This window comes from Nocardioides sp., assembly GCF_041393715.1.
Lineage (GTDB): Bacteria > Actinomycetota > Actinomycetes > Propionibacteriales > Nocardioidaceae > Nocardioides.
The window spans coordinates 55,702-282,419 of record NZ_JAWKJQ010000006.1; the positions used below are offsets into that span (position 1 = coordinate 55,702).

The 226,718-nt window shown below is 73.0% G+C and carries 212 protein-coding genes, 3 tRNA genes, 1 other RNA gene, 1 pseudogene and 1 riboswitch (2 of these 218 only partly in view); of the genes and pseudogenes, 77 read left to right on the forward strand and 140 right to left on the reverse strand.

The window, feature by feature from the left end; genetic code table 11:
• The 9 genes from R2740_RS10900 to R2740_RS10940 form a co-directional block, all read right to left on the reverse strand.
• Nucleotides 1-4,266: the 5' portion of a GEVED domain-containing protein gene (locus tag R2740_RS10900; protein WP_371302704.1), read on the reverse strand. 909 nt of this gene lie to the left of the window's left edge; the window shows 4,266 of its 5,175 coding nt (coding positions 1-4,266); its start codon is at nucleotides 4,264-4,266; its stop codon lies off the left edge, out of view.
• A gap of 216 nt (nucleotides 4,267-4,482) precedes the next feature.
• Entirely contained in the window at nucleotides 4,483-4,806 is a 324-nt protein-coding gene (locus R2740_RS10905) for an Lsr2 family protein (protein WP_371302705.1), read from the reverse strand.
• Between the two features lie 324 nt (nucleotides 4,807-5,130).
• The gene (locus R2740_RS10910; RefSeq protein WP_371302706.1) at nucleotides 5,131-5,910 is read right to left on the reverse strand and encodes a type III pantothenate kinase; all 780 of its coding nucleotides are present in this window, start codon (nucleotides 5,908-5,910) and stop codon (nucleotides 5,131-5,133) included.
• A gap of 2 nt (nucleotides 5,911-5,912) precedes the next feature.
• Nucleotides 5,913-6,812, reverse strand: a complete 900-nt coding sequence (gene nadC / locus R2740_RS10915) for a carboxylating nicotinate-nucleotide diphosphorylase (RefSeq protein ID WP_371302707.1) — start codon at nucleotides 6,810-6,812, stop codon at nucleotides 5,913-5,915.
• Nucleotides 6,809-8,515, reverse strand: coding sequence for an L-aspartate oxidase (locus R2740_RS10920; RefSeq protein WP_371302708.1), 1,707 nt, complete (start codon nucleotides 8,513-8,515; stop codon nucleotides 6,809-6,811). Before R2740_RS10920 ends, nadC begins: the two co-directional genes overlap by 4 nt.
• Entirely contained in the window at nucleotides 8,512-9,423 is a 912-nt protein-coding gene (gene panC / locus R2740_RS10925; protein ID WP_371302709.1) for a pantoate--beta-alanine ligase, read from the reverse strand. Before panC ends, R2740_RS10920 begins: the two co-directional genes overlap by 4 nt.
• 8 nt (nucleotides 9,424-9,431) lie before the next feature.
• The gene (locus tag R2740_RS10930) at nucleotides 9,432-10,394 is read right to left on the reverse strand and encodes a Rossmann-like and DUF2520 domain-containing protein (protein ID WP_371302710.1); all 963 of its coding nucleotides are present in this window, start codon (nucleotides 10,392-10,394) and stop codon (nucleotides 9,432-9,434) included.
• 151 nt (nucleotides 10,395-10,545) lie between these two features.
• Nucleotides 10,546-11,457, reverse strand: a complete 912-nt coding sequence (locus R2740_RS10935; protein WP_371302711.1) for a hypothetical protein — start codon at nucleotides 11,455-11,457, stop codon at nucleotides 10,546-10,548.
• Nucleotides 11,454-12,551 (reverse strand): sulfotransferase family protein, encoded by a 1,098-nt coding sequence (locus tag R2740_RS10940; RefSeq protein WP_371302712.1) that lies wholly within the window; start codon nucleotides 12,549-12,551, stop codon nucleotides 11,454-11,456. The genes R2740_RS10935 and R2740_RS10940 overlap by 4 nt, the downstream gene beginning before the upstream one ends.
• A 71-nt stretch (nucleotides 12,552-12,622) precedes the next feature.
• Here R2740_RS10940 and R2740_RS10945 point away from each other — a divergent pair, with 71 nt between their 5' ends.
• Nucleotides 12,623-13,774, forward strand: a complete 1,152-nt coding sequence (locus R2740_RS10945; protein ID WP_371302713.1) for a glycosyltransferase family 2 protein — start codon at nucleotides 12,623-12,625, stop codon at nucleotides 13,772-13,774.
• 20 nt (nucleotides 13,775-13,794) lie between these two features.
• On the opposite strand, the gene R2740_RS10950 is transcribed toward R2740_RS10945, so the two are convergent.
• The 3 genes from R2740_RS10950 to R2740_RS10960 are packed head-to-tail and all read right to left on the reverse strand — an operon-like array spanning nucleotide 13,795 to nucleotide 16,255.
• Nucleotides 13,795-14,739 carry an ABC transporter substrate-binding protein gene (locus R2740_RS10950; protein ID WP_371302714.1) on the reverse strand — a complete coding sequence of 315 codons (945 nt, stop codon included), beginning with the start codon at nucleotides 14,737-14,739 and terminating at the stop codon, nucleotides 13,795-13,797.
• A 59-nt stretch (nucleotides 14,740-14,798) separates the two neighbouring features.
• A complete protein-coding gene (locus R2740_RS10955) occupies nucleotides 14,799-15,518 on the reverse strand; it encodes an ABC transporter permease (protein ID WP_371302715.1) in 720 nt (239 codons plus the stop codon).
• Complete coding sequence (locus R2740_RS10960; RefSeq protein ID WP_371302716.1) at nucleotides 15,518-16,255, reverse strand: ABC transporter permease; 738 nt, start codon at nucleotides 16,253-16,255, stop codon at nucleotides 15,518-15,520. The genes R2740_RS10955 and R2740_RS10960 overlap by 1 nt, the downstream gene beginning before the upstream one ends.
• 3 nt (nucleotides 16,256-16,258) lie before the next feature.
• On the opposite strand from R2740_RS10960, the gene R2740_RS10965 reads away from it, so the two are divergent.
• Complete coding sequence (locus R2740_RS10965) at nucleotides 16,259-17,248, forward strand: ABC transporter ATP-binding protein (protein WP_371302717.1); 990 nt, start codon at nucleotides 16,259-16,261, stop codon at nucleotides 17,246-17,248.
• A gap of 84 nt (nucleotides 17,249-17,332) precedes the next feature.
• On the opposite strand, the gene R2740_RS10970 is transcribed toward R2740_RS10965, so the two are convergent.
• The 11 genes from R2740_RS10970 to dacB all read right to left on the reverse strand — a co-directional run bounded on the left by R2740_RS10970 (nucleotide 17,333) and on the right by dacB (nucleotide 27,285).
• A complete protein-coding gene (locus R2740_RS10970) occupies nucleotides 17,333-17,917 on the reverse strand; it encodes a hypothetical protein (RefSeq protein ID WP_371302718.1) in 585 nt (194 codons plus the stop codon).
• Nucleotides 17,918-17,926: 9 nt separating this feature from the next.
• Entirely contained in the window at nucleotides 17,927-18,406 is a 480-nt protein-coding gene (locus tag R2740_RS10975; RefSeq protein ID WP_371302719.1) for a DUF3180 domain-containing protein, read from the reverse strand.
• Nucleotides 18,403-18,975 (reverse strand): 2-amino-4-hydroxy-6-hydroxymethyldihydropteridine diphosphokinase, encoded by a 573-nt coding sequence (gene folK / locus R2740_RS10980; protein WP_371302720.1) that lies wholly within the window; start codon nucleotides 18,973-18,975, stop codon nucleotides 18,403-18,405. The genes R2740_RS10975 and folK overlap by 4 nt, the downstream gene beginning before the upstream one ends.
• Nucleotides 18,972-19,376, reverse strand: coding sequence for a dihydroneopterin aldolase (gene folB / locus R2740_RS10985; protein ID WP_371302721.1), 405 nt, complete (start codon nucleotides 19,374-19,376; stop codon nucleotides 18,972-18,974). Before folB ends, folK begins: the two co-directional genes overlap by 4 nt.
• Nucleotides 19,373-20,233 carry a dihydropteroate synthase gene (gene folP / locus R2740_RS10990; RefSeq protein WP_371302722.1) on the reverse strand — a complete coding sequence of 287 codons (861 nt, stop codon included), beginning with the start codon at nucleotides 20,231-20,233 and terminating at the stop codon, nucleotides 19,373-19,375. The genes folB and folP overlap by 4 nt, the downstream gene beginning before the upstream one ends.
• Nucleotides 20,230-20,844, reverse strand: a complete 615-nt coding sequence (folE, locus tag R2740_RS10995) for a GTP cyclohydrolase I FolE (protein ID WP_371302723.1) — start codon at nucleotides 20,842-20,844, stop codon at nucleotides 20,230-20,232. Before folE ends, folP begins: the two co-directional genes overlap by 4 nt.
• On the reverse strand, nucleotides 20,841-22,877 hold the full coding sequence (gene ftsH, locus R2740_RS11000) for an ATP-dependent zinc metalloprotease FtsH (RefSeq protein ID WP_371302724.1): 2,037 nt from the start codon (nucleotides 22,875-22,877) through the stop codon (nucleotides 20,841-20,843). The genes folE and ftsH overlap by 4 nt, the downstream gene beginning before the upstream one ends.
• Before the next feature lie 163 nt (nucleotides 22,878-23,040).
• Complete coding sequence (hpt, locus tag R2740_RS11005; RefSeq protein ID WP_371302725.1) at nucleotides 23,041-23,592, reverse strand: hypoxanthine phosphoribosyltransferase; 552 nt, start codon at nucleotides 23,590-23,592, stop codon at nucleotides 23,041-23,043.
• A 106-nt stretch (nucleotides 23,593-23,698) separates the two neighbouring features.
• A complete protein-coding gene (gene tilS, locus R2740_RS11010; protein ID WP_371302726.1) occupies nucleotides 23,699-24,673 on the reverse strand; it encodes a tRNA lysidine(34) synthetase TilS in 975 nt (324 codons plus the stop codon).
• 12 nt (nucleotides 24,674-24,685) lie between these two features.
• On the reverse strand, nucleotides 24,686-25,711 hold the full coding sequence (locus R2740_RS11015) for a zinc-dependent metalloprotease (protein WP_371302727.1): 1,026 nt from the start codon (nucleotides 25,709-25,711) through the stop codon (nucleotides 24,686-24,688).
• Between the two features lie 59 nt (nucleotides 25,712-25,770).
• Nucleotides 25,771-27,285 (reverse strand): D-alanyl-D-alanine carboxypeptidase/D-alanyl-D-alanine-endopeptidase, encoded by a 1,515-nt coding sequence (gene dacB, locus R2740_RS11020; protein ID WP_371302728.1) that lies wholly within the window; start codon nucleotides 27,283-27,285, stop codon nucleotides 25,771-25,773.
• 149 nt (nucleotides 27,286-27,434) lie between these two features.
• Between dacB and R2740_RS11025 the strand changes: the two genes are divergently transcribed.
• Nucleotides 27,435-27,941, forward strand: coding sequence for an inorganic diphosphatase (locus R2740_RS11025; protein ID WP_371302729.1), 507 nt, complete (start codon nucleotides 27,435-27,437; stop codon nucleotides 27,939-27,941).
• Nucleotides 27,942-27,944: 3 nt separating this feature from the next.
• Here R2740_RS11025 and R2740_RS11030 read toward each other — a convergent pair whose 3' ends face one another.
• The 5 genes from R2740_RS11030 to R2740_RS11050 all read right to left on the reverse strand — a co-directional run bounded on the left by R2740_RS11030 (nucleotide 27,945) and on the right by R2740_RS11050 (nucleotide 34,354).
• Entirely contained in the window at nucleotides 27,945-29,087 is a 1,143-nt protein-coding gene (locus R2740_RS11030; protein ID WP_371302730.1) for an NlpC/P60 family protein, read from the reverse strand.
• A gap of 437 nt (nucleotides 29,088-29,524) precedes the next feature.
• Nucleotides 29,525-30,565, reverse strand: coding sequence for a phosphatase PAP2 family protein (locus tag R2740_RS11035; protein ID WP_371302731.1), 1,041 nt, complete (start codon nucleotides 30,563-30,565; stop codon nucleotides 29,525-29,527).
• 29 nt (nucleotides 30,566-30,594) lie between these two features.
• Complete coding sequence (locus tag R2740_RS11040; protein ID WP_371302732.1) at nucleotides 30,595-31,620, reverse strand: ABC transporter ATP-binding protein; 1,026 nt, start codon at nucleotides 31,618-31,620, stop codon at nucleotides 30,595-30,597.
• Nucleotides 31,621-31,622: 2 nt separating this feature from the next.
• Nucleotides 31,623-33,284 (reverse strand): ABC transporter permease, encoded by a 1,662-nt coding sequence (locus R2740_RS11045; protein ID WP_371302733.1) that lies wholly within the window; start codon nucleotides 33,282-33,284, stop codon nucleotides 31,623-31,625.
• Nucleotides 33,281-34,354 carry a thiamine ABC transporter substrate binding subunit gene (locus tag R2740_RS11050; RefSeq protein ID WP_371302734.1) on the reverse strand — a complete coding sequence of 358 codons (1,074 nt, stop codon included), beginning with the start codon at nucleotides 34,352-34,354 and terminating at the stop codon, nucleotides 33,281-33,283. The genes R2740_RS11045 and R2740_RS11050 overlap by 4 nt, the downstream gene beginning before the upstream one ends.
• A riboswitch (TPP riboswitch) is annotated at nucleotides 34,344-34,449 on the reverse strand. It overlaps the preceding gene by 11 nt.
• Nucleotides 34,450-34,614: 165 nt before the next feature.
• Here R2740_RS11050 and R2740_RS11055 point away from each other — a divergent pair.
• Nucleotides 34,615-35,628, forward strand: a complete 1,014-nt coding sequence (locus R2740_RS11055) for a hypothetical protein (RefSeq protein WP_371302735.1) — start codon at nucleotides 34,615-34,617, stop codon at nucleotides 35,626-35,628.
• 29 nt (nucleotides 35,629-35,657) lie between these two features.
• On the opposite strand, the gene R2740_RS11060 is transcribed toward R2740_RS11055, so the two are convergent.
• Genes R2740_RS11060 through R2740_RS11070 form a run of 3 tightly spaced genes read right to left on the reverse strand, consistent with a single transcriptional unit; the run spans nucleotide 35,658 to nucleotide 37,134 of the window.
• Nucleotides 35,658-36,356, reverse strand: coding sequence for a sigma factor-like helix-turn-helix DNA-binding protein (locus R2740_RS11060; RefSeq protein WP_371302736.1), 699 nt, complete (start codon nucleotides 36,354-36,356; stop codon nucleotides 35,658-35,660).
• Nucleotides 36,353-36,529 carry a sigma factor gene (locus R2740_RS11065; RefSeq protein ID WP_371302737.1) on the reverse strand — a complete coding sequence of 59 codons (177 nt, stop codon included), beginning with the start codon at nucleotides 36,527-36,529 and terminating at the stop codon, nucleotides 36,353-36,355. The genes R2740_RS11060 and R2740_RS11065 overlap by 4 nt, the downstream gene beginning before the upstream one ends.
• Nucleotides 36,526-37,134: a carboxymuconolactone decarboxylase family protein gene (locus R2740_RS11070; RefSeq protein WP_371302738.1), complete on the reverse strand. Its 609-nt coding sequence runs from the start codon at nucleotides 37,132-37,134 to the stop codon at nucleotides 36,526-36,528. The genes R2740_RS11065 and R2740_RS11070 overlap by 4 nt, the downstream gene beginning before the upstream one ends.
• Before the next feature lie 120 nt (nucleotides 37,135-37,254).
• Between R2740_RS11070 and R2740_RS11075 the strand changes: the two genes are divergently transcribed.
• Entirely contained in the window at nucleotides 37,255-38,154 is a 900-nt protein-coding gene (locus R2740_RS11075) for an alpha/beta hydrolase (RefSeq protein ID WP_371302739.1), read from the forward strand.
• A complete protein-coding gene (locus R2740_RS11080) occupies nucleotides 38,151-38,588 on the forward strand; it encodes a GNAT family N-acetyltransferase (protein ID WP_371302740.1) in 438 nt (145 codons plus the stop codon). The genes R2740_RS11075 and R2740_RS11080 overlap by 4 nt, the downstream gene beginning before the upstream one ends.
• Nucleotides 38,589-38,649: 61 nt before the next feature.
• Here the strand turns inward: R2740_RS11080 and R2740_RS11085 are convergent, their stop codons facing one another.
• The 3 genes from R2740_RS11085 to R2740_RS11095 form a co-directional block, all read right to left on the reverse strand.
• Nucleotides 38,650-39,204, reverse strand: coding sequence for a hypothetical protein (locus R2740_RS11085; protein ID WP_371302742.1), 555 nt, complete (start codon nucleotides 39,202-39,204; stop codon nucleotides 38,650-38,652).
• A gap of 123 nt (nucleotides 39,205-39,327) precedes the next feature.
• Nucleotides 39,328-41,649 carry a hypothetical protein gene (locus R2740_RS11090; protein WP_371302743.1) on the reverse strand — a complete coding sequence of 774 codons (2,322 nt, stop codon included), beginning with the start codon at nucleotides 41,647-41,649 and terminating at the stop codon, nucleotides 39,328-39,330.
• A 92-nt stretch (nucleotides 41,650-41,741) separates the two neighbouring features.
• Nucleotides 41,742-43,232 carry a hypothetical protein gene (locus R2740_RS11095; protein WP_371302744.1) on the reverse strand — a complete coding sequence of 497 codons (1,491 nt, stop codon included), beginning with the start codon at nucleotides 43,230-43,232 and terminating at the stop codon, nucleotides 41,742-41,744.
• 78 nt (nucleotides 43,233-43,310) lie between these two features.
• Here R2740_RS11095 and R2740_RS11100 point away from each other — a divergent pair, with 78 nt between their 5' ends.
• The 4 genes from R2740_RS11100 (at nucleotide 43,311) to R2740_RS11115 (ending at nucleotide 49,707) form a co-directional block, all read left to right on the forward strand.
• Nucleotides 43,311-46,244 (forward strand): BTAD domain-containing putative transcriptional regulator, encoded by a 2,934-nt coding sequence (locus tag R2740_RS11100; RefSeq protein WP_371302745.1) that lies wholly within the window; start codon nucleotides 43,311-43,313, stop codon nucleotides 46,242-46,244.
• Nucleotides 46,245-46,302: 58 nt separating this feature from the next.
• Complete coding sequence (locus tag R2740_RS11105) at nucleotides 46,303-47,769, forward strand: S8 family serine peptidase (RefSeq protein WP_371302746.1); 1,467 nt, start codon at nucleotides 46,303-46,305, stop codon at nucleotides 47,767-47,769.
• Nucleotides 47,770-47,836: 67 nt separating this feature from the next.
• The gene (locus tag R2740_RS11110) at nucleotides 47,837-48,787 is read left to right on the forward strand and encodes a carbohydrate kinase family protein (RefSeq protein WP_371302747.1); all 951 of its coding nucleotides are present in this window, start codon (nucleotides 47,837-47,839) and stop codon (nucleotides 48,785-48,787) included.
• Entirely contained in the window at nucleotides 48,784-49,707 is a 924-nt protein-coding gene (locus tag R2740_RS11115) for a pseudouridine-5'-phosphate glycosidase (RefSeq protein ID WP_371302748.1), read from the forward strand. Before R2740_RS11110 ends, R2740_RS11115 begins: the two co-directional genes overlap by 4 nt.
• A gap of 61 nt (nucleotides 49,708-49,768) precedes the next feature.
• Here R2740_RS11115 and R2740_RS11120 read toward each other — a convergent pair whose 3' ends face one another.
• The 3 genes from R2740_RS11120 to R2740_RS11130 are packed head-to-tail and all read right to left on the reverse strand — an operon-like array spanning nucleotide 49,769 to nucleotide 52,810.
• A complete protein-coding gene (locus R2740_RS11120; protein WP_371302749.1) occupies nucleotides 49,769-50,584 on the reverse strand; it encodes a PIG-L deacetylase family protein in 816 nt (271 codons plus the stop codon).
• A gap of 7 nt (nucleotides 50,585-50,591) precedes the next feature.
• Entirely contained in the window at nucleotides 50,592-51,740 is a 1,149-nt protein-coding gene (locus R2740_RS11125) for a glycosyltransferase family 4 protein (RefSeq protein ID WP_371302750.1), read from the reverse strand.
• Complete coding sequence (locus tag R2740_RS11130) at nucleotides 51,737-52,810, reverse strand: lysylphosphatidylglycerol synthase domain-containing protein (RefSeq protein ID WP_371302751.1); 1,074 nt, start codon at nucleotides 52,808-52,810, stop codon at nucleotides 51,737-51,739. Before R2740_RS11130 ends, R2740_RS11125 begins: the two co-directional genes overlap by 4 nt.
• 111 nt (nucleotides 52,811-52,921) lie before the next feature.
• Here R2740_RS11130 and R2740_RS11135 point away from each other — a divergent pair, with 111 nt between their 5' ends.
• On the forward strand, nucleotides 52,922-54,070 hold the full coding sequence (locus tag R2740_RS11135) for a phosphatase PAP2 family protein (RefSeq protein WP_371302752.1): 1,149 nt from the start codon (nucleotides 52,922-52,924) through the stop codon (nucleotides 54,068-54,070).
• Here the strand turns inward: R2740_RS11135 and R2740_RS11140 are convergent.
• Nucleotides 54,048-55,427 (reverse strand): ATP-binding protein, encoded by a 1,380-nt coding sequence (locus R2740_RS11140; RefSeq protein WP_371302753.1) that lies wholly within the window; start codon nucleotides 55,425-55,427, stop codon nucleotides 54,048-54,050. The genes R2740_RS11135 and R2740_RS11140 overlap by 23 nt on opposite strands.
• 127 nt (nucleotides 55,428-55,554) lie before the next feature.
• Here R2740_RS11140 and R2740_RS11145 point away from each other — a divergent pair, with 127 nt between their 5' ends.
• The 3 genes from R2740_RS11145 (at nucleotide 55,555) to R2740_RS11155 (ending at nucleotide 57,981) form a co-directional block, all read left to right on the forward strand.
• Nucleotides 55,555-56,211, forward strand: coding sequence for a hypothetical protein (locus R2740_RS11145; protein WP_371302754.1), 657 nt, complete (start codon nucleotides 55,555-55,557; stop codon nucleotides 56,209-56,211).
• A gap of 94 nt (nucleotides 56,212-56,305) precedes the next feature.
• Nucleotides 56,306-57,853 (forward strand): sodium-dependent transporter, encoded by a 1,548-nt coding sequence (locus R2740_RS11150; RefSeq protein WP_371302755.1) that lies wholly within the window; start codon nucleotides 56,306-56,308, stop codon nucleotides 57,851-57,853.
• Nucleotides 57,853-57,981: a methionine/alanine import family NSS transporter small subunit gene (locus R2740_RS11155; protein WP_371302756.1), complete on the forward strand. Its 129-nt coding sequence runs from the start codon at nucleotides 57,853-57,855 to the stop codon at nucleotides 57,979-57,981. The genes R2740_RS11150 and R2740_RS11155 overlap by 1 nt, the downstream gene beginning before the upstream one ends.
• Before the next feature lie 5 nt (nucleotides 57,982-57,986).
• Here R2740_RS11155 and R2740_RS11160 read toward each other — a convergent pair whose 3' ends face one another.
• Nucleotides 57,987-58,907, reverse strand: coding sequence for a hypothetical protein (locus tag R2740_RS11160; protein WP_371302757.1), 921 nt, complete (start codon nucleotides 58,905-58,907; stop codon nucleotides 57,987-57,989).
• 145 nt (nucleotides 58,908-59,052) lie between these two features.
• Complete coding sequence (locus R2740_RS11165; RefSeq protein WP_371302758.1) at nucleotides 59,053-59,871, reverse strand: calcium-binding protein; 819 nt, start codon at nucleotides 59,869-59,871, stop codon at nucleotides 59,053-59,055.
• A gap of 203 nt (nucleotides 59,872-60,074) precedes the next feature.
• Between R2740_RS11165 and R2740_RS11170 the strand changes: the two genes are divergently transcribed.
• Nucleotides 60,075-60,692 (forward strand): hypothetical protein, encoded by a 618-nt coding sequence (locus tag R2740_RS11170; protein ID WP_371302759.1) that lies wholly within the window; start codon nucleotides 60,075-60,077, stop codon nucleotides 60,690-60,692.
• Between the two features lie 75 nt (nucleotides 60,693-60,767).
• On the opposite strand, the gene R2740_RS11175 is transcribed toward R2740_RS11170, so the two are convergent.
• Together R2740_RS11175 and R2740_RS11180 are read right to left on the reverse strand one after the other, a co-directional pair.
• Complete coding sequence (locus tag R2740_RS11175) at nucleotides 60,768-61,829, reverse strand: low specificity L-threonine aldolase (protein WP_371302760.1); 1,062 nt, start codon at nucleotides 61,827-61,829, stop codon at nucleotides 60,768-60,770.
• Nucleotides 61,830-61,901: 72 nt separating this feature from the next.
• Nucleotides 61,902-61,977: transfer RNA gene (locus R2740_RS11180), tRNA-Thr, on the reverse strand.
• A 330-nt stretch (nucleotides 61,978-62,307) separates the two neighbouring features.
• Between R2740_RS11180 and R2740_RS11185 the strand changes: the two genes are divergently transcribed.
• The 3 genes from R2740_RS11185 (at nucleotide 62,308) to R2740_RS11195 (ending at nucleotide 63,903) form a co-directional block, all read left to right on the forward strand.
• Entirely contained in the window at nucleotides 62,308-62,856 is a 549-nt protein-coding gene (locus R2740_RS11185; RefSeq protein ID WP_371302761.1) for a hypothetical protein, read from the forward strand.
• A complete protein-coding gene (locus R2740_RS11190; RefSeq protein WP_371302762.1) occupies nucleotides 62,853-63,440 on the forward strand; it encodes a hypothetical protein in 588 nt (195 codons plus the stop codon). Before R2740_RS11185 ends, R2740_RS11190 begins: the two co-directional genes overlap by 4 nt.
• Nucleotides 63,441-63,513: 73 nt before the next feature.
• The gene (locus R2740_RS11195; RefSeq protein ID WP_371302763.1) at nucleotides 63,514-63,903 is read left to right on the forward strand and encodes a hypothetical protein; all 390 of its coding nucleotides are present in this window, start codon (nucleotides 63,514-63,516) and stop codon (nucleotides 63,901-63,903) included.
• Nucleotides 63,904-63,988: 85 nt separating this feature from the next.
• On the opposite strand, the gene R2740_RS11200 is transcribed toward R2740_RS11195, so the two are convergent.
• The 3 genes from R2740_RS11200 to tmk are packed head-to-tail and all read right to left on the reverse strand — an operon-like array spanning nucleotide 63,989 to nucleotide 67,373.
• The gene (locus R2740_RS11200; RefSeq protein ID WP_371302764.1) at nucleotides 63,989-65,563 is read right to left on the reverse strand and encodes an alpha/beta hydrolase; all 1,575 of its coding nucleotides are present in this window, start codon (nucleotides 65,561-65,563) and stop codon (nucleotides 63,989-63,991) included.
• Nucleotides 65,563-66,708 (reverse strand): DNA polymerase III subunit delta', encoded by a 1,146-nt coding sequence (locus tag R2740_RS11205; RefSeq protein WP_371302765.1) that lies wholly within the window; start codon nucleotides 66,706-66,708, stop codon nucleotides 65,563-65,565. The genes R2740_RS11200 and R2740_RS11205 overlap by 1 nt, the downstream gene beginning before the upstream one ends.
• Complete coding sequence (gene tmk, locus R2740_RS11210; protein ID WP_371302766.1) at nucleotides 66,705-67,373, reverse strand: dTMP kinase; 669 nt, start codon at nucleotides 67,371-67,373, stop codon at nucleotides 66,705-66,707. The genes R2740_RS11205 and tmk overlap by 4 nt, the downstream gene beginning before the upstream one ends.
• Before the next feature lie 505 nt (nucleotides 67,374-67,878).
• Here tmk and R2740_RS11215 point away from each other — a divergent pair.
• Both R2740_RS11215 and R2740_RS11220 read left to right on the forward strand, forming a co-directional pair.
• Nucleotides 67,879-68,325: pseudogene (locus R2740_RS11215) on the forward strand (hypothetical protein); the annotation flags it as partial.
• A gap of 110 nt (nucleotides 68,326-68,435) precedes the next feature.
• The gene (locus R2740_RS11220; protein WP_371302767.1) at nucleotides 68,436-69,071 is read left to right on the forward strand and encodes a hypothetical protein; all 636 of its coding nucleotides are present in this window, start codon (nucleotides 68,436-68,438) and stop codon (nucleotides 69,069-69,071) included.
• A 13-nt stretch (nucleotides 69,072-69,084) separates the two neighbouring features.
• Here R2740_RS11220 and topA read toward each other — a convergent pair whose 3' ends face one another.
• Nucleotides 69,085-71,760 carry a type I DNA topoisomerase gene (gene topA / locus R2740_RS11225; RefSeq protein ID WP_371302768.1) on the reverse strand — a complete coding sequence of 892 codons (2,676 nt, stop codon included), beginning with the start codon at nucleotides 71,758-71,760 and terminating at the stop codon, nucleotides 69,085-69,087.
• Between the two features lie 224 nt (nucleotides 71,761-71,984).
• Between topA and R2740_RS11230 the strand changes: the two genes are divergently transcribed.
• Nucleotides 71,985-74,810, forward strand: coding sequence for a BTAD domain-containing putative transcriptional regulator (locus R2740_RS11230; protein WP_371302769.1), 2,826 nt, complete (start codon nucleotides 71,985-71,987; stop codon nucleotides 74,808-74,810).
• A 144-nt stretch (nucleotides 74,811-74,954) separates the two neighbouring features.
• Nucleotides 74,955-76,679 carry a trypsin-like peptidase domain-containing protein gene (locus tag R2740_RS11235; RefSeq protein WP_371302770.1) on the forward strand — a complete coding sequence of 575 codons (1,725 nt, stop codon included), beginning with the start codon at nucleotides 74,955-74,957 and terminating at the stop codon, nucleotides 76,677-76,679.
• A gap of 226 nt (nucleotides 76,680-76,905) precedes the next feature.
• Here R2740_RS11235 and R2740_RS11240 read toward each other — a convergent pair whose 3' ends face one another.
• The 3 genes from R2740_RS11240 to R2740_RS11250 all read right to left on the reverse strand — a co-directional run bounded on the left by R2740_RS11240 (nucleotide 76,906) and on the right by R2740_RS11250 (nucleotide 81,726).
• Nucleotides 76,906-78,438 carry a methyltransferase gene (locus R2740_RS11240; protein WP_371302771.1) on the reverse strand — a complete coding sequence of 511 codons (1,533 nt, stop codon included), beginning with the start codon at nucleotides 78,436-78,438 and terminating at the stop codon, nucleotides 76,906-76,908.
• Between the two features lie 486 nt (nucleotides 78,439-78,924).
• Nucleotides 78,925-81,240, reverse strand: a complete 2,316-nt coding sequence (locus R2740_RS11245; RefSeq protein WP_371302772.1) for a sodium-translocating pyrophosphatase — start codon at nucleotides 81,238-81,240, stop codon at nucleotides 78,925-78,927.
• A 147-nt stretch (nucleotides 81,241-81,387) separates the two neighbouring features.
• Complete coding sequence (locus tag R2740_RS11250) at nucleotides 81,388-81,726, reverse strand: STAS domain-containing protein (RefSeq protein ID WP_371302948.1); 339 nt, start codon at nucleotides 81,724-81,726, stop codon at nucleotides 81,388-81,390.
• Between the two features lie 180 nt (nucleotides 81,727-81,906).
• Between R2740_RS11250 and R2740_RS11255 the strand changes: the two genes are divergently transcribed.
• Nucleotides 81,907-84,237, forward strand: a complete 2,331-nt coding sequence (locus R2740_RS11255; RefSeq protein ID WP_371302773.1) for a DEAD/DEAH box helicase — start codon at nucleotides 81,907-81,909, stop codon at nucleotides 84,235-84,237.
• Nucleotides 84,238-84,272: 35 nt separating this feature from the next.
• Entirely contained in the window at nucleotides 84,273-84,560 is a 288-nt protein-coding gene (locus R2740_RS11260; RefSeq protein WP_371302774.1) for a hypothetical protein, read from the forward strand.
• 15 nt (nucleotides 84,561-84,575) lie between these two features.
• On the opposite strand, the gene R2740_RS11265 is transcribed toward R2740_RS11260, so the two are convergent.
• From R2740_RS11265 to ssd, 7 genes are all read right to left on the reverse strand, one after another.
• On the reverse strand, nucleotides 84,576-84,914 hold the full coding sequence (locus R2740_RS11265; protein WP_371302775.1) for an Rv3654c family TadE-like protein: 339 nt from the start codon (nucleotides 84,912-84,914) through the stop codon (nucleotides 84,576-84,578).
• Nucleotides 84,911-85,285: a TadE family type IV pilus minor pilin gene (locus R2740_RS11270; RefSeq protein WP_371302776.1), complete on the reverse strand. Its 375-nt coding sequence runs from the start codon at nucleotides 85,283-85,285 to the stop codon at nucleotides 84,911-84,913. Before R2740_RS11270 ends, R2740_RS11265 begins: the two co-directional genes overlap by 4 nt.
• Nucleotides 85,282-85,452, reverse strand: a complete 171-nt coding sequence (locus tag R2740_RS11275) for a DUF4244 domain-containing protein (RefSeq protein ID WP_371302777.1) — start codon at nucleotides 85,450-85,452, stop codon at nucleotides 85,282-85,284. Before R2740_RS11275 ends, R2740_RS11270 begins: the two co-directional genes overlap by 4 nt.
• A 142-nt stretch (nucleotides 85,453-85,594) precedes the next feature.
• Entirely contained in the window at nucleotides 85,595-86,299 is a 705-nt protein-coding gene (locus tag R2740_RS11280; protein ID WP_371302778.1) for a type II secretion system F family protein, read from the reverse strand.
• A gap of 14 nt (nucleotides 86,300-86,313) precedes the next feature.
• Nucleotides 86,314-87,078, reverse strand: coding sequence for a type II secretion system F family protein (locus R2740_RS11285; RefSeq protein WP_371302779.1), 765 nt, complete (start codon nucleotides 87,076-87,078; stop codon nucleotides 86,314-86,316).
• On the reverse strand, nucleotides 87,075-88,256 hold the full coding sequence (locus tag R2740_RS11290) for a TadA family conjugal transfer-associated ATPase (RefSeq protein WP_371302780.1): 1,182 nt from the start codon (nucleotides 88,254-88,256) through the stop codon (nucleotides 87,075-87,077). The genes R2740_RS11285 and R2740_RS11290 overlap by 4 nt, the downstream gene beginning before the upstream one ends.
• Nucleotides 88,253-89,293 (reverse strand): septum site-determining protein Ssd, encoded by a 1,041-nt coding sequence (gene ssd, locus R2740_RS11295; protein ID WP_371302781.1) that lies wholly within the window; start codon nucleotides 89,291-89,293, stop codon nucleotides 88,253-88,255. Before ssd ends, R2740_RS11290 begins: the two co-directional genes overlap by 4 nt.
• Nucleotides 89,294-89,434: 141 nt before the next feature.
• On the opposite strand from ssd, the gene R2740_RS11300 reads away from it, so the two are divergent.
• Nucleotides 89,435-90,217, forward strand: coding sequence for an HAD family hydrolase (locus R2740_RS11300; protein ID WP_371302782.1), 783 nt, complete (start codon nucleotides 89,435-89,437; stop codon nucleotides 90,215-90,217).
• Nucleotides 90,218-90,533: 316 nt separating this feature from the next.
• Here the strand turns inward: R2740_RS11300 and R2740_RS11305 are convergent, their stop codons facing one another.
• Entirely contained in the window at nucleotides 90,534-91,277 is a 744-nt protein-coding gene (locus R2740_RS11305) for an oxidoreductase (RefSeq protein WP_371302783.1), read from the reverse strand.
• Between the two features lie 59 nt (nucleotides 91,278-91,336).
• Here R2740_RS11305 and R2740_RS11310 point away from each other — a divergent pair, with 59 nt between their 5' ends.
• The 5 genes from R2740_RS11310 to R2740_RS11330 all read left to right on the forward strand — a co-directional run bounded on the left by R2740_RS11310 (nucleotide 91,337) and on the right by R2740_RS11330 (nucleotide 96,132).
• Complete coding sequence (locus R2740_RS11310; RefSeq protein WP_371302784.1) at nucleotides 91,337-92,212, forward strand: class I SAM-dependent methyltransferase; 876 nt, start codon at nucleotides 91,337-91,339, stop codon at nucleotides 92,210-92,212.
• 61 nt (nucleotides 92,213-92,273) lie between these two features.
• The gene (locus tag R2740_RS11315) at nucleotides 92,274-93,401 is read left to right on the forward strand and encodes a sensor histidine kinase (RefSeq protein WP_371302785.1); all 1,128 of its coding nucleotides are present in this window, start codon (nucleotides 92,274-92,276) and stop codon (nucleotides 93,399-93,401) included.
• A 96-nt stretch (nucleotides 93,402-93,497) separates the two neighbouring features.
• Complete coding sequence (locus R2740_RS11320) at nucleotides 93,498-94,238, forward strand: LytR/AlgR family response regulator transcription factor (protein WP_371302786.1); 741 nt, start codon at nucleotides 93,498-93,500, stop codon at nucleotides 94,236-94,238.
• Nucleotides 94,235-94,609 carry a DUF485 domain-containing protein gene (locus tag R2740_RS11325; protein WP_371302787.1) on the forward strand — a complete coding sequence of 125 codons (375 nt, stop codon included), beginning with the start codon at nucleotides 94,235-94,237 and terminating at the stop codon, nucleotides 94,607-94,609. Before R2740_RS11320 ends, R2740_RS11325 begins: the two co-directional genes overlap by 4 nt.
• Nucleotides 94,606-96,132, forward strand: coding sequence for a cation acetate symporter (locus R2740_RS11330; RefSeq protein WP_371302788.1), 1,527 nt, complete (start codon nucleotides 94,606-94,608; stop codon nucleotides 96,130-96,132). The genes R2740_RS11325 and R2740_RS11330 overlap by 4 nt, the downstream gene beginning before the upstream one ends.
• 69 nt (nucleotides 96,133-96,201) lie before the next feature.
• Here the strand turns inward: R2740_RS11330 and R2740_RS11335 are convergent, their stop codons facing one another.
• Both R2740_RS11335 and R2740_RS11340 read right to left on the reverse strand, forming a co-directional pair.
• Nucleotides 96,202-96,996: a GNAT family N-acetyltransferase gene (locus tag R2740_RS11335; protein ID WP_371302789.1), complete on the reverse strand. Its 795-nt coding sequence runs from the start codon at nucleotides 96,994-96,996 to the stop codon at nucleotides 96,202-96,204.
• Nucleotides 96,997-97,003: 7 nt separating this feature from the next.
• Nucleotides 97,004-97,429, reverse strand: coding sequence for a hypothetical protein (locus R2740_RS11340; RefSeq protein ID WP_371302790.1), 426 nt, complete (start codon nucleotides 97,427-97,429; stop codon nucleotides 97,004-97,006).
• A 206-nt stretch (nucleotides 97,430-97,635) separates the two neighbouring features.
• Between R2740_RS11340 and R2740_RS11345 the strand changes: the two genes are divergently transcribed.
• The 4 genes from R2740_RS11345 to acs all read left to right on the forward strand — a co-directional run bounded on the left by R2740_RS11345 (nucleotide 97,636) and on the right by acs (nucleotide 101,822).
• Entirely contained in the window at nucleotides 97,636-97,914 is a 279-nt protein-coding gene (locus R2740_RS11345; protein ID WP_371302791.1) for a DUF4212 domain-containing protein, read from the forward strand.
• Entirely contained in the window at nucleotides 97,911-98,909 is a 999-nt protein-coding gene (locus R2740_RS11350) for a VC_2705 family sodium/solute symporter (RefSeq protein ID WP_371302792.1), read from the forward strand. Before R2740_RS11345 ends, R2740_RS11350 begins: the two co-directional genes overlap by 4 nt.
• 1 nt (nucleotide 98,910) lies before the next feature.
• Nucleotides 98,911-99,609 carry a hypothetical protein gene (locus R2740_RS11355; RefSeq protein WP_371302793.1) on the forward strand — a complete coding sequence of 233 codons (699 nt, stop codon included), beginning with the start codon at nucleotides 98,911-98,913 and terminating at the stop codon, nucleotides 99,607-99,609.
• 242 nt (nucleotides 99,610-99,851) lie between these two features.
• A complete protein-coding gene (gene acs, locus R2740_RS11360) occupies nucleotides 99,852-101,822 on the forward strand; it encodes an acetate--CoA ligase (RefSeq protein ID WP_371302794.1) in 1,971 nt (656 codons plus the stop codon).
• Here the strand turns inward: acs and nhaA are convergent.
• Nucleotides 101,785-103,134 carry a Na+/H+ antiporter NhaA gene (gene nhaA / locus R2740_RS11365; RefSeq protein WP_371302795.1) on the reverse strand — a complete coding sequence of 450 codons (1,350 nt, stop codon included), beginning with the start codon at nucleotides 103,132-103,134 and terminating at the stop codon, nucleotides 101,785-101,787. The genes acs and nhaA overlap by 38 nt on opposite strands.
• A 160-nt stretch (nucleotides 103,135-103,294) precedes the next feature.
• On the opposite strand from nhaA, the gene R2740_RS11370 reads away from it, so the two are divergent.
• On the forward strand, nucleotides 103,295-103,693 hold the full coding sequence (locus R2740_RS11370; RefSeq protein ID WP_371302796.1) for a phage holin family protein: 399 nt from the start codon (nucleotides 103,295-103,297) through the stop codon (nucleotides 103,691-103,693).
• 27 nt (nucleotides 103,694-103,720) lie between these two features.
• Here the strand turns inward: R2740_RS11370 and R2740_RS11375 are convergent, their stop codons facing one another.
• From R2740_RS11375 to nth, 5 genes are all read right to left on the reverse strand, one after another.
• On the reverse strand, nucleotides 103,721-103,876 hold the full coding sequence (locus R2740_RS11375; RefSeq protein ID WP_371302797.1) for a hypothetical protein: 156 nt from the start codon (nucleotides 103,874-103,876) through the stop codon (nucleotides 103,721-103,723).
• A gap of 150 nt (nucleotides 103,877-104,026) precedes the next feature.
• The gene (locus tag R2740_RS11380) at nucleotides 104,027-104,896 is read right to left on the reverse strand and encodes a MarP family serine protease (protein ID WP_371302798.1); all 870 of its coding nucleotides are present in this window, start codon (nucleotides 104,894-104,896) and stop codon (nucleotides 104,027-104,029) included.
• A complete protein-coding gene (locus R2740_RS11385; RefSeq protein WP_371302799.1) occupies nucleotides 104,893-105,573 on the reverse strand; it encodes a CoA pyrophosphatase in 681 nt (226 codons plus the stop codon). Before R2740_RS11385 ends, R2740_RS11380 begins: the two co-directional genes overlap by 4 nt.
• A 20-nt stretch (nucleotides 105,574-105,593) precedes the next feature.
• Nucleotides 105,594-106,217, reverse strand: coding sequence for a TlpA family protein disulfide reductase (locus R2740_RS11390; RefSeq protein ID WP_371302800.1), 624 nt, complete (start codon nucleotides 106,215-106,217; stop codon nucleotides 105,594-105,596).
• Nucleotides 106,214-106,906, reverse strand: coding sequence for an endonuclease III (gene nth / locus R2740_RS11395; protein ID WP_371302801.1), 693 nt, complete (start codon nucleotides 106,904-106,906; stop codon nucleotides 106,214-106,216). The genes R2740_RS11390 and nth overlap by 4 nt, the downstream gene beginning before the upstream one ends.
• 164 nt (nucleotides 106,907-107,070) lie before the next feature.
• Between nth and R2740_RS11400 the strand changes: the two genes are divergently transcribed.
• The 3 genes from R2740_RS11400 (at nucleotide 107,071) to R2740_RS11410 (ending at nucleotide 109,792) form a co-directional block, all read left to right on the forward strand.
• Entirely contained in the window at nucleotides 107,071-107,751 is a 681-nt protein-coding gene (locus R2740_RS11400) for a Crp/Fnr family transcriptional regulator (RefSeq protein WP_371302802.1), read from the forward strand.
• Between the two features lie 170 nt (nucleotides 107,752-107,921).
• Entirely contained in the window at nucleotides 107,922-108,446 is a 525-nt protein-coding gene (locus R2740_RS11405) for a SigE family RNA polymerase sigma factor (protein ID WP_371302803.1), read from the forward strand.
• Nucleotides 108,443-109,792, forward strand: coding sequence for a hypothetical protein (locus tag R2740_RS11410; RefSeq protein ID WP_371302804.1), 1,350 nt, complete (start codon nucleotides 108,443-108,445; stop codon nucleotides 109,790-109,792). The genes R2740_RS11405 and R2740_RS11410 overlap by 4 nt, the downstream gene beginning before the upstream one ends.
• Nucleotides 109,793-109,867: 75 nt before the next feature.
• Here R2740_RS11410 and R2740_RS11415 read toward each other — a convergent pair whose 3' ends face one another.
• Genes R2740_RS11415 through R2740_RS11430 form a run of 4 tightly spaced genes read right to left on the reverse strand, consistent with a single transcriptional unit; the run spans nucleotide 109,868 to nucleotide 112,191 of the window.
• Entirely contained in the window at nucleotides 109,868-110,722 is an 855-nt protein-coding gene (locus tag R2740_RS11415; protein WP_371302805.1) for an MBL fold metallo-hydrolase, read from the reverse strand.
• Nucleotides 110,719-111,576, reverse strand: a complete 858-nt coding sequence (locus tag R2740_RS11420) for an NUDIX hydrolase (protein ID WP_371302806.1) — start codon at nucleotides 111,574-111,576, stop codon at nucleotides 110,719-110,721. Before R2740_RS11420 ends, R2740_RS11415 begins: the two co-directional genes overlap by 4 nt.
• Before the next feature lies 1 nt (nucleotide 111,577).
• Nucleotides 111,578-112,036, reverse strand: a complete 459-nt coding sequence (locus tag R2740_RS11425) for a RidA family protein (protein ID WP_371302807.1) — start codon at nucleotides 112,034-112,036, stop codon at nucleotides 111,578-111,580.
• Nucleotides 112,033-112,191: a DUF4177 domain-containing protein gene (locus R2740_RS11430; protein ID WP_371302808.1), complete on the reverse strand. Its 159-nt coding sequence runs from the start codon at nucleotides 112,189-112,191 to the stop codon at nucleotides 112,033-112,035. Before R2740_RS11430 ends, R2740_RS11425 begins: the two co-directional genes overlap by 4 nt.
• 97 nt (nucleotides 112,192-112,288) lie before the next feature.
• Between R2740_RS11430 and R2740_RS11435 the strand changes: the two genes are divergently transcribed.
• The 3 genes from R2740_RS11435 to R2740_RS11445 all read left to right on the forward strand — a co-directional run bounded on the left by R2740_RS11435 (nucleotide 112,289) and on the right by R2740_RS11445 (nucleotide 116,216).
• Nucleotides 112,289-113,656 (forward strand): MFS transporter, encoded by a 1,368-nt coding sequence (locus R2740_RS11435; protein ID WP_371302809.1) that lies wholly within the window; start codon nucleotides 112,289-112,291, stop codon nucleotides 113,654-113,656.
• A 383-nt stretch (nucleotides 113,657-114,039) separates the two neighbouring features.
• Nucleotides 114,040-115,005, forward strand: coding sequence for an ArsA-related P-loop ATPase (locus tag R2740_RS11440; protein ID WP_371302949.1), 966 nt, complete (start codon nucleotides 114,040-114,042; stop codon nucleotides 115,003-115,005).
• Nucleotides 115,005-116,216, forward strand: a complete 1,212-nt coding sequence (locus tag R2740_RS11445) for an ArsA family ATPase (protein ID WP_371302810.1) — start codon at nucleotides 115,005-115,007, stop codon at nucleotides 116,214-116,216. Before R2740_RS11440 ends, R2740_RS11445 begins: the two co-directional genes overlap by 1 nt.
• Nucleotides 116,217-116,287: 71 nt before the next feature.
• Here R2740_RS11445 and R2740_RS11450 read toward each other — a convergent pair whose 3' ends face one another.
• Complete coding sequence (locus tag R2740_RS11450; RefSeq protein WP_371302950.1) at nucleotides 116,288-116,578, reverse strand: WhiB family transcriptional regulator; 291 nt, start codon at nucleotides 116,576-116,578, stop codon at nucleotides 116,288-116,290.
• Between the two features lie 189 nt (nucleotides 116,579-116,767).
• Between R2740_RS11450 and R2740_RS11455 the strand changes: the two genes are divergently transcribed.
• Entirely contained in the window at nucleotides 116,768-119,182 is a 2,415-nt protein-coding gene (locus R2740_RS11455) for a penicillin-binding protein (RefSeq protein ID WP_371302811.1), read from the forward strand.
• A gap of 81 nt (nucleotides 119,183-119,263) precedes the next feature.
• On the opposite strand, the gene R2740_RS11460 is transcribed toward R2740_RS11455, so the two are convergent.
• On the reverse strand, nucleotides 119,264-119,722 hold the full coding sequence (locus R2740_RS11460) for a GatB/YqeY domain-containing protein (protein WP_371302812.1): 459 nt from the start codon (nucleotides 119,720-119,722) through the stop codon (nucleotides 119,264-119,266).
• 126 nt (nucleotides 119,723-119,848) lie between these two features.
• Between R2740_RS11460 and R2740_RS11465 the strand changes: the two genes are divergently transcribed.
• From R2740_RS11465 to R2740_RS11475, 3 genes are all read left to right on the forward strand, one after another.
• Nucleotides 119,849-120,313, forward strand: a complete 465-nt coding sequence (locus R2740_RS11465; protein ID WP_371302813.1) for a hypothetical protein — start codon at nucleotides 119,849-119,851, stop codon at nucleotides 120,311-120,313.
• 59 nt (nucleotides 120,314-120,372) lie between these two features.
• Entirely contained in the window at nucleotides 120,373-121,320 is a 948-nt protein-coding gene (locus tag R2740_RS11470; protein WP_371302814.1) for a metallophosphoesterase, read from the forward strand.
• 149 nt (nucleotides 121,321-121,469) lie between these two features.
• Nucleotides 121,470-121,546 (forward strand) — tRNA-Pro (locus tag R2740_RS11475).
• A 186-nt stretch (nucleotides 121,547-121,732) separates the two neighbouring features.
• Here R2740_RS11475 and R2740_RS11480 read toward each other — a convergent pair.
• The 8 genes from R2740_RS11480 to ffs form a co-directional block, all read right to left on the reverse strand.
• Entirely contained in the window at nucleotides 121,733-122,773 is a 1,041-nt protein-coding gene (locus R2740_RS11480; RefSeq protein ID WP_371302815.1) for an aspartate-semialdehyde dehydrogenase, read from the reverse strand.
• The gene (locus R2740_RS11485) at nucleotides 122,770-124,041 is read right to left on the reverse strand and encodes an aspartate kinase (RefSeq protein ID WP_371302816.1); all 1,272 of its coding nucleotides are present in this window, start codon (nucleotides 124,039-124,041) and stop codon (nucleotides 122,770-122,772) included. Before R2740_RS11485 ends, R2740_RS11480 begins: the two co-directional genes overlap by 4 nt.
• Nucleotides 124,042-124,119: 78 nt before the next feature.
• Entirely contained in the window at nucleotides 124,120-124,752 is a 633-nt protein-coding gene (locus R2740_RS11490) for a DUF5063 domain-containing protein (protein ID WP_371302817.1), read from the reverse strand.
• Complete coding sequence (gene recR / locus R2740_RS11495; protein ID WP_371302818.1) at nucleotides 124,745-125,344, reverse strand: recombination mediator RecR; 600 nt, start codon at nucleotides 125,342-125,344, stop codon at nucleotides 124,745-124,747. Before recR ends, R2740_RS11490 begins: the two co-directional genes overlap by 8 nt.
• Before the next feature lie 11 nt (nucleotides 125,345-125,355).
• A complete protein-coding gene (locus R2740_RS11500) occupies nucleotides 125,356-125,706 on the reverse strand; it encodes a YbaB/EbfC family nucleoid-associated protein (RefSeq protein WP_371302819.1) in 351 nt (116 codons plus the stop codon).
• 47 nt (nucleotides 125,707-125,753) lie between these two features.
• Entirely contained in the window at nucleotides 125,754-127,928 is a 2,175-nt protein-coding gene (locus R2740_RS11505) for a DNA polymerase III subunit gamma and tau (RefSeq protein ID WP_371302820.1), read from the reverse strand.
• A gap of 136 nt (nucleotides 127,929-128,064) precedes the next feature.
• The gene (locus R2740_RS11510) at nucleotides 128,065-128,853 is read right to left on the reverse strand and encodes a metallophosphoesterase (RefSeq protein WP_371302821.1); all 789 of its coding nucleotides are present in this window, start codon (nucleotides 128,851-128,853) and stop codon (nucleotides 128,065-128,067) included.
• Nucleotides 128,854-128,986: 133 nt separating this feature from the next.
• Nucleotides 128,987-129,077, reverse strand: an RNA gene (gene ffs, locus R2740_RS11515) — signal recognition particle sRNA small type.
• A gap of 258 nt (nucleotides 129,078-129,335) precedes the next feature.
• Between ffs and R2740_RS11520 the strand changes: the two genes are divergently transcribed.
• A tRNA-Ser gene (locus tag R2740_RS11520) sits at nucleotides 129,336-129,424 on the forward strand.
• A gap of 4 nt (nucleotides 129,425-129,428) precedes the next feature.
• Here R2740_RS11520 and R2740_RS11525 read toward each other — a convergent pair.
• From R2740_RS11525 to R2740_RS11560, 8 genes are all read right to left on the reverse strand, one after another.
• Complete coding sequence (locus R2740_RS11525) at nucleotides 129,429-130,712, reverse strand: S8 family serine peptidase (RefSeq protein ID WP_371302822.1); 1,284 nt, start codon at nucleotides 130,710-130,712, stop codon at nucleotides 129,429-129,431.
• The gene (eccB, locus tag R2740_RS11530) at nucleotides 130,673-132,088 is read right to left on the reverse strand and encodes a type VII secretion protein EccB (RefSeq protein WP_371302823.1); all 1,416 of its coding nucleotides are present in this window, start codon (nucleotides 132,086-132,088) and stop codon (nucleotides 130,673-130,675) included. Before eccB ends, R2740_RS11525 begins: the two co-directional genes overlap by 40 nt.
• Nucleotides 132,089-132,097: 9 nt before the next feature.
• Nucleotides 132,098-133,444, reverse strand: coding sequence for a type VII secretion integral membrane protein EccD (eccD, locus tag R2740_RS11535; protein WP_371302824.1), 1,347 nt, complete (start codon nucleotides 133,442-133,444; stop codon nucleotides 132,098-132,100).
• Between the two features lie 76 nt (nucleotides 133,445-133,520).
• Entirely contained in the window at nucleotides 133,521-134,864 is a 1,344-nt protein-coding gene (locus tag R2740_RS11540) for a hypothetical protein (protein WP_371302825.1), read from the reverse strand.
• Nucleotides 134,864-135,454 (reverse strand): hypothetical protein, encoded by a 591-nt coding sequence (locus R2740_RS11545; protein WP_371302826.1) that lies wholly within the window; start codon nucleotides 135,452-135,454, stop codon nucleotides 134,864-134,866. The genes R2740_RS11540 and R2740_RS11545 overlap by 1 nt, the downstream gene beginning before the upstream one ends.
• Nucleotides 135,455-135,535: 81 nt before the next feature.
• Nucleotides 135,536-135,829, reverse strand: coding sequence for a WXG100 family type VII secretion target (locus R2740_RS11550; protein ID WP_371302827.1), 294 nt, complete (start codon nucleotides 135,827-135,829; stop codon nucleotides 135,536-135,538).
• Nucleotides 135,830-135,855: 26 nt separating this feature from the next.
• Nucleotides 135,856-136,170 carry a WXG100 family type VII secretion target gene (locus R2740_RS11555; RefSeq protein ID WP_371302828.1) on the reverse strand — a complete coding sequence of 105 codons (315 nt, stop codon included), beginning with the start codon at nucleotides 136,168-136,170 and terminating at the stop codon, nucleotides 135,856-135,858.
• 114 nt (nucleotides 136,171-136,284) lie between these two features.
• The gene (locus R2740_RS11560) at nucleotides 136,285-137,667 is read right to left on the reverse strand and encodes a hypothetical protein (RefSeq protein ID WP_371302829.1); all 1,383 of its coding nucleotides are present in this window, start codon (nucleotides 137,665-137,667) and stop codon (nucleotides 136,285-136,287) included.
• A gap of 164 nt (nucleotides 137,668-137,831) precedes the next feature.
• Here R2740_RS11560 and R2740_RS11565 point away from each other — a divergent pair, with 164 nt between their 5' ends.
• Together R2740_RS11565 and eccCa are read left to right on the forward strand one after the other, a co-directional pair.
• Nucleotides 137,832-138,440: a hypothetical protein gene (locus R2740_RS11565; RefSeq protein WP_371302830.1), complete on the forward strand. Its 609-nt coding sequence runs from the start codon at nucleotides 137,832-137,834 to the stop codon at nucleotides 138,438-138,440.
• Nucleotides 138,441-138,451: 11 nt separating this feature from the next.
• The gene (eccCa, locus tag R2740_RS11570) at nucleotides 138,452-142,564 is read left to right on the forward strand and encodes a type VII secretion protein EccCa (RefSeq protein ID WP_371302831.1); all 4,113 of its coding nucleotides are present in this window, start codon (nucleotides 138,452-138,454) and stop codon (nucleotides 142,562-142,564) included.
• A gap of 17 nt (nucleotides 142,565-142,581) precedes the next feature.
• Here eccCa and R2740_RS11575 read toward each other — a convergent pair whose 3' ends face one another.
• A complete protein-coding gene (locus R2740_RS11575; RefSeq protein WP_371302832.1) occupies nucleotides 142,582-143,436 on the reverse strand; it encodes a sigma-70 family RNA polymerase sigma factor in 855 nt (284 codons plus the stop codon).
• Between the two features lie 99 nt (nucleotides 143,437-143,535).
• Here R2740_RS11575 and R2740_RS11580 point away from each other — a divergent pair, with 99 nt between their 5' ends.
• Entirely contained in the window at nucleotides 143,536-143,874 is a 339-nt protein-coding gene (locus R2740_RS11580) for a VOC family protein (protein WP_371302833.1), read from the forward strand.
• 7 nt (nucleotides 143,875-143,881) lie between these two features.
• On the opposite strand, the gene R2740_RS11585 is transcribed toward R2740_RS11580, so the two are convergent.
• The 10 genes from R2740_RS11585 to R2740_RS11630 all read right to left on the reverse strand — a co-directional run bounded on the left by R2740_RS11585 (nucleotide 143,882) and on the right by R2740_RS11630 (nucleotide 156,023).
• Nucleotides 143,882-145,048 (reverse strand): acyl-CoA dehydrogenase family protein, encoded by a 1,167-nt coding sequence (locus tag R2740_RS11585; RefSeq protein ID WP_371302834.1) that lies wholly within the window; start codon nucleotides 145,046-145,048, stop codon nucleotides 143,882-143,884.
• Nucleotides 145,045-145,179, reverse strand: a complete 135-nt coding sequence (locus R2740_RS11590) for a biotin/lipoyl-binding protein (protein ID WP_371302835.1) — start codon at nucleotides 145,177-145,179, stop codon at nucleotides 145,045-145,047. Before R2740_RS11590 ends, R2740_RS11585 begins: the two co-directional genes overlap by 4 nt.
• A 2-nt stretch (nucleotides 145,180-145,181) precedes the next feature.
• Nucleotides 145,182-147,005 (reverse strand): acetyl/propionyl/methylcrotonyl-CoA carboxylase subunit alpha, encoded by a 1,824-nt coding sequence (locus R2740_RS11595; protein WP_371302836.1) that lies wholly within the window; start codon nucleotides 147,003-147,005, stop codon nucleotides 145,182-145,184.
• A 9-nt stretch (nucleotides 147,006-147,014) separates the two neighbouring features.
• Entirely contained in the window at nucleotides 147,015-148,646 is a 1,632-nt protein-coding gene (locus R2740_RS11600; RefSeq protein WP_371302837.1) for an acyl-CoA carboxylase subunit beta, read from the reverse strand.
• Between the two features lie 31 nt (nucleotides 148,647-148,677).
• A complete protein-coding gene (locus R2740_RS11605; protein ID WP_371302838.1) occupies nucleotides 148,678-150,438 on the reverse strand; it encodes an acyclic terpene utilization AtuA family protein in 1,761 nt (586 codons plus the stop codon).
• Nucleotides 150,431-151,219 (reverse strand): TIGR03084 family metal-binding protein, encoded by a 789-nt coding sequence (locus R2740_RS11610; RefSeq protein ID WP_371302839.1) that lies wholly within the window; start codon nucleotides 151,217-151,219, stop codon nucleotides 150,431-150,433. The genes R2740_RS11605 and R2740_RS11610 overlap by 8 nt, the downstream gene beginning before the upstream one ends.
• Nucleotides 151,216-151,824 carry a TetR/AcrR family transcriptional regulator gene (locus R2740_RS11615; protein ID WP_371302840.1) on the reverse strand — a complete coding sequence of 203 codons (609 nt, stop codon included), beginning with the start codon at nucleotides 151,822-151,824 and terminating at the stop codon, nucleotides 151,216-151,218. The genes R2740_RS11610 and R2740_RS11615 overlap by 4 nt, the downstream gene beginning before the upstream one ends.
• A 217-nt stretch (nucleotides 151,825-152,041) precedes the next feature.
• The gene (locus R2740_RS11620; protein ID WP_371302841.1) at nucleotides 152,042-154,711 is read right to left on the reverse strand and encodes an ABC transporter permease; all 2,670 of its coding nucleotides are present in this window, start codon (nucleotides 154,709-154,711) and stop codon (nucleotides 152,042-152,044) included.
• Entirely contained in the window at nucleotides 154,708-155,430 is a 723-nt protein-coding gene (locus R2740_RS11625; protein WP_371302842.1) for an ABC transporter ATP-binding protein, read from the reverse strand. The genes R2740_RS11620 and R2740_RS11625 overlap by 4 nt, the downstream gene beginning before the upstream one ends.
• Nucleotides 155,427-156,023 carry a PadR family transcriptional regulator gene (locus R2740_RS11630; protein WP_371302843.1) on the reverse strand — a complete coding sequence of 199 codons (597 nt, stop codon included), beginning with the start codon at nucleotides 156,021-156,023 and terminating at the stop codon, nucleotides 155,427-155,429. Before R2740_RS11630 ends, R2740_RS11625 begins: the two co-directional genes overlap by 4 nt.
• Nucleotides 156,024-156,161: 138 nt before the next feature.
• On the opposite strand from R2740_RS11630, the gene R2740_RS11635 reads away from it, so the two are divergent.
• On the forward strand, nucleotides 156,162-156,782 hold the full coding sequence (locus R2740_RS11635; RefSeq protein ID WP_371302844.1) for an RDD family protein: 621 nt from the start codon (nucleotides 156,162-156,164) through the stop codon (nucleotides 156,780-156,782).
• A 44-nt stretch (nucleotides 156,783-156,826) separates the two neighbouring features.
• On the opposite strand, the gene R2740_RS11640 is transcribed toward R2740_RS11635, so the two are convergent.
• Genes R2740_RS11640 through R2740_RS11655 form a run of 4 tightly spaced genes read right to left on the reverse strand, consistent with a single transcriptional unit; the run spans nucleotide 156,827 to nucleotide 160,603 of the window.
• Nucleotides 156,827-157,489: a histidine phosphatase family protein gene (locus R2740_RS11640; RefSeq protein WP_371302845.1), complete on the reverse strand. Its 663-nt coding sequence runs from the start codon at nucleotides 157,487-157,489 to the stop codon at nucleotides 156,827-156,829.
• Complete coding sequence (locus tag R2740_RS11645; RefSeq protein WP_371302846.1) at nucleotides 157,489-158,595, reverse strand: phosphotransferase family protein; 1,107 nt, start codon at nucleotides 158,593-158,595, stop codon at nucleotides 157,489-157,491. The genes R2740_RS11640 and R2740_RS11645 overlap by 1 nt, the downstream gene beginning before the upstream one ends.
• Nucleotides 158,592-159,341, reverse strand: a complete 750-nt coding sequence (locus R2740_RS11650) for an SDR family NAD(P)-dependent oxidoreductase (protein ID WP_371302847.1) — start codon at nucleotides 159,339-159,341, stop codon at nucleotides 158,592-158,594. Before R2740_RS11650 ends, R2740_RS11645 begins: the two co-directional genes overlap by 4 nt.
• Nucleotides 159,338-160,603: an acyl-CoA dehydrogenase family protein gene (locus R2740_RS11655; protein WP_371302848.1), complete on the reverse strand. Its 1,266-nt coding sequence runs from the start codon at nucleotides 160,601-160,603 to the stop codon at nucleotides 159,338-159,340. Before R2740_RS11655 ends, R2740_RS11650 begins: the two co-directional genes overlap by 4 nt.
• Nucleotides 160,604-160,705: 102 nt before the next feature.
• Between R2740_RS11655 and R2740_RS11660 the strand changes: the two genes are divergently transcribed.
• Nucleotides 160,706-161,320, forward strand: a complete 615-nt coding sequence (locus tag R2740_RS11660; protein WP_371302849.1) for an RDD family protein — start codon at nucleotides 160,706-160,708, stop codon at nucleotides 161,318-161,320.
• Between the two features lie 28 nt (nucleotides 161,321-161,348).
• Here R2740_RS11660 and R2740_RS11665 read toward each other — a convergent pair whose 3' ends face one another.
• Nucleotides 161,349-162,938: a hypothetical protein gene (locus R2740_RS11665; protein ID WP_371302850.1), complete on the reverse strand. Its 1,590-nt coding sequence runs from the start codon at nucleotides 162,936-162,938 to the stop codon at nucleotides 161,349-161,351.
• Nucleotides 162,913-163,632 carry an ABC transporter ATP-binding protein gene (locus R2740_RS11670; protein WP_371302851.1) on the reverse strand — a complete coding sequence of 240 codons (720 nt, stop codon included), beginning with the start codon at nucleotides 163,630-163,632 and terminating at the stop codon, nucleotides 162,913-162,915. Before R2740_RS11670 ends, R2740_RS11665 begins: the two co-directional genes overlap by 26 nt.
• Before the next feature lie 150 nt (nucleotides 163,633-163,782).
• Here R2740_RS11670 and R2740_RS11675 point away from each other — a divergent pair, with 150 nt between their 5' ends.
• Nucleotides 163,783-164,175, forward strand: coding sequence for a hypothetical protein (locus R2740_RS11675; protein WP_371302852.1), 393 nt, complete (start codon nucleotides 163,783-163,785; stop codon nucleotides 164,173-164,175).
• 67 nt (nucleotides 164,176-164,242) lie between these two features.
• Here R2740_RS11675 and R2740_RS11680 read toward each other — a convergent pair whose 3' ends face one another.
• Nucleotides 164,243-166,441 carry a 3-hydroxyacyl-CoA dehydrogenase NAD-binding domain-containing protein gene (locus R2740_RS11680; RefSeq protein ID WP_371302853.1) on the reverse strand — a complete coding sequence of 733 codons (2,199 nt, stop codon included), beginning with the start codon at nucleotides 166,439-166,441 and terminating at the stop codon, nucleotides 164,243-164,245.
• 24 nt (nucleotides 166,442-166,465) lie between these two features.
• Nucleotides 166,466-167,677 (reverse strand): acetyl-CoA C-acetyltransferase, encoded by a 1,212-nt coding sequence (locus R2740_RS11685; protein WP_371302854.1) that lies wholly within the window; start codon nucleotides 167,675-167,677, stop codon nucleotides 166,466-166,468.
• An 86-nt stretch (nucleotides 167,678-167,763) separates the two neighbouring features.
• Here R2740_RS11685 and R2740_RS11690 point away from each other — a divergent pair, with 86 nt between their 5' ends.
• Together R2740_RS11690 and R2740_RS11695 are read left to right on the forward strand one after the other, a co-directional pair.
• On the forward strand, nucleotides 167,764-168,516 hold the full coding sequence (locus R2740_RS11690; protein WP_371302855.1) for a MerR family transcriptional regulator: 753 nt from the start codon (nucleotides 167,764-167,766) through the stop codon (nucleotides 168,514-168,516).
• Nucleotides 168,517-168,551: 35 nt separating this feature from the next.
• Nucleotides 168,552-169,457, forward strand: coding sequence for an NAD(P)H-binding protein (locus R2740_RS11695; protein WP_371302856.1), 906 nt, complete (start codon nucleotides 168,552-168,554; stop codon nucleotides 169,455-169,457).
• On the opposite strand, the gene R2740_RS11700 is transcribed toward R2740_RS11695, so the two are convergent.
• Together R2740_RS11700 and R2740_RS11705 are read right to left on the reverse strand one after the other, a co-directional pair.
• Nucleotides 169,409-170,752 (reverse strand): lysostaphin resistance A-like protein, encoded by a 1,344-nt coding sequence (locus R2740_RS11700; RefSeq protein WP_371302857.1) that lies wholly within the window; start codon nucleotides 170,750-170,752, stop codon nucleotides 169,409-169,411. The two genes, R2740_RS11695 and R2740_RS11700, sit on opposite strands and share 49 nt — an antisense overlap.
• A gap of 53 nt (nucleotides 170,753-170,805) precedes the next feature.
• On the reverse strand, nucleotides 170,806-172,293 hold the full coding sequence (locus R2740_RS11705; protein WP_371302858.1) for a flavin-containing monooxygenase: 1,488 nt from the start codon (nucleotides 172,291-172,293) through the stop codon (nucleotides 170,806-170,808).
• Between the two features lie 92 nt (nucleotides 172,294-172,385).
• Between R2740_RS11705 and R2740_RS11710 the strand changes: the two genes are divergently transcribed.
• Entirely contained in the window at nucleotides 172,386-172,907 is a 522-nt protein-coding gene (locus tag R2740_RS11710; protein ID WP_371302859.1) for a hypothetical protein, read from the forward strand.
• A gap of 5 nt (nucleotides 172,908-172,912) precedes the next feature.
• Here R2740_RS11710 and R2740_RS11715 read toward each other — a convergent pair whose 3' ends face one another.
• The 6 genes from R2740_RS11715 to R2740_RS11740 form a co-directional block, all read right to left on the reverse strand.
• Entirely contained in the window at nucleotides 172,913-173,647 is a 735-nt protein-coding gene (locus R2740_RS11715) for a glutamine amidotransferase (protein ID WP_371302860.1), read from the reverse strand.
• A gap of 40 nt (nucleotides 173,648-173,687) precedes the next feature.
• Complete coding sequence (locus R2740_RS11720) at nucleotides 173,688-174,116, reverse strand: pyridoxamine 5'-phosphate oxidase family protein (RefSeq protein ID WP_371302861.1); 429 nt, start codon at nucleotides 174,114-174,116, stop codon at nucleotides 173,688-173,690.
• Between the two features lie 112 nt (nucleotides 174,117-174,228).
• On the reverse strand, nucleotides 174,229-175,953 hold the full coding sequence (locus tag R2740_RS11725) for an FAD-dependent oxidoreductase (protein ID WP_371302862.1): 1,725 nt from the start codon (nucleotides 175,951-175,953) through the stop codon (nucleotides 174,229-174,231).
• Nucleotides 175,954-176,001: 48 nt separating this feature from the next.
• Nucleotides 176,002-176,784, reverse strand: a complete 783-nt coding sequence (locus R2740_RS11730; protein WP_371302863.1) for an amino acid ABC transporter ATP-binding protein — start codon at nucleotides 176,782-176,784, stop codon at nucleotides 176,002-176,004.
• The gene (locus tag R2740_RS11735) at nucleotides 176,781-177,647 is read right to left on the reverse strand and encodes an amino acid ABC transporter permease (protein ID WP_371302864.1); all 867 of its coding nucleotides are present in this window, start codon (nucleotides 177,645-177,647) and stop codon (nucleotides 176,781-176,783) included. The genes R2740_RS11730 and R2740_RS11735 overlap by 4 nt, the downstream gene beginning before the upstream one ends.
• Nucleotides 177,648-177,666: 19 nt before the next feature.
• On the reverse strand, nucleotides 177,667-178,584 hold the full coding sequence (locus R2740_RS11740; protein ID WP_371302865.1) for an ABC transporter substrate-binding protein: 918 nt from the start codon (nucleotides 178,582-178,584) through the stop codon (nucleotides 177,667-177,669).
• A gap of 185 nt (nucleotides 178,585-178,769) precedes the next feature.
• Here R2740_RS11740 and R2740_RS11745 point away from each other — a divergent pair, with 185 nt between their 5' ends.
• Entirely contained in the window at nucleotides 178,770-179,339 is a 570-nt protein-coding gene (locus R2740_RS11745; RefSeq protein WP_371302866.1) for a PadR family transcriptional regulator, read from the forward strand.
• Nucleotides 179,336-181,378, forward strand: coding sequence for an NADPH-dependent 2,4-dienoyl-CoA reductase (locus R2740_RS11750; protein WP_371302867.1), 2,043 nt, complete (start codon nucleotides 179,336-179,338; stop codon nucleotides 181,376-181,378). The genes R2740_RS11745 and R2740_RS11750 overlap by 4 nt, the downstream gene beginning before the upstream one ends.
• 50 nt (nucleotides 181,379-181,428) lie before the next feature.
• Here R2740_RS11750 and R2740_RS11755 read toward each other — a convergent pair whose 3' ends face one another.
• A complete protein-coding gene (locus tag R2740_RS11755; protein ID WP_371302868.1) occupies nucleotides 181,429-182,040 on the reverse strand; it encodes a sulfotransferase family 2 domain-containing protein in 612 nt (203 codons plus the stop codon).
• 55 nt (nucleotides 182,041-182,095) lie between these two features.
• Between R2740_RS11755 and R2740_RS11760 the strand changes: the two genes are divergently transcribed.
• Complete coding sequence (locus R2740_RS11760) at nucleotides 182,096-183,271, forward strand: MalY/PatB family protein (RefSeq protein WP_371302869.1); 1,176 nt, start codon at nucleotides 182,096-182,098, stop codon at nucleotides 183,269-183,271.
• Nucleotides 183,272-183,311: 40 nt separating this feature from the next.
• Here the strand turns inward: R2740_RS11760 and R2740_RS11765 are convergent, their stop codons facing one another.
• The gene (locus tag R2740_RS11765) at nucleotides 183,312-184,271 is read right to left on the reverse strand and encodes a class I SAM-dependent methyltransferase (protein ID WP_371302870.1); all 960 of its coding nucleotides are present in this window, start codon (nucleotides 184,269-184,271) and stop codon (nucleotides 183,312-183,314) included.
• Between the two features lie 103 nt (nucleotides 184,272-184,374).
• Here R2740_RS11765 and R2740_RS11770 point away from each other — a divergent pair, with 103 nt between their 5' ends.
• A complete protein-coding gene (locus R2740_RS11770) occupies nucleotides 184,375-185,688 on the forward strand; it encodes a UDP-glucose/GDP-mannose dehydrogenase family protein (RefSeq protein ID WP_371302871.1) in 1,314 nt (437 codons plus the stop codon).
• Nucleotides 185,689-185,717: 29 nt separating this feature from the next.
• Here the strand turns inward: R2740_RS11770 and R2740_RS11775 are convergent, their stop codons facing one another.
• The 6 genes from R2740_RS11775 to R2740_RS11800 all read right to left on the reverse strand — a co-directional run bounded on the left by R2740_RS11775 (nucleotide 185,718) and on the right by R2740_RS11800 (nucleotide 190,589).
• On the reverse strand, nucleotides 185,718-185,993 hold the full coding sequence (locus tag R2740_RS11775; RefSeq protein ID WP_371302872.1) for a hypothetical protein: 276 nt from the start codon (nucleotides 185,991-185,993) through the stop codon (nucleotides 185,718-185,720).
• Nucleotides 185,975-186,406, reverse strand: a complete 432-nt coding sequence (locus tag R2740_RS11780) for a glycosyltransferase family 2 protein (RefSeq protein WP_371302873.1) — start codon at nucleotides 186,404-186,406, stop codon at nucleotides 185,975-185,977. Before R2740_RS11780 ends, R2740_RS11775 begins: the two co-directional genes overlap by 19 nt.
• The gene (locus tag R2740_RS11785; RefSeq protein ID WP_371302874.1) at nucleotides 186,403-187,056 is read right to left on the reverse strand and encodes a hypothetical protein; all 654 of its coding nucleotides are present in this window, start codon (nucleotides 187,054-187,056) and stop codon (nucleotides 186,403-186,405) included. The genes R2740_RS11780 and R2740_RS11785 overlap by 4 nt, the downstream gene beginning before the upstream one ends.
• A 177-nt stretch (nucleotides 187,057-187,233) precedes the next feature.
• Complete coding sequence (locus R2740_RS11790; RefSeq protein ID WP_371302875.1) at nucleotides 187,234-188,517, reverse strand: hypothetical protein; 1,284 nt, start codon at nucleotides 188,515-188,517, stop codon at nucleotides 187,234-187,236.
• The gene (locus R2740_RS11795; protein ID WP_371302876.1) at nucleotides 188,514-189,485 is read right to left on the reverse strand and encodes a hypothetical protein; all 972 of its coding nucleotides are present in this window, start codon (nucleotides 189,483-189,485) and stop codon (nucleotides 188,514-188,516) included. The genes R2740_RS11790 and R2740_RS11795 overlap by 4 nt, the downstream gene beginning before the upstream one ends.
• Nucleotides 189,486-189,491: 6 nt before the next feature.
• Entirely contained in the window at nucleotides 189,492-190,589 is a 1,098-nt protein-coding gene (locus R2740_RS11800; protein ID WP_371302877.1) for a sulfotransferase family protein, read from the reverse strand.
• A 144-nt stretch (nucleotides 190,590-190,733) separates the two neighbouring features.
• Between R2740_RS11800 and R2740_RS11805 the strand changes: the two genes are divergently transcribed.
• A complete protein-coding gene (locus R2740_RS11805; RefSeq protein ID WP_371302878.1) occupies nucleotides 190,734-191,381 on the forward strand; it encodes a sulfotransferase in 648 nt (215 codons plus the stop codon).
• A 96-nt stretch (nucleotides 191,382-191,477) separates the two neighbouring features.
• Here R2740_RS11805 and R2740_RS11810 read toward each other — a convergent pair whose 3' ends face one another.
• The 4 genes from R2740_RS11810 to R2740_RS11825 form a co-directional block, all read right to left on the reverse strand.
• On the reverse strand, nucleotides 191,478-192,809 hold the full coding sequence (locus R2740_RS11810; protein ID WP_371302879.1) for a GH1 family beta-glucosidase: 1,332 nt from the start codon (nucleotides 192,807-192,809) through the stop codon (nucleotides 191,478-191,480).
• A 163-nt stretch (nucleotides 192,810-192,972) separates the two neighbouring features.
• On the reverse strand, nucleotides 192,973-193,977 hold the full coding sequence (locus R2740_RS11815) for a DUF2332 domain-containing protein (RefSeq protein WP_371302880.1): 1,005 nt from the start codon (nucleotides 193,975-193,977) through the stop codon (nucleotides 192,973-192,975).
• 9 nt (nucleotides 193,978-193,986) lie between these two features.
• The gene (zwf, locus tag R2740_RS11820) at nucleotides 193,987-195,432 is read right to left on the reverse strand and encodes a glucose-6-phosphate dehydrogenase (protein ID WP_371302881.1); all 1,446 of its coding nucleotides are present in this window, start codon (nucleotides 195,430-195,432) and stop codon (nucleotides 193,987-193,989) included.
• 61 nt (nucleotides 195,433-195,493) lie between these two features.
• Nucleotides 195,494-196,951 (reverse strand): NAD-dependent succinate-semialdehyde dehydrogenase, encoded by a 1,458-nt coding sequence (locus R2740_RS11825; RefSeq protein WP_371302882.1) that lies wholly within the window; start codon nucleotides 196,949-196,951, stop codon nucleotides 195,494-195,496.
• A gap of 338 nt (nucleotides 196,952-197,289) precedes the next feature.
• Here R2740_RS11825 and R2740_RS11830 point away from each other — a divergent pair, with 338 nt between their 5' ends.
• Together R2740_RS11830 and R2740_RS11835 are read left to right on the forward strand one after the other, a co-directional pair.
• Entirely contained in the window at nucleotides 197,290-199,392 is a 2,103-nt protein-coding gene (locus R2740_RS11830; RefSeq protein WP_371302883.1) for an elongation factor G-like protein EF-G2, read from the forward strand.
• A 28-nt stretch (nucleotides 199,393-199,420) separates the two neighbouring features.
• Nucleotides 199,421-200,206: an SDR family NAD(P)-dependent oxidoreductase gene (locus tag R2740_RS11835; RefSeq protein WP_371302884.1), complete on the forward strand. Its 786-nt coding sequence runs from the start codon at nucleotides 199,421-199,423 to the stop codon at nucleotides 200,204-200,206.
• A gap of 146 nt (nucleotides 200,207-200,352) precedes the next feature.
• Here the strand turns inward: R2740_RS11835 and R2740_RS11840 are convergent, their stop codons facing one another.
• The 7 genes from R2740_RS11840 to R2740_RS11870 form a co-directional block, all read right to left on the reverse strand.
• Complete coding sequence (locus R2740_RS11840; protein WP_371302885.1) at nucleotides 200,353-202,257, reverse strand: penicillin-binding transpeptidase domain-containing protein; 1,905 nt, start codon at nucleotides 202,255-202,257, stop codon at nucleotides 200,353-200,355.
• A gap of 63 nt (nucleotides 202,258-202,320) precedes the next feature.
• Nucleotides 202,321-203,394, reverse strand: coding sequence for a TrkA family potassium uptake protein (locus tag R2740_RS11845; RefSeq protein WP_371302886.1), 1,074 nt, complete (start codon nucleotides 203,392-203,394; stop codon nucleotides 202,321-202,323).
• A 6-nt stretch (nucleotides 203,395-203,400) separates the two neighbouring features.
• The gene (locus tag R2740_RS11850; protein WP_371302887.1) at nucleotides 203,401-203,805 is read right to left on the reverse strand and encodes a DUF5709 domain-containing protein; all 405 of its coding nucleotides are present in this window, start codon (nucleotides 203,803-203,805) and stop codon (nucleotides 203,401-203,403) included.
• Nucleotides 203,806-203,907: 102 nt separating this feature from the next.
• On the reverse strand, nucleotides 203,908-205,341 hold the full coding sequence (gene argG, locus R2740_RS11855) for an argininosuccinate synthase (protein ID WP_371302888.1): 1,434 nt from the start codon (nucleotides 205,339-205,341) through the stop codon (nucleotides 203,908-203,910).
• Nucleotides 205,342-205,412: 71 nt separating this feature from the next.
• Nucleotides 205,413-205,742 carry a DUF3054 domain-containing protein gene (locus R2740_RS11860; protein WP_371302889.1) on the reverse strand — a complete coding sequence of 110 codons (330 nt, stop codon included), beginning with the start codon at nucleotides 205,740-205,742 and terminating at the stop codon, nucleotides 205,413-205,415.
• 110 nt (nucleotides 205,743-205,852) lie between these two features.
• The gene (locus R2740_RS11865) at nucleotides 205,853-206,923 is read right to left on the reverse strand and encodes an SGNH/GDSL hydrolase family protein (RefSeq protein WP_371302890.1); all 1,071 of its coding nucleotides are present in this window, start codon (nucleotides 206,921-206,923) and stop codon (nucleotides 205,853-205,855) included.
• Between the two features lie 174 nt (nucleotides 206,924-207,097).
• Complete coding sequence (locus R2740_RS11870) at nucleotides 207,098-209,386, reverse strand: M4 family metallopeptidase (RefSeq protein ID WP_371302891.1); 2,289 nt, start codon at nucleotides 209,384-209,386, stop codon at nucleotides 207,098-207,100.
• A 317-nt stretch (nucleotides 209,387-209,703) separates the two neighbouring features.
• On the opposite strand from R2740_RS11870, the gene R2740_RS11875 reads away from it, so the two are divergent.
• The 3 genes from R2740_RS11875 to R2740_RS11885 all read left to right on the forward strand — a co-directional run bounded on the left by R2740_RS11875 (nucleotide 209,704) and on the right by R2740_RS11885 (nucleotide 211,866).
• Nucleotides 209,704-210,294, forward strand: coding sequence for a YceI family protein (locus R2740_RS11875; protein ID WP_371302892.1), 591 nt, complete (start codon nucleotides 209,704-209,706; stop codon nucleotides 210,292-210,294).
• Nucleotides 210,295-210,444: 150 nt separating this feature from the next.
• A complete protein-coding gene (locus tag R2740_RS11880; protein WP_371302893.1) occupies nucleotides 210,445-211,416 on the forward strand; it encodes a GNAT family N-acetyltransferase in 972 nt (323 codons plus the stop codon).
• Between the two features lie 72 nt (nucleotides 211,417-211,488).
• Nucleotides 211,489-211,866 (forward strand): VOC family protein, encoded by a 378-nt coding sequence (locus R2740_RS11885; RefSeq protein ID WP_371302894.1) that lies wholly within the window; start codon nucleotides 211,489-211,491, stop codon nucleotides 211,864-211,866.
• Nucleotides 211,867-211,894: 28 nt separating this feature from the next.
• On the opposite strand, the gene R2740_RS11890 is transcribed toward R2740_RS11885, so the two are convergent.
• The 3 genes from R2740_RS11890 to R2740_RS11900 are packed head-to-tail and all read right to left on the reverse strand — an operon-like array spanning nucleotide 211,895 to nucleotide 213,722.
• Nucleotides 211,895-212,302, reverse strand: a complete 408-nt coding sequence (locus R2740_RS11890) for an arsenate reductase ArsC (protein WP_371302895.1) — start codon at nucleotides 212,300-212,302, stop codon at nucleotides 211,895-211,897.
• Entirely contained in the window at nucleotides 212,299-213,375 is a 1,077-nt protein-coding gene (arsB, locus tag R2740_RS11895; protein WP_371302896.1) for an ACR3 family arsenite efflux transporter, read from the reverse strand. Before arsB ends, R2740_RS11890 begins: the two co-directional genes overlap by 4 nt.
• The gene (locus R2740_RS11900; RefSeq protein WP_371302897.1) at nucleotides 213,372-213,722 is read right to left on the reverse strand and encodes an ArsR/SmtB family transcription factor; all 351 of its coding nucleotides are present in this window, start codon (nucleotides 213,720-213,722) and stop codon (nucleotides 213,372-213,374) included. Before R2740_RS11900 ends, arsB begins: the two co-directional genes overlap by 4 nt.
• 80 nt (nucleotides 213,723-213,802) lie before the next feature.
• On the opposite strand from R2740_RS11900, the gene R2740_RS11905 reads away from it, so the two are divergent.
• On the forward strand, nucleotides 213,803-214,264 hold the full coding sequence (locus R2740_RS11905) for an ArsI/CadI family heavy metal resistance metalloenzyme (RefSeq protein ID WP_371302898.1): 462 nt from the start codon (nucleotides 213,803-213,805) through the stop codon (nucleotides 214,262-214,264).
• A 51-nt stretch (nucleotides 214,265-214,315) separates the two neighbouring features.
• Here R2740_RS11905 and R2740_RS11910 read toward each other — a convergent pair whose 3' ends face one another.
• Nucleotides 214,316-214,582, reverse strand: coding sequence for a metal-sensitive transcriptional regulator (locus tag R2740_RS11910; protein ID WP_371302899.1), 267 nt, complete (start codon nucleotides 214,580-214,582; stop codon nucleotides 214,316-214,318).
• 57 nt (nucleotides 214,583-214,639) lie between these two features.
• Nucleotides 214,640-215,002 carry a thioredoxin gene (trxA, locus tag R2740_RS11915; RefSeq protein ID WP_371302900.1) on the reverse strand — a complete coding sequence of 121 codons (363 nt, stop codon included), beginning with the start codon at nucleotides 215,000-215,002 and terminating at the stop codon, nucleotides 214,640-214,642.
• A 161-nt stretch (nucleotides 215,003-215,163) separates the two neighbouring features.
• On the opposite strand from trxA, the gene R2740_RS11920 reads away from it, so the two are divergent.
• The 8 genes from R2740_RS11920 (at nucleotide 215,164) to R2740_RS11955 (ending at nucleotide 222,289) form a co-directional block, all read left to right on the forward strand.
• Nucleotides 215,164-215,484, forward strand: coding sequence for a rhodanese-like domain-containing protein (locus tag R2740_RS11920; RefSeq protein ID WP_371302901.1), 321 nt, complete (start codon nucleotides 215,164-215,166; stop codon nucleotides 215,482-215,484).
• Between the two features lie 60 nt (nucleotides 215,485-215,544).
• Nucleotides 215,545-215,712, forward strand: coding sequence for a hypothetical protein (locus R2740_RS11925; protein ID WP_371302902.1), 168 nt, complete (start codon nucleotides 215,545-215,547; stop codon nucleotides 215,710-215,712).
• 139 nt (nucleotides 215,713-215,851) lie between these two features.
• Nucleotides 215,852-216,889, forward strand: coding sequence for an L-threonine 3-dehydrogenase (gene tdh / locus R2740_RS11930; RefSeq protein WP_371302903.1), 1,038 nt, complete (start codon nucleotides 215,852-215,854; stop codon nucleotides 216,887-216,889).
• Nucleotides 216,890-216,913: 24 nt separating this feature from the next.
• Entirely contained in the window at nucleotides 216,914-218,113 is a 1,200-nt protein-coding gene (locus tag R2740_RS11935; protein ID WP_371302904.1) for a glycine C-acetyltransferase, read from the forward strand.
• 772 nt (nucleotides 218,114-218,885) lie between these two features.
• On the forward strand, nucleotides 218,886-220,292 hold the full coding sequence (locus R2740_RS11940) for a ferric reductase-like transmembrane domain-containing protein (protein WP_371302905.1): 1,407 nt from the start codon (nucleotides 218,886-218,888) through the stop codon (nucleotides 220,290-220,292).
• Between the two features lie 19 nt (nucleotides 220,293-220,311).
• Nucleotides 220,312-220,869 carry an FMN-binding protein gene (locus R2740_RS11945; RefSeq protein WP_371302906.1) on the forward strand — a complete coding sequence of 186 codons (558 nt, stop codon included), beginning with the start codon at nucleotides 220,312-220,314 and terminating at the stop codon, nucleotides 220,867-220,869.
• Nucleotides 220,866-221,660, forward strand: a complete 795-nt coding sequence (locus R2740_RS11950; RefSeq protein WP_371302907.1) for an FAD:protein FMN transferase — start codon at nucleotides 220,866-220,868, stop codon at nucleotides 221,658-221,660. The genes R2740_RS11945 and R2740_RS11950 overlap by 4 nt, the downstream gene beginning before the upstream one ends.
• 32 nt (nucleotides 221,661-221,692) lie before the next feature.
• Complete coding sequence (locus R2740_RS11955) at nucleotides 221,693-222,289, forward strand: pyridoxamine 5'-phosphate oxidase family protein (protein WP_371302908.1); 597 nt, start codon at nucleotides 221,693-221,695, stop codon at nucleotides 222,287-222,289.
• A gap of 9 nt (nucleotides 222,290-222,298) precedes the next feature.
• Here the strand turns inward: R2740_RS11955 and R2740_RS11960 are convergent, their stop codons facing one another.
• Complete coding sequence (locus tag R2740_RS11960) at nucleotides 222,299-223,066, reverse strand: LLM class F420-dependent oxidoreductase (RefSeq protein ID WP_371302909.1); 768 nt, start codon at nucleotides 223,064-223,066, stop codon at nucleotides 222,299-222,301.
• Nucleotides 223,067-223,137: 71 nt separating this feature from the next.
• Here R2740_RS11960 and R2740_RS11965 point away from each other — a divergent pair, with 71 nt between their 5' ends.
• From R2740_RS11965 to R2740_RS11975, 3 genes are all read left to right on the forward strand, one after another.
• Nucleotides 223,138-224,094 carry a hypothetical protein gene (locus R2740_RS11965; RefSeq protein ID WP_371302910.1) on the forward strand — a complete coding sequence of 319 codons (957 nt, stop codon included), beginning with the start codon at nucleotides 223,138-223,140 and terminating at the stop codon, nucleotides 224,092-224,094.
• Between the two features lie 614 nt (nucleotides 224,095-224,708).
• Complete coding sequence (locus R2740_RS11970) at nucleotides 224,709-225,170, forward strand: GNAT family N-acetyltransferase (protein WP_371302951.1); 462 nt, start codon at nucleotides 224,709-224,711, stop codon at nucleotides 225,168-225,170.
• 53 nt (nucleotides 225,171-225,223) lie between these two features.
• Complete coding sequence (locus R2740_RS11975) at nucleotides 225,224-225,583, forward strand: MmcQ/YjbR family DNA-binding protein (RefSeq protein WP_371302911.1); 360 nt, start codon at nucleotides 225,224-225,226, stop codon at nucleotides 225,581-225,583.
• 26 nt (nucleotides 225,584-225,609) lie between these two features.
• Here the strand turns inward: R2740_RS11975 and R2740_RS11980 are convergent, their stop codons facing one another.
• On the reverse strand, nucleotides 225,610-226,718 hold the 3' portion of the coding sequence (locus R2740_RS11980) for an MFS transporter (protein ID WP_371302912.1). 166 nt of this gene lie beyond the right edge of the window; 1,109 of the gene's 1,275 nt are visible here — the last part of the coding sequence; its start codon lies beyond the right edge, outside the window; it ends in the stop codon at nucleotides 225,610-225,612.

A 226,718-nucleotide genomic window follows, 5' to 3' on the forward strand; every position in this document is an offset into this window, starting at 1 on the left:
GTCCGTCCCCGTCGCCATCGCGGTGTTGAGCACCGAACCGAGGTCGACGTCGGCCTGCGTCAGGACGTAGGTCGCCGTGCACGTCGTGCTCGCGCCGGGCGCCAACGTCGTGGCCGGGCATGAGACGGGTCCGACCAGCGGATCGTTCACGACGACCCCGGTCAACGTGACGTTGCCGGTGTTGGTCACCAAGAACTCATAGCTGATGGTGTCATCGGCAGCATCGCCGTTGAGGGTGCCGGTCTTCACCAGAGACAGAGCGGGCCCGGGCGCCAGCGGCGTGTCGGTGTTGTCCGACGCCTGAACGTCGGTGCCGTGGGGATCGGTGCCCGTCACCATCGCATCGTTGGCCACGTGACCCGAGTCCACGTCGGCCTGGGTCAGCGTGTAGGTCGCCGAGCATGCCATCGGCTCCCCAGGAGCCAGGGTGGTCGTCGGGCAGGTCACGGACCCGACGAGCGGGTCGTCGATCACGATCCCGGTCAACGTGACGTTGCCGGTGTTGACCACCACGAACGTGTAGTCGATCAGGTCACCGGCCGCGGAGCCCGACACTCCGGCCACCTGCTTGTCAAGGCTGATCGCCGGGTCGGTGCTGAGCGGTACGTCGGTGTTGTCGGTGGCCGTGGGCGGCGTGAGACCGGCGGGCGGCGTACCGGAGGCGGTCGCCTCGTTGGCCACGTGGCCGGCATCGACATCGATCTGGGTGAGCGTGTAGGTGCCGGTGCAGGTGGTTGACTCGCCGGGCGCCAGCGTGGTCACCGGACAGCTGACCGCGCCCACCGTCAGGTCGGTGACACCGACGTTGGTCAGCGTGACGTTGCCGGTGTTCGTGACCAGGAACTCATAGTCGATCGTGTCGTTGGCGGCCGAGCCGGTCGGGGTGCCGGCCTGCTTGTCCACCGCGATGTCGGGTGTCTGGGTGAGCGGCGTCGTCTCGGCGTCGGTCGCCTCCGGGGTGTCGCCGTTGCTGCCGGTGCCGGTTGCGGTCGCGGTGTTGGTGACCGACCCGCTGTCGATATCGGCCTGGGTGAGCACATAGGTGGCCGTGCAGATCGTCGACTCGGTCGGGGCAAGCGTGGTCACCGGGCAGGCGACCGTGCCGACCATCAGGTCGGAGACGCTGACGGAGTCGAGGGTGACCGACCCGGTGTTGGTCACCAGGAACTCGTAGTCGATCGTGTCACCCTCGTCGGTGCCGTTGCCGTCGAGGTCGGTGACGCCGCCGCTGGTCTTGTCGAGGGCGATGGCCGCGTTGGGTGACACCGGGGTCACCAGCGTGTCGGTGTCGGTCGGTGGCGTGAGGCCCGGCGGAGGCGTCGCCATGGCGTCGGCGGTGTTCGTCACCGAGCCGGTGTCGATGTCGGTCTGGGTCAGGGTGTACGTAGCCGAGCAGGTCAGCTGCTCGCCGGGGGCGAGCGGGGTCGCCGGACAGGAGACGGGGCCGACCAGGGGGTCGGTCACCACGATGGTGCTCAGGGTGGTGTTGCCGGTGTTGGTCACCACGAAGGTGTAGGACAGCTCGTCCCCGGCGTCGGTGCCGTTGCCGTCGAGGTCGGTCACGCCGCCGCTCTGCTTGACGAGGCTGAGGTCTGGCGTCCGGGAAATCGGGGTCGAGGTGTTGTCGGTGGCACTCGGCGGTGTCACTCCGGCGGGCGGGTCTGCCGTCACGGTTGCGACGTTGTCCACCGTGCCTGCATCGATGTCGGCCTGCGTCAACGAGTAGGTCGCGGTACAGGTCATGGACGCGCCGGGAGCAAGGGTGGTGGTCGGGCAGTTCAGCGTGCCGACCTTGGGGTCGCTCACGTTGACGTTGGTCAGCGCCACGTTGCCGGTGTTCTGGACCAGGAAGGTGTAGGCGATGGTGTCGCCGACCGTGTTGCCCGACGGGGTGCCCGCCTGCTTGTCGAGGGTGAGCGTCGCCGTGCGCGGGATGGGCAGCGTGTCGGTGTCGGGTGCGTTCACCACGACCCCGGTGGGCGAGGTGCCGGTGGCGGTCGCCAGGTTGTTGACCACGCCGGCGTTCACGTCGGCCTGGGTGAGCGTGTAGGTCGCGGAGCAGGTCTTGGACGCGCCTGGCGCAAGAGACCCGGCCGGGCAGGTCACGGCGCCGACGATCGGGTCGGTCACACCCACGCTGGACAGCGTCACGTTGCCGGTGTTGGTCACCAGGAAGCTGTAGACCACAGTGTCGCCCACGTCGGGCCCGTTGCCATCCAGGTCGTTGATCGCGCCATGGCTCTTGTCCAGCGTGATCGCCGGTGCAGCGGGGATCGTCTTGGTGGCGCTGGCCGGGGCGGTGACCGCCGGACCGGTGGGCGGGGTGCCCGAGGCGGTCGCCGTGTTGTTGACCACGCCGGCGTTCACGTCCGCCTGGGTCAGGGTGTAGGTGCCGCTGCAGGTCATCGACCCGCCCACTGCCAGGCTGGTCGACGGGCAGGTGACACTGCCGATCTTCGGGTCACTGACCCCGACGGAGCTGAGCGGCGTCTGTCCGGTGTTGGTCACCACGAAGGTGTAGGGGATGGTGTCGCCGACGTCGGGACCGTTGCCGTCGAGATCGTTGATAGCGCCGGCCGTCTTGGTCAGCGAGATCCCGGGCTGGCCGTTGGTGAACGTACACGTGATCACCCCTCCCGGGGCGGTGGCCGTCCCGGGCACGGTGTAGGTCGTGCCGCTCAGGCTGCCCACGGTCGCACCCACGGCGTCGGAACAGGTGGCGCCGGCGAGGGACCAGCCTCCCGGCAGGGTGGACTCGTTGATGGTGACTGCGGAGTTGGCCGTCTGCACTGTGAAGGCCTGGGTGCCGGCGGTTCCGGTGTCGCCGTCGACCTGCGTGGGCGTGCCGGCCGAGGTTGTCGTCACACTTCCCGTGGACTGGGTCGTGTTGGTCAGCGTGAAGGCGAACGGACCTCCGGTACTCCCGGTCGTGGTCTTGCGCAGGATGATCTGGGCGCGCGGCGCGAAGGTGATCGGGTAGTCCTCGACCTCCCCGGAGTCGGCCAACCCGGTCGGGGAGTTGATCTGGCTGGTGGTGTAGCCGACCCGGAACCGCGCATAGGAGGTGCCGGCGGTCAGCCCGTTCGGCACGTTCCAGCTGAGTGTCACCGAGGAGGCGCCGCCCGGGTTGGCACAGGCGCGCTCACTCGACTCGAAGGTGCCGCTCTTGTCGAAGTCGATCCAGCCGCAGACCCTGGCGCCGGTCGTCGTTCCCGACAACGGGACGGTGAGTGCATAGGTGCTGCCCGGGTCGATCAGCACGCTGGGCAGCGTGGCGAACGCGTCCTCGTCGTCGGTGCCGCTGGTGTCGTCACCGTTGGCCGCGGTCCCCGGGAACGGGCTCGCGGTCGCGTTGCGGGCGTTGGGGTTGTCCTCGTCGACGGTGCTGCCGAGCGCCAGGTTGCTGATCACGTGGGCCGGCGCCTGCGAGCCGTTGTAGGAGGCCGGGGCGTCGGAGAAGTCCTGGGGGAGGGTGAAGGTCAGCGCCATCCCGTCGCCGGAGCCGGAGGTGTTGACGGCCGGCAGTGCCGACGAGTTCTGCACGAACACCGCGGACATGTCGAAGGACAGCGTGGTGACGGTGCCGTTGACCTGGATGCTGCCGCAGGAGGCGCTGCCTGCGGCGTTGAAGTAGGGGGACCCGTTGACGTTGGTGGTGCAGGTGACGGAGGTCGAGTCGTTGGTGGCGCCGATGGTCGTGGAGGTGACCGCGAGCTGCGCGTTGCCGTCGAGCTTGGAGAGCGTGACGCCGGGCGTCGTCAGGGTGTAGACCGCATGCAGGTCGGACTGTGCGTTGACGTTGCCGAAGCGGGTCGTCGCGGACACGCCGCCCATGCCGGACATGTGGATCACCGGGTTGCGCACCGGCTGGCTGAACGCGACCGTGACGGTGCCCAGACCGGGGCAGGTGCCGGTGGCGTTGCAGGTGCCGGTGTTGACGATGACGTTGGCCGCGGTGTCGCCGCTCTGCATGTTGGTCGGGGTGTACTGCGTCTGGTCCCAGCCGCGGGAGCCGAGCGTGGTCGGGGCCGCCAGGTCGGTTAGTCCCGTCGCGGTCACGGTGGCCGTCACGCCGGACGGGTAGGTCACACCGCTGATGTCGGTGGCGCCCGACTGGGTCAGCGCAAAGCTGCCGGTGGGGAACTCATAGGCGCTCACCGGTGACGGCTGGAACGCCAGCAGCCCCACGAGCACCAGGCCGGTGACCTGGAGCAGCGCGACAGCCTTGTTGTCCTGAAGTCGGCGGAACCACCGTCCGGCCCTCATTGAATCTCGTGTCTCCCCATCTCCCGGGCGTCCCCGGAATCTGCACGACCTGTGCCGTGTCGCCCGCGTTCGGCTCGTCCCGAGCGAGGGCACGACGCAGTAAGCCTGGACTAGGTCCGGGCAGGCGGCAGCCTACCCACAAAGGTGGAGACGGAGGGACATCCGTCTCATGACGCGAAAAAGTGTCGCGGCCGGAGAAGTCGCCCGCCCTGGGGATCAGTGGGCGGCGTCGAACGCCTGACGGACCTCCGCGGAGACCCGGCCCCGGTCGGACACCTCATAGCCGTTGCTGCGGGCCCAGTCGCGGATCTCCTTGCTGCTGGGACCGAGGTTGCTCGAGCCGGAGCGACGTCCGCGGCGGGTGCCACCGGCCTTGCGGGCATGGCCGACGTAAGAGGCCAGCGCGGCGCGCAGGGCCTTGGCGTTCTTGTCGTTGAGGTCGATCTCGTAGGACGTGCCGTCGAGGCCGAACGACACCGTCTCCGAGGCCTCCGAACCGTCCAGGTCGTCGACGAGAACGATGTTGACCTTCTGTGCCATGGAATTGACTCCTCGTGGGAAAGAAAAAGAGTCGGGAAGTAGAAAACCTACTCCCCGACCCGAGCATGATGACGCAACCGTCATTGAATACCCTTACCGGTCTCGACGTCAAAAGCAAACGTGGACGTGTCTCGAACGAGATGTCGGCGCGCCCGGACGACCGACCCCAGTGGGGGCCGAAGCCCAGCAGCGCAGCGGTGAAGCCCGCCAAGGGCCGCGCTATTCCGCACGGGCTCATTCGCACGGTCGCCCGTTGTCCGTACACCCGAAAGGAGGGCGAGGCCCTCCTTTGATGCTTTTCGGGGGAAAGGGCGTTATTAGTCCTCAGGCATTCCTGGCGAAAACCAGCGACAGGCCGTGGGCGGTCAGCAGGGGGTCGTATTCCGCGAAGCAGGCGCACTCCTCGGCCACCAGCGGGGCGAGATGCCCGGTCGCCACCACGGTGACCGGCTCGTCCCCCTCGAGAGCCGCTCGGATGCGGGCCACCAGCCCCTCCACCTGCGCCGCGACGCCGAAGACGAGGCCCGCCTGCATCGCCTCCACGGTGTTCTTCGCCACCACCGACCGCGGCCGGGCCAGCTCCACCTCACGGAGCTGGGCGCTGCCCTGGCCCAACGCCTCCAGGGACATCTCGATGCCGGGGGTGATCACACCACCGACGTAGCGTCCGTCGGCCGTGACGACGTCGTAGGTCGTGGCGTGGCCGAAGTCGACCACCACCGTCGGGCCGGCGTACCTGGCCGCGGCGGCGACCGCGTTGCAGATGCGGTCGGCCCCGATCTCGCGCGGGTTGTCGGTGAGCACGCTCAGGCCGGTGCGGGTGCCCGGCTCGACGACCACCAGCGGGACGGCGGCGAAGTGCCTGCCGGCCATGGCCCGCCACTCGTGCAGGACGGCAGGCACGGTCGCCGCCACGGCGATCCCGGAGAGCTCCTCGGTCGCAGCGACGTCGCGCACCAGGCCGCGCACCAGCACCGCCCACTCGTCGCTGGTACGACGGCGCTCGGTCGAGACTCGCCAGTGACCCAGCGCGTCGTCCGCGGTCGGCGTCTCGAACAGCGCCAGCGCGGTGTGGGCGTTGCGGATGTCGGCGGTGAGCAGCATGGTCACTGCTCCGTGAGGTCGAGGCCGAGGTCGAAGACCTTCACGGAGTGGGTCAGCGCGCCCACCGAGATGAAGTCGACGCCGGTGGCGGCGACCTCGCGGGCCCGCTCGAGGGTCAGCCCGCCGGAGGCCTCCAGCGTGGCCCGGCCGTCGGTGATCGCGACCGCCTCGGCCATCGTCGTGGTGTCCATGTTGTCGAGAAGGATCCGCTCGCACCCCTCGGCCAGCATCTCGCGCAGCTGGTCGAGGTCGGTGACCTCGACCTCGACGGGCACGTCGGGGAACCGCGTCCGCACCGCACGGTAGGCCGGCACCACACCTCCCGCGGCGACCACGTGGTTGTCCTTGACCATGGCCAGGTCCGACAGCGAGAACCGGTGGTTGACGCCGCCACCGCACCGCACGGCGTACTTCTGCAGGGCACGGTGGCCGGGGATGGTCTTGCGGGTGTCGAGCACCTGGGCCCGGCTCCCGCGCAGCGCCTCGACCCAGGCGGCGGTGGCCGTGGCCACGCCGGACAGGTGACAGGCGAAGTTCAGCGCGGTGCGCTCGGCGGTGAGCAGACCGCCGGTCGGTCCGGACACCCGCATCACGACGTCGCCGGCGACGACCTCAGTGCCGTCGGCGAGCCGGTCCGTGACGCTCACCTCCGTGCCCAGCACCCGGTGGAAGACCAGCGCGGCGACGCCGAGCCCGGCGACGACTCCGCGATCACGGGCGGCCACGTCGGCGACTCCGTGGGCAGCGGGAGGAATCGTCGCGGCGCTGGTGACATCGAGACTGCCACCCGGCAGGTCCTCCTCGAGGGCCCGGTCGACCGCGGCCACCACCGCGTCGGCATCGAGCCCGGCCGCTGCGAGCTCGGCCAGCAGGTCGGACGGCGGTGGGTGCAGGGTGGTCATGCGGGGACCTCCTCCTCCGGCGACCGGTCGGTCGGCTCGGTGGCGTGGAAGTCGAGCCTCAGCCTGCCCTCGGTCGTCGTCGCGTCGAAGTGGCCCGACCATCGGGCGTCATCGCGCTCGGGGAAGTCCTCGCGCCAGTGGGAGCCGCGCGTCTCCTCGCGCCGGCGCGCGGCCTCGGTGAGCGCCCGCGACACGGTCAGCAGGTTGGTGGTCTCCCACGCGTCGAGGTCGACCACGTGGGTGGCCAGGTCGGCCTCCAGGGAGGCGAGCATGCCCGCGGCCGACGTCATGCCGGCGGCCGACCGCAACACGCCCACCTGGGCCGTCATCGCCTCCTGCAGCGGCCGACGCGCCGTCCCGGCGACCAGGCCGGCGGCGCGGGGGTCGACGGCCGGCTCGCTCCACGGCCGCAGCTCGCCGGGGAGCACGTCGGCGATCCGTCGGGAGAAGACCAGCCCCTCGAGCAGCGAGTTGGACGCGAGCCGGTTGGCGCCGTGCACACCGGAGCAGGCGACCTCGCCGGTGGCGTAGAGGCCCCGGACGGTCGAACGACCCCACAGGTCGGTGGCCACGCCACCCGACGCGTAGTGACAGGCCGGTGCGACCGGGATCAGCTCGGTGACCGGGTCGACGCCGTGGCTGCGGGTGGTGGCCAGGATCGTCGGGAAGCGGCGCTCCCAGAACGCCGCCCCCAGGTGGCGGGCGTCGAGCCACATGTGCGGGTGCCCGGTCTCCGCCATGCGACGGGTGATCGCCTTGGCGACCACGTCGCGCGGCGCCAGGTCGGCCAGCTCGTGCTGCCCCTGCATGAACCGGTTTCCCTCGAAGTCGACGAGGAAGGCGCCTTCGCCACGCACCGCCTCGGAGACCAACGGCTGCTGTCCGCGGGAGTCGGGGCCGAGGTACATCACGGTGGGGTGGAACTGCACGAACTCCAGGTCGCGCAGCACCGCCCCTGCGCGGAGCGCCAGCGCCATGCCGTCGCCGGTGCTGACGGCCGGGTTGGTGGTCTGCGAGAAGACCTGGCCGAGCCCGCCGCTGGCGAGCACGACCGCGCGGCAGTGGACCGCGCCGACGCCGTCGCGCTGGCCCTCGCCCATCACGTGGAGGGTGAGCCCGGCCACGCCTCCGGTCGCGTCGAGCAACAGGTCGACGGCCAGGGCGTGCTGCTGCACCTCGATCTCGGGCGCACGCTGGACGGCGGCGATCAGCGCCCGCTGGATCTCCGCGCCGGTCGCGTCGCCTCCGGCATGCGCGATCCGGTCGCGGTGGTGTCCACCCTCGCGGGTCAGGCTGAGCTCGCCGTCGGGGTGATGGTCGAACTGGGCGCCCAGCGCGATCAGCTCACGGACGGCGTCGGGGCCCTCGGTCACCAGGGCGCGGACGGCGCCCAGGTCGCACGCACCGGCGCCGGCCACCAGGGTGTCCCACTCGTGCTGCTGGGGGGTGTCGCCGGGGCCGAGAGCCGCGGCGATCCCACCCTGCGCCCACTGGGTGGACCCGGCGTCGAGCACGTCCTTGGTCACCACCATCACCCGGTGGCCCGGCAGCGCCGCGTGGATCCGCAGCGCCGCGGTGAGGCCGGCGATGCCCGAGCCCACGACGACGACGTCGGCGCGGGTGGACCATCCGGGCTCCGGTGCCAGCAGCCGGGCCGGTACGCCGACGGGATCGGGGCCGGCGGAAGCGGGGCCGTCGGTCATGTGGGCAGGCTATCGTCGCCGGTCCGGTCGCCCGACGTCGCGAACCGCACGGCCAGGTTGTCGATCAGCCGGGTGCCGCCGACCCGGGCCGCCACCAGGGCCCTGGCCTCGGTGTCCGCCGCGACCTCCTCCGGCAGCGGCTGGAGGGCGGGGTCGGTGAGCACCAGGTAGTCGGGCTGCACGCCGGCCGCCCGGCCGAGCACCTCCTGCGCCGCGGCCAGCGCGACGGCCGGGCGGCTGGTGACCGCGGCGGCCGCGCGGGCGGCGTACAGCGCCTCGGAGAGGGCGATGGCGCGTCGGCGCTCCTCGGGGTCGAGGTAGCGGTTGCGAGAGCTCATCGCGAGCCCGTCGTCCTCGCGCTGCGTCGCCGCCCCGACGACCTCGACGCCGAGGCAGAGGTCGGCGGCCATCCGGCGGATCAGGGTGAGCTGTTGGTAGTCCTTCTCGCCGAACACCGCGAGGTCGGGACGCACCAGGCCGAAGAGCTTGGCGACCACCGTCAGCACCCCCGCGAAGTGGCCGGGGCGGACGGCCCCCTCCAGCACGCCGGCCAGCGGCCCGGGGTCGACGGTGACCTGGGGGTCACCGCCGGGATAGACCTCGTCGACCGACGGCGCGAACACCACGTCGACGCCCTCGGCGGCGCACACGTCGAGGTCGGCGTCGAAGGTCCGCGGGTAGCGGTCGAGGTCCTCGCCCGGACCGAACTGCAGCGGGTTGACGAAGACCGAGACCACCACGGGTCCCGACCCGACGCGGGCGCGGGCGACCCGCATCAGGCTCGCGTGGCCGTCGTGGAGCGCGCCCATCGTGGGCACCAGTGCCACCCCGCCCGCGGGCGAGCGCACCGCCTCGGCGAGGTCGGCCCGCGACGACGCGACGACGGGCCGGGACGGCGGGGCGGGCATCGGCGCGGTCAGGCCCAGGGCGTGTCGAAGATCTGCACGTCCCGCGGCTGGCGCGGAGCCTGGACGTCGAGCAGGGCGGCGTCGAGGACCCGGCGGATCTTCGCGGCGCGGATGGGCAGCACCCGCCCGTCGGTGACGACCCGGTCGAGGGTGGCCCTCGCCATGGCGACGTACGACGGCAGCGTGTGCGGCGCGGTCGCCGCGATGTCGGCGAGGTGGGCGCGGACGGTGTTGACGTCGCCGCGGACGATCGGGCCGGTCAGCGCGGCGTCGCCGGCGACCAGCGCGTTGTCGAGGGCGGCGCTGAGCAGCGGCCGCAGCGTGGCCGCCGGGTCGAGGTCGGGGTTGTCCGCGGCCGCGGCCGCGAGCAGCCCGATCGCCTCGGACACCAGGGTGACCAGGTGGTTGGCGCCGTGGGCGAGGGCGGCGTGGTAGAGCGTGCGGTGCTCCTCGGGGACCCACATGCAGCGGCCGCCGAGGTCGGCCACCAGCCGCTCGGCCATCGCCCGCTCGGCGGCGCCCACGGTGACGCCGAAGGTGCACCCGGGCAGGCGCGGCAGGTCGACGTCGGTGCCGGTGAAGGTCATCGCGGGGTGCATCGCCACCGGTCGGGCGCCGACGCGGGTCGCCGGCTCGAGGACGGCCAGACCGTGCCGCCCGGAGGTGTGCACGACGTACTGTCCCGCCCGGAGGGCGCCGGAGTCGGCGAGCACCGTGACGACGTTGTGGAGCATGTCGTCGGGGACCGTGAGCAGCAGCAGGTCGCAGGCCCGCGCGACGGCGCTCGGCTTGTCGACGTCGACGCCGGGCAGCAGCGCGTCGACCCGACGGCGGCTCGCGTCGGACTCACCGGCGACCGCGACGATCTCGTGGCCGGCGGCCCGCAACGCGGCCGCCAGGACGGCGCCGACCCGGCCGGCGCCGACGACGCCGATGCGCAGGGGTCCCACCGGAGGGGTGCTGGTGTCCATGCCGTACCTTCCTCGTTCCAGTCCCGCTCCAGGGCGGGTACCAGACGATGTCGCCAGGCGAACAGGTAAACCGAAGGGTACGCGGCCGCATTCCGAAGGGGGAACCACTCCGCGACGTGACGTAGGTAACCCCTGTCGGCCCCGAGCCGGCTCAGCCGGCCGCGATCGCCGCCTCGCCGACCACCAGCGGGCGCGGCGCCCGGGGCAGCCACTCGCGGGTCACGAAGTCGACGACGTGCTGGCCCTCGGGCGCCTCGATGGCCGTCACACCGGCGGGGACGGTGCCCTCACGCAGCGCGTGGAAGACCTCCCACTCGCGGCGCTTGCGGCGGTTGCGCTGGCTGGTGGCGAAGGAGGCCGGGTCGGTCCAGTGCGCGAACTCGTCGCCGTCGAGGTACTTCAGCTCCACGCAGAGCCCCTGGGGCAGCGCGATCGAGCGCACCCGGGCGGGCGTCGTCCGCATCTCCCACTCGAACGCCTTGGTGAACACGAAGTCCGGGGTCGTCGGGAAGCCCCACTCCTCGGCGTTGCGCAACCCCAGGTCGAGGTAGCCCACCCGGTCGCTCTCGAGGTAGAGCCCGTGTCGCGGCACCCGGACGATCACGTCCTCGCGGCCGACCTGCCAGCCCAGGGCCGCCAGCGACACCTCGCCCTCGGTGGTGAGCACCATGTCGCCGTCCCACTTCCAGGAGTACGACGTCCGCACCTGCGCGAAGCACCAGTTGTAGAAGTAGGCCAGCGAGTGCACCGAGCGCTCGTGCTGACCGAGGTGCTCGGCGCCGGCGCGGGCGACGTCGAAGGGGTAGGTCGCGGTGCGGAAGGAGCCGCGGCCCACGCGGTCGGCGGTCGCCTGCGCGACCTCGAGGGTGCCGTCGGTGGAGCCGTTGTCGACCAGCAGCACCTCGTCGCAGGCGCGCAGCAGGGGCGGGAGCACGAACGGCAGCGAGGGCGCCTCGTTCTTGACGCGCAGCACCGCGGTGGTGCCGGTGCGCAGCGGCTCGTCGGTCTCCCAGGGCCAGGTGACGTCGAAGTCGGCGTGGCCCTCCAGGTTGTGGATCGTCATCGGGGGCGCCCGAGGGCCCGGCGCACGCCGGACCGCACGCTCGGCGGGATCTTGGCCCGCAGGTCGTGCGGGATCTTGTCGGCGACCGAGCCGCGGGGCTCCTCGGGGGCACGCAAACGGCGCTTCAGCTCGGTCTTCGCGGCCTCCACGCTGGACCGTGAGATCGCCTCGGACTCGTCGTAGAGCTCGACGTAGGCGTCGCGCAGCTGGTCGAGCGCCTCCCGGACCTCCGCGGTGTCGCCGTCGGGATCGGCGAGGTGGTTGAGCTGCTGCCAGGCCTCCTCGGTGAGGGTGTGCAGGCGCCGCGGCAGGCCGAGGTCGTCGAGCGAGACCGTGACCCGACGCAGGCTGGGGTCGATGAAGCGATGCACGTCGCGGAGGTTCTCCTGGTCGGCATGGAGCACCGCCTGCAGGTCGAGCCGGCGAGCGACGCCCATGGTGACCCGGGTCCAGTCGTCGAGCAGGTCGGCATAGCGGACGAACGCTCGCCCGCCGTCGGTGACGCTCTCGCGGGTGGCTCGCTCGACGTGGAGCAGCATGTTGAGCCACGAGGCCGCCAGGTGCGCCGAGCCGAGGCGGTTCTGGTAGTACTTCTGCTTGCTCCCGACGACCTCGGCGGGCGGCCGGAGCATGGTGGCGAAGACCGGTCGGGCGCCGGCCCGCACCGCCACGACCCGCCACAGCGCCAGGAACCAGCCCAGCCTCGGGTCCTTCACGACCAGCTCGGGATGGCTCGCGAGGTGGCCGCCCAACCAGTCGGCCGCCGCGATCCGCTCGGGCTCCCGGGTGGACACCCGACCGGTCTCGAACCACGCGACCGGGCGGCTGTCGCTGACGGTGACCATCGCGTCGGCCAGCAGTCGGTCGTGGAAGTCGACGCTCCACTGCGGCTCGGCGAAGCCCTTCGGGTTGGAGTCGTCGGCCGGCACCTCGGGCTGCGGGACGTGCATCCCGAGCAGCTTCATCAGGCCCGCGAAGGTGCTGGTGCCGGAGCGGCCCGCGCCCGCGACGAACAGGACCGTGCGCGGCTCGGTGGTCGCGGACTCGGTGCCGGGCCCGGACGAGGGCTCGGGGGCGGCGGGGGCGGCGTTCACGGAGGCTGAGCCTACCCGCGCGCCGCCGAGCCGCGGCGGAGCCCGCGGCCCACCTCACTAGGCTGCGCTGCGTGAGGTTCTGGCGCCGAGGCGGCTCGGGGGCGTCCCCCGGAGAGTCCACCGACCTGCCGCTGCTCAGCATCGTGGTGCCGGTCTATGACGTCGAGGCCTGGCTGCCCGACTGCCTCGACAGCGTGCTGCGGTCGTCGTACCCGGCGCTGGAGGTGGTGGTCGTCGACGACGGCTCGCCGGACGCGAGCGGGGAGATCGCGGACGGGTACGCCGAACGCGACCCGCGCGTGCGGGTCGTCCACACCGACAACCGCGGGCTGGGTGCCGCGCGCAACGAGGGGGTCCGGCATGCCACCGGCGACCTGCTCGGCTTCTGCGACTCCGACGACGTCGTACCCCCCGCGGCGTACGCCGTCCTGGTCGGCTCGTTGCTGCACTCCGGGTCGGACTTCGTCACCGGCTCGATCGTGCGCTGGGAGGCCGACGGCCTGCACGAGCCGCCGTGGATGCGACGGCTGCACGCGGCCGACGGGGGCTGGCGGGTCACCGCCGACGACCATCCGGAGATCCTCGGCGACGTCTTCGCCTGGAACAAGGTGTTCCGGCGGTCGTTCTGGGACTCCGCCGGGCTGAGCTGGGCGGAGGGGGTGCGCTACGAGGACCAGCCCACGACGACGCGCGCCTATCTGCTGGGGCAGTTCGACGTGGTGCCCGACGTCGTCTACCACTGGCGGATCCGCGGCGACGGGACCTCGATCACCCAGCAGCGGTCCTCAGTGGCCGACCTGAGCGACCGGATCGCCACCAAGCGGATGTCACTCGCGTCGGTGCGTGAGCTCGGCGGGCCCGAGGTGGAGCGGGTCTTCGTGGACCGGGTGATGGCCGGCGACCTGTGGCGCTACTTCCTGGAGGTCCCCGGTTGCGACGACGCCTGGTGGGACCTGCTGGCCGACGGGATCGCCGAGCTGTGGGAGGGCCGGTCGCTGGTGCACTCCGGGCTGCCGCCGGTGCATCGGCTCGCCGGATGGCTCGTGGAGCGCGGACGGCGGGCGGAGGTCGCCGCGCTGATGGACTACGTCGCCTCGCTCGACGGCGCACCCGTGCCGCGGGCCGCCGGCCGGCTGGCCCTGCCGGCCGGCGTACTCGATGAGGAGGTGCTGGTCGAGGCAGCGGACGCAGGGGCCCTCGACCTCCGCCCGCACGAGCGCTGACGCGTCGCAGACGCCTCGGCTCAGATCAGGCCGGCCTCGGTGAGGAAGTCCTTCGCCACGGTGGCGGGGTCCTCACGGTCGACCGAGACCCGGCCGTTGAGCTCGGTGAGCTTCTCGGTGTCGAGGGCGGCCATCAGCTTGTTGAGCGCGTCGACGGCATCGGGATTGTCCTGGGCCCAGGACGTGTCGACGGCCGGCACGAGGTTCTGAGCGGGCTGGATGCCCTGGTCGTCGGCGAGCAGCACCAGACCCTGGTCGGCGAGGGTGCCGTCGGTGGTGCTGGTCAGGCCGAGCTGCGACTCGTCCTTGAGCACCGACTGGTAGGTCTGATCGCTGGCGAACCCCAGTGGCAGGATCTTGGTGATCGTGATGCCGTAGACGTCGGTCAGCCCCTTCTCGCAGTCGGCCCGGCCGGCACAGTCGGGTGCGGCGGCGAGCACCACGCTCTTGCCGGACAGGTCCGAGAGCGTGGAGGCGTTGTTGGCGTCGGCGTAGTCCTGGGTGACGAAGAAGGCGTTCTGGTCGGTCGCGGCCGAGGGGTCGAGCATGGTGATGCCGGCGTCATCGAACAGCGACTGCGCGGCCGAGAGACTGGCCGCCGGGTCGTTGGTCGTCAACGACGCGGCGTCCGGGCCGTTGGCCTTGGCGTTGAGGTAGTCGACGATGCCGCCGACGTACTCCGGCACGACCTGGATCGAGCCGGGGAACTGGCCGTCGGCCATGTAGACGTCGCGGGTGTCGACGAGCGTGGTGCTGGCGTCGTAGCCCTGGGCATCGAGGAGCTGCTCGTACATCGACGCCACCAGGGTGGCCTCCGGGAAGCTCTGCCCACTGATGGAGACCTTGCCCTTGTCGCCCCCCTCGCTGCCGGACGACGAGGTCGAGCCGTCGTCGCTGCCGCAGGCGGCCGCGAGGAGCACGGTCCCCACGGCCAGGAGCGTCGCGAGCGGTCGTGTTGCCTTCATGGTGTCTCACCTTCTGTGTCCCGCGGCCTGCGCCGCGCGTGTCCGGTGGCTCGGGCGACCTAGCTGGTGGCCGGCAGAACCGTGGCGGTCGGTCGCACCGCTGCTCGCATCGGGTCGGCCATGCGCTGCACGGCCGCCGCGACAAGCTCGAGCACCAGCGCGACAAGGGCCACAACAACAGCCCCTGCAATACCCTTCCCATAGTCGGTGTTGGCAAACCCGTCGGTGATGATCCTGCCCAGCCCCGGCCCTGCGACCAGGGCGGCGAGCGTCGCGGTCGCCCACACCTGGACCAGCGCGAGGCGGATCCCGGTCGCGATGAGCGGCATCGCCAGCGGCAGCTCGACCCGAAGGAACTGCTGCCACCCGCTCATCCCCATCCCTCGGGCCGCCTCCTTGGCGTCGGGCGCGACCTCGCGCACCGCGGTGTAGGCGTTGGTGATGATCGGCGGCAGCGCGAACGCGGCCAGCGCCAGCAGCGTCGCGAGCCCCGCGCGCCCGTAGGGTCCGAGGTACGACGTCCCCGGCCAGCTCGCGGTCACCAGCAGGGCCAGCAGCGCGAAGGTCGGGATCGCCCGCCCGACGTTGGACACGTTGACCGCGAGGAACCCGCCCCGGCCGAGATGGCCCAGCCACAACGCGAGCGGCAGGCCGAGCGCCAGCGCGATGGCCAGCGCAGTGACGGTGATCAACAGCTGTTGCAGGAGCAGCGGCAGCAGGCCCTGGTCGCCGACCCAGTTGCTGCCGTCGAGGAGGTAGGCGAGCGCGTCTCCGAGCATCAGCCGGCCGCCGTCCGCGTCCAGGGGGTGAGCAACCGCTGCACGCCCACGAGCAGCAGGTCGAGCGCCACCGCGAGCAGCACGCACAGCACGCACGCGGCGAGGAGCTCGGCGCGGAAGTTGCTGAACACGCCGTCGGAGATCAGGTTGCCGAGCCCGCCGTGGGCGACGAGGGTCCCGACCGTCGTCAGCGCCACCGTCGACACCGTCGCGACCCGCAGCCCCGCCATCACCACGGGCAGCGCGAGCGGGAGCTCGACCCGCCACAGGAGCCCCATGCTGCCGTAGCCCAGCCCGGTCGCCGACTCCACCACCTCGCCGGGCACCGCACGCAGCCCGTCGAGCAGCGCCCGGACCAGGATCGTCAGGGCATAGAGCGCCAACCCCACGACGACCGTCGTGGCGGTGATGCCGGTGAAGGGCACCAGCAGCGGGAACAGCGCCAGCGAGGGGATGGTGTAGAGCGTGGTCGCGCTGCCGACGATCGCCGACTCGAGCCGGGTGTGCCGGCGGGCGAGCAGGGCCAGCGGGAACGCGATGGCCAGACCCAGCAGCACCGCCGCCGCCGTGATCCACAGGTGCTCGACGGTCGCGTCGACGAGCTGCGCATGGCGGTCGGTGAGGTAGGCCGGACAGATCCAGTCGTTGACCGTGCGGCTGTAGCAGACCGGCTCGTGTGCGACGTCGTACCCGAGCCGCGGAGCGGCGGCGGTCGTGACGGTCGCGAGTAGGGTCACCGCATGGACGCTACCTCGGATCCGATGATCCGGCTGAGCGGCGTGGGCAAGACCTACGACGACGGCACCGTGGCCGTGCACGAGCTCGATCTCGAGGTGCCGCGCGGTGAGGTGATGTGCCTGGTGGGGCCGTCGGGCTGCGGCAAGTCCACCACCCTGAAGATGATCAACAGGCTGATCGAGCCGACCACCGGGCGGATCCTGCTCGACGGTCGTGATGTCACCGATGTCGACCCGGTGACCCTGCGCCGCGGCATCGGCTACGTGATCCAGCAGATCGGGTTGTTCCCCCACCACACGGTGGCGACGAACGTCGCGACGGTGCTCTCGCTGCTCGGCACCCCGCGGGCGAAGGCGCGCGAGCGGGCCACCGAGCTGCTGGACCTGGTCGGCCTGGACCCGGACCTCTACGCCGACCGCTATCCCGCGCAGCTCTCCGGCGGCCAGCGGCAGCGGGTCGGGGTGGCTCGGGCGCTGGCCGCGGACCCGCCGGTGCTGCTCATGGACGAGCCGTTCGGCGCGGTCGACCCGGTCGTGCGCGGGCGGCTGCAGGAGGAGTTCCGCCGGCTGCAGCAGGAGCTGCACAAGACCGTCGTACTGGTCACCCACGACATCGACGAGGCGGTCACGATGGGCGACCAGGTGGCGGTCTTCGCCACCGGCGGGCGCCTCGCCCAGGTCGGCACCCCGCTGGAGGTGGTGGCCCGCCCCGCCGACGACTTCGTGGCCGACTTCGTCGGCTCGACGACCAGCCTGCGTCGGCTCCGGGTGACGCCGGTGGCCGCCGAGCACCTCGAGCCGCTCGACGACGTCCGCACCGGCGACCTCGCCGCCACCGTCGACCTCGGCGTGACCCTGGAACAGGCGCTGACCGTGCTGCTCGGCCACGACGAGCAGGTGGTCGGCGTCCGTCAGGGGTCGGGGTTCGCCGGCGTGCTCACGCCCAACGGCATCCACCGGGCGTTGCGCGCCTCCCTCGCCGACGCGTCGTAGCCGGCGCGGCGAGGCGTCGTCGATGGGCAGGTGAGCCGTCGCGGACGGGGTGGTCGTGCCCGTCTGCGACGCGTCAGCGCGGGGTCAGGCGTGCTTGCGGAAGGCGGGGGCAGACTGCCAGGCGTCCAGCTCGGCGCGCAGCAGGTCGCGCTCCTGCTCCAGCTCGGCGACGCGTACGACGGCCTCGGCGGCCAGCTCCTCGGCCTCCTCGAGGCGACGGGCGAAGGCCTGTCCCTCGGCCTCGGCGCGGTCGGCGCGAGCACCCTCGGAGCGGATCACCCGGGCGGCCTCGGCCGCGCGGCGCTGAGCGGCGCACAGCGCTTCCTCGATCTGCTCGAGCGCCACGGCGCCGAGCTCGATGCGCTCACGCAGGGAGGCCACGAAGCGGGAGTTCTCCTCGGAGCGGGCCTCGGTGAGGGCGGCGTAGGCCTGGGCCTGACGGGCCAGGCCGCCGTAGCCCTCGCGCCGCGAGAGCATCAGCTCACTGTGCGTGACGCGGGTCGCGATCACCCCGAGGACGACGGCGGCGATCGCAGCGATGGAGATGAGGACCGGCGAGCCGGACATGATCGCACCGGTCACGGAACCGGCGGCGACAAGCAGGAGGGCGACAGCAGCCACGAGGCGGGTGCTGCGCTGGCGGCGGCGGGCGGAGGGGGAAGATGCCATGGGGGCAGATTAAAGGTCGTCGTCCTCCGAACGGACGCGACACGCGCGCTCGAGCAAGACGGCTGCGACGACCATGGCGACGGCCGTCAGGGCCGCCACGCCCGACCTGACCACGCGTTGGGAGGCCAGCTCGGCCTCCAGACCGAGCCAGCTGAGCGCATATCCGGCGTAGCCGCCGGACACCAGCGACCCGACCAACGCGGTCGACCGGGCCAGCACGAACCGGTTGACCATGTGCTGGGGGTCGGGGCGCGGTCGCGAGCCGTCCTGCGCCCGGCGGGTGCCACGGACGGCGACCAGCAGGATGGCCGCGACGAAGCCGAACAGCAGCGCCGGGAGCCAGGTCACGATCGGCGCCACGCCCAGCCAACGCTGCAGCAGCGGATGGGCCAGCCAGCCCAGCAGGACCCCGACGAGGGCGAGCCCGACGAGGGCAGCCGGGGAGACCGGCCGCAGTCTTCCCTGCGGCTCGTCGGGCTCCTCCGTCACGGGAGCTCGAGCACCAGGTCGTCGCGCCGCACCAGGCCGCCGTCGGGAGCGGCGTCGCGCAGGGCGGCGACCGGCCCGCTCCCGGGCAGGACGGCGTCGGGCTCGAGGTCGTGCCACGGCCTCAGCACGAAGGCACGCTCGGCGGCGCGCGGGTGCGGCAGCCGCAGGGCGTCGGTGTCGGAGCGGCGGTCGCCGACCACGATCAGGTCGACGTCGAGGGTGCGCGCCGCGTTGGGCACGCCCTCGACCCGCTCCCGGTCATAGGCCTGCTCGATCGCCATCGCCCGGTCGAGCAGGCGGTGCGCGGGCAGGGTGGTGTCCATCAGCACGACGGCATTGAGGTAGAGACCGGCGTCGTCGGGTGAGTCGACCGGCTCGGTCTCGTAGACCGGCGACACCGCGGTGAGCCAGACGTCGGGGGTGTCGGCCAGCGAGACGACCGCGCCCTGGATGCTCGCCATCCGGTCGCCCAGGTTGGAGCCGAGGGCCACGACCACCCGGCGGATCGGCCGCATCTCGCCGGTGATGGTGTCGGCGTCGACGATGTGGGGGTTGGGGGTCTCGGTCACTGCTGCCCTCGTCTCCTCGTGATCGTCAGCGCGACGTCGGTGAACGTCGCCTCGATGGGTGCGTCCGGTTTGTGGACGGTCACCCTCGCCCAGTCAACCAGGGGGGCCTCCAGGCAGGTGGCGGCGACCCTGTCCGCCAGCGTCTCGATGAGGTCGACCGGGTCTCGTTCGACCGCGGCCACGACCGCGCCCACGAGGCTTCCGTAGTCGACGGTGTCGCGCAAGTCGTCCGTGGCGGCCGCCGCCCGGGTGTCGACGCCCAGCAGGAGGTCGATCACGAACCGCTGCCCGTCGCGGCGCTCGTGGTCGAAGACCCCGTGGTGGGCGAAGCAGACGATGCCGGTGACCGCGAGGGTGTCGGGGGGGACGCCGTCGGTGGTGGCGCCGCTGTGGTCGCTCATCGGGGTGCCTCCTGTGTCATGCGCGCCGCCACCGCCAACGCGTCGCAGGTCGCCAGGACGTCGTGCACCCGGAACCCCCAGACCCGGCCGGCCAGCAGTCCGACGAGCGCGGCGTGGGCGTGCTCGCGTCCGGCCGGAGGGCGCGGCTCACCCGCGGCGTCGGCCAGCAACGACCCGAGGAACGACTTGCGGGAGGCGCCGAGCAGCAGCGGCCGGCCGAGCCCCTCCAGCAGGGGCCAGGCGCGGAGCAGCTGCCAGTTGTGCTCGGCGGTCTTGGCGAAGCCGAGGCCCGGGTCGAGCACGACCCGGTCACGGGGGATGCCCGCCGCGTCGCAGGCGTCGAGCCGGTCGGTCAGCTCGGCGCAGACGGCCGCGACGACCCCGCCGGGGCCGTCGTACGTGGCGAGGGCCTGCATGCGGTCGCTGTGGGCGCGCCAGTGCATGGCGACGTACGCCGACCCGCTGGCGGCCACCACGTCGAGGACGGCCGGGTCGGCCAGCCCCCCGGAGACGTCGTTGACCAGGGCCGCGCCCGCCTCGACCGCCGCGCGCGCCACCTCGGCCCGCATCGTGTCGACCGAGACGGTCACCCCCTCGGCCACCAGCCCGGCCACCACCGGCACCACCCGGTCGAGCTCCTCCGCCAGGGGCGGCCGGACCGCACCGGGTCGGGTCGACTCCCCGCCGACGTCGACCAGGTCGGCGCCGTCGGCCGCGAGCCGCAGCCCGTGCGCGATCGCGCTCTCGGTGTCGGCCCACAGACCGCCGTCGGAGAACGAGTCGGGGGTGACGTTGAGGATCCCCATCACCCGCGGGCGCCCCACGTCGGCGGAGACGTCGAACGGGGCCGTCGTCATGGCCGCCGGTGGATCAGGGCCATCGCCTCGTTGCGGGTGGCCAGGTCGCGCATCTGGCCGCGCACGGCGGAGGTGACGGTGCGGGCGCCGGCCTTGCGCACGCCGCGCATGGTCATGCAGAGGTGCTCGGCCTCGATCACCACGAGCACGCCGCGGGCGTCGAGGATCTCCCCGAGGGCGTCGGCGATCTGGGTGGTGAGCCGCTCCTGGACCTGCGGCCGCTTGGCATAGACGTCGACCAGGCGGGCCAGCTTGGAGAGCCCGGTGATCTTGCCGGAGGTGGCCGGGATGTAGCCCACGTGGGCGACCCCGGTGAACGGCACCAGATGGTGCTCACACATCGACCAGAGCTCGATGTCGCGCACCAGCACCATCTCGTCGTGGCCGAGGTCGAAGGTCGTGGTCAGCACGTCCTCGGGCCGCATCCGGAGCCCGGCCGTCAGCTCGGCATAGGCCCGGGCCACCCTCGCGGGGGTGTCCTGGAGCCCCTCGCGATCGGGGTCCTCGCCGATCGCGATCAGCAGCTCGCGCACGGCTGCGGCGGCGCGCTCGTGGTCGAACGGCGGCACCGCGTCGACGGCCGGCTCGGGAAGACTGATCGGGTCGGTCACGCGGAGGGGGGAGTCAGCCCCGGGTCGTGGACGTCACCTCCGGGCCCGGGCGGGGTCACCACCGCGCCGCCCTGGGGCGTGGCCGCGGGGACGCCGTTGGCCGCCGCCCGGTCGCGGATCTCCTGCGGGATCTCCACGGGCGGGATGTCGGACGGGCTGCGGGTCGGCGAGCCGGTCCAGGCCGGCCGGACCGGGCGGCGCCGCAGGGGCTCGAAGACCCGAGCGACCTCCTCCTTGTCCAGCGTCTCCTTGTCGATCAGCTCGAGCACCAGCGAGTCGAGGACGTCGCGGTTCTCCTCGAGGATGTCGGAGGCCTCCTGGTGGGCGTCGGCCAGCAGCTTCTTGGTCTCCGCGTCGACGACGGCGGCGACCTCCTCGGAGTAGTTGCGGCTGTGGCCGAGGTCGCGGCCGAGGAACGGCTCGGAGTTGGAGTCGCCGAGCTTGATGGCGCCGAGCCGCTCGGTCATGCCGAACTGGGTCACCATCGCCCGGGCCAGCGCGGTGGCCTTCTCGATGTCGTTGCCGGCACCGGTCGTCGGGTCGTGGAAGACCAGCTCCTCCGCGGCGCGGCCACCGAGCATGTAGGCGAGCTGGTCGAGCATCTCGCCGCGGGTGCGGGCGTACTTGTCCTCATCGGGCAGCACCATCGTGTAGCCCAGCGCGCGCCCGCGCGGCAGGATCGTCACCTTGTGCACCGGGTCGTTGCCGGGCAGCGCCGCCGCGACCAGGGCGTGGCCGCCCTCGTGGTAGGCGGTGATGAGCTTCTCCTTCTCGCTCATCAGGCGGGTACGCCGCTGCGGACCGGCGATCACCCGGTCGATCGCCTCGTCGAGCGACTCCTCGGTGATCAGCCGGGCGTTGCTGCGGGCGGTGAGCAGCGCGGCCTCGTTGAGGACGTTGGCGAGGTCGGCACCGGTGAAGCCCGGGGTGCGGCGGGCGACGCTCATCAGGTCGATGTCGGGCGACATCGGCTTGCCGCGCGCGTGGACCTGCAGGATCTTGAAGCGGCCGTTGAGGTCGGGGGCGTCGACCTGGATCTGGCGGTCGAAGCGACCGGGCCGGAGCAGCGCGGGGTCGAGGACGTCGGGACGGTTGGTGGCGGCGATCAGGATCACGCCGCCGCGGACGTCGAAGCCGTCCATCTCGACCAGCAGCTGGTTGAGGGTCTGCTCCCGCTCGTCGTGACCGCCACCCATGCCGGCGCCGCGGTGCCGGCCCACGGCGTCGATCTCGTCGATGAAGACGATGGCCGGGGCGTTCTCCTTGGCCTGCTCGAACAGGTCGCGGACCCGGCTGGCGCCGACACCCACGAACATCTCGACGAAGTCCGAGCCGGAGATGGAGTAGAACGGGACGCCGGCCTCTCCCGCGACCGCGCGCGCCAGCAGCGTCTTGCCGGTGCCCGGCTGGCCGTAGAGCAGCACGCCCTTGGGGATCTTGGCGCCGACCGCCTGGAACTTGCCGGGCTCCTGGAGGAACTCCTTGATCTCGCCGAGCTCCTCGATGGCCTCCTCGCAGCCCGCCACGTCGGCGAACGTCGACTTCGGCATGTCCTTGGAGATCAGCTTGGCCTTGGACTTGCCGAACTGCATCACGCCGCGGCCGGTGCCGCCCTGCACCTGGTTCATCAGCCAGAGGAACACCAGCACGATGATCACGAACGGAAGCAGGCTGAACAGCAGCGAGGTGATCAGGCTGGGCTGCGGGTTCTCGGAGTTGGCCGACTCGATCTTGCCGGCCTGCACCTGCTCGGCGACCGAGGCCAGGATCGACTCCTGCTGCCCGTCGATCCAGTGCGTGGAGACCTTGAGTCCGCCGCTGCGCTGCACCGAGTCGTCCAGGGTCGCCTTGATCTCCTGGTCACCGTCGATGAAGCTGATCTCCTTGACCTGCCCGCTGTCGATGTAGCTCTGCATCCGGGAGGTGTCGATCTCGTCGTAGCCGCCGTTGGGCGCGATGAACTGCAACGCCACCAGGACACCGGCGACGGCCAGGATGATCCACAGCCAGGGACCCTTGAACAAACGCTTCACAGGTTTCTTTCACACGGTCGGGGGTGGGCTGCACACACGGTCGGACGACCCTGCCGTGCCTGCCTTCCAGGAGAGACTGACGACGGTACACGGACCGCCGCAATCGCGGGGCAGGTTCCATTGTCTCAGGCCGGTGCCGCCCGGCCGTCGCCGAGGCCGTCCCTCAGGAGTAGACGTGCGGAGCGAGGGTCCCGATGTCGCGCAGGTTGCGGTAGCGCTCGCGGTAGTCGAGGCCGTAGCCGACCACGAACTCGTTGGGGATGTCCCAGCCGACGTACTTGACCGGAACCGACATCCGGGCCGCCTCGGGCTTGCGGAGCAGGGTGGCGATCTCCACGCTCGCGGGGTTGCGTGAGCTCAGGTTGGAGACCAGCCAGCTCAACGTCAGGCCGGTGTCGATGATCTCGTCGACGACGAGGACGTGCCGGTTGGTGATGTCGGTGTCGAGGTCCTTGAGGATGCGCACGACGCCGCTCGACTTGGTGCCGGAGCCGTAGGACGACACCGCCATCCAGTCCATCTCGACGTGCCGGTCGAGGGCGCGCGCGAGGTCGGCCATCACCATCACCGCCCCACGCAGGACGCCGACCATCAGCAGGTCGCCGTCGGCGTAGTCGCGACTGATCTGCTGCGCCATCTCGGCCAGCTTGGCCTGGATCTGCTCCTCGGTGTAGAGCACGTTGACCAGGTCGTTCTCCACGTGGGACGCATCCATGGGCGGCAGCCTACGGGCCGAGGCTCCTGCTCGGCGACGGCATCCGCGATAGTCCGCTACGTTCGGCACCGGTTGCGGCGCCCCAGGTGGTGCCGAACGTAGCGGACTATCGGAGCCTCGGGCCGGAGAAGAGGAGCCGACCCTCGTCGCGGCGGGCTCGGACGTGGCCCGGGAGGTCGATCCAGCGCTGGCCGTGCCAGTCGGTGACCAGCGCGTCGACGGCCAGCACGTGCTCGCGGAAGAGCTCGGCCGGGGGCGCGCCCGCCTCCAGCGCCGCGAGTCGGAGGATGCGCCGGCGCAGCGCGGGAGGCAGCGTGGCCAGGTCGGCGACCGGGAGCGGCCGCTCGAGGCCGGCGTACGTCGACGCGGCCAGGTCGTCGAGCAGCTCGGCGTCCTCGCGGAGCCCGTCGGCGGTGCGCGCCAGCGCCGCGGCCACACCGGGGCCGAGCTCGGCCTCGAGCACCGGCAGCACCCGGGTGCGCACCCGCGACCGGAGGAACCGCGGGTCGACGTTGTGAGGGTCCTCCCAGACGTCGATCCCCTCGGCCAGGCAGGCGGCCACCGTGTCGTCGCGGGCCACGTCGAGCAGCGGCCGCCGGTAGCCGTCGAAGGAGCGCCGCATCCCGGCGAGCGCGCGCCCACCGGACCCCCGGGCCAGCCCCAGCAGCACGGTCTCCGCCTGGTCGTCGCGGGTGTGCCCGAGCAGCACCGCCGCGGCGCCGAACCGCTCGGCGACCTCGCCGAGCACGGCGTACCTCGCCTCCCGGGCGGCCGCCTCCGGACCGAGTCCCTCGGCGGTCACCTGCACCCGCGCGCCGACCGTCTCGGCGACGCCGAGAGCGGCCATCTGGGCGACCACCCGCTCGGCGTGCGCCGCGGAGCCCTCCTGCAGCCCGTGGTCGACGGTGGCGCCCACCACCCGCCAGCCCGCGCGCTCGCCCTCGGCGACGGTGGCGGCCAGCAGCGCCAGCGAGTCGGCGCCGCCGGAGCAGGCCACCAGCACCACGTCGCCCGGCTCCAGGTCGGCCAGCGCACGGCGTACGCCGGCCCGGCAGGCGGCCACCGCGGGGTGCAGACCCATCGTCGGGGCGGCTCAGCCCAGGACCCGCGCCATCCAGGCGTCGGGGTCGTGGATCTCGGCCTTGGAGGGCAGGTGGTCGGGCGTGGCCCAGATCGCGTTGAACTCGGCCATCCCGGCCTTGTCGACCACCGTGCGCACGAAGGCCGCGCCGTCGCGGTACTGCGCCATCTTGGCCTCCATGCCGAGCAGCCGCCGCAGCAGCCGGTCGATCGACCCGGCACCCTTGCGGCGGCGGTTGAAGGACGCGCGGATCGACGTGACCGACGGGATGACGGAGGGGCCGACGCCGTCCATCACCACATCGGCATGCCCCTCGAGGAGGGACATCACCCCGGTGACCCGGTCGAGGATCTCCCGCTGCTCGGGCGTGCTCATCGCCTCGGCGATGCTGCCGCCGCCCCCGCGCACCGCTTCGGCGATGCGGCCGATGACGTCCTCGGCCATCTTCGAGGGCTCGATGGTGTCGGTCAGCCGGCCGATCTCCGCGGCGAGGTGGTCACGCATCCACGGCACCGCGGTGAACTGCACCCGGTGGGTCTCCTCGTGCAGGCACACCCAGAGCCGGAAGTCCGTGGGGTCGGCGCCGAGCTCGCGCTCGACGTGGACGATGTTGGGCGCCACCAGCAGCAGCCGGCCGGCCGGGTCGAAGAACGGGTCGAACTGGCCCAGCACCTTGCCGGCCAGGAACCCCAGCACCAGGCCCACCTCGGCTCCGGTGACCCGCGACCCGATCGCCAGCGCCATCCCGGTCGGCGGGCCGCGCCGCTCGGTCAGCTTGGCGGCCACCGGGTCGAGCAGGGTGGCGAACGACTCGGCGTTGGCGCGCACCCAGGCGGCCCGGTCGACGACGAGCACCGGTGCGGTGTGCTCGGCGGCGGTCAGGCCGGTGAAGTCGCGCACCAGCCCGGTGGAGCGCTCCGCGCCCGCCCGGAGCTCGGCGACGCACGCGTCCGCCTCGGCGGCGGTCACGGGCGGGCCCTCACCCGCGAGCCGGGTGCCGGTGGCGACCGCGACCTCCCAGTCGACCATGGACGTCATGGGCCGACCCTATGCGGTGGCACCTGGGGTGGGCCCGACACGGGCGCTGCGCGCGCTCCTCACCCGCCGGAGCCTCGCGCGTGGGCGCAGTGGCACTGCGCCAGGTCGGCGGCCAGCGCGTCGAGCCCGGCACGCACGGCCAGCGTGTCCGGGAGGGCGAAACGGTCGGCGGCCACCACGAACGCCAGGGTGTCGCCGTCGGCGTCGGTGGCCACCCCGGCCAGGCTGGACACCCCGCTCAGGGTGCCGGTCTTGGCGCGCACCAGCCCGCGACCCGGCAGGGCTCCGCCCGCGAACCGCACGGTGAGCGAGCCGGTGGCGCCGGCGACCGGCAGACCGGTGAGGATCGCCCGCAGCTCGGGGTGGCCCGGGTCGGCCGCGACGCGCAGCACCTCCAGCAGCGTGGCAGGGTCGAGCCGGTCGGCGCGCGACAGGCCGCTGCCGTCGTGGATGCGGGCACCCTTGAGCGGCACGCCGAGGCTCCCCAGCTCGGCGCGTACGCCGGCCGTGCCGGCCTCGAAGGAGCCGGTGCCGGACGTCGCGATCCCGACGTGGCGCAGCAGCACCTCGGCACCTTCGTTGTCGCTGGTCTCGAGCACGCGCTCCACGATCTGTCCCAACGGAGCGCTCGCCACCGTGGCGAGCTCCGCCTCGGACGCCGGCGCCCGTCCCGCACGCACGGGGCCGGCCACGGTGATGCCGCGCCGCTCCAGCGCCCGCCGGAACACCCCGGCCGCGGCCGCCGCCGGGTCGTCGACCCGGCCGAAACCGGTGGCCGGGCGGCCGCCGTCGACCCAGAGCGCGGAGATCGGCGCCACGACGCCGTCGGGCACGTAGTCGGCCTCCCAGGTCGGGGCCGCGGCCGGGCCGGAGAACAGGCTGGCGTCATAGCGCAGCCGCACGGTGGCGCCCCTGCCCAGCGCCTCGGCGGTCTGCCGGGCGAGGGTCTGCAGGTCCGGCCGGTCGGGATAGATCGCCGGGCCGGAGTCCGGGCGGCTCGCCAGCGTCGGGTCGCCGCCGCCCACGAGCACGATCTGCTTGCCCGCCCCCTGCAGCACCCGCGTCTCGAAGACGTGGTCGGGACCGAGCGCCTCGAGGGCGGCCGTCGAGGTGAGCAGCTTGAGGGTCGAGGCGGGGATGATCGGCGCCGTCCCCGAGGAGAAGACCGTGCGCCCGTCGGACAGCTCGGCCACCCGGGCGACGACGTGCGGACCGAAGGCGGGATCGCTCAGGCCGGGCCGCAGCGCCTGCCGGACGGCTTCCCGGTCGGCTCGGCCGAGGTCGGGCCGTTCGAGTGGCTCCGCGACGGCAGCGGGCGGCGCCGGGGTCGGTGGGTGCACGCCCACGATCGCCGGCGTGGGCTCCGGGGTCGGCGTGGGAGTCGGCGAGGAGGACTCACCCGGGCCGGGGGCGACGAGCTCCGGGAGGCTGGGGGCCTGGGGGTCGAGCCGGTCCCACGCCGCGAACCCGCCGGCCACCACGACCAGCAGGCCGAGCAGCACCGCGAGTCGCCGGCGCCAGGGAGAGCGCCGGGAGTCGCCGTTGTCGGGCCGGTCCGGGCCGCGTCGGGCCACGCCATCCCCTCCCCTCGTGCACGTTGACCGCCATTGTGCGGGAGACTGCTCCCATCGGCCCATGGTGGTCGGTCCGCGGCGCCCGCGCGGACGACCCCCGTGGCGACACAGAGCGAGCACGAGCCGGCAAGACCTGGGAGGCAGAGGCGATGGAGTTCGACGTACTGGTGGAGATCCCGAAGGGGAGCCGCAACAAGTACGAGGTCGACCACGACAGTGGCCGGATCCGGCTGGACCGGACGCTGTTCACCTCGACGCAGTACCCCGCGGACTACGGCTACATCGAGGACACCCTGGGCCTGGACGGCGACCCGTTGGACGCCCTGGTGCTGCTGATCGGCGAGCCGACGTTCCCGGGCTGCCTGATCCGCTGCCGCGCGATCGGGATGTACCGGATGACCGACGAGGCGGGCGGTGACGACAAGGTGCTCTGCGTGCCGGTCACCGACCCCCGGCTCGAGCACATGCGCGACATCAACCACCTCCCGAAGTTCGACCGCCTCGAGATCGAGCACTTCTTCACCGTCTACAAGGACCTCGAGCCCGGGAAGTCGGTCGAGGGCGCGGAGTGGACCGGCCGCACCGAGGCCGAGGCCGAGGTGCGCGCGTCGTTCGCGCGCTACACCGAGTCGCACGCGGAGCCCGAGGAGGGCTGACCCTCAGGGGCGGGCGTAGAAGTTCGGCGTGATCCAGTAGTACATCGACTCCTCGCTCACCGGTCGTCCGGTGCGGGGAGCGTGGATGATCTTGCCGTCACCGACGTAGAGCGCCACGTGGTAGATCGAGCTCGGGCTGCTCGAGCTGCCCCAGAACACCAGGTCTCCCGGCTGGAGCGACGACGCGGAGATCGGTGTGGACTGCTGGTACTGCGCCACCGAGTAGTGCGGCAGCGACTTCCCGCCGGCGCGCCAGGCTCCCATGGTCAGCCCCGAGCAGTCCCAGGCGTCCGGTCCGGCCGCCCCCCAGCGATAGGGCTCGCCGAGCTGCGCGCGGGCGAAGGCGATCGCGGCGGACGCGCCGCCGGACGGGGCCGGCGGGGCGGGTGCGGGCTGCGGGTCGGGGGTCGGGGCCGGCTGCGGGTCCGGGCTGGGGTCGGGGCTCGGGGACGGGTCCGGCTGGGGGTCGGCGGCGGGCTGGTCGGTGCCGGCGGCGCCCCCCGTGGTGTCGGGCTGGTCGGCCGCCTCCTGCGCGGCCGCGGCGGCCGCGGCCTCGGCGGCGGCCTCCTCCAGGGCCTTCTGCCGCTGCTCGGCCAGGGCCACGCTGATGCCCTGCAGGCGCGCCAGCTCGGCGACCAGCTCGGCCTTGCGGGCGGCCACCTGCTGGGCGTTGGCGGCCGCGGCGGCCTCGGCCCGGCGGGCCTCGTCGCGCGCGGTGCGCGCGGCCTCCTCGGCCTGGCTCGCCTGCTGCCGCGCCTGCTCGGCCTGGGTGGTGGCCACGTCGGCCAGCGTGGAGGCGGCACGGTAGGCGTCGAACTTCGCCGCGATCGCGTCCTGCGCGTTCTCCATGGTGTAGGTCTCGTCGACGACCTCGGAGAAGCCCTGCGCGTCGACCATCGCGGAGAGCGCGTTGAGCTCGGGCGACTGCTGGTAGCTGGCGGTCAGCGCGTCGGCGTACGCCGCCCGCTGGGTCTCCAGGTCGGACTGCGCCTCCTCGGCTCGACGCTCGGCCAGCGCGACCTGCTTGCGGGCCTGCCGAAGGTGGTAGCGCGCCCCGTTGTAGGCCTCGGCGGCCTGCCCCGCCGCGATCGACTGCCGCCGGAGCTCGTCGTTGGCGAGCACCAGGTCGGCCTGGACCGTAGCCACGTCGCGAGCCTTGCCGTCGGCGGCCGCCTTGGCGTCGGCGACCTCCCGGACGACTGGGCGTGTCGCCGTCGGCGAAGGCGACGCCGGTCAGCGTCGAGCCCGCGACGCCGGCGGCCAGGAGCAGCGCGGTCAGCGAGAGCGCGCGGCGGCGGATCGGTCCGGGCACGAAGCCCCCTTCGTCGGCGTGGAGTCGTGGTGAGGTCGTGGGGGCGCCTCGGGCGACTTCCCCATCGCCCGAGGCACTTCCGGCACGCTAGTGCGCTCCAGTCACAAAAGAAACACTTTTCACAGAAAACGTCAGGAATCACGGCGTGTCGGCTTGACGAACTACACCGTTGTCATTCGTCCGACCGCCTCGGCGCAGGGTCCGAGGCGCGCCGACGCGACCAGGTCGCCCGGGTGGACGCGCGGCAGCCGGCGGGGTCGGCGGCCGAGGCTCAGGTGGTCTCGAGGACCGGCGGCGCCTCGGCGGGCCGCGCGCCGGCCCGCCGGTCGAAGTTCTGACCGCTGACCACGCCGCCGATGTAGAAGGAGACCAGGGCGATCACGATGCCGGCCACATCGTCGGCGACGTAGTGCCAGCCGAAGTAGAGCGTGGCCACCACGGTCACCGCGAAGTTGGCCCACAGCAGGCGCGAGATCAGCTTCGACCGCAGCGTGGCGTGGGCCATCATCGCGACCAGCATGGTGATCGCACAGTGCAGGCTCGCGAAGCCGGCGACCGACTGCACCGCGCCCTCGAGGACGTTGGCGTTGATCACCTCGTTGCGGCCATAGATCAGCGCCTCCATCAGCTGCGAGGAGGCCGTCGGGGTGAGGTCGCCGTAGAGCCAGGAGTACTCGAAGCCGGGACCGAGGGTCGGGAGCGCGTAGTACGACGCGGTGCCCAGCGACCACGCCAGGCACTGCGAGGTGGCGAACCAGTAGCCGTAGCCGATGGTCCGCGACCAGACCAGCCAGGCGGTCAGCGCCAACGGCACCAGCGGCAGGAACCAGAGATAGATCGTGGACAGGAAGTGGGCGCTGAGGTCGGTGCCGAGCACCTTGTGCAGGACCACCGCCGGCGGATGCCCGAGGAAGAGCGCCCGGTCGATGATGAAGAGCTCACGGTCATAGATGCGGTCGCCGAAGAGGGCAGGCAGGAACGACTTGAGGTTCCGGTAGCTGACGTAGGTGAGGTAGAACGTCGCGACGCCGGTGATCACCAGCACGGTCCGCTCGCGCGTCCAGTGCTGGCGGATCCGCGCGCGCATCATCTCGGGCATCAGCCGCGGCCGGAACCGCGACGCCCACAGCGTGCGCGGGATCAGGTCGGCGGCGAACGCCCCGGCGATCAGCATCGGCAGTCGGACCCAGGCCGGGCCGAGGAACCCGTCGGGGTCGGCCAGACCGCGGCCCAGATGGGTGGCGGCCAGCAGCGCGAGGGCGCCCATGGACAGCGCAACGCTCCAGAGCAGGATCTGGGCGCGGCGATACACCCCGACAGTCTAGGGATGGCCGGGGACGGTCAGGACGGGGCCAGGGTGGCCAGCCGGGTGGCGTCGACCGCGAGGCGTACGACGTCGCCCGGGCCCAGGTGGCTGCCGAGTGGCGCCACCGCCTCGATGCGGCCCACGCCGGTCACGTCGACGAGCAGGCGCAGCTGCTCGGCGGCCGACCGGGCGGCCACCACGACCCCGGACAGCGGACCCTCGCCACCGGCGCGCAGCGCCGACCGGCGGACGGCCACGTCGCCCCCGGTGGCCAACCCCGCGGCCGCGAGCACCGACCCGGCCGCGTCGCCGGTCAGCACGCTGGCGTAGCCGAGGAACAGGGCCGTCTCGGCGTCGACCGGCGCCCGCCAGACCTCGGCCACCGACCCGTGCTGGACGACGCGGCCGGCACGCATCACGGCCATCGTGTCGGCGACCGCGAACGCCTCTTCCTGCTCGTGGGTGACCAGCACCGTCGTGGTCCCGGCGTCGCTGAGGATGCCGCGCAGGTCCTCGGCCAGCCGGGCGCGCAGCGTCGCATCGAGCGCCGACAGCGGCTCGTCGAGGAGCAGCGCCTTTGGGTCGGCGGCCAGCGCCCGGGCCAGCGCGACCCGCTGTCGCTCACCGCCCGAGAGGGTCGCCGGGAGCCGGTCGTCGTAGGACGAGAGGCCGACGAGGTCGAGCAGCTCGGCGACCCGCCGGCGTACCTCGTCGGCGGGAGCGCGACGCACCTTCAGCGGGTAGCCGACGTTCTGGGCGACCGTGAGATGGGCGAACAGCTGGCCGTCCTGGAACATCAGGGCACAGCCGCGCCGGTGCGTCGGGACGCCCGCGAGGTCGCGTCCGTCGAGGAGCACCCGGCCCTCGGTGAGCGGCTCGAGGCCGGCGATGCCGCGCAGCAGCGTCGACTTCCCCGACCCCGAGGGACCCAGCACGGCGAGGACACCCCCCGCCGGGACGGTCAGCGACACGTCGCGGACCACCGGCACGCCGTCGTAGTCGAGCCCGACGTCCTCCAGCCGGAGCTCTCCCGCGTGCTCGACGGTCGTCGCGGGCGTCATGGTCACCAGGCTCCCAGGCTGCGCACCCGCAGCCGCTCCACCGCGAGCATCACGACAGCGGTGGTGGCGGCGAGCACCACCGAGGCCGCGAGCGCCATCTCGGCATTGAGGTCGCCCGGGCGGCCCAGCAGCCGGTAGATCACGACCGGCAGCGTCGGGTGGTCCTCGCGCACCAGGAACGAGGTCGCACCGAACTCCCCGAGGGACACCGCGAAGGCGAACCCCGCGGCTGCGAGCAGGGGCCGCCACACCACCGGGAGGTCGACGGTCAGGGCCACCCGCCACGGCGGTGCGCCCAGCGACGCCGCCGCCTGTCGCTGCCGGTCGTCGATGCCACCCAGCGCCGGGGCCAGCGTGCGCACCACCAGCGGCAGGGCCACCAGCGCCTGCGCGATGGGCACCAGCAACGGGCTGTCGCGGAGGTCGAGCGGCGGCCGGTCGAGGGTGATCAGGAAGCCGAAGCCGACCATCACCGCGGAGACGCCGAGGGGCAGCATGAACAGCCCGTCGAGCAGGGCGCGGGTCCGGCGCTCTGCTCGGCTGCGGGAGCGACGGGTGACCACGGCGGCGACCAGCAGACCGAGCAGCAGCGACATCCAGGTGGCGTCGACGGCCGTCCGCAGTGACGTGACCAACGCGTCCTGGACGGTGGCCGGCAGCACCGCCGTCGGGCGGGTCAGCGCGCGGTAGGCCGCGAGGCTCCACTCCCCCTCGACCCGCACCGACCCGACCACCAGCCCCGCCAGCGGTACGACGACCAGCGCCAGCGGGACCAGCGACACCAGCACCGCGGGGAGGTCGCGGCGGCCCAGCTGCGGGGCGTGGCCGACCCGGTGCTCACGAGCGGGGTCGGCGGTGCGCCGCAGCCGCTGGGTGACCAGCAGCAGCGCCACCACGACCACCAGCTGCAACAGCGCCAGCGCGGCCGCCGCCTGCAGGTCGAGCAGGTTGGTCGTCAGGAGGTAGATCTCGGTCTCCACCGTGGAGTAGCGCAGCCCGCCGAGGGTGAGCACCACGCCGAACGCCGTGGCGCAGAACAGGAACACCACGCTGGCCGCCGACACCACGGCCGGGCGCAGCGCGGGCAGGGTCACCGTCCAGAGGACCTGGCGCGGGCTGGCGCCGAGCGCGGCGGCGGCCTCCGCGGGACGGGGGTCGAGCGACTCCCAGGTCGACCCGACGGCGCGCACCACGACGGCCACGTTGAAGAACACCAGTGCGGCCACGATCGCCGCCGCACTGCCGTCGAGGCCGAGCCCGCCCAGCGGGCCTCCGGTGGCCAGCAGCCGCCGGAACGCCACGCCGACCACCACGGTCGGCAGCACGAACGGCACCAGCAGGGCGGCCCGCAGCGCCCCCCGGCCGGGGAAGCGGCGGCGATAGAGCAGATGCGCCACCGGAAGCCCGAGCAGCACGGACAGCAGGGTGCCCAGGCCGGCCGACCACAGGGTGAACCACAGCACCCGGTGCACCCGCGGCCGCCCGAACACCTCCACGACGCCGGCCAGGTCGAGGCTCCCGTCGGGCCACAGCCCACGCGCCAGCATGCCCGACACGGGCAGCACGAAGAACACTCCGAGCACCACCAGCGGCAGGGCCGCCAGCCCGAGCAGCGTGAGCAGGCGGGCGCCCTCGGCCCGGCTGCGCACGGTGAGTCCGCTCACCGGGTGGTGACGTCCTGCCAGGTCGTCAGCCACTCGTCGCGGTGGGCGTCGACCTCCGCAGGGTCCAGCGAGTACGGCGACGTCGGCCGCTTCGCGAACCTGGCCCAGTCGGCGGGCAGCTCGACGCCGTCGCGCACGGGGAAGACGTACATGCTCTCCGGAAGGGCGGCCTGCACCTCCGGGCTGAGCAGGAAGTCCAGGAACGCCCGCGCACCCGCCGGGTTGGCGGCGCCCGCCAGCACACCGGCGTACTCCACCTGCTGGAAGCAGGTGTCGAGCAGGGCCTTGGTCGTGCTCCGGCCGTTCTTGACGGTGAACGCCGGGGACGAGTCGTAGGACAGCACGATCGGCCGCGTGCCGTCGCCACCGCCCTGGGTGAAGTCGACGAAGTAGGCGTCGCTCCAGCCGCTGGTGATCCGGGTGCCGTTGGCCATCAGGGCGGACCAGTAGTCCGGCCAGGAGTCGCCTTCGGCCGCGATGGTGGTGAGCAGGAAGGCCATGCCCGGGGAGCTGGTCGGGGCGCCCGGGGTCACGAACAGGTCGCGGTAGGCCGGCTCGGTCAGGTCGGCGAGCGTGGCGGGCGGGGTGACGTGGTGGCTGCGGAACCAGGTGGTGTCGATGTTGACGCAGACGCTGCCGCTGTCGATCGGCAGCAGCCGGTCGCCGCCCTCGGGCAGGGCGTAGGCCTCGGCGCCCGGAGGAAGCGCCACGTCGGCGGGGTCGAAGACATCGGCGTCGAGGGCCCTCGAGGCGAAGGTGTTGTCGACGCCGAAGGCCACGTCGCCCGTCGGGCTGCCCTGGGTCAGCACCAGCTTGTTGGTGAGCGTGCCCGCGTCGCCGTTGGCGCGCACCTCGTGGGTGTAGCCGGTGGCGGCCTCGAACGCGCGGATCAGCTTCTTGGGCAGCGCGAACGACTCGTGGGTGACCAGCACGACGGGACCGCCCGCCGCCTCGCCGCTGGTGGCCGGAGCGCTCGGACCGTCGCTCTCGGCGGTCAGACTGCAGCTCGCGAGGGCGAGCGCGGCGACCGCGAGGAGCAGGCCCGTGCGGCGCGGACGTGGGTGACTCATGTCGACTCCCTTCGCCGGTGCTAACCGGATCAGGTTCGGAGGGTCTGCGGCGGTTCCGCACTCTCAGCCCGCGAGGGGCTCCCCTGTCTTGTGCCGGCCATGCTACCGGCCGCGTCACGGCGCATCCCCGGCGCGCTCGCCTGCCGGTCACCGGCTGGTCACCGAATCGACCTCGCAGCGTGACTGCGCGGTCACCCGGCGCCAGCAGACTGGCGAGCGCCCAGCCGACCCCGGCTCCGCCTCGAACCCCCGGAGGCCATGTGTCCGTCCGCGCCACCACCCTCGCCGCCGCGTCCCTGCTCACCGCCGCCGTCCTGCTCCCGGGCTCGGCGTCGGCCGACGGCCCCGAGCGTCACGACTCGTCGTTCACCTTCGCCACCATCGGCGACATCCCCTACGGCGACGCCCAGATCGCCCACTTCCCGGCGGTCGTCGACCAGATCAACGCCGACCCCGACGTCCGCCTGGCCCTCCACCTCGGCGACATCAAGTCCGGCTCCAGCCTGTGCACCGACGACTACTTCGCGATGGTCCGCGGTCAGTTCGACCGGTTCGCGGACCCGCTGGTCTACACCCCCGGCGACAACGAGTGGACCGACTGCCACCGGCCCAACAACGGCGGCTACGACCCGTTGGAGCGGCTCGCCGCGATCCGCCACGTGTTCTTCGACCACCCGGGCCGGACCCTCGGCCGCCCCATGAAGGTCGACGCCCAGACCCGTCGGGGCCTGCCGGAGAACGTCGTGTTCGAGCGCGCCGACGTGGTCTTCGCCGATGTCCACGTCGTCGGGAGCAACAACAGCCTGGACCCCTGGACCGGCAACACCGAGCCCACTCCGCAGCAGCTCGTGGAGGAGCGGCGTCGGACCGCCGGCGACCTGGCCCTGATCCGCCAGGCGTTCCGCGAGGCCCGGCAGGAGCACGCCGCGGGCGTGGTGCTGGCCATGCAGGCCGACATGTTCGACCCGACGGTGCCCGACCCGGTCTTCGAGGAGTGGTCGGCCTTCCAGCCGATCGCGCGCACGATCGCCGCCGAGTCGGCGCGCTTCGGCGGGCCGGTGCTGCTGCTGAACGGCGACAGCCACGCCTACCACGTCGACCAGCCGCTCGCCGCCGGCTCGTTCTGGAGCGACTTCTACGACGTCCGCACCCCCGCGCCCAACCTGACCCGGGTCACCATCGACGGGTCGACCGGGGTGAACGACTGGCTCAAGGTGACCGTCGACAAGGACACCCCGACGGTCTTCTCCTGGGAGGTCGTGCCCTTCTCCTGAGGCACTCCCCCACGCGGCCGTCCGCCTCCTCACCGGTGGAGGCGGACGGCCGTCGCCACTCCCTGGAGCTTGTCGGGGTTGCGCATCAGGTAGAACGCGACCACCTGTCCGTCGACGACGTCGATGCTCGCGACCAGCGCGAGCTCACCACCCACCTCGACGCGCACGCCGGGGCCGCCGTTGACCTCGAGCGGGGTGGCGGTGAACGGCCCCTGCATCGCCAGCCCGGCAAGGAACCGGGACACCTTGTCGCGGCCGACCACCGGGCGCAGCGCCGCCGACACCCGGCCGCCGCCGTCACTGGTCAGGACCACGTCGGGCGCCAGCACGTCGAGCAGCGCCTGGAGGTCACCGGTGACGGTGGCGCGGAGGAAGCGGTCGACCACCGCCCGCCCCTCCGCCGGGTCGACCCGCCGGCGCGGCCGCCGGGCGGCCACGTGCTCCCGGGCCCGGTGCGCGATCTGCCGCACGGCCGCGGGCGTCTTGTCGAGCGCGGCCGCGATCTCGTCGTACTCCACGGCGAAGACCTCCCGGAGCACGAACACCGCGCGCTCGGTGGGGGTCAGGCTCTCGAGGACCAGCAGCATCGCGGTGGACACGCTGTCGGCGAGCTCGAGGTCGTCGGCGACGTCGTGCGTGGTCACCAGCGGCTCCGGCAGCCACGGGCCGACGTAGGACTCGCGGCGCCGCGCCACCGTGCGGAGCCGGTTGAGCGCCTGCCGGGTCACGACCCGGACCAGGTAGGCACGGGGTCGCGCACGTCGGCCTGGTCCACCTCGGCCCAGCGCAGCCAGGCCTCCTGCACCACGTCCTCGGCGTCGGCCGCGGTGCCGAGCAGCTCGTAGGCGACGGTGAACAGCAGGCCACGGTGCTCGACGAAGGGGTCCACCGTGGCGCTCACCCGGCCGAGGGTACGGCGGCCGGTGCCGGTGGGCGCGCGGCGGCCAGCGGCAGCTCGCACACGTCGGAGAACCCCTGGCTGGTCAGCCCGGCGGTGGCGTTGACCCGGGAGCGCATGTTCTCCAGAGCCACCATCTGGGTCAGCTCGACGACGGCCGGCACCCCCAGCTGCTCGATCAGGCCGGCCACCATCTCGTCGGTGACGGTCGGTGGGGTCGCCGTCATCGCCTCGGCGTAGCCCATCACGTCGCGCTCGAGGTCGGTGAACGCGTCCGAGTCGCGCCAGCGCGGCACCTCCCGCACCGTGGCCTCGTCGAGACCGTCGTGATGGGCGAGGTAGTAGCCGAAGTCCAGGCACCACGAGCAGCCGATCGAGGCCGCGCTGGCCATCACGGCATAGGCCTTGAGGTGCGCGTCGAGCTCGTCGAAGCGGGCCACGGCGCGCTCGAGGCGGAGCAGCGCCCGGACCAGCGGCCGGTGGTGCCACCACACGCGCACGGTGTCGGGCACCTGCCCGTAGGTGCGGCGGGCCAGCGCGGCCACCAGCCGGCCCCCGGGACCGTCGAGGGTGGCGGCCGGGATGCGGAAGGTGCTCGGTGTGGTCATGGGTTCCTCCTGGGTCGGCGATGCGGTGGTGGTGCGAACGTCGCCCACCAGACACCGCTCGCCGCCCGCGTGTGACAGCCCGTGGAGATGCGGGGTTGCGCCGATCCCTAGGGTGGGCCCGTGCCCAGCGCCCTCCACCAGCTCTATGTCACCGCGATCCCCCGGCTGTTCGAGTCGGGCGAGCTGGTGGACGTGGAGACCGAGCGCGCCGGCATCCTCGACCTGCAGCGACGCCGGCCGCAGGGGCTGCCGACCTGGGCGGTCCCGCGCTTCGCGCGGCGCTTCTCCGTGGAGGAACAGGACGCCGGCGGCTTCCCGTCGTACGTCATCACGCCGCGGGGCCGGCGGGTGCGCCGGACGGTGGTGCTGCTGCACGGCGGCGCCTACGTCGCGCCGATCGACGCCCTGCACGTGCGCTACGGCCTGCGGCTGGCTCGTCGGCTGGGCGCCCGGCTGGTGCTGCCCGACTACCCGCTGGCCCCCGAGCACACCTGGCGCGACTCCCACGACCAGCTCGTCGACCTGGTCGCCCACTGGTCCGCCGAGCCCGGGGGCGCGATCCTCGTCGGCGACTCGGCCGGGGGCGGCCTGGCGCTGGCCGTCGCGCAGTCGGTGCGCGACCGCGGCGGGCCGCAGCCGTCGCGGATGGTGCTGCTCTCGCCCTGGGCCGACCTGACGATGAGCGCGCCGGACACCGAGGACTACGACCGCCGCGACCCGTGGCTCTTCCTCAGCAAGGCGCACGCCTACGGCCGGTTCTGGGCCGGGGCCGACGAGCTGGACCGCTACGAGGTGAGCCCGGCGCTGGGCGACCTGTCCGGGCTGCCGCCGACGCTGCTGCAGTTCGGCGGCCGCGAGCTGCTGACGCCCACCTGCCGGATGCTTGCGCGCCGCGCCCCCGAGGCCGGGTGGCGACTCACCGCGCTGGAGGAGCCCGGCGCCCTGCACGTCTATGCGCTGATGCCCGGGCTGTCCGAGGGCCGCCGCGCGCTGCGCCGGGCCGTGGAGTTCTGCCGGTGACCGTCGCGGTCGCGACGTCGACGTTCGCCGAGCTCGACCCGCGGACGGCCTATGAGCTCTGGCGGCTGCGGCAGCAGGTCTTCGTGGTGGAGCAGGCCTGCCCCTACCCCGACCTGGACGGCCGCGACACCGAGCCGGAGACCCGGCACCTGCTGCTCCACGACGACGGTGCGCTGGTCGGGTGCCTGCGGCTGCTCGACGACGGCGACGCGCTGCGCATCGGCCGGGTGGTGGTGGCCCCGGAGGCCCGCGGCCGCGGGCTCGCGGCGCTGCTGATGGAGGAGGCGCTGCGAGCGGTCGGCGAGCGCCGGGTGCGTCTCGACGCGCAGACCGGCCTCGCCGAGTGGTACGCCGGCTTCGGCTTCGCCGCCACCGGCCCCGCCTTCGACGAGGACGGCATCATGCACCTGCCGATGGAGCGACCCGGCGGGTGACCCGCACGACACGACGAGGCCCCCGCCGGTTCCGGCAGGGGCCTCGTGCGGGGCTGGTCGGTCAGCCGAAGTGCAGCCACCCGGTGTTGACGCCGCAGCTGAGCTTGGTGTTGACGCAGGCGTAGTCGTTGCCGTTGTAGTTGACCCCCCGCGAGCCGATCACCATCTTGGTGCTGCTGAGCTTCCAGGTCACCGTCTCCTGGACGTAGAAGTAGCCGGAGCCGACGTTCCAGGTGACGCCCTGGGGCCGGACGGTCTTGGCGTAGCCGAGGTAGGCGCTGCGGTTGACGGTGCTGATCTTGGCCCAGCTGCTGCCGGTCCAGCGGTAGAGGCGGTACTGCACCGCAACCTCCTGCGCGGCCGTTGCGCTGGACGAGCGGCCGACCGTCGGGCCGTAGACCACGAGCTGGCGCTGGTAGCAGGTGCCGACCGGGGCACAGGTGTTCACCGTCTTGCCCTGCACCTGGTAAGGCGTGATCGAGCCGGGCGTGCCGGAGGCGCCGTACAGCTGGACGGCCTGGGCGGCGGAGCCGAGGTTGGTGGCCAGGAAGGCGGCGACGACGGCGACGAGCAGGGCGAGCGAGCGACCGAGCGTGTGACGGATCTTGGTGTTCATCAGGTTCTCCTTGGTTGGGGCCCCGGCGGGGCTGGTGGGATGAATCTGTCGCCCGGCGCTTAGCAACGGCTTAGCGCCGGGAACGTGCTGTGGACGTGGGCCGAGGAACGGGTCGACCAGGGGTCAGCCGACGACCCGCACCCGGACCCGCACCACGTCGCGGATGCCGTCGCCCACCGGGTTGTGGACGGCGTGCAGGGACCAGGTGGCGACCTGGCCGACCGTGGCCTTGGCGCCGGCCTTGACGGTCAGCCGGACGGTGCGTGAGGCGCCGGGAGCGACGTCGAGGAGGGAGTAGGTCCCGGCGGCGACCTGGGGGGTGATGGCGGTGCCTCCGGCGGTCCAGCGCCGGGTCAGCCCGGAGGTGCTCGACCTCGCCTCCGCGAGCGACCAGCGGTCGACGGCGTCCCCGTCGTTGGTGATCCGCACGGTGAAGGTCCGCTTCGCGCCGCGCTTCAGCGAGACCTGGACGGTCTGTCCGGACCCGGTGGTGTTGTAGACGTCGTCACCCAGATAGCTCCCGCTGCCGACCCGGACCTCCGCGTCCGGCCGGTAGGTCGGCGTGGGCGTCGGCGTGGGCGTCGGGGTCGGCGTCGGCGTGGGCGTCGGGGTCGGCGCGGGTCCGGGGTCCGCCGACTCGAGGGCGTCGCCCAGCGTCGTGCGGGCCCGGTCGAGGTCGGCCTGGCCGAAGGTGGTGGAGAAGGCGACGGCGTCGAGGTTGCCGCCGAGCAGGCTCAGCGCCGTGGAGCGGGCCAGCGCCGCGGTGTCGGCGTGGGCGGCGGCGAGCCGGAGGTACTCGTAGTCCTCCCGGCCGTCGCGCAGGCGCTTGAGCCGGATCGACTCGATCGGGATGTCGGTGCTGCCGCCGATGCAGCCCGGCCCGGTGCCGGGAGGGCAGGCGCGGCCGGGGTAGAACAGCGTGCCGTCGCCGTTCATGCCGGACTCGTAGAGGCAGTTGCTGCCGCCGGCGCCGCAGTCGTTCCAGGCCTGGCCGAGGCGGTAGTCGACGCCCCAGTAGAGCTCGCCGGTGGCGCCGAGGAGGAAGGCGGTCCACGGCATCGCCCGGGCCTGGGAGGCGGGCTGGTCGATGCCGTAGCCCGCCCACCCGTCGTAGAAGGGGTCGTTCCAGCCCGGGTCGCCCGGGTTGTTGCAGGCGGCCGCCTCGCAGGAGTTGTAGATCCAGACCTTGTTGGCCTGGCCGTCGCCGGTCGCGGCCGCCCAGCCGTCGTACGACGGCCGCTGGTTGCCCTGGAAGGCGCCGTTGCGGCCATCGAGCATCCGGGCCAGGACCACCATGTCGTCGACCCAGGAGTCGGCGCCGTTGGCCTTGGCGTAGGGCAGCGGGGTGGTGACCAGCTCTCGCATCCCCCGGGACTGGGCGACGGCGTGGTGGTCCGCGCAGGCGGCCCAGTTGGCGGCGCTCTGGTTGGGCTCGTCGCAGGTGTAGTAGGAGAGGCGGTCGGCGAAGCCGTCGGCCGTGGCCTCGCTCTTCCACGCGTCGAGACAGGCGGCCTGGCAGTAGTGCCAGAGGACGAGGTTGGTGGCCTTGGCACCGGGCAGCCGGATCGGGCTCCCGACGGACGCGGGAGCGGGCGTGCCGTTGAGGATCGGCAGCACCTGCTGGCGCCAGCTGGTCCGCATCGCCCCGGACAGCGCGGCGCCCCGGTCGATCTGCCAGGGGGTGGCCAGGGTGACCCGGTTCTCCAGCGCGACCCGCTCGTAGACGGCGGAGAGCCTGTTGGCCTCGTCCACGTCGCCGTGGCAGGTCCCGGAGCCGGTGTGGACCTGGCACTGCTTGGTGGGCTCGGTCAGGAAGACGCTCTCCAGCGAGGAGGTCGACGGCAGCACCACGTTGCGCACCCTGACCGTCAGGGGGACGGTGCCGATCGTGGTGGCGCCGTCCTTGATCGTCAGGCTGCCGGTGTAGGTGTCCGGCGCCTGGTCGCGGGCGGCGAGGACGTCGACCCACAGGACGGCGCGGCCCTGGGCGGGCACGGCCGCGCCGAACGCGGCCCGCTTCTCGCCGTAGATCGGGTCGACCTGGGGGACCAGCGCGTCGGGCCACCGCCCGACCGTGGACTCACCGTCGCTGAGGTGGTCGGCGGAGACCGCGTAGTACTGCTCCCGATATACCGTGAGCGCGCTCGCCGGGAGCGTCCCGCCGCGGGCGCCGGTCAGGTCGGAGGTCTCGACCTCGAGGCGACCGATCCCGGCGCCGTCGGCGCGGACGGCGACCTGGAAGGACTCGAACTCGTTGCGGGCGACGGTCACGTCGGCGGCCGACGGGCCGCCCGGCGTCGCGTCGTCGGCCTTGAGGGTGACCAACGGGCCGAGCACGGTGAGGCTCGACGCGGCGGCCTGCGCGGCGGTCGCCGAGACGACGGCGACCAGGGTCGCGGTGACCGAGGTGGCGAGGGCGAGAGCGGCGGCGCGGCCGAGGTGCATCGAGGACTCCTTCGTCGGGCCCCCTGTGGTGGGCCGGTGGAAGGAGGTTCGCGCCCGCCGCTTAGCGACGGCTTAGCGCTCGGGGGACGGGCTCAGCGGCCCACCCACCGCGAGGTGCCGGTGGTCCGCACCACCATCAGGACGTCGGGAGCACCGGAGACGTTGGCGATGTTGCGACTGCTCCCGGCAAGACCGCGACGGTCGACGCAGGCGACCTCGCCGCTGGGCGGCCGGCCGCTGCTCGTGCACGCCTTGACGACGCGGTAGGGCTTGGACCCGGACTTGCGGAGGATCTTCACGTTCCACCAGCGCTTGCCGCCCAGGACGCTGGCGTCGAAGCGCATCCGGATCAGCGCGGGCCGCGCCGGGGTGGCCTTCAGGGAGCTCGCGTGCACCGTGAACGGGAAGCCCAGGTCGGCGCCGCTGGAGGTGGACCCGAGCTTGCGGACGACCACCCGGGCGCCGTTGGTGTCGATGGTCGGGACCCGCAGCTCGGCACTCTGCGGGAAGTCCGGTGTCGTCGACGGCACGCACGCGGGATCGTCGGGCTGGACGCAGGCCCCGGTGCCGTACGTCGACCCGCCGGCCACCTGCGCGGCCTGCACCGGCCCGGTCGGCAGCAGCAGCGTGCCCGAGGCCACCGAGGCAGTGCCCGGGGTCGGCTGGGAGTAGCTCGCGGTGACGAGGGAGAGGCCGGTCCCGCCGCTCTTGCGGATCAGGCCCTGGTTGACCAGCCTGCTCAGCGTCGCGATGCCGGTGTCGGCCTCGATCTTGCCCTCGAGGTAGCCGCCGTCGCCTTCGAAGCGCAGCGTGCCGGTGCCCGGGGCCGCCGTCCGATGCGGGCGGAGCGCCAGCCGGGTGCCGTGGTCGGCCGCGAGGTAGGCGCCCGCGCCGACCCGCACCAGCCCGCGGGCCACGACGACCGTCTGGTCCCCGATGTTGACGCCGCCGCCGCGGACGTCGACCACCCCACGGTCGTCGACCTCGAGGTGGAAGGTGTCGCCGGCCACCGGCGTCGGGACGGGCGAGGTGCAGGTCTCCTCGCCGGGATAGCTCACCCCCGGGGTGCTGTCGTAGGCACAGTCGCGGGTGAGCAGCGTCGCGGCGGAGCTGACGTCGTGCTCCAGGACCAGCGTGCCCTTCACATGGAGCTTGGAGACGCCACCGAGCGTGCCGCCGACCACCTCCAGCCGGCCGTTGCTGCGCACGAGCGAGTCGGCGTCGGACGACTGGTCGCCGTAGAGGAAGAGCTTGCCGCCCGGGTCGACGTGCACGGTGGCACCGCCGGCGATGTCGAGGGTGGTGACATGGCCCTCCTGGCCGGCGGCGATCCGGGGCAGGCCGCCGCTGGGGATGCACACGTCCGGGTCGCCGCCGTGGAGCGGCGCACCGTCGCTCCAGTTGGCGTCGGTCTCCCAGTCGTCGGTGGTGCCCGGACCGACGCCGAGCCCCTGCCAGGTGTTGACCGTCGGCGCCAGCTGGCACAGGCCGGGCAGCGCGGACGTCGGGGCCGCCTCGGCTCCGGACAGCAGCGATCCGCCCAGCAGCAGCGTGACGACGGCAGCGGTGAGCACACGCCTCATCGGCAGGACCCTTCCCATGCGCGGCCCCCCACGGGCCAAACCAGGGCGCGAGTCTAAGCCAGCCGCTAGCGTTCGGCCATGGAGATCCGGCTACTCGGACCGCTCGAGGTGGCGGTCGGCGACCGGATCGTCCCGCTGGGCTCCCCCCGGCAGCGCGCCGTCTTCGCGATGCTGGCCCTGGCCGCGCCCGAGGTCGTCTCGACCGACCGGTTCGTGGACGGCCTGTGGGGGGAGGACCCGCCGGCCAACCCGACGGCCGCCCTCCAGGTGTTCGTCCACGGCCTCCGCAAGGCGCTCAAGGCCGAGGCGCTGGACGGGTTGGTGACCCGCGAGCACACGGGCTACCGCCTGTCGGTCCCGGCCGACTCGACGGACATCGGCCGGGCCTCGGCGCTCCACGACGCCGCCCGCCGGGCCCGCGACGCCGGCGACCTGGGCTCAGCCGCGGCCGCCCTCTCGGAGGCACGGTCCCTCTGGCGCGGACCGGCGCTCGCCGACGTCCGGGCCACCCCGTTCGCCGAGCCCGAGGCGGTCCGCCTCGACGAGCTGCGCCTGCTGGTGGAGGAGGACTACGTCGACGCCCAGCTGGCGCTGGGCCAGCACACCTCGCTGGTCGACCCGCTCAGCAGCGCGGTCAACGAGCACCCGATGCGTGAGCGGTTCTGGGGCCAGCTGATGACCGCGCTCTATCGCTCCGACCGCCAGGCCGACGCGCTGGCGACCTATGCCCGGGCCCGCGAGCGACTCGCCGACGAGCTCGGCATCGACCCCGGCCAGGCGCTCCAGCAGCTCGAGCTGGCGATCCTTCGCCAGGACCCCTCGATCGCCCCGCCCACGCCGGAGGCACCCGCGGTGGTCACGCCGCGCTCCCCCAGCCGGATCCCCCGGCCGGCGACGCCGACGTTCGGCCGCGACGAGCTCGTGGCCGACGTACGCCGGCTGCTGCGGCGCGACGAGGTGCGTGTCGTGAGCCTCACCGGGCCCGGCGGGTCGGGCAAGTCCCGGCTGGCGGCGCTCGCCGCGCTGGCCGCCGAGGACGACTTCGCGGGCGGGGTCGTCCACCTCGCGCTGACCGAGCGCACCGAGGCCGACCAGGTCCTGGCCGAGCTGGCGCTCGCGCTGACCGGCGGCGACGACCTGTCCGGGCTCGACGGACTCGACCTCGATGCGCTGGTGGTGCTCGACAACCTGGAGTCGGTGGCGGCCGCGCACGACCTGGTCACCGAGCTGGTCGACCGCGCCACCGGACCGACGGTGCTGGTCACCAGCCGGTTGCCGCTGCGGATCCGCGCCGAGCACGACGTGTCGGTGCCGCCGCTCGAGGTCCCCGCACCCGGCGCCACCGAGGCCGAGGTGCTGGCGGCGCCGGCCGTGGCGATGTTCCTCGACCGGGCGCACGCGGTCGCCCCCGACACACCCCTCGACGACCGGCTCGACGACGTCGCCGACCTGTGTCGCTTCCTCGACGGGTTCCCGCTGGCCCTCGAGCTGGCGGCCGCCCAGGTGCGACTGCTCACCCCCGCCGACATCCGGGCAGCACTGGAGCGCGACCTCGGCGCCCTGCAGGCCCGCGGGGTCGACGTACCCGAACGGCAGCGGACGCTGGCCGCGACCATCGAGTGGAGCTATGACCGGCTCGACCCGCCGGCCAGACGGGTGGTCGACCGGCTGGCGCTCTTCGAGCGCAGCTTCACCCTGGAGGCGATCGAAGCCGTCTGCGACGACGTCCCCGACGTCCTGGGTGCGCTCGCCCAGGTGGTGGAGGCCCGCCTGGTGCGGCCCGCCGAGTCGCGGGTGGAGGTGCGGTTCGTCGCCCTCGGCACGGTGCGCGCCTTCGCACGGGCCCGGCTGCAGGAGCACGACGACACCGCCGACTGGGCCGCCCTGTCCGAGCACCTGCGAGACCGGGTGACCGCCTGGAGCGAGGAGATCGACGGACCGAGCGGCACCGCCGTGCTCGGCCGCTACGACGACACCGCGGCCGACCTCGACGCCGCCCTCGACCGCGCCCGCGACGAGGGCGAGCTCGACCTCGCCGTCGCGCTGGCCGAGCTCCTCACCGACTTCTGGATCGCCTCCGGCCGCCTCAGCGACGGGCTGCGGCGGGTCACCGGGCTGCTCGAGGCGACGGAGCTCACCGACACCGCGCGCGCCACGCTCCACCTGGTGGCCGGCAAGCTGGCCTACCACCTCACCGACTGGGGTCGCACCGCCGAGGAGTGCCGGGCGGCCATCGCACTGACCGAGGACCCCCGGCTGCTCGCCGACGCCCGCTGTCATCTGGGGGCGGCCCTGGTGGTGACCGGCGACCCGGAGCAGGGGACCGCCCTCGCGCAGGAGGCGCTGAGCGCCGCCGAGGCCCTGGGGGACTACCGGATCACCGTGGTCGCCCTGTCGATGCTGGCCATCGGATGTGCCGTGCGCGGCGACCTGGCCGGGGAGCGTGGCTACTACGAACGGCGACTCGCCGTGGTCGGCGACCGCGGCGACGCCGCGCGCCTGGCCGACACCCTCAACACCCTCGCCGAGATCGCCCTCGACGACGGCGACGCCGCCACGGCCCGGGCCTATGCCTCGGAGTCGGTGGGCATCGCCGGCACCGCGCTGCCGCTGGAGCGTCGGGACGCGACGATCAGCCTGGCGCGGGCGGCGGCCGTCGAGTCCGATCCCGTCGAGCTCGCCGAGCATCTGCGGGTGGCGACCGAGCTGTCGGACCGCACCGGCCAGGCGCTGGCGGTCGCGCAGTGCCTGCGGGTCGGCGGCTGCCTGGCGGTCCTCAGCGACGAGCAGCCGCTCGCCGTCCGCGCGTTCGCCGCGGCGCAGCGCCTGTCGCCCTCGCCGTCCGGCACCGACGAACCCCTCGAGACCGACCTCGCGGCCCGCCTCGCGCAGGCACGGGCGGCCGTCGGGGAACATGCCGCCCGGGAGTGGACGCTGGGCGCCACCCTCCCGCTCCGGTCGACCCGAGACGGCATCGACGCCCTCGTGGCCCGGACACTAAGCGGCCACTAAGCCTGGTCACCCAGGCTCTCCTCACCGGGCCCGCCGGGCCCCACCCCGAGGAGAGCTCATGAGCACGCCCGCCCCCCTTCGCCTGTCCGCGGCCGCGGCCGGACTCGTCTGCGCCGCCCTGCTCGGCACCGCCGGCGCGTCGCACGCCGACGGCGCCGGCCCGGCGCCGCAGCGCACCCAGGGAGCCGCACAGGCGGGTGCGAAGGCCGCTGCCGCCGAGTCGCCGACCGGTCGGGCTGCGGCGTTCGACCAGGTGACCCGCCTGGCCCGGCGACACGGCACCGTGACGGTGACGATCATCCTCGCCGAGGCTCCGACCCGGGCGCCCGACGCCGGGGTGCGCTCCCGGCTCACCGACCAGGCGTCCGCCGGACGGGCGGCCGCACTCCGGGCGCTGGACGGACCCACCGGCACCAGCAGCGTCCCCGGCGCCCCGGCGATGACGGCCACGGTCGACGCCGCCGACCTGGCCGCTCTGCGCCGCGAGCCGGCCGTGCTGTCCATCGCCCGCAACATCGACTTCCGGGCCGCCGGCACCACGACCTTCGGCATCCAGGACGGCGTGCAGCTGCCCCGGTGGTGGCACCTGAAGAAGATGGGCCTCGACTGGACCTACGCCCACGGCTACAACGGCGCCGGCCAGCGGATCGTGGTGGTCGACAGCGGCGTCGACTACACCCACCCCTGGCTGCAGGGCCACGTCGTCGACGGCGCCTGCTTCTCCTCCGACGGCTGCGGGAACGGACTGTTCTACGCCTACGGCATCCAGGCCGGGAAGAACTGCACCTACGCCGTCAGCTGCGCCCACGGCACCCACGTCGCCCAGACCGCGGCCGGCAAGTACGGCGCCGCGCGCTCGGCCGGCATCGTCGCGATCAACGCCAGCCACCGCAGCGCCAGCGGCCGGCCCACCTACGGCACCGCCGACCTGATCAACGCCCTGTGGTACTCCTACTACTACGTCAGCCCGGCCCCGGCCGCCGTCAACCTGAGCATCGGCGGCAGCACGACCTACGCCACCACCTGCGACAGCACGAACCAGCCGCTCGCCGACTGGATCACCGCGCTGCGCAGCCGCGGGACGGCCACGGTGATCGCCGCCGGCAACAGCAACTCCTCGACCGGGGTGAGCTACCCCGCCTGCATGAGCCGCGCGGTCGTGGTCGGCAACGCGACGCTCACCAGCGCCACCGGGAGGCCCGCGGTGCTCGGCGGCCGGGCCGGGGCCTCCAACAGCAACCGGCTGGTCGACCTGTGGGCGCCCGGCACCGACATCTGCTCGGCCGTCCCGACGAGCCTCGACGTCGACGGGACGCGTGACGGGGCCGACTGCAGCTGGTACGGCACCTCGATGGCCGCTCCCCAGGTCAGCGGCGCGTTCGCGGTGCTGAAGGCGGCACGGCCGTCGTACTCGGTGAACCAGAGCCTCTCGGCCTTCGTCCGCAACGGCCTGGCGATCACCGACTCCCGCAACGGCGTCACCCGATCGATGGTCAACGTCGCCAACGCGGTGTACTACGGCTGACCGGAGTTCGCGCCCGGCGCGGTGCGGGATCACCGTTGCCGCCCCGGGCGCGGATAGGGTCCACCCCGTGGTGGGTGGCTACGTCGTCGCGACCGGTGGCATCGCGCTGGACCTGAAGGCCAGGGCCAACGCCGCGCTGGTGCGCGGCAGCAGCAACCGCGGCCGGCTGACCCGATGCCCGGGTGGGGTGGCCCGCAACATCGCCGAGAACCTCGCCCGGCTGGGCACCCCGGTGCACCTGGTGGGTGCCGTCGGCGACGACCCCCTCGGGGCGGAGCTGGTCGAGCAGACCCGGGCAGCGGGGGTGACCGTGGTCCCGGTCGGCCAGCGGGAGCTGACCGGCACCTACACCGCGATGCTCGACGAGAACGGCGAGCTGGTCGCCGGGGTCGCCGACCTGTCCGCGACCGAGGGACTGGCTCCCGACGACCTGGCCGTGATGCTGCCGTTGGTGGCCGGCGCCGCGCTCCTGGTCGCCGATGCCAACCTGCCGGTGTCGTTCCTGCACAACCTGGTGGTTCGAGCGCGCGACGCCCGGGTCCCGGTGGTGCTGGACCCGGTGAGCGTGCCCAAGGCCGACCGGGTCTCGGCGGTGCTCGACCCGCGGCACCCGGTGCTGCTGGTGAGCCCCAACCGCGACGAGCTCGGCGCGCTGACCGGGCACTCCACCGGGTCACGCTCGGAGCTGGTCGGCGCGGCGCGACGGCTGTGCGCGATGGGCGCCGAGAACGTCTGGGTGCGGCTCGGCGCCGACGGGTCGCTGCTGGTGCCGCGGGCCGACGAGCCGGTGCCCCTCGGCGCCCACAAGGTGACGGTCGTCGACGTCACCGGTGGCGGCGACGCGATGCTGGCGGGGCTGATCCACCGATGGCTGCTCGGCGACCCGCTGGCCGAGGCCGCGGCCTACGGACAGGCGGTCGCGGCGCTGACCGTCGCGCGCGAGGAGACGGTGCGGCCCGACCTCGGGCCCGACCTGGTCGAGGCCCAGCTGGCCAGGCCCGTCGGGCGGTGGCGATGAGTGCCGCCGGCCTGCCCGTCGACGTCACCGCCGAGGTGGCCGACGCCTTGGCCGACGGCCGCCCGGTGGTGGCGCTGGAGAGCACGATCATCAGCCACGGGATGCCCTACCCCCAGAACGTCGCGATGGCGGTCGAGGTCGAAGGCATCGTCCGCGACGCCGGCGCGGTGCCCGCGACCATCGCGGTGCTCGACGGGCGTCCCCTGGTCGGGCTGGACCGCGACCAGCTGGAGGTGCTCGCCTCCGACGGCTCGGTGGCCAAGGCCAGCGTGCGCGACCTGCCCGTGTTGGCGGCGCAACGACGACACGGCGCCACCACGGTCGCCGCGACGATGCGGCTGGCGGCGCTGGCCGGCATCCGGGTCTTCGTGACCGGCGGCCTGGGCGGCGTGCACCGCGGGGCGCAGCAGAGCTTCGACATCTCCGCCGACCTCACCGAGCTGGCCCGCACCCCCGTCGCCGTGGTGTGCGCGGGGGTGAAGTCGATCCTCGACATCGGGCTCACCCTCGAGGCGCTGGAGACCCTCGGCGTGCCGGTGCTGGGGGTCGGCACCGAGGAGTTCCCGTCGTTCTACTCCCGCACCAGCGGCTTCCGCGCTCCCACCCGCGTCGACGGCGCCGACGAGATCGCCCGGGTGATGCGCGCCCAGTGGGCCCTCGGGCTGCCCGGCGGCCTGGTGGTCGCCAACCCGATCCCGCCCGCCGACGAGATCCCCGCGGAGGAGATCGGCGGCGTGATCGAGGAGGCGTTGGCCGACCTCGACCGGCTGGGGATCGGCGGCCAGGCCGCGACGCCGTACCTCCTGGGACGCATCGTCGAGCTCACCGGTGGGGGCAGCCTGACCGCCAACATCGCGCTGGTGAGGAACAACGCCCGGCTCGGCGCCGCCGTGGCCGCGGCCTACGCCGAGCGGCGATAGTCCGCTACGTTCGGCACCACTTCCGGGCCTCCGACTGGTGCCGAACGTGGCGGACTATCGGTCACCGCAGCGACGCGAACACGTCGTCGAGCAGCGGGCCGGACGGGGTGCGGCCCACCTCGCGGAACCACTCGCGACCGGCGACCAGCGTGAAGACCGGCCGCGGCAGCCCGAGCAGCAGGGAGAGCGTGCGCGAGCCGGTGCCGGGGCCACCGGCCTGGCTGGCGTGCGCGGTGAGGGCGGCCCGCTTCGCGGCCAGGTGCGGGCGTACGTCGACCCGGTGGGTGAGCGCGGCATGCGGGGAGTAGAGCCGGCTCCCCTCGGGCAGCTGGGGCATCGGCAGCACCCGGCCGGCCACCCGCAGCGCCGACACCAGGGGGCCGAACAGCCGCCGGTCCAGGGTCGCCTCCAACAGCACCGGCGTGCCTGCCCCAGCGGCGGCGAGCGCGGCGACCCGATGCACCTGCACGTGGTCGGCGTGGCCGTAGCCGCCGTGGACGTCGTACGACGTGAGCACGTCGGCCGCCTCCTCCACCAGCAGGTCGGCCAGCCGGCCGGCCACCTCGGCCGGGTCGGTGCGCGCGAAGCAGGCGCCGCCCACCCGGGCGTCGAACCCGGAGTCGGGATAGCCCAGCACCTCCACCCGGGCCACCCCCAGCGCCGCCGCAGCCTCGCTCAGCTCGGCTCGGCGTCGCTCACCGAGCGACCCCTCGTCGGCAGCCAGTCCGGCCTCGCCGGCCGTCGCGACGACCAGCACCACCCGATGGCCCTCGGCCGCCGCCCTCGCGAGCGTGCCGCCGGTGAGCAGCGCCTCGTCGTCGGGGTGGGCGTGGAAGGAGACCAGGGTGAAGCGCCGGTGCCCTGCGGCCGGCGTCACGAGGGGGTCACCTCAGCGTGGTCCCGCCGAGCACCATGCTCCAGGCGCCGGCCGGGGCACGGGCCGCCGCGACCGCGCGCTCGTAGAGCTGCTCGCTGAGGTCGCAGGCGCGGGCCCAGTCGTGGGTCGGCGGCACCGCGGTGTTGTGCTCGGCCATTGCCCGGCGCAGCCGGTCGTCGGTGAGCAGGCTGGTCAGCGCGGTCGCCAGGCCGGCGTCGTCGGGGGCGAGCAACCCCTCCACACCCTGGGCCACGAAGTCGCCGACCCCGCCCCAGCTGCTGGCCACGACCGGGACGCCGGCGGCCCGCGCCTCCAACGCCGCGATGCCAAACGACTCCAGCTCGGCCGGTGCGACGAAGACGTCCGCGGAGCGGAGCAGGCTGCGGATCGCCGGCCGGTCCATCCGGCCCGGCAGCGTCACCCACGCGTCGTCGCCGTGTCGGGCCAGGACCCGGCGCATCGCGCGCTCCCGTGGCCCGGCACCGACCACGACCGCCTCCAGCGCCCGCTCGGCCGGGACCTGCGCGCGCACGCGGTGCAGGATCTCGGCCAGCTCGACGGCCCGCTTGACCCGGGTCAGCCGCATCACCGCCACGATCCGCAGCGGCCCGTCGGCGGCGGACTCCCGCCCAGGAGCGCTCGGCGGGCGCCAGGCATCGACGTCGATCGCGTTGCCGAGCACCGCCACCGGGATCTCGGGACCGAGCATCTCGCGCAGCGGCTCGGCCGCGGCGTCGCTCACCGCCGACCAGACCAGCGGCCAGGCGCGCAGCCGCAGCAGCTCGCGGGCCAGCCCCGGGAGCGGGCCGAGGCGCGTCCACATCGAGTGGATCGTCACCAGCGTCGGGACGCCCGCCGACACCAGCCGGCGCGCCGCCAGGGTGGCGAACGGCGACCAGACCGAGACGTGCAGGTGGACGGCGTCGTAGCGCCCCTCCTTGACGAGCTCCACGAGCCCCCGTTGCGCCCCGAGGGGGCCACCCTCCAGCCGACGGACGTACGCCGGCTCGGCGGCGCCCTCGGCGGGCGGCGTGATCGTGGCGACCTCCGCCTCGATGCCCCGGGCCCGCTGCTCGCGCAACAGGTCGGAGACGTGGACCTCGATGCCACCGAGGCGCGGGAGGTAGGCGTCGGTGACGTGGAGCACCCGCCTCATGCGGCCTCCTGCAGCTCGGCCTCGAGGTCCTCGACCGGCTCGCCGGCCCGACGACGCGCCCACAGCCAGGCCGCGACCCCGGCGCCGCCCACCGGGATCTCCAGACCGAAGGTGATCGCGCGGTAGAGCAGCACCCCGGCGACCACGCCGGCCGGGTCGCCGCCGAGCACCAGCAGCACGCCGGTGAGCCCGAGCTCGACGATGCCGGCGCCACCGGGCGTGAGGCCGGCCAGGGTGAGCATCCGCTCCACGGCCAGCCCGACGAGCACCACCACGGGAGAGACCCCGGCGCCGGTGAGCCAGAGGCAGGCGCCCAGCAGCAGGCCCAGCGAGGCGGCGTACAGGCCCACGCCGAGCGACAGCCGCAACCACGACGCGCGCACCACCCGGCTGCAACCCTGCTGCAGCTCGACCAGCGCGGTCTCCAGATCGGTGTCGCGACCGAGGCGCGCCAGCGCGACGTCGAGCAGCCGACCGAGCCGACCGGCCGCCACCGGGCTGGCCAGCACCGCCACGGCCACGCCCAGCACCAGCGCCACGACGGCGGCCAGGGTGAGCACCGCGTGGAACCACTGCCCGGTCACCACGCTCGACGTGAGGGCCAGCAGCGGGAGCGCCACCACGACCAGCACCAGCTTGGCGAGGACGTCCCAGACGTTCGTCACCACCGTGTAGGTCGCGAACTGCTGCCGGGTGAACCCCCACGTCCGGACCATCCGGTAGTTCAGCGCCACACCCGCGGCTCCGCCCAGGGGGAGCACGTTGGCGACGGCGCTGCCGGTGAGGCTGAGGGTGAGCGCCCGCCGGTGGGTCAGCCGGGGAAGCGCAGCGGTCAACGTCAGCGTGTGCAGCAGCAGTCCGCCGATCCACAGCACCAGGAGCGCGGCGAGCGCCCGTGCGGGGAGCGACGAGACGACGGCCTGGACGGCTCTGAGCGAGACACCGGACACCGAGGGCAGCGCGAAGGCGAGCAACGCGACCGCGAGCAGGATCCCACCGACGTAGCGCCATCGGACCCGGACCCCCGGGCGCCTGCTCCCCCGCGCCGTCACCGGCTGTGCGACCGACATACTCCGATCATGCCGCACCCGGCCTGTGGCGAGCCTGAGAGGACCCGAAACGTCGCGTCCCGGCCACCCGGCGGTCGGTTCGGACCCGGTCCGGTCGGTAGCCTGGCCGCCGTGACACGACCGCCACTCCGCTCCTGGCCGCCCACCGACCGACGACTCCGCGAGGGGTCTCCCCAGGGCGACGACGGTGCCGCCGACGTCGAGACCGACCTGCGCTGGGTGTGGCGCCTGTGGGCGGTCGTCGTGGTCTTCGCGCTGGTGGCGATCTGGCGGTCCATGGTGATGGGGATCCCGTTCCGCGACCCTCGAGGCGAGTGGCTGAGCCATCGGGTCGCCTTCACCAGCGGCATCGTGCTGGTGCTGGTGGTCGTCGACGGCGGCTGGCGGTCGTGGCAGTCGGGCCGCTCGCTGCGGGGCACCTTCGGGGCGATCCGGCGCCGTTGGACGGTCCGCCGGGTGGCGCTGCTGCTGGCCGGACTGGCGGCCTACCACACGATCTACTTCAGCTACCACAACCTGAAGAGCTGGCTGGTCTTCCGACCCACCCACGACGACCTCCTGGCCCGATGGGACACCTGGCTCTTCCTCGGCCACGACCCAGCGGCACTGCTCCACGGGCTGCTCGGAGAGGGGTGGGCGACCTGGGCGCTCATCGCCGTCTACGAGTCGTTCCCGTCGTTCGTGTCGTTCGCGTTCCCGGCCGCGCTGGTGCTGGCCGACCGGATGCGACACGGCTACGTCTACATCGCGTCCGCGGCGTGGGTGTGGATCTTCGGCACGCTCAGCTACTACGCGATCCCGTCGTTCGGCCCGTTCCACGAGACCCCCGCGACCTTCGCCGCGCTCCCCCACTCGATCGTCACCGACACCCAGGCGAAGTACGTCGCCCAGCGTGCCTACCTGCTCGCCCACCCGGAGGCCTCCGACGCCGCCGCCCAGATCGCGGCGTTCGCCAGCCTCCACGTGGGGGTGTCCACGGTCATCTGGCTGATGCTCCGCTACTACGGGTTCCGCCGGATCGGCGTGGTGTGGGCGATCTACCTCGGGCTCACGATGGTCGCCACCGTCTATCTCGGCTGGCACTACGTCCTCGACGACATCGTCGGCTTCGCGATGGCAGCCGCCGCGGTGTGGCTGGGCATCCGCACCATCTACCCCCGCGGGTACGTCGACCGGTCCGGGGCCCCGGCCCGGTCCGAGCTCGTGGCGGAGGGCAGTCCCCCGGGCGGCGGACCGCTCAGTCCGCCATCGGCACCCTGACGTCCACGCCACCCTCGGGCGTCACCCGGTCGCGCATCTTCGCCACCACGGGCAGCCCGACGAACCCGCCGGCGACCAGCGCCTCGCCCTGCACGAAACGCGACGCCTGGTCGAGCAGCTGCCGGGGCACGAAACCGAACGCCCGGGCCAGCTCGTCGAGGTCGGCCGGGCTGTTCATCCGCATCAGGGTGAGGTTGTCGCACTGGCTCAGCACGCCGGAGTGGATCTTCGACGGGCGCTGGGTCGACAGCAACAGCCACAGGCCGTACTTGCGGCCCTCGGCCGCGATCTGGATCAGCAGGTCGCGCACCGCCACCCCGAGCGGGGTGTCGGGCTCGGGCGGGCAGAAGTTGTGCGCCTCGTCGAAGACGAGCAGCACCGGGCGACGCTGGCCACGCTTCTCCCACAGGTCCTCGAGCACGGCCAGCGCGATCGCGAGCTGCTCCTCGTGCCGGTCGTACTGACCGAGGTCCAGGACGGTCGCCGCGGGCCGCTCCTCGATCAGATCGGTGGCACAGGCACCACCCAGCGACCAGGTGCCGGTCCAGTCGAGAACACCGAGGTTCTCGACGCGCTGCGCCAAGGTCTCCACGCCCGGTTCGCCCGAGGACCTGAGCTGGTCGATGAAGTCGTCGGCGTGGTCGTAGAAGCTGCCCACGAGCCGCACGAAGGTGTTGTACTCCGCCCGGTCGAGGATCGGGTCCATCCGCAGCACCGCGGCCTGGTGCTTGACGCTGAGCTTGCGGAACTGCACGCGCAGCGGATGGTCGGGGTCGTCGGGACGCAGCACCACGACGTCGCGCTCCGCCAGGGTCGCCGCCTCGGCCGGGTCCGCACCGGGCCGGGTCTCCCCGAGGCCGACGTAGTCGCTGTTGGGGTCGAACACCACGATCGGGAGCCGGGTGGCGCTGAGCAGCCGCTTGAGGGCCACGCCGAGCGCATAGGTCTTGCCGGAGCCACTCTGCCCGCACCAGAACGTGTGCCGGTTCATCTTGCCGGCCACCAGACCGACCGAGGCGTCGGGGATCCCGACCACGCGGCCCAGATGCAGCTGTGGGTCCGGTCCGGCGAGCAGCTCGGCGACGCGTTCGGCGGGCGCGGGGGCGACCGTCACCTCGCGCCTCGCGCGCCCGGCCGGCGCGCCGCCGGCGGTCGCCTGCCGCGCGGTCACCAGGCGTGACCCGTCGGCCGCCGCCGGGCCGACGTGCTCGACGTAGCCGATCAGCGAGCCCTCCTCGGACGCGATCTCGACGAGCTCACCGGCCGCCGGTGTCTCACCGGTGATCCGGAGCAGCAGCTGGCGCCCGTCGGGGGGCGACCCGCGCCCGGCGGGGGGGGGTGGGGTGGGGGTGCTCACCCGCCGATGATGACACCGGAGGCGGGGACCAGAAAGGGAGGGCATCCGGGAGCCGCCGCCACAACGTCGCCGACCCTCGGGGCGAGCCGCCACCGCCGCGGCCACCTGATCGGCCATCCTGGTGCCTGTGAGCGACCGCGAGAGCCGACCCGAGGACGACACCGAGAGCCGGAGCGCCGGCTGGCGGGAGCTGGTAGCGGTGCTGCTGCTGTCGGTCACCGCCATCGCCACCGCCTGGACCGGCTTCCAGGCCAGCAAGTGGGGCGGCGCGATGTCGATCTCCTTCTCCGAGGCGTCGTCCAGCCGGATCGCGGCCAGCCGCTTCGAGTCGACCGCGCGCTCCAAGCAGTCGGTGCAGGTGTCCCTGTTCACCACCTGGCTGCAGGCCTACCAGGCCGACGACAAGGAGCTGACCGACTTCCTCCAGCAGCGGTTCCCGGAGCCGCTGAAGAGCGCGTTCGACGCCTGGCTGGCCACCGAGCCGGTGCAGAACCCCGACGCGCCGGCGACCCCCTTCGAGATGGAGGAGTACGTCCTCCCCGAGCTGGCCTCCGCCCAGGAGGCCGATGCCCGCGCCGACGCGAAGTTCGCGGAGGCGCTGCGCAACAACCAGCGCGGCGACAACTACACGGTCCTCACCATCGGGTTCGCGACCGTGCTGTTCTTCGCGGCGCTCTCCGGACGGATGCGCCGGCTGGGCGCCCAGTGGGCGCTGCTCGGGCTGGGCGTCGTCGGTTTCGTGGTGCTGACCAGCACGCTGCTCACCTTCCCCAAGCTGGTCTAGCCGCACGGGCGGGCGCCCCACCGACACCCCCGGGGGTATGGCGGAGCCGGTGCCGCCGGGCGAGGGTGGGAGGACCTACTCGGAGGAGGACCCGATGGCGACCCCCGAACCCGGCCCGGCCGGAGCCGCCGACCACGGTGCACGAGGAGCCTTCTCCTCCCGGACCGTCTTCATCCTCGCCGCCATCGGGTCGGCCGTCGGGCTCGGCAACATCTGGCGCTTCCCCTACGTCGCCTACGAGAACGGCGGCGGCGCCTTCGTGCTGCCCTACCTGGTCGCGCTCCTCGTCGCCGGCCTCCCGTTCCTGCTGCTGGACTATGCGCTCGGGCACCGCTACCGCGGCTCGGCGCCGTTGTCCTTCGCCCGCGCGGGCCGACGCAGCGAGCCGATCGGGTGGTGGCAGGTGGGCATCTGCTTCGTGATCGCGGTCTACTACGCCGCGGTCATCGCCTGGGCGCTGCGCTACACGTTCTTCTCCGTCGACCAGGCGTGGGGCGCGGACCCCGAGTCGTTCTTCTTCGGCTCGTTCCTGCAGGTCGGCGACCCCGGCGTGAGCATCGACCTGGTGCCCGGTGTCGCGGTGCCGCTGCTGCTGGTCTGGGTCACGGTGCTGGCGGTGATGGCACTCGGCGTCGAGAAGGGCATCGGCGCGACCGCGGTCGTCTTCATCCCGTTGCTGATCATCGCGTTCCTGGTGCTAGTGGTCCGCTCGCTCTTCCTCACCGGGGCGGGTGCCGGCCTCGACGCGCTGTTCAGCCCCCAGTGGGGCGCGTTGACCGACACCGGCGTGTGGGCGGCAGCCTTCGGGCAGATCTTCTTCTCGCTGTCCGTGGGCTTCGGGATCATGATCACCTACGCGTCGTACGTCGGCCGGCGCACCGACATGACCGGGTCGGGCCTGGTCGTCGGGCTCTCCAACTGCAGCTTCGAGCTGCTGGCCGGCATCGGCGTCTTCGCTGCCCTGGGGTTCATGGCGCAGGCCAACGGAGTGGGCGTCGACCAGGTGGCCTCCGACGGCATCGGGCTGGCCTTCATCGCCTTCCCCGCGATCATCAACGAGGCGCCCGGCGGCGCGGTGATCGGACTGCTGTTCTTCGGCAGCCTGGTCTTCGCCGGGCTCACCTCGCTGGTCAGCGTGATCGAGGTCGTCATCTCCGCGGTCCGCGACAAGTTCGAGACCGGCCGGCTGACCGCGACCCTGGCGGTCGGCGTGCCGACGGCGGTGCTGAGCCTGCTGATGTTCAGCACCACCAGCGGCATCTACGTCCTCGACATCGTCGACCACTTCATCAACCGCTTCGGCATCCTGCTGGTGGCCGTGGTGAGCATGCTGGTGCTCGCCTGGGCGCTGCGGGCGCTCCCGGGTCTCGCCGGGCACCTCAACCGCACCGGCTCGGTGCCGCTCGGCGCCTGGTGGCGGGTGATGCTGGCGTTCGTGACGCCGCTGGTGCTGAGCTTCATCCTCGTCCAGGAGCTGTGGGACGCGGTCACCGAGCCCTACGAGGGCTATCCGGCCTGGATGCTCGGGGTCTTCGGCTGGGGCGTGTGCGTGGCCGTCGTGGTGGCGGCGTTCGTCATCGCGATGGTGCGATGGCGCGACGGGACACCGTTGACTCCGGTCCAGGAAGGCGGCGAGTTCTGATGAGCAGCGCTGCGATCGTGATGATGCTGCTGGCCATGCTGGTGCTCTGGGGTGGCCTCGTCGCCGCCATCGTCAACCTCCGTCGCGGCGAGACGCCCGACCTCGAGGACGTGCACCGCGACCTGTGAGCGGCTCACTCCTTGCCGCACGCCTCCCTGACGTAGGCGATCGCCTGCGCCGCACCGGGGCCCGACATCCGCAGCAGCACGGTGGCCGGCCGGCCATCCACGGTCACGCTGGTCTTGAACGCGGTGCTGCCGCCGCCCTCCATGAAGACGTGGTCGTCGCAGCGGGCCGGCTGCATCTCGAGGTCGAGGTGGCTCGGCGGGTCGGTGCTGCGCACGGTGAGGTCGGGTCGCCAGGCCTCGCCGCCGGCCGTGGAGATCATCGGGGTGCCGGAGATGGTCTCGATCCGCAGCTGCGAGTCGCCACGCCCCGAGGGACGGATCAGCAGCCGCAGCACGCCGACCGGCTGACCGTCGCGATCCTCCACCCGGACGTGGTCCGCCCACGACAGCCGCGCGACGCCGGCGACGGCGAGCTCCTGGCAGCGGGCCTCGAGGAAGCGCCCGGGGACGTCGGTCTCGTCGCTGACCCGCAGGGTGTCGTGGTGGCCGTCGTACCAGAGCTCGAGCGTGCCGTGGGTCGCCTCGCTGCCGCACCGCGGCCGGGCGGGCAGCGCGATCGGGAAGCCGCGTTCGTGCCGGCTCGGGATCTCCCGCAGCCGGGTGGCCGGCAGCGGCCTGGAGAACCGGCCGTCGGTGTAGACGATCCGGGTCGGCCGGAGGTCGTGCAGGGTGTCGTTGCGGACCCAGACCTGCATCTGGCCCAGCGCCACGTCGAGGGACGACTGGCGCATGTCGGCGAAGAGCCGGCCGGTGGCCGGCGGCGTCGGCGGCGCCGGCAGCGGGCTGAGGGTGCGGATGCCGGTGCTCGAGGGCGAGGGCCGCGGCTCCTCGGGGGTCGCGCCGCACGCGGCCAGTGCCGCCGGCGCGAGTCCCACCACCGCGAACGCCGTCAGCACGCGGTGTCCCCGTCTGCCGGACCTGCGCATCGCACCTCCTCCGGTCGGGTCCGATGATCGCACGCGGACCGCGGCGGAGGGACCCGCGAGGACCGGTCCCGGGCCGCTCGGGGGAAGCGGCTCCGGGACCGGCGACCGGGACGGCTCGAGGAGCGTGCTCCGGTCGGCACCCGCGTCAGCAGTTCACCGCCAGCTCGACGTTGCAGGCGTCGTTGCCGGGGCCGCCGTAGGCCCGGTCGAAGCCCTGGTTGCCGCGCAGCCGGTCGGCGCCTGCGTGGCCGAACAGCCGGTCGTCGCCCGCGCCACCGAAGGCACGGTCGTCGCCCGCCCCGCCGTAGACGTAGTCATCCCCGGTGCCACCGTCGAGCCGGTCGGCCGCGCCGTCGCCGAAGAGCTGGTCGTCGTCTCCGTCGCCGTAGACCTCGTCCCGGCCGCCGTCGCCGTGCAGGTAGTCCTCGCCGGTCGAGCCGCGCAGCCGGTCGTCTCCCGGGCCGCCGTTGACCAGGTCGTTGCCGTCGCTGCCGTCGAGCACGTCGCGGTCCGCGCCGCCCCACAGCTTGTCGTCTCCGTCGTTGCCCTGGAGCCGGTCGTTGCCCTTGTCGCCGAAGAGCTCGTCGTCGCCCCGGTTGCCCTGCACGACGTCGTCGCCCTCGTCGCCGTGGACCGTGTCGTTGCCCGCGTTGCCCTGCAGCCGGTCATCGCCCTTGCCGCCGAGGATGGTGTCGTCACAGGCACCGCCGGTCACCACGTCGTCGCCGTTGCCGGCGTAGATGATGTCGTGACCGCCGCCGCCGTCGATGGTGTCGTTGCCCCCGCGCCCGTAGATGATGTCGTTGTACGGCGTCCCGACGAGGTTGTTGTTGGCGCTGTTGCCGAAGATCACCTGCCCGGGCGTGGTGCAGTCGGGCGGCAGGGCGCTCGCCGTCGCCGGCCCGAACGAGACGCTGGCGAAGCCGGCCCCCAGCAGGGCCGCGAGTGTGATCGGGAACTTCATGATGGTGCTCCTTACGGTTGGTCGCCGGCGGTTGCCGGCGCGGAGCAGTCAGGACACCGGCGGCACCTCAGCGTGGGATCAGAAAGCCGGAGCGGAGCCCCGACGGACCGGCCACGAGCGGCGCTAAGCCGGCGCTAAGAGGTGGGCTCGATGGTTGCCGCAAGGCACCCGGAGAGGACCGGGTCCGACCCAAGGAGAAGCCCATGAACACCACCGCCGGCACCGCAGCCGCCGTCCTCGCAACCACCCGGACCCACCGGGCCGCCGCCGCCCGGATCATCGCCGTGTTCGCGGCCGTGGTGTCGTCGCTGCTGATGACGCTGTTCGCCGCGACCCCGGCCGAGGCAGCCACCACCGTCGGCGCCGCCGGGCGGATCGGCAGCATCACCCTCAACGGGCCGATGATCAACGGCTACGACGTCGGCCAGCGGCTGGCGAACGGCACCTACTTCTACTCCAAGAACTGGAACGTCGGCGGCTTCACCGTCACCCGGAGCCCCTCGTCGTACCGGCAGCGGGTCACGGGGAAGTCGACGATCCAGAAGTGGAACGGAGCCCGGTGGGTCGACATCCAGTCACGCACCTGGTCGGGCACCGTGGCCGGCACCGGCACCCTCCGCTTCCCCGGGTGGACCTACTCGCCGACCAACGTCCCCAACAACCGCGCGTCGTACCGCGTGAACTTCCTGATCACCTGGACCAACACCGCCAACGGCCAGTTGGTCGCCCTCACCGGCGTGCTGCCCAACAAGTACTCCGACAACCGCTGCGCGACCACGTTCTTCACCTGCCGGACCTACACCGACGGCATCAACTTCTGAGGCCCGACCCGTCGCCCTCGGCCCGCCCTCCCGGGGTGGTTCGAGGGCGCTGGTCGTGTGCCGACATCCCGCGGTTCAGGCGCACAGCTCACGCAGGATGTCGGCCACCCGCGAGGGGTCCAGCCGGCAGGTGGCGCGGCCCACCGGCAGCTCGCAGCGGACCACGCCGGGGTCGCCGGTGGGCATGGGTGCCTGCCAGACCCAGATCCCGTCCTCGTCGGCCAGCCGCCGCGCGTTGGCCCTGAACCTCTCCTCGGAGACGCGGAACAGCAGGTGCATCATCGGCGTCTGCGGTGGGTCGGGCAGCACCCGGACGACCTGGCTGCCCGCGAGCTGCGCCGCGATGGCGCGGGCCTGCTCGAGCCGTGCCGGCATCTCGGACAGGCGCTCCGACAGCAGGCCCAGCGCGGACGCGGCCGCCGGCCACATCGCGAACAGCGAGCCGCCGAGACGCCCTCGCCACTCGCGGACCTGGTCGACGATCTGCGGCGGGCCCACCACGCAGCAGCCCGGCAGGGCGCCGATGCCCTTGTAGAACGAGACGTAGGCGGTGTCGAACAGCGAGGCGATCTCGGCGGGCGAGCGCTGGTAGCCCGCCGACGCCTCCCAGAGGCGGGCTCCGTCGAGGTGCACCGCCGCGCCCCGCTCGCGCACCGCGTCGACCTGGCCCACGAGGTCGTCCCAGTCGGGCAGCTGGCCGCCGAGATCTCGCTGGGGAAGCTCCCAGAGCACCGCCGCGACGGGCTCGGGCACCTCGAGGTCGGTGCGGGTGAGCAGACGGTGGGGCTCTCCCACGGGCCGCCCGGTCAGGCCGTGGACGCGGGAGTAGGCCTCGCCCTCGTGCACGGCGAGGTGGCACAGCGGGTGCCAGAGCACGGTGCGCGTCCCGCGGTCATCGGCGTGCACCCGCAGGGTGGCCGCCTGGGCCATCGTCCCGCTGGGCAGGAAGACCGCCGCGGGATGACCGAGCAGCTCGCTCACGGTCGACTCCAGCTCGGCGACCACACCGCCCTCGCCGTAGACATCTGGAACCACGTCGCCCCCCACGGAGGCGAGAACCTCCTCGGGGGTGACCAGACCGTCGCCGATGACGAACGTGTGGCACCTGCTCCGCCGGGCCAGGTCCTCCGCATCCACCCGGCGAAGTCTAGGGAGCGTTCGCCGCGGACCCCGGCCCGACAACTCGGAGCACGGTGGAGCCGCCTGTCGTGGAGCCGCCTGTCGGAATCGAACCGACGACCTAATCATTACGAGTGATTCGCTCTACCGACTGAGCTAAGGCGGCCTGCTGCCCGGCACGGCTCCCGGCGTGACCGCGGGCCGTCGACCGGGCAACCGCAGCAGGATAACGGACCGGGTGGCGGGGTGCGAAAACGCCCGGCGGCGGCTCTCGGTGACCCCTTGGGCAACCCGGCATGGCCCACGTGGGCTAGACGTCCACGTCGTTCGGAGGAGCAGATTCGCCGGTTCCCTCCCGCGATCCGATGGGGCAGACTACGGTCGGCAGCGTCAACAAGTGAGGCAAACACGTTTGGCAACTCGGGAGAAGAACCACATGATGCCAGTTCTCGGGACCCCCATCCCCCGACAGGTGTCCTTCGTTGGACCCTTCGGCGTGGGGAAGACCACGGCTGTCTGCACGGTGTCGGACACCAACGTGTCCTCCACCGAGGTGTTGAGCTCCGCCCTGCGCGCGCGCACCGGCCGCCCCGGCCGGCACCTCAAGACGACCACCACCGTCGGCTTGGAGATCGGCGAGTGGCAGTCACCGGACGGACAGACAGTCTCCGTGGTCGGTACTCCGGGGCAAGAGCGCTTCGACCTGGTGCGGAAGTCGGCCATGCCGCGCAGCACCGGGGTCGTGCTCTGGCTCTTCGGCCACCATGACCTGGCCCTGCTCGACACCGAGCTGTGGCTGGAGTTCATCGCTGCGGAGGTCTCGACCTCCAAGCTCACCGTGGCCGTGACACGGTTGGAGGAGGCGGGCACCCAGCTCGACGGCTTCCGGGAGGTGGTCGCCGCGTGCGACGACCGGATCCCGGTGATCGCCGCCGACCCGCGTGACCGCAACTCCGTTGTCGAGGTGCTGCACACCGCCTTGCGGATTCCCCACAGCAGCCCCGCCACGGAGAAGCCCGCCACCGAGAAGGAGGCCGTCGGATGAAGACCCAGACCCGCACCGCTGCCGCGCTGGCCGAAAGGCTTGAGGAGGCAGACGTGGCAGACACCGTCGAGGAGCACCACGCCGAGATCGTGGTGCTGCCCCCGCGCAACCCGCAGGGTGACGACCAGCCGAGACCCCCGCTCGGGGTCGAGATGGACGACGACATCGCCGCCCACTGGGGTCTGTGGTCCGAACAGATCGGGCGCGCGCTGCTGCCCACCCTGCAGACGCTCGCGGAGTCCCTGCCGGCGTTCAGCTCGGCGATGATCTGCACCGCCGACGGCTTCAACCTGTGCACCATCGGCGTCGACGAGACGCAGGTCAGCCGCCTCTCGGCGATGACCAGCTCGCTGCACTCGATCGCCGACGCCGTGTCCAGCTCGGTCCACGACGAGGAGGGCGGCCCGCTGGACATGGTCACCCTCACCAACGGCTCGTCCAAGACGGTGGTGCTCGCCGTGCGTCACCTCATCGTCGGCCAGCTGCTGCTGTGGGTGACCGTGGGCGAGGACTCCCTCGGCGCCCTGCTGATGCGCGCCAAGGTCGCCGCCGACTCGATCCGCACCAAGCTCGGCGACGACTGAGCCCACCCCGCCGGCGTACGCCGCCCCCGACAACCACGAGATTCCCCAACCCTTCCCGAGAGGACACCCCACCATGTTGGACATCGACGTCAATCTGCTCGAGCAGACCGTCAAGGAGGCGAAGGAGACCCTCCGCGACGGCCTGGTCGCCACCGACATCTGGGACCGTGAGACCGGCCTCAGCCTCGCCGGCTTCAACCCGCAGCCCGAGGCGGTCGCGCTGTTCAACCAGCTCACCAACGAGATGGCCTCCACCCTGGCTGGCTCAAACTTCCCGGGCCTGAACCGCTACTTCCTGCTCGACCTCGACGGCGGCAACACCGTGGTGTGCCAGAAGCACGGCGACGACCTGATGTCGGGCATGCTGCTCGACGCGGCGAAGGTCAACCTGGGCATCCTGGTGAGCATCGTGATCCCGAAGTACGCCGCCGGCGTGGCCGCTGCGCGCAACCAGCACCACTGAGCCACCCACCGAGGCTCGTTCCGCCTCGTGACGAGGGCCGGTCCCCCTCGGGGCCGGCCCTCGGTCGTCGCCTCGCCTCGCGGCGTCAGCAGGTGAGGCCGTCCTCCGGCACCGCACCGGTGACGAGGTAGTCCTCGACGGCCGCGTCGACGCAGTCGTTGCCGCGGCGGTAGCCGACATGGCCGTCGCCGTCGCGGGTGACCAGCACCCCGGAGTCGAGCTGGCTCGCCAGGGCCTGCGCCCACGCGTAGGGCGTGGCCGGGTCGCGGGTGGTCCCGATGACCAGGATCGGCGCCGCCCCGGCCGCGTGCAACGGGCCGGTGAGCGGGTCCTCGGCCTGGAACGGGTAGTCACGACAGGCGGCGAGCCCCCAGGCGAACACCCTGCCGAACGTCGGCGAGGCCTGCTCGAACTCACCGAACAGCCCCTCGATCTGCCTGGGTGAGTAGGACGACGGGTCGTCGAGGCAGTTGATGGCGAGGTTGGCCTCGAGGCTGTTGTCGTCGTAGGTGCCGTCGGCCGCCCGCGACGTGTAGAGGTCGGAGAAGGCGAGCAGCTGGCTGCCGTCACCGTCGAGCGCGGCCTTGAGCGCCGTGGAGAGCGCGAACCACGACGACCGGTTGTAGAGCGGCAGCACGATGCCGTAGAACGCGTTGCCGATCTCGAGCTCCCGCCCGTCGGCGCCCGGCAGCGGCTGGCGCTCGATGCTGGCCAACAGGTCGGAGATCGTCTGCCGGCCCGCGTCGACGCTGTCGCCCAGGAAGCAGGAGTCGGAGGAGTCGACACAGTTGGCGAGATAGGCGTCGAGGGCGGTCTGGAAGCCGCGCGCCTGCCCGAGCGACAGCGCCTCGGTGTCCAGGGTCGGGTCGAGCGCCCCGTCGAGCACCATCCTGCCGACCCGGTCGGGGAACAGGTCGGCGTAGGTCGCGCCGAGCTTGGTGCCGTAGGACGCGCCGAAGTAGACCATCGTGCTCTCACCGAGCGCGGCCCGGAGCACGTCCATGTCGCGGGCGGCCTCGACGGTCGAGATGTGGGCAGCGACCGCCGGGGAGTGGGTGGCACACCCGGCGCCGAACTCGCGCACCGAGCGCATGAAGGCGCGGATCTCCGGCGTGGTGTCGGGATCGGGGTCCTCCGCGACGTAGTCGTCGAGCTGGGCGTCGGTGAGACAGTCGACCGGGCTGCTGTCACCGGCGCCCCGGGGGTCGAAGCCGACCAGGTCGAAGCGGTCGACCAGCTCGCGGCCGAAGTAGGAGCCCGCACCCGCGGCGTAGGACGTGCCGGGCGCGCCCGGGCCGCCGGGGTTGACCACCAGCGACCCCAGCCGGTCGCGGGGTACGGCGGCCGGGTGCCGCAGCAGCGCGAGCCTGATCGTCTCGCCGGCGGGGTCGGCGTAGTCGAGCGGCACCTCCAGGGTGGCGCAGTCGTCGCCACTCTCGTCGGGGCACGCCGCCCAGTCGAGACTCTGGGAGTAGAACCGCTGCAGCGCCGGGGACGGCGCGACGGTGGTCTCGGCGCCCGGCGAGGACGTCAGGCCGGGACGGGCCGCCGGAACCAGCAGGTCGCCCACCACCCCGCGGACGACCAGGATCGTCCCGACGACGCCGACGCTCACCGCGACCAGGCCGAGCACGACCAGACCGACCACCCAGCGCCGCATCAGGCGGTTCTCCGCGGCACCCGCAGGGCCAGCATCATCGACTCCAGCGCCAGCATCGGCGGGACGTTGAACTCCAGCATCTGCTCGCGGGCCGCGAAGATCGCGTCGATCCGCCGCAGCTGGCCCTCGGGGGTCGAGATCCGGGTCAGCTCCGCGATCTCGCCGCGTTGCTCCTCGTTGACCAGCGCCGAGGCCGCCCCGGCGGCGACGGCGATGGCGTCGCGGTAGACCGAGGCGAGGTCCATCAGCCCCCGGTCGACGACATCGAGGTGGCGGCGCTTGGCGCGGGTCTTCTGCGCCTTCTGCAGGGCGGCGAGGGCGGGGGCGTACTCCCGCGGCCTGCGGCCCCGCTCCACCACACCGTAGGTCGTGTCGAGGTCGGTCTTCTCACGGGCGTCGAGGTCGGAGGTGATCGCCTCGGCCTCCTCCAGCGTCGACTCGTAGAGGTTGGCCGCGGCGGTCATGCAGGCCCCCAGGGAGGTCAGCCGCACCGGCAGCGAGACCACCTCGCGACGCCGGTTGCGGGTCGCCTCGTCGCGGGCCAGCGCCCGGGCCCGGCCGATGTGACCCTGGCTCGCGCGCGCGGCGTAGGAGGCCATCGCGCCGTCGACACCGTCGTGCCGGACCAGGTGGGCGGCCACCTCGTCGGCCGTGGGCGTGGTCAGCCCGATCAGCCGGCAGCGCGACCGGATCGTCGGCAGCACGTCCTCGACCGTCGGGGCACACAACACCCACACGGTGTGGCCGGTCGGCTCCTCGATCGCCTTCAGCAGCGCGTTGAAGGCCTGGTCGGTGAGCCGGTCGGCGTCCTCCACGACCAGCACCTGGAAGCCCGCGCCCACCGGCGCCAGGGCCGAGCGGCGCACCAGGTCGCGCACCTCGTCGACGCCGATCGACAGCTTGTCGGTGGCCACCCGGGTGACGTCGGGATGCGCCCCCGAGAGGGCCGTGCGGCAGGCCTGGCAGGCTCCGCAGCCGTGCTCCGGGCACTGGAGCGCGGCCGCGAAGGCCAGGGCCGCGTTGGAGCGCCCCGAACCCGGCGGGCCGGTCACCAGCCACGCGTGCGTCATGCCGGTGCCGGATGCGGCGGCCCGGAGCACCTCGGCGGCCGCACGCTGGCCCACCAGGGTGTCCCACACGCTCACGGCTGCGCCCTCCGTTCGCCGGGGCCCGGCGTCGTGCGGCGGGCGTTCGCCAGCAACGGTACGACGCGCTGCCGCACCGCCGCAGCGATCTCCTCGACCGGGGCCCGCGCGTCGAGGACGAGGTAGCGGCCCGGCGTCTCGGCGGCCAGCTGCAGGAACGCCTCTCGCACCCGGTGGTGGAACGCCTCGGACTCCGCCTCGATCCGGTCGCGGTCCTCGAACCGGCCCAGGCCGTGGGCGGGCTCCAGGTCGAGCAGCACGGTCAGCTGCGGGCGCAGGTCGTGGGTCGCCCAGCGCGCCACCGTCGCGACCTCGGCCGAGGTGAGCGCCCGCCCGGCCCCCTGGTAGGCCAGGGTGGAGTCGACGTAGCGGTCGGTGATCACCACCTCCCCGCGGGCGAGGGCGGGCAGCACGACCGCGTCGACGTGCTCGGACTTGTCGGCGGCGTAGAGAAGCGCCTCGGTGCGGTCGGAGAGCTCGCCGGTCGCCGGGTCGAGGACGATCCGGCGCAGCTGGCGCCCCACCTCGGTGTCGCCGGGCTCGAAGGTGAGCAGCACGGCGTAGCCCTGGCCCTCGAGCCAGTCGCGCAGCAGCCGCGACTGGGTGGACTTGCCGGCCCCCTCGCCGCCCTCGAAGCAGACGAACAGCCCGGAGGAGGCCAGCATGCCGGGGCCGCCGTCGGTCGCGGCGGCCAGCGGTATCTGCTCGCTCAGGGCGGGCTCCTCAGGGACGTGGGTGTGGTCGGACCGCGCGATACGCGCTCGGGACGACGGTACGAGGTGCCACCCCCGGACGCCACGTCGGGCTCCGCTCGGCCGGCCCGGCGGGGCAGGTCGTCATCCTGGGGTCATCGAACCGTCATGCAAAAGATTGCCCCCCGGCCATCCCCCTCCGGAGAAATCGCAGGTACGTTGAAGGAAGAGACCACGTGATGGGGAAGTCACGAGGGCAGGACATGGGGTCAGGACCATCGCCCCGCCGCGAGCGACGGCGGTGGCCGTGGCCCTACGGGGAGTTGCCATGACCGAGCGGGACCCGGTCGGCGCCGACAAGGTCGGCGGCCGGCACACCTGGGTCATGCGCGCGGCCACGACGGTGCCGATCGTCGCCATGACCGTGGGCTGGTCCCTGGTGCTCGGGGAGCGTGCCGACGCCCCCATGGCCGAGCTGATGGCCCCGGTCTCCGCCCCGGTCGCCGCCACCGTCGCTCCGGCGACCCTCCCCGAGGCCGTGACGGCACCCGTCACCGACACTCCCGGCAGCACCCGCGCCGCCCCGACCAGCGACCTGTCCCGCACGGCCAGCGCGGCCGACATCCCCGACGCGGCGCTCGCCGCCTACCAGCGCGCCGCGACCGTCATCAACGCCACCGACCGCGGCTGCCACCTCCCGTGGGAGCTGCTCGCCGGCATCGGCCGGGTCGAGTCCAACCACGGACGGTTCGGCGGCAGCGAGCTCGACGGCGCCGGCGTGGCCACGCCCGCCATCATCGGCGTCGCCCTCGACGGCAGCCACGGCACCTCGGTGATCAAGGACACCGACCGCGGTGAGCTCGACGGCGACTCGACCTACGACCGGGCCGTGGGCCCGATGCAGTTCATCCCCTCCACCTGGACCTACGTCGGTGTCGATGCCGACGGCGACGGTCGCCGCGACCCGCAGGACATCGACGACGCCGCCTGGCCGCGGCCGTCTACCTGTGCGTCGGCGACCAGGACCTCTCCACGGTGGCCGGCCAGCGCTCGGCCGTCCACCGCTACAACCACAGCCAGTCCTACGTCGACCTGGTGCTGCGCATCGCCCGGGCCTATGCCCACGGCGACTACACCTCGGTCCCCGGCACCAGTCCCGCGTCCATGCCCACCACCACCCAGACCCGTCCCACGGAGACGGTCGTTCCCCCGGCCGCCCCCGCCGACCCGCCGAAGCAGCCCCAGGCCGAGCAGGTCACCCCCGACCCTGACGGCGGCAAGCCGTCGGGCACCCCACCGCCGCTGGTCGACCCGGTTCCGACGACTGACGACCCGGGCGGGGACCCGACGTCGACCGAGCCGGAGCCGGCCGACCCGACCCCGAGCGACGACCCGACCCCGAGCGGCGAGCCCGAGCCCTCCGGTGACGCCACTCCCGCGGGCGAGGCCACGCCCGCGGCCGACACGGGCTCCGCAGCGCCGGCGCCGATCACCCCCGCCTCGGCGGCCGCGCTCTGCGTCGAGGTGGGCTACGTCGACGACCCCGACGTGGCCGACGAGCCCTACGACGCCTGCCTGGCCCTGCTCCTCGGCGACCCGCCAGAGATCGGTCTCCCCACGAAGGGCGAGCTCCTGGCCCGCCTCGAGGCCGAGGGCATCCCGCTCCCCTGACGCCGGACCCGGCCTAGCCCGAGGTCGCCTTCTTGGTGGCCTTCTTCGCGGTCTTCTTCGTCGTCTTCTTCGCGGTCTTCTTGGCGCCCCGCTTGGCCGCCTTCTTGGCCGGACCCTTGGCCCGCCGCTCGGCCAGCAGCTCCGCGGCCCGCTCGAGGGTGATCGCCTCGACGGTGTCGTCCTTGCGCAGGGTGGCGTTGTACTCACCGTCGGTGACGTAGTCGCCGAAGCGCCCGCTCTTCACGACCACCGGCTGCCCCGAGACCGGGTCGGCCCCCAGCTCCTTGAGCGGCGCCGCCGCCGCGGCCCGGCCGCGGGTCTTGGGCTGGGCGTAGATCGCCAGCGCCTCGTCGAGGGTGATGGTGAGCAGCTGCTCCTCGGAGGTGAGCGACCGGGAGTCGGTGCCCTTCTTGAGATAGGGCCCGTAGCGCCCGTTCTGTGCGGTGATCTCGACACCCTCGGCGTCGGTGCCGACCACCCGGGGCAGGGACAGCAGGGTGACGGCCTGGTCGAGGGTGATCGTGTCGAGGCTCATCGACTTGAACAGCGAGCCGGTGCGCGGCTTGGCCCCCTTGGGCGCGTCCTCGGGCAGCACCTCGGTGACGTAGGGGCCGTAGCGCCCGTTCTTGGCGACCACCGGCAGCCCGGTGTCGGGGTGGTCGCCCAGGGCGACCTCGGCTCCCGCCGGGTTGGCGAAGAGCTCGCGGGCCTTCTCGAGCGTCAGCTCGTCGGGCGGCAGGTCGTCGGGCACGTTGGCGCGGGTGGCCCCGGGCGTGCCCTCGTCGTCGGGCCCCTCGAGGTAGGGGCCGTAGCGGCCCACGCGCAACACGATGCCCGAGTCGGGCCCGCCCACCGGGAAGGTGGCCAGCTCCTTGGCGTCGATGTCCCCGAGCCCGGTGACCAGAGGGTGCAGCCCACGCACCCGCTCGGAGCCGTAGTAGAACTCGGCGAGCTCGGAGTTGCGGTCCTTGTCGCCGCGCGCGATCTCGTCGAGCACCGTCTCCATCTGAGCGGTGAACTCGTAGGAGATGAACCGGGTGAAGTGCTCCTCGAGCAGCCGCACCACCGAGAACGCCAACCAGGCCGGCACCAGCGCCGTGCCCTTCTTGTAGACGTAGCCGCGGTTGATGATCGTGCCGATGATCGAGGCGTACGTCGACGGTCGGCCGATCTCGCGGTCCTCGAGCTCCTTGATCAGGGTGGCCTCGGTGAACCGGGCTGGCGGCTTCGTCTCATGGCCGGCGGCGCTCACCGACGCCGCCGTCAACGTCTCGCCCTCCGTCAGGGACGGGAGCCGGGTCTGCTCGTCGTCACGCTTCTTCGACGAGTCGTCCTGGTCCTCGACGTAGGCCTTCAGGAAGCCGTGGAAGGTGATCGTGCGCCCACTGGCGGAGAACACCACGTCCTCGCCGCTGGCGGCCGCGCCGCCGAGCCGGACCGTCACGGAGTTGCCGACCGCGTCCTTCATCTGCGAGGCGACCGTGCGCATCCAGATCAGCTCGTAGAGCCGGAACTGGTCACCGGTCAGCCCGGTCTGACCCGGCGTGCGGAACGTCGCGCCGGCCGGCCGGATCGCCTCGTGCGCCTCCTGGGCGTTCTTGACCTTGCTGGCGTAGGTGCGCGGCGCGTCGGGGAGGTACTCCGCCCCGTAGAGCTCGCGGACCTGCGAGCGCGCGGCGTTGACCGCGGAGCCCGACAGCGTGGTGCTGTCGGTGCGCATGTAGGTGATGTAGCCGTTCTCGTAGAGCCGCTGCGCCACCGACATCGTCATCGAGGCGCTCATGCCGAGCTTGCGCGAGGCCTCCTGCTGCATCGTGGTGGTGCGGAACGGAGGGTAGGGCGAGCGGCGGTAGGGCTTGGACTCCACCGAGCGGACGTCGTAGGTCGTGTCGGCGAGGGCGCCGGCCAGCGCCTCGGCCCGACCGCGGTCGAGGTGGGCGACGCCGTCCTTCGTGAGCAGACCGTCGGGACCGAAGTCCTGGCCGCGGGCCACCCGCGCGCCGTCGACGGAGTAGAGCTTGGCGGGGAACATCCGTGGCTGGTGGTCGGCGCCGGCGTCGAAGGTGCCCTCGAGGTCCCAGTAGGACGCGACCCGGAACGCCATCCGGTCGCGCTCGCGGTCGACCACCAGACGGGTGGCGACCGACTGCACCCGACCGGCCGACAGGCCCGACATCACCTTGCGCCACAGCACCGGGGAGACCTCGTAGCCGTAGAGGCGGTCGAGGATGCGGCGGGCCTCCTGGGCCTCGACCAGGTCCAGGTCGAGGTCGCGCGGACTGTCGGCGGCGGCCAGGATCGCCGGCTTGGTGATCTCGTGGAAGACCATCCGCTTGACGGGCACCTTGGGCTTGAGCTCGTCGAGCAGGTGCCAGGCGATCGCCTCGCCCTCGCGGTCCTCGTCGGTGGCGAGGTAGAGCTCGTCGGCGTCCTTGAGCAGCTTCTTGAGCTTGGCGATGTGGGACTTCTTGTCGCGCGGGACGACGTAGTAGGGCTGGAAGTCGTGCTCGACGTCGACGGCGAGCCGGCCCCACGGCTTGTCCTTGATCGCGGTGGGCGTGTCGGCCGCCGACTGGGGAAGGTCGCGGATGTGCCCGATCGACGACTCCACGACATAGTCCTTGCCGAGGTAGCCGCCGATCGTGCGCGCCTTCGCCGGCGACTCGACGATCACCAACTTGTGTGCCACGGACGTCCCTTGCTCGTGCGGTTCACCGGTTCGGTCCGAGGCGGGCTCCGAGACGAGCCCCGGTCGAGATCCGGGTGGGCGACGGGGCCCACGGCGGAACACGGTAGCGCGAACGTCCGCGGAGTCCAGCGCGGTGGTCGGTCGGCGGTGGTCGCGAAGGCCCCGGCGCCCACCTGGAGAACGGGGTGCGTCCGGGCGGCTGCGACGTGGGTAGGTTCGGCTCGATGGCACCTGCGTCCTCCGCTCCAGAGACGCGGGCCGAGGTAAGGCTCCTCGGCCCGTTCGAGGTGCGCGTGGGCGGCCGGCCGGTGACCGTGAGCGCCGCCCAGCAGCGGGTGGTGCTCGCCGCGCTCGCCCTCCGGGTCGGCGAGCCCGTGACGACCGACACGCTGTGCGACGCGCTGTGGCCCGAGCAGGTCCCCAGCACCGCCCGCACCTCGCTGCACAACACGATCCGGCGACTGCGGCTGTTGCTTGCCGACGCGGGAGCGGGCGAGCCCCTCCGCACCGGACCCGACGGCTATCGGCTCGACCTGCCCGACGGCGCCGTCGACGCCGTGGCGTTCACCAACGGCGTGACCCGGGCTCGCAGGCTGGCGGCCGGGGGCGACGAGGCCGCCGCGCGGTCGGCGTACGACGAGGCGCTGGGGTGGTGGCGCGGTGAGCCGATGCAGGCACTGGTCGGCGCCGGCTGGCTCGCCGGCCCGGCCGAGCAGCTGACCGAGCTGCGGCTGACCGCGACCGAGGAGTGGTCCGACCTGGAACGCGCCGCCGGTCGTCCCGAGCGCGCCCTCGAGCGGCTGGCTCCCCTGGCCGAGGCGCAGCCGCTGCGCGAGGGACTGCGGGCCCGGCTGATGCTGGCCATGCAGGCGGCCGGACGGACGGCGGACGCGCTGGCCCACTACGGCGCCGCGCGGCGACTGCTGGTCGAGGAGCTGGGCGTGGAGCCCGGCCCCGCCCTGCGCGCTGCCCACGCCGAGGTGCTCCGGCTCGATGAGGAGGCCAGCACGGCCGACACCGCCGCACCACTGGTGGCCCCCGCCCAGCTGCCCGCGACCGGCACCTCGGTCGTCGGCCGTGACGACGAGCTCGCCCTGCTCGACGGGGCGCTGCCCGAGCCCACCGAGCGCCCCGTCGTCTGCGTCGTCTCCGGGGCCGCCGGCGTGGGCAAGACCACGTTGGCGGCGCGGTGGGCGCACCGCACGGCGAGCGCGTTCCCCGACGGCCAGCTGTGGGTCGACCTGCGTGGGTTCGACGCCCAGGGCCGGCCGCTGACACCGGGGCAGGTGCTGGAGCGCTTCCTGACCGCCTTCGGTGTGGCCGCCGACGACCTGCCGGTCGACCCCGACGCGGCGGCCGACCTCTACCGGAGCCTGATCGCCGACCGGCGGATGCTGGTGGTGCTCGACAACGCCCGCGACGCGGCGCAGGTGCGCCCGCTGCTGCCGACGGGCCCGGGCAGCCTGGCCCTGGTCACCAGCCGCCACGACCTGAGCTCGCTGGCCGTCACCCAGGGCGCCCGGCTGGTCTCCCTGGACGTGCTGCCCGACGGCCCCGCCGAACGCCTGCTGGCCGAGCGGCTCGGCGTGGCTCGGCTGCGGGCCGAGCCGGCCGCCGTACCCGAGATCCTGGCGCGCTGCGGCGGCCTGCCGTTGGCGCTGGCCCTGGTCGCCGGGCGGGCGGCGGCGCAGCCCCGGCTACCGCTGCTCACCCTGGCCGAGCAGCTGCGCGACTCCTCCCTGGACGTGCTCGGCCTGGGCGACCCGGCGACCGACCTGCGGGCCGTGCTGTCCTGGTCGCTCGACGCGCTGACGCCCGACACCGCGCGGGCCTTCGCGCTGCTCGGCGTGCACCCCGGTCCCGAGGTGGACGCGGCCGCGCTGGCGAGCCTGGCCGAGGTGCCGGTCCGCCAGGCCCGCACGACACTGGACGAGCTGGTCCGCGCCCACCTCGCCGTGCCGCGTGGCCCGCACCGCGTCGCCATGCACGACCTGGTGCGCGACCACGCCCGCGAGCTGGCTCGCGGCCTGCTGACCGCGGACGAGCGCGTCGACCTGGTCCGCCGGCTGGCCGACCACTACCTGCGGTCGGCGTATGCCGCGACCCGGACGCTGTTCACCACGCCGTTGCCGTTCGCGCTCGACCCACCCGTGCCGGGCGTCGTCACCGAGACCTTCGCCGACCCCGAGCACGGCACGGCCTGGCTGCAGGCCGAGCTGCCCGCCCTGGCCCGCGTGCTGGAGGCCGCCGCCGAGGTGCCCGGGCTGGCGGACTACCCGTGGCGGATGGCCCGCGCGGTGAGTGGCTACCTGTGGGACCGCTGCGCCTGGGCCGACATCGCGCACCTGCACGGGCTCGCCCTGCGGGCCAGCCTCCGCGCGAGCGACCGAGTCGGGGAGGCCGATGCCCGTCACGGCCTCGGCGACGCGTACGCCGGCCTCGGACGGTTCGACGAGGCCGGCGCCGAGCTGGCGCGGTCGCTCGATCTCTACGCCGCCATCGGCGACGTCATGGGTGAGAGCGATGTGCGCTGCACCATGGGCCGGATGCTCGAGCTGGCCGGCGACGCCGAGGGCTCGATCCACCACACCGGCCTCGCGCTGGAGCTCTACCGGCAGATCGGCGACCGCAGCGGCGAGGCGGTCGCGCTCAACAACATCGGCTGGATGCACTCCACCCTCGGCGACTTCGAGCCCGCGCTGGCCAGCTGCACGGCCGCGCTCGACCTCTACCGCGCCGACGGCGACCACGCCGGGGTCGCCTACGCCCTGGACAGCATGGGCCGTGCCTACCTCGGGCTCGGCGACCTGGCCCGGGCCATCGAGTGCTACGCGGAGGCCGCCGACAGCGCTCGGGCGATCGGCCAGCACTTCAACCGGGCCGCCAACCTCACCCACCTGGGCGACGCCCGGCACGCGAACGGGGAGCCCGAGGCGGCCCGCGTCGCCTGGCGGGATGCGCTCGTCCTCCTCGAGGAGATCGGGCACCCCCGGGCGGAGTCGCTCCGGTCCCGGCTGGCGCTGCTCGGCGCCGGGACCGCCTCGCGTTAGCGCGGCGTTAGCGGCCCGCTGCCAGGTTCGTGGCGTACCTGGCCACGAGTGCCCCCCTGGTCGCGCAGCGACCGCACGGGGTCGCGCTCACGTCGCGGCGACGTCGAGACGCCGCCGCGGCACCGCACCGAAAGGGGCGTCCGAATGCCTCGACCCGTCCGTGGCGCGCGGCTGCTGCTCAGCGCGCTCGCCTGCCTGCTCGCCCTCTCCCTCACCGCGCCGGCCCTGGCCGACGACGGCTCGACCGACCCCTCGCCGTCCACCACGCCGACGGTGAGCAATGCGACGATCCTGGCGGCCAAGGCCTACCCGGGCGTGCAGCTCATCGCGACGACGTACACCGCGACCGTGTCGGTGCAGGTGCCGGTGATCAACCAGGCCGCACTGACCCAGCTCGCGCAGCGGATCGCCACCCAGGCCGTGCTCGGGACCATCGACACCTCCGACGAGGCGATCACCGAGGCGATCGTCGACGCCGTCGTGAAGTCGCCCAACACCTACTTCCTGCCCGGCCCGCGGACCTACAGCCGCCGCAACAGCCTGACCGGCGTCGGCACCGGCTGGGCGATCACGCCCGACGGCTACATGATCACCGCCGCCCACGTCGTCCGGACCGCGCGGCCCGAGCTCCGCCGGGCCTTCGCCGTGAACCGGCTGAACAAGCTGGGCCAGCAGTTCGTGCGGGGGCTGCAGAACAGCGGCACCCGCTTCACCCCCGACCAGGTCGAGCGACTCCGCAAGGCGATCCTCGGCTGGCTGGCCGCGCACCTGTCGGTCACCAACCTCAACGTCAAGGTCGCCGCCGAGCTCGCGGTCGGGTTTGACGGGCTCGGCAAGGACCAGCGACCGATCGAGGCCGAGGTGGTCGACATCGGCAAGCCCTACCCGGGCAGCGACATCGCCCTGCTCAAGATCGACGGCCAGGAGCATCTGCCGACGATCGAGGTCGGCAGCAACGACGACGTCTCGCCCGGTTCGACGGTGCATGTGGTCGGCTTCCCCGCGGCGTCCACCTTCCTGCCGTCGATGTCGCGTGACGCCCAGGTGCAGCCGACCGTCACCGAGGGACCCGTCACCGCGGTCAAGAGCACCAGCTCCGGCATGCCGGTCTTCCAGACGCAGGCACCCGCCAGCCCCGGCAACTCCGGCGGCCCGGTGCTGACCGACCGCGGGTCCGCCGTGGGAGTGCTGGTGGCCAGCGCCGTGGGCAGCGACGGGGTCGCCGCCCAGGGGCAGAACTTCGTGATCCCCGCCAGCGAGGTGCAGGACATGCTCGAGCGCAACGGCGTCACGCCCGAGCGCAGCGACACCACCGCGACCTACGACCAGGCCGTCGACGAGTTCTACGCCGACCACTTCGAGGCCGCGCTGCCGCTGTTCGAGAAGGTCGAGACGCTCTACCCGGCGCACCCGTTCGCGCAGAAGTTCATCACCGACAGCAAGACCGCGATCGACGAGGGTCGCGACAGGACACCCGCGCCGGCGGAGGAGCCGGGTGTCAGCCCGCTGCTGCTCGGCGGGGTGGGCGCGGCGCTGCTGCTGCTCCTCGCCGGTGGTGGGTTGGCGCTGTGGATGCGCGGTCGGCAACGGGCGGCTGCCGGGCCGGCGTACCCGGGCGGCGAGGCGGGCGCTGGGCCGGGCGCATGGATGCCGCCCGCGTCGCCGCCGTACCCCTCGCCGGCGTACGCCGCCCCGGCCGAGCAGCAGCCCGCACCGGTCGAGGTGCCCGCTGCGGCCCCTGCGGAGGCGGCGGTCGAGGCACCGACGGCGCCGGCCGCGATGCCGACGAGCCCGCCGCCGCAGCCCGTCTGGGACCCGGACCGGGGTTGGTACCTGCCCGAGACCGACCCCTCGCCCGAGTCGCCCTGAGTCGCCTCGGGCACTCCGCCGGCCGGCCGTGGCCGGCGAGGACACACGCCAGGTGCTGCGCAGGGACCCGCGCTGGGGACCGGTCCCGCGCTGTCGCCGGCTGGGTCGGCAGGGAGTGACCCGAGGTGCGCCCGGAGTCCCGAGCTCCGCGGCGAACCGGGCGCGGGACCTCGCAGCGGCCCCCAGCCGCGGCAACGGTCCCGCGCCCGGTGCCGGCATCGGGGGTTCAGGCAGGCTCCAGGAACCCCTCGGCCACCAGGTCCTCGACCGCGGGCAGCGTCGAGGCGAGCAGCGTGGCGGGGTCGTGGCCCAGGAGCTGGGCGACCGCCGAGAGGATCTGGCCGACGGTGAGGTCGCCGTCGCACGCGCCCACCAGCGCAGCCTCGACGGTGTCGACCCGGCGGGCGCGGCGGAGCCCCCGCTGCTGCCGCAGCACGATGCTCTCGGGGTCCTCGGCACCCGGCGTACCGCTGGTCTCCTGGACGACGTCGGCGCGTTGACGCAGCACCAGGGCCTCCGGGTCGGAGGTCTCCGCGAGCAGGTCGGCGGCGGCTCCCCAGCCGGAGATCGCCGGCGCGATCGGCTGCTCGACGGCGTACGGCCAGTCGAGCAGCTCCACCCGGGGCGACCGGTCGACACGACGCAGGTTGATCCACCCGAAGCCCACCCCCTCGACACCCTGGGCGTCCAGCCAGGACAGCCAGGTGTCGTAGCGCTCGGCATAGTCGGCGGCACCGTGGTGGCCCGAGTCCTTGAGCCACAGCTCGACGTACTCCGCCGGGTCGAGGACCTCGCGCTGGACCACCAGGGCGTCACAGCTGCCGTCGAGCCACCCGGCGAGCCGCTCGTCCCACGGCTGGTCCGTCGCGATCACCCAGTTGGCCAGCACCTGACACCAACCGCCGGGGGCCAGGTGGTCGGGAGCGCGGCGGACCAGGTGCTCCACGACCTGGTCGCCGGGCAGCCCGGAGTCGCGGTAGACGAGCCGCTCCCCGGTGGCCGGGCTGATCACGAACGGCGGGTTGGTGCTGATCAGGTCGAAGCGCTCGCCGGCCACCGGGTCGAAGAGCGACCCGTCGCGCACCTCGATGCCCGGCAGGCCGTTGAGGTCCGCGTTGAATCGGGCGATCCGGAGTGCGCGCGGGTTGACGTCGGTCGCGACCACCTCGGTGGCGTGCCGAGCCAGGTGGAGCGCCTGCACGCCGCAGCCGGTGCCCAGGTCGAGCGCCCGACCCACGTCGTCGCGGATGGTTTGCTGGGCCAGGCTGGTCGAGGCGGGGCTGATGCCGAGCACGTGGTCGGCGCCGACGCGGGCGCTGCCCCCGTCGAGGCCCGGGGTCAGGTCGGAGACGACCCACAGGTCGTGGTCGCCCGCGGCGTCGGGGGCGGCGTAGGGCCGCACGTCGAGGTGCGCGGCCACCTCGCCGACGCTGGTCACGAGCAGTCCCTCGACGGCGAGCGCGTCGACGAGGCCCGGCAGCGCCCGGTCGGCGGCCGCCCTGGTGACCGGCACCTGCAGGAGGAAGAGCCTGGTCAGCGTCTCCAGCGGTGAGCCGCCTGCGGTCCGACGCAGGCCGGGGGTCGTCTCGTTGCGGGCCAGCGCCTCGTGGGCCCGCCGGCCGAGCAGCCCCGCCACCTCGTCGTAGGTGTACGTCGCCCTGGCCAGCGCCTCACCCAGCCGCGTCGCCAGCTCCCCGGTCGCCTCCCGGGGCGCCTCCCCCGGCGCCTCCCCCGGCGCCTCCTCATCCCCTCCGCTCACCCGCCGACCCTAGACCGCCTCCCCGCCCCGAGCCGGCGCTCCCGTCCCGCGAGATGCCGGAAATGGCCCCGCGAGATGCCCGAAATGATCTCGCGAGATGCCGGAAATGGTGGCACGAAATGCCGAAGATGGCGGCGCCACGTCAGGCGTACGTCGATCCAACGGCCACCCTTGCCTCCGCTGGAGCCCTTCCGGCACGTGGGACGGCCAACTCGGGCACGTGGCGCGACCGTTTCCCCCATCTCGCGGGACCATTTCCCCATCTCGCGGGACCGTTTCGCGCACGTCGCGGGACCATTTCGCGCACGTCGCGGGACCATTTCCCGCATGTCGCGGACTGGGGTGCCGTGTCGGGGATGGCGACGGCCCGCCCCGGGAGATCCGGGGCGGGCCGTCGAGGTGGTGCTGTCAGCGTGACCGTTCTGGTCGGCGGCCGCCGGTCGGTCCGGCCGGCGGGTGCCGGTCAGTCGAGTCGGCGGGTGCCGGTCAGGAGGTGGCCTGGGGCGCCATCGCCGTGGAGCCGGCGTTGTCGCCGTCGTCGCCGATGACGACCGCGCGCTGCTTGGAGATGTAGACGTTGACCACGATGATCGCCAGCGCCACCAGGGCGATGATGATCCGCAGCGCGTCGTTCTGGTCCTTGCCGACGCTCATCGACACCACGGCGGAGGCGATCAGCAGCGAGACCAGGTTCATCACCTTGATCAGCGGGTTGATCGCCGGGCCGGCGGTGTCCTTGAACGGGTCGCCGACCGTGTCGCCGATGACCGTCGCGGCGTGCGCCTCGGAGCCCTTGCCGCCGTGGTGGCCGTCCTCGACCAGCTTCTTGGCGTTGTCCCAGGCACCACCGGAGTTGGCCAGGAACACCGCCATCAGCACACCGGCGCCGATCGCACCGGCCAGGAAGCCGGCCAGCGCGGTCACCCCGAGGCCGAAGCCGACGGCCACCGGGGCCATCACGGCGAGCAGGCCGGGCGTGATCAGCTCGCGCAGCGAGTCGCGGGTGACGATGTCGACGACCCGGCCGTACTCCGGCCGGCCGGTGCCCTCCATGATCCCGGGGATCTCGCGGAACTGGCGGCGTACCTCGTAGACCACCGCGCCCGCGGCCCGGCCGACGGCGTTGATCGCCAGGCCGGAGAACAGGAAGACCACGGAGGCACCGAGGATCAGGCCGACCAGGACGCCCGGGTTGAACACCGTGAAGTCGAGCCCATCGGTGGCGCCGGACTCGAGATAGGACTCCGCCACCGAGGTGGCGTAGGAGCCGAACAGCGCGGTCGCGGCCAGCACGGCGGTCGCGATCGCGATGCCCTTGGTGATCGCCTTGGTGGTGTTGCCGACCGCGTCGAGCTCGGTGAGGATCTGCGCGCCCTCGCCGCTGACGTCGCCGGACATCTCGGCGATGCCCTGGGCGTTGTCGGAGACCGGACCGAAGGTGTCCATGGCCACGATCACGCCGACGGTGGTGAGCAGGCCGCAGCCGGCCAGCGCCACCGCGAACAGGGAGACGGTGAGCGTCGACCCGCCGAGCAGGAACGCGATGAACACCGCGCCGCCGATCACGACCGCGGTGTAGACGGCCGACTCGAACCCGACCGCGAGGCCGGACAGGATCACCGTCGCGGCACCGGTCAGCGAGGTCTTGCCGACGTCCTTGACCGGGCGGTGCTCGGTGCCGGTGAAGTAGCCGGTGAGCGCCAGGATGCCCGCGGACATCACGATGCCGAGCACCACGGCGATGGTCGCGATCAGCCGCGGGTCGCCGTCGAAGCCGGCCATGTCGATGCCCGTGACGTTGTGGAGATCGCCGAAGGAGCTCGGCAGGTAGACGTAGGCCGCGACCGCCGAGGCGACGGCGCCGATCGCCGAGGAGATGTAGAACGACCGGTTGATGGTGACCAGGCCGTTCTCCCCGGCACGCGGCTTGGTGAGGTAGACGCCGATGATCGCGGTGATCGCGCCGATCGCGGGGATCAGCAGCGGGAACACCAGGCCGGCATCACCGAAGGCCTGCGAGCCGAGGATCAGGGCGGCGACCAGCGTGACGGCGTAGGACTCGAACAGGTCGGCCGCCATGCCGGCGCAGTCGCCGACGTTGTCACCGACGTTGTCGGCGATGGTCGCGGCGTTGCGCGGGTCGTCCTCGGGGATGTTCTGCTCCACCTTGCCGACCAGGTCGGCGCCGACGTCGGCGGCCTTGGTGAAGATGCCGCCGCCGACTCGCATGAACATCGCGAGCAGGGCGGCGCCGAAGCCGAAGCCCTCGAGCACGTGCGGGGCCTTGTCCTTGAAGAGCAGGACGACGATCGAGGCGCCGAGCAGGCCGGCGCCGACGGTCGCCATGCCGACCACCGCGCCGGTGCGGAAGGCGACGTTCATCGCCGGGTCGCGCCCTTCGGTGTTGGCGGCGGCCGCCACCCGGACGTTGGCACGCACCGCGAGCCACATGCCGAGATAGCCGATGGCGGCCGAGAAGCCGGCCCCCAGCAGGAAGAAGATCGACCGGGCGATCCGGACCGTCATGTCGTCGGCCGGCAGCGCCAGCAGCACGAAGAACGCCACGGCCGCGAAGATGCCGAGCGTGCGGAACTGGCGGGTGAGGTAGGCGTTGGCGCCCTCCTGGACCGCGAGAGCGATGTTCTTCATGTTGTCGGTGCCCTCACCGGCGGCGAGCACCTGCTGGCGGAACATCAGTGCCATTCCGATCGCGGCGAGCGCGATCAGGGCGACGACGATGACCAGCAGGAGATTGCCACCGGAGAGCTCCACGACAACAGCGTCGGGATAGATCCCGGCCATGTGTGTCCTCCTGAGTAAAGCAAAGCGCGTGAACGGTGCGGAGTCTACGCAGGAGGGGCGTTCTGGGCGCACGCGGGTGTGAGCAGCGCCACGCCACTCACCCCTGCGGGTGTGGGTGGTCGGCGGGCGACCCCGTGCGGGCGCCGGTCAGGTGGCGGCGAGTGCCGACTCGGCCGAGCCGTGGATGGCGAACACCTTCGCCAGGCCGGTGATCTTGAAGATCTTGAGAAGCCGGTCCTGGTTGCACACCAGCTCGAGGGTGCCGTCGTGGGCGCGGACCTTCTTGAGCCCGCCGACCAGGACGCCCAGCCCGGTCGAGTCGAGGAACTCCACGCTCTCCATGTCGATGACGATCCGGTAGCGGCCGTCGGCGACCAGCTCGGTGATCTTGTCGCGGAGCTTGGGCGCGGTGTAGACGTCGATCTCGCCGCCGACGGAGACGACGGTCTTGCCGTCGGCCTCTCGCGTCGTCAGGGTCAGGTCCACGATCTGCTCCTCCAGCAGCACGGTCGGGTGCGCGCGCGTGCGGACGCCGAGCGCGACCGCCTCAGGCATTATCAAACCACGCAATCCGGCTGCGTGCAGGGCAGGCCCGACAACCCGGTCCAAACCACCCGGGGGCGCCGGCGGCCTCTCGGTGTCACCGCGGTTTGCCAGACTCCGTGCGTGACCCGACCGACCCCCGACCCCCAGGCGCTGGTGGAGGGGCTGGCGCATCGTCCGGGTCGCGAGGACCGGCTGACGCACCTGCGGGTGCTGCCGGCCCGCGAGGCCACCTTCGAGGACTGGCCCGACTGGGTGCCGGGCCCGGTGCGGACGGCGTACGCCGGGCGAGGGGTGGCCCGGCCGTGGCGTCACCAGGTGGTCGCGGCCGAGGCGGCGCGCACCGGACAGCACGTGGTGGTGGCCACGGGAACGGCGTCCGGCAAGTCGCTGGCCTACCAGCTGCCGGGCCTCACCGAGATCCTCGAACGTCGAGGGCCGCGCGGACAACGGGGCGCCACGGTGCTCTACGTCGCGCCGACCAAGGCGCTCGCACACGACCAGCTCGACGGCGTGCGCGCGCTGGGGCTCGACGTGCGGGCGGTCACTCACGACGGCGACTCCTCACGCGAGCAGCGCGACTGGACGCGGGCGTTCGGTGAGTACGTCCTCACCAACCCCGACATGCTGCACCGCTCGCTGCTGCCGGGCCACCAACGATGGAGCTCCTTCCTGGGGTCGCTGCGCTACGTCGTGATCGACGAGTGCCACCACTACCGCGGGGTGTTCGGCGCGCACGTGTCGCACGTGCTGCGCCGGCTGCGCCGGGTGTGCGCGTCGTACGGCGCGTCCCCGACGTTCGTGCTCGCGTCGGCCACCGTCGCCGACCCGGAGGTCGCGGCCTCGCGCCTCACCGGCCTCGACGTGCTGGCGCTGACCACCGACCACTCGCCGCGGGGCCGGCTGGCGGTGGCCCTCTGGGAGCCACCGTTCGTGTCGCATGCCGGCGAGAACGGTGCACCGGTGCGCCGCGCCGCCTCGTCGGAGACCGCCGACCTGCTCACCGACCTGATGGTCGACGGGGTCCGCACGCTGGCGTTCATCAGGTCGCGGCGCGGGGTCGAGCAGGTGGCGATGGTCGCCGCCGAGCTGCTCGGCGAGGTCGACCCGAGCCTGCCTCCTCGGGTGGCCGCCTATCGGGGTGGCTACCTCCCCGAGGAACGCCGTGCCCTGGAACGGCGGCTGCGCGAGGGTGACCTGCTCGGGCTCGCGGCGACCAACGCCCTCGAGCTCGGCATCGACATCAGCGGTCTGGACGCGGTCGTGATCGCAGGCTTCCCCGGCACCCGTGCAGCGCTGTGGCAACAGCTCGGCCGTGCGGGGCGCGACCGGCAGGACGCGCTCGGCATCCTGGTCGCCCGCGACGACCCGCTCGACACCTTCCTGGTCACCCATCCCGAGTCGCTGTTCGGACAGCCTGTGGAAGCCACCGTCTTCGACCCGGGCAACGAGCACGTCCTCGGGCCCCACCTGTGCGCCGCGGCGCAGGAGATCCCGCTCACCGAGGCCGACCTGCCGCTCTTCGGGCCGACCGCGCGCGCGGCCGTGGATGCGCTGACCCTGGCCGGGCTGCTGCGGCGGCGGCCCCGCGGATGGTTCTGGACCGACCGCCGGCGCGCCGCCGACCTCGCCGACCTGCGCTCGACCGGGGGCTCCGCCATCCAGCGGGTCGACGAGGCGACCGGCCGCGTCGTCGGCACCGTCGACCCCGGCGGCGCGCATGCCACCGCCCATCCCGGCGCGGTCTATCTCCACCTCGGCGAGACGTGGTTGGTCACCGCGCTCGACCTCGACGACCACGTGGCCCTGATGCACCCCGCGCCGGACCTCGACTGCACGACCACCGCTCGAGAGATCACCGAGATCTCGATCCGCGAGGAGCGTCGGGCGCAGACCTGGGGAGAGTGCCGGCTCTCCTGGGGGTTGGTCGAGGTCACCCACCAGACCGTGTCCTACCTCCGCCGGCGCCAACCCGGCGGCGAGGTGCTGGGCGAGGAGCCCCTGGACCTCCCCGCACGCTCGCTCGTCACTGCCGCCGTCTGGTGGACGGTCCCGGGGGACGCGCTCGACGATGCCGGACTCGCGACCGCCGACCTCCCCGGTGCGGCCCATGCGGCCGAGCACTGCTCGATCGGGCTGCTGCCGCTGTTCGCCACCTGCGACCGCTGGGACATCGGTGGGGTGTCGACCGCGCTCCACCCCGACACCGGCCGACTCACCGTCTTCGTCCATGACGGTCACCCCGGCGGCGCCGGCTTCGCCGAACGAGGGTACGCCGCCGCGCGCGAGTGGCTCACCGCCACCAGGGAGACCATCGCGTCGTGCGCCTGCGCGGACGGCTGCCCGTCGTGTGTCCAGTCGCCCAAGTGCGGCAACCAGAACCACCCCCTCGACAAGGAGGCCGCGGGACTGCTCCTCGACGTGCTCCTGGAGCACGCGCCCCCCGCGGGGTGAGGCGGCGCGGGCGGTCGGTGGGTTAGCCTGCCCGCATGGTGTTCCTGGGCCTGCTGCTGATCGTGCTCGGCGCGGTCGCGATCCTGTCGGCGGTCTTCGTGAGCGACGGCAGCGCCGAACTGCTCGGCATGGACCTCTCCGCACTGACGATCTTCCTGATCGGTGTCGCCGCCGGTGCCGCGCTGATCTGGGGCTTCGCGATCCTGAAGTACGGCACCAAGCGCGAGCTGCGCCAGCGCAAGGAGCGCAAGCAGCTCAACGAGCTGTCGGAGAAGCTCGACAAGGTGGAGGCCGACCGCCGCGCCGACGGCGACGAGAGCTGAGGTCGCGCCGCCGAGTCACGCCGGGCCGGCCCGCGAGGTGGCCCTGAGCCCCAGCGGATGACCCGGCCAGGCCCGACTCTCGAGCTCGACGGTCACGAGCACGTCGGCGCCCAGGACCGAGCACCCGACCAGGCGGGCACGGTTGGCCGAGGCGATCCGCGCCGCCGCACCACACGGGTCGGAGGCCGCGGCGCCGGCGAGCGCCGCCAGGTCGGCGGCTGACTGGGCGCGACGGTGGTCGACGACGAGCGCCGTCACCGACGTGAGTGCCAGCCCGACGAAGAGCAGCACACCGGCCATCGTCACCGCGAACAGGCTCGCCGACCCCCGCGCCCCGTGGTGGGTGCCGCTCACCCGCCCGGCTCCGCGGCCGCGACCGCCTCGGCCTCCAGGCGGGCACCCGGCAGGAAGGCCAGCAGACCGCCCGGCCCCGACACCTGCCCGCGCACTCGCACCACGACCGGGTCGCCCTCCTCCACGGTGATCACCGCGCCGTCCGGCGCCACCCGCTCCCCGAGCGAGACGGCGGCGCCGATGCCGTCTCCCCGAGCCACCCCGCGCGCCGTCTCCCTGGCAGCGTCGACGAGCCGCATCTGGGCGAGGCTCAGGGTCAGCAGCCACACCAGTGCGAGAACGAGGGCGGCCAACAGGGGCAGCGTCATCGCCAGCTCGGCGGTGGCGGCGCCGGACTCGGTGGTCGCTCGGCGCCGCGCCGCCCGGCTCACCCGATCCCCAGCAGCCCCAGCACGTGGTCGAACAGCGTGCGCAACAGCCGCTCCCCCAGGCCGCCCGTGAGCAGCTGGTAGAGCAGACCGGCCAGCCCCGCTCCCGCCGCCGTGCCGACGGCGTACTCCGCCGTGGTGATGCCCCGCTCGTCGTGTCGTCGTCGCATGTCAGTGCTCCTTCCTCGCGAACGCACGGTGCGCCCGCTCCGACCTCGAGCCTGCTCCGATCCGGACCGCCGGACACCGACGCCGCCGCGACCTGGGGACAACGCGCGCCACAGGGGCCGCGGTGGAGGGATTCGGGCACCATCAGGACCGCAGCAGCGACTCGGCCAGCCCGGCCACGACCGGGACGATGCCCAGCAGCAGGAAGGCCGGCAGCAGACACAGGCCCAGCGGCAGCGCCGCACGCACGCCCACGGTCCGCGCTCGATCCTGTGCCTCCGACCTGCGCTCGGCGGCGAGCTCCTGGCCCAGCCTGGTCACCGCGTCGGCGACCGGAGCCCCGGTCGCGTGTGCCCGGGCCAGGCAACGGCCGAGCGCGGCGAGCTCGGCGTCGCCGCCGAGCTCCGCCCACACCAGGGCGGGGTCGGCACCGAGGCGGAGCCGCGCGACGACCGGCGCCAGCCGCGCGGACGCGGCCCCCGGAAGCGCGCCACTGACGAGCTCGAGCGCAGGCGCCGGATCGGCCCCCGCCCGCAGCGCCGCCCCGAGGAGGATCACCAGGTGCGGCAGCTCGGCGCGGGCCCGCTCCCGCTCCCGTCGTACGCCGGCCGGCTCGGCGCGCCCCGACACCCACCAGACCGCGGCCCCCAGCCCGAGGCCCAGCGCCAGGCCACGCACCCCCGGCACCCAGGTCACACCGGCGAGCGCCGCGAAGCCCGACCACAGCAGCCGGCGACGTCGGGTCCGTGCGGCGGCCGGCACCATCCGGGCGGCGTCGATCTCGGCCCGAGGTCGCCAGACCACCAGCACCAGGGCGGCCGTCGCGCACCCGGCCCACCACGCCGCCATCGTCTCTCCCGCGCCTAGCCCGACGCCTCGACCCGCGCAGCGATCGCCTCGATCCACGCCAGACCCGCGACCAGCAGGCCGAGCCCGGCCGCCGCGCACGCCCAGCCCAGGGGCTGGTGCCACAGGAACCCGACAGGGTCGCCACCGGCCCCGCCGCCCATGGCGAGCGTCGGCGCCGGCAGGAAGGCGACCAGCCGAGCCGTGGCCCGCGCCGATGCCAGCTCGGACGCGATCACCCGCCGGGTCTCACGCAGCGACCGGAGGTCCTCCATCACCACGGTGAGCGCCCCGGTGAGACCCTGCCCGGTGCGGTGGGCGACCTGCCAGGCGGCACCCACCAGGGCCAGATCGCCCGCGCCGGGCTCGTCCGACAGCGAACGCAGGGCCGCGGGCACGTCGGCTCCCAACGCTGCAGCCTCCGCAGCCGGCCCCAGGTGCGGCCACTGGCCGGCGGCCTCGCGCAACGCCGTGACCGGCGGTTGCCCGGCCGCGAGCTCCGCGGTGAGCACCCCGCACGCCTCCAGGACCCGGACACTGCGCTCCTCGGCGGCGCGACGGCGACGCGACATCCGGATCACCGACCACGCCGCGGCGGCCGCCACGCCCAGCAACAGCAGCACCGGCAGCCAGGACGGCCGACCCAGCCACACCACGACCGCCACCGCCCCGACCGCCCACAGCCAGCGGCCCCGCCCCAGCCGTGTCTGGGCTCGAGCGCGTCCCGACAGGACCACGGCGGCGCCGACCGCCCCCGCCGCCACGGCCGCAGCCGTGGTCATCCGAGGCGCTCCTCGAGCACGGTCGCAGCAGGCCGACGGCCCAGCCGCCCGTCGACCAGCTCGTAGGCGGTGGCCATCGTCACCAGCCCGTCGGGGGCTCGCACCGGCACCGCCACCTGCTGGAGCCGGCGCACTCCGTCGGCATCGCGCCCCAGGTGCAGCACCAGCTGCACCGCCGAGGCGAACTGGCTGTGCGCGGCCTCGCGCCCGAGACCGGCCGCCAGGGCGAGCGCCTCGACCCGGGTGGGCACGTCGGCCGCGGAGTTGGCGTGGAGGGTGCCGCAGCCGCCCTCGTGCCCGGTGTTGAGCGCCGCGAGCAGCTCGACCACCTCGCCACCACGGACCTCGCCGACCACCAACCGGTCGGGACGCATCCTCAGCGCCTGCCGGACCAGCGCCCGCAGCGGCACCTCCCCGGCACCCTCGAGGTTGGCCGGTCGCGCCTCCAGGGTGACCAGGTGAGGGTGGTCGGGCCGCAGCTCGGCGGCGTCCTCGACCACGAGCAGCCGCTCCTCGGCCGGCGCCCGCGCCAGGAGGGCCGCCAGCAGCGTGGTCTTGCCGGAGCCGGTGCCACCGGACACCAGGAACGCCAGGCGGGCGGTCACCACCGCGTCGAGCAGGCGCAGCCCGCCGGCGGTGAGCATCCCGCGCTCGGCCAGCTCGTCGAGGGTGAAGACGCGCGGGGAGGGCACCCGCAGCGACAGCAGCGTGCCGGGACCGGCCACCGGAGCGAGGACGGCGTGGAACCGGGTGCCGTCGGGCAGCCGGACGTCGACGAACGGGGCCGCGTCGTCGAGGCGTCGGCCGCCGGCTGCCGCCAGCCGCTGGGCCAGCCGACGCACGGCCGCCTCGTCGGGGAAGCGCACCGCCGCCGGCTCCAGCCCCGAACCGCGGTCCCAGAACACCTGGTCGGGGCCGTTGACCAGCACGTCGGTCACCCCGGGCTCGCGGAGCAGCGGCTCGAGCGGGCCGGCGCCGAGCACGTCACGGCGCAACGACTCATAGACCTCCAGCACGGTCGCGTCCCCCACGGGACGGCCCGACTCCCGGAGCGCCTCCGCGACCCGGTGCGGGGTCAGCGCCCCGGGGCTGCGTGCCAACCGCTCGCGCACCCGCTCGACCAGGCCGGAGTCGGCCTCGCCCTGGATGCCGCGCCCCGACACGCTCGCGGTGCTCACGCGGCCGCCCGGCCCACGCCCTGCGAGAGCACCTGCTCGGCGGCCTTCGCGAGGGCACTGCGCCGGCCACGCACCGGACCCAGGCCGACGTCGATCGCCTCGTCGAGCCCGCGCTGGTCGGGCATCGCGACCACGTCGCGGACGCCGGTCGCCCGGGCCAGGTCACGACCAGCGATCCCGCGCCCGCGCACCACCAGCGTGCGCACACCGGTCGGCAGCCGCGCGGCCACCCGAGCGGTCGACGCCGCCGCCGGCACCGTCGCGGTGGACACCAGCACCACCCGGTCGCAGCGCGAGGCCAGCTCCTCGGTCAGCGGGTCGCGGCAGCGGGGCAGGTCGAGCAGCACCGTCTCGTGGCCCCGCCGGGCCGCGGCCAGCGCCTCGCGCGCGACGAAGGCCGGCAGCGAGGCGGGTCGGCCGGGGCCGAAGGTGAGGACGCCGAGGGAGCCCGCGGCCGGCACCGCCTCACGCAGGGAGCGTGCTCCGAGCCGCCCGGTCGTCTGCTCCAGGCCCTCCCAGCGCAGCCCGTCGACGTCCTCCAGGCCGAGCATCCGGTCGAGCCCGGCCCCCTGAGGGTCGGCATCGATCAGCAGGGTCGGACCGCGGCGTGCCGCGACCTGCGCCAAGGCGGTCGCGAACACACTCGCGCCCGCGCCCCCGCAGCCCCCCACCACGCCCACCGTCAGCCCGCGCACCGCACTCGGGTCGACCAGGTCGGCGAAGGCCTCGACCAGCCAGCCGTCGGAGCGCGGCAGCTCGACGACGTCCTGGGCACCGAGCCGCACGGCGGTGCGGAAGACGTCGTCGGGCGGTGGCGCGGCCACCACCAGATGGACGTCGGGCCGGCGCGGTGGCGCGAGCCGGAGCAGCGGCACGGCAGCATCCAGGCCGACCAGCACGAGAGGAGCCGTCGTCCACGCGCGCAGGGCAACGCCCGCATCCGCCGCCACCTCGGGCGTCACACCGGCGGCAGCCGCCAGTCGGAGCAGCTCCTCGAGGAGGAGCTCGTCGGCGGTCACGAGGAGTGGAGTGCTCATGGCCTCCAGCGTCGCGACGAGGCCGACCCACCGCACCCGTCGTACGACGACCTGTGGACGACGCCCGTCATGAGGCGGCCTGTGCGCGGAACCGGGCCCGGCACCGCAGGGACCCCGCGACCGGAACCTAGACTGAGGGGCATGCCGGCCGCGGCCTTCTTCGACCTCGACAAGACGATCATCGCCACGTCGAGCTCGCTGGCGTTCACCAAGCCGTTCAAGGCCGGCGGCCTGATCGGCAGGAAGGCCGCGCTCCGAGCGGCGTACGCCCAGCTGGTCTTCCTCACCGGTGGGGCCAACGACGACCAGATGGAGCGACTGCGCCGGTTCATGTCGCAGCTGGTCGCCGGGTGGGACGTCGCGACGGTCCGGGAGGTGGTGGCCGAGACGCTCCACCATGTCGTGGAGCCGCTGGTCTACGCCGAGGCGGTGACCCTGATCGAGGAGCACCACGCGGCCGGTCGCGAGGTGATCATCGTGTCGGCCTCCGGGTCCGAGGTGGTCGGTCCGATCGCGGAGCTGCTCGGTGCCGACCACTCGATCGCGACCCAGCTGGAGATCGTCGAGGGGAGGTACACCGGCGTCATCGATCGCTACGTGTACGCCGAGGAGAAGGCCCGCGCGGTGCGGGAGCTGGCCGCTGAGCGGGGCTATGACCTCGCGGAGTCGTTCGGCTACAGCGACTCGGTCACCGACGTCCCGATGCTCTCCGAGGTCGGCCATCCCTTCGCCGTGAACCCCGACAAGGAGCTGCGCCGGGTGGCCGGGGAGCGCGGCTGGCCGGTGCTGGTGTTCCTCCGGCCGGTGACGCTGCGCAGCCGGGTGCCCGCCAAGCCCACCCTGGCCGCCCTGGCCATCGGCGGGGCGCTGACCGTCGGCGGGCTGGCCTGGATGACCGTCCGGCGGCGGCGGGTGTCGGCGTGAGGCTGTGACGCTTCAGACGGACCCGCGACACGCCGACCCATCGGCCCGCGGCAAAGTCAAGCCTTGAACCTCGCCGGGGGGCGGCGTACAAACGAAGGCAAGGAAGCACAACTCCAGACCCGCACGTGAGCCTGGTACCCACGCGGCGAACCACCCTTCTTCAGGGCGCGAGTCATCGGGATACTCCCGGGGCCGCACTACGTGAGAGTTGCACGCCTGGTAGCCACGGATCGCGTGTCAGCGGCGGCACCCGGTCCTGGTGAGCGGGTGCCGTCCGCATGTCCGGACGCCGCCGCCCCGCCGAACGCCCCACCGCTCAGTCGGTCAGCGGGCTCAGCTCGGCCGCCCGCGCGAAGGCCTCGGCGGCATAGAGCAGCCAGGCGTGCCGACCGGCGGCGCCGCCGGTCGCCCAGCCCCGCAGGTTCGACTCGTACGCCGGCCGCAGGGCGAGGTGCGCCGCCTCGGGCACCAGCACCGAGGCGGGGTCGACGCCTCGCGCGACCAGCACGAGCCGCTCGGCCGCCCGGGCCACCAGCCCGACGTGTGACTCGAACGGGCCGCTCGTCGCCAGCTCCGCGTGCGTCACCGCCGCCACCAGCAGGGCCGGCAGCCCGTCCGACGCGAGCAGCGCGGCACCCAGGGCCTGCAGCGCCCGCGCGGCCTCCGGCGAGGCCGGCCGTCCGACCCGGTCCTCGGGAAGCGTCCCCGCGGCCGCCAGCGCGTGCAGCCGCGCGAACGCCTGCACCGGGGAACGGCCGAGCACCGGCACCAGGGCCAGCAGCTCGGTGGACACCCGCAGGGACGCGGCGGCGATGTCGTCGACGACGCCGCCGCGGCAGTCCTCGACGGTCGCCGACGACCCTTCGAGCGCGGCGCTCGCCTGGGCCCCCAGCAACAGCGCCTCGACGGTCGTGTCCGGCCCGGACCGCCGCAGCCCCCGGTCGCGGAGCAGCGCGTCGACGCCGTCGCGCGCCGCGGCGTACCCCGACCCCACGCCCTCGAGCCCCTGGAGCGCCGCCCACGAGTCGACCTCGCCGCCCGCGAGCCGCCATGTCTGCATGGCCGCACACGCTACGCGGCTCCCCGATCCCGGCCGCCCGCGGAGGTAGCCTGCCCGTGATGGACGAGCACGCAGACCTCACCCGCTGGGCGCGGTCCTTCGGCCCGGTGGCCGCCGCCTACGACCGCGGCCGTCCCGGCTACCCCCGCGAGGCGGCGGCCTGGCTCGTCGGTCGCGACCGGGCCCAGGTCCTGGAGCTGGGCGCCGGCACCGGCAAGCTGACGGCCGAGCTGGTCGCGCTGGGCCACGACGTCCACGCCACCGACCCCGACGAGGCGATGCTCGCGATCCTCACCGAGCGGGTGCCCGAGGCGAGGACCAGCGTCGCGGCTGCGGAGGAGCTCCCGCTGGCCGACCGCAGCGTCGACGTCGTGGTGGCCGCCCAGGCGTTCCACTGGTTCGACCTCGACCGCGCGCTCCCCGAGATCGCCCGGGTGCTGCGCCCCGGCGGCCACCTGTCGCTGGTCTGGAACCAGCGCGACGAGCGGATCCCGTGGGTCAAGCGGCTGGGCCGGCTGATCGGCACCCAGGAGCAGGAGAGCGACCCGGCACAGCCGTTGGTGGAGTCGGGACGGTTCGGGTTCGTCGAGGAGCAGCAGTTCCAGATCTGGCAGGACGTCAACCGGGAGTCGATCCTCGACCTGGTCCGCTCCCGATCCAACGTCGCGGTGCTCGACCACGAGGCACGCGAGGCCAAGCTCGCCGAGGTGCTGGCGTTCTACGACGACTACGGCCGCGGCATGGACGGCATGCAGCTCCCCTACGTCACCCAGTGCTTCCGGGCCACCGTGCTCGGCTCGCCCGGTGCCGACGACGGGGCCGAGCACGCCGAGGGGGCTGCCGAGGGGGACCGGGAGGCGACCCCCCGGCCGGGGGACGAGCCCGGGCCGTCCGACGGCAGCGACACCGACCTGTTGCTGATCGACTTCCGCTGACCCGCCACCCGCCTCCGACCTCCTCGACACCGCGCTCCACGGCGGTTAGGTTCGGCCGATCATGACGTCGCTGTGGTCACGCGTCCTCCGCAGGTCGCACCTGGGCACCGAGGCCGACCGGGCGACGTTCCGCACCCTGCACACCGCCAGCCTGGCCTCACCGGCGCTGCGCGAGGGGCTCACCACGACCTCGGCCGAGCGCAGCATCAAGCACCTCCGTGCCCTGCTCGGGTCTCCCGCCGTCGCGCTCACCGACGACTCGCGACTGCTGGCCTGGGACGGCACCGGGGAGCACCACGCCGCGCACGCCCCGGGCCTCGCGGTGGCCGTCGGCGCGCAGGGGTCGACCCGGGTGTTCGCCCCCCGCGAGCTCCCGTGCGACGAGCCGAGCTGTCCGTGCAGCACCGCGATCGGGGCGCCGCTGTTCGTCGAGGACCGGCTGGTGGGCACGTTGCTGGTGTTCTCGCCCTACGCCACCGCCGGGTTGGTCAGGGCCGCCGACGAGGTCGCGCAGTGGGTGTCCGGTCAGCTGTCCCTGGCCGAGCTCGACGCCTCCCGCACCCGCCTGATGGAGGCCGAGGTGCGGGCGCTGCGCGCGCAGATCTCACCGCACTTCATCTACAACTCCCTCGGCGCGATCGCCTCCTTCGTCCGCACCGACCCCGACCGCGCCCGCGAGCTGCTGCTGGAGTTCGCCGACTTCACCCGCTACTCCTTCCGCAAGCACGGCGACTTCACGACCCTGGCCGAGGAGCTGCGCTCCATCGAGCGCTACCTGATGCTGGAGCAGGCCCGGTTCGGCGACCGACTGCAGGTGACGCTGAGGGTGGCACCGGAGGTGCTGCCCGTGGCCATCCCCTTCCTGTGCCTCCAGCCCTTGGTGGAGAACGCCGTCCAGCACGGCCTCGAGGGCCGGCCCGACGGCGGTCAGATCACGATCATCGCCCAGGACCGAGACCGCGAGTGTCTGATCACCATCGAGGACGACGGTGCCGGCGAGGACCCCGAGCGCGTCCGCCGGGCCCTCGCCGCCGACGCCTCCACCGACTCGGTCGGCCTCGGCAACGTCGACGAGCGGCTGCGCCGCGCCTTCGGCGAGGACTACGGCCTGGTCGTGGAGACGGGCCCGGGTGCCGGCACCAAGGTGTCGGTGCGGGTCCCGAAGTACGCCCCCGGCGTGCACCCCTGACCCTCCGGCCGTGGCGCACGGCTGACGGCGTACCTCTCCCGCGGGACGCCTCTCCTGTCATAGTGTCGACCGGACGGCAGACCCGGGAGTGCACGCATGAGCCAGACCGCAGGACTGCGGGTGCTCGTCATCGACGACGAGCGTCCGGCCCTCGATGAGCTGTCGTTCCTGCTCAAGCAGGACCCGCGGGTGCGGGGCGTGCTCACCTCCGACTCCGCGACCGAGGCGCTGCGGGTGCTGCAGGACCTGGAGATCGACGCGGTCCTCCTCGACATCTCGATGCCCGGGCTGTCGGGGCTGGAGCTGGCTCAGGTGCTCTCCCGCTTCAAGACGCCGCCGCCGGTGGTGTTCGTGACCGCCCACGACCAGCACGCGGTGGAGGCCTTCGACCTCAACGCCGTCGACTACGTCCTCAAGCCGGTCAGCGAGGACCGCCTCGCCGAGGCGGTGCGGCGGATCGTCGAGGGTCCGGGCCGCTCGGCTCCCCGCACCGACGACCAGATCGCGGTCGAGCTCGGCGGACGGACCCGCTTCATCTCTCGCGCCGACGTGCGCTACGTCGAGGCCCAGGGCGACTACGCGCGCCTGCACACCGCCGAGGGAAGCCACCTGCTGCGCACCCCGCTCACGACGCTCGAGGCGGAGTGGCGCGAGGCGGGCTTCGTGCGGATCCACCGCTCGTTGCTGGTGTCCCTGCCGCATGTCGAGGAGATCCGCACCGACTCGGGCCGGTGCACGGTGATGATCGCCGGCCAGGAGCTGGCGGTGAGCCGACGGCACACCCGCGAGCTGCGCGACCTGCTGGTCCGGCGCCACCGGCCGGGATCGTCCTCGTGACGGGGACCGGTCAGCCGCCACCGCGCGTCCGGGTCACCGCTCCGCGGTCCGACGCGCGGCGCCGTCCGCAGCTGCTGGTGCAGGAGATCGACGAGCAGACCGAGCTCGGCGAGGTCTACGTCCGGTCCCTGCTCTGGGCCCAGCTGCGACTGTCGCTGGGGATCCTGGTGTCCCTGGGCCTGATCGTCGGCTGCCTGCCACTGCTGTTCACGATCGCGCCGCAGCTGCTCGGGCGCACGCTGTTCGGGATGCCGCTGACCTGGGGGCTGCTCGGGTTCCTGGTCTATCCGGTGCTGCTGCTGCTCGGCTGGTTCTACGTCCGCCGCGCCGAGCGGCACGAGCGCTCGTTCTCCGACCTGGTCGAGCGATGAGCCATGCCGGCGGCATCACCGCGGTCGTCGTGGTCTCGGTGCTGACCCTCGGCATCGGCATCTGGGGTCTCCGCTTCTCCCGCACCACCTCCGACTTCTTCGTCGCCTCGCGGACGGTCCGCCCGGGGCTCAACGCCTCCGCCATCGGCGGGGAGTACCTCTCCGCGGCGTCGTTCCTGGGCGTGGCCGGGCTGATCCTCACCTTCGGCGCCGACATGCTGTGGTACCCCGTCGGCTGGACGGCGGGCTATCTCGTGCTGCTGGTGCTGGTCGCCGCACCGCTGCGCCGCTCGGGCGCCTACACCCTCCCCGACTTCGCCGAGGCCAGGCTCGGCTCGCGCCAGGTCCGCGCGCTGACCTCGCTGCTGGTGGTGGCGATCGGCTGGCTCTACCTCATCCCGCAGTTCCAGGGCGCCGGGTTCACGCTGCGCCTGGCCACCGGGATCGACGCCCCCACCGGCGGGCTGGTGGTCGCGACCGTGGTGCTGGCCAGCGTGCTGTCGGGCGGCATGCGGTCGGTCACCTTCGTGCAGGCCTTCCAGTACTGGCTGAAGCTGACCGCCCTGCTGGTGCCCCTGGTCTTCCTGCTGCTGGTGTGGATGGGCGACGGCTCACCGTCCCCGGCCAACCCGGTCTACGACGTCGCCACCCAGACCGGCAGCTGGGCAGACCCGCTGTCGGGGCACGGGGCCGGGGCGGCCAGCCACCCGCTGTACACGACGTACTCCATCATCATCGCGACGTTCCTCGGCACCATGGGACTGCCGCACGTGGTGGTCCGCTTCTACACCAACCCCGACGGCCGAGCCGCGCGCCGGACCACGCTGGTGGTCCTCGGGCTGCTCGGCATGTTCTATGTGCTGCCGCCGGTCTACGGCGCCCTCGGCCGGATCTATGCCGGCGACCTGATCGCCGCCGGCCGCTCCGACGCGGTGGTCCTGGAGCTGCCGTCGCGGATGATCGGTGGCACCCTCGGCGAGCTGCTCAGCGCGCTGCTGATCGCCGGCGCCTTCGCCGCGTTCCTCTCCACCTCCTCGGGTCTGACCGTGGCCGTCGCAGGCGTCATCAGCCAGGACGTCATGCAGCGATGGCTTCCCGGTGTGACGGCGTTCCGGCTCGCCGCCGTGGTCGCCGTGGTCCTGCCCTACGCCCTGGCCGTGGCCGCCCAGAACGTCGGCGTGGCGACCGCGGTCGGGCTGGCGTTCGCGGTCTCCGCCTCGACGTTCTGCCCCCTGCTCGTGCTCGGCATCTGGTGGTCGCGGCTGACCGACGCCGGCGCCTACGCCGGACTCCTCGTGGGCGGCTTCTTCTCCGGCATCGCGGTGGTGCGCACCTTCTTCAGCGTCGGCGGCTCGTCGTGGTTCTCGGCGTTCCTCGCCCAGCCGGCCGCCTGGACGGTCCCCCTCGCGTTCCTCACCATGGTCGGCGTCTCGCTGCTCACCCCGCAGCGCCGGTCGCCGCACGTGCGCACCTTCATGATCCGCCTGCACGCCCCCGAGGGCGTCCCCCTGCACCGCGGCTGACCGCGACATGCCGGAAACCGTCCCGCGAGATGCGGGAAATGGTGCCCCGACGTGCAGAAGATGGCGCGCTCAGGAGCGCTCCCACAGGTAGGGCGTGGTGGTCGTGACGGCGACCAGGCCGGAGCGTTCCAGGATCGGCCGGGACATCGCGGTGCAGTCGCTCTGGAGGTAGCGCACGCCCAGGTCCAGCGCGGCGGCGGCCCGAGCGGAGGTCAGGGCCCGGTAGATCCCCCGGCCGCGCCACCCGGCGAGCGTCGCACCACCCCAGAGGCCGGCGAACTCCGTGCCGGGGACGCGCACCAGCCGGCCGGCGCTGACCACGGCACCTCCGGCCTCGGCCAGCCACAACTGCGCCTCGTCGGTGTCGGTGAGCTCGGCGACCGCGGCCTCCAGGCTACGGCCCGGGCCGCGCCCGAACACCTCGTCCTGCATGGCCCTGGCCCGGCGGACGTCATCGGCCAGGCCGCCCCCCACCCCCGCCCGGCGTACGACGACTCCGGCAGGCAGCTCGACGGCCACGGCCAGCGCCGCCGCCTCGCCGATCATCACCGTCTCCTCCTCGTCGGCGACCAGGCCGTGGGCGACCAACCGCTCGCCGAGGTCCGCCGGGAGGTCGTGACCGCGGGTCTTCCACTCGAACCGCTCCACCGACGTCGCGTCGCGGAAGTGCGCGACCGTCTCGGCCACCAAGGCGTCGACCTCGGCGCCGGGCACCGCCGCGGCGTCGGCGTAGGTCACGAACCCCCAGCCGTCGTCGAACTCCGCCCACCACAGCGGCCCGTGCCGCTCCGCTCGGACGGCGCCACCGACCTCACCCTCGCCGCGCAGCTGCCGGTCGTAGGCCTTCAGGAAGTCGTCGCGCACCCGCGCATCATGCCGGGGGCTCGGCCGGCGGTGCCAACAGTTTCCGCGCGGCCACCGCGGCCAGCACGCCGCCGCCGAAGACCAGCACCAGGCCCGGACCGGGCAACCAGCCCTGGAACTGCACCAGCCGGTAGAGCCGGACCAGCTGCCACACGGGCAGCGCCACGGCCACGCCGGCGAAGAGCAGCGCCTGCACCCCGGCCACCCGGCGCCACGGGATGAGCACGCCGGCGATGCCGAGCATGGAGAAGTAGAACGTCCACAGCCCGGGACCGCGGATCCCCGAGATCGAGCCCAGCGACGTGGAGATCCAGGGCATGAACGACCCGAAGACCACCATCAGGCTCGCGATCAGCAGCTGACGCCGCCCCGGGTCGGCCCTGCGGCGCACGACGGGGCGGGTCGAGGGCGGTACTGAGGTGTCCTGGGCCATGCCCTCGACCCTACGGCGCCTGCTCCCTCGGCGGGAGACCACTCGTCGCCCCAGGTCGACCACTCGTCGCAAATTGTGACCCCAGCCACATCGCAGCCTTGACCGGACATCCGGCCTGGCGATGTTCTGCGCAGAACGCGCGCGGGTCGACCGGGGGACGGGCCGGCCGCGAGACGAGGTACCACTTCGACCGGAAAGGCAGTCCTATGGACCAGAGTCAGCGCCAGGAGTACTGGCGCCGCAACCTACGCCTGATGGCCAGCCTGCTGACCGTCTGGGCACTGGTGTCCTTCGGCGCGGGCATCCTCTTCGTCGAGCAGCTGAACAAGGTGAGCTTCATGGGCTTCCCGCTGGGCTTCTGGTTCGCCCAGCAAGGCTCGATCATCGTGTTCGTGATCCTGATTGCCATCTACGTGTGGCGGATGGACAAGCTCGACGCGGAGTACGGCATCGACGAGTACGAGCAGGAGGTGCACCACTCGTGAGCACCATCCAGCTCTGGACGCTGATCTTCACGGTCCTCACCTTCAGCCTCTACATCTACATCGCCTACGCGAGCCGGGTGAAGAGCACGGCCGACTTCTACGTCGCGGGCGGCGGCATCCCGGCGCCCGCCAACGGCGCCGCCATCGCGGCGGACTGGATGAGCGCCGCCTCGTTCATCTCGCTGGCCGGCATCGTCGGCCTCGCCTACAACGGCTACGGCGGCTCGGTGTTCCTGATGGGCTGGACCGGCGGCTACGTGCTGCTGGCCCTGCTGCTGGCGCCGTACCTCCGCAAGTTCGGCAAGTACACGCTCCCCGACTTCGTCGGTGACCGCTACAACGAGACCGCGCGCCTGATCGCGGTGCTCGCGGCGATCGTCGTGTCGTTCGTCTACGTCGCCGGTCAGATGGCCGGTGTCGGCCTGGTGTTCACCCGGTTCCTCAAGGTGGACACCACCTGGGGCGTCGTCATCGGCATGGCGATCGTGTTCTTCTACGCCGTGCTCGGCGGCATGAAGGGCATCACCTGGACCCAGGTGGCGCAGTACACCGTGCTGATCATCGCCTACCTGATCCCGGCCGTCGCGGTGTCCCAGAAGGTCACCGGTGTGCCGCTGCCGCAGATCGGCTTCGGCAAGATCCTCGACGAGCTCAACGGGCTGCAGACCGACCTGGGTCTCGGGTCGACCTACACGCAGGCCTTCGGCCAGATCACGATGCCCAACATGATCCTGATCACCGCGGCGCTGATGTTCGGCACCGCCGGCCTGCCGCACGTGATCGTCCGGTTCTACACCGCCAAGAGCGTGCGGGCGGCGCGCTACTCCGCCCTGTGGGCGCTGTTCTTCATCGCGCTGCTCTACACCACCGCTCCCTCGGTGGCGGCGTTCACCAAGCTCGAGATCATGCAGGAGCTGCAGAGCTTCACCGTCGCCACGGCGCCCGACTGGTTCACGACCTGGTCCGACGTCGGACTGATCACCCAGGCGGGGTGAGGTGGCGGCACCGATCTCGCAGCTCGACCCCAACGCGACGCTGACCTACGGCGACGTCGCCATCAACAACGACATCATCGTGCTCGCCTCTCCCGAGATCGGCGGCCTGCCGGCGCCGATCGTCGGACTGGTGGCCGCCGGTGGTCTCGCCGCCGCGCTGTCCACCGCGTCCGGCCTGCTGCTGGTGATCTCCTCGGCCGTCGCCAACGACGTCTACTACAAGAAGATCAACCCGCAGGCCACCGAGAAGCAGCAGCTGATGGTGGGCCGGATCGCGATGGCTGCGGCGATCGTGGTCGCCGGCTACCTCGGCATCAACCCTCCTGGCTTCGTGGCGCAGGTGGTCGCCTTGGCCTTCGGTCTGGCCGCCGCAAGCTTCTTCCCGATCCTCGTGCTCGGCATCTTCTGGAAGAAGTGCACGGCGGCAGGGGCCGCGGCCGGCATGATCACGGGTCTGGTCATCACGATGATCTACATCTGGTGGACGATCCCGATCTGGGGAGCCAGCGAAGGCATCTGGGGCATCCCGGCCACGGGCTTCGGCACCATCGGCATGCTGATCAACTTCGCGGTGACGATCATCGTGTCGCAGTTCACCGCGAAGCCCTCCGCCGAGATGCAGGAGCTGGTCGAGGAGATCCGCTTCCCCGGTCGCACCGAGCTGGTCGCCCGGCACGCCTCCGGGGAGGACCTGCACTGACCCGTCCGACGTGACGTCCCGCACGGGACGTCGACGAGAAGACACCCGCCCGGCGGCGAGGCTCTGTTCCGGAGAACTCCGGCGCAACCCTCGCCGCCGGGTGGCGTTCCCGGCTGATGCGTGTGACCTGGGCCACTGCTGCCAGGACTAGGCTGACCAGCCAAGGACCAACCTCAACCGCCGATGCTGAATCCGGGTGCCGGCCCAGCATCCCCACCACGGACCAACCACGAGGAGACGCCGTGAGCGACCAGTCCGAGACCCTCTCCAACCTCCTGCACGAGGAGCGGAGCTTCCCGCCGCCCGCCGACCTGGCCGCGGACGCCAACGTCAAGGAGGAGGCCTACGCGCGCGCCGAGGCGGACCGGCTGGCCTTCTGGGAGCAGGCCGCCGAGCGGCTCGACTGGGGGCAGCGCTGGGACCAGGTGCTCGACTGGTCGAACCCGCCGTTCGCCAAGTGGTTCACCGGGGCCACCATCAACGCCGCGGTCAACTGCGTCGACCGCCATGTCGCCGCCGGCAAGGGCGACAAGGTCGCCTTCCACTGGGTCGGCGAGCCCGAGGGCGACACCCGCGACCTGACCTACGCCGACCTCAAGGACGAGGTCTGCAAGGCCACCAACGCCCTCATCGAGCTGGGCGTGCAGAAGGGCGACCGGGTCGCCATCTACATGCCGATGATCCCCGAGACCGCGATCGCGATGCTCGCCTGCGCCCGCCTCGGGGCCCCGCACACGGTGGTCTTCGGGGGCTTCTCGGCCGACGCGCTGGCCTCGCGGATCGAGGACTGCGACGCGCACGTCGTGATCACCTCCGACGGCGGCTACCGGCGCGGCGCCCCGTCGGCCCTCAAGCCCGCCGTCGACGAGGCCTGCGAGAAGACCGGAGACCTGGTCCGCAAGGTGCTGGTGGTCCGGCGTACCGGCCAGGACGTGGCCTGGAACGACGACCGCGACGTGTGGTGGCACGAGCTGGTCGACGCCCAGCCCGCCGAGCACGAGGCCGAGCTGCACGACTCCGAGCACCCGCTCTACGTCATGTACACCTCCGGCACCACCGGCAAGCCCAAGGGCATCCTGCACACCACCGGCGGCTATCTGGTCGGCACGTCATTCACGCACTGGGAGGTGTTCGACCTCAAGCCCGAGACCGACGTCTACTGGTGCACCGCCGACGTCGGCTGGGTCACCGGCCACTCCTACATGGTCTACGGCCCGCTGGCCAACGGCGTCACCCAGGTGATGTACGAAGGCACTCCCGACGCCCCGCACAAGGGCCGCTGGTGGGAGGTCATCCAGCAGTACGGCGTGACGATCTTCTACACCGCCCCCACGGCCATCCGGACGTTCATGAAGTGGGGCGACGACATCCCGGCGCAGTTCGACCTCTCCTCGATCCGGCTGCTCGGGTCGGTCGGTGAGTCGATCAACCCCGAGGCCTACGTCTGGTACCGCGAGCACATCGGCGCCGACCGGGCGCCCATCGTCGACACCTGGTGGCAGACCGAGACCGGCCAGATCATGATCTCGCCGCTGCCGGGCGTCACCCACGGCAAGCCCGGCTCGGCGATGACCCCGCTGCCCGGCATCTCCGCCGACGTCGTCGACGACAACGCGGTCTCGGTGCCCAACGGCTCCGGCGGCTACCTCGTCCTCACCGAGCCGTGGCCGGCGATGCTGCGCACGCTGTGGGGCGACGACCAGCGCTTCAAGGACACCTACTGGTCGCGGTGGGAAGGCCTCTACTTCGCCGGCGACGGCGCCAAGAAGGACGAGGACGGCGACGTCTGGCTGCTCGGCCGGGTCGACGACGTGATGAACGTGTCGGGCCACCGGCTGTCCACGACCGAGATCGAGTCCGCGCTGGTCTCCCACCCCAAGGTCGCCGAGGCGGCGGTCGTCGGCGCCGCCGACGACATGACCGGCCAGGCCGTGTGCGCGTTCGTGATCCTGCGCGAGTCCGCCGGCGACGGCGGCGAGGACATCGTCCAGGAGCTGCGCAACCACGTGGCTCACGAGATCGGCCCGATCGCCAAGCCGCGCCAGGTGATGGTCGTGCCCGAGCTGCCCAAGACCCGCTCCGGCAAGATCATGCGCCGGCTGCTGAAGGACATCGCCGAGCACCGCGAGGTCGGCGACGTCACCACGCTGGCCGACTCCACCGTGATGGACCTGATCAAGTCCAAGGAGGGCGGCTCGTCCTCCGACGAGTAGTCCCCACCACGATCAGGGCGGCGCACAACCCACCGGGGGGTGCGCCGCCCGTCACGTTGACGGCGGGCCCAAGATGGGGATGTTCTCCCGATGCCTGGGCGGGCGGTCCGAACGACGCTGGTGTCATCCCGGTGGCACAGGGTCGCCGGGCCGACACAAGGAGAACCACCATGAAGCGTTTCGTCATCGAGCGCGAGCCGGCGAGGACGCCGACCTTGGCGGCCTCCTGCAGGTCGCCCGCGAAGGCCAGGTCGGAGACCAGCAGCGACACCGTGAAGCCGATGCCGGCCAGGATCGCGACCCCGAACAGGTCGCGCCAGGCGAGGTCGGGGTTGAGCTCGGCATGGGTGAAGCGGGTGACCGACCACGCACCGAGCAGCACCCCGATCGGCTTGCCGAGGAGCAGGCCGGCCACGACGCCGAGCACCACCGGGTCGCGCACCAGGTCGGCTCCGCCGCTCAGCGGGACGCCCGCGGTGAGCAGCGCGAACGCCGGCACGGCGACGCCCGACGACACCGGCGCGAGGAGGTGCTCGAGGTGCTCCGCGGGGCTGTGCTCCTCGCCCTCGTCGCGACGGACCCGGGTGAGCAGACCCAGCGCGACGCCGGCGATCGTCGCGTGGATGCCGGCCTCGTGGACGCCCCACCACGCCGCCACGGCCAGCGGCACGAAGACCAGCGGGCTGCTCCACCGCAACCGCTGCCCGAGGCCGTAGGCCGCGAGCGCCAGGGCGCCGCCGGCGAGCGCGAGCAGGTGCACCTCCTCGGTGAAGAAGGTCGCGATGATGATGACGACGATCGGGTCGTCGACGACCGCCATGGTGAGCAGGAAGGCCCGCAGCGACGTCGGCAGGTTGGAGCCCACGACCGCCAGCACCGCCAGCGCGAAGGCGATGTCGGTGGCCGCAGGGATCGCCCAGCCGCCGGTCTCGCCCCCCGCGTTGACCGCGAGGTAGACCAGCGCCGGCACGGCCACGCCGCTGATCGCGGCCACCACCGGGACCGCGGCGTCGGCCGGTCGCCGCAGCGACCCGACGACGAACTCCCGCTTGAGCTCCAGCCCTGCGACGAAGAAGAACAGCGTCAGCGCTCCCTCGGCCGCCCAGTGCTCGAGGTCGAGCGGGCCGACCAGGAAGTGCCGCAACGAGTCGTACGACGGCTCCGACACGTTGGCCCAGACCAGCGCCACCGCCGCCGCGATGAGCGCCAGCGCGCCGCCGACTGTCTCCTGGCGGAACAGGTCACCGAGGAAGCTGCGCTCCCGCGGGTCGAGGTCGGGGAAGAAGCGGCGGACGAAGGACGTGTCGGACATGGGGGGCCTCCGGACGAGAGCGGGCAGCGGTCGTCGTACGTGCCGACCAGGCTTCCCGGCGCTCCGCGGCGATCCTATCGGGCCCGGGGTCCCTGGCCCGATTCGGTGGCGTGCCCTTGTGTAGGGTCGAAGCGGATCAGCGACACGGAGCGAGGGACCCATGAGCTACCCGGTCAAGGACAGCGACCCGACCATCGGTCGTCTCGTCACCGATGCCAGCCGAGACATCTCCACGCTGATCTCGCAGGAGATCCAGCTGGCCAAGTCCGAGCTGCAGGTGAGCATCAAGAACGGCGGCACCGGCCTCGGTCTGTTCGCCGCGGCCGGCTTCTTCGGCGTGATGAGCCTGATCATGCTCTCGATCGCGATCGCGTTCCTCATCAACTGGAACGGCCACGGCCTCGCGCTGCACTGGGCGTTCCTGATCGTGTTCGGCTTCTACCTCCTGCTGGCGGGGATCCTGGCGCTGGTCGGGCTGCGCAAGGTGAAGCGCGTCAAGGCCCCCGAGCGCGCGATCCACCAGGCACAGGAGACCGCCGCCGCCCTCAAGCGGAGCTGACGCGGCCCAGGGTCACCCCGCGCAGGGTCACCCCGCGCAGGCGCCCGTCGACACCGGGGCGTCGCCCTCGAGGCCCGCCGCGGCGGTCTCGCGCAGCTGGTCGGCCGTCAGCGCGTAGCCCGTCTGGCGGTCGGTCACCGACGCCGCGAAGACCAGCCCGGCCACCTCGCCGCGGGAGGTCACGATTGGCCCGCCGCTGTTGCCCGGTCGCACGTTGCCGCGCAGCGAGAAGACCTCGCGGACGACGGTGCTGCTGCCATAGATGTTGGGCGAACGGAGTCGCTGCTCGGCGCGGATCCGCGCCGTCTCGACGTCGAACGGGCCAACCAGGGGCTAGCCCAGGATGGCGACGCCGGTGCGCTCGGCGACGTCGAAGTCGAAGGGCAGCGGGTCCGCGAGCTCCTCGACGGACAGCACCGCGATGTCGAGGTCGGGGTCATAGGCCACCACCGTGGCCGACACCGGGTCGCCGCCCTCGGCGGAGACCTCGACGTCGGTCACGCCCGCCACCACGTGGGCGTTGGTCATCACCCGTCCGGGGCTGTAGAAGAAGCCCGACCCCTCCACCCCCTGGCCGCAGCGGTTCTCGCCGCGGACCTTGACCACGCTCGCACCCGCGTCGAGCACGTCGGGGTCCTTCAGCAGCCGCTGCGGGCCCGCCGGCACCGGCACGATCCGCTCCGGCGCGAAGGGCTCGAGGTAGCGGGGGAAGAAGCTCTCCCCCACCACGTTGTCGAAGGCGTGGAGCACCTGACCTGCTCGCTGGGGGAGCAGTTGGTCGACCTTGCCGAGCACGGCCGAGTCGCGCACCAGCGGGGTGATCCCGCCGAGACGTGACCCGGAGATCGCCACCCCGAGCGCCCAGGCGACCAGCAGCACGGCGGCGGCGCTGAGCAAGGCGCCCCCGACGGCGTCGACGGCACGGACCGGCTGCCAGGTGATCCGGTCGCGCAGGTGTGCGCCGGCGTACTGCATCGCAGCCTGGCCGAGCGAGGCGGCCAGGATCACGATGAACAGCGCCCCCATCGACACCCACACCGACGGCGCCGCGTCGCCGAGCGCCTTCGGCGCCAGCCAGACACCGAACAGCCCACCGAGCAGGAGGCCGGCCGTGGCGAAGGCGCCGGTGATGAAGCCCTGCCAGTAGCCGGACAGCGCGTAGGCGAAGACGAGCACGATGAGCACCCAGTCGAGCAGGTTCACCGCGGCTCCTCGGAGCGGTCATCCGCCGGGCCTTCGAGCGCGGCACGCGTGAGACCACCTTGCAGCATCGAATCGGGAAGGTCACGCACCCGGGTCTGGTCCCACGGGCGCGTCCAGCCCGCGTGGTCGAACAGCCGCGACACCACGCCCGCGGTGAAGCCCCACAGCAGCAGGTCCTTGCCCTCGCCGATCCAGAACGCCGGCCCGAGCCAGCCGGTGCGCGGGTGCCGGGTCATGAAGCGGTGCTCGGGGTCGGTCAGCTCGGCCACCGGCTCGCGGAGGACGGCGTGCACCTCGCCCGGGTCGACGACGCTCACCGGGCTCGGCTGCGCCCACCAGCCCAACACCGGCGTCACCGCGAAGTTGCTCGGGGGGAGCCACAGCTCCGGCAGCTCCGCGAAGACCTCCACGCCGGCGGCGTCCAGACCCGTCTCCTCCTCCGCCTCGCGCAGCGCCGCTGCCACGGCGTCCTCGGCGTCCTCCAGCGCCCCGCCCGGGAAGGAGACCTGCCCGGGATGGTGGCGCAGGTGGTGGGCCCGCTCGGTCAGCAGCAGGTCGGGCCCGGCCTCGGTCTCACCGAAGAGGATCAGCACCGCCCCACGACGCGGGCTGGCATCCTCCGGTGGCACCAGCCGGGTCAGGTCGGCCGCGCCGAGACCCACCGCGGCGTCTCGCACCGGAGCCAGCCAGGCCGGGATCACGAGGCCGGCCCGTCGATGTCGAGGTAGGTCGAGACGAGCTCCTGGAGCTCGCGGACGTCGGTGACCTCACGGGCCTCGAGGTGGACCACCTCGCCCTCGGCGTCGACCAGAGCGACCATCGGCAGCCCGCGCGCCACCAGGCCGGGCGGCGGGCCCTCGGTCAGGCTCTCGGGGTCGGCGAGCAGGGGGTAGGTGACGCCGGCGTCGCGGGCCAGCTCGAGGGCCGCACGGGGCTGGGTGTCCTGGAAGTCGATGCCGACCACGGCCACCCGGCCGGCGTACTCCTCCGCGAAGCGCTGGTAGACCGGCAGCTCCTCCCGGCAGGGCGGACACCACGATGCCCAGACGTTGACCACCATCGGGCCCCTCAGCGTGCCCAGCGGCACGTCGGGACCCCCACCCAGGCACGGCAGCGTCACGTCGGGCAGGCCGCCGTCGACGGCCACGCCCTGGCCGGGCGAGCAGTCGGCGATGCCGGCCTGCTTCTTCAGGGCGCGCAGCTGCGGGGTGTCGACGTCGACGCCCGACCCGCCGGCGATCAGCCCCGGGCCCTGGTCGGACGCGCAGCCGGCGAGGGTGGCCGCGAGCAGCACTCCCAGCAGCAGACGGCCGATCCTCACGCCGGGCCCTCGGTGCGAACCAGGGCGGCGGCGGTCGCGGGGTCGGTCGGTCCCTCCCCGAACGCGGGGCACCAGCGGGCCACCGGGCACGCACCGCAGGCGGGCTTCTTGGCGTGGCAGACGCGGCGGCCGTGCCAGATGAGGTGGTGGCTGAGCATGGTCCAGTCCCGCTTCGGGAAGAGCTCGCCGACCGCGTGCTCCACCTTGACCGGGTCGGTCTCGGTGGTCCAGGCGAACCTCCGGACAAGCCGCCCGAAGTGGGTGTCGACGGTGATGCCGGGCACCCCGAAGGCGTTGCCGAGCACCACGTTGGCGGTCTTGCGGCCGACTCCCGGGAGCGTGACCAGGTCGTCGAGGCGCGGCGGCACCTGGCCGTCGAAGTGCTCCACGATCGCCTGGCTGAGCTTGAGCAGCGCCTGGGTCTTCTGCCGGAAGAAGCCGAGCGGCCCGACGATCTGCTCGAGATGCTCGCGCGAGGCGCCGGCCATCGCCTCGGGGGTGGGGTAGGCCGCGAACAAGGTCGGCCGCACCGCGTTGACGCGACGGTCGGTCGTCTGCGCGCTGAGCACCGTGACGACCAGCAGCTGGAAGGGGTCGTCGAAGTCGAGCTCGCAGCGCGCGTCGGGGTAGGTCGCGGCGAGCACGCGGTCGATCTTGCGGGCGCGCCTCACCAGGGCGGTCTCGGGCACCGGACCAGGGTACGGGCAGCCGCCGACCGCCCGGGTTGCGACCGCTCGCCGCCCCTTGGACGCCGTACGACGACTGGCCGGGGACCGCGGTGCGGATGTGAGCAAAGCCACTCGCTAGGATCAGAGGACCCGGTGGCTGCCGGGAGACGGAAGGGGAGGCTCCCGTGGTCAACAACGACGTGCTTCGTCAGGCTCCGCTGTTCAGCGCCCTCGACGACGAGGCCGCCACCGCGCTGCGTGCCTCGATGACCGACACCCGGCTCCGGCGCGGGGAGGTGCTCTTCCACGAGGGCGACTCGGGCGACCGGCTCTACATCGTCACCGAGGGCAAGGTGAAGCTCGGCCGGACGTCCTCCGACGGGCGCGAGAACCTGCTGGCCATCCTCGGCCCCGGGCAGATGTTCGGCGAGCTGTCGCTGTTCGACCCCGGTCCGCGGTCGGCGACCGTGACCGCGGTGACCGACACCGTGTTCGCCTCGCTGTCCCACGAAGACCTCCTGCGTTGGCTCGACGGCCGCCCGGTCGTGGCCCGAGGGCTGCTCGCCCAGCTCGCCGGTCGACTCCGCAAGGCCAACGACGTGGTCGCCGACCTGGTGTTCTCCGACGTGCCCGGCCGGGTGGCCAAGGCACTCCTCGACCTGGCCGACCGCTTCGGCCGCACCGCCGACGACGGCATCCACGTGCACCACGACCTCACCCAGGAGGAGCTGGCCCAGCTGGTCGGCGCCTCGCGCGAGACGGTCAACAAGGCGCTCGCCGACTTCGCGTCCCGAGGCTGGCTGCGCCTGGAGCCCCGCTCCGTGGTGATCATGGAGGTCGACCGGCTCTCCCGACGGGCCCGCTGACTCCCTCGGAGATAGTCCGCTACGAATCGCACCGGTTTCCCCCGGGCGAGTGGTGCCGAACGTAGCGGACTATGGCCGCCTCGGCCGGCGCGTCGCTGCCTCGGCGAAACCGGCGCCGCGCTGACATCCGAGCAGGGCGGCTGCGACGTCGTACCTCATGAGGAGGTGACATGGTCCTGACCCGGGAGGTCGCCACGACCACGGCGGAGCGCTCGTTCGACGAGTTCGTCGCCGCGCGCGGTCGCGCCCTGGGGCGGACGGCGTACCTCCTGACCGGTGACCACCACCTCGCCGAGGACCTCCTCCAGACCGCGCTGATGCAGACCGCCCGGCACTGGGAGCGCATCCACGGCTCACCGGAGGCCTACGCCCGACGCATCCTCTACCACCAGAACATCTCCTGGTGGCGGCGCAAGCGGTGGCAGGAGAGCCCGCTGCTGGACCACGACTCCCCGGCGCCGGCCGCCGATCCCGACCTGCGGGTGACCCTCGAGGAAGCCCTGCGCCGGCTCACCGTCCGGCAGCGCACGATCCTGGTGCTGCGCTACTTCGAGGACCTCACCGAGGCCCAGACGGCCGCCGAGCTCGGCATCTCGCTCGGCGCCGTCAAGTCCATGACCCGCCAGGCCCTCGGCCGGCTGCGCACCCTCGCGCCGGAGCTGGCCGAGCTGATCGGAAGCAGTGACAGCGCATGACCGAGCGACTGAAGGAGCAGCTGCAGCGGCTGGGCGACGAGGCGCCCGAGCTGCGGCTGCCCAGCGACGCCTGGGCGCAGGGGCGCCGAGCCCGACATCGCGACCACCTGCTCACCGGGTTGCTGCTCGTGGTGGTCGTGGCGCTGGCCGGCACCTTGCTGCGGGTCACTCCGGCCTCGCGAATGGCGGCCGAGATGGTGGCCCCTCGCACCGAACCGGCGGATGGCGTCCCCGACCGGCTCCGGCCCGGCAGCGATCTCGCGGTCGCGCCAAACTTGGCGGTCGGCGTCACCAGCGTCGTCTATGTAGACCAGGAGCGCCGGGTGGTCGCGGTGGCGGCCGACAGGGGTTCCTACCGCCTTCTCCCGCTCCCACGCGGCCTGACGAGCCCCCACGGCGGGGCAGTGGCCCTGGACCGCAGCGGAACGATGCTCGCCTACACCTGGATGCGAGAGAACGACTCCGGCGGCCCGGAGGTGCTGACCGGCTTCGATGTCGCCGACCTGACGACGGGGCGCCTGCAGCGGTATCGCCTGAACGGCCGCGCGGGGATCGACGTCACGGACCTCGTCTGGAGCCCGCAGGGTCGATGGCTGGCCTGGCGGGGCCTCCAGGCCTCCCGACTCTCCAGCGACGGCGTCGGCGTGCAGGGGCGCTTCGGGCGCGAGGCCATCGGGAGGCTGGACCTCACCACCGGCGGGATCGTCCAAGAGCGCCTCCCGGCGGTCGCCGCACGAGGCATCACGGTCGACGAGGACGGGGTGGTCTGGGTGTTCGGTTCCCGGGCAACCGCGTCCAGGACCCTGCCGGGGTGGGCAAGGCGACCCGCGTCGCCGCCCGCGCCGGAGAACCTCCAGGAGTCTGCGCCCGCCTCTCCGAACGGTCGGGTCCTGCTGTTGGGCGAGGGCGGCGCGGCTGCCTCGCCGGCCATGGTGGTAGCGGGACTCCCCGGCCCGGAGTACGCCGACCTGAACCCCCAGTTCAGCGCCGGTAGCCGTGCCAGCGCCCGAACGGTCGGCTGGATCGACGACAGCCATGCCCTCGTCCAGGTCACCGGCTATGGCGACCGGGAGGGCGACTACACCCCGGTGGAGAGCCTGAGCCTGGCGATCGTCGACATCCGCGCAACCAGCGGCGACACCCGGCAGGTCACGCACATCGACGATCCCGAGTCGGTTCGACACCTCGAGGTGGCGACCGACCTGATGACGCTGGACCGCCCCACGGTCTCCCGTCCTGGACCGTGGTCGTTTGCCGGGACGCTCCTGGTGGCTGGGCTCTCCGCACTCGTGCTGGCGCTGGCCGTGGCCCTCGTCGTACGTCGGCGCCGGCTGCCCCGGCCCTGACCTGATCCCCCCTGGCGATAGTCCGCTACGTTCGGCACCAGTGGAGCCCCGCAGAGTGGTGCCGAACGTAGCGGACTATCCCACCAGGCCGCGGGAGAAGAGATAGGTGAGCTGGGCCCGGACGGAGAGCTCGGCGGCTCCCCAGAGGACCTCGTCGACGTCGGCGTAGACGATCTCCACGACGGCCCGAGGCAGCCCGCTGTCGTCGGCCAACGGGTCGGGGCCGGTGAGCGAGACGTACGTCGCCGGGTCGGCGCGCAGCTCCCGGACCGCCTCCCGCACCTGCTCGAGCCGCTCGCGCCGATGGGCCACGTAGTAGTCCAGCACCGGCAGCGCCTCGGGGATCACCGGCCCGTGGCCGGGCCAGATCGCGCTCACCTCGTGGGCCGCCGCCAGCGCGTGGAGCCGGTCCAGCGAGTCGAGATAGGCGCCGAGCCGCCCGTCGGGATGCGCGACGACGGTGGTGCCGCGGCCGAGCACCGTGTCGCCGGTCAGCACCGCCCCCTCGGCCGGCAGCAGGAAGGACAGCGAGTCCGAGGTGTGGCCGGGCGTCGCCACCACGCGCACCTCCCAGCCGCCGAGCTCGACGACATCGCCCTCGCCGAGCCCCTCCTCACCCAGCCGATGGGCCGGGTCGAGCGCGCGCACCCCGCAGCCGACGCGCTCGGCAAACGCCCGCGCGCCCTCGGAGTGGTCGGCATGCCCGTGGGTGAGCAGCACCCCGCGCACCTCGCCGGCAGCCTCCGCCACGGCGGCCAGATGGCTCTCGTCGAGCGGCCCCGGGTCCACGACGTACGACGGCCCGTCGGGCGCGCCGCGCAGCACCCAGGTGTTGGTGCCGTCGAGCGTCATGAGGCCCGGGTTGGGGGCCAGCACGCAGGCGCTCGCGGCGCCGAAGGACCCACCGGCCCACCCGGCAGGGGACGTCATGACCGCCCCTCGCCGAGGTGTGCCGCGATCAGCCCGTCGAGCCAGGGCGGGTTCGACAACGCCGGCTCCGGGTCGTCGACCAGCTCGGGCATGAACATCTCCACCATCCGTCCCTCACAGGCGGCCAGCGCCTCCTCCGGGCCGGCGTACGACGCCAGCTCGAGGCAGGTGAGATAGGTGGGCGGCAGCATCGCGATCTCCCCGGCGTCGGCGCCGGCCACCGCGCCCGCGAGCGGCAGCCAGGCCACCGCGTCGGACTCGGTCGAGACGTCGCGGGTCCGTTGGCCCGCCGGCAGCTCGGCCACGAAGAACCAGGTGCGATAGCGGCGCGGCTCGAACTCCGGGGTCAGCCAGCCCGACCAGGCGCCCAGCAGGTCGGCCCGGAGCACCAGGCCGCGCCGGCGCAGCAGGTCGGTCAGCGACAGCTCGCGGGCCTCGAGTGCCAGGCGGTCGGCCTCCCAGTCGTCGCCGGTCGTGTCGGCGACCACCGACGCACCGTCGGGCCCGGCGAGCAGGACCCCCGACTCCTCGAACGTCTCCCGCACCGCCGCACAGACCAACGCGCGGGCGAGCGCCTCGTCGACACCCAGCCGGGCGGCCCAGACCTCCGGCCCGGGGCCGGCCCAGCCGACCTCCTCGTCGTCGCGCGGGTCGACGCCGCCGCCGGGGAAGACGTACATCCCGTGGGCGAAGGCCATCCCCGAGTGTCTCCGCAGCAGGTAGACCTCGGGCCCGCCCGCCCCGGGGCGCAGCAGCGCGACGGTGGCCGCCTGCCGGGGCTCCACCGGGCTGCGCACGCCGGCGGCGTACTCCCGAGCCCGGTCGGCCAGCGCCGACGACAGGGGCAGCCGCACCTCAGACCTCGACGACCAGCTCGACCTCGACCGGCACGTCGAGCGGCAGGGAGGCGACCCCGACCGCGGACCGCGCGTGGCGACCCGCGTCGCCGAAGACCTCGCCGAGCAGCTCCGAGGCGCCGTTGGCGACCTTGGGCTGCGCGGTGAAGTCGGGCGTCGAGGCGACGAACACCACGGCCTTCACGACCCGCTTGACCGCGTCCAGCCCACCGACCTCGGCAGCCACGGCGGCCAGCGCGTTGAGGGCGCACTGCCGCGCGCACTCGTAGCCCTGCTCCTCGCTCACCTCCGCACCGAGCTTGCCGGTCGCCAGCATCGCGCCGTCACGCGCCGGGAGCTGGCCGGCGGTGAACACCAGGTTCCCGGACCGGGCCGTGGGCTGGTAGGCAGCGAGAGGAGGAACCACCTCGGGGAGCGTCAGCCCGAGCTCCGCGAGCCGCTCCTCGGGCCCGGTCACGACGCCACCGGCCGCTTGAAGTAGCCCACGAGGTTCTCGGGGTTCATGCCCGGCACGATCTGCACCAGCTCCCAGCCGTCGGCACCGAAGTTGTCGAGGATCTGCTTGGCCGCATGCACCAGGATCGGCGCGGTGAGGTACTCCCACTTGGTCATGGGGCGACCCTACTCCTGACGCCACCGTCCCCCGGACGGCCGGGAGGCGCCCGAATCCGCTTGAGCTCAACCCTGCTTGAGCTCCTAGCATCTCCTCGTGACCACCAGCCCTCCCGCCCCGAGCGCGCCGCAGGTCCGGGAGGGCCTGCTCTCCTCGCGGTACGCCGCCACCACGGCCGGGATGTTCGCACTGGTGTTCTTCTCCGCCTTCGAGGCGCTCGCGGTGACCACCGTGATGCCCGGCGTCGCCCGCGAGCTCGACGGCGTCCGCCTCTATGCCCTGAGCTTCGCCGCGCCGTTGGCCAGCGGGGTGGTCGGCATGGTGCTCACCGGGTGGTGGAGCGACCGGCGCGGGCCGGGAACGCCCCTGCTCGCCTCGATCGGCGCGTTCACCGTGGGGCTGGTCGTCTGCGGGCTCGCGCCGACGATGCCCGTCCTGGTGGCCGGACGGCTGCTGCAGGGGCTGGGGGGCGGCGGCCTCACCGTGGGGCTCTACGTGGTGGTCGGCGTGGTCTTCCCGACGGCGCTGCAACCGGCCCTGTTCGCCAGCTTCGCGGCCGCCTGGGTGCTGCCCTCGCTCGTGGGTCCCAGCGCGGCGGCCTGGGTCGCGGGCCTGGTCGGCTGGCGCTGGGTGTTCCTCGGCGTGGTCGCTCTGGTCGGCCTGGCCACGGTGCTGGTGCTGCCGGCGGTGCGCGCGCTGCCGCCCCCGACCGAACCGGACCCGGCCCGGCCGGGCGACCCCGGGGGTCGCCGTCTGGGGTGGGCCGTGGTGGCCGCCGTGGCGGTGCTCGCGCTGGACCTCGTCGGGCAGCGAGCACTGGCGCTCTCCGTGCTGGCCGGGGTCCTGGTGCTGGTCGCCGTCCGCCCGCTGGTGCCGCCGCGCACGCTGCGCGCCGCCCCGGGGCTCCCCAGCGTCATCCTGGCGCGGGGGATGCTCAGCGCCGGCTTCTTCAGCGCCGAGGCCTACCTGCCATTCGTCCTCCAGGAGCAGTGGGCGTGGTCGCCGACGTCCGCCGGTGCCGCGCTGGCGGCGGCCGGCCTGTCCTGGACACTGGCGAGCCACGTGCAGGCCCGGCTGCGGGACCGGTGGACGGACCAGCGGGCGATCCTGGTCGGCGCCGCGGGGCTCACCCTCGGCGTCGCCGGGGCGTTCGCCGCGGTCGCCCTCGACGCGCCCGCGGCGGCGCTGGTGTCGTCGTACGGCCTCTCCGCGGCGGGCATGGGGATCGGCTACCCGAGGACCAGCGTGGCCACCCTGTCCGCCTCCGACGACCGCGACCGGGGCTTCAACTCCTCCGCGCTGTCGGTGGCCGACTCACTGGGCGGCGCCCTCGCCCTCGCCGTCAGCGGCGTGCTGTTCGCCACCGAGGCGTCCTTCTCCGCGGTGTACGCCGGCGCGGTGGGCTGGGCCCTGCTCGCGGTCGTCGCCGCCACGCGGGCACGCCCGCTCCCGGCCGCCGCCTGACCCATCGTGTGCTCCAGAGGGCCCCGCCACCGGCGTGTCGAGGGACAGACCGCAGCAAACGATGGGAAAACAGCGGACGCCGCTACGACGTGGGGTGATCGCAGCGGCGTCCGAAGGGCCTCGTGGGGCCCGGGTGCCGGGCCCTCGTGCAGGCCCGATGGAGAAGTTGTATCCGGCCGTGGGCATCCCTCGGTGCGGAACACGCGTCTTCTTTACCGACCCGGCCGCCACGGCTAGACCAGAGCCTCGACGAGCGGCCGCCGCCGAGCGGCCGTGGAGCCTCTCACCCCCGACACTAGGGTGGAGACGTGGCGACGAGCGCGGCCGGCCGGGCCCCCCAGCGAGGCCCTCAGGACGACCGCTGGGCCGAGGTCCGGCTGCACGTGGTCACCGGCAAGGGCGGCACCGGCAAGTCCACCGTCGCCGCCGCGCTGGCCCTCGCCCTGGCCTCCCACGGGCGCCGGGTGCTGCTCTGCGAGGTGGAGGGCCGGCAGGGAATCGCCCGGATGTTCGACGTCGACCCGCTGCCCTACGCCGAGCGCCGGATCGCGACCGGGCTCGCGGGGGCGGACGGCCGGGCGGGCGCCGTGCACGCGCTGCACATCGACCCCGAGTCGGCGCTGATGGAGTACCTCTCGATGTACTACAAGCTCGGCCGCGCCGGCCGGGTCCTCGACCGCTTCGGCGTCGTCGAGTTCGCGACCACGATCGCCCCCGGCGTGCGCGACGTGCTGCTCACCGGCAAGGTCTACGAGGCGGTCAAGCGCAACAGCCGCAACCGCGGGGCCACCCAGTACGACGCCGTGGTGCTCGACGCGCCTCCCACCGGCCGCATCGTGCAGTTCCTCGGGGTCAACACCGAGCTGGCCGGGCTGGCGCGGATGGGACCGATCAAGCACCAGGCCGACTCGGTGATGACGCTGCTGCGCTCGCCCCGCACGGCGGTGCACCTGGTCACGCTCCTCGAGGAGATGCCGGTGCAGGAGACGGCCGACGCGATCGAGGAGCTGCGCGCAGCGGAGCTGCCCGTCGGGGCGGTCATGGTCAACCAGGTGCGACCCGACGAGCTCGACGACACCTCGCTCGCCGACGCGCTCGCGGGCAGGCTCGACGGACCGCGCATCGCGGCCGACCTGGCGGCGGCCGGCGTCGAGGCCGGCGACACCCTCGTCGCCGAGCTCACCGAGGAGGCTCGCGACCACGCCGAGCGGCGGGCACTGGAGGACGAGCAGCGGTCCCGGGTCGCCGCGCTGGACCGGCCGACGTACGAGCTGCCGCGGCTGGCCGGCGGCGTGGACCTCGGTGGGCTCTACGAGCTGGCCGCCCGGCTGCGCGAACAGGGGATGTGATGACGCCCCAGGGCGACCGACGGCGGCTCCGGGTGGGCCCGCTCGCGTCGACGGCGCGGCAGGCGCCGCCGCTCGACGTCGACGAACTGCTCGACGACCCCGACACCCGGATCATCGTGTGCTGCGGGTCCGGCGGCGTCGGCAAGACCACGACCTCGGCCGCGTTGGCGCTGCGCGCCGCCGAGCGCGGGCGCCACGTCGTCGTGCTGACGATCGACCCGGCCCGGCGGCTGGCACAGTCGATGGGCATCGAGGTGCTCGACAACACGCCCCGCCCGGTGCCAGGGCTGACCTGGCCGAAGGGCTCGCGCAAGCGACCCGTCGACGCCCCTCGGATGGACGCCATGATGCTCGACATGAAGCGCACCTTCGACGAGGTGGTCGAGAGCCAGGCCAACCCGGAGAAGGCCCAGCAGATCCTCGACAACCCCTTCTACCAGGCGCTGTCGAGCTCGTTCGCGGGCACGCAGGAGTACATGGCGATGGAGAAGCTCGGGCAGATCTCCCGCGACGCCGAACGCGACGGCAGCTACGACCTGATCGTGGTGGACACCCCGCCCTCGCGGTCGGCCCTGGACTTCCTGGACGCCCCGGAGCGGCTCTCGAGCTTCCTCGACGGACGCTTCATCCGGCTGCTGCTCGCGCCGGCCCGGGGACCCGCGCGGATGATGACCGCGGGGCTGGGCGTGGTCACCTCCACCCTGACCAAGGTGCTGGGCGCCCAGGTCCTCCAGGACATGCAGACCTTCGTGGCCGCCTTCGACACCCTGTTCGGCGGGTTCCGACAGCGCGCCCAGCAGACCTACCGGCTGCTGCAGTCGGAGGGTACGGCGTTCCTCGTGATCGCCGCGCCGGAGCCCGACGCGCTGCGCGAGGCGGCGTACTTCGTCGAGCGCCTCGGCGAGGACCAGATGCCGCTCGCCGGGCTGGTGGTCAACCGGGCGACGGCGACCTCACCGGAGGACCTCGACGCGGAGGAGGCCCTGGCCGCGGCGACGCGCCTGGACCGGAAGAGAAGCCGGTCGGCGACGGCCGGCCTGCTGCGGCTGCATGCCGACCGGATGCGGCTCGCGGAGCGGGAGGCGCGGTTGCGGGAGCGGTTCACGGCCGCCCATCCCGAGGTGCCGACCGTGGTGGTGCCGGCGCTGTCCACGGATGTGCACGACCTCGACGGGCTCCGCGAGGTGGGCACGCTACTGGCCGGCGGCTGAGCCGAGGGGTCCGTCCGATCCTCTCCTCGACGCAGCCACCGGCCAGCAGGCAGATGGGAGACGTCCGACGGTCAGAGGACCGCAGGGATCTTGCCGTGCTCCTGCTTGGCAGCCTCCAGCACGGTGCGCCACGACGCAGCGGGCCGGCGACGGAGCAGCGCACGGCGCTCACGCTCGGTCATGCCGCCCCAGACACCCCACTCGATCTGGTTGTCGAGAGCCTCGGCCAGGCACTCGGTGCGAACCGGGCAACCCCGGCACACCAGCTTGGCCTTGTTCTGCTCGGCGCCCCGCACGAAGAGCGCGTCCGGCTCCTGCTCCCGACACTTGGCCGACGAAGCCCAGTCCTCAATCCACATGATGATGTCCCCACATCCATCCGGGCCGACGACCGTCCTGGTGACAGCCGCTCTTGCCTCAGGGCAATAAGTTAAGAAAACGGTGGACTGGACAACAGGTCCGAGAGTGTCAAATGGCGTAGTCCGTTGGGACTAGGCCGCTATGGTCCGCGAAATGGGCCGGGACTAGTCCGGTCCCGTACTCTGGGGCCCATGACCCGGCCCCCGGAGGAGCGACTCTCCCCTGCCCGCGTGCTCTCGCACCTGGGCGTGATGGGCATCGTCGCCGTGGTCATGGGGGTCATCGTGGCCGGCCTCGCCATCCCGTTCGCGGGGGCGCTCGGCATCGGTGCGCAAGAGGTCGCGAAGACCATGGACAAGCTGCCGCAGGAGCTCGAGACCGAGCCGCTGGCCCAGCGCACCAAGATCCTCGACGCCGACGGCGACACGATGGCGGTCATCTACGACCAGAACCGCATCAACGTCTCGCTCAAGAACGTGTCCGCCCGGATGCGCGAGTCGATCATCTCGATCGAGGACTACCGCTTCTACGAGCACGGCGCCCTCGACCTGAAGGGCACGCTGCGCGCGCTGATCAAGAACAAGGCCACCGGGCAGCAGGTCCAGGGCGGGTCCTCGATCACCCAGCAGATGGTCAAGCTGACCCTGGTCCAGCAGGCGAAGAACAAGGAGGAGCGGCTCGCCGCCACCGACGACACCTACGCCCGCAAGCTCCGCGAGCTGCGCTACGCCATCGCCATCGAGGAGCAGCACTCCAAGGACTGGATCCTGGAGCGCTACCTCAACATCGCCTACTTCGGCGACGGGGCCTACGGCGTGCAGGCGGCCGCCAAGCACTACTTCGGCACCGATGCCAAGCGGCTGAGCCTGCGCCAGGCGGCGATGCTGGCGGGGCTGGTCCGCAACCCCAACGGCTACGACCCCACCCGCTACCCCGACAAGGCCCTGGAGCGGCGCAACGTCGTGCTGCAGCGGATGGCCGACCTGAAGGTGATCACCCAGGCCGAGGCCGACCGGGTGAAGGACAAGGACCTCGGGCTGCACGTGCAGCCGGAGAACAACGGCTGCCTCGACTTCAGCGCCCAGTTCTTCTGCGACTACGTCCTCAACTACCTCTACCAGGACAAGGACCTCGGCAAGACGGTCAAGCAGCGCAAGCAGCTGCTCAAGACCGGTGGCCTGACCATCCACACCACGATGAACCCGAAGTACCAGAAGGCCGCGGAGACCTCCGTGGCCAACCACGTCTACGCCACCGACCCGGCGGTCGGCGGGCTGGCTCTGGTCCGACCGGGCACCGGCGAGGTGCTCGCCCTGGCTCAGTCGCGGCCGATGGGCTTCGACGCCAAGAAGGGCGAGACGTTCCTCAACTTCACGATCCCCAAGGAGCTCGGCGGGGCCGCGGGCTTCCAGCCGGGGTCGACGTTCAAGGCGTTCACACTCGCCTCGGCGATCTCCGACGGCGTCCCGCTCGACTACACCATCCAGTCGCCGGGCATGATCATCTCCAACCAGGACCAGTACCTCAACTGCCGCGACAAGCCCGCCGCCTACGGCGATGAGGACTACGCGAACTACGACATCTCCTACAACGCCAGCGGCGGGCCACGGACGCTCTGGGACGGCACCCAGGACTCCGTCAACACCTTCTATCTCCAGCTCGAGGGCTACACCAACCTCTGCCAGCCCTACCGGCTGGCCAAGAAGCTCGGGGTCAATCTCGACCACCCGCGGCCGACCGAGGACAACGGCAACTTCGAGATGGCGCCCACGTTCACCCTGGGCGTCCCCGACGCCAGCCCGCTGGAGATGGCCGAGGCCTACGCCACCTTCGCCGCGCACGGCAAGCACTGCGACAGCCGGCCGGTCAGCTCGATCGACGACGCCGACGGCAAGACCCTGAAGAAGTACCCCGCGGAGTGCCAGCAGATCCTCGACGCCGGAGTCGCCGACGCCGTCGCCAAGATCATGGAGGGCGTCATCAACGGAGGTTTCGCCTCGGCCCAGCGGCTGCGGGTGCCGGCCGCCGGCAAGACCGGCACCACCCAGGGCCAGAAGGCCGTGTGGTTCCTCGGCTTCACCCCCGAGGCCGCGGCCGCCTCGATGGTCGCCGGCGTCAACGCCAAGGTGCAGCCGACCACCCTCCAGGGCAAGGTCGTGCACGGCTCCTACATCTCCTCGGCCAGCGGCTCGGCCTACGCCGCACCGCAGTGGGGCGACCTGATGCGGGTGGTCGCCGAGGACCTCGACTACGTCGACTTCCCGACGCCCGACCTGAGCGGCGTCAAGCCCGCACCGATGACGTCGGTTCCGTCGGTCACCGGGCTGACCGTGTCCGAGGCGATCTCCCTGCTCCACTCGCAGGGGCTCAAGGCCGCGATCGACGTGCACGTGACCCACTCCTACTCCGCGAGCGAGTCGGTGCGGATCTCCTATCCCGCCCCCGGCGCCTCCGTCCTCAAGGGCGGCATGGTGCTGCTGGTGCCCTCCTCCAACGCCCCCGCGCCTCCCAAGAAGGGCAAGAAGAACAAGCACGGCGGCCGCGGAAACAACGGCGGGGGCAACGGCGGCGGCAACGGCGGCGGGGGTGGCGGCGGACGCCGCTGACCGGCGACGCGCGGGAGATGGCCGCGCGACCTGCCCGAGAGCGCGCCCCGACGTGCGGAGGAGGGTGTCGCGACACCGTGGTCAGCCGAGCTGCCGGCGTACCTCCGCGGCGACGGCGGCGCCGTCGGCACGACCCTTGGTCTGCGGCGTGAGCACGCCCATCACCTTGCCCATCGCGCGCATGCCCTCGCCGGCGGCTCCGGTCTGGGCGATGGCTGCCGTCACCAGGTCGGCGATCTCGGCCTCACCGAGCTGGGCCGGCAGATAGTCGGCGATCACCTCGGCCTCGGCCTGCTCCTTCGCCGCCATCTCGGCGCGCCCGCCCTCGGTGAACGCAGCGACCGCCTCCCGGCGCTTCTTGGCCTCGCTCGAGAGCACCCCCACGATGTCGTCGTCGGAGAGCTCCCGCGCCTCCTTGCCGGCCACCTCGGCATTGGTGATCGCGGTCAGGACCATGCGCAGGGTGCTCGAGCGCACCTCGTCGCGGGCCTTCATCGCGGCGGTCAGGTCGGTGCGGAGCCGGTCCTTGAGGGCACTCATGGAGGCCATTGTGGCAGTGCCGTCCACGGTGGCCCGTGGCCGCCAAAGGCAGCGACCGACTCGTTGACGCCGGGAACCGGGCGTGGTTGATTGTCGGGACGCCCCACATCCATCTCGGGAGGACCCATGGGACCGCTGCGCCGCCTGCTCGTCCGACTCGCGCTGATCGCGTTGGTCGGGTCGTCGATCATCGGCATCTCCACCGAGGCGTCGTACGCCTCGGCGTCCGCGTGCCCCGGGGGCGCCAGCGCGTTCCCCCATGACCTGCTCGGCGGACCCGTCTTCAACAAGGCCGGCGACACCGTGCTCGCGCACTTCGAGCCGTACTCCGACAACGACGGCAAGCTGTGCGTGATGCTGCAGGCAGACAAGTGGCGCGGCACACCGCACTACATGAGCATCAGGCTCTGCAAGACCTGGGGCGACACCAGCACCTGCGGCGCCGCCGACGCCGGCAACTTCAGCTACTACGCCGGCCCGGTGGTGCGGGACTTCAACCAGGCGAACCACTGCTACTGCGCCAAGGTGGTCGTGAAGCGACCCAACGGGACCGTCGCAGCCAGCGGGTTCCACTACATCGTCAGCAACTGAGGCCGCGAGCTCCGGGCTCCCGGCGCGCCGCCTTCACCGCGTCCGACATACTCGGACAGGTGAGGACGGTCGACACAGGTAGCGCCGGCGACTGGCCGGGCCGGCTGCTCGCCGCGCTCGGCGCCGGCGCGGCCGCCGGCGTCGCGCTGACGGCGTACGCCGCCTGGGAGGCGCGGCAGTACACCCTGCGGCATGCCACCGTGCCCGTGCTCCCCGACGGCGCCGACCCGTTGCGGGTGCTCCATCTCAGTGACCTGCACGTCACGCCTGCCCAGCGACGCAAGCTGGACTGGCTGCGCGGGCTGGCCGACCTCGACCCCGACCTGGTGATCACCACCGGCGACTTCCTGGCCCACGAGGAGGCCGTGGAGCCGGTGCTGGGGGCCTACGACGAGCTGCTCGAGCGGCCCGGGGTGTTCGTCTTCGGCTCCAACGACTACTTCGCCCCCCAGCTCAAGAACCCCCTGCGCTACCTGATGCCCGACGACGGACGGCGCAGCATCGACGCGCCGCCGCTCCCGTGGCCGGACCTGCAGGCGGGCCTGGCCAAGCGCGGCTGGCGGGAGCTGACCAACGCGCGCGACGAGCTGATGGTGGCCGGCCTGCGGATCGCGTTCGCGGGTGTCGACGACCCCCATCTGGGCTACGACCGGCTCGACCTGGTGGCCGGGCCGGCCGACCCCAGCGCCGACCTCCGGCTGGCCGTGACGCACGCGCCGTACCTCCGGGTGCTCGACCAGTTCGCCGCCGACGGCTACGACGCGATCATCGCCGGGCACACCCACGGCGGCCAGGTCTGCCTGCCGTTCGCCGGCGCGCTGACCACCAACTGCGACCTCGACAACGCCCGCGCCAAGGGGCTGCACCGGCACCCCGCCGACTCCGGTGCGGGCGACCCCGGGTCCGCCTGGCTGCACGTGTCCGCGGGCGTCGGCACCTCGCCCTACGCCCGGATCCGGGTCGCCTGCCGCCCCGAGGCCACGCTGCTCACGCTCACGCCGCGCTGACCCGAGACGGCGCCCCTGCTCCCCGAGACGGCGCTTGTGCACGATTGAGACGGCATGTCTGGCCGGGCCGGTCCGCGCGCCAGAACCGATTTCGGGACGCCCGACGGGCTCCGGTATGCTCGCCCAGGTTGCGGCGCCCGTCGTCGCATCGGGCTGTGGCGCAGTTTGGTAGCGCGCTTCGTTCGGGACGAAGAGGCCGCAGGTTCAAATCCTGTCAGCCCGACCAGTGTTTTCGCAGGTCAGAGGCCGTTTCCGGGTCACCGGAGACGGCCTCTTGTCGTGTCCGTCGCCACGGGTTCGTGCTCACCGGAGAGCGGGTTGCCCTCCCCGACGATCGCGGGGAGGAGCGCGTGATGCGTCGCGAGCTGGCGCTCGACTAGCGGCGGCACGGGCGCACGCCCCGGGAGTCACCTCAGAGCGAGGCGGCCACCAGCTCGGCGATCTGCACGGTGTTGAGCGCCGCCCCCTTGCGGAGGTTGTCGTTGCTCACGAAGAGCGCCAGGCCGCGGTCGTCGTCGACGCCGGGGTCCTGCCGGATCCGGCCGACGTACGACGGGTCCTTGCCGGCTGCCTGCAGCGGGTTGGGGATGTCGCTGAGCTCGACCCCGGGGGCGCCGGCCAGCAGCTCCTGGGCGCGGGCCACGGTGAGCGGCCGTGCGAACTCGGCGTTGATCGCCAGCGAGTGACCGGTGAAGACCGGCACCCGGACACACAGGCCGGAGACCCGCAGCTCGGGGAGGCCGAGGATCTTGCGCGACTCGTTGCGGAGCTTGTGCTCCTCGTCGGTCTCGCCCAGCCCGTCGTCGACGATCGAGCCGGCCAGCGGGAGCACGTTGTAGGCGATGGTGCGGGCGTACTTGACCGGCTCGGGGAAGGCCACCGACTCGCCGTCGTAGGCCAGCTCGCGCGCCTTGTCGCCCGCAGCGGCGACCTGGGAGGCCAGCTCCTCGACACCGGCGACACCGGAGCCGGAGACGGCCTGGTAGGTCGACGCGATCAGCCGGACCAGGCCGGCCTCGTCGTGCAGCGGCTTGAGCACCGGCATCGCCGCCATCGTGGTGCAGTTGGGGTTGGCGATGATGCCCTTGCGCGCCTCGTGGATCGCCTCGGGGTTGACCTCGGAGACGACCAGCGGCACGTCGGGGTCCATCCGCCAGGCCGAGGAGTTGTCGACGACCGTGACGCCCGCCGCGGCGAAGACCGGGGCGATCGCCCGCGAGGTGGTCGCGCCCGCGGAGAAGACCGCGATGTCGAGACCGCTCGGGTCGGCGGTCGAAGCGTCCTCCACGACGATCTCGCGGTCACCGAACGGCAGCACGGTGCCGGCCGACCGGGCGGAGGCGAAGAAGCGCACCTCGTCGGCCGGGAAGCCGCGCTCCAGCAGGATCTGACGCATCGCCACGCCCACCTGGCCGGTGGCGCCGACGACGCCGAGCCGCACCCCCGCGGTCATCGGCCGGTCCCGCCGTAGACCACGGCCTCGACCTGCTCGGTGTCGAGGTCGAAGGCGGTGTGGGTGGCGCGGACGGCGGCCTCCACCTGGGCCTCGTCGACGATGACCGAGATCCGGATCTCGGAGGTGGAGATCATCTCGATGTTGACGCCGGCCGAGGCCAGCGCGGCGAAGAACCGCGCGGTGATGCCCGGGTGGGAGCGCATGCCGGCACCGATCAGCGAGACCTTGCCGATCTGGTCGTCGTAGAGCAGCTTGTCGTAGCCCACCTCGTGCTGGATCTTGGCCAGCGCGCTCATCGCGGTCTGGCCGTCGCTGCGCGGCAGCGTGAAGGAGATGTCGGTGAGACCGGTGGCCGCGGCGGAGACGTTCTGCACGACCATGTCGATGTTGATCTCGGCGGCGGCCAGCGCCTCGAAGATCCGGGCGGCCTCGCCCACCTTGTCGGGGACGCCGACCACGGTGATCTTGGCTTCGCTGCGGTCGTGGGCGACACCGGCGATGATGGCCTGTTCCATCGATGCTTCCTCTGCTGGGGCGGGGACGATCCAGGTGCCTTCCTTCGTCGAGAACGACGAGCGCACGTGGACGGGCATGTCATAGCGGCGGGCGTACTCGACGCACCGCAGGTGGAGGATCTTGGCGCCGCTGGCGGCCATCTCGAGCATCTCCTCGGTGGAGACCCGCTCGAGACGCCGGGCGGTCGGGACGATCCGCGGGTCGGCGGTGAAGACACCGTCGACGTCGGTGTAGATCTCACAGACCTCGGCGCCCAGCGCGGCAGCCAGCGCGACCGCGGTGGTGTCGGAGGCGCCGCGACCGAGCGTGGTGACGTCCTTGGTGTCCTGGGAGACACCCTGGAAGCCGGCCACGATCGCGATCGCGCCGGACTCGATGGCCGTCACGATCCGACCCGGTGTGATGTCGATGATCTTGGCCTTGCCGTGGGCGGAGTCGGTGATCACGCCGGCCTGTGAGCCGGTGAACGACTGCGCCTTGTGGCCCAGCTGGGCGATCGCCATGGCGACCAGCGCCATCGAGATCCGCTCGCCGGCGGTCAGCAGCATGTCGAGCTCACGCGGCGGCGGCAGCGGCGTCACCTGCTCGGCGAGGTCGCGCAGCTCGTCGGTCGTGTCACCCATCGCGGAGACCACGACCACGACGTCGTGGCCGGCCTTCTTGGTGCTGACGATGCGCTGCGCGACGCGCTTGATGCCGGCAGCGTCGGCCACGGAGGAGCCGCCGTACTTCTGCACGACAATGCCCACGGTTGGTCCTCGAGGTCGGTCTGGTCGGCCGCACGGCCCCCGACGGGCCCGCCACGCTGCGCTGCGGCCTGGACGAGTCTACCGAGGCGCGGTGGAGTCGCCTCCGAGTATCTCATCGGCCGCCGCGACGTCGTCGTCGTCGAGGGTGAAGTCGGCGTCGAGCCGGTCATGGGCCACCACCGAGAGCAGCGCGTTGAGCACCGCCCCCGCGAGGTTGCCCCACGACGACACGTAGGAGAACTGCCACCACCACAGCGCCTCCGCGATGTCGCCGGAGCGGAAGTGGCGCAGGCCGTTCTCGAGGTCGGTGGCGATGCTGGTGAGGTCGTCGGAGAGCTGGCTGTCGACGAGCTCGGGGGCATAGGGGTCGAAGACGAAGCTGTAGGTGTCGACGGCGTCGAGCAGCTGGGCGAACCGGAGCCGCATCTCGTCGAGGTCGGACTCCGGTCCCACATCGGGCTGGTACTCGGTGGGCGGCTGGAAGTCCTGCAGCGCACCGAGCCGGGCGCCGGCGAGCAGCAGCTGGCTCACCTCGAGCAGCAGCAGCGGGATCGCCGCCCCGCCCTGCTCGTCGCGCGAGATCTCGCGGAGCGCGAGCAGGAAGCTCGCGACCTGGTCGGCGATCTGCTGGGCGAAGTCCTCGGTGTCGCTGTCGAGGCCGCCGCTGAGGTCCTCCACGGACTCCAGACGACCCCCGTCGCTGTCAGTCATCGGCCGATCTCCTTCCGGCGAACGCGCGGCCCAGGGTGACCTCGTCGGCGTACTCGAGGTCTCCTCCTACGGGAAGTCCACTCGCCAGCCGCGTCACACGCAACCCCATCGGCTTGAGCAGGCGGGTGAGATAGGTCGCGGTCGCCTCGCCCTCGAGGTTGGGGTCGGTCGCCAGGATGACCTCGGTGACCGCGCCGTCGGCCAGCCGGGTCATCAGCTCGCGGATGCGCAGCTGGTCGGGGCCGATGCCGTCGATCGGGCTGATCGCGCCGCCGAGCACGTGGTAGCGGCCGCGGAACTCACGGGTCCGTTCGATCGCCACGACGTCCTTGTACTCCTCGACCACGCACAGCACCGCGGGGTCGCGACGCGGGTCGCGGCAGATGCGGCACTGGTCGTCCTCGGAGACGTTGAAGCAGGTGGAGCAGAACTTCACCTTGGCCTTCACCTCGACGAGGACGTCGGCCAGCCGGCGTACGTCGACCGGGTCGGCCTGCAGCAGGTGGAACGCGATCCGCTGGGCACCCTTCGGCCCGATGCCCGGCAGCCGGCCGAGCTCGTCGATCAGGTCCTGGACGACACCTTCGTACAACGAGGGGCTCCTCAGCCCAGCCCGGGCAGGCCGCCGCCGGCCAGCGGGCCCAGGGTGCCGGAGGCGAGCGACTCCGCCTGCGACTTGGCGTCGCGGTAGGCCGCCACGATCATGTCGCCGAGGTCAGCCAGGTCGTCGGCGCTGTCGCCGTCGACCGTGCCAGGACGGACCCGGACGCCGACCAGGTCGCCGAGCCCGGTCACCGTCACGCTCACCGCGCCCCCGGCGACGGAGCCCTCGACGGTCTGCTCGGCCAGCTGGGCCTGGGCGCTCTGCAGCTGGTCCTGCATCTGCTGCGCCTGCTGGAGCAGGGCGTTCATGTCGAACCCGCCACCGAGGGCGTCGAAGGGGTTGTCGGTCATGGGATCACCTTGTCTGGTCGGACCGGTCGTCCGCGCGCGGCGCGCGGCTACTGGTGGGGGATCTCCTCGATGATCTCCGCGCCGAGGGTGCGCTGGAGCAGCTCGGCGCCGTCGTAGGACGTGACGTCGGGGTCGTCGGGATGCGCCTCGGCGTCGGCGCGCGCGGCGCTCTCGTCGGAGCTCGCAGCCTCGTCGGCCGGCCGGGTCTCGCGGATCGCCTGCCGGGCGGCGTCGCTGGCGCCGGGGTCCTGCGGGTGTGGGGGTGCGCTCGGCTGCTCGGGGGCTTCCCCGGGCGCCGTTGCGGTGGCCGGCTCGGGGACCGCCCAGTCGGGTGGTGCGTCGGGAGCCTGGGGCGCCGGGTCGGACCGCTGGAGGTCGGGCCGCTGGAGGTCGGGCCGCTGGAGGTCGGACCGCTGGACGTCGGGGCCCGGAGCCGGGGCGCCACTCGCGGGGGCGTCGGCGCCGCCCCGGGACGGCTCGGCCGCGCCAGGCGCCTGCGCACCCGGGTCGACGATCGCCTCGATCGTCCAGTCGGCGCCCACCACGTCGATCGCGGCCTGCCGGACGATGTCGACGCTGCCGCCCTTGAGGAACGACTCGCGCGCACCGGCGTTGGCGAAGCCGAGGGTCAGGGTGGCACCGTCGACCGCCACCACCTGGGCGTGCTGGGTGAGGTGGATCCAGGTGAGCCGGCGACGCAGCTTGGTGGCCTCGACGATGTCCGGCCACAGCCGGCGTACGTCGACCAGGGTCAGGCCGCCCGAGGGCCCGCCGGCAGGCTCCGCGGCGGGCTCGGCGATGGGCTCGGCCGTGGACTCGGCGATCGCCCGGTGATCGGCTGGGCCGTGGGCCCGGCGATGGGCCGGCGGCGGCGCCGCGGCGGGCGCGGGCGCCTCCTCGGCGACCGCCGACTCGACCGGCGACTCGACCGCCGACTCGACCGGCGGCGTCGGCGCCGCCGGCTGGGTGGTCGCCGCCGGGCGCGGCTCGGGAGCGGGGGGAGCGGGGGGAGCGGAGGCCGGGGCGGGCGGCGCCGCAGCGGTCGGCGTACCGGAGATGGCCGCGCGCTTCTCGAGCCGGTCGAGCCGGGCCATCACGCCGTCGGCGGAGTGGTCGGCGCCCGGCAGCAGCACCCGGGCGCAGATGAGCTCCAGGAGCATCCGTGGCGCGGTGGCACCGCGCATCTCCGTCAACCCGGTGGCCACCAGGTCGGCGGCGCGCGACAGCTCGGTGCGCCCGAAGCGCGCCGCCTGCGCGACCAGCCGCTCGCCCTGGTCCTCGGACACGTCGATCAGCCCGGTCGCGGGAGCGTCGGGCACGGCGGCCACGATGACCAGGTCGCGCAGTCGGCGGAGCAGGTCCTCGGTGAAGCGGCGCGGGTCCTGCCCGGTCTCGATCACCTTGTCGACCACGCCGAACACGGCCTGTCCGTCATCGGCGGCGAACGCGTCGACCACCTCGTCGAGCAGGGATTCGGGGGTGAACCCCAGCAGGCCGGTGGCCAGTCGGTGGGTCACCCCGTCGGGCCCCGCGCCGCCGAGCAGCTGGTCGAGCACCGAGAGCGTGTCGCGCGCGGAGCCGCCGCCGGCGCGCACGACGAGCGGCACGGCGGCCGGCTCGATGGCGACGCCCTCGCGCTCACACAGCTCGCCGAGATAGGCCGACAGCAGCCGGGGCGGGATCAGCCGGAACGGGTAGTGGTGGGTCCGCGACCGGATCGTGGGGATCACCTTGTCGGGCTCGGTGGTCGCGAAGATGAAGCGCAGGTGCGGCGGCGGCTCCTCGACGAGCTTGAGCAGCGCGTTGAACGCCTGCGTCGTGACCATGTGGGCCTCGTCGATGATGTAGACCTTGTAGCGGTCGCGCACCGGCGCGAAGAACGCCTTCTCCCGCAGGTCGCGGGCGTCGTCGACGCCGTTGTGGGAGGCCGCGTCGATCTCGATCACATCGATCGACCCGGGCCCGCCACGGGCCAGGTCGCGGCAGGAGTCACACTCCCCGCAGGGGTCGGCCACCGGCGCCTTGGCGCAGTTGAGAGAGCGGGCGAGGATCCGCGCCGAGGTCGTCTTGCCGCAGCCCCGCGGCCCGGAGAACAGGTAGGCGTGGTTGACCCGGTTGTTCGCGAGCGCGGCCCGCAGCGGCTCCGTGACGTGGTCCTGGCCGATCACCTCGGCGAACGTCTCGGGCCGGTAGCGGCGGTAGAGCGCGAGGGGTGAGTCCACCCCTGAACCCTAACCAGCCACGCCGACGGCCGGTAGGCGGTGTGACGGCCACGCCGTGGGGGAGATAGTCCGCTACGTTCGGCACCGGTGGGAGCCCCTGGAGTGGTGCCGAACGTAGCGGACTATCGCACGAGGGTCAGGGCATCGGCAGGCTGCGCCAGTGGGTGACGATCCTGGGCGACCCGTCGGGAGCATCGTCGACGTAGTGAACGGCGTACGTCGGTGGGAGCGCGGTGGTGATCGCCTCCAGCGGCTCGGCGTCCATGGTCACCGTCGAGACGACGCCGCCGGGGACCAGCACCGGGAGTGGCCGCCGCATGGTCGTGAACGCGAAGGCGCAGGCGGAGTGCGCGTGGCCGACCAGCACCGCCACCACGTCGTCGTGACGGTCCAGGACGGCGGCCAGGGCGCCGGCGTTCTCGAGCCGGATCGGGTCCATCAGCCCGAGGTGGATCGGCTCGGGCGGGTGGTGGAGGCAGACCACCGCGCGCTGGCCGGGCGTGCGTGCCGTCAGCTGCGCATCGAGCCAGGCGAGGGAGTCGGGCGCCAGCACCCCGTGGTCGATCCGCCCGCCCGGCGGCGCTGGCACCAACGAGTCCAGCATCAGGAAGAGGTGTCCGGCCACCCGGTGCGCCTCGTCGGTGGGCCGGTCGGGAGGCAGTCCGCGCATGGCGGCGTACGCCGGCCGGACGTCGTGGTTGCCGGGGCACAGCAGCATCGGGACGGGGCCGGGCCACTCGCCCAGCACCTCAGCCGCCTCGGCGTACTCCTCCGCGGTTCCGTGGTCGGCGATGTCGCCGGTCACCACCACCACGTCCACGGGCGGGTCCAGTCTCGCCAGGTGACCGAGGACCCGGCGCACCCGGGCCACCGGGTCGCCGATCCCCCCGAAATGCGTGTCGCTGAGGTGCGCGATGACCAGCATGGGCGCCATGCTGCCCCATCGGGGAGGCGTCGGCGCGGGCGGTTGTGTGTCCCAGCCGTCCTACTCCCCACGGCGCCGAACACACGACCCACGCCAGCGGGCTGGACCCGGAGACGACTGGACCCGGAGACGAAGAGGCCCCCCGCGCACCCGGCAGAGCTCGCTTACCCTTGCTGCCTTCCGGCCCTGGGGGAGTTCGGCAAGATGCCGCCACACGGGGGGTTGCTGCGAGTGTAGGTGAGGCCGGCCCGGCTCCGCCAACTGATGCCGGAACCGCCCTCTCCCTCCCCGAAGCCGGCGTTGGTCGCCACGTCTGCGTCGGCGCACACTCCCCGGTCGCCGCTCCACTGCCGCGACGGCATGGGGACTTCCGCGGTGGTCGACCGCCGCTGAAGTCCCTCACCACCGCGCCAGTCGCCACCGTCGGGGCGCACCGCCAGGAGATTTCGCGGGGTCCGCGGGCAGCGGGTACCCTCCTCTGCGGAGGATTCGCCTAGTGGCCTATGGCGCTCGCTTGGAAAGCGGGTTGGGTTAACAGCCCTCGCGGGTTCGAATCCCGCATCCTCCGCCAAGACTCACCGCCGCTGCAAGCCACCAAGGGCCGCGCGACCATGCCGAGCACGAGGAGCGCGCCGCCGGCGAGCGCCCACCAGCGGGCGTTGCCGCGCACCTCCGGCAGCGCGGAGTACGCCGGCTGCGGCGCCGTGGCTCGCGGGGTGTCGTCGGGGGCGAGCCGCCGCGCCGACCAGCGCGCCGTCCCGGTCGGGCGTCAGTGGGCGGGTCAGCGCCTCGACCGGCTGGATGGTGCCGGCGCCGGTCGTCCGGGTCGGGTCGTCGCGGCGCCCGTCGGCGGTGTCGACGAGCCGGGCCACGATCTGCGCCGCACGGTCGTCGGGGAAGCGCTGCCGCAGCAGCACCACGACGCCGGCCACCTCGGCGGCCGCCCACGACGTGGCGACCTGCGGCAGCACGCAGGTCTGGCCGTTGAGCCCGACCGTCACGGCGCCGTAGGTCGGGGCCGCGACCCGGATGGCCGAGTTGGGAAGCACCTCGTCGCGGGCGTCGACGCCCGGCGCTCCCGCCGCCGTCGCCGTCACCGCGACCACACCCGGGTAGCCCGCCGGGAACACCCGGTCGACGGCGTCCTCCCCGAGCCGGCGCTGGCCGAAGTCGGCATAGAGCGGGTCGGCGTCGTCCGTCGGCCGGTTGCCCGAGGCGGCGACGACCACCACGTCCGCGCGGACCAGTCGCTGGACGACCCGCGAGAGCCGGGCGGAGTCGGGCACCGCCACCGCGACGACCACCACGCCGATCCCCTCGTCACGGCGATGACGCCACACCCAGGCGAGGCCGCCGGCCACCGACGCCGAGGTCGGCGCACGGGCGCCCTGGGAGGTCACCGGCGACTCGTCATAGACGCGGACATCGAGCAGCCTGGCCGCGGGTGCGACGCCGACCGGGCCGTCGTCCTCGGAAGCGCCGGCGACCAGGCCGGCCACGGCGGTGCCGTGATAGTCCACGACCGGTGCCGGCCGGTAGGGGTGCTCGACCCTGGGCAGCGACGCGGAGGCGGCGATGCCGCCGTCGACGACCGCGACGGTCTGACCCGCACCCGGGCGCCCCGGCACCGCCGCCTGGGCCGCGGCGATGTCGAGCAGACCCATCGGAACGCTGGCCGACACCGCCCGTCCGGTGTCCGAGTCGGCGGTCACGGTGGCGCAGTCGACATCGGCGGCCGCCGCGGGAGACGCCCCCACCGCGAGCCCGGCCAGCAGCGTCGGCACGGCCACGAGGACGGCGACCGAGGTGGCCCGGACGCTCACTCGCACGTCGACCCACCCGTGGGGTCCGGTGGACACAGCGCAGCCTCCTGGGAGAGCACGACGCCGCGCTCGAGCAGGGCCAGCCAGGTGTCGGGCACCAGCGGCGGTGCGTAGTCGGCGTACCCCAGGAGTGCGGAGGTGTCGCTCCCCTCGAGCGGGTAGGCCGTGCCCTTCCCGTCGACCAGGAAACGTGTCTCGCTGGCCGTGCGGGTCCAGTCACCCGACTCGACGAGCGCCCCGCGCCCGGGGTCGACCGACACCGCGCGGCGACCCGCCGGGACCGCCACCGAGCTCGCGGCCGCGCCCGGTTCGCCGACCAGCGAGGCGACGGGCGGGGTGTCCGCCGCGGCGGTCAGCTGCACGCAGCTCTCCCCGGCCACCGGCTCGACCGCGCCCTCGGGCCAGCGGGCGGCGCCGAACGGTGGCACGAGGTAGCGGTGGTTGGGCAGCGTGGACATCGACCTGACCCGCGGCGTGTGCGGGGGAGGCAGGTTGGCATAGACCGCGGCGGCGAACGGGTCGATCGGCGCCGGACCTCCGGCGAGCAGCACGAAGTCCTGGCCCGGCGCCTGCACCAGGTCTCCGACGCGAGCGCCGTCGTAGACGTCGCCTTCGTAGTCGACCCGGGCGCCCGCATCGGGCACCTTGGCGCTGTCCCAGGTGAGCGGTCCCCCGGGCGGCACCAGGGCCAGCCACTGCGGCGACACCTCGGTGGCCTCGGCACCGACCGGGAGCCCCAACGTGCTGAGCATCTTGTCGCGGGCCGCGCCCTGACCGGGCAGCGCATAGCTCCGCGCCGAGGACGGACCGGCGTCGGTCGCCGCCGCCTGGGCGATCAAGTAGAGGCTGCCGGACACCGCGTCGCGCACGACCAGCGCGCCCCGTGGCTCCGGTGTCACCTCGGGGCGTGCCGCGATCGTCAGCCGGACGCCGGTGCCGTCAGAGGTGCAGGCGGTCCAACCGCTGGCCAGCAGCAGCGCCGCCGACGGGACCGTCGAGGGGGCACCGACGATGCCGAGGTCGCCGCCGACGACCTGCTCGTCGATCACCTGCTGAGGGACCAGCTTGGGTTCGCGGGCGGCGTCGCCCGCGATCAGCAGCGCGGAGGTGTTGTTGACCACGGGATGCAGCACCACCGGGTCGCCGGCCTCGGTGATGACGTAGGCCGCGCCCTTCTCCTTCGAGACCACCAGCCCCGGGTCCTGCCAGTCGGCGGCCACCCGAGGCGAGAAGATGCCGGCGATCAGGGCCCCGGCGACCAGCAGCACCGACAACGCCAGCCCGCCGACCAGGGCCCGCCCGGGCCGCGCCGGCTCGACCTCGCGGCCACCCGGAGCCCCGGAGACGAACGCGGTCACCAGGCGCCGCCGCGAGAAGGCGTGCGCCTCGACGAGATCGCGCTTGGTCGCCATCGGGCGGCCTCAGCCCCGGACGGCGGCGACCACGCCCGCCGCGACCAGGAGCGTGGGGAGCAGCGCGAGCAGCGCCACCATCTCGGCCACGTCGCCGAGCCGGCCCCCGCGGACCGAGGCCGGCATCGGCACCACCGTCAGCGCCAGCAGCACCCCGCCCGTGGCCGCCAGCGCCACCGCGGTCCACGGCCGCCAGTCGGGGTGGAGCCAGAGCACCGCCACCGCCACGGTGAGCAGCCCGGCCACGCCGGAGACCAGACCGACCAGCACCGCACTGCGGGTGCGGTACTGGCGGGTGCGGAGCATCACGATCGCGCAGCAGATCAGCGCCAGCAGCACGCCGGAGAGGCCGATCGACACCACCACCGGGCTGAGCAGCACGAGCAGGACCCCCACGGTGGCCGAGACCGCCACCAGCAGGTCGTGCGCCAGCCGGGCGTCGCCGGCCACCCGCCCCGGGTCGATCGGATCGGGCTCGGCGACGATGTCGGCGGTGGCGTAGAGCTGGTCGACGTGGGTGCCGGTGGTGCCCAGCGCGAGCCACGGGAACAGCGACCCGGCCGCCACCACCAGGGCCAAGGTCGTCGCCAGCACGACCTGGGGATCGAGGTCGGCGAGTCCGATCGCCGTGCCGGCGGCCAGCAGGACGGCCCCCACCACCGCGGGCGGGATGGCCAGCGTGCGTCCCTCGCCCAGACCGACCAGCGCCGCCAGACCCACGAGCAGCGCCCCGCCGCCGGCGTACGCCGCGGGCAGGCCGAGGACGGCGTCGTCGGTCGCGAGCACCAGGCCCGCCACCCCCGCATGGCCGGCCGCCATCCAGGTCAGCGCGACGGCCGCCTCGGGCTCGGCGTAGACCCGGGAGAGCACGACCGCGCCGACCACGAGGATCACGGCGACCAGCGCGGCCGCGGCGCCGGCGACCACCGACCCCTGCAGGAACAGTGCCGCGGCACCGAGAGCCAGCAGCAGCGCCGCCGCACCCAGGGCGGTACGCCGGCCGGCGGCGGGCTCCCACGGTCGGAGATCGCGCTCGACCACGTCGGTCATCGCCTCGACGACGTCGTCGTAGACCCGCGGACTCTCGTCGTCGACCCGGGCGCTCACGGTGAGCAGGCCGCCGTCCTCGATGCCCTGGATGATCAGGCCGCCGTCCTCGACCAGCTCACGGCCGTCGGCGGTGACGACGCGATAGCCGGCATAGACGGTCGACGGGTCGAGCAGCCCGACGCTGCGCGCCAGCTCCGGCACCAGCTCGGCGAGCGGCACCGAGCCGGGCAGCACCAGGTCGACCCGGCGGCTGCCGGAGGCGACGGTGACCCGCAGCAGGCTGGAGGCCGTGGACCCCTGGCTCATCGCGCTCGCTCCCGCTTCCCTGCTCGACCTCCGGCGGACAGCCGCATCCTAGTGAGCCCGCCACCGGGGCCGGTGCTCAGTCGAGGACGCCTGGCGCGGCGTCCTCGTCGTCGATCCAGTCGTCGCCCTCGTCGTAGAGGTCGAGGTCGGGGCGCCGGTCCTTCTTGCTGCGGCCCCGCCCGGCACCGGCACCCACGCCGGCGCCACCCCGCGAGCCGGCGGCTCCCTTGGAGCCCGACGAGCCCTTGCTCCCGGCCGCGACGGACCTGCCCGCGCCGCCGCGACCGGTGGTGCTGCCGGCGCGACCCGCCCCGCCCGCGGCGTAGGCGCCGCCCGTGCCGCGACCGATCGTCGAGGACGCGCCCGCCCGCCCGGAGGCGCCCAGCGACCTGGCGGCGCCCGCACCGGCGCGGCCACCCGCTCCGGTGGGTACGCCGGCCACGCCGGACTGCCGGATGCCGGAGGCCATCGCGCCACCGGCCGCGGCCACGCCGCCGGCCGCCGCGCTCACGCCGACCCCGCCTGCGACCCCGCCGGGCACACCGACCGAGCCGCCGGCGCCGGAACCGCCGCTGCCGCCGACGCCACTGCCGCCTGTCGTGCCTCCACCGGTGGACACGGTGCCGCCGCCCTGCGAGGTGCCCGGACCACCGGTGCTGCCGCCGGTCGAGCCCCCACCGCCGGTCGACCCGGCGCCGCCGGTCGAGCCACCGCCGCCGGTCGACCCGGTGCCTCCGGACGACCCGGCGCCTCCGGTGCCACCGCTCGACCCGGACGAGCCACCGCCACCGGTCGTGCCGGCCCCACCGCCTCCGCCGGCGCCGCTCGTGCCGGTGCCGATGGTGGCGGACCCGGTGCCTGTCGACCCGCCGCCCCCCGTGGAGGTCGGCGCGGGCGCGGGGTCCGGCTCACCGTGGATCGACTTCATCACCGCGATGGAGTCGGTGTAGGTCGTCTGGAGGCTGTCCAGCGCCGCCGACGCGGTGGCCTCCCGCGAGGCCATCGTGCTCTGGTAGGCGCTCACCTGGCGGCTGTAGTCGACCTGGGCGCGGGTGGCGTCGACCGAGCTCATCCCCGCGACGTTGGGCGAGGTGGGCGCCGTGGGCTCCGGGCCCAGGCTGCTGAGCGCGGTGGCGGCGGAGCGGTAGGTGTCGGCGGCCGCCGCCAGCGCCTCGCTCGCGGCCAGCATCTGGTCGGCGCGGTCCTGGACCCGCTGCTGGGCATCGGTGAAGGCCCGCAGCACCTCCGGGCGGGTGATCGGCCCGAAGTTCTTGTCGGCATAGCCCTTGGCGTCCTCGAGCGCGGCCTTGACCCCGATCAGCTGGATCTGACCCGACTTCCACGACTCCGCGGCCCGCAGGATCGGGTCCTCGGAGCCGCCGGCCACCGCCTGCCTGAGCTCGGTCTCCTTGGGACCCATCAGCCCGCACTCCCCGCGGGCGGTCCGACGGCCGGCGCGGCGCCGGACGGCGCGTCCGGGGCCTCGGCCTGATCGGCGTGACCGGGCGCCCGGCTCTCGTTGGCCTCGGAGTTGCGGGCCTCGTCGTAGGCCTCGTCGGCCTCGGAGAAGGACGTGGCCTCGTTGATCGTCGAGGCCGCCTCACCCTCGGCCCGGGCCCGGGTGCGGTCCATGTCGGCGGCGCTGTCGGTGTCCGCCTGGTTGAGCAGCCGGTCGGCCTCGACCACGCCGTCGCGATAGCGGTTGAGGTCGGCCACCACGCCGAGGATCGTCTCGACGGTCACCCGGCGGGCCCGCCCATGGTGGTCACCCAGGGAGAGTCCGAGGCCCGACCCGCCGAACTCGCTGCCCGACAGGGTGACGTAGCGGAGGTCGGCGCCATCGAGGTCGGTGGCTTGGGTCTCCAGCGTCCGCTTGAGGTTCTCGATGGCCTCCGGGTCGTTCTGGATCTCCCCCGAGCTCCCGTCGCCCGGCACCGCTGCGGGTGCGGGCACGCCGTAGGCGCCGAGGCTGTCGAACAGCTGCTGCATCGCGCTGCTGAGGCTGGTCACCGGTCATCCCCTCTGGAACGGCGTCCGGGGCCGAACGCGGTCATCCGCGCCGGCCCCTGGACTCATGCTGCTGACGGCAGGTCAGCCGCCGAACGCGCTCGCCCCGCGGCGGTCCGCCGAGAGGTAGTCGCTGTTGGACTGCTGCACGTTGGTGGACGTCTGCGCCAGGATCGACTTCATGTCCTGCATGGCGCCGTCCCACTTGGCCTTGGCCACGACGTAGGCCTGCTGGGCCTCACCGCTCCAGTCGCTGCGCAGCGGCTCGAGCTCGGCCTCCAGCCGGTTGAGCCGGTCGTCGATCGCCTTGACGGCCGCCGCCAGGTCCTGGGAGGCGACGTCGAGGCCGCCGTGGTTGACGCGAAGCTCGCCTGTCATCACTCGTTCTCCTCGGTCCGTGCGGCTCAGCCGAGCCGGCTCTGCAGGTTGCTGTGCATCGACGACTGCTGGTCGTCGGTGCCCATGAAGTCCTTCTCGGTCGAGCGCAGCGACGCCTCGAACTCGTCGAGGGCCCGGGTGATCACCCGCTGCCGCTCGGTCCAGGCCGCCTGGAGCGCCTGGAAGGCGCTGCCACCGGCACCGACCCACTGCCCGGACATGCCGGTGATCTGGCCCTCGAGGCGGGTGCTGAGTGCGTCGAAGTCGGCCTTGGCCTCGGTCACCAGGCCGGCGGCCCGCGACAGGGTGCCGGCACCCTGACCCATCTGGTTCTGCGACATGGTCGCCCTTCCCCCTTCCGCGGCCAGGGCCGCAGGAGTCTTGTCCTTCTGACGGAGGTCGTCACTGCCAGGTCGATCTCGGCAACGCCGACACCCCGGGTCTACCCCGTGCTCTCAACCACCAAACCTCACCGACGCGATTTCCCACAAATGCCGGAAAGCGCCGGTGGACACCACGGCGGCGGCGACCGCGCCGGCCAGGCACAGTGACTCCGCGACCTCGGCGCGACGTGACCACCAGGCTGACCGCCAGCCACGCCCCGTCGCCACGGCCGCCACCACGACCACCACGGCCAGCAGGAGGACGGCGGCCGCCAGGCCGAGCTGACCGCCCGCCGACCATCCGGGCAGCACCTCCACGGCGAGGGCCGAGGCGGCGCCGAGCCCACCGACGCGCAGCGCCCAACGCGAGCCGACGTGACGGTGGTGCCGGGCCGCAAGCAACAGCCCTGCGGCCGAGAGCCCCACCAGCCAACGGGCGCCGAGACGGTCCAGGGGCAGGTCCTCGCGCAGCAGCAGCACGGCGGCCAGCACGACCAGCGCACCCGAGGCGAGCGAGCAGGCGCCCAGCGCTCGGCCGCCGCGGCTGGCGAGGTCGGCGACGGCGGCCGGCGAGACCACCGTGCGTCCGCGACGCCCCGGACCGGGGTCGCGGGCCGACCAGGCGGTCACGGCCAGCCGCTCGAGGTCGACCAGCAGCTGGTCGGGTACGTCGACCACCAGGCCCGGCGCCACCCGGGCAGCGAACAGGGCGAGCACCAGGACCAGCGACCACACGACCGCGGGTGGGGCGCCCAGCAGCGCCGCGATCCCGGACACCAGGAACAGCCCGGTGCCGGCGACCATCCACACCACGAGCGGCTCGGCGTCGCGACCGAGCCTGGCCCGCGCCAGCGACGCCGCCACGGCCGCGCCCAGACCCGCGAAGCCCAGCATCATCGCGAGCGCCTCGGGCTCCGGGCGCCAGGTCCACACCAGTACGGCGGCCGCGGCGAACACCGGGGCGACGGCGGCGCGGGTGGCGGCGTAGGGACCACGGTCGACGACGCCGAGCAGCGAGGCCACCGCCAGCAACCCGGCGGCGACGCCCGATCCCGACGCACCGTCGTCGAGCATCGACGCGCCGGCCGCCAGCACCGCGCAGCCCGCGGCCACCGCCAGCCCCAGACTCCGCGTCGTGCCACGCGGGAGCGGCCCGTCGCGGCGTACGGCGCGGACGTCGCGGCGCCGCGCACCACCCGGAACGGGTCGAGGCACGCCATAGGCCGCGACCAGCACGTCGCCGGCCTCGAGCCCGGCCGCCTCGAGGGTCCGGTCGGGCGGCAGCGAGCTCCCGCCCAGCGAGAAGATCAGCGGCAGCGAGGGCGCGGCCACCTCGTCGCGATAGTGCTCGGCCAGCTCACCGACGGTGGACGCGGCGGGCACCAGGAGGTCGACGACACCCGCCGGACCCGACAGCGTGACGGCGACCGCGTCCCCGGCCCGTGGCTCGCTCACGATGCCCCCTCTCCGCACCCCGCGCCGGCGCGCCACCCCCTCGACCGGACGGAGGTTTGCGCCGCACGCACAGCAGGGTACCCATGCCTGAGGAGGCACGGGACGACGCGACGGTACCGTTGCCGAGCGGTGTTCGACGAGGAATCGGGGGCGAGGTGACCGGCATGGCGACACGCACGCACGGCCTCGCCGCCGCCCTGGTCGCGACGGCGGTCGTCACCCTCGTCACCGGCTGCAGCGGCGATCCCGACGCGGGTCCGGCCCCGGCCGACGGCCCCACCGCCGGCGCGACGGGCGGTCCCGTGGCCTCGGGCAGCGCCACCCCGGCCGACCCGACCCCCACCGACCCGACGGTCACCCCCGCCACCGGCGGCCGGATCTCCACGCCGCTGCTCAGCATGCGCTTCCCGGAGGGCTGGACGGTCAGCCGCGGCAGCGCGCCCAGCGTCTACGGCGCCCGCAGCCCCAACATCTGGGACAACATCCACTACTCCACGATCGGCCTGATCCGGAAGCAGCCCCTGGGCCAGGTGGCCGACCTGTTCTCCGACCCGATCGGCTGGGACAGAGCACCGCGACGCCTCCCCACCGTCACCGTCGACGGTGTCCGGATGTTCCACCTGCGCGGCCGGCTGGGCGGCCGGTCCCGCGAGGTCTATGGCACCCAGCGTGACCGGAGTGCGGTGCTGGTGGAGTTCGAGGTCGCCGACCCGCGGGAGCGCCGGGAGACCATCGAGTCCGTGCTGGCCAGCATCGACTGGAAGCCGCTGTGACCAGCACGCCGGTGAGCACCGGGGCAACGCCGGCATCGGGTGCTCCCCTGCGCGGACGCCGGCTGGACCGGCCGGAGATGCCCTCGGGCCAGCTGGTGCTGCAGCCGCCCCCCGAGATCGAGCCCCACGAGGGCGCCAGCGGCGTGCTGATGAACGCGATCCCGATGCTCGGCAGCGTCGGCTCGATCGTGCTGGTGGCGACCATGAGCCAGACCGGCGGTGGCGGCCGGGGCTTCATCGCGGCCGGCATGTTCCTGTTCGCGACGCTCGGCTTCGTGGTCGTCCAGATCGACCGGCAGCGCAAGCAGCGCACCCAGCAGGTCACCGGCTCCCGGACGTCGTACCTGCGCTATCTCGGCAGCGTCCGCCAGGTCGCGCGCGAGGCCGCCGACCAGCAGCGTCGCGCCCTGACCTGGGACCACCCTGACCCGGCCACGCTGCCGGCGCTCGCCGAGGAGCGCTCGCGGGTGTGGGAGCACGGCGCCAGCGACGAGGGGTTCCTGCACGTCCGCTACGGCGTCTGCGCGCAGCCGCTGGCCCTCGAGCTGGTGCCGCCGGACAGCGCCCCCCTCGACCAGGTCGACCCGGCGGCGGCATCGGCGCTGCACCGGCTGCTCGTCGTCCACCGGGTGCAGCCGCGGCTGCCGGCCAGCATCGACCTGCGGGCCTTCGACCGGGTGGAGATCTGCGGCGACGAGGAGCCGGCGCGCTCGCTGGCCCGGGCGCTGATCTGCTCGGCCACCGCCTTCCACTCCCCCACCCACCTCGTCGTCGCGGTGCTCGCGGCCGAGCGCAACCTGGTGCACTGGGACTGGCTCAAGTGGCTGCCGCACGCCGCCAGCGGCCGGCAGAGCGACGCGGCCGGCCCGGCACGGATGGTCACCACCTCGCTCTCCGACCTGTCGGCGCTACTGCCCGCCGACCTCGGCGACCGGCCGCGGTTCGGCGCCGACGACCGCCCGGCCACCCCCCACATCCTGCTGGTCACCGACGGGGTCGACCTGCCCCCCGGCAACCACGTCGTACCCCCCGACGGCCTGCACGGCGTCACCCTCCTCGACCTGCCGGAGCGCTGGGACGAGCTCGACTCCACGACCTCGCTGCGGCTGCAGCTCGAGGGGGCCGCCGGCGAGGGAGGCGTCCCCATGCAGGCGCTGCGGATGCGCGAGGAGCCGATCCGGGCCGCAGGCGACCAGTGCCCGATGGCGACGGCCGAGGCCTTCGCGCGGCGCCTGACGCCTCTGCAGACCGTCGCCACCACCGCCGCGGCGGAACCCACGGCCGGTGGCGACCTGGCCGGGCCCGTCGACTTCATGGACCTGCTGGGGCTGGGTGAGGCCACCACGTTCGACACCACGGCGGCGTGGCGGCCGCGCCCCGCACGCGACCGGCTGCGGGTGCCGATCGGGCTCGGCGAGGGTGGCGCGGTGGTGCCGCTCGACCTGAAGGAGTCCGCCCAGCAGGGCATGGGCCCGCACGGACTGGTGATCGGAGCCACCGGCTCCGGCAAGTCGGAGTTCCTCCGCACGCTCGTGCTCGGGTTGGCGCTGACCCACTCCTCCGAGCAGCTCAACATGGTGCTCGTCGACTTCAAGGGCGGTGCGACGTTCGCGGGGATGTCGCAGCTGCCGCACGTGTCGGCCGTGATCACCAACCTCGCCCAGGAGCTCACCCTGGTCGACCGGATGCAGGACGCCCTGTCCGGTGAGATGGTGCGCCGCCAGGAGCTGCTGCGCGAGGCGGGCAACTTCGCCTCGGTGCGCGACTACGAGCGGGCCCGTGCCGCCGGCGAGGACCTGGCGCCGATGCCGTCGTTGTTGATCGTCGTCGACGAGTTCTCGGAGATGCTGTCGGCCAAGCCGGAGTTCATCGACCTGTTCGTCGCCATCGGCCGGTTGGGCCGCTCGCTCGGGCTGCACCTGCTGCTCGCCTCGCAGCGGCTGGAGGAGGGCCGGCTGCGCGGCCTGGAGTCGCATCTCTCCTATCGGGTCGGGCTGCGCACCTTCAGCGCGGCCGAGTCCAGAGCGGTGCTCGGTGTCCCCGACGCCTACGAGCTGCCCCCGGTGCCCGGCCTGGGCTATCTCAAGCCCGACCCCTCCACGCTGGTCCGCTTCAAGGCGGCCTACGTCTCCGGGCCACCCGCCGGCCCGCGGCGGGTGCGTCGCGACACCTCCGGGCACCTGCAGGGGATCCTTCCCTTCAGCATCGCACCGGTGCGCGCGGCCGAGGTCCCCGAGGCCGAGCCCCGCCCCGAGGCCAACCGCGAGTCCGCCGAGCAGGCGTCGCTTCTCGACCTCGCGGTGGCCCGGATGGTCGGCCGCGGACCCGCCGCCCACCAGGTCTGGCTGCCGCCGCTCGAGGTTCCCGACACCCTCGACGAGCTGATGCCCGACCTGGTGACCGACCCGGACCGCGGGCTGGTCTCCCCCCACTGGCGGCAGTACGGCGGCCTGGTCGTGCCGCTCGGCACCGTCGACCGGCCCCGCGAGCAGCGCCGCGACGTGCTGACCGTCGACCTCTCCGGCGCCGCGGGCCACGTCGCGGTCGTGGGCGGCCCGCGCAGCGGCAAGAGCACCCTGCTGCGCACGCTGGTCGGCGGGCTCGCGTTGACGACGACCCCGGCGGAGTCGCAGTTCTTCGTGCTCGACTTCGGCGGCGGGACCTTCGCCCCGCTGGCCGGGCTGCCGCACGTGTCCGGCATCGGCACGCGGTCCGAGCCCGACGTCGTACGCCGGATCCTGGCGGAGGTGAGCGGCATCGTCGACCGGCGCGAGCGCTACTTCCGCGCCCAGGGGATCGACTCGATCGAGACCTATCGGGCCCGCCGCGCCGAGGGGAGGGCCGACGACGGCTGGGGCGACGTGTTCCTGGTCATCGACGGGTGGGCGACGCTGCGCGCCGACTTCGACGACCTCGAGATGGAGCTCCAGCAGCTGGCCACCCGCGGGCTGACGTTCGGCGTCCACGTGGTGGCCGGGGCGGCTCGGTGGGCCGACTTCCGCGCGGCCATGCGCGACGTCTTCGGGACCCGGCTCGAGCTGCGGCTGGGCGACCCGATGGACTCCGAGATCGACCGCCGCGTGGCGGCGCTGGTGCCGGCCGGCCGGCCCGGGCGGGGGCTGATGGGCGGCAAGCTGCACTTCCTGGCGGCGCTGCCCCGCGTCGACGGCGACCCGTCGTCGGGCTCGGTGGGCGCGGGGGTCGACGACCTGGTCTCCCGCATCGCCGACGCCTGGACCGGCCCGGCGGGCCCCAAGCTCCGGCTGCTTCCCGAGCGGATCTCGCTCGACGCCGTGCGCGACCAGGCGGCCACCCGCCAGCTCGCGCCGGGGCAGCTGCTGCTCGGCGTCAACGAGCGGGAGCTGGCTCCGGTCGGCGTCGACCCCGACCTCGAGCCGCACCTACTGGTCTTCGGCGACGGCCGCTCGGGCAAGAGCGCGCTGCTGCGGACCTACGTCCGCGAGGTGATGCGGTCCCGGCCCGCCAAGGCGGCGCAGATCGTGGTCGTCGACTATCGGCGGTCGCTGCTCGGCGAGGTTCCCGACGACTACCAGCTCCACTACCTGACCTCGGCCGCACAGGCGACGCCGGCGCTGCGGGAGCTGGCGACCTACCTCGAGAACCGGCTGCCCGGGCCCGACGTGACCCCCGAGCAGCTGCGGCAGCGGTCCTGGTGGACCGGGGCCGAGGTCTTCGTGGTCGTCGACGACTACGACCTGGTCGCGACGGCGCAGGGCTCCCCGGTGCAGGCGCTGCAGCCGCTGATGGCGCAGGCCCGCGATGTCGGGCTGCACCTGGCGGTCGCCCGGCGCGCCGGCGGTGCCTCGCGGGCGCTCTACGAGCCGGTACTGCAGTCGATGCGCGACCTCGCGATGCCGGGCGTGCTGCTGTCCGGGAGCCCCGAGGAGGGGCCGCTGCTGGCAACGTCAAGCCGGCGCCCGCCCCGCCCGGCCGCGGCCGGTTGGTCACTCGCGACCGGGGCGTCGACGTCGTCCAGGTCGCCTGGACCGACCCGTCCGTCTGATCCCCTGCCCTCCTTGGCTGGGCAACCCTCGGCTCGGCGTTGGCGGATAGTCCGCTACGCAAAGCACCGGTCCACCGGCGTGTCATGGTGCCTTTCGTAGCGGACTATCTCGAAACCTCAGGTGCGATGGACGTCGAGCAGGACGAGCGTGGCCGGGTCGCCGAGCAGCTCGATCTGGGTGATCCGTCCGTCGTCGACCAGGAACGAGAACACCACCTTGGCCTCGCCGCGATGCCACCAGGCGACGGCGGGATAGCCCTCGGACTCCACCTCGAAGGCGGCCTTCGCCCCACCGGCGAAACGCTCCGCGACCGCCTGCGCGCCGACGAGGCGCGCGGCCCCACCCATCTCGACGACGCTCGGGTCGGCGACGATGGTGGCGTCGGGGTCGAGCAGCTCGATCAGCCGGGCGAAGTCACCCTCCCGGGAGGCGGCCAGGAACGCCGCCACGACCTCGCCGTGCCGACGACGATCCTCGGCCACGGCGTCCGGCTCCTGGAGCCGCCGACGGCCCCGGCTGGCGAGCTGGCGGGCCGCGGCCGGCGTACGGCCGAGGATCTCGCCGACCTCCTCGAACGGCGTGCCGAAGAGGTCGTGCAGGCAGAAGGAGAGCCGCTCGGCCGGGCTCATCGTCTCCAGGACCACCAGCATCGCGAGGCCGACGGAGTCGGCGAGCTCGGCCTCCTGCGCGGGCTGCTGGGCCGTCGGCGCCGGCACCTCGTGGTCGGCGAGGTCCTCGGGCGCCGGTCGCCGCCGGCGCGCGCGCAGGAGGTCGAGGCAGGTTCGACCGACGACGGTGGTCAACCAGCCCGGTGGGTTGTCGATCTCGGTCGTCGGGGCCGCGGCCACCCGCAGCCACGCCTCCTGCAGCGCGTCGTCGGCGTCCGTCGCCGAGCCGAGCATCCTCATCGCGATCGCCCTCAGGCGAGGCCGCTCGGCCTCGAAGGCTGCGGTCAGGTCGGTGTCGCTCACCCGGTCATCCCTTCGTCGGTCACAGTCTGACGCCCACGGGCGTCATCCCCATGACGACCGTCCGGTCGCGAACGTGACATCCCCTCCTTAGGAGCCCCCATGCCCAGCGCACCTCGCACCCTGCTCAGCCCGACGACGGACCTCGCCGCCACCAAGGCGGTCTACGCCGCGTTGCTCGGCGAGCCGATGGTGGACGAGCCCTACTACCTGGCCTGGCAGGTCGACGACGTGCACGTCGGCTTCGCGCCCGACGGCGGCCCGCAGCACGTGAGCGGCCCGACCCCGATCTGGGACGTCGCCGACCTCGACGCGGCGGTGATCGAGCTGAGCGCCGCCGGGGCCAGCGTCGTCGCGGAGCCGATGGACGTCGGCGGCGGCGCTCGTACGGCGGTCCTCGCCGACGCCGACGGCAACCCGATCGGCCTGCGTCAGGCCTGAAGGGACGTCAGTAGGACTTGGGCAGCCCCAGGGAGTGCATCGCGACGTAGTTGAGGATCATCTCCCGGGTGACCGGCGCGATCCGGCCGGCGCGGGAGGCGACGATGAGGCCGGCCATGCCGTACTCCCGGGTGATCCCGTTGCCGCCGTGGGTCTGGACGGCGGCGTCGACGGCGTGGCAGGCGGCCTCGGCAGCGGCGTACTTCGCCATGTTGGCGGCCTCGCCGGAGGCGGTGTCGTCGCCGGCCTCGTAGAGCGCGGCCGCCTTCTGCGTCATCAACCGGGCCAGCTCGACCTCGATGTGCGCCTGCGCCAACGGGTGCGCGATCGCCTGGTGGGCACCGATGGGGGCGCCGAACACCGCCCGCTCCTGGGCGTACGCCGTGGCGCGCGACAACGCGAAGCGGCCGAGGCCGGTGGAGAACGACGCGGCCATGATCCGCTCGGGGTTGAGTCCCGCGAAGAGCTGCGCCAGCCCGGCGTCGGGGTCGCCGACCAGCGCGTCGGCAGGCAGCCGCACCTCGTCGAGGAAGACCGTGAACTGCTGCTCCGGCGACACCGTCTCCATGGGGATCGGCTGGAACTCGAAGCCGGCCGCGTCGGTCGGCACCACGAACAGACAGGGCTTGAGCCGGCCGGTGCGGTCGTCCTCGGTGCGCGCGACGACGAGCACGTCGGTGGCCTCGTCGACGCCGGAGATGTAGATCTTGCGGCCGCTGAGCACCCAGCCCTCACCGTCGTCGGCGCGGCGGGCGGTGGTCGTGAGGTTGTGGGAGTTGGTGCCGGCGTCGGGCTCGGTGATGGCGAAGGCCATGGTGGCGGTGCCGTCGGCGATCCCGGGCAGCCAGCGCTGCTTCTGCTCGGCGGTGCCGAAGCGACTGATCACGGTGCCGCAGATCGCGGGCGACACGACCATCATCAGCAGCGGGCAGCCCTGCGCGGCGAGCTCCTCGCAGACCGCGGCGATGTCGCCGATGCCGCCGCCCCCGCCGCCGTACTCCTCGGGGATGTTGATGCCGAGGTAGCCCGCCTTGCCGATCTCCAGCCACAGGTCGGTGGTCTTGCCGCCGGAGCGGGCCTGGCTGGTGAAGTACTCGCGGCCGTACTTGCCGGCCAGCCGGGCCACCTCACGGCGCAGGTCCTGCCGCTCCTCGGACTCCGTGAACGCGCTCATGCTTCCTCTCCTTCTGTGGCTTCGGGGGCGGTGACGACGGCGAGCAGGTCGCCGGCGGCCACCTGCTGTCCGGGCTCGACGGGGATCTCGGTGACGGTGCCCGCGGTCGGTGCGGTCACGGTGTGCTGCATCTTCATCGCCTCGAGGACCAGCACCGGCTGGCCGGCCTCGACCGCTCGCCGGTGGCCGCGACCACGGACACGACCGTGCCGGGCATCGGCGCGAGCAGACTGCCGGTGGCGTGCTGGGCCGCCGGGTCGGTGAACCGCGGGATCACGAGCACAGCGGTGGACCGATCGGGCGTGTCCACGAAGACCCGCCGCGGACGGCCGGGCGGCGCGGGCGCGATGAGTCCGCTGCTGTGCTCGGTGCGGCCGTCGTGGGTGACCGCGACCCGCCAGCCGTGGCCGTCGGCGGCGGCGGTCGCCCGCCCGTCGAGCTCGGGGAACTCCGGCGGCCAGCCACGCCAGCCGACCTCGTGCTGCTCTCCGCCGACCTCGAGGCGCACCCGATGCAGCTGGCTGGTGACGTTGCGCCAGCCGGGGGCGATGCCCCGCTGGGTACGCCGGCCCGCGGCGACGTCGGCCAGGTGCGTGGTGGCCGCGGCCATCAGCACGACAGGGTCGGTCCCGGGCGCCGGCAGGGAGATCTCGTCGAGCAGCGCCGTGGAGACCTCGCCCGCCCGGAAGCGCTCGTCGGCGAGGATCGCGAGCAGCTGGTCGCGGTTGGTCGTGACGCCGTGGATGCGGGCTCGTCGCAGGGCGCCGGCCAGCTGGCGGATCGCCTGCTCGCGACTGGGCGCCCAGGAGATGACCTTGGCCAGCATGGCGTCGTAGTGCGGCGACACCTCGTCTCCGCTCCGGAAGCCTGCGTCGACGCGGACGCCCTGCCGGTCGAGCGGACCGAAGGCCGCCTCGTGCGGGATGTCGAAGGTCACCAGCCGGCCGGTCTGCGGCTGGTACGACGACGCCGGGTCCTCGGCGTACACCCGGACCTCGACGGCGTGGGAGCCGGGCTCGTCGGGCCAGCTCATCAGCCAGTCGCCCTCGGCGGAGGCGAGCTGCAGCCGCACGAGGTCGACGCCGTAGACCAGCTCGGTCACGGGATGCTCGACCTGGAGACGGGTGTTCATCTCCAGGAAGAAGAAGCGCTCCGTCTCCGGGTCGTAGAGGAACTCCACGGTGCCCGCGCCGCGGTAGTCGACCGCCTCGGCCGCCGACCGAGCCGCCTGATGGATCGCGGCCCTCACCTCGTCGCGCAGCCCCGGCGCCGGAGACTCCTCGAGCACCTTCTGGTGCCGACGCTGCAGCGAGCAGTCGCGTTCGCCGAACACGGAGGTGTCGACGACCTGCACCTCGACGTGTCGCCCGCGCTCGACATAGGGCTCCACGAACACCGTCCCGTCGCCGAACGCCGAGAGCGCCTCGGCGCGCGCGGCCTCGATCTCGCCGGGCAGGTCGGCGAGCGAGCGGACCACCCGCATCCCGCGCCCGCCCCCGCCGGCGGAGGCCTTGATCAGCACCGGCAGGTCGGCCTCGGCGATCGCCGCGGGGTCCAGCGACTCGAGGACCGGCACACCGGCGGACCGCATCAGCGCCTTGGCCCGGACCTTGTCGCCCATCGCCTCGATCGACGCAGGCGTGGGTCCGACCCAGGTCAGCCCGGCGTCGATGACGGCCCGGGCGAAGTCGGCGTTCTCGGCCAGGAAGCCGTAGCCGGGGTGGACCGCGTCGGCCCTGGTCGACCGCGCCGCGTCGAGGATCGCGTCGATGCGGAGGTAGGAGTCGGCCGGCGCGTTGCCCGGCAGCTCGACGGCGAGGTCGGCCTCGGCCACGAACGCCAGCCCGGCGTCGGCGGGCGAGTGCACCGCGACCGTCCGGATCCCGAGCCGGCGGCAGGTCGCGAAGACCCGGGAGGCGATCTCGGCCCGGTTGGCGACGAGGAGTCTGCTGATCATCGACACCACCTACATCCGGAAGACGCCGTAGCCCTCGGCGCCCTTGATCGGTGCGTTCTCGATGACCGAGAGGCAGATGGCCAGGATCGTGCGGGTGTCGCGAGGGTCGATGACGCCGTCGTCGTAGAGCATCCCGGAGAGGAAGAAGGGCAGGCTCTGCTCCTCGACGCTGGCCTCGATGAAGGCCCGCATCTGGGCGTCCTCGGCCTCGTCGTAGGTCTGCCCGCGCCCCTCGGCCGCGGCCCGCGCCACGATCGACAGCACGCCGGCGAGCTGCGCCGGCCCCATCACCGCCGACTTGGCCGACGGCCAGGTGAAGAGGAAGCGCGGGTCGTAGGCGCGGCCGGCCATGCCGTAGTTGCCGGCGCCGTAGGACGCGCCCATGATCACGCTGAGGTGCGGCACCGCGGAGTTGGAGACCGCGTTGATCATCTGGGCGCCGTGCTTGATGATGCCGCCCTGTTCGTACTCCGCGCCGACCATGTAGCCGGTCGTGTTGTGCAGGAACAGCAGCGGGGTGTCGGACTGGTTGGCGAGCTGGATGAACTGCGCGGCCTTCTGCGCCTCCTCGCTGAAGATCACGCCCTGGGCGTTGGCGAGGATGCCGAGCGGCCGGCCGTGGAGGTTGGCCCAGCCGGTGACCAGCGAGCTGCCGTAGAGCGGCTTGAACTCGTCGAACGGTCGCTCGTTGCCCGGCCCGCTGCCGTCGACGATCCGGACGATCACCTCGCGCGGGTCGAACGGCTCCTTGAGGTCCGCGGGGATCAGGTCGAGCAGCTCGTCGGGGTCGGCGTCGGGCTCGGCGTACGTCGTGGTGCCCGGGGTGGCCGTGGGTGCGTCATCCGGCGCGGACGCCCCGGCGGCCGAGACGTATGACGTCGCGGTCGGCTTGCGCCGGTTGAGACGGGCCACGATCCGGCGGCCGATCCGCAGCGCGTCGAGCTCGTCCTCGGCGAGGTAGTCGGCGAGCCCCGAGACGCGAGCGTGCATCTCCGCGCCGCCGAGCGACTCGTCGTCGGACTCCTCGCCGGTGGCCATCTTGACCAGCGGCGGGCCGCCGAGGAAGACCTTGGCCTGCTGCTTGACCATCACGGTGTAGTCGCTCATGCCGGGGATGTAGGCGCCGCCGGCGGTGGAGTTGCCGAAGACGATCGCGATCGTGGGCTGGCGACGCCTGGAGGCCCGGGTCAGCTCGCGGAAGGCCTTGCCGCCGGGGATGAAGATCTCCTTCTGCGTCGGGAGGTCGGCGCCGCCCGACTCGACCAGGGAGATGGTGGGCAGGTTGTTCTCCTCGGCGATCTGCGCGGCGCGGAACCCCTTCTTGACCGTCCAGGGGTTGGAGGCGCCGCCCTTGACCGTGGGGTCGTTGGCGGTGATCAGGCACTCGACGCCCTCGACGACCCCGATGCCGGTGACGACGCTGGCACCGACGGTGAAGTCCGAGCCCCAACCCGCGAGCGGCGACAGCTCGAGGAACGCGGATCCCTCGTCGACGAGCAGCTCGATCCGCTCGCGGGCGAGCAGCTTGCCGCGGGCGCGGTGCCGGTCGACGTACTTCTCACCGCCGCCGGCCACCGCCTTCGCGTGCTCGGCATCGAGGTCGGCCAGCTTGGCGAGCATGCTCTCGCGGTTGGTCGTCATGGGTGGTCCTGGTGGTCGTTGCTTCGGCGAGTCACAGCAGCTCCTCGGGGATCGCGACGACGCGTGAGCGTGCCCACTCGCCGAGCGCCTTGGCCTGCGGGTCGAAGCGCGTCGAGGCGGCGACGCCCTCGCCGAGCAGGCCGTGGAGCACGACGTTGACGCCGCCGAGGTCGGGCAGAGGGTGCACGTCGACGTCGAGGCTCTCCGCCTCGGGGACCAGGCCGCGCACCCACGCCGGCGTCACGGTCTCCAGCAGCCAGCCGACGCGGTCGCGGTAGCGCTCGTCGCCGTCGTGGCGGACCCACAGGCCGAGGTTGGCGTTGCCGCCCTTGTCGCCGGAGCGGGCATGCACGAAGGTGCCGAGGGGCACCCTCGTGGTGGTCCCCCGCGCCACGAGCGGCGCGGCCGGAGGCTCCGCCACCGCCTCGCGGCCGGCCACCCAGCGGCCCAGGTCCGGGGAGACCGGCGGGTCGGCGACGATCTCGCGCCGCCCGTCGGCGTGGACCACGGCGTGCTCGACCCGGTCGCGCGTCACGAAGTCGCCGACGAAGACGCCGTACGGCGAGGCGGGGGTCGGCGGGCCGGTCATGGTGAACCCGGGGTACGACGCCAGCGCGAGCTCGACGACCGGCCCGGTGAAGCCCCGGCCGGCCACCTCGGCCGAGGGGTCCTTGACCGTGCACCGCAGCAGGCACGACGCGCCCTCCTCGGTGTCCGCGTCGGGCACCGGTCGCGGCGTTCGCGACCAGACGACCTCGGCGGGCCGATGCTCCCGCCACGCCGCCTCGACCTGCCCGCGCACCCACGCGGCCTTCGCGTCGAGGTCGAGCCCGGTCAGCACCAGCTCGACGGAGTTGCGATAGCCGCCCAGCACGTTGGCGCCGACCTTGAGCAGGTGGAACGGCGCGGACCCGCGCACCCCACCGACGGCGACCCGGTCCGGGCCGACCTGCTCGAGCCGCACCGAGTCGAGGTGGGTGGTGACGTCGGGACCGAGGTAGGACGGCCCCTGGATCTCGTAGAACAGCTGGGCGCTCACGGTGTCGACGGTCACCGCGCCACCGGTGCCCGGGTGCTTGGTCACGACGCTCGACCCGTCGGCGGCGATCTCGGCCAGCGGGAAGCCCAACGGCCGCTCGCGGGCCTCGCGCGGGAGGTCGAGGAAACCGGAGAAGTTGCCCCCCGTCGCGTGCGCCCCGCACTCGAGGACGTGCCCGGCGACGGTCGCGCCGGCCAGGGCGTCGTACGCCGTCGGCTCCCAGCCGAAGTGCGCCACCGCCGGTCCGACCACCAGGGACGCGTCGGTGACCCGGCCGGTGACCACGACGTCGGCACCCCCGCGGAGGGCCGCCGCGATGCCGAAGCCGCCCAGATAGGCGTTGGCGGTCAGCGCGTCGGCGAGGTCGAGGTCGGCGGCGAGCGGGCGCAGGTCGTCCCCCTCGACGTGAGCGACGGCCACGTCGAGCCCGAGGCCGCGGGCCACCTCACGCACCCTGGCCGCGAGACCGGCAGGGTTGAGACCGCCGGCGTTGCTGACGATCCGGACTCCACGCTCGACGGCCAGCCCGAGCGTGTCCTCGAGCTGTCTGACGAAGGTGCGGGCATACCCGAGCGAGGCGTCCTTGAGGGTGTCCCTGCCCAGGATCAGCATCGTCAGCTCGGCGAGGTAGTCGCCGGTCAGCACGTCGAGCGGCCCACCCTCGAGCATCTCGCGCATCGCGGAGAGGCGGTCGCCGTAGAAGCCGGAGCAGTTGCCCACCCGCAGGACATCAGCCGCGGGGTCCTCAGCCACGAGGGGCCCTCCCCTCTCCCGGCGGGCCGGCGAAGCACTGCGCGATCCCCAGCCACTCCTCGGCGTCGCTGCCGACGGCGCGCAGGTCGGTGTCGACACGATGGATGCGCTGGGTGACCAGCAGGCAGAAGTCGTGAGCCGTCCCGGTCACCCGTTGCGAGGCCTCCGGCGGGCCCCAGGTCCACGTCTCGCCCGACGGCGCGACCAGCTCGACCCGTGGCTCGTCCTTCGGTGCCTCACGTCGGTGCGCGGCGTAGGCGAAGCGGCGAGTGCGCACGCCGAGGTGGGCCACGTGCCGGATCCGGTCGGTGGGCTCCCGGATCGCACCGACAGCCTCGTGCACGTCGCCGGAGTGCGCCCAGGTCTCCATGAACCGGGCGGTCGCCATCGAGGCCGGCGACATGGGCGGCCCGAACCACGGGAGCCGAACGCCGTCCGGCACCGCGCGCAGTGCGGACGCCAGTCGGCTCCGCGAGGAGCGCCAGCGGTCCACCAGGTCGGCGGCCGGGGCCGCACCGCCCTCGAGCGCCGTGCGGTCGACCAGGCCGTCGGGGTCCGCCAGCGCCTCCAGGACCAACGCGTCCCAACCCTCCTTGTCGGCGGCCGCGAGCAGCGCCGCCTCGTCGGTCCAGGCGAGGTGGGCGACCTGGGTGGCGACGTCCCAGCCGGGCGCCTGGGTCGCCAGCCGCCACTTCTCGTCGGGGAGACGCGAGACCACGGCGTCCAGCGCATCGCCCTCGGCCGCGAGGTCGGCCAGGACCTCCTCCAGGAGCGCGTTCATGCCGATGCTCCCAGGGCGCCATCGAGCACCGCGGCCCAGCGATCCAGGATCCGCGCCCGGCGTCGGGCATCGTCGGTGATCGTGTCGGCCAGGCCCAGGCCGCGGACCAGGTCGAGGGTCGCCTGCACCAGCTCGCGGATGCCCGGCAGCGACTCGTCGGCACCGAGGGCTTCGACGGTGAGCTGGTGCGCCTCCCTGCCGATCCGCTGCTCCAACGGGGCGACCGCCTCGAGGAGCGCAGGGTCGGTGCGGGCCGCCACCCACAGCTCGAGACCGGCCGTGAAGACCGGCGAGGTGACGTGGTCGGCCAGCACCTGCAGCACCGCGCGAGTACGCCGCTCACCGTCCGGCACCCGGGCCACCGCGGCGCGCAGCTCCTCACCTCGCACGGTCGTCACGTGCTCCATGGCGGCGACGACCAGGTCGTTCTTCGTCGGGAAGTGATGGAGCTGCGCTCCCCGCGACACCCCCGCACGCTCCGAGACGATGGTGGTCGTGGTGCCCGCGAACCCGTGCTCCACCAGGCAGTCGACGGTCGCCTCGAGCAGCCGGGCGCGCATCACCCGACTCCGCTCCTCCTGAGGCACCCGCACCGTCGTACTCACCCGTCGAGGGTGCCCTCCCACAAACAAACAGTCAAGCCTGCCTTTTTCCGCGACATGCCGATTCTGGTGGCGCGAGGTGCGCGAAATGGCGACGCGACGTGCACCTCGTCGCGCAGCGAGCCCGTGGGCCGACCCGAGCGCGAGCCCGCCGGGCGGGCCCACGCATCTCGCGGGACCATTTCACGCATCTCGCGGGACCATTTCAGGCATCTCGCGGTCAGTCGAGGCGGGCCACCAGGGGAAGGCGGGGACGGGTGGTGGCCGCGACCACCAACGCCGTGACCAGGGGCAGTGCGACGACGAGGGCGACGATGAGCAGCCAGGGGATGTCCAGGAACGGCCCGGTCACCGGCAGCTGGTCGGCGTTGAAGCCGCTGCTGCCCGAGCCCCCACTGGGCGCGGCGTAGACCCCCTGGGAGGAGGTCAGCGGACGAGCGACCGCGATGCCCGGGATGAAGCCGACGGCCGCGCCCACCACCCCGCCGACCAGGGCCACCACGACCGCGAAGGACCCGGCCACCGCGCGCCGCGTCCGGGGCGCGGCTCCGACCGCCCCCAGCGTGGCCAGGTCGGGTCGCGCGTCCGACAGCGCGAGATAGGTCGTCGTCAGCGTGCCGCCGAGCATCAGCACCGCCCCGAGCGACCCGAGGATCAGCAGCAGGATCCGGGTCGCGTCGTCGCCCTGGTAGCCGCGCTCGACGTAGAGACCTGCGTAGGGCACGATCGCCGCCACTGCCTCGTCGGCGTTGCGCTCCTGGTCGGCCGTGATGGTGGAGCCGGTGACGTACATCCCGACGGTGGCAGGCGCCAGCCCGAGCTCCCGTGCCGCCATCGGCGACAGCACGGCCTGCGGCACCGTGACGTGGGACGGCACGTGGATGAAGACGGCCGGCAAGGTGTGCTTCTCGACCTTGGCGCCGGCCCTCCCGTTGCCGTCGTAGTGGCGACCGGAGACCACGACCTCGTGGCCGGGCACCCGCTCGTTGGCGAAGACCACCACGCCCCCGGTGGTCAGCACCCGGTCGACCACGGCCCCTTGGTCGGGATCGAGACCGGGCAGCCCGGGTAGCCGGTCGGCCACGAGCACGGAGGCGCCCAGGCTGCTGCCGTAGCTGTACAGGAAGTTCTTGTGCTCCGCCGTGCGGAAGCGCAGCGACACGCTGCCGTCCGACCCGCCCTCCGGCAGGCCCTCGACCGGCTCCACCGTGGCGGCCGGGATCTCCCGCTCCAGCGCCCGCCGGATGGGCTCCCAGTCGTCGGCCTGCGCGCCGTAGGCCGCCACCACGCCGTCGCCCGCCCTCAGCGTGGGCGTGTAGGTCTCGCGGTTCTCCTTGGCGTCGCTGGCGTTGGCGATCCCGAGCGCGACCACGCCGGCCACGGTGGCCGCGACAGCGGCCACCGCCGGGACCGTGCGGGTGCGGTGGCGCGCGGCGTCGCGGACCGCGAACCGCAGCGCCAACGGCAGCCGTGCCGACACCTTCGCGAGCCCGACCAGCACGAGGGGCACCAGCAGGATCATGCCCAGCACGGCGACCAACGCGGAGAAGGCGATCATGAGCTCTCCGTTGCCGTGCGCCCGGGCGCCGGCCGCCGACCCGGCGATGCCGGCGCCGAGCAGCAGCACCCCCGCGACCGGCGATCGGAGGCCCGCCTTGCGATCGCCGCGGCGGCCCGCGAGCACCGCCACGACGTCCTGCCGCGACGAGATCCAGGCCGGCACCACGGCGGCCAGCAGCGCGGAGACCAGCCCGAAGATCGCGATGCCGGCCAGGTGCGGCCACGGCACGTCGAACGGACCGAACCACTCGTGCGAGAGGCGTTGCAGCAGCGGCTGGGTCGCCCAGGCCAGCCCGATACCCGCGACGACTCCACCGAGCGCCGCCACGGTGCCGAGCACCAGCGCCGACCCGAGAACCGTCCGGCGGGTCTGGGGCGGCGTGGCCCCGGTGGCCGACATCAGCGCCAGGGTCCGCGACTGGCGGCGTGCCCCGACGGCGAACGCCGGCCCGGCCAGCAGCACCACCTCGAGCAGCACCATCGCCACGATCAGCCCCAGGATCGCCAGCGTCTGCGAGGAGTCGCCGCCGGTGTTCCGCAGCTCTGCGGGCACCTCGGAGTCGGGGGGCGGGTGCTCCACCACCTCACGTGACAGGACCACCGCCCCGACGGCGTTGAGGCTGCGGACCTCGGGCCAGGTGATCGGCCCACCGGCATCGACCAGCCAGGCCCGGCTGCCGTCGTCGGGCAGGTCGACGACCCCCGGCAGGGTCACCATCGTCGGGTAGCCCCAGAAGGACGTCGACTCCCCGACGCCGACGACCTTGAGGGCCGGCCCGTCGGAGACCTGCAGCGTGTCACCGAGACCGGCGCCCCGGTCGGCGAGATCGCTGTTGACGACCACCTCGTCGACGCCGATGGGCGCACGGCCCCGGTCGATGCGGTAGAGGCCTGCGGCCAACGGGTCGCGCAGGTCGACCTCCTCCACATCGACCGCCGCGGCCCCCTTGGCCGTGTCGACCTGCACCTGGCCGGAGCGCAGCTCGATCCCGCGCATCGGCCTGCCCAGGGTCCGGCCGAGCTCGGCCAGCGTGGGGGGCGGGCCCGAGCGCTGGTCACCAACGCTCGCGGAGCCCCGATCGGGGTCCGGCCACTGGGCCACGGACGCCGACCACGGGTCCACACGGATCTGGGCGTCGGCGCCGCCGATGCGGCGGTCCAGTGACTCGGCGCCCGTGACGGTGGCGGTCTGATAGAGCACGTCGGCCGCCGTCACGGCCATCACGGGGAGGGCGATCAGTGCCAGCACCAGGGCCGACCGGACCTTGTGCCGGGCGGCATCGCGCCAGGCGATCCGCAGCAGCGGCCGCCACCGGCGGAGGGCGTTCACCGGCTCAGGTCCGTCTCGAGCAGCGTGTCGACCGGGTCGGCACCCGACTCGTCGACGACCAGCCCGTCGCGGAGGAAGACCACCCGGTCGGCCCAGGCGGCGTGCCGCGCCTCGTGGGTCACCAGCACCCCGGCGGCGCCGTCGTCGCACCTGGCTCGCAACAGCCTGAGGATCTGCTCGCCGGTGTCGGTGTCGAGCGCGCCGGTGGGCTCGTCGGCCAGGATCAGCCGCCGCTCACCGACCACGGCGCGGGCGATCGCGACCCGCTGCTGCTGTCCGCCCGACATCTCGTCGGGGAAGCGGTCGGCCAGCTCGGGGATGCCCACCTGGGCCAGCGCCTCCCGGGCGGCCGCCCGTGCGCCGCGGGCCGAGGTCCCGTCGAGCTCGAGGGGCAGGGCGACGTTCTCGGCCGCGGTCAGCGCGGGGATCAGGTTGAAGTCCTGGAACACATAGCCCACCGACGTACGCCGGAGCCGGGCGCGGCCGCGCGGGCCGAGCGGCGCCAGGTCGCTGCCCTCGATCAGCACCTGTCCCAACGTCGGAGTGTCCAGCCCCCCGGCCAGGGTGAGCAGGGTCGACTTGCCCGAGCCCGACGGGCCCATCACGGCCACCAGCTCGCCGGCGTGGGCCGCGAACGAGACACCGCGCAGCGCGTGCACCTCGGTCTCGCCCTCGCCGTGGATCCGGGTGACGTCGCACAGCTGGAGCACCGCGGTCATCGGGACACCTCCCGGGTCGCGGGCGTGCTCTCGGGCTGCGCGACGGGCGGCAGTGCGCCCTCGACCGCCGCTCGGCGCAGCCGCGCCTCGCAGTGGTCGAGCCAGCGGATCTCGGCCTCGGCGTCGAAGACCAGCGAGTCGAGCACCAGCGACCAGGCCAGGTCGGCCGGCTCGGTGGGCGCGGAGGCCCTGCCGCTGCGCTTGAGCCGGGTGTAGTCCTGGAGGGCGGCGATCGTCGCCATCCGCTGCCGCTGGATCACCGCGCCGACGTCGACGCCGCGCACGGTGACGGCCAGCGCGAGCTTGATCGCCAGCTCGTCGCGCGGGGGCTGGGACCGAGGCACCGGCGTGGTGAACCACGCCGACACCTCGGCCCGCCCGGCGGCGGTCACGCGGTAGACCAGGTGACCCTCGTCGTCGGCCCCCGTGCCCTCGACGAGACCGTCGCGCTCGAGCCGGGACAGGGTCGTGTAGACCTGCCCCACGTTGAGCGGCCAGGTCGACCCGGTCCGCTCCTCGAACTCCGAACGGAGCTGGTAGCCGTACATCGGCCCCTGCTCCAGCAGCGCCAGCAGCGCCTGCTTCACCGACATCTCCGCGCCTTCCGTGGATGTCCTACCGATCCCCCGCGCCGGTAGATACGCGGTATGTATACCACGTATGCACTCTGTTGGGAAGCCGCGGCTGCACTAGCGTGACCGGTGTCCGAGCCGCTGCCCGAGAGGTGTTCCGTGACCGACCCCAGCCAGCCCCACGTCCCGTCGCCCGGGCCGACGCCGCCTCCCCAGCCGCCCCAGGGCCAGCCGCCCCAGGGCCAGCCGCAGTACGGCCAGCCGCAGCCGGGGTACGGCGCGCCCCCGCCGCCGACGCCGTACCAGCAGCAACAGCCCTACGGCGGCGTTCCGCTGGCGGCGTGGGGCGACCGGGCGGTCGCCTATCTGTGGGACTTCATCGTCTTCCCGTGGCCGGCCTGGATCGCGCTGATCGTCGGCTACGCGCTCCTCGGCATCGGCGCCGGCAACGAGTCGGGCGCGATGGTGGGGATCGGCGTCCTGGTGGTCCTGGTCGGCGTCGGCCTGATGATCTGGCGGGTGGTCGTCAACTACTTCCTCGACCAGGGCCGCACCGGCTACACCTACGGCAAGCGCAAGGTCGGCATCCGCACCGTGGGGATCGCCGACGGCCAGCCCGCGGGCGTCGGCAGCTGCGTGGGGCGCTACTTCCTGCACGGCCTGATCAACCAGGCCTGCTACCTCGACTTCCTGTGGCCGCTGTGGGACCCGATGAAGCAGACGCTGACCGACAAGGTGCTCAGCACCTACGTCGTACAGCAGCCCGACCCCGGGGTCTGACGGCTCGGATCCGGGGTGCCCTCGGCCGTGGGATGTGCGCCTCCTCAGCGGTAGGTGCGCAGGCCCTCGGTCAGGTGCTCGTGCTCGTTGAACGTCAACAGCCGCGGCCCGGTCGACCCGACCACGATCCGCGAGCACGACCCGTTGACGATCACGGTGTTGAGGCGGGTCCACAGGCCGCCTCGCTCCGCCGAGGGTCGGTCGGGGTCCAGCAGCGCCGCGCACGCGGCGGCCACCGGGCCGCCCGACGACGACACGACGACGGTCGCGGCGGGGCCGGCGCCGGCGCAGGCCCGGGTCAGCGCCGCACCGACCCGCTTCACGAACCCGGGGAACGACTCGGGCACGTCGCCCGGCTCCCCGGCGATCCACCGCTCGAGCGCCGCCGTGAACGCGGCCTGGAACGCCGCGCGGTCGACCGTGTCGGGCACCCCGTCGTACGCCGCCACGACGGCGCGGTGGTCGAACTCGTTCCAGCCCGCGTCGATCGCCGGCTCGACCGACCAGCCCGCGGCCTCGGCGAGCGCCGTCGCGGTGTCCCGTTGCCGACGCATCTCACCGCTGAGCACGACGTCGGCGACGATCCCCCGCGCGGCCAGCCAGCTCCCCAGCGCCCGCGCCTGCACCCACCCGGTCTCGGACAGGACGTCGTAGTCGGCCGCCCCGAACGACGCCTGACCGTGGCGCACCAGCAGCACCTGGCCCATCAGGCCTCCCCACCGAGCAGCCGGCGGCAGCGCGACTCGAGGTAGCCGACGGCCGGTCCGAAGACGGCGTAGGCCTCGTTGTGGGTCTGCCCGTGGACGTAGCGGTACCAGATCTGCTGGGCGATCACCGCCAGCCGGAACAGCCCGAAGACCTCGTAGAACCGCCAGCGCTCGGCGGTCATCTCCAGCCCCATCCGCCGGCAGTACCACGCGACGATCTCCTCGCGCGTCCACATGCCCGCCGCGCTCGACGGCTGCCGCCGGAAGCCCTGGAAGAACTCGTCGTCGTCGGCCTGCACCCAGTAGGCCAGGGCGCCGCCGAGATCCATCAACGGGTCGCCGACCGTGGCCATCTCCCAGTCGAGCACGCCCACGATGTGCACCGGGTCGGGGCCGGGTGGGCCGCCGCCGAGCACCAGGTTGTCGAAGCGGAAGTCGTTGTGGATCAGGCAGGCGCCGACGTCCGGCGGCTGCTCGGCAGCCAGCCACTCGATGACGTCGGACCAGTCGCCGGTGTCGTCGGTGCGGGCCCGGGCGAACCGGTCGGTCCAGCCGGCCACCTGACGGGCGACGTAGCCCTCACCGCGCCCGAGCCCCGCCAGTCCGGCGGCCTCGACGTCGACGGAGTGCAGCCGCACCAGCACGTCGTACGCCGACCGGCACAGCTCGCCGGTCCCTTCCGGCGTGAGGTCGAACGGCAGGTCGCGCCGCGGGATCACGCCGTCGAGTCGCTCCATGACGTAGAAGTCGGAGCCGATGACGTCGGCGTCCTCGCAGAAGGCGACCATCCGGGCGACCAGCGGAAACACGGGGTGGAGCGCCGCCTGGATGTCGTGCTCACGGCGCATGTCGTGGGCGCTCCTGGCCTTGGTGCCGGCCGGCGGGCGGCGCAGGATCAGGTCGCCGGCCGGGTAGCGCAGCAGATAGGTGAGGTTGGACGCACCGCCCGGGAACTGCCGCACCTCGGGCTCACCCACGACGACGTCGGCGAAGGCCGGGTCCGCGTGGCCGCGCAGCCAGCCCGCCATCGCCGCCACGTCGAAGGCATCCTCGGCCCGGACCGGCTTCGCCGGGTTGCCGGCATCGCGCGGCTCGGGGTCGGTCATGTGAGCCGCTCCAGCTTGGCCGCCTGGGCCCTCATCTGCTGGTCGTAGGCCGACCGGTCCTCGAGCTTGAGCCGATAGGCGGCCCGGGCGAACTCGTCGGGCAGCACCAGCTCCGCGCCGCGGTCGAGCCCGTCGAGGACGGCGGCGGCAACGTCGTCGGCCGTCACCGGCGACTCCTCCACGAGGCGCGCGACGATGGCCCCCACCGCCTCGTCGCGCCCGCTCATCGAGGCCACCAGGTTGGTCCGGAAGTAGCTCGGACAGACGGCCATCGCCCGGACGCCGTAGCCCGCGAGCTCGTGGCCGATCGTCTCGGTGAACGCCACGACGCCGGCCTTGGCGGCGTTGTAGGAAGCCATCCCGGCCGGGTGCACCAGCCCGGCGAGCGAGGCGACCGCGACCACCTGGCCGCCGCGCTGTCGCTTCAGCAGCGGCGTGAAGGCCCACATCCCCCGCGCCATCCCGAGCAGGTTCACGTCGAGCACCCGCTGCCACTCTTCGATCTCGGCGACGTCGAGACGGCCACCACCGGCGACGCCGGCGTTGTGGACCAGCACGTCGAGCCCATCCCATCGCCGCTCGACCTCGGCCACCGCCGCGGCCCAGTCGGCCTCGGAGGTGACGTCGAGGGTCAGGTCGGCGCCGGAGCGGTCGGTGGCGAGCACCTCGTCGCCGCGCGCCCGGAAGGCGGCCGTCAGCGCGGCGCCGAGCCCGGATGCCGCTCCGGTGACCAGCACCCGCCTCATCGCGCCCCGCCACGGTCGGCGTACCTGGCCAGCTCCAGCCGCGCCACCATGCCGCGGTGCACCTCGTCGGGCCCGTCGGCCAGCCGCAGCGAGCGGGCGCCGACCCAGGCGGCCGCGAGCGGGAAGTCGTCGGACATCCCGCCGCCGCCGTGCAGCTGGATGGCCAGGTCGATCACCGAGGTGGCCATCGCCGGCACGGCGACCTTGATCTGGGAGACCTCCGAGAGGGCGTGGAGCGGACCACCGGTGTCGAGCTTCCAGGCGGCGTGGAGGACCAGCAGCCGGGCCTGGTCGATCGCGATCCGCGCGTCGGCGATCCGCTCGCGGTTGCCGCCGAGGTTGACCAGCGGCTTGCCGAACGCCGTGCGCTCCAGGCCGCGCCGGCAGGCCAGCTCGAGCGCCGCCTCGGCGAGCCCGATCAGCCGCATGCAGTGATGCACCCGGCCGGGGCCCAGCCGACCCTGCGCGATGGCGAAGGCCTCGCCCGGGCCGGACAGGATGTTGGCGGCGGGGACGCGCACGTCGGTCAAGGACACCTCGCCGTGGCCCAGCGGCTCGTCGTAGAGGCCCATCGTGGTGAGCATCCGCTCGACCTTCACACCCGGGGTGTCCCGCGGGACGAGCACCATGGAGTGCCGGTGGTGGCGGTCGGCGTCGGGGTTCGTGAGCCCCATGAAGACGTAGATCTCGCAGTCGGGGTGGCCGACGCCGGTCGACCACCACTTGCGGCCGTTGACGACCACCTCGTCACCCTCGACCACCGCCGTGGCGGCCATGTTGGTGGCGTCGGAGGAGGCGACCCCGGGCTCGGTCATCAGGAACGCCGACCTGATCCGGCCGTCGAGCAGTGGGTCGAGCCAGCGGTCACGCTGCTCCTTGCTGCCGTAGCGCAGCAACACCTCCATGTTGCCGGTGTCGGGTGCGTTGCAGTTGAAGACCAGCGGCGCGATCGCGGAGCGACCCATCAGCTCGGCGAGCGGGGCGTAGTCGACGTTCGACAGCCCCGCGCCGCCGTCGGTGCCGAACCTGGCGGCGTACTCCCCGGCGTGCTCGGCGGGCAGGAACAGGTTCCACAGCCCCTGGGAGCGGGCCTTGGCCTTGAGCTCCTCGATCACCGGCAGCGGCTGCCACGGGTCGCCGCTGCGGCGGGCCTCGGCGAGGTCGCGGTGGTACGCCGGCTCGATCGGGTCGATCTCCTCGGCCATGAACGACGAGACCCGAGTGGCAAGGTCGGCGGCCCGGGGCGTGGGGGCGAAGTCCATGACCCGACCCTAGACCGCGCGGCCCGGCGCGCCGTCGCAGCGGCCGCGCGGACGGCGGGCTCGCTCGTGAGACCCTCGGCCCAACGCACCCTCGGAGGCACCATGAGCAACCCGCCACCCCCGCCCTACGACCCGAACCAGCCGCCGTACGGTCAGAACCCCTACGACCAGAGCCCCTACCCCGCGGCGCCCTACGGCCAGGTCGGCTACAGCCAGGCGGCCGCGGGGCTCGACCCCTGGGGACGGCCGATCCTGCAGTACGCCAGCTGGCTCGCTCGGGTCGGCGCCACGCTGGTCGACACCCTGCTCTACCTGCTCGGGATGGCGCCGCTCATCCTGGGGTTCGTGCTGGCCGTCCCGCCGACCGAGACCGACCCGGTCACCGGCCTGGTCTACGAGACCGGGCCGGCCATCAACGCCGACGTCGGCTGGGGGCTGGTCGTGTTCGGGTTCGTGGTCTATCTCGGGCTGATCCTCTGGAACGCCTGCTACCGCCAGGGGGTGACCGGAGCCAGCGTCGGCAAACAGGTCCTCGGCATCCGGGTGATGCGGGAGGCCGATGGGCGGCCCCAGGGGTTCTGGGCCTCGCTGGGCCGGCTGTTCCTGCACAACATCGTCGACGGCTCCTGCTACCTCGGCTACCTGTGGCCCCTGTGGGACGGCAAGAGGCAGACGTTCACCGACAAGATCATGAGCACGGTGGTGGTCAAGGGGTGAGGCTCGCGCCGATCCCTGCCGGGCATCCCTAGGCGGCGACCGTCATCACGATGCGGGCCCGCTGGAACGGGTTGACCCACGCCTGCTGGGCGAACAGCAGCCGACCGAGCGACCAGGCGATGAACGGGATCGCCATCGCGATCGACAGCGACCAGTAGGGCAGCCGAGCCAGCCCGGAGAAGACCAGGCCGGTCATCGTCGTGCTCAGCGCCAGGCGGGCGGAGTAGCCGAGCATCACGACCGGTGGCGCGGGGGTCGCGCGTGCCGAGCGCATGTCGACGGAGAAGGGCCGCTTCGCCGACCAGCGCATCGAGCCGCTGACCACCTGCACGGTGACCACGACCAGGGTGGCGAGCAGGGCGGACAGCTCGTGCGGCTGGGGCAGCCCGGCACGCAGCGAGGCCAGCACCAGGGTGACGCCGGAGGCGACGAGCAGCCACTCGCTGAGCACCAGCACGCGCGCGGTGAAGACCGTCCGAGGGCCGCTCGGGAGGCTCTCCCGCCAGAGCGCGCCGCGTCCGTCGAGGCACCAGACGTTGACCCCGAACAGCAGCGCGGCGCCGGAGGCGACGAGGCCGGGCAGGATCGTCATCGCGTTCCACTCGAGGTTGCCGGCCAGGGCGACGAGGCCGGGGCCGATGGCGAGGACCATCAGGCCGCGGCGCATCGGCACCGAACGCCAGATGGAGCCGCGGTCGATCCGCACCAGCGCCATCAGGTCGGAGCCGGTGTCGCGGCGGGCCGGCCGGACGCCGGTCTCGACGCGCAGCTCGTCGCGGGGGGTCCGCCGGGCCGCCAGGTGGGCGGGTATCGCACCGAGCGCGACCGCGACGACGACCAGGGCCAGCAGGACGGCCAGGGTCACGACGAAGCGCACCCAGGTCCCCTCGCGGGCGGCGAGCATGCCGAACATCACGTGGCTGGTCGGGACCTTGTCGAGGGCGGCGGCCAGGTTGCCCGACAGCTGGAGCCAGACGCCCGCCGCCCCGGCAGCGATCATCACGCCGCGCACGATCGCCACGCCGTGCGGACCGCGGCGGATCGTCTCGAACGTCCACGCGACCACCTGGGCGATGGCCGTCGCGGCGACGATCCACAGCAGGGCGATGAGCTGGACCAGGGCCAGGTGCTGGGGGCCGAGGGCGTAGGCGCCGATGCCGAGCAGCAGCCAGGCCTGCAGCAACCAGGAGATGTTGAGCGGCGCCAGCAGCAGGGCGCCGAGGTGGTCGGTGGTCGGGCTCACGGGGTAGGCGATGCCGTTCTCCTTGGAGAGCAGCTCGCGACCGCCGCCGGACGCGACACCGGACACGATCGCCAGGCCCAGGACGCCCGCCAGCAGCGTGGGCAGCACGACCAGGAACTCCGAGGCGCGGCCGCTGCCGGCGAGGTCGCCGGCGCCGTCGAGGTAGGCCGGGATGACCGCGGCCCCCGACGTCACCAGGACGAAGGTCAGCACCGCCCAGCCGGCCACGGCGCGCCGGCGTACGGTCGCGGAGCGGAACCACAGCAGGTGCCGGACGTCGGCGACCGCGCGGCGGGCGGCGGCGACCGGCCCGGGCAGCTGGGTCGGCAGCGGCACGGTGGGGTGCGGGTCAGTCGAGAAGGGCGCGGTAGGCACGTGCGCCCTCCTCTCCGGCCATGTCGGACGAGGTGACCGTCGCGACCCGCTCGCCGCCGCGCAGCACCAGCACGGTGTTGCAGGCCTCGATCGCGAGCTCGCGGAGGTGGGTGGAGACGAGCACGCAGGCGCCGCGGGCCCGGGCGTCCGCGATGACGTCGAAGGTCGCCTCGACCCCGATCGGGTCGACGCCGTCGAACGGCTCGTCGAGCAGCAGCACGAAGGGCTCGTGGAAGGCCGCGAGGATCACCGACAGGCGCCGGCTCATGCCGTGCGAGAAGCCGGCGGTCACGCGGTGGGCCACGTCGCCGAGCTCGAACCGCTCCAGCAGGTCGCGCGCGCGGTCCTCCCAGTCGGTCATCCGGCGCAGCCGGGCCGCCAGCTGGAGGTGCTCCCAGGGCGTCGCCCGCGGGATCAGGCCACCGACGTCGGGGCAGTAGCCGACCGCGTGCTTGACCCCCAGGGTCTGCCGGGTGACGTCGAGGCCGGCGACGAAGACGTGGCCCTCGCTCGGCGGCACCACACCCGCGACGACGCGCATCGTGGTCGACTTCCCGGCGCCGTTGCGGCCCAGCAGCGCGCTGGCCTGGCCGGCGTACGCCTGCAGGTCGACGCCGGTCACCGCCTCGACCTCGCCGAAGCGGACATGCAGTCCTCGGACGTCGATGACGGGCTGAATCTCGGGAGCGATCACGCGCTTCAGTCTCCCCGAGCCGCTCGGGCCTGTCAGAGGAATCGGGGGACTCGGGCCACCCCGATCGTTTGCTGCGGAAGGCCCCGCGACACGCCGCAGTCAGGGGCGAAACGCAGCAAACGATCGCCGGCGAGGGGGGACCATGTGTCCGTGAAGGTCACCGAGCCCGGGGGTACGACGGTGCGCATCGGCCGCCGCTGGCTGCCGTGGCGGCGTCAACTGCGGCACCTCGACGACCTCGACGTCCCCGACGTACCCCTCGGCGACGACCCGATATCGGCCGTGATCGCGGTGATCATGCTGGTCATCGCGCTGCCGTTCATCGTCCTGTTCGCGATCGCGCTCGGCGAGCTGTTGCTGCTGCTCGCCCTCCTGCCGCTGGCGCTGCTCGTGCGGGTCGCGTTCGGCCGCCCGTGGACGGTCGACGTCACCCGCCAAGGCGAGCTGGTGCTCTCCGAGCGGGCCACCGACTGGCCATCCTCGACCGAGCTGATCCACGACCTGGCCGCGAAGGCGGAACGAGGCGACCTGTTGTCGCGATAGTCCGCTACGTTCGGCACCACTTTCCGCGGGCGAACCGGTGCCGAACGTAGCGGACTATCGCGGGGGGTCAGGCGGGGAAGGACTCGCCGGAGGCGGCCATCTCGCGGAGCCGGTCGGTGGGCCGGAACCGGTCGCCGTAGGCCGCGGCGAGCTCGTCGGCCCGGGCCACGAAGGCCGCGAGACCGACCTCGCCGGAGGCGGACTGGTACCCGGTCATGAACTGCGCGGCGCCGCCGGTGGCGGGCGGGAAGCCGATGCCCATGATCGAGCCGATGTTGGCGGCGGCCGCCGAGGTGAGAACGCCCTCCTCGAAGCACCTCGCCGTCTCGAGCGCCTCCGCGAAGAGCATCCGCTCCTTCACGTCGTCGAACGGGATCCGCTCGGCGGCGACGGGGAAGGCCTCGGCCAGCCCCGGCCACAACCGGGTACGCCGGCCGTCGGCGTACTCGTAGAACCCCGCGCCCTTCAGCCGGGACGGCCGCCCCAGCTCGATCATCCGGTGCACCACCAGCGTGCCGGGGTGCGGGGCGTAGGGCAGGCCCTCCCGCTCCGCGGCCTCGGCGGTGGCCTTCTCGATCTTCGCGAACAGCTCCATGTTGAGTTCGTCGGTCAGCTGCAGCGGTCCGACCGGATAGCCCGACTGCGTCGCGGCGCGCTCCAGCGACATCGGGTGAACACCTTCGGCCAGCATCGCCAGGCCCTCGTTGACCATCGTCGAGATCACCCGCGAGGTGTAGAAGCCGCGGCTGTCGTTGACCACGATCGGCGTCTTCCTGATCTGCTGCACCACGTCGTAGGCCCTGGCCAGCGCCTCGTCGGACGTCTCGCGACCCCGGATGATCTCGACCAGCGGCATCTTGTCGACGGGGCTGAAGAAGTGCAGCCCGATGAAGTCGTCCGGCCGGTCGACGCCGGTCGCGAGCTCGGTGATCGGGAGCGTCGAGGTGTTGGAGCACAGCAGCGCATCGGGCTCGACGTGGGGCGTCACCTCGGCGAACACCCGGTGCTTGAGCGACGGGTCCTCGAAGACCGCCTCGATCACCAGGTCGCACCCGGCCAGCTCGGCCGGGTCGTCGGTCGGCGTGATCCGGGCCAGCAGCTCGGCCTTCTTCTCCTCCGTCGAGCGGCCACGGGAGATCGCCTTGTCGAGCAGGCCCGCGGAGTAGGCCTTGCCCCGCTCGGCGCTCTCGAGCGACACGTCCTTGAGTACGACGTCCATGCCGGCCCGCGCGCAGGAGTAGGCGATGCCGGCGCCCATCATGCCGGCGCCGAGGACCCCCACCTTCCGCGCGGTGTAGGGCGGCACGCCGGCCGGCCGCAGCGATCCGGAGTTGATCGCCTGCAGGTCGAAGAAGAACGCCTGGATCATGTTCTTGGCGTTCTGACCGGTGATCAGCGACGTGAGGTAGCGCGACTCGATCCGCGACGCCGTGTCGAAGTCGACCTGGGCGCCCTCGATCGCCGCCGAGAGGATCGCCCGCTGGGCGGGGTAGACCGCGCCCTTGGTCTGCTGGCGCAGCAGCGCCGGGAACGCCGGCAGGAAGGCGGCCAGCGCCGGGCTCTTGGGTGTGCCGCCCGGCATCTTGTAGCCCCCGCGGTCCCACGGGTTGGCGGCGACGTCGTCGTCGTCGCGGTGCTCCATGATCCAGGCCTTGGCTGTCGGGACCAGCTCGTCGACCGAGCCGACCAGCTCGTCGACCAGGTGCTTGTGCAGAGCCACGGCCGGCTTGAAGCGCGACCCGGGCAGCAGCACCTCCATCAGCCCGTGCTGGAGGCCGAGCATCCGGACGACCCGGGTGACGCCACCGCCGCCGGGCAGCAGCCCGAGGGTGGCCTCGGGGAGCCCGACCTCGGCGCGCGGGTCGTCGACGATGATCCGCCGGTTGGCGGCCAGCGCGATCTCGAAGCCGCCGCCCAGGGCGGCGCCGTTGATCGCCGCGACCACCGGCCGCGGGAACCTCTCCAGCCGCCGGAGGGACTCCTTGATCCCTTCGGCCATGGTGAAGATCGCCTCGGCGTCGTCCGGCCCGGCCTGCACCATCGCGTGCAGGTTGCCGCCGGCGAAGAAGGTCTTCTTGGCGCTCGCGATCACCACGCCGGTGATGTCGTCGACCTCGTCCTCGAGGCGGGCGACGGCGTCGGCCATCGACCGGGCGTAGAGCTCGGTCATCGTGTTGGCGCTGGCCGTCGGGTCGTCGAGGGTGAGGGTGACGATGCCGTCGGCGTCGCGGTCGTAGCGGACCGCGGTCTCAGTGGTGGTGCTCATCGGTGTCCTGTCCGGGTCAGAGGGTCAGACGCGCTCGACGATGGTGGCGATGCCCATGCCGCCGCCGACGCAGAGCGTGGCCAGGCCGCGGCGCAGGTCGCGGCGCTCGAGCTCGTCGATGAGGGTGCCGAGGATCATCGCGCCGGTGGCGCCGAGGGGGTGCCCCATCGCGATCGCGCCGCCGTTGACGTTGGTGATCTCGTGGTCGATCCCGAGGTCGCTCATGAACCGCATCGCCACGGCGGCGAAGGCCTCGTTGATCTCGAACAGGTCGATGTCACCCACGTCGAGGCCGGCGCGCGCGAGCGCCTTGCGCGACGCCGGCGCCGGACCGGTGAGCATGATCGTCGGGTCGGCGCCCGACACCGCGGCGGACACGATCCGGGCGCGCGGCGTGAGGCCGAGCGAGGTGCCGACCTCCTCGGTGCCGACCAGCATCAGCGCGGCGCCGTCGACGATGCCCGAGGAGTTGCCGGCATGGTGGACGTGGTCGATCGCCTCGACCCAGTGGTACTTCTCCAGCGCGACGGCGTCGAACCCGCCCTCCGCGCCGATCTGGGCGAACGACGGCCTCAGCCCGGCCAGGCCCTCGACAGTGGTGTCGGGGCGGATGGTCTCGTCGTGGTCGAGGACGACCAGGCCGTTGCGGTCGTGCACGGGCACCACCGAGCCGCCGAAGTAGCCGTTGGCCCAGGCCTTCGCCGCCCGGTGGTGCGACTCGGCGGCGAACGCGTCGACGTCGCTGCGGGAGTAGCCCTCGAGGGTCGCGATCAGGTCGGCGCCGATGCCCTGCGGCACGAAGCCGGTCGTCAACGCGGTGGCCGGGTCCATCGCCCAGGCGCCCCCGTCGGAGCCCATCGGCACCCGGCTCATCGACTCCACGCCGCCCGCGATGATCAGGTCCTCGAACCCGCCGCGCACCCGCGAGGCCGCCTGGTTGACCGCCTCCAGCCCGGAGGCGCAGAACCGGTTGAGCTGGACGCCCGCGGTCGTGTCGGGGAGGCCCGCGGCCAGCGCCGCGGTCTTGGCGATGTCGCCGCCCTGGTCGCCGAGCGGCGAGACCACCCCGAGGACGACGTCGTCGACCCGCTCGGTGTCGAGCGACGGGTTGCGCCGGCGTACCTCGTCGAGGAGGCCGACCACCAGGTCGATCGGCTTCACCTCGTGCAGCGAGCCGACGTTCTTGCCCCGCCCGCGCGGCGTGCGCAGGTGGTCGTAGACGAATGCTTCAGCCATGGCTGGGTCCTCCACGTGACTCAGGGAGCGCGGCCGGCGGCCTGCCGGGGTGGTTTCCAGACCATGACACTACTACTGTCACCGTCGTGAGCGACAGCGTGGCGGACCTGGTGGGTGAGCTGCGCGGGCTGCTGACCCTCGACCAGCTGACCAACCGGGTCGGGCTGAGCGTGCGCAACGTGCGGTTCTACACCGCGCGCGGGCTGGTGCCGCCGCCGCTGCGCCGCGGCCGCTCCGGCTACTACACCGCCGAGCACGTCGCCCGCCTCGAGCTGGTGCAGGAGCTGCAGGGCCACGGGTTCACGCTGGCCGCGATCGAGAGGTACGTCGCCGGCATCCCCGACTCCGCCACCGCCGAGGACATCGCCCTGCACCGGTCGATGCTGGCGCCGTGGCAGAGCGAGGCGGCCACGACGCTGACCTCCGGAGAGCTGGAGGACCGTGCCGGTCGTCCACTCACCCGCGACGACCTGGCCGTGCTCGAGGCCCTCGGCATCGTGCGGCCCGCCGGTCGCGGCCGTCACCACGTCACGGTCTCCCAGCTGTCGGTGGGGCTGGGGCTGCTGGAGCTGCGGTTCCCGCTCGAGGCGGCGCAGGCCGCCGCCGAGATCTACGCCGCGCACGGGCGGGCGATCGCCGAGGAGCTCGATGCGCTGTTCCGGAGCCGGATCTGGCCCGCGCTGCTGGAGTCCGGCGCCTCGGCCGCGCACCTCCAGGAGATCATCGAGCGGCTCAAGCCGCTGTCGGTCTCGTCGCTGGTGACGGCCTACGAAGCGGCGATGGACGCCGCCAAGCGGGAGGGGATCGCGCGCCGGGCCGAGGGCCGTCAGCGCCCGTGACCGCGCGACCGGGTGGCGACACCTAAGGTGTGCGCATGGGCGACACGAAGGCGACCGAAGTGCTGGTCACCGGCGCCACCGGGTTCGTCGGGCGGCGGCTGACGCCGGCGCTGGTCGAGGCGGGCCATGCCGTCCGCGCCATGACTCGCCGCCCCGAGGAGTACGCCGGCCCGGGCGAGGCCGTCGGTGCCGACGTCCACGACCCCGACACCCTGGGACCGGCGCTGGCGGGCATCGACGTGGCCGTCTATCTCGTGCACTCACTCGACTCCGACGACTTCGAGACCCGGGACGCCGCGGCCGCCCGGGCCTTCGGGGCGGCGGCCGCCGAGGCCGGCTGTCGTCAGATCGTCTATCTCGGCGGCCTCGGCGCCGAGGGTGCCCAGCTCTCGCCCCACCTGCGCAGCCGCCGCGAGGTCGAGGGACTGCTCGGCGAGGCCGGGGTCCCGGTGACGGTGCTGCGCGCGGCGATCGTGGTCGGCGCCGGCGGCATCTCCTGGGAGCTGACGCGCCAGCTGGTGAAGAACCTCCCCGCCATGGTGGTGCCGCAGTGGGTCGGCACCCGCACCCAGCCGATCGGCATCGACGACGTGGTGCGCTATCTGGTCGGCGTCGTCGACGAGCCGCGCGCGGTGGGCCGGGTGTTCGAGATCGGCGGACCCGACCAGCTGACCTACCTCGAGATGCTGCAGGTCGCGGCGGAGGTGCGCGACGGCTCGCGACTGCCGATCCTCAAGCTCCCCGTCCTGACTCCCCGGCTGTCGTCGTACTGGCTGGCGCTGGTCACCGACGTCGACGTCACCACCGGCCGCAACCTGATCGACTCCATGGGCACCGAGGTGCTGGTCACCGACGAGTCGATCAGAGAGATCGTCCCGGGCGAGCCGGTGCCCTATGCCGAGGCCGTCCGCCGCGCGCTGGAGGACATCGGCCGGGACTGACGGAGACCGCCGAGCGAGCGCGGACGCCGCTCAGTCGCGCTGGAACACGTAGGCGAAGGCAGTGCGCGTGTAGGCGAGGCCGCGGCCGGTGGCTCGATCCGCGCGCCGGTCCATCCGGGGTCGCTTCGGGACCAGGTACTGCCGACGTGTCGTGGTGCCAGCGGAACCGCCCGTCGGGCGCGCGCACCCAGACGACCCAGGGTCGAGTGCCGCCACTCGTCGCCGTCGGGCCAGCCTCCACCGGCCGGGCTGCGCCGGAGAGACGAGGGTCGCCAGCAATCAGCAGGTCCATGTCGCCTCGGCACCAAGGTCGGGTGTAGTGCGGCCAGGACCGATCCCTCGCCGGCCCCGCGTGCGGCCGGCGATCCGCTGCACCAGGTCGGGACGGCGAAGAGGCTGCGGCCCGCGGTCGGGTCGACGAGGTGACCGACCGCAGCGCGGTCGACGGCGACAGGTCGATAGCCCAGCGGGACGCCCGCTCGATCGGCGAGGCGGCACCGGCTCGAACAGGCCGGATCGGGCGCCGATCGACGCCCGGTAGTCCGACCACCGCGCGTCACCGGCCATCCCACCCGTCCTGCGCCGCGCCCGCCGGGCCTGGGCCCCCGCACGCCGAACACCAGCGGCAGGGCGACCAGCATCGTGGCCGACCAGGTGACGTGGGTGAGGATCGGAGCGAGGATGCCGCCGGAGGCGCGACGCTGCAGGCCGACCACGATCCCCAGGAGTACGGCGGCGAAGGTGAGCATCACGTTGCCGGTGGCGAGCGTGGCCAGCGTGTAGGCGACCGCCGAGACGGCGACGGGGCGACGCGTGGAGGCGGCGTAGACAGCGCCCCGGAAGAACAGCTCCTCGGCGATGCCGTTGACCACCGTGATCAACAGGATCAACGGGCCGGAGCCCTGGTCGGCGTGCTCCAGCACCCAGCGCACCTGGCGGTCCAGGGCCGGGATCTCGCGGACGAGCAACCCGCCGAGCACGAAGACCCCCGCGAGCAACAGCCCGAGCAGCACCGGCGTGACCACCGGGCGGCGCGGGCCCTCCGGGTGCATGATCCGGCCCAGGTGCAGGGGGCCCGAGGCAAAGGCTCCCACGGTCCAGACGACCGCCAGCGCCAACGTCGCGGGATAGAACAACGTGCTGCCGGGGTCGATCCGCAGCGACCACCCGAGCACCACGGCGCCCAGCAGCAGGAAGGTCAGGGTGACCAGCTGACGGCGGCGCAGCCCCTCGGGCGACTGGCGATGGTCACGGGGCACCTGGTCCCACAACGACCGTCGTAGCCAGGTGTGCACGGGCTCGATGCTACGCAGGGGTGGGAGCCGGACCCGAGCGACGCCGGGCCGGGTCAGCGGGAGAACTCCAAGGCGCCGTCCTCGAGCTCGCCCCGGCGGATGACGCGGACGTCGTGGAGGTAGTTCTGGCGCAGCATCCACGGCTCGCGGTCACCGCCGCTCGGGAGGTCGACCAGCGCGCGCAGCACGTAGCCCGCCTCGAAGTCCATGATCGGCCGCTCGCCCACGGTCGGGTCGCGCCGCGGCGTGGCCGCCCGATATCCCTCGGCGTCGAGGTGGTCGAGGAGCCGGCAGGCGTACTCCGCCACCAGGTCGGCCTTGAGGGTCCACGAGGCGTTGGTGTAGCCGACGGTGAACAGGAAGTTGGGGACGCCGGACAGCATCATGGCCTTGTAGGCCATGGTCTCCGGCAGCTTCACCTCCTGGCCGTCGACCAGGAGCCGGGCGCCCCCGAGGAATCTCACCTGCAAGCCGGTCGCGGTCACCACGATGTCGGCCTCGAGCTCGCGACCGGAGGTGAGCCGGACGCCGGTCGGGGTGAAGGTGTCGATGGTGTCGGTCACCACCTCGGCCCGTCCCTGCGAGATCGCCTCGAAGAGGTCGCCGTCGGGGACCAGGCACAGCCGCTGGTCCCACGGGTCGTACGCCGGCCGGAAGTGGGTGTCGACGTCGTAACCCTCGGGCAGCGCGCTGATCGTGCCCTTGCGGATCAGCCCGCGCAGCAGGTCGGGGCGCCGCCGGCTGAGGGCGTAGATGCCGCTGGCGGTGCCGATGTTCTTCCAGCGGTTGACGACGTAGGCCGCCTTCTCCGGCAGCACCCTGCGCACGCCGCCCGCGATCTTGTCGACGCGCGGCATCGACACGATGTAGGTCGGCGAACGCTGCAGCATGGTGACGTGCGCGGCCCGCTCCGCCAGCGCGGGCACCAGCGTGACCGCGGTGGCCCCGGAGCCGACGACGACCACCCGCTTGTCGGCGTAGTCGAGGTCCTCGGGCCAGAACTGCGGGTGCACGACCCGGCCCTCGAAGTCCGCCAGCCCCGGCAGCTGCGCGTCGTAGGGGTGGTCGTAGTCGTAGTAGCCGCCGCACGACCAGAGCAGACGGCAGGTCAGCCGCACCTCCTCGCCGGCGTGCGTCGCGGTGACGGTCCAGCGCGCCGAGTCGGAGTCCCACGCGGCCGCGACGACCCGGTGGTCGTAGCGGATGTGCCGGTCCACGCCGTACTCCCGCGCGGTCTCCTCGACGTAGGCGAGGATCGACGGCCCGTCGGCCAGCGCCTTGTCGTCGGTCCACGGCTTGAAGCGGTAGCCGAGGGTGAACATGTCGGAGTCGGACCGGATGCCGGGGTAGCGGAACAGGTCCCAGGTGCCACCCATCGCCGTGCGCCCCTCCAGGATCGCGTACGACGACTCGGGCCGCATGCGGGTCAGCTGGGCCGCCGCACCGATGCCGGACAGTCCGGCGCCGATGATGAGCACGTCGACGTGCTCGGCCTCGGTGCCCGCCGGCTCGGCCGGACGCTCTCCCGTGGTCTGGCTCATGGGGCGAGGGTAGTCGGACCCCGGCAGTCGGCGGGTGCCGCTGGTTGCCCGATTCGGCCGCGCGGGGCGGACGGGGCGCCTACCGTGAAGCGGTGACGCAGACGCAGACCGTGGAGTTCACGAGCTGGCTCACCGACGACGACTTCGGCGATGCCTGGGTGGCGCGCCGCCACTCCTTCGGCCGCTGGCGGCGATGGGTCTGGCGTGCCGCCGTTGCCCTGTTCGCGGCGCAGCTGATCCGAGCCGTGGTCCTGGGACACCTGGGATTCGCCCTGATGTGGGCGCCCGTCGGCGTGGCGGTCGGGCTGCTCACCAGCGAGTGGGCGCTGCGCCGAGGAGCCCGTCGCATGGCACGGCTGAACCCCGCGTTGACCGACGCGCAGCGGCTGACGCTCACCACCGAGGGAGTCACCCTGGTCACGCCCCAGACCGTGGTGACTCGCACCTGGCACTCCGTCACCAGCTGGCTGGTGAGCGGCCCCGTCCTGGTGCTCAACGTCACCGACAAGGCCAGCGGCCTCGCGCTCTACCTCGGCCGGGGCGACGCCGACGACGAAACCTGGGCAACCGTGCTGACCCTGCTCACCGAGCGGATCGGCCCGCCGAGGCGCTGAGCGCCTCACCCCGCGGCGTACAGCTCCACGAACCGCGGCAGCAGCCGCATCGGCTCGGTGACCACCGAGGCGTGCGCCATCGTCTTCAGGGAGTCGACCTCGTCGGGGTCGAAGTAGCCGTGGTGCCGATAGACGTCGACCCGGGTGCACAGGCCCTCGACGTCGAGCTCGGGGTGGAACTGCGTGGCATAGACGTGGCGGCCCAGCCGGAACCCCTGCACCGGGCAGGCGGCCGACGAGGCGAGCAGCACCGCCCCCTCCGGAAGCCGCGACACCGCCTCCTTGTGACCGAGGAAGGCGTCGAAGGATGCCGGCAGCACGCCGAAGAGCTCGTCGGAGCGACCGGCCTGGGACAACGTGATGTGCGTGCAGCTGACCGGCTCGGTGTAGGTGCGGTCGACGACCCCACCACGCAGCACCCCGAGGGTCCCGACGCCGTAGCAGGCGCCGAGGAACGGGAAGTCCGCGTCGATCACCCGCTCGGCCAGCGCGCGCAGCTCCGCCTCCACCCGGTGCTGCGTCGGCGACTTCGACGCTTCCGGGTCGCTGACGTTGAACGGCCCGCCCCCGAGGATGATCCCCGACCAGTCGGTGAGGTCGACCCGGCCCAGCGGTGCGCGCTCCAGCCGCCGCCGCTGCAGCTGGTCGGCCGTCAGCCCCGCGTAGCGGCGCACGGCGTCGTACTCACCGTCGGCGGCGTCGTCCTCGGCGCGGGTGCCGAGGAAGAGGAACGGCTTCACGAGCACCGGAGCCTAGAGGCCCGGCGCTCCGGCTGCAGGCTCAGGCCTCGGTGTTGAGATGCGTCCAGGGCTTGGCGAGCGAGAACCGGCGGCCGGAGATCTCGGTGGGCCGGATCTCGACGACGTTGTACTTCAGGGTGGGGACCCAGGGCCGCAGCGGGACGTTCTCCGACCGATGCGCCTCGTCCTCCTCCAGCAGCCGCGCACTGCCGCGCAGGATCACGCTGATCGCCGTCTCGTCGTCGTAGGCGTCGACCTCGAAGGCGATGTCGGGGTTCATCACGACCGCCAACAGCTTGGAGCCCTCGGCCGTCCGGAACAACAGCGTGCCGTCGTCGACCGCGTAGTTGATCGGCGTGATGTGCACCTGCTCGGCGAGGTGGAAGGCCAGCCGTCCGAACTCCTGCGAGCCCAGGAACTCCCAGCACTCCTCGTCGCTCAGGATGCTGACGGGGTTCTCGTCGTTCATGGCGACTCCTCGGCGATCGTTCCGGCGGGCTTGGTTCCGAACCTACGGCCCCCGCGGAGACGGCGCCAGGGAACACGTCACACTCCGGTCACCGGTACGTCGGCCACGGGCGTCACGCGTCGCCGGGGGCGAGCCAGGCGTGCACCAGGGGCACCACCGAGGCACCCTCCCCCGTCGCGGCGGCCACCCGCTTCATCGAGCCGGCTCGCACGTCACCCACCGCGAAGACGCCGGGCGCACTCGTGGCCAGGTTGGCCGGCGGAACGTCGCCGCGCCAGAGCTCGCGCGGGACGTCGCGCCCGGTGAGCACGAAGCCGCGCTCGTCGCGGGCCACGGCCTCCGGGAGCCAGTGGCAGTGCGGCTCCGCGCCGAGCAGCAGGAACAGCCCGGCGACGGCGGCGGTGCGGTGCTCGCCGGTCGCGTCGTTCTCGAGGGTCACCCACTCCAGCCGGCCCTCCCCGCCGGCGTCGACCACCCGCGAGCAGGTCTCGACCGAGATCCGCGGGTTGAACTCGATCTCGCCGATCAGGTAGGCCGACATCGTCTCGCTCAACGACGGCCGGCGTACGACGATCGTCACCGACCGCGCGAACCTCGCCAGGTGCATGGCCGCCTGCCCGGCGGAGTTGCCACCGCCGACGACCACGACGTCCTGGTCGTCCATCTCCCGCGACAGCGACATCGCGGCGCCGTAGTTGACGCCACGACCGACCAGCTCCTCGACGCCTGGGACGCCCAGCGACCGGTAGCGGACCCCGGAGGCGACCACGACCGAGCGGGCGCGGAGCTCGAAGTCCTCGCCGCGGAGCACGTGCGGCGCGCCGTCGACCCCCGCCTCCAGCGTCTCGACCTCCCAGCCGGTGCGGAACCGGGCGCCGAAGCGCAGCGCCTGGGTGCGGGCACGCTGCGCCAGCCGCATGCCGGAGATGCCGCGCGGGAAGCCGAGGTAGTTGCGGATCATCGAGCTGGTGCCGGCCTGGCCGCCGATCGCGCTGGCGTCCAGCACGACCGCGGACAGGCCCTCGGAGGCGGCGTAGACGGCGGTGGCCAGGCCCGCCGGTCCGCCGCCCACGACCGCCACGTCGACGACGTCGGTGCCGGAGCGCGCGTCGGCCTGGGCCTCGAGCTCGCGCTCCTCGCGCCAGTCGAAGTAGCGCCGCGCGATGTCACGCACCGAGGCGGCGACCATCGGCTCCCGGTTGACGGCGAACACCCGCGGGTAGCCGGCATCCGGGGGCAGCCGGTCGGCGAGGTGTCGACCCCGCTCGCTGTCGGGCGTCGCGGACCGCGCCGGCAGCCCCATCCGATCGAAGAAGTCGCGGATGCCCGCGGCGACCGGGTCGCCCTCGGGGGCGATGATCTTGGCGGAGACGACGTCGGGGTCGGTCGAGGTCGAGGCCCAGTCGCTCAGCAGCTCGGTGACCGCGTGGTGGAACTCCTCGTCGCGGTCGCCCCGCGGCAGCATCAGGTAGGCGTCGTACTTGCCCTTGGCCATCCCCGCGCGCAGCCTCGGGCCGTCCACCAGGAACCGGTCGTACGGCGCCAGGATCAGCCGTCGCGCCGTCGGCACGAGGTGTCGCCACTCCCCGAAGGCGGCCAGCACGTTGTCCTGGTCGGGCAGCCGTGAGTCGCAGACGAGCAGCGCCACCCGGAGGCCCTCCCCCACGACGCGACCGATCGTCTCCGTCGCCTCGCGGGCCGAGCCGGCGGTGCGCAGGTCGTACTCGCGGGAGTAGCGCCAGAAAGCGTCGGTCATCGGCTCCGCGTGCTCGGCGGACACCAGGACGACCACGGGCAGCGTGGGCCGGGCTCCCCGGGGCGCGGCAGGCTGAGTCATGTCGCTCCCCAACAGCGCCGAGCCCCCGATGATTCCGCTCGCACGGTCTCAGCCCGGAGGCAGCACCCGACGAAGGAACTGCCGGGTGCGCTCCTCTCGGGGGGCGGAGAAGATCTGCGCCGGCGGCCCGGACTCCAGCACCCGGCCGGCGTCGAGGAAGCAGACGCTGGTGGCCACCTCGCGCGCGAACGTCATCTCGTGGGTCGCGAGCACCATGGTGGTGCCCTCCTCGGCCAGGTCGCGGACGATCGCCAGCACGTCGCCGACCAGCTCCGGGTCGAGCGCGGCGGTGATCTCGTCGAGCAGCAGCAGCGCCGGCCGGGTGGCCAGCGCACGCACCAGCGCGACCCGCTGCTGCTGGCCGCCGGAGAGCCGGTCGGGGTGGCTGGCCGCCTTGTCGGCGAGGCCGAAGCGCTCGAGCAGCTCGTGGGCGCGCCCCTCGGCCTCGACGCGCCCGACCCGATGCACCTTGCGCGGCGCCAGGGTGATGTTGTCGAGGACGCTCAGGTGCGGGAAGAGGTTGTAGGCCTGGAAGACCATGCCCATCCGGCCGCGGACCGCGCGCCGGTCGCAGCGCGGGTCCGACACCTCCTCGCCCTGGAACACGACGACACCGTCGTCGATGTCCTCGAGCAGGTTGAGGCAGCGCAGCAGCGTGGACTTGCCCGAGCCCGAGGACCCGATCAGGCAGATCACGTCGCCGGGCGACACCGTGAGGTCGATGTCGGCGAGCACCACCTTGTCGGCGTAGGACTTGCGCAGGTTGCGGACCTCGAGGATCGGCTCCCTGACCGCCCCTGGGGTGGGGCCCGCGGCGCGCGGGGCCGTCATCGCTGGCCCGCCCTCTCCCGCTCGGCCATCCGCCGCTGCAGCCAGTCGGTGAGGCGGGCCAGCGGGATGGTGAGGACCACGAAGAAGACGGCGACCACGACCAGCGGGGTGTAGTTGAAGTGGTAGTTGCCGTAGTCCTGGGCGGCCCAGACGGCGTCCAGCACGCCGACCACGAAGACCAGCGCGGTGTCCTTCTGCAGCGACACGAAGTCGTTGAGCAACGGCGGGATGACCCGCCGCACCGCCTGGGGCACCACGACATGGCGCATCGCCTGCCCGCGGCTGAGCCCGAGGGCGTCGGCGCTGGCGAGCTGGGACGGGTGGATCGACTCGATGCCGGCCCGGAACACCTCGGCGACGTAGGCGGCATAGGACACGACCAGGGCGACGATCGCCCAGAACAGCCCGCTGTTGGGCACTCCCTGCAGCTGTAGCGCCGGCATCCCGAAGCCGAACAGCATCACCAGGAGCAGCGTCGGCACGCCTCGGAACAGGTCGGTGTAGACGACGGCCAGCCCGCGGACGGGCGTCAGCCAGGGCGACCGCGCCTGACGGGCGACGGCGAGCCCCAGGCCGAGCACCAGGATCAGCGGCTCGGCGATCAGGAAGATCACCACGTTGTAGCGCCAGAACCCCTTCCAGATCTCACCGAACGAGTCGCGCGCGTGCTCCCAGCTGAAGAACGTCTCCTGGACCCGTGGCCACCCCGGCGAGGCCAGGATCGCTCCCAGGGTGACGGCGAGGAACGCCCCGACCGCGAGGGTCGCGATGAGCCGCGAGCGCAGCGCCATCCGGCGGCGGACGGCGCGGCGCTCGAGCTCGCGGTCGCTGGGCTCCCAGGCGGCAGGGTCGGGCGTGGTCACCGCGGGTGGTCGCAGCCGATCACTGGAGGACCGGGACGTTCACCGTGTCGGACAGCCACTGCTTCTCGATGCCGGCGAGGGTGCCGTCGTCCTTCAGGGACTGCAGCGCCTGGTCGACACAGGGGACCAGCGGGCTGCCCTTCTCGAAGAGCATCCCGAACTCCTCCTGCTCGCCCGAGGTGGGCTGGAACTGCCCGACGATGGTGCCCTTGGGGATCTCCACGGCGACGATGTAGAACGCCGTCGGCAGGTCGGCGAGGATCGCGTCGACCTGGCCGTTGAGCAGCGCCTGCTTGGCGGCGTTGGTGTTGGGGAACACCGCGGGGTCCTCGCTCGGCTTGATGACGTCGCGGATCGCGGTGAGCGACGTGGTGCCGGTCTGGGCGCCCAGCTTGAGGCCCTGGAGGTCGGCGAGGCTGGTCGCACCGGCGGCGGCGCTGCCCTTGAGCGCGATCACGGCCTGGGAGGCCTGGTAGTAGCCGTCGGAGAAGTCGACGACCTGGGCTCGCTCCGGCGTGATCGAGATCTGGTTGATGTCGAAGTCGAAGTCCTTGGCCCCGGGCTTGTAGGACGAGTTGAACGGCACCTTGACCCAGGTCACCTGGTCGGCACTGAAGCCGAGCCGGTCGGCGACGGCGTAGGCCACGGCGGACTCGTAGCCCTTGCCGTTGGACGGGTCGTTGTTGCGGAACCACGGGTCGTACGCCGGCGAGTCGGTGCCGACGGTGAGCGTGCCCGGGGTCAGCGTGGGCAGCGAGTCCGTCGCACACGGGTCGGCGGCGGTGGTGTCCGAGGCGGACTCCGACGGCGAGCCCGAGTCGCTCGTGGAGTCCGTGGCAGTGGAGTCCTCCTGCGGCGCGCACGCGGCGGCGAACAGGAGGAGCGGGGCGGCGAGGGCGACGCCGAGGCGGCGCAGAGTGATGTCGGGCTGACGCATGGCCGCATCGTAGTTGGCGTCCGGCGGCGCGGGAACGGGCGTCCCGTCCGCGGTCAGCGCTGCGGCTGATGGTGGCCCGAGTGCACCACGGCGTGGCCACGCCCCCGGCCGATCATCCAGCGGTTCACGGGCCCCGCGAGAGGCAGGGTTGCAACTCGTTGCATACCTGTCCTACCCTTCCGCTCATGGCTCTCGAGCACGCGCTGCTGGTGGCGCTCAGCGAGCGCCCCGCCGCCGGGCTCGACCTGGCCCGCCGCTTCGAGCGGTCGATCGGCTTCTTCTGGCACGCCACTCATCAGCAGATCTACCGGGTGCTGGCCCGGATGGAGGCCGACGGCTGGCTGGATCGGGAGTTCGTGGAGCAGTCCGACCGACCGACCAAGAAGGTGTACGCCGTCTCCGAGCAGGGCCGCCGGGTGCTCGCCGACTGGCTGGCCACGCCGACCCCCCTCGAGCCGCTCCGTTCTGACCTGGCGGTGAAGATGCGCGGCGCCTCGCGCGGCGACCGCGAGGCGGTGCTCGCGGTGGTCCGCGGCAACCTCGCCGACCACCGCACCCGACTCGCCCACTACGACCAGCTGGCCGCCCGCGACTATCCCGTGCCGGCCGAGCTGTCCGGCCAGGACCTCGACAGCTATCTGGTGCTGCGCGGCGGCATCCGGCTGGAGGAGTTCTGGATCGGCTGGCTCGAGGAGTACCTCCTGGCCTACGCCGACACACCGTCCGACCACCCCGTCCCCGAGGGAGCCCGATGACCCAGCACGCCACACCACCCGACTCGGCCTACCCCCACCTGATGAGCCCGCTGCGGCTCGGGTCGCTCACCCTGCGCAACCGGCTGGTGATGGGCTCGATGCACACCGGTCTCGAGGACCGGGTGTGGGACCTGCCCGCCCTGACGGCGTACTTCGTCGAGCGGGCCCGCGGCGGCGTGGGCCTGATGATCACCGGCGGCTACGCCCCCACCCGCCGCGGCTGGCTCAAGCCGCTGGCCTCCGACATGACCACCCGCCTCCAGGCGATGCGACACCGCGACCTCACCGGAGCCGTCCACGACGCCGGTGGGGCGATCGCCCTACAGGTGCTGCACGCGGGCCGCTACGGCTACCACCCGCTCAGCGTCAGCGCCTCCGCGATCAAGTCGCCCATCACGCCGTTCAAGCCCTCCGCCCTGTCGACCAAGGGCGTCGACCAGACCGCGACGGCGTTCGCGCGCACCGTGGCCCTCGCGCAGAAGGCGGGCTACGACGGGGTCGAGATCATGGGCTCCGAGGGCTACCTGATCAACCAGTTCCTCGCGGCGCGCACCAACCACCGCGACGACGAGTGGGGCGGCAGCGCGACCGCGCGGATGCGCTTCCCCGTCGAGGTGGTCCGCCGGGCCCGCGAGGCGGTCGGCGACGACTTCCCGATCGTCTACCGGATCTCGCTGCTCGACCTGGTCGAGAACGGACAGACCTGGGAGGAGACCATCGAGCTGGCCCACCTGCTCGAGGAGGCCGGCGTCACCGTCCTCAACACCGGCATCGGCTGGCACGAGGCGCGGGTGCCGACCATCATCACCCAGGTCCCGCGCGCCGCCTGGCGCTCGCTGACCGCCCGCCTCAGGGCCGAGGTGGCCGTGCCGGTCTGCGCGTCCAACCGGATCAACACCCCCGAGGTCGCCGAGGAGATCCTGGCCGCCGGAGACGCGGACCTGGTGTCGATGGCGCGGCCGCTGCTGGCCGACCCCGACTTCGCGGCGAAGGCCGCCGCCGGCCGCGCCGACGAGATCAACACCTGCATCGGCTGCAACCAGGCCTGCCTCGACCACGTGTTCAGCAACGACAAGGCCTCGTGCCTGGTCAACCCCCGCGCCTGCCGAGAGACCACGTTGGTGCTCGTCCCGGTCCCGGCGGCCGAGCGGCGCCGCACGGTCGCCGTCGTGGGCGCCGGACCCGCCGGCCTGGCCGCCGCGGTGTCCGCCGCCGAGCGCGGCTTGGCGGTGACGCTGTTCGAGGCCGGGCCCGAGCTCGGCGGCCAGTTCCGGCTGGCGATGGCGATCCCCGGCAAGGAGGAGTTCGCCGAGACGCTGCGCTACTACCGACGGCGGCTGGAGGTGCTCGGGGTCGAGGTCCGCCTGTCGACACGCGCCACCGCGGCCGACCTGGCGGCGTACGACGAGGTGGTGGTGGCCACGGGCGTGGTGCCGCGGGTGCCCCACATCGCCGGGCTCGACCATGCGTCCGTCGTGTCCTATGCCGACCTGCTGTCCGGCCGCGCGACCGCGGGGCCCCGGGTGGCGGTGATCGGCGCCGGCGGGATCGGCGTCGACGTCGCGCACTACCTCACGCACGAGCCCGGCGAGAGCCTCGACGACTGGATGGCCCACTGGGGCGTCGGCGACCCCGCCGAGGAGCGCGGAGGGCTGACCGCGCCGCGCCCGCGCAAGCCCGTGCGCGAGGTGACGCTGGTGCAGCGCAAGACGACGCCGATCGGCATCGGGCTCGGCAAGACCTCGGGGTGGGCGCACCGCGCGGTGCTCAAGCAGAGCGGGGTCCGGATGGTCTCCGGGGCGTCGTACGACCGGATCGACGACGACGGGCTGCACCTGAGCGTCGACGGCGCGGCCAGCGTGGTCGAGTGCGACACGGTGGTGGTCTGCGCCGGCCAGGAGTCGGTCCGCGATCTCTACGACGCGCTGGCCGAGAGCCGCGGATCCGGCCTGCACCTGATCGGCGGCGCCGACGTCGCCGCCGAGCTGGACGCGAAGCGCGCGATCGAGCAGGGCACCCGGGTGGCCGCGGCGCTCTGACCCGACCGCCGCTGGGGGTGGTTGCTGGTCTCGACGGCAGCGCGCCGCGCTCAGAACTCGTAGCCGAAGAGGTCGATGTCCTTGGCGAAGATCTCGCCGACCCGCTTGCGGGTGGCGTCGGTGTAGTAGCTCTGGTGGGTGCCGTGCCTGCTCACGTTGTGCTGCTCGGGCTCGATCAGCGGCAGGTTGAGGCGGGCCAGCACCGCCCGGATGTCGGCGTTGAACGTCTCGGTGCGGCCGATGAAGTCGGCGCGCCGGTGCGGCGTCGTGAGGTAGTCGATCTGCGGGGTGCGCAGCCGGCGGAAGTCCTCGGGTCCGCGGGTCACGAACTCCTCGAAGTCGTGGTAGGAGTCGGCGGCGACCCAGAACGGGTTGAGCCGCTTGTCACCGTGGTCCTTGCCGGAGCGCGGGCCGTTGAACTTGTTCCACTTCTCGATCATCGACCACCACGAGACCATCCGGGTCCACGGGTTGCGGACGAAGCCGAAGGTCCAGTAGCCGTGCAGCTCCGGCTCGTTCTTGAGGATCTTCGCCAGGGTCGCGTGCCGGGCCGCCACCGAGCGCAGGTCGTCGATGTGGGCTCGCAGCATCCGGTCGATCGAGACCCCACCGGTCTTCTGGACGTGCACGAACAGCATCCGGTGGTGGTCGGAGATCAGCACGGGTGCGAGGGTACACGTCCGCAGGCCCGCCGAGACGGGTCGTAGGCTCGCGTTCGTGACCCCCGCAGCCGCCCCGACGAACGCTCCGGACCTGATCCGCGACCTGACCGACGAGGAGGCCCGCCGGGCGCTCGCGAAGTGGGGGATGGCCGAGCCGGACGTGCTGCCCGCCTGGGTGGCCGAGATGGACTACGCCCTGGCTCCCGTGGTGCACGACGCCCTGCGCGAGGCCGTGGACGCAGGCGTCACCGGCTACCCCCGGTTCGAGACCGGCGGCGAGCTCGGCGAGGCGTACGCCGGCTTCGCCGAGCGCCGCTACGGGCAGCGGGTCGACCCCGACCAGGTGCTGCCGGTCGTCGACGTGACCGCGGGGGTGCGGGTGCTGCTGGACGTCCTCTGCGAGCCCGGCCCACTCGTGTGCCCGGTGCCGATGTATGCACCCCAGCTGTCCATCGCGGAGGTCACCGGCAGGCCGCGGGCCGACCTGGTCCTCGACCCCGACGCGGAGCGCGCCGAGATCGACCTGGACCGCCTCGACCGGCTGTTCGCCGATGGCGCTCGCACCCTGTTGCTCACCCAGCCGCACAACCCGTGGGGCCGGGTTTTCACCCGTGCCGAGCTCGAGGGCATCCGCGATGTCGTGCTGCGCCACGGCGCCCGCGTGATCAGCGACGAGATCCACGCACCCCTGGCACTGCCGGGCGCCGAGCACGTGTCCTACCTCGCGATCGAGGGCACCGCCGACCACGCGGTGGTCGTCACCGCCGCGTCCAAGGCGTTCAACACGCCCGGCCTGCGGTGCGCGCAGATCGTCACCGCCGACCCGGCCACCCGCGACCGGCTGCTGAGCATCCCCTACGTCCGCAACGACTCGTGGTCGCCGCTGGGCGTGGTCGCCGCGGTGGCGGCCTACGCCCACGGCGACGCGTGGCTGGACGCCCTGCTTGCCCGGCTCGACGGGCAGCGTTCGCTGTTCGGCCGGCTGCTCGCCGAGCAGCTCCCCGAGGCGCGGATGCGACCGCTGGAGGGGACCTACCTCGCCTGGGTCGACCTGCGTGCCTACGGCTTCGACGACCCCGCCGAGCGCATCCTCGTCAAGGAGCGCGCGTGGCTGAGCCCCGGCCACGACTACCACCCCGGCCTGCCGGGACACCTGCGGGTCAACCTCGCCACCTCACCCGCGCGGCTCACCGAACTGGTGCGCCGGATGGCGGCCGGCCTCGGCGACTGAGGTGCTGGGCGACTGAGGCGCTGGGTCCTCGGCGCCGGCGTCAGGACGTGCGGCTCACCCGCAGCAGCGTCGCCCGGCCGTGCGTGCGCGCCTGGGTCAGCCGCCGGCCGGCGTACTCCTCCTCAAGCCAGCGCCGCACGATCCTCTTCTCCGCCGGCCGGTTGGTGTCGTCGAGGACCACCAGGGCGCCGTCGGCGAGCCGGTCGGCCAGCAGCGGGAACGCCGGGAACCGGGCCTCGTCGGCGATGGTGCCGATCGGCCCGTCCACGAAGAGGATGTCGATCTCGCCGATGTCGGGAAGGCCGCTCAGGTCGTACCACGGCGCCGTGCTGCCGTCGGGCAGCGTCACGTCGACGAGGGGCGCGTCGACCACGGCGCCGAACTGCTCCACACCGTGGGCACGCAGGTAGCCGCGGGTCTCCTCCGCGAAGCCGGGGTCGGCGTCGAGTGCATAGACGTGCCCGCCCGCGCCGCGGTGCTTGAGGAGCAGCGCCTCGAGCACCGTCGAGGACCCCGACCCGCAGTCGAGCACGGTCACCGGACCGGGGGCCCGCTCGATCTCGTCGACGAGGGCCAGGATGCTGCGGGCCGTGGCCGCCCAGCCGCCGAGCGCGGGCAGCGGCGCCTCGGGGTCGGCGGTCTTGGCCACCAGCCGCTGGAGGTACGCCGTGTCGCTGGGCAGCTGGTCGAGGTGCCGGCGTACGCCCGCGAGGTCGCGGCGCACCCGCTCCCCCTGTCGCCGGACGACGTCGCGGTTGCGGTCGAAGAGTGCGGCGAGCCGCTCCTGCTCGGCCCCGCGCTGCCGACCCTGCCTCGCCACCAGGGCCATCCGCTTCTCGAGCTTGTCGAGGCGCAGGTGGATGGCCGTCAGCGCCACCGCCAGCGCGAGCATCCCGAGTCCGGCCGTCTCGCGGAGCTGGCCGAACTCCGCCGCGACGGCGGCCAGGAGCGCGATGCCGGCGGCGACGGGCAGGGCCAGCCGGAGCAGGCGGTGCAGCATGGGGTCGACGTCCTTCGCGGGGGAGGCAGGTCGCGGTCAGCCTAGGGCACGAGACCTGGCCCGGGGCACGGCTTCGGCTCGGAGCCTCCCTAGACTCGTCGCCGTGCGCATCACGGTGATCGGCTGCGGCTACCTCGGAGCAACCCACGCGGCGAGCATGGCCGAGCTCGGCCACGAGGTCCTCGGCGTCGAGACCGACGAGGCGCGTCGCGCGACCCTGGCCGCGGGGGAGGTTCCGTTCTACGAACCCGGGCTCGCCGAGCTGCTCGGACGCCACGTCGCGTCCGGCCGGCTGCGGTTCACCGGCTCCGCCGCCGAGGCCGCCGACTTCGGCGATCTGCACTTCCTGTGCGTGGGCACCCCCCAGTCGGCCTCGGGGCTGGGTGCCGACGTCAGCCAGGTCGACGCAGCGATCGACGCACTCGCCCCCCATCTGACGCGGCCGGCGCTCGTGGTCGGCAAGTCGACCGTGCCGGTCGGGACCGCGGCCCGGCTGGCGGCCCGGCTGGCCGAGCTCGCCCCCGCGGGGGAGCGGGCCGAGCTGGCGTGGAACCCGGAGTTCCTGCGCGAGGGGTTCGCGATCAAGGACACCCTCGAGCCGGACCGTCTGGTGTTCGGTGTCGGGTCGGCGTCGGCGGAGCGGACGTTGCGCGACTTCTACGCGCCGATGATCGACGCGGGCAGCCCCGTCGTGGTCACCGACTTCGCCACCGCCGAGCTGGTCAAGGTCGCCGCCAACGCGTTCCTGGCCACGAAGATCTCCTTCATCAACGCGGTGTCGGAGATCTGCGAGGTCACCGGCGCCGACGTGGTCGACCTGGCCGACGCCATCGGTCACGACGCCCGGATCGGCCGCCGCTTCCTCAACGCCGGCATCGGCTTCGGGGGCGGCTGCCTGCCCAAGGACATCCGCGCGGTCCTGCACCGGGCGGGCGAGCTCGGCGTCGATGACGCGATGAGCTTCCTGCGCGAGATCGACGACATCAACCAGCGCCGCCGGGAGTACGTCGTCGGGCTGGCCACCTCGATGCTCGGCGACTCGCTGATCGACCGCCGGATCGGCGTCTGGGGCGCGGCGTTCAAACCCGACAGCGACGACGTCCGCGACAGCCCGGCCCTCTGGATCGCCGGCCACCTGCAGCTGCGCGGAGCCCAGGTCTCGGTCTACGACCCGCGCGCCGGCGAGAGCGCCCGTCGGGTCTTCCCGACGCTGACCTACGCGTCGTCGGCACTCGAGGCGGCCACCGACGCCGACCTGCTCCTGCACCTCACCGAGTGGCCGGAGTTCCGCGAGCTCTCCCTCGACCAGGTGGGCTCGGTCGCTCGCGGGCGACGCCTGCTCGACGGTCGCAACGTGCTCGACCTGGCCGCCTGGCGGGCGGCCGGGTGGGACGCCCGGGGGCTGGGCCGACGCTGAGCCGGGCTGCCGGCCGCCATCCTCGGAGGCTAGGGCCTGTCGACGCCGAGCAGCCGGCTGGGGGTGAACCCCTCCCAGCGCGACCGCAGCCGCTCGGGGTCGAGGAAGAAGTCGAGGTCGGCCTGCCAGGTGTGCCCCGCCTCACCGCGCCGGAACAGGTAGCCCAGCCCCTGGGTGCGATAGACCGACCCGCCGGCGGCGAGCAGGTCAGCCAGCAGCGAGGCGTCGACGTACCTCCGCACCGGCCGGAAGCTGCCGAGCTCGCGCAGCGTCTGCCGGGAGATCATCATGGTGCCGCCGGCCACGAACCGGCCGAACTCCTCCGACCCGTCGTTGCGGCGCACGGTGGTGTCGAGGGCTCGAGGTAGAGGTACTCCGCGGGCATCCCGACCAGGTCGGCGCCGCTGTAGCCGCGGGCCAGCAACAGGTCGGTGACGAAGTCGGGGCCGTACCAGTCGTCGTCGTCCATCTTGAGCACCAGGTCGCCGGAGGCGGCGGCCACGCCGGCGGCGAGCACGTCACCGAAGAGCATGTCGGCGGGCTGCGGCACCACCACGGTGCGCACCTGCGCGCCGGCCAGCTCGGCGACCCGTGCGGCATCGGCCTCCCACCCGTGCGGCGCCAGCACCAGCTCGAGCTCCAGGCCGCGCTGGCGGCGCACCTGCGCGAGGAAGTGCTCCAGGTTGTCCGCGCGCTTGGTGGCCGCGACCACGCTCACGCTCGGTGAGTACGGCGGCCGCAGCCGCGCCCGGTCGCGACCCGAGCCCGCCAGGCCGGCATCGAGAACTCCCGCAGCGCCGCCCGCCGCAGCACCACCGAGTGCTCCTCGCGGGCCAGCTCGTCGGCCAGGTCGACCGGGGCCGCGAGGGCCGCGACCACGTCGTCGCCCAGCAGGTCCCCGGCCCAGGTCGGGGCCGTGCCCACCAGCGGCACGCCCGCCATCGCGAGCCCGGCGACGGTGCGGGCCAGCCCGAGGTCGCGGGTCTCCGGCCAGGTCACCTCGACCCCGAGGTGGGCGCGCAGCGCGTGCATCATCTCCTCGGTCGCCCCCCGCACCGGCGTCGAGACCAGCTCCCGCCCGGGAAGCCGCAGCACCGGGGCGCCGGCGGGGCCACCCTGCGACGTCACCCCCAGCGACGCCACCGGCTCGCCGACCACCCGCTCGAAGCCGATCGGGTTGAAGATGCGCTCCTCCAGCGCGCCGATCGCCAGCGCGCCCGAGGACTCGTCGACGACCACCGGGGCCCGCCCCGTGACGTGGTGCTCGCCGAGGGTGAGGTCGGCCTGGTCGCTGACGATCACGTCGGGCGGCACGTCGCGGTCGGCGTCGGTCGCGGCCTCGAGCTCGTCGAGCCGGATCGCGTGCACCTCCCCGGGGAGCGACGGCGCCGCCGTGCACGCCGACGCGCAGGCCCGTGTGCGGCGTCAGGCCACGACGGACGGCCTGCCGGGCGAACTCCGACAGCACCGCCTTGCCGGCCATCCAGTTGGAGAAGCGGGCGACCGTGACGTATTCATGCCGGTCGCGACGGGTGCTCATCATCGTCATCCGCGGCCAGTCGTCTCGGGGGTCAGCGTGACCACCTCGTCGGCGTACTCCAGGAAGACGCCGACGTTGCGGGTCGCCCGCGTCGCGGGCAGCCGGGCGACCGCGCGCTGCAGCGCGTCGCGGTCGGGCACGATCAGCACGATGGTGCCCCAGCGGCCGGTGTCGGGCACCGACTCGGTGGGCAGCTGGACGACCGTCGCGCCCTCGGGCAGCCGCGGGGCCAGGTGGGCGCAGTCGGGGTGCACCAGGCCCAGCACCGGCTGGGCCGCGTTGCGCAGCGCCACCTGCAGCGGGTCCATCGCCCGACCGGGGTCGTCCGCGGGCTTCCCCGCGGCCACCCCGGGAGACCCGGCAGCGGCCGGACGCGGCCGCCCGACCAGCGGCCGCTCGGCACGCGGCAGCCAGGTGTTCACGACGTGGTCGACGATGTGCACGCCGGGCGGCGCCACGATCTCGACCAGCCCCTCGATCTCGGCCCCCCTCCCCTGCCGCACCGCCTGGTCGATCTGCCACTCCCGCAGCTTGCGCGGGGAGCGGCGGGCGTTGAACTGCGACGGGTCGGTCCAGTGCGAGAACTCGTCGGCGTCGAGCCACTTGAGCTCCACCGCGAGGCCGTCGGGCAGCACCAGCCGCTCGGCCCGCTCCGGCCACTCGCGGACCTCCCACTCGAAGGCCTTGACGAAGGTGTAGTCGGGTCCCATCGGATAGACCCACGGCTCCAGGAACGACTTGCCGAGGTCGAGCCATCCGGTGCGCTCGTCGACCACCGTGAGCGGGTGCCGCGGGATCACCACGACCGCCTCGCGCCCCTCGAGCTGCCACGACAGGTCGCGCAGCACGTCGACGCCGTCGGCGGTGAGCACCATGTCGCCGTCCCACTTCATGGAGTACGCCGTCCGCACCTGGCCGAAGGACCAGTTGTAGAAGTGCGTCAGCGAGTGCACCGAGTCGGCCGGGGTCTCGCGGTGCTCGGCACCGGCGCGACTGACCCGGAACGGATAGCTCAGCCCCCGGTAGCGGTCGAGGGCGCCGCACTCCTCCGCCACGTCGTGGCCGACCTCGCCGGTCCCGTCGTCGCTCAGGTTGTCGACCAGCACGACCCGCTGCACGGCCCGGAACATCGGCGGCAGCACCCACGGCAGGTTGCGGGCCTCGTTCTTCACCCGGAACACGCAGGTCAGCCCGGGCTCCAGCGGCCCGTCGTGCCACGGCCAGGTCACGTCGAAGGCCGGGTCACCCTCGCGACAGGCGATGTCGGGGTGGCGCTCGGGGCCGCTCACGAGGCCGTCCTCCGCGGCTCCTCGATGCTGCGGTCCACCAGCGGCCGCGGCGCCTGCGGCAGCCAGGTCCGGGTCACGTGGTCGACCACGTGGACCCCTGCGGGCGCCTCGACCCGGATGATCCCCGGCTGTCCCTCCCAGCGGCCGGCGGCCAGGTCGGTGAACAGGTGGTACTCCCGCCGCTTGCGTCGGGTGCGGGCGCTCTCGGCGAACGCCTCGGGGCTGGTCCAGTGGGCGAACTCGTCGGAGTCCAGCCACTTCAGCTCCACCGAGCTGCCCTCGGGCAGGCGCAGGTGGCGCGCCGAGTCGGGATAGAGCCGCAGCTCCCACTCGAAGGCCTTCACGTGGAGGTAGTCGGGACCCATCGGATAGCCATAGGGCTCGGCGTTGGCGAAGCCCAGGTCGAGGTAGCCGACCCGCTCGGACTCGACGTACAGGCTGTGCCGCGGCACCGAGAGCACCACGTCACGACCGGGCAGCTGCCAGGCCAGGTCGCGGAGCAGCTCCTCACCGTCGCTGGTGAGCACCATGTCGCCGTCCCACTTCAGGGAGTACGCCGTCCGCGCATGGCTGAACGCCCAGTTGTAGAAGTAGGTCAGCGAGTGCACCGAGTCGGCCGGGGTGTGCAGGTGCTCGGGGCCGCAGCGGCTCACCGCGAACGGGTAGTCGGTGACCGTCAGCCGGTCGCCGGCCCCCAGCTCCTCGACGACCTCGGCCGCGACCTCGGGGGTCCCGTCGTCGGAGCCGTTGTCGACCACCACGATCGCCTGACAGCTGCGGACCAGCGGCGGCAGCACGAACGGCAGGCTGCGCGCCTCGTTCTTGACCCGGAGCACGGCCGTGGTCGCCTGGGGGAGGCGTTGGTGGTCGGGCAGCTCGGCCCACGGCCAGGTCGCGGCGAAGTCGTCGCGACCCTCGCGGTTGACCAGGCGGCTCCGGGCGTCCGGCGCCGCGGGCGCGCGACTCATCCGCTGTCAGCGCTCCCGGCCCAGGGCCTTGCGCAGGCCCCGGCGGACCGGGCCGGGCACCGCCGCGCGCACGCCGTGCGGGATGCGGTCGACGCGACGCGCCGGCACCGCCGCGGCCGGGGCCGCGGGTCGCTGGCCGGCCCGCCTGGCCGCGATCACGCTGGACTGCGCCAGCGCCTCGGACTCGTCGTAGAGATCGGTGTAGGCGACCCGGAGCTGGTCGAGCGTCGCCCGCACCTCGGCGGTGTCCCCGTCCGGCTCGGCCATCGCGTCGAGCGCCTGCCAGGTCTCGTCGGCGACCTCACGCAGCCGCGGTGGCACCTGCAGGTCCTCCCACGTCGCCTGCACCCGGCGCAGGCTCGGGTCGATGAAGTTGTGCACCTTGCGGATGTCGTTGGCCGAGGCGGTCTGCACCCCCTGGAGGCCGAACTGCTCACCGATCGCGAACAACGGCACCGTCCAGTCGCTGAGCAGGTCGTGGTAGCGCACGAAGGCACGGACGCCCTCGCGGGTGGCGCGCTCGGTGTGCAGCATCATGTTGACCCAGGCGGCGGTGCGGCTGACCTCACCGAAGCGCGAGGAGTAGTACTTCTGCTTGCTCCCGACCACCTCGGTGACCGGCCGCAGCATGGTGATGTACGACGGCGTGGCCCCGGCGCGGACCGCTGCCCCGCGCCACAGGCCCAGGAACCACGAGAGCCGCGGGTCCTTGACCACCAGCTCGCTGCCGCCCTCGGCGAACTGCTCCTCCAGCCAGCGGTGCAGCCGCTCGCGGAGCTCCTCGTCGGTGGCCAGCTTGCCGGCCTCGAACCACGCCGAGGGGCGCGCGTCGGAGACCTGCACCTGGCAGCGGCGGAGCAGCTCGTCGTGGAGGTCCACCACCCACTGCGGCTCGCCGAACCCCTTGGGGTTGGTGTCGTCGGCCCTCACCTCGGGCTGGGGCACGTGGATGCCGAGGGTCTGCAGGGTCCCCGACATGGTGCTGGTGCCGCTGCGTCCCGAGCCGACGACGAAGACGAGTCGCCGGCCGGAGGGGTCTGCGCTGCCTGAGGAGGACGTCGCGCCGGTCGCGGCCCCGGGCGTCGCTGCCGTGCTGCTGGACATGGCCGACAGCCTACGGCGTTCCCCTGGGTGCTCCCGACCCGCCGTTCACCGCGACATGCGGGAAATGGTCCCGCGAGGTGTCGATGGCGGCTGCGCGAGCCGAGCCGCCCGGAGGGAGTCCGGCCGTGCCCTAGGGTGCGGGGTGTGTCGGAGCCGGCGTACCTCTTCGTGATGACCTACGGCCGCTCCGGGTCGACGCTGCTGCAGGGCCTGCTCAACGCACTCCCGGGCTATCTCATCCGCGGCGAGAACCGCGGCGCGCTGCGCGGGCTCTACGACTTCCACACCACCTGCGTCGCCGAGGCGGGGCACCGCAACCCCGAGCGCACCGCGCGGCCGACGATGCCGTTCTTCGGGATCACCGGATATCCCGCGGCCGAGGCGCTGACCGGGATCCGCCGGCTGGTCACCGAGACGCTGCTGCGCCCGGAGCCGGATACGCGGGTGACCGGGTTCAAGGAGATCCGCTGGGCCTACGACGACCTGCCGGACTACGTCGAGTTCGTGCGAGCGGTCTTCCCCGGCGCGCGGTTCGTCGTGAACACCCGCGACCTCGCCGCCGTCGCCCAGAGCAAGTGGTGGGGCAAGCGCGACGACGCCGCCGCGGTGCTCCGCGAGACCGAGGCGCGCATCCTGCGCGTCGCCGACGCCCTCGGGGACGCGGCGTACCGCGTGCACTACGACGAGTACGTCGCCGACCCGGCGACGCTGCATGGGCTGCACGACTGGCTCGGTGAGCCGTTCGACCTGGAGCGGGTGCGCGCGGTGATGGACGTCAAGCACTCGTTCTAGCTCGGGCGGCCACTTCCCGCATGTCGGGGGGCCATTCCCCGCATGTCGGGGGGCCATTCCCCGCATGTCGGGGGGCCATTTCCCGCATGTCGGGCGTCAGCGGGTGGCGGCGATGACCCGGGAGTACCAGTCGAAGGAGCGCTTGGGGGTGCGCTGCTGGGTCTCGAAGTCGACGTGCACCAGCCCGAAGCGCTGGGTGTAGCCCTCGGCCCACTCGAAGTTGTCCAGCAGGCTCCAGGTGTAGAAGCCCCGGATGTCCAGGCCGATCCGGACCGCCTCGGCCACCGCCCGCAGGTGCGCGTCGAGGTAGTCGATCCGGGCCTGGTCGTCGACGACCCCGTCGGCGTCCGGCCCGACGCCGTAGGAGGCACCACACTCGGTGATGTAGACCGGCGGGATCGCGGCGCGGTAGCGCGCCCGCATGGTGATCAGCCACTCACGCAGGGCGTCGGGCACGACCGGCCAGCCGAAGTCGGTGGTGGGGTAGCCGACGATCGGCAGCTGCTCGAAGGGCAGCTCGGCGTCCTCCGGGGTCGCGGCGATCTTCAGCGGGTTGTAGTAGTTGAGGCCGTAGAAGTCGAGCGGCTGCCGGATCAGCGCCAGGTCACCGGGCTCGATGAACTCGTCCATGAACGGCGCCAGGTCGACCGGGTAGCGGCCGAGCAGCATCGGCTCGAGGTAGAGCCCGTTCCAGAGCTGGTCGAAGAGCTTCGTCGCGCCGATGTCGGCGTCGGAGTCGGTGGCCGGCCACATCGGCGCGTGGTTGTTGGCGCACCCCACGCTCTGGGCGCCGGCCTCGCGCAGCGCGATGGCCGCGCGTCCGTGGGCCAGCAGCAGATGGTGGGCCACCGGCAGGGCGTCGAACAGCAGCTGGTGCCCCGGCGCGTGCACACCGGTGGCGTAGCCCAGCATCGTGACGACGTTGGGCTCGTTGATGGGGACCCAGTGCTCGACGCGGTCACCGATCCGCTCGGCGACGATCCGGGCGAACTCGCCGAAGACGCCGGCGATGTTGCGGTCCAGCCAACCGCCCCGGTCCTCCAGCTCCTGCGGGAGGTCCCAGTGGTAGAGCGTGACCATCGGCTCGATGCCGGCCTCGCAGAGCTCGTCGACGAGCCGGTCATAGAAGTCGAGACCCGCCTCGTTGACCTCACCGAAGCCGAGCGGCTGGACCCGCGGCCACGAGACGGAGAAGCGGTAGCCCTTCGCGCCGAGCTGCTTCATCAGCGCGACGTCCTCGGGATAGCGGTGGTAGTGGTCGCAGGCCTCGTTCCCGGTGGATCCGTCGATGATCCGGTCGGGCAGGTGCGCGAAGGTGTCCCAGATGGACAGGCCCTTGCCGTCGTCGGTCCAGGCTCCCTCGATCTGGTACGCCGAGGTGCTGGTGCCGAACACGAAGCCCTCCGGGAGCTCCGGCAGCTCGGTCACGGCTCGCTCGTCTCGGGACACCCGCACCTCCTCTCGGATCTCGTCGCTGAGGAGCCGCGACGCGGCACCACTCGCGGGTGGCCCCGACCCTAGCCGCCGCGGCCAGTCCTCGCCGCCGAAGGCGCACCTCAGGTCCCGGCCCTCTAGCCCGGCTGGATGAGCATCAACCCAGCCACCGCAGCGCCCGGCCGTGACCGTGCGTGCGGGCGAGGGCCTGGCCGTCGAGGCCGAGGACGAAGTGCAGGTCGTCGTCGGTCCCGGCCCCGCGGGGAGCCGTGGCCGACACCTCGGGCAGCACCCGCCGGCCCTCGTTGCTCACCCAGTGGCAGGCGCCGGAGGCGACCAGGCCGGCCATCAGGTCGGCGAACCGACGCCGGGCCGGCTCGTCGAGATAGGCGACCACCGCCGTGTGGAACACCACGACCCGGCCGAACGCCTGCGCCTCCTCCACCAGCAGCGGCAGCTCGTCGAGCAGGTCGCCCCGGACGAGGTACGGCGGCTCCGCGGCGGCCACCTCGACCGCCCGGCGCAGGCGGACCCGGCGGTCGTGCTGCTCGGGCCAGACCAGCATCTCCAGCCAGTCCATCGCGTCGGCGTCGTGGACCGACAGGGGATGCAGGTCGATCCCGGCCCGCCAGCCGACGACCGGCGGCGTGTCAGGCAGGGGCACCGGCCCCGCGACGTCACACCGGAGCTCGGGACCCTCCCCCAGGGACTCCTCCCGGGGCGGCTCACCGGCCCACCGCCATCGGTGGCGGTAGCGGTCCGGGAACAGGCACAGGCCGGCGCTCGCCCCGACCTCGATCAGGACCAGCGGCTCCGCGGTGTCCCGCGCGGCCAGGCCGAACGCGGGCAGCAGGGTGGCCAGCCGGCCCACCTCGTTGGTCTGGGTACGCCGGCTCCGGATGGTCGCCTCGATCCGCCCGTCGTCACCGAGCAGGGCGTCGCGCAGGCCGGCGTACGGTCCGGGGGCGGGGACGCCGTGCCAGCGCGCAGCGGCGAAGACCAGGTTGGGCTGCTGCTTGACCCGGGGCAGTCGCGTCAGCCACGAGAGGACGTCGTCGTCCTGAGCCACCCCGAGGGACCAGGCGGCGAAGTAGGGCGAGTCGGCCGCGGCGTGCCCGGCGAACTCGCGGTACTGCTCGACCAGGTCGCCATACAGGTCCACCCGGCGACGCTACTTCTTGTCGCGCCAGGTCCGCTCGAAGGGCAGCCGCCAGGTGTGCGGGGCGATCAGCTGGTGGATCTGGTTCGGGCCCCACGAGCCCTCGGCGTAGGGGCGCACCGGGGGCATGTCCTCCAGCAGCGGCGCCGAGACCTCCCAGAGACGCTCGACGCCCTCCGCCGTGGTGAACAGGGTGTGGTTGCCGTTGACCGCGTCGAGGATCAGCCGCTCGTAGGCCTCGAGCACCGACCCGGCCCAGCCGGTCTCCGCGATCGCGAACTGCATGGAGAGCTTGTCGAGCCGGAAGCCCGGACCGGGCCGCTTGCCGTAGAACGACAGCGACATCTTGCCCTGATCGGCGAGGTCGAAGGTCAGGTGGTCGGGGCCGTGCTGGCCGATCCCGGAGCCCTCCGGGAACATCGACTGGGGCGGCTCCTTGAAGGCGATCGAGATGATCCGCTGGCCCTCGGCGAGCTTCTTGCCGGTGCGCAGATAGAACGGCACCCCGGCCCAGCGCCAGTTGTCGACGTAGCAGCGCAGCGCGATGAAGGTCTCGGTCTCCGAGTCGGGCGAGACGCCGGGCTCACTGAGGTAGCCGGTGTACTGCCCGCGCACCACGTCGTCGGGCGAGATCGGCAGCATCGAGCGGAAGACCTTGTTCTTCTCCTCGGTGATCGCGAGCGGGTCCAAGGAGGTCGGCGCCTCCATCGCGGTGAACGCGAGGATCTGGAAGAGGTGGGTGACCACCATGTCGCGATAGGCGCCGGTGGCCTCGTAGAACGACGCCCGCTGCTCCAGACCGAGCTGCTCGGGCACGTCGATCTGGATGTGGTCGATCATGTTCCGGTTCCAGACCGGCTCGAACAGCCCGTTGGCGAACCTGAAGGCCAGGATGTTGAGCGCCTGCTCCTTGCCCAGGAAGTGGTCGATCCGGAAGATCTGGGTCTCGTCGAAGACCTCGTGCAACGCGGAGTTGAGCCGCCGGGCCGAGGCGAGGTCGGTGCCGAACGGCTTCTCCATGATGATCCGGCTGTCGGTGTGCAGCCCGGCCTCCGCCAGGGTCTTCACGACCGCCAGCGCCGCGGCCGGCGGCACCGAGAGGTAGTGCAGGCGCAGGAACCCGCCCGGGTTCACCGACTCGGCCTCCTCCACCGCGGCGCGCAACGTCTCGGGCGAGCCACCGGGGGTGAAGAAGAGCGTCTGCGCGAAGTCGTCCCACTGCTCCTCGGTCACGTCGCTGGCGTACTCCTCGAGCGCCTTGCGTGCGAAGGCGACGAAGGAGTCGTGGTCGAAGTCCTCCAGCGAGGTGCCCAGCACCCGCAGCTCCGGCAGCAGACCGGTGCGCTGCAGGTGGAACAGGCCGGGCAGCAGCTTGCGCTGCGCCAGGTCTCCCGTCGCCCCGAAGAGCACGACGGTGGTGGGCTGCCCGGCGCTGCCGGGCGGTGGCGGCTTGCTCATGGAGGCCACCCTGGCACTCCGGGCGGCGCCGTGGGTAACCCCTTCGTGAAATCTCGCCGGCTCAGGTGGCCGGCAGCGCGACGTACGTCGTCTCGAGATACTCCTCGATGCCCTCGAAGCTGCCCTCACGACCGAAGCCGCTGTGCTTCATGCCGCCGAACGGCGCGGCGGCGTTGGAGATCAGTCCGCTGTTGATGCCGACCATGCCGAACTGCAGCGCCTCGGAGACCCGGATGGTGCGGGCCAGGTCTCGGGTGTAGACGTAGGACGCCAGGCCGTACTCCGTGCTGTTGGCCCGCTCGATGGCCTCCTCCTCCGTGGTGAACGTCGCGATCGGCGCCACCGGACCGAAGATCTCCTGGGCGATGATCTCCGCGTCGCTCTTGACGTCGAGCAGCACGGTGGGCTGGAAGAAGTGACCCGGGCCCTCGGGAGCCTGGCCCCCGACGACCACCCGGGCCCCCTCGACGACGGCGTCGTTGACCATCTGCCGGATGGAGGCGACCGCCTTGTCGTCGATCAGCGGCCCGACGTCGACCCCGGCGTCCTGGCCGCGGCCGACCTTGAGGGCACCCATCCGGGCACCGAGCTTCTCGGCGAACTCCACGGCCACCGACTCGTGGACCAGGAACCGGTTGGCGGCGGTGCAGGCCTCCCCCATGTTGCGCATCTTGGCGATCATCGCGCCGTCGACGGCGGCATCGACGTCGGCGTCCTCGAAGACGATGAACGGCGCGTTGCCACCGAGCTCCATGCTCATCCGCTGCAGCTGGTCGGCCGACTGCCGCACCAGCACCTTGCCGACGACGGTCGACCCGGTGAAGCTGACCTTGCGCAGCCGCGGGTCGGCCATCAGCGCCTCGGAGATCGCCGGCGAGGTCGTGGTGGTGACGACGTTGAGGACACCGTCGGGCAGCCCGGCGTCCTGGAGGGCGCCGGCCAGGGCCAGCATCGTGAGCGGGGTGAGCTCCGCCGGCTTGACCACCATCGTGCAGCCGGCGGCGACGGCCGGGCCGATCTTGCGGGTGCCCATCGCCAGCGGGAAGTTCCAGGGCGTGATGAACAGGCACGGGCCGACCGGCTTGCGGATGGTGAGCAGGCGGGTGCCGCCGGCGGGGTTGTGCATCCAGCGACCGTGGATGCGCACCGCCTCCTCGCTGAACCACCGGAAGAACTCCGCGCCGTAGGCGACCTCGCCCTTCGCCTCGGCGACGGTCTTGCCCATCTCCAGACTCATCAGCTCGGCGAAGTCGTCGGCCCGGTCCATGATCGACTCGAACGCGCGGCGCAGGATCTCGCCGCGCTCCCGGGGGGCCGTCGCCGCCCAGCCCGCCTGGGCGGTCGCGGCGGCATCCAGCGCGGCCCGCGCGTCCTCCGCTCGACCGTCGGCCACATCCGTCAGTGTCGAACCGTCAGCGGGGTCAAGCACAGGGAAACGGCCGCCTCCGGCGGCTTCCTGCCACTGACCGCCGATGAAGAGCGCCCGACGTCCGGGCGTCAACAGGTCCAGACCAGTCATTTCGATTTGCCTCTCGCGCGTGCCAGTTCGTCAATTCCCCGGACAAGCCCCGTTTTTAGTACGATAGTCGTGTTGTCTGCCGGAGAAACCGGCGGGCCCCAGAGCCCCGGGCTCCTCGCTGACCCCATGCAGCGAGGGGCCCGGTTCTGTATTTCCGGGCGCTACGCCGGCCCGGTCCGGGGCGCAGCCGACCGCCCCGCGGCGCCCGGTGATGTGATCTCGGCGACCCTCGGGCCGCCAGCCCCGGGGGACCCTTGTGCTGCGCTCGGAACAGGAGTTGGTTGGGAGTCGAGACTTCCCGCAGCACGAACCAGCACGACCCTGACCGGAGGTGCGTCATGGCAGACAAGGCGAAGGACCGCAGACCAGCCGGGCAAGATCTCGAGGCGAGCAGCCCCGACCAGATCCGCAACGTCGCGCTGATCGGACCCGGCGGGTCGGGGAAGACCACCCTGGTCGAGACGCTGCTCGCCTCCGTCGGAGCGATCCCGCGCGCCGGGTCGGTGCGCGAGGGCACCACGGTCACCGACTTCGAGGAGGCCGAGCAGGCCCATGAGCGGTCGATCTCCCTGGCCCTCGCGCCGCTGGTCCACGACGGCGTCAAGATCAACCTGATCGACACCCCCGGGTACGCCGACTTCGTGGGCGAGCTGCGCGCCGGCCTGCGGGCCGCCGACTGCGCGCTGTTCGTGGTCGCCGCCAACGAGGGCGTCGACGACGCCACCCGCACGCTGTGGCGCGAGTGCGCCGAGGTGCGGATGCCCCGCGCGGTGGTGATCACCAAGCTCGACCAGGCGCGCGCCGACTACGACGGCGTCCTGCTGCAGGCGCAGGACGCGTTCGGCGACAAGGTGATGCCGCTCTACCTGCCCGTCCGCGACGGCGAGGAGGTCACGGCGCTGGCCGGCCTCCTCTCCCCCAGCGAGCACGCCGACGACGAGCAGCGCGGCTCGCTGATCGAGGCGGTCATCGAGGAGTCCGAGGACGAGACCCTGATGGAGCGCTACCTCGGCGGCGAGGAGGTGGCCGAGGACGTGCTGGTCGCCGACCTGGAGAAGGCGGTGTCCAAGGCGACGTTCTTCCCGGTGGTGCCCGTCTGCTCGATGTCGGGCGTGGGCTGTCGCGAGCTGCTCGACCTCGCGAGCCGCGGCTTCCCGTCGCCGCCCGAGCACACCAGCCCCGACGTCTTCACGCCGGCCGGCGCCGAGACCGACCCGATCTCCTGCGACCCCGGCGGTCCCCTGGTCGCCGAGGTCGTGAAGACCACCAGCGACCCCTACGTCGGGCGGCTCTCGCTGGTGCGGGTCTTCTCCGGCACCCTCGAGCCCGAGGCGACCGTGCACGTCTCGGGCCACTTCACGTCGTTCTTCGGCGAGGACAGCGGTCACGAGGACCACGACGAGGACGAGCGGATCGGCGCGCTGTCCTATGCCTTCGGCCGCACCCAGGTGCCGACCACGCGGGTGGTCGCGGGCGACCTGTGCGCGATCGGCCGGCTGAGCCAGGCAGAGACCGGCGACACGCTGTCGTCCCCGGAGGCCCCGCGGGTGCTGCGTCCGTGGTCGATGCCCGAGCCGCTGCTCCCCGTCGCGATCGAGGCACGCTCCAAGGCCGACGAGGACAAGCTGTCCACCTCGCTCAACCGGCTGGCCGCGGAGGATCCGAGCCTGCGCATCGAGAACAACGCGGAGACCCACCAGCTGGTGCTGTGGACGATGGGCGAGGCGCATGCCGACGTGATCCTCGAGCGACTGGCGTCGCGGTTCTCCGTCCACGTCGACCAGACGCCGTTCCTGGTGTCGCTGCGCGAGACGTTCGCCGGCGCCGGCAAGGGCCACGGCCGGCACGTGAAGCAGTCCGGAGGCCACGGCCAGTACGCCGTCTGCGACGTCGAGGTCGAGCCGCTGCCCGAGGGATCGGGCTTCGAGTTCGTCGACAAGGTCGTGGGCGGCGCCGTCCCGCGTCAGTTCATCCCCTCGGTCGAGAAGGGCGTGCGGGCGCAGATGGAGCGCGGCGTGCGCAACGGCTATCCCGTGGTCGACCTCCGGGTCACCCTCACCGACGGCAAGGCGCACAGCGTCGACTCCTCCGACATGGCCTTCCAGATGGCCGGCTCGCTGGCGCTGCGCGAGGCGGCCGCCGCGACGAACGTGACCATGCTGGAGCCCTACGACGAGGTGTCCGTGGTGGTGCCCGACGACCACGTGGGCGGAGTGATGTCCGACCTCTCGTCACGGCGCGGCCGGCTGCTCGGCACCGACAAGATCGGCGACGACCGGACCTTGATCAAGGCCGAGGTCCCGCAGACCGAGCTGGTGCGCTACGCCATCGACCTGCGGTCCTCGACCCACGGGGCCGGCACCTTCACCCGCTCCTTCGCGCACTACGAGCCGATGCCGGAGGACGTCGCCCGGTCGGTGACGGCACGCGAGACCCGCTGACCGAGAGGCAGACGTCGAGGCTGTGCACGTGGAGTCCGAGGCCCCGGTGACGTCCTGCGCGCTCACCGGGAAGGTGGCGCTGGTGACGGGCGCGGGCAGCGCCACCGGCATCGGCTTCGCGACCGCGCGGCTGCTCCGCGACCGGGGCGCCGAGGTGGTGGTGGCCGCCACCACCGAACGTGCGCTGACCCGGGCGGTCGAGCTCGGTGGGGCCGACGCACTCGGCCTGGTCGGCGACCTGACCGACCCGGGACAGGTCGCCGCGATGATGGCTCGGGTCGAGGCCAGGTTCGGGCGGCTGGACGTGCTGGTCAACAACGCCGGGATGGCCACCCTGACCGACCCGACGGCCGACGACGGCACCCTCGACACCCTCGCTCCCGACGCGTGGCGAGCCGCGATCGCTCGCAACCTCGACACGGCCTACCTCACCACCCGGGCCGCCCTCCCGCTCCTCGTCGACGGTGGCCGCGTGGTGATGGTCGCCAGCGTGACGGGCCCGGTGATGGCCATGCGGGCCAACCCCGCCTACGCCGCCGCGAAGGCCGGGATGGTCGGCCTGACGCGCGCCCTGGCCGTCGACCTCGCACCCCGTCGCGTCTGCGTCAACGCCGTCGCCCCCGGCTGGGTCGAGACCGGGTCGCAGACCGCCGACGAGGCCACACAGGGGCGCAGCACCCCGCTCGGTCGCAGCGGTGCGCCCCACGAGGTGGCGGCCGCGATCGCCTTCCTGGCCTCCCCCGGCGCGTCGTACATCACCGGGCAGTGCTTGGTGGTCGACGGCGGCAACAGCATCGCCGAGGAGCGCGGCTGAGCCTCGACCCACCGGGCGGCCGCACTCGGCACGGGCGGGCGGACACCCCATGCGCCCGCCCGCCCGCGACCCCACCCGGGACGGATGGTCCCAGCCGACCCGCCGTGTCGACTACCTCCGAACGGGTGATATCCGGGTAAAGAATCTCAGCCCCGGGCGGCGCGCAGGAACGCCTCGAGGATGGGCCCGGCGATCCCGGACCCGGAGTTGCCCACGTCGACATAGACCGCCACGGCGAGGTCGCCCTGGGCCGCGACCATCCACGCGTGGGTGAGCCGCTTGCCGTTCTGGTCGAACTCCGCGGTGCCGGTCTTGCCGATCACCGGCGGGCCGGGGATGTCCCGGAGCTGGTTGGCGGTGCCGTCGGTGACGACGTGCCGCATCATCGACCGGAGCTGCTCGGCCTCCTGCTCGGTCAGCGGGGGCGCCGCGGCCGCGGCCTCGTCGGAGACCCCCTTGACCAGGGTCGGGACGACGGTGTGGCCGGCCTGGATGGAGGCGACCACGGTCGCCATCGAGAGCGGCGCCGCGAGCACGGTGCCCTGCCCGATCAGGTCGGCAGCGGCCTCGGTGGTGTTGTCGGTCGGCGTCACCTGGCCGAAGTACGCCGGGTAGCCGACCTCGTGGTCGATCCCGAAGCCGAGGGACGCGGCCGCGTCGGCGAGATCGCTGGTGCCGAGCCGACCGTGCTGGGAGATGAAGGCGGTGTTGCAGGAGTGGGCGAGCGCCGACCACAGCGGGATGCGTCCGAGGTGGGCGGGCGGGTAGGCGTCGTAGTTGGCGAACACCTTGCCGTCGACGAGCACCGACGGCGTGCACGGGACCTTGCTCTCCGGGGTGAGTCCCGAGCGGATCAGGGCCAGGCTGGACACGATCTTGAACGTGGAGCCCGGCGCGGCCTTGCCGAAGGTGGCGATGTTGACGCCGTCGGCGCTGGGGCTGGTCGCCGCCGCCAGCACGGCCCCGGTCGAGGGCCGGATCGCCACCAACCCCGACGGTGGGCCCTGGTCGGCCAGCAGCTGCTCGGCCTCCAGCTGCAGGTCGAGGTCCATCGAGGTGAGCAGGGGATCCCCGTCGGTGGCCGGCACGGCATAGAGCTCGCGGGACTTGCCGTCGGTGGCGACGGCGTCGACCGCCAGGCCCGGCTGTCCACGCAGCTGGTCGTCGTAGCGCGCCTCGAGGCCGGACAGCCCCGCCAGGTCTCCGACCTGGTAGCGGCCCGGGTCGGCGTCGATCATCTCCGCCGTCACCTCGCCGACCCGGCCGAGCAGCGGCTGCCCGAACGTCGGGGTCGGGCCCAGCTCCGCGGTGGTCTGCAGCGCACGGACGCCCTCGAGCGACTCGTAGCCCGCACCGACCGTCTCCGGGACCTCCTCGCGGCGGTAGGTGATCGCCTCCACGAAGGCCAGGTCGCCGGCGGACCGCACCCGGTCGACGTACGACGGCACGTCGATGTCGACGAGCCGGGCGAGCTGGCGGGCCGACGCGACGGCGGTGGCCCGGGGGACCAGCGACCGGTCCACGCCGAACCGCACCACGTCGCGGGCGGTGATCAGCTTGAGCCCGCTGTAGCCGACCACGTCGCCCCGGCCGGGCCGCAGGCTGTGGGCGTCGAGCACCACCTTGCCGCGCAGCGAGGGCTCCACCACGGCCGGCTCCCAGGCGACCTGCCAGCCGCCGTCGGCCAGCGTGAGCGACGCCTCGGCGTCGTAGACCCACTCGTTGTCACCCACCGGCCAGTGCCAGGTCAGCGCGGCCCGCGCCGTGGCCGGCTCGCCGTCGGCCGCGGGCTGCTCGGTCACCCGCCCCGGCTGCACGGTGGGCTGCAGGTCACCCATCCCCTCGACGATGGCGTCGAAGCGCGGCTGCGCCTCGGCCGCGGTGTCGGCGGTCCAGGAGACCCCGGTGAGATCGCCGTCGCCGAGCGCCCGGGCGAGGGCGTCGACCGTCGTGGCGGGGTCCGGCTGGTCGGAGGTGTCACCGCCCGAGCAGCCGGCGAGCGACCCGGCGAGCAGCGCCGCGGCCACCGCCGCCACCCGTGCTGCTCGCATGGCGTCCTTGCTACCACGCAGGTGGGCGGGGATCGGGGATGCGCCGCCCGGCCGGTGCCCCGGTCAGCGGTGCTCGGCCAGCCCCTGCAGCGACGCGATGCCGTCCAGGGTCCCGAACCCGATCAGCACGCAGCCGGCGGAGACCACGGCCGAGCCGGGCGGACGGAACGTGAACCCGGTGGTCCCCGACGGGCGGATCGCCAGCACCTGCACCCCGGTGCGATCGAGCAGTGCCAGCTCGTCGAGCGCGCGGCCCGCCAGGGCGGACTGCTCGTGCACGGTGACCTGCTGAATCTGGAAGTCCAGCTCGCTGTCGTGCACGACGACATCGATGAACTCCGCGAGGTCCGGCTGCAGCGCGAAGGCCGCGAGTCGCCGGCCCCCGATCATCTGCGGGTTGACCGCACGGGTGGCCCCGGCCAGCACCAGCTTCTGCTTCGAGTCGGCGGTGCGTGCGCGAGCCACGATCACCAGGTCGGGTGCCAGCGCCCGGGCCGACAGGGTGAGGTAGAGGGTCTCGGCATCACTGTCGAGCGAGGCCACCAGGGCCCGGGCCCGATGGATGCCCGCGGCCGTCAGGACGCTGTCGTCCTCGGTGACGTTGCCGACGATGTGGGTGACGTCGGCCTCGGCGAACCGGTCGGGGTCCCGGTCGACCACGACCACGTCGTTGCCCGAGGCGAGCAGCTGCTCGGCGGCGGCCCGGCCGACTCGGCCGAAACCGCACACGACCACGTGACCGGAGAGCCGGTCGATGTCCTTGTCCATGCGTCGCCTCTCCAGGTGCTGGCGAAGGTGTCCCTCGGTGACCGCCTCCACGAGCAGCCCGAGGTTGTAGAGCACGGTGCCCGCGCCCAGGATGATCAGGCCGATCGTGAAGATCTCCCCCGCCGCCGACAGCGGATGCACCTCGCGGAAGCCGACGGTCGAGACCGTGGTCACGGTCTGGTAGAGCGCCTCCAGGGGCCCGAAACGATGCCCGTCAGCGGAGACGGGCAGGACCAGGTAGCCGAGGGTGCCGAGCCCGATCACGAGCACCAGACCGAGCAGCGCGACCTCGATCCGGCGCAGGCTGGACGTCGCCCGCCGCCGTTGCCGCCGACCCTCGCGCTGGTCCAGGCCGGTGAACGTGCGCACGCGCGGTCAGAAGCCGCCCTCGTCGATGACGTGCATGGCCGCTTCCTCGGCGCTCGCGCCGGCGCCGTCGATGCCCACGTCGGTCACGAACCGGTCGTCGGTGTCGTCGGAGGCGACCAGCCGCCCGGACCGCTCGTCGCCCACCTGGTCGTCGTCGAGGACGTCCTCGTCCCAGCTGTCGTGCTCGGGATCGACGTCCGGCACCTCCTGCGCGATGCGCTGCTCGAGGCTCTCGCCCTGATGCTCCTCCGCCGCGGTGTTGCCGAACCCCTGCCCGGCGGACCAGCCCTCGCGGGTGACGATGCCCTCATCGAGGACGTCGTCGACACCGTGGAAGTCCAAGGTGTCCTCGGGCTGCAACTGGGTCTCGTCGTCGACGCTGAACTCGCCGTAGTCTTCTCCGCCGCTCATACCCCCATCTTGCTCCCTCCCGACGGCGGATGGGGTGAGAGGCGGCTCACGTGTCCGGATCGCCCGGCCGACCGCCTCCGGCGGCGCAGTGCGGGTGCGGCGTCAGTCCGCGCCGAACTCCATCGCGGCGGCGTCGACCAGCTCCTCGGGAGCGTCGTCGAGCACCGCGGGGTTGTCGATGATCTGGTCCGCTCCGCCGGCCGGCAGCTCCCCGAAGAGCGTGCCGTGCTCCACCAGCTGGTGGCCCTGGTCCTGCGGCTGGGCGGCGTACTGCTCGAGCAGCGAGCGGCTGTCGGCGATGTCGAGATTGCGCATCGTCAGCTGGCCGATCCGGTCCGTGGGCCCGAACGCCGAGTCCTCGGTCCGCTCCATCGACAGCCGGTCGGGGTGGTAGGACAGGTGCGGTCCGGCCGTGTTCAGCACCGTGTAGTCCTCGCCGCGCCGCAGCCGCAGCGTCACCTCGCCGGTGACCACCGAGGCGATCCAGCGCATGATCGACTCGCGCAGCATCATCGCCTGCGGGTCGAGCCACCGGCCCTCGTAGAGCAACCGGCCCAGCGACCGCCCCTCGGCGTGGTAGTTGGCGAGGGTGTCCTCGTTGTGGATCGCGTTGAGCAGTCGCTCGTACGCCGTCCACAGCAGCGCCATGCCCGGGGCCTCGTAGATGCCACGCGACTTGGCCTCGATGATCCGGTTCTCGATCTGGTCGGACATGCCGAGCCCGTGCCGGCCGCCGATCGCGTTGGCCTCGTGGACCAACGCCACCGGGTCGGCGAAGGTCCGCCCGTTGAGCGCGACCGGCCGGCCCTGCTCGAAGCGGACCGTGACGACCTCGGGCTCGATCGCCACCGACGGGTCCCAGAACTTCACACCCATGATCGGCTCGACGGTCTCCAGCGAGACGTCGAGCTGCTCGAGCGTCTTGGCCTCGTGGGTGGCCCCCCAGATGTTCGCGTCGGTGGAGTAGGCCTTCTCCTGGCTGTCGCGGTAGGGCAGGTCGCGGTCGGTGAGCCACTGGCTCATCTCGTGCCGCCCGCCGAGCTCGCTGACGAAGTCGGCATCCAGCCAGGGCTTGTAGATCCTCAAGGAGGGGTTGGCGAGCAGTCCGTAGCGGTAGAACCGCTCGATGTCGTTGCCCTTGAACGTCGACCCGTCTCCCCAGATGTCGACGCCGTCCTCGTGCATCGCCCGCACCAGCAGGGTGCCGGTGACGGCCCGACCGAGCGGCGTCGTGTTGAAGTAGGCCCGCCCCCCGGAGCGGATGTGGAAGGCGCCGCAGGCCATCGCGACCAGGCCCTCCTCGACGAGCTGCTTCTTGGCGTCGACGGCCCGGGAGATCTCGGCGCCGTAGGCCAGCGCTCGACCCGGCACGCCGGAGATGTCGGGCTCGTCGTACTGGCCGATGTCGGCGGTGTAGGTGCACGGCACCGCGCCCTTCTCGCGCATCCAGGCGACGGCGACCGAGGTGTCGAGGCCACCGGAGAAGGCGATGCCGACGCGTTCGCCGACGGGAAGGGAGTTGAGGACCTTGGACATGAGGCGATTATGCACTGCACTGCATAGTCATGCAAAGCCGGGCGGGACCCGTCGTGCGGACTCGGCGGGGCTCAGGCCCGCCAGACGAGCCGGGAGCCGAGCAGCAGCACTCCGAGCACCACGCTGGCCACGACCACGAAGGACACGGCCACCCCCTGACCCGTGAGCGAGCGCAGCACCATGCCCACGGCCACGGTCGCGACCCAGACGACGAGGCCGCCGGCCAGACCGGCCGGGGAGCGCTGCGCGGCGGCGAGCACGGCCCACCCCGCCAGCGTGCCCGCCAGGAACGGCCAGGCGGTGTGCGCCCACCCGGAGGGCGACAGGGACTCGTGGTGACTGAGCCGCCCGATGGCGGCGAAGACGGCGACGAGGGCCAGGTCGACGGCGAGGCGGATCACGCCACCAGCATGCCCCCATGGCTCACCCGACCGAGCCATGGGGGGTGGGAGCCCGGTCGGGTGAGGTCAGCGGAGCCGGCGGTCGGGGGCCGGCGAGCCCGGGGCGCTGCTCAGTGGGTGCGCGCCCACGCGCGCGCCTGCCGAGCGGAGTAGATCCGGTCCACACGGTCGATGCTGGCCCGCGAGGAGAGGTCGACACCGGCGCGGCGAGCGGCCCGCACGGCGCGCCGGCCCGGGAGATCAGGGGCCCGGAAGGCCTGCGGCGTGATCCGCGCGTCGAGGCCGGCGTACGCCCGCTGCTGGGCGGCCAGCGACGGCGCCGACATCGCCGCGCGGAGCAGCACGGTGCGGGTCAGCGCGGCGGTGACGCCGGCGACGTAGGGGCTCACCGTCGGGTAGTAGCCGGACCGGTGACCGGAGACCTTCGGGTGGTAGCTCTCCGAGATCGGATAGCTCAGCCCGTTGATCCACTCCGGGCTGTCGCAGACCGCGTGCCCGAGGACGCGACTCGTCGGGTTGGCGACGGAGAACCCCGCCGCACCGGCGGCGGCGCTGAGCCGGCTGTTCATCAGGTCGGCCGTCGCGTTGAGCTTGCTCATCTCCGAGGAGGAGAACCAGGTCAGCGCGTTGCAGTCCCGGCCGTCGAACAGCCGCGGGTAGCCGACCACGGTGACCCGGGCCTGCGGCGCCGCGGCCCGGATCTTGCCGTAGAGGGTCGAGAGCCGACCCGGCAGCGTGGTGGTGATGAACCCCTGAGCCGTCGAGATCCTGCCGTTGCAGTTGCTCATCCAGCCCGGCAGCGCGCACTCGGTGAGGACGCTCGCGAAGCCCGCGTCGTTGCCGCCGACGGAGATGGTGACGTAGGTCGTCGACGCCGACAGGGCCGACAGCTGGGTGGCGGTCACGTCGGCGATGGTCGCGCCCGAGCAGGCGCGGAAGTTGAGGGCGTAGTGCTGGGCCGAGGCGATCAGGCTCGGGTAGGCATAGACGGACCGCTGGCAGGAGGTGCCGTCGGCGAGGTAGGAGCGGGTTCCGGTGCCGGAGGAGTAGGAGTCGCCGAGCGCGACGTACGACGGGTCGTCGGCGGCGGCGGGCGAGGGGCTGACCAGGGCCGCGAGCGCCGCAAGGGCGACACCCGTGGCCAGCAGGGCGAACCGGCGGCCGGGGCGAGAGGTGTGCATGGCGGTGGCCTTCCGAGAGTCGGCCGGCGTCCGCCCCCTCGGGCGTCGGCACGAATGTGGCGTGGATCACCATAGCCTCGATCCACTGGTTCCGGGCATGGCGAGCGTCACCAGTCGGGCCCGCGGTGCCTGACGACACCGCGGGCCCGATCCGGTTCCCCCGTCAGACCCGGCTCACCCCAGGGTGAGCGCCGTGTCGTCGATGACGAAGCTCGTCTGCAGCGAGCGATCCTCGACACCGGTGAAGCTCAGCGTCACCGTCTGACCCGCGTACGACGACACGTTGAACGAGCGCAGCGTGTAGCCCGAGGCCTGGTTCAGGTTCGAGTAGGTCGCGAGCGTCGTCGACCCGATCTTCACGGTGAGCTTGTCGTAGGCCCGGGACGAGGTCGTCTCGGCCGTGTCGATGTGCAGGTAGAACGACAGCGTGGCCGAGCATCCCGCGGGGATCGACACCGACTGGCTGAGGGTGTCGGTGTGCCGGGAGCCGTAGCCGTCCAGCCAGGCCTTCCACGAGCCGGTGCGCGCCGGCTGGCTGGTCGAGCTGTCGATCACACCGGACGACGCGGACCACGGGGCGGCCGAGCCGGTCTCGAAACCGGGGTTGCCGAGCTGCTGGCCCGAGCATCCTCCGCCCCCGCCGCCACTGATCGACCAGCTGAACGACGCGGACCCGGAGGCCCCCGTGGTGTCGGTGGCCGTCACCGTGGAGGAGAAGCTGCCCGCGGTGGTCGGCGTACCGCTGATCAGGCCGGTGGAGGCGTTGATCGAGAGGCCCGCCGGGAGCCCGGTGGCCGCGTAGGTGAGCGTCTGACCGGCCTGGCTGTCGGTGGCCGTGATCTGCAGCGTCTTGGCCGTGCCCACGGTCCCGGTCTGGCTGCCGGGGTTGTTCACGGTCACGGTGTTGGTGCCACCGGTGGTGCAGGTCGGGTCCGCGGACTGGGCCGGGACCGACACGGCGTCCCACGACGCCTTGACCGCGTTGAACTCGGTGCAGCTGCCCGGGTAGAGGTTCTTGGCCGCGGTGAGCGTCCAGGTGCGGTACTTCAGGTAGGACGAGGTGGTCGTCTTCATCAGCATCGCGTTGTACATGATCGTCATCGCCTTCTGGATGCCGATGCCGGACACCGTGGAGCCGTTGCAGGTGGGGCTGGTGGGCTGTCCGTTCGAGGGGCTGGTGCCCTCGGCCAGCAGATAGAACCAGTGGTTGCCGGGTCCGGCCGCGGCGTGCACCTCCTGGCTGGGCGTCGACGACGAGTAGCAGTTGTCGTCACCCGCCAGCGACGGGTTGTACATGTAGCGGATCGGACCGGTGCCCACGAGGTTCACCTGCTCGCCGACGGTGAAGTCGGGGGTGTCCACCGGGTTGTTGGCGAACCACTCCGTGCCGGCGCCGAAGGTGTCGGCGACGAACTCCTGGGTGTTGCCGCGAGAGATGCCTCCCGGAGTGTGGTCGTCGATGCCGTGGCCGTACTCATGGGCCACCACGTCGATCGAGCTGATCCACTTGCCGCCGGTCTGGGTGTGACCGATCTGGACCTGGGTGCCGTCGTAGTAGGCGTTGACGTCGTTGAGCCCCACGCGCGTGGGCACCCAGCCGCCCGACCCGTCCATCCCGTTGCGCCCGAGCCACTGGCTCAGCATCTGCCGCTCCTTCTCGGAGGCGTAGAACGCGTCGACGCAGCCGGTCTCGCGGTTCGTCGGGTCACCGTTGCCCCAGGAGTCGTCGGAGCCGGTGAAGGTGACGTTGCCGGAGGCGTTCTGGCACTTCAGGCTCGAGGCGTTGCTGTTGGTCATGGAGTACGTCGACCCCGACAGCGTCGTCGGCAGCGACACGGTGCCGGACCAGCCCGAGCTGCCGGTGCCCTCGACGACCCGCTCGAGGGAGTCGAGCACCTTGCCGGTGCGCGCGTCGACGACGACCGACTGGCGGGAGGGCGCGCCCTTGACCGTGCCGGCCACGTCGAGCGACCACGCGAGGTGCGAGCGGCCGGCCTGCCAGACGACGAGGCGCGGCTGGCTGCTGCTCGCGACCCGGTCGAGCCGGGCGCGCGCCGTGCGCGCGGCGGTGGCCGCACTGACCCGGGGCTGCACCGAGGCGAGCCGGGTCGGGCGCTTCTGGGCGACCGAGGTGTGCAGCACCTGGCCGCGGGCGTCGGTCACGACCACGAAGTCACCGCCGACCACGGGCAGCCCCCGGTAGGAGCGCTGGTAGCTGACGTACTGCAGTCGGCCCGACGACCAGACCTTGCCCTGCGCGAACGAGTCGTGCGGGCCCACCTTGAGCTGGGGCGCCGCGCTCTTCACCAGGTTGCGGGCGGTGGCCCGCGCCAGGACCTTGGCGTCGGGCTTGGCCGTGCGGGCGGCCGTCGGGGCCTCGGCCGAGGCCTGCGGAGACCCGACGGCCAGGGCGGTCAACACCATGGCCGAGGCCGCGAGGGCGGCCAGAACATTGCGTTTCATCCGAGAGATACCCTCCTGTAGCGGCGGGCCTCAGGTGGGGTCCGCGGGCGGAGGCGGCCCGCGATCACGGGCGCACCGTTGCAGAGACTCGCAACCGGCGACTCGCGGGGTCAACGCCCGCTCAACCTCATGTTCTTGCACTGCACGAACCTGCGCCCGCGGACCCGACCCGCCGAGGCGCTCGGGGGAGGGCGTCCGGAGGCCCGGGGCCGAGCGTGTGGGCCGGATCACACCGGGCGGCGGAATGCCCGGCGAGGGGTCGTCGTTCTAGTCGTTGAACTTTCAACATCACTCGTGATCACGAAACGGAGCCCTCCATGAGCATCTTCACCCGCCAGGCCGAGACCTTCGACGCACCGACCTCGGTGCTCGACGACATCTCCGGCGACTACGCCCTCGACACCACCCACTCGCGGCTCGGGTTCTCGACCCGGCACGCGATGGTCACCACGGTGCGCGGCCAGTTCCGCGACTTCGAGGGCCGCGCCCACATCGACGCCGCCGACCCCACCGCGTCGTCGGTGTCGCTCTCCATCCAGGTCGGCAGCATCGAGACCGGCGTCGCCGACCGCGACGGCCACCTGAAGTCCGGCGACTTCTTCGACGCCGGGCAGTTCCCGGCCATCACCTTCGCCTCGACCGCCGTCACCCGCGACGACGAGGGCGTCTGGCAGATCACCGGCGACCTCACCATCAAGGACGCCACCCGGAGCATCACCATCCCGTTCGAGGAGACCGGCTCGGCCCGTGACCCCTACGGCAACATCCGGGTCGGCTTCGAGGGCGGCACCACCATCAACCGCAAGGACTGGGGCCTGTCCTGGAACGCCGCCCTGGAGACCGGTGGCGTGCTGGTGTCGGAGAAGGTCAAGCTCGAGTTCGACATCTCCGCCGTCCAGGCCTCCTGACCCTCCCGGCCGCGGCCGGGTCCGCGCGGTTCATGCGCGAGGCGTCGCAGACGGGCACCCGAGGCGTGGGGGGCGGGGGATCTCTCCCGTCTGCGACGCCTCGGCGATTTTCGGGTGCGGAGGCGGGCCGCGGCGCGGTTCACTGGCGTCGTGACCGCCACCGACCCTGCCGCCACGCCCGCACCCCTCTCCCCCGCGGGGACGCAGCTCGCGGCCGACGTACCAGCGGGGCTCAGCGTGCGGATGCTCCGCCTCGACGACGCACGCGCCGTCTATGAGGTGATGGCCCGACAGCAGCAGGCCGACCTCGGGCGGGTCGACATCGAGGAGGCCGACATCGTCGGCGACTGGCAACGCCCCTCCTTCGACGTGACCACCCGCACCATCGGCGTCTTCGACGGCGCACAGCTCGTCGGATACGCGGAGCTCGGTCGGTCGGGCCGCTGCGACGCCGCCGTCGACCCGGCGTACTCCGGCCGCGGGATCGGCACCTCCCTGGCCCGCTGGATGCAGGCCCGCGCCGCCGAGGAGGGCGAGCCGACGATCGGCATGCCGGTCCCGGTCGGCTCACCCGGCGACCAGCTGCTCGAGGCGCTGGGCTACCGCGTGCGCTGGACCAGCTGGGTGCTGCAGCTGCCCGACGGCGTCGACGTCGCGCCGCGCGACCTCCCCGCCGGCTACACCGTGCGCGAGGCCCGCGCCGAGGAGTACCCCGCCGCCCACGAGGTCATCGAGGACGCGTTCCTCGAGTGGTCCGCGCGCGAGCGCGAGCCGTTCGCCGACTTCGAGGCCGAGGTCGTACGCCGGCCGGGCGCCGCCCCCTGGAACCTCCGCGTGGTCGTCGACCCGCAGGGACAGGTGGTGGCCGCCGGCATCGTCCAGCTCGGCCTCGACTTCGACCCGCCGGAGGCGTTCGTGAGCAGGCTCGCCACCCGCCGCGACCTGCGTGGCCAGGGACTCGCCCAGGCACTGCTGGTCGACTGCTTCACCGAAGCCCGGCGCCACGGCGCACGCCGTTCCGGCCTGTCCACCGACTCGCGCACCGGCGCGCTCGGCCTCTACGAGAAGGTCGGCATGGTCGTGACCGACACCTGGGTCAACCGGGCCATCGACGTCTCCTGAGGTTCCCGAGAGGCGTCGCCGACGGCCCACCGAGGCGTCGCAGACGGGCCGATCGACCCCTAGCCTGGAGCGATGACGCAGTTCCGCATCTCCTCGACGGTGCTGGGCACCTCGGCACCTCGAGCGCTGGCCGACTTCTATCTGGCCCTGCTCCCCGACTGGGAGACCCTGGTCGACGAACCGGGGTGGGTGAAGATCAAGCCCCCCGGCGGCGGCCACGGCCTGGCCTTCCAGGCGGAGGAGCACCACGAGGCCCCCGTGTGGCCGGCGGGGCCCGGCGACCAGCAGATGCAGGCCCACCTCGACATCGGCGCCTCCGACCTGGCCGACGGGGTCGCGCTGGCCGTGTCGCGCGGCGCCCGCGTGGCGGCGTACCAGCCGCAGGACGACGTCCGGGTGATGATCGACCCGGCCGGACACCCGTTCTGCCTGTTCCAGCTGCCGTCCTGACCGATCGAACGAGGGCCCCGTCCGCGGGTCAGGCCACCGCGACGCCCAGGGCCGCCATCAGCGCCTCGACCCGGCGCCGGAGCTCGTCGCGGGTCGGCCGCACCACCTCGAGCGGCTGCCCGGCGGGGTCGTCGAGCTTCCAGTCCTCGTAGCGCTTGCCGGGGTAGAACGGGCAGGCGTCGCCGCAGCCCATCGTGACCACGGCGTCGGACTCGACGACGGCCTCGTCGCTGAGCAGCGTGGGGACGGCGGCGGTGATGTCGATGCCGACCTCGGCCATCGCCGCCACCGCCATCGGGTTGAGCGAGTCGCCCGGAGCGGACCCGGCCGACAGCACGCGCACCCGGTCACCCCCGAGGTGGCGCAGCCAGCCGGCGGCCATCTGGGAGCGGCCCGCGTTGTGGACGCAGACGAAGAGGACGGTGGGGATGGTCACGAGGTCTCCTGAGGGGTTGCATGGGGGAAGCGGTCTCGAAGCGCCAGGCTGACGTAGACCAGCCCGACCAGCACCGGCACCTCGATCAACGGACCGACGACGCCGGCGAGCGCCTGGCCCGACGCCACGCCGAACGTCGCGATTGCCACCGCGATGGCCAGCTCGAAGTTGTTGCCGGCGGCGGTGAAGGCCAGCGTGGTGGTGCGCTCGTAGCTCATCCCGAGCGCCCGCCCCAGCAGGTAGCCCCCACCCCACATCAGCGCGAAGTAGGCCAGCAGCGGCAGGGCGATCCGGGCCACGTCCCACGGCCGGCTGGTGATCTGGTCGCCCTGGAGCGCGAAGAGGATCACGATCGTGAACAGCAGCCCGATCAGCGCCCACGGCCCCACCCGGTGGAGGAACACCGACTCATACCACTCCCGGCCACGCCAGCGCTCGCCGTACGTCCGGGAGAGGAAGCCGAGCAGCAACGGGATGCCGAGGAAGATCAGCACCGAGCGCGCGATCTCCCACGCGGAGACGTCGAGGTGGGCGGTGTCGAGGCCGAGCCAGCCCGGCAGCACCTCGAGGTAGAACCAACCGAGCGCGCCGAAGGCGATCACCTGGAACAGCGAGTTGAGCGCCACGAGCACCGCGGCCGCCTCGCGGTCACCGCAGGCCAGGTCGTTCCAGATGATGACCATGGCGATGCAGCGGGCCAGGCCGACGATGATCAGCCCGGTGCGGTACGCCGGCAGGTCGGGGAGCATCAGCCAGGCCAGCGTGAACATCAGCGCGGGGCCGACCAGCCAGTTGAGGACGAGCGAGGCCACCAGCATCCGCCGGTCGCCGGTCACCGTGTCGAGCCGGTCGTAGCGGACCTTGGCGAGGACGGGGTACATCATCACCAGCAGGCCGACCGCGATCGGCAGCGAGACGCCGCCGATCTCGACAGCGCTCAGTGCGTCGTCGAGCCCCGGGACCAGGCGCCCGACCAGCAGGCCGAGCACCATCGCCGCCCCGATCCAGACGGGGAGCAGCCGGTCGAGCGCGCCCAGACGCTGGGCGACCGGCGACTCCTGGGTGGCGGTCATCGCGCGGATCCGAGCAGTGCGGCGAGGTCGCCGAGCATCTCGGCCCGGACGCGGTAGTGGACCCACACCCCGCGCTTGGAGCGGTCCAGCAGGCCGGCCTCGTGGAGCACCTTGAGGTGGTGGCTGATGGTGGGCTGGGAGAGGTCGAAGGCGTCGTTCAGGTCGCAGACGCAGGCCTCCCCGCCCTCATGGCTGGCGATCAGGGAGACCAGCCGCAACCGGACCGGGTCGCCCAGCGCCTTGAACACAGGGGCCAGCCGATCGGACTGGTCGTCGGTCAGCGGCTCGGCGGTCAACGAGGAGCAGCACTCCGAGACCGGCGCGAGCAGGGGCAGAGACTTAGACATACATCAATATTGACAGACGTCGATGTTCGTGTCACGCTCGGGGTCAGACATAGACATTCATCGATATCTAGGAGCGCCCCATGTCCCGTCTCCAGCTGGCTCTCAACGTCGACGACCTCGAGGCCGCCACCGCGTTCTACTCGCGGCTCTTCGGCGCCGAGCCCGCCAAGCGCCGCCCCGGCTACGTCAACTTCGCGATCGCCGAGCCGCCCCTCAAGCTGGTGCTGTTCGAGAACGCCGGCCAGGGCGGCACGATCAACCACCTCGGCGTCGAGGTCGCCGACGTCGACGCGGTGAGCGACTGGGCAGCGCGGGTCGGCACCCAGCTCGTCACCAGCGAGCAGGCCGAGTCGACCTGCTGCTACGCGCGGCAGGAGAAGTTCTGGGTCGAGGACACCCCCGACGACCTCGAGTGGGAGGTCTATGCCGTGCTCGCGGACTCCGCCACGTTCGCCGGCGAGGACGAGGCCGCTGCGAGCGCCTGCTGCGCGGACTCCGACTCCGAGGCGGCCGCGCCGGCGCAGGTGTGCTGCGCCGGCTGACGGCGTACGACGTCTACGACGCCTCGCCGCACCGTCCGCGACGCCTCGCCGTCAGGCGAGGGTGAGGAAGAGCTTCTCCATCCGCTTCACGTCGACGCTGGACTCCTCGGCCGACGGGTTGGCCAGGCAGTGCTGCATGCCGGAGGCGACCACGGCGAAACCCGCCCGGTCCAGCGCCTTCGAGACCGCGGCGAGCTGGGTGACGACCGCCTCGCAGTCGCGCCCCTCCTCGAGCATCCTGATCACGCCACCGAGCTGGCCCTGGGCCCGCTTGATCCGGTTGATGACGTGGTTCATCTCCTCGGGGTCGAGCTCCATCATTCCTCCTCGGTGGTGGGTGGGGTGGCCGGCGGGCGCCGGCCCGGGGACGCGGGGTCACTGCTGGGCGGCGGCGGCTTCCTTGCGGGCGGCCTCGATGTCGAGCGCGCGCACCGCGGAGATCAGCTCGTCGAGCGCCGATGCGGGCAGTGCGCCCGGCTGCGCGAACACCAGCGAGCCGTCCTTGAACGCCATCAGCGTCGGGATCGAGCTGATGCCGGCGGCCGCGGACAGTGCGCGCTCGGCCTCGGTGTCGACCGAGCCGAAGACGATGTCGCTGTTGGCCTCGGAGGCCTTCTCGTAGATCGGCGCGAACATCTTGCAGGGACCGCACCACGACGCCCAGAAGTCGACGAGAACGATCTCGTTGTCCTTGATGGTCGCCTCGAAGTTGTCCTGCCCGAGGGTGGTGGTGGCCATGGCCTGCCTTTCGTCGTTGCTGAGTTTGAAGGATACCCCAGGGGGTGTTACCGTTGCGAACACAAGATACCCCCCAGGGTATTCCTAGGCCAAACTTTCCGGCCGCCACCTCCACCCACCCAGGCCCGACAGGCCCCAGCCCGACAGGAGAGACCCTGCCGATGTGGAACATCGACATCGAGACCCTCGCCGCCGCTCCCAGCGACGCCGTCATCATCGACGTCCGTGAGTCGATGGAGTTCGCGCGCGGTCACGTCCCCGGTGCCGTCCCCCTGCCGATGAGCCAGCTGGCCGCCCGGCTCGGGGAGCTCGACCGGTCGCGCCGCACCTTCGTCATCTGCGCGACCGGCAACCGCAGCGGCGCGATGACCGACCTGCTGCGTGCGCGCGGCTTCGACGCCTGGAACGTCGCCGGCGGCACCGCCGCCTGGGTACGCTCGGGACGTCCCCTGGATGCCGGGATGCCCTCCCGCGCCGCCTGATCCGACCGCTTCACACCTTCACACCGCTTCACCACACCTCGACACCCTTCAGGAGACACCATGTGCCACCCCGTCCCGTGCCGTAAGTGCGGCAAGACGACCTGGTCCGGCTGCGGCATGCACGTCCAGCAGGTCATGGCGAACGTGCCCAAGAACAACCGCTGCGAGGGCCACGCCAACGAGCCCTCCTCGGGCGGCTTCTTCTCGCGCCTCACCGGCCGCGGCTGAGCCGCGTCACACCCCTCACCGGCCCGGTCAGCCCCCGCTGACCGGGCCGAGTGCTGCCCGGGGTTCCGCGGCCGCCGTCCGGCGATACGGTGAGACTGCCGGGCGACACCGCGGTCGGGCCGGCCGTGAAGGGAGTGCCATGCGGGCGCTGGTCAAGACGCGGCCCGGCCCGGGCCTGGAGCTGCTCGACGTCCCGGAGCCGGCGCCCGGTCCCCACGACGTCAAGATCCGGGTGCAGCGCGCCGGACTGTGCGGCACCGACCTGCACCTCTACGAATGGGACGACTGGGCCGCCGAGACCGTGCGCCCACCCCTCGTCGTGGGGCATGAGTTCTGCGGTGAGGTGGTCGAGGTCGGCGCCGATGTCGGGCACGTGCAGGTCGGCCAGCTCGTCTCCGGCGAGGGCCACCTCGTCTGCGGCCACTGCCGCAACTGCCGTGCCGGCCGCCGGCACCTGTGCATCAACACCGTCGGCATCGGCGTCAACCGCGACGGGGCGTTCGCCGACTACGTCGTCATCCCGGGGAGCAACGTCTGGGTCCAGCCGCCCGACCTCGACCCCGAGCTGGGCGCGCTCTTCGACCCGTTCGGCAACGCCACGCACACCGCGCTCTCCTTCCCGATCGCCGGCGAGGACGTGCTCATCACCGGCGCCGGCCCGATCGGCGTGATGGCCACCGCGATCACCCGCCACGTCGGTGCCCGCTTCGTCGTCGTCACCGACCTGAGCGACGTCCGGCTGGAGCTGGCCCGCGCGGCGGGAGCCGACCTGGCGATCGACACCCGCACGACGTCGCTGCAGGAGGCGATGGCCGAGCTGGGCATGAAGGAGGGCTTCGACATCGGGTTGGAGATGTCCGGCGCACCCGCCGCCGTCTCCGAGATGCTCGGCTCGATGAACCACGGCGGCCGGGTGGCGATGCTCGGGCTCCCCCACGACGACTACGTCATCGACTGGGGACGGGTGATCACCCACATGCTCACCATCAAGGGCATCTACGGCCGCGAGATGTTCGACACCTGGTACGCCATGAGCGCGATGCTGCAGACCTCCGGCCCGATGCGCGACGCGCTGCGCTCGGTGATCACGCACCGCTTCCCCGCCGAGCAGTTCGAGGACGCCTTCGCCGCCATCCGGTCCGGCCGGTGCGGCAAGGTGATCCTGGACTGGACCTGAGACCCGCTGGCCGAGGAGGACGAGATGTACGGCGACACGTTGGCCCGGCTGCGGGCCACCCTCGACGAGATCGAGCAGGCCGGCCTCACCAAGCACGAGCGGCGGCTCACCTCGCCCCAGGCCGCCCACATCAGGGTCGCGGCCGGCGCGACCGGCGGCGACGGCGAGGCGCTGAACTTCTGCGCCAACAACTACCTCGGGCTCGCCGACCACCCCGACGTCGTCGCGGCCGCCCGCGCGGCGCTCGACGAGTGGGGCTTCGGGATGGCCAGCGTGCGCTTCATCTGCGGCACCCAGGAGCTCCACAAGCAGCTCGAGGACGCGCTCAGCGACTTCCTCGGCACCGACGACACCATCCTGTTCTCCTCCTGCTTCGACGCCAACGGTGGCGTGTTCGAGACACTCTTCGGCCCCGACGACGCGGTGATCTCCGACGCGCTCAACCACGCCTCGCTGATCGACGGCATCCGGCTGTCCAAGGCCCAGCGGTTCCGCTACGCCAACGCCGACATGGCCGACCTCGAGGCCCAGCTGCAGGCGGCCTCCGGCGCGCGCAGCCGGTGCATCGTCACCGACGGGGTGTTCTCCATGGACGGCTACCTCGCCCCGCTCGACCGGATCTGCGACCTCGCCGAGCAGTACGACGCCCTGGTGCTCGTCGACGACTCCCACGCCGTCGGCTTCGTCGGCGAGGGCGGCCGCGGGACGCCGGAGCACTTCGGCGTCGCCGACCGGGTCGACATCCTCACCGGCACGCTGGGCAAGGCGCTCGGCGGCGCGTCGGGCGGCTACGTCAGCGGCCGCGCCGAGGTGGTCGAGCTGCTCCGCCAGCGCGCTCGGCCCTACCTCTTCTCCAACGCGGTCGCCCCGACCGTCGCCGCCGGCTCGCTGAAGGCGCTCGAGATCGCCCGCACCTCCGCGGAGGCCCGCGAGACGCTGCGTCGCAACACCGCGCTGTTCCGTGAGCTGATGACCGAGGCGGGCTTCGACCTGCTCCCGGGCGAGCACCCGATCACTCCGGTGATGTTCCCCGGCGACGACGGCGCCCGGGTCGCCGCCGAGGTGGCCGACCGGATGCTCGCCGACGGCGTCTACGTCATCGCCTTCTCCTTCCCCGTCGTCCCGCGCGGGCAGGCCCGCATCCGGGTCCAGCTCTCGGCCGCCCACTCCGAGGCCGACGTACGCCGGTGCGTGGAGGCCTTCGTGGCCGCCCGCCCCTCGTGATCGCTTGCTGCAGATGACCCCGGCCCACGGCGGGTCGCGGGGCCGGGTGCAGCAAACGATCGGGGACGGCTGACAGGAAACGCACAGGTTCAGCCGAGGGAAGGCCCAGGTGGGTCGCCCAGGATGGTGGTCCAGAAGGGCGACGTGGCCCTTCCCACCGACCAGGAGAACCCCGTGACCGACAAGTCGCAGCCCGTCGACCCCGCTGGGCACGAGCCCGGCGACGACACCGCGCCCGTCTCGAGCGGCTCCCGCTGGGAGCGCACCGACGAACCTGCCGCCGATGCCGTGGAGGGGGCTCCGGTCGCCGAGGGCGACGCCCCCGACCAGCCGATCGACCAGCCGATCGACGAGACGACCGGCGAGCCTGCCCCGCAGCCGATCCCGGCCTACGTCGGCCCGGCCGGCCCCGACGCCGGCGGCCTCGAGGCCGACGGCCCGTCCCCCTGGGCCCGTCGCCTCGGCCTGGCCGGTGCGGCCGCCGCACTGGTCGCGGTCGGTGGCGTCGGCGGCTTCGCCATCGGCCACGCGACCGCCGGCAACAACGGACGCGACGGCTTCACGCCCACCTCCTTCCAGGTCGACCGCAACGGCGACCAGCACGGGTTCGGCGAGGGCGGCGGGATCGGCGACGGCGACCACGACCACGACGGCTTCGGCCCGCGCCGCCCGGCGGCGGGCCGGGCGGGGACCAGTTCGGCGGCGGTGACCAGTTCGGCGGTGGCGACCAGTCCGGCGGCACCGACTCCGGCAACGACACCGGCTCCACCACGTGACGGCGGTCCTGTCCTCCCCGACGGCCGGGCTGGGCGCACGGAGCCGGGCGACGTACCCCCGTGCGCGCCGCGACGCCGGCGTCCGGCTCGGCGCGTTCAGCCTGCTCTGGCTGAGCCTGCTGCTCGTCACCTACTGGTGGGTCGCCGACCGGGGAGTGCAGGACCTCGCCACCTGGGCAGGCGGCCTGACCTCGATCGGCCGCCTCACCGGCCTGGTCGCGTCGGTGCTGCTGCTCGCGCAGGTGCTGCTGATGGCCCGGCTGCCGGTCCTCGAGCAGGCCTTCGGGCAGGACCGGCTCGCCCGCCAGCACCGGCTGGTCGGGTTCACGTCGTTCAACCTGATGCTCGCCCACGTCGTGCTGATCACCTGGGGGTACGCCGCCGGGTCGCTGCTGGACACCCCCTCGACGCTGTGGACGCTGACCGTCGACTACCCCGGCATGCTGCTGGCGGTCGCCGGCACCGGATTCCTCGTGCTGGTCGTGGCGACCAGCATCAAGGCAGCGCGCCGCAAGCTGCGCTACGAGTCGTGGCACCTGCTCCACCTCTACGCCTACCTCGGCGTCGGGCTGGCGCTGCCGCACCAGCTCTGGACCGGCCAGGAGTTCCTGACCTCGCGCGGTGCCACGGTGTTCTGGTGGACCGCCTGGGCGAGCGCAGCCGCGGCCATCGTCGTCTTCCGCGTGGCGCTGCCGTTGTGGCGCAGTGCCCGCCACGGGTTGCGCGTCACCTCGGTCCGCGACGAGGGCGACGGTGTGGTCTCGGTCTACCTCACCGGCCGCCGCCTCGACCGACTCCGGGCCGAGGCGGGTCAGTTCTTCCAGTGGCGGTTCCTCGGACCGGGCTGGACCCGCGCCCACCCCTACTCCCTGTCCGCTGCCCCCGACGGTCGCTCGCTGCGGATCAGCGTCAAGTCGCTCGGCGACGGCAGCGCCGCCCTCGCCTCGCTGCGCCCCGGCACCCGTGCGCTGGTCGAGGGTCCCTACGGGCGGCTGTCCCCACGCGCCCGGAGCCGACGCAAGGTCGCCCTGATCGGCGCCGGCGTCGGCATCACGCCGCTGCGTGCGCTGGCCGAGGGACTGGCCTACGCCCCGGGCGACGCGGTCGTGCTCTACCGCTTCCGCGACCGGCCCCTGTTCGAGCGGGAGTTCCACGTGCTCGCTCGCGAGCGGGGGCTCCAGGTGCTCTGGCTGCCCGGCCGACGCCGGTCCCCCACGTCGTGGCTCGGCGCCAACGCCGGCCGGGTCGACGACGCGACGGCGCTCGGGCATTGGGTGCCCGACCTCGCCGAGCGCGACGTCTACGTCTGCGGACCCGACGCCTGGGCAGACGACGTACGCCGCAGCGCGCTGGCGCTCGGCCTGCCCCCCGAACGCTTCCACGTCGAGAGCTTCGGCTGGTGACTGTCATGAAGGAGACACCGTGACCCCCGGAACCCGCCTCGTGACCGGGCTTCTGAGCACGATCACCGTCGTCGTGCTGTTGTTCGGCTACCACACCTCCACCGCGGGAGCGCTGCAGTCGAGCACCTCGATCCTCGGCTCGCCGCAGGCCGGCACCACCCCACAGACCGACACCGGCACGGGCGGCTCCGGGTCCGGTGACTCGAACGGCTCCGGGGACACCGGCTCCTCGAACGGCTCCGGCTCCTCGAACGGCTCCGGCGACTCGAGCGGCTCCGGCTCCTCGAGCGGCAGCGGCAGCTCCGGCACCGTGACCGGGCCCGAGGTGCAGACCCGGTGGGGCCCGGTCCAGGTCGAGATCACGGTCCAGGACGGCAAGATCACCGACGTCGCGGTGCCGGTCTACCCCTACAACAACCCACGCGACGTGCAGATCAACGACTACGCGCTGCCGATCCTGGTCCAGGAGACGCTCGACCAGCAGAGCGCACAGATCGACATGATCTCGGGGGCCACGGTCACCAGCGTCGGCTACGTCCAGTCGCTCCAGGCGGCGCTCGACGAGGCCGGTCTGTGATCTCCCCCCTCACCGAGCCGACCCGCATCCACCGGCGGGTCGAGCAGCTGATGGGCATGCCGGTCAGCCTCGCGCTGCGCGGCCGGCACGCCCGGGGACCGGCGGCCGAGGCCGCCTGGGCCGAGGTGGTGACCGACCTGCGCTGGGTCGACCGGGTCTTCTCGCTGTGGCGGCCCGACTCCGCCGCCTCCCGGCTGCGCCGCGGTGAGCTCGAGCTCGACGGCTGTCCGCCCGAGATGACCGAGGTCCTCGAGCTCGCCCAGCAGGCCGAGCGCGAGTCGGGCGGCGCCTTCTCGTCGTTCCTGCCCCCCGACGACGGTGACGTGGCCTTCGACCCCACCGGGGTGGTCAAGGGCTGGGCGGTCGAGCGGGCGGCGCGGTTCCTGCACGCCCTCGACGACACCGACTTCTGCCTGTCTGCCGGCGGCGACATGGTCTGCCGGGTGGTCCGCGGCGACTCGCCCGCCTGGCAGGTCGGCATCGAGGACCCGCGCGACCCCCGGCGACTGGTGGCGCGGGTCCCGGTCCGTGACGGCGCGGTCGCGACGTCCGGAGCCGCCCATCGCGGTCCTCACGTCGTCGATGCCCGCACCGGTCGGCCGCCCCTGGGGGTCGGCTCGGTCACGGTGATCGGGCCCTCGCTCACCTGGGCGGACATCGATGCCACCGCGGCCTACGCCCAGGGCCCCGCGGCCGCCGACTGGCTGCGCACCCGCCCGGGCCGGACCGGGCTGGTCGCCTGGGACGACGGCCGCTGCGAGCTGGTCGAGGGGCCGGTCGCCAGCACCTGACGGCGGTCTCCCGGGCGGCGTACGCTCCGGCCATGGAGTACACCGCTGCCCAGCGGGAGCTGCAGGACCGGTTCGACACCCGGCGACTGGCCGACCGGATCAACGACCTGCTCGTCCACGACCACCTCGACACCGACACGGCCGCCTTCATCGAGCGGCAGGACATGATGTTCGTGGCGACGGTGGACGGTGCGGGTCAGCCGACGTGCTCCTACAAGGGTGGGGACCCGGGGTTCGTCCGGGTCCTCGACGAGCACACGCTCGCGTTCCCGTCCTACGACGGCAACGGCATGTTCCTGACGCTCGGCAACACCGTGGAGTCGCAGCAGGTGGGCCTGCTCTTCATCGACTTCGTTGAACCCAGCCGGGTCCGGGTGCACGGGCGGGCGACGGTCAGCGACCACGACCCGTTGCTCGAGGACTGGCCGGGGGCACAGCTGGTGGTCCGGGTCACCGTGACCCAGGCGTTCCCCAACTGCCCGCGCTACCTCCACCGCACGGGCGACCGACAGCGGTCGCCTTTCGTCCCGCGCACCGGAGAGGCTCCCCCGGTGCCGGACTGGAAGCGAGCCGACTGGGCCGTCGACGTCCTGCCGACGGGCGACCCGGCGCTCGACGCTCCTCGGTGAGGTGGCCGCTCAGCCGTTGATCCGGTCGCGCTGCTCGATCAGCGACGCGAGCGGTGCCAGGTCGAACGGCGCGCCCGTCATCACGATCACGTGGTCCGCGCCGGCGTCGAGGTAGCGCTCGACGTCGTGCACGTCGTCGGCGCCGACGCCCACGGTGCGCTCGATCGTCGACGGGTCCCGACCGAGCCTGGCGCACCAGTCGTCGAGGACCGCCGACTTCTGGGCGAAGTGCTCCGGAGGGCCGAAGGTGTTCCACGCCTGAGCGTGCTCGGCCACCAGCCGCAGGGTGACCTTCTCGCCCGAGCCCCCGATCAGGATCGGCAGGTCACCCATCGGCGGCGGGTTGAGCTTGGCGATCCGCGACGTCATCCGCGGCAGGTCGCGGCCGAGCTGACGAAGGCGGTCGGGAGCCGTCCCGAACTCGTAGCCGTACTCGTCGTAGTCGCGCTCGAACCACCCGGCGCCGACGCCGAGATAGGCCCGGCCGCCCGAGAGGTGGTCGACCGTGCGCGCCATGTCGGCGAGGAGCTCGGGGTTGCGATAGCTGTTGCCGGTGACGAGGAGGCCGATCCGAGCGCGGCTGGTGTCGACGGCCATCGCCGACAGCAACGTCCAGCCCTCGAAGTGCGCGGCGTCGGGGTCGCCATAGAGCGGGTAGAAGTGGTCCCAGGTCCAGATCGAGTCGGCGCCCATCTCGTCGGCGGCGCGCCAGGCGCGACGCATCTCGTCGACGGTGGTCGCCTGGGGGTGGAGCTGGATGCCTACGCGGAGAGTCATGTCCCGAACGGTAGCCCCGGCGTCCACGCGGAAAGCGCACGGACCGGCGGTTCCCGACCTAGCCTGTGGCGGTGAGGTCAGCACGCGAGAGACTGGCGGCGACGGGCGCCGTGGGCCTCGTCCTGCTCACCTCCCTGGCGAGCTGCTCCCGGTCGGCAGACGAGGTTCGCGCGCTGATCGAGGGCAGGCCCGGGGTGGGCACGATCAGGATCGACTCCCACCCCACCGGGCTCGAGGGCCTCGAGGGACCGGACGCCCACGACCTGGTGGTCCACATGGACGAGTCGTCCACCGCGGAGCAGGTGGAGGACGTCTTCGCGAGCCTCGACGACGCCATCGACGACGAGGACGTCACCTCGGTCCGCGTCGTGCTGTGCTGCAACGGGGCCACGCTCGCGATCAACCAGGACCAGCACGCCACCCGGGAGATGGTCGACGACCTGCTGGCGGCAGCGCACGACGACCAGGTGCGGGAGTACCTCTTCACCGCGTACGCCGCGGACGATCACGACGTGGAGATCACCCTCGCGCCGGCTCCCTTCTCCGACGTGGTCGCGGCCGCCGACCGCTGGCGCGACACCGAGTCCCTCACGTCCGTGAGCGTGGTCTCCGGCGGCTTCCTGCTGATCCGGGCAGCGGACTACCGCCCGACCGATCGCCGTGAGCGCTTCGTGGAACAGGTGCTGGAGCGCTTCCCGCTCACGGGCGCCGGGGTCACCGGGAGATCCCGCTCCAGCTGTTCGTCGCGCCCGAGGACGCCGCCGCCGTCCGCCGGTACGTCGCCGGGAGGGCTCGCATCTCAGCAACGTCGTGGTGACCACCCGCCGGCCGCCGTGGGGCGGCGGGTAGCCCCGAAATCCACGAGCGCCACCCGCCGGTCATCCGGGACCATGGGCGGGTGGAGCGACCTGAGCCGGTGGAGACCGCGCGGAGACTGGTGCGCGAGCACTTCCCCGAGGCCCGGCAGGCGTGGCTGTCCGGCTCGGTGGTGCTCGGCGGCGCGACGGCGACGTCGGACCTCGACGTGACCGTGCTGCGTGCCGAGGGGGAGCAGGTCTTCCGCGAGTCGATGGTCTTCGCCGGCTGGCCGGTCGAGCTGTTCGTGCACACACCCACCTCCGTCCGGCGCTACGTCGCCAAGGACCTGGCCCGCCGGTCGCCGTCGATGGCGCGGCTCGTCGCGGCCGGCGTACCCCTGCTCGACGGCGACGCCGGCGCAGAGCTGCAGGCGGAGTGCCGAGCGATCCTGGAGGCCGGCCCCCCGGCCCTGACCGACGACGAGCTCGCCTTGGAGCGCTACGGCCTCACCGACCTGCTCGACGACCTGGCGGACGCCGAGCCGGGGCCGATCCTGACGGCCACCGCGGTCGCGACCTGGCGGGTCACCGCCGAGCTGGCGCTCGCCCTCGCCGGCGCCTGGCGCGGCAGCGGCAAGTGGCTGGCCCGCGAGCTCGTCGCCCTCGACGTCCGGACGGGCGGGGACCTCGCCCCCACCCTCGACGACGCCCTGAAGGCCGCCGTGGTGGGCGACGTCGCGCCACTCACCCGGCTCGCCGACGCCGTGCTCGACCGGGTCGGCGGCCGGCTCTGGGACGGCTACCGTGCGGAGGCACCTCCGACCACCGACGAGAGGAAGGGACCGATGGCGGTCAGCCTGCGTGAGATCACCGACGCCAACGCCGAGGCCGTTGCGGCGCTGAGCGTGTCCGAGGCGCAGCAACGCTTCGTCTCCTCGGTGACCGAGTCGCTGGAGGAGGCGGAGGAGCACCCCCAGGACAAGCCCTGGTTCCGGGCCGTCTACGCCGACGAGCGGCCGGTCGGCTTCGTGATGCTGAGCTGGGACGTCGAGCCCCGGCCGCCGGAGATCCACGGCCCGTGGTTCCTGTGGAAGCTGCTCATCGACGAGAGGCACCAGGGGCACGGGTACGGGCGCGACGCGGTGCGTCTGGTCGCCGACCTGGTGCGCGACCAGGGTGGCCGCGAGCTGCTCACCAGCCACGTGGTCGGCGACGGCGGCCCCGCCGGCTTCTACGCCCGCCTGGGATTCGAGCCCACCGGCGAGACCGACCCCGACGGCGAGGTCATCCTGCGCCTCGCACTGTGACCGGCGGCGCCCGCAGGGATGACTCCGCGCCGGGTCGGTGGTCTGATCTGGGCATGGCGACGGTGGACGACGTGCGGGCCCTGGGCAGTGAGCTGGAGCGGTCCTACGAGGTCGTCGTGCGCGGGCGGCTGAAGTTCCGGGTCGGGCAGATCGTCTACGTCGCCTTCGACCTCGACGAGCGGGTGATGGGGTTTGCCTTTCCGAGGGACGAACGGGCCGAGCTGGTGGCGGCGGAGCCGGCGAAGTTCGCCCTCCCGTCGCCGTCGGACATGCGGTTCCACTGGGTGCACGCCCGGCTGCCCGAGCTGGACCCCGACGAGGCCCGCGAGCTGGTGGTCGACGCCTGGCGGATGGTGGTGCCGCAGAAGGTGTCGCGGGCCTATGACCTCACCCACCCCGCTGGTCCCGGGTGACCGGTGCCGATGCCTCGCCAGGCCGGTCAGCCGGAGGCGGGGGCCACCCGATAACGGACGAACGCCGGCACGGCGAGGGCCGCCACGAGGGTGAGGACCACGACCAGCAGCCCGCCACCGGCGGCCGCCACGGTGGTCCCGACGACGACGGCGGCCGAACCGTGGGCCACGTCGGCGATCCGCGGGCCGCCCGCCACCACCACGATGAACACGCCCTGGAGCCGACCGCGCACCTCGTCGGACACCGCCGACTGCAGCATGCTCATCCGGAACGCCGCCGAGGACATGTCGGCCGCACCGCCGAGAACGAGCATCAGCACCGCCAGCGCGAGGAACGGGCCGGCCCGGCCGTCTGCGGCACCGGCGGCCAGACCGAAGCCCACCATCGCCAGGCCCCAGGCGATGATCGCGACCACGACGGCGTACCCCTGCCGCTCGACGCGGGACACCCACCCGGACAGCACACCGCCGAGCACCGCGCCCGCGGGGATCGCGGCGAACAGCAGTGCGAACGCCAGGCCGCCCTCCGACGGGCCGCCGAACGACAGGTGCGCCATCTCGGGGAACAGCGCCCTCGGCATCCCGAAGATCATCGCGATCAGGTCGACCAGGAAGCTCATCAGGAGCACCGGGTGGCCGCGCAGGTAGCGCAGTCCCTCGAGCACCGAGCGCAGCCCCGGGGTCGTGACGACGCCCTGGATCGGCAGCCGCGGCAGCGCCAGGGCCGCACTCAGCGTCGCGAGCAGGGTGACGGTGTCGGCGAGGTAGAGCCAGGCGAAGCCCAGCACCGGGATCAGGGCGCCGCCGATCAGCGGCCCGGCGATCGCCCCTCCCTGGAAGACCGTCATCGACAGCGAGTTGGCCGCGGGCAGTTGGTCGGCCGGCACCAGCCTCGGGATGATCGCGTTGCGGGTCGGGTGGTTGACCGCGAAGAACGCCTGTTGCAGCGCGAACAGCCCGAGCAGCAGCCACGGGTCGCGGTTGCCGAACAGCGCCTGCAGCCAGAACAGCGCCGAGGTCCCGATCAGCCCCAGCGTGGTGACGATCAGCAGCGTACGACGGTCGAAGACGTCGGCGAGCGCCCCGCCCCAGAGCCCGAACACCACCAGCGGCACCAGCCCGAACACCCCGGCCA

Bases quoted from the DNA above. Each gene is read 5' to 3' on its own strand.
- R2740_RS11260 (WP_371302774.1), top strand. From the start codon at position 84,273: ATGGTGTTCCTGGGCCTGCTGCTGATCGTGCTCGGCGCGGTCGCGATC.
- R2740_RS11040 (WP_371302732.1), bottom strand. From the start codon at position 31,620: ATGACGCCCGCGACGACCGTCGAGCACGCGGGAGAGCTCCGGCTGGAG.
- R2740_RS11600 (WP_371302837.1), bottom strand. From the start codon at position 148,646: ATGACGACCAACCGCGAGAGCATGCTCGCCAAGCTGGCCGACCTCGAT.
- R2740_RS11955 (WP_371302908.1), top strand. From the start codon at position 221,693: ATGGAGTACACCGCTGCCCAGCGGGAGCTGCAGGACCGGTTCGACACC.
- R2740_RS11370 (WP_371302796.1), top strand. From the start codon at position 103,295: ATGAGCTACCCGGTCAAGGACAGCGACCCGACCATCGGTCGTCTCGTC.
- R2740_RS11705 (WP_371302858.1), bottom strand. From the start codon at position 172,293: ATGAGCCAGACCACGGGAGAGCGTCCGGCCGAGCCGGCGGGCACCGAG.
- R2740_RS10970 (WP_371302718.1), bottom strand. From the start codon at position 17,917: ATGGCATCTTCCCCCTCCGCCCGCCGCCGCCAGCGCAGCACCCGCCTC.
- eccB (WP_371302823.1), bottom strand. From the start codon at position 132,088: ATGGCGACCAAGCGCGATCTCGTCGAGGCGCACGCCTTCTCGCGGCGG.
- R2740_RS11445 (WP_371302810.1), top strand. From the start codon at position 115,005: ATGACGCCCCAGGGCGACCGACGGCGGCTCCGGGTGGGCCCGCTCGCG.
- R2740_RS11070 (WP_371302738.1), bottom strand. From the start codon at position 37,134: ATGACCACACCGAGCACCTTCCGCATCCCGGCCGCCACCCTCGACGGT.
- R2740_RS11460 (WP_371302812.1), bottom strand. From the start codon at position 119,722: ATGAGTGCCCTCAAGGACCGGCTCCGCACCGACCTGACCGCCGCGATG.
- zwf (WP_371302881.1), bottom strand. From the start codon at position 195,432: ATGAGCAAGCCGCCACCGCCCGGCAGCGCCGGGCAGCCCACCACCGTC.
- R2740_RS11190 (WP_371302762.1), top strand. From the start codon at position 62,853: ATGAAGACCCAGACCCGCACCGCTGCCGCGCTGGCCGAAAGGCTTGAG.
- R2740_RS10910 (WP_371302706.1), bottom strand. From the start codon at position 5,910: ATGCTGCTCACCGCCGACATCCGCAACGCCCACACCGCGCTGGCGCTG.
- R2740_RS11905 (WP_371302898.1), top strand. From the start codon at position 213,803: ATGTCCCGTCTCCAGCTGGCTCTCAACGTCGACGACCTCGAGGCCGCC.
- R2740_RS11720 (WP_371302861.1), bottom strand. From the start codon at position 174,116: ATGAACGACGAGAACCCCGTCAGCATCCTGAGCGACGAGGAGTGCTGG.
- R2740_RS11230 (WP_371302769.1), top strand. From the start codon at position 71,985: ATGGCACCTGCGTCCTCCGCTCCAGAGACGCGGGCCGAGGTAAGGCTC.
- R2740_RS11975 (WP_371302911.1), top strand. From the start codon at position 225,224: ATGGCGACGGTGGACGACGTGCGGGCCCTGGGCAGTGAGCTGGAGCGG.
- R2740_RS11125 (WP_371302750.1), bottom strand. From the start codon at position 51,740: ATGAGGCGGGTGCTCCACGTCACCGACGCCTACCTCCCGCGCCTCGGT.
- R2740_RS11595 (WP_371302836.1), bottom strand. From the start codon at position 147,005: ATGATCAGCAGACTCCTCGTCGCCAACCGGGCCGAGATCGCCTCCCGG.
- R2740_RS10955 (WP_371302715.1), bottom strand. From the start codon at position 15,518: ATGCTCGGAGACGCGCTCGCCTACCTCCTCGACGGCAGCAACTGGGTC.
- R2740_RS10965 (WP_371302717.1), top strand. From the start codon at position 16,259: ATGGACGCTACCTCGGATCCGATGATCCGGCTGAGCGGCGTGGGCAAG.
- R2740_RS11050 (WP_371302734.1), bottom strand. From the start codon at position 34,354: ATGAGTCACCCACGTCCGCGCCGCACGGGCCTGCTCCTCGCGGTCGCC.
- ssd (WP_371302781.1), bottom strand. From the start codon at position 89,293: ATGAGCACTCCACTCCTCGTGACCGCCGACGAGCTCCTCCTCGAGGAG.
- R2740_RS11280 (WP_371302778.1), bottom strand. From the start codon at position 86,299: ATGGCGGCGTGGTGGGCCGGGTGCGCGACGGCCGCCCTGGTGCTGGTG.
- folP (WP_371302722.1), bottom strand. From the start codon at position 20,233: ATGACGACGGCCCCGTTCGACGTCTCCGCCGACGTGGGGCGCCCGCGG.
- R2740_RS10935 (WP_371302711.1), bottom strand. From the start codon at position 11,457: ATGACGATCCACAACCTGGAGGGCCACGCCGACTTCGACGTCACCTGG.
- R2740_RS11540 (WP_371302825.1), bottom strand. From the start codon at position 134,864: ATGGGTCCCAAGGAGACCGAGCTCAGGCAGGCGGTGGCCGGCGGCTCC.
- R2740_RS11305 (WP_371302783.1), bottom strand. From the start codon at position 91,277: ATGCAGACATGGCGGCTCGCGGGCGGCGAGGTCGACTCGTGGGCGGCG.
- R2740_RS11970 (WP_371302951.1), top strand. From the start codon at position 224,709: ATGGCGGTCAGCCTGCGTGAGATCACCGACGCCAACGCCGAGGCCGTT.
- R2740_RS11320 (WP_371302786.1), top strand. From the start codon at position 93,498: ATGAGCCAGACCGCAGGACTGCGGGTGCTCGTCATCGACGACGAGCGT.
- R2740_RS11300 (WP_371302782.1), top strand. From the start codon at position 89,435: ATGCCGGCCGCGGCCTTCTTCGACCTCGACAAGACGATCATCGCCACG.
- R2740_RS11170 (WP_371302759.1), top strand. From the start codon at position 60,075: ATGAACACCACCGCCGGCACCGCAGCCGCCGTCCTCGCAACCACCCGG.
- R2740_RS11645 (WP_371302846.1), bottom strand. From the start codon at position 158,595: ATGACCGACCCCGAGCCGCGCGATGCCGGCAACCCGGCGAAGCCGGTC.
- R2740_RS10905 (WP_371302705.1), bottom strand. From the start codon at position 4,806: ATGGCACAGAAGGTCAACATCGTTCTCGTCGACGACCTGGACGGTTCG.
- R2740_RS11340 (WP_371302790.1), bottom strand. From the start codon at position 97,429: ATGGCCCAGGACACCTCAGTACCGCCCTCGACCCGCCCCGTCGTGCGC.
- R2740_RS11315 (WP_371302785.1), top strand. From the start codon at position 92,274: ATGACGTCGCTGTGGTCACGCGTCCTCCGCAGGTCGCACCTGGGCACC.
- R2740_RS11455 (WP_371302811.1), top strand. From the start codon at position 116,768: ATGACCCGGCCCCCGGAGGAGCGACTCTCCCCTGCCCGCGTGCTCTCG.
- R2740_RS11490 (WP_371302817.1), bottom strand. From the start codon at position 124,752: ATGACTGACAGCGACGGGGGTCGTCTGGAGTCCGTGGAGGACCTCAGC.
- R2740_RS11610 (WP_371302839.1), bottom strand. From the start codon at position 151,219: ATGAACGCGCTCCTGGAGGAGGTCCTGGCCGACCTCGCGGCCGAGGGC.
- R2740_RS11155 (WP_371302756.1), top strand. From the start codon at position 57,853: ATGAGCAGCGCTGCGATCGTGATGATGCTGCTGGCCATGCTGGTGCTC.
- R2740_RS11800 (WP_371302877.1), bottom strand. From the start codon at position 190,589: ATGTCCAGCAGCACGGCAGCGACGCCCGGGGCCGCGACCGGCGCGACG.
- R2740_RS11105 (WP_371302746.1), top strand. From the start codon at position 46,303: ATGAGCACGCCCGCCCCCCTTCGCCTGTCCGCGGCCGCGGCCGGACTC.
- R2740_RS11085 (WP_371302742.1), bottom strand. From the start codon at position 39,204: ATGAACACCAAGATCCGTCACACGCTCGGTCGCTCGCTCGCCCTGCTC.
- R2740_RS11015 (WP_371302727.1), bottom strand. From the start codon at position 25,711: ATGACGTCCATGGTCGACTGGGAGGTCGCGGTCGCCACCGGCACCCGG.
- R2740_RS11730 (WP_371302863.1), bottom strand. From the start codon at position 176,784: ATGACGGCCCCGCGCGCCGCGGGCCCCACCCCAGGGGCGGTCAGGGAG.
- nhaA (WP_371302795.1), bottom strand. From the start codon at position 103,134: ATGTCCGACACGTCCTTCGTCCGCCGCTTCTTCCCCGACCTCGACCCG.
- R2740_RS11825 (WP_371302882.1), bottom strand. From the start codon at position 196,951: ATGACTGGTCTGGACCTGTTGACGCCCGGACGTCGGGCGCTCTTCATC.
- R2740_RS11750 (WP_371302867.1), top strand. From the start codon at position 179,336: ATGACCCAGCACGCCACACCACCCGACTCGGCCTACCCCCACCTGATG.
- R2740_RS11090 (WP_371302743.1), bottom strand. From the start codon at position 41,649: ATGCACCTCGGCCGCGCCGCCGCTCTCGCCCTCGCCACCTCGGTCACC.
- tilS (WP_371302726.1), bottom strand. From the start codon at position 24,673: ATGGGTCTGCACCCCGCGGTGGCCGCCTGCCGGGCCGGCGTACGCCGT.
- R2740_RS11310 (WP_371302784.1), top strand. From the start codon at position 91,337: ATGGACGAGCACGCAGACCTCACCCGCTGGGCGCGGTCCTTCGGCCCG.
- hpt (WP_371302725.1), bottom strand. From the start codon at position 23,592: ATGGATGCGTCCCACGTGGAGAACGACCTGGTCAACGTGCTCTACACC.
- R2740_RS11625 (WP_371302842.1), bottom strand. From the start codon at position 155,430: ATGACCGCGGTGCTCCAGCTGTGCGACGTCACCCGGATCCACGGCGAG.
- R2740_RS11345 (WP_371302791.1), top strand. From the start codon at position 97,636: ATGGACCAGAGTCAGCGCCAGGAGTACTGGCGCCGCAACCTACGCCTG.
- R2740_RS11695 (WP_371302856.1), top strand. From the start codon at position 168,552: ATGGGCGACACGAAGGCGACCGAAGTGCTGGTCACCGGCGCCACCGGG.
- R2740_RS11285 (WP_371302779.1), bottom strand. From the start codon at position 87,078: ATGACCACGGCTGCGGCCGTGGCGGCGGGGGCGGTCGGCGCCGCCGTG.
- R2740_RS11680 (WP_371302853.1), bottom strand. From the start codon at position 166,441: ATGAGCACCACCACTGAGACCGCGGTCCGCTACGACCGCGACGCCGAC.
- R2740_RS11655 (WP_371302848.1), bottom strand. From the start codon at position 160,603: ATGGACTTCGCCCCCACGCCCCGGGCCGCCGACCTTGCCACTCGGGTC.
- R2740_RS11330 (WP_371302788.1), top strand. From the start codon at position 94,606: ATGAGCCATGCCGGCGGCATCACCGCGGTCGTCGTGGTCTCGGTGCTG.
- R2740_RS11900 (WP_371302897.1), bottom strand. From the start codon at position 213,722: ATGTCTAAGTCTCTGCCCCTGCTCGCGCCGGTCTCGGAGTGCTGCTCC.
- eccD (WP_371302824.1), bottom strand. From the start codon at position 133,444: ATGAGCCAGGGGTCCACGGCCTCCAGCCTGCTGCGGGTCACCGTCGCC.
- R2740_RS11850 (WP_371302887.1), bottom strand. From the start codon at position 203,805: ATGAGCGGCGGAGAAGACTACGGCGAGTTCAGCGTCGACGACGAGACC.
- R2740_RS11865 (WP_371302890.1), bottom strand. From the start codon at position 206,923: ATGCACACCTCTCGCCCCGGCCGCCGGTTCGCCCTGCTGGCCACGGGT.
- R2740_RS11480 (WP_371302815.1), bottom strand. From the start codon at position 122,773: ATGACCGCGGGGGTGCGGCTCGGCGTCGTCGGCGCCACCGGCCAGGTG.
- panC (WP_371302709.1), bottom strand. From the start codon at position 9,423: ATGCCCGCCCCGCCGTCCCGGCCCGTCGTCGCGTCGTCGCGGGCCGAC.
- R2740_RS11195 (WP_371302763.1), top strand. From the start codon at position 63,514: ATGTTGGACATCGACGTCAATCTGCTCGAGCAGACCGTCAAGGAGGCG.
- R2740_RS11650 (WP_371302847.1), bottom strand. From the start codon at position 159,341: ATGAGGCGGGTGCTGGTCACCGGAGCGGCATCCGGGCTCGGCGCCGCG.
- R2740_RS11200 (WP_371302764.1), bottom strand. From the start codon at position 65,563: ATGCGGCGCTGGGTGGTCGGTCTGGTCGTGCTCGGCCTGGTCGCGGTG.
- R2740_RS11150 (WP_371302755.1), top strand. From the start codon at position 56,306: ATGGCGACCCCCGAACCCGGCCCGGCCGGAGCCGCCGACCACGGTGCA.
- R2740_RS11590 (WP_371302835.1), bottom strand. From the start codon at position 145,179: ATGCAGCACACCGTGACCGCACCGACCGCGGGCACCGTCACCGAGATC.
- argG (WP_371302888.1), bottom strand. From the start codon at position 205,341: ATGTCCAAGGTCCTCAACTCCCTTCCCGTCGGCGAACGCGTCGGCATC.
- tdh (WP_371302903.1), top strand. From the start codon at position 215,852: ATGCGGGCGCTGGTCAAGACGCGGCCCGGCCCGGGCCTGGAGCTGCTC.
- R2740_RS10930 (WP_371302710.1), bottom strand. From the start codon at position 10,394: ATGGACACCAGCACCCCTCCGGTGGGACCCCTGCGCATCGGCGTCGTC.
- trxA (WP_371302900.1), bottom strand. From the start codon at position 215,002: ATGGCCACCACCACCCTCGGGCAGGACAACTTCGAGGCGACCATCAAG.
- R2740_RS11415 (WP_371302805.1), bottom strand. From the start codon at position 110,722: ATGACGTCCCCTGCCGGGTGGGCCGGTGGGTCCTTCGGCGCCGCGAGC.
- R2740_RS11935 (WP_371302904.1), top strand. From the start codon at position 216,914: ATGTACGGCGACACGTTGGCCCGGCTGCGGGCCACCCTCGACGAGATC.
- R2740_RS11660 (WP_371302849.1), top strand. From the start codon at position 160,706: ATGAGCAACCCGCCACCCCCGCCCTACGACCCGAACCAGCCGCCGTAC.
- R2740_RS11165 (WP_371302758.1), bottom strand. From the start codon at position 59,871: ATGAAGTTCCCGATCACACTCGCGGCCCTGCTGGGGGCCGGCTTCGCC.
- R2740_RS11885 (WP_371302894.1), top strand. From the start codon at position 211,489: ATGACGCAGTTCCGCATCTCCTCGACGGTGCTGGGCACCTCGGCACCT.
- R2740_RS11130 (WP_371302751.1), bottom strand. From the start codon at position 52,810: ATGTCGGTCGCACAGCCGGTGACGGCGCGGGGGAGCAGGCGCCCGGGG.
- R2740_RS10950 (WP_371302714.1), bottom strand. From the start codon at position 14,739: ATGAAGGCAACACGACCGCTCGCGACGCTCCTGGCCGTGGGGACCGTG.
- R2740_RS11875 (WP_371302892.1), top strand. From the start codon at position 209,704: ATGAGCATCTTCACCCGCCAGGCCGAGACCTTCGACGCACCGACCTCG.
- R2740_RS11410 (WP_371302804.1), top strand. From the start codon at position 108,443: ATGACCGAGCGACTGAAGGAGCAGCTGCAGCGGCTGGGCGACGAGGCG.
- R2740_RS10920 (WP_371302708.1), bottom strand. From the start codon at position 8,515: ATGACCGACGGCCCCGCTTCCGCCGGCCCCGATCCCGTCGGCGTACCG.
- R2740_RS11025 (WP_371302729.1), top strand. From the start codon at position 27,435: ATGGAGTTCGACGTACTGGTGGAGATCCCGAAGGGGAGCCGCAACAAG.
- R2740_RS11565 (WP_371302830.1), top strand. From the start codon at position 137,832: ATGGCGACACGCACGCACGGCCTCGCCGCCGCCCTGGTCGCGACGGCG.
- R2740_RS11160 (WP_371302757.1), bottom strand. From the start codon at position 58,907: ATGCGCAGGTCCGGCAGACGGGGACACCGCGTGCTGACGGCGTTCGCG.
- R2740_RS11245 (WP_371302772.1), bottom strand. From the start codon at position 81,240: ATGGCCGGGATCTATCCCGACGCTGTTGTCGTGGAGCTCTCCGGTGGC.
- R2740_RS11555 (WP_371302828.1), bottom strand. From the start codon at position 136,170: ATGTCGCAGAACCAGATGGGTCAGGGTGCCGGCACCCTGTCGCGGGCC.
- R2740_RS11840 (WP_371302885.1), bottom strand. From the start codon at position 202,257: ATGCGAGCAGCACGGGTGGCGGCGGTGGCCGCGGCGCTGCTCGCCGGG.
- R2740_RS11745 (WP_371302866.1), top strand. From the start codon at position 178,770: ATGGCTCTCGAGCACGCGCTGCTGGTGGCGCTCAGCGAGCGCCCCGCC.
- R2740_RS11925 (WP_371302902.1), top strand. From the start codon at position 215,545: ATGTGCCACCCCGTCCCGTGCCGTAAGTGCGGCAAGACGACCTGGTCC.
- R2740_RS11740 (WP_371302865.1), bottom strand. From the start codon at position 178,584: ATGCGTCAGCCCGACATCACTCTGCGCCGCCTCGGCGTCGCCCTCGCC.
- R2740_RS11510 (WP_371302821.1), bottom strand. From the start codon at position 128,853: ATGCTGGTCATCGCGCACCTCAGCGACACGCATTTCGGGGGGATCGGC.
- R2740_RS11640 (WP_371302845.1), bottom strand. From the start codon at position 157,489: ATGGGCCAGGTGCTGCTGGTGCGCCACGGTCAGGCGTCGTTCGGGGCG.
- R2740_RS11095 (WP_371302744.1), bottom strand. From the start codon at position 43,232: ATGAGGCGTGTGCTCACCGCTGCCGTCGTCACGCTGCTGCTGGGCGGA.
- R2740_RS11405 (WP_371302803.1), top strand. From the start codon at position 107,922: ATGGTCCTGACCCGGGAGGTCGCCACGACCACGGCGGAGCGCTCGTTC.
- R2740_RS11100 (WP_371302745.1), top strand. From the start codon at position 43,311: ATGGAGATCCGGCTACTCGGACCGCTCGAGGTGGCGGTCGGCGACCGG.
- R2740_RS11500 (WP_371302819.1), bottom strand. From the start codon at position 125,706: ATGACCGACAACCCCTTCGACGCCCTCGGTGGCGGGTTCGACATGAAC.
- R2740_RS11235 (WP_371302770.1), top strand. From the start codon at position 74,955: ATGCCTCGACCCGTCCGTGGCGCGCGGCTGCTGCTCAGCGCGCTCGCC.
- R2740_RS11910 (WP_371302899.1), bottom strand. From the start codon at position 214,582: ATGGAGCTCGACCCCGAGGAGATGAACCACGTCATCAACCGGATCAAG.
- R2740_RS11550 (WP_371302827.1), bottom strand. From the start codon at position 135,829: ATGACAGGCGAGCTTCGCGTCAACCACGGCGGCCTCGACGTCGCCTCC.
- R2740_RS11685 (WP_371302854.1), bottom strand. From the start codon at position 167,677: ATGGCTGAAGCATTCGTCTACGACCACCTGCGCACGCCGCGCGGGCGG.
- nadC (WP_371302707.1), bottom strand. From the start codon at position 6,812: ATGACCACCCTGCACCCACCGCCGTCCGACCTGCTGGCCGAGCTCGCA.
- arsB (WP_371302896.1), bottom strand. From the start codon at position 213,375: ATGACCGCCACCCAGGAGTCGCCGGTCGCCCAGCGTCTGGGCGCGCTC.
- R2740_RS11765 (WP_371302870.1), bottom strand. From the start codon at position 184,271: ATGCTGCACCGCCTGCTCCGGCTGGCCCTGCCCGTCGCCGCCGGCATC.
- R2740_RS11960 (WP_371302909.1), bottom strand. From the start codon at position 223,066: ATGACTCTCCGCGTAGGCATCCAGCTCCACCCCCAGGCGACCACCGTC.
- R2740_RS11275 (WP_371302777.1), bottom strand. From the start codon at position 85,452: ATGCGACGACGACACGACGAGCGGGGCATCACCACGGCGGAGTACGCC.
- R2740_RS11465 (WP_371302813.1), top strand. From the start codon at position 119,849: ATGGGACCGCTGCGCCGCCTGCTCGTCCGACTCGCGCTGATCGCGTTG.
- R2740_RS11580 (WP_371302833.1), top strand. From the start codon at position 143,536: ATGCCCAGCGCACCTCGCACCCTGCTCAGCCCGACGACGGACCTCGCC.
- R2740_RS11830 (WP_371302883.1), top strand. From the start codon at position 197,290: ATGGCAGACAAGGCGAAGGACCGCAGACCAGCCGGGCAAGATCTCGAG.
- R2740_RS11585 (WP_371302834.1), bottom strand. From the start codon at position 145,048: ATGAGCGCGTTCACGGAGTCCGAGGAGCGGCAGGACCTGCGCCGTGAG.
- R2740_RS11870 (WP_371302891.1), bottom strand. From the start codon at position 209,386: ATGAAACGCAATGTTCTGGCCGCCCTCGCGGCCTCGGCCATGGTGTTG.
- R2740_RS11920 (WP_371302901.1), top strand. From the start codon at position 215,164: ATGTGGAACATCGACATCGAGACCCTCGCCGCCGCTCCCAGCGACGCC.
- tmk (WP_371302766.1), bottom strand. From the start codon at position 67,373: ATGCTGGCCTCCTCCGGGCTGTTCGTCTGCTTCGAGGGCGGCGAGGGG.
- R2740_RS11630 (WP_371302843.1), bottom strand. From the start codon at position 156,023: ATGTCGGTGAAGCAGGCGCTGCTGGCGCTGCTGGAGCAGGGGCCGATG.
- folB (WP_371302721.1), bottom strand. From the start codon at position 19,376: ATGAGCGACCACAGCGGCGCCACCACCGACGGCGTCCCCCCCGACACC.
- R2740_RS11430 (WP_371302808.1), bottom strand. From the start codon at position 112,191: ATGACCAAGTGGGAGTACCTCACCGCGCCGATCCTGGTGCATGCGGCC.
- R2740_RS11725 (WP_371302862.1), bottom strand. From the start codon at position 175,953: ATGACTCAGCCTGCCGCGCCCCGGGGAGCCCGGCCCACGCTGCCCGTG.
- R2740_RS11795 (WP_371302876.1), bottom strand. From the start codon at position 189,485: ATGAGTCGCGCGCCCGCGGCGCCGGACGCCCGGAGCCGCCTGGTCAAC.
- R2740_RS11115 (WP_371302748.1), top strand. From the start codon at position 48,784: ATGAGTGCCGCCGGCCTGCCCGTCGACGTCACCGCCGAGGTGGCCGAC.